The sequence below is a fragment of the Paraburkholderia aspalathi genome, assembly GCF_905220735.1.
Taxonomy (GTDB): domain Bacteria; phylum Pseudomonadota; class Gammaproteobacteria; order Burkholderiales; family Burkholderiaceae; genus Paraburkholderia; species Paraburkholderia aspalathi.
Map to the genome: position 1 here is coordinate 576,717 of NZ_CAJNBA010000001.1, position 230,686 is coordinate 807,402.

The window sequence follows — 230,686 nt, forward strand, 5'->3', positions numbered from 1 at the left end:
GTTGATGGAAATCCAGGCGTCGCGTACGCGTGCGCGCACCGATGCCGAGGGCCGGCCGGTGCTGCTGCTCGACCAGGACCGCAGCCGCTGGGACCCGCTGCTGATCCGCCGTGGGCTGACCGCGCTCGGCACCGCGCACGCGTTGGGCGGCGCGAGTGGGCCATATGCTTTGCAGGCGGCGCTGGCCGCGTGCCACGCGCGTGCCCGCCGTGCCGAAGAGACCGATTGGGCGCAGATCATCGCGTTGTACGACGCGCTGGCGCAGGTGACGCCTTCGCCGGTGGTGGAGTTGAATCGGGCGGTGGCAGTCGGCATGGCATTCGGACCGGCTGCCGGTCTGGAAATCGTCGACGCGCTCGCCGCCGATGCTGCGCTCGCGAACTATCACTGGTTGCCGAGCGTGCGCGGCGATCTGCTGGAGAAACTCGGCCGCGTGGAAGAGGCGTGCGCCGAATTCGAACGCGCTGCCGGCATGACGCGCAATGCTCGCGAGCGCGAACTGTTGCTCGAGCGTGCCGCGCGCGGCCGCGCGCATTGAACCGTACGTAGGTAACTTACCGGATCAACCGACGCACGCCATGCCGAGCATCGCGGCGAAACTTCGTTCGCGCAATCACGCCGAGAAGAACGCCACAGCGGCAGTGATCACACCCGCAGCCGCAATCCCGAAAGACAGATTGCGCAGCCATTTCTTGCGGGTCAGCAACGTGATCGCGCAGAGGGCGATCGCCACCTGAATCAAGGTCGTGGCCTGCGCCCAGCGATGATGGCCGTGCAGCAGCGCCTCGCTCCTGGCGTCGTTGTCCACGACTTCCTTTTCGATCGCTTCAGCCTTCGCGCGGATCGGCTCTTTCTGCTGCTTGTATTTGTCGACGTCGGCGGCGAACTTCGCGTGCGCATCGGTATTGCCGAGCGACAGCGCCGCGCCGAGTTCAGCGAGATTCTCTTTCTCGCCCTTGGCCTGGTAGTAGTTCCATTGATTCGACGCTTCGGTCTTTTTAATGGCGGCTTCGTTCTTGTAGTACAGCGCCAGATTTTCGCTGTTGCCGCTCTGGTAGGCACACAGTGCGCCGATCGTCGCGAGGATCGCCGTCATCACGGCCATGCGGCTCGCAAACGGGTCCGAGTCATGGTGGCCAGCGTGTTCAACCGCATGGTCGTGCGGACCATGCACTTCATATTCTTCAGACATCTGATTCTCCGAGCCAGGCTTTTCTTGTGGTCTCCGGGCGGCGCGCATGTCGATGGCACATGCGCGGGCGAAGCTGCAAGCGCGGCTCGCCGACCCGGCGGCCTCCATCTTAGCGTGCTGCGCCCGGTGACGGAAAAGCTATTGGTGCGAAGAGAGGTCGATGACTGACGTTAGTGGGAGGACGTTAGTGGGTGGGCGTCAGTGAATACCGACGGACAGCCACGTCCGCACTAACGGGATCGCGTGCTCGCCGGCTAGCATGCCGAGCAACCCGACCAGGGCGATGGTCGGCGGCGCGGGCGACTTCACCTGCATCACGCTGTAGATCAAACCGACTACGACGCCGGCCGCGAGCGAGACCAAATACGCTTTCATGTTGTTCATACCCATCTGAAATGCGGGCAGCCACGCCCGCCGGTCATGTCGGCAATTACATCGTGATGACGACCCGGCCGCGCGTGCCGGCGGCCACCGATTCGTAGGCCTCGCGTGCCCGTTCGAGCGGGAATTCCTGCGCGATGGCCGGCCCTTGCAGCTTGCCGCTCTCGAAGCCTCCTACCAACGCAGTCATCAACGGCGCCGATTCGGCGACGCCCAGCTTGGCGCTGTCCACGCCGAGCAGTTGCGTCTCGTTGTGATAGAAATCGATCAGGTCGAATTCCACGCGGCGTTTGCCCGTGGCGCTGATTTCCAGCACCCGGCCGCGGCGCTTGACGAGACTCAGTGCGGTCTCGAAGGCGACGCCGCCGACCGTGTCGTACACCACGTCCGCGCCGGCGCCGCCGGTCAGCGCTTTGATAGCCGCGGTTGCGTTTTCGTCGAACGGAACGTAGTCGTCGATCAATCGGCCTGCGGGGGTGTCGGCGGAAAGTGGATGACGGTCGACTCCAATCACGCGCGCGCCTCGCGCTTTCGCGATCTGCACTACCGCGCCGCCGACGCCGCCACCTGCGCCGATCACGGCGATCGTCTCGCCCGCTTGGAGGTGTGCGTACTCGACCGTGCCGAGCCACGCGACCACGAAGTTCACGCCGATCGCGGCGGCCTCCGTGTGGCTGAGCGTGGTGGGTTTGCGCGACAACGCGGCGAGCGGAATCTTGATGAACTCGGCGTGGGTGCCGTCGCGTGTGAAGCCGATATCGCCGCCCGTGCCCCAGACTTCGGCGCCGAGCCATTCGGCGGGACCGGCTGTCACGACGCCGCTGAAGTCGCGGCCGGGCGTGCGCGGCAGAACGGTGTGTTCGAAATGGCCGGACACGTTCTTGACGTCGCTCGGATTTACCGAGGCCGCCTTGACCTGCACGACGGCGCTGTCCGCGTCGGCTTGAGGCGTTGGCAGATCGACGTATTCGAGCACTTCGGGGTTGCCAAAAGTCTTGAACTGAATCGCTTTCATTGCGTGTCACTCCTGTCAGGTCGTGCGCTGCGTCGTGCAGTCGATGAGCGTAGTCTAGATGACCGGTACAAAGGCGTTGAGACAAAGACTTTCGAATTTCGGACAAGGCGTGCTGTGTGGCGGCCTACAGGCCTGGCTGGGCGTCGTTGGGCCGGCAGCGCAAACGGCTTGGCTGACGGTGGAGGGCGCGGATGTCAGCGCGGGTTCGTTAAGCCGCCAGCGAGCGCTGGCTTAGCTGCAAGGGCGAATCTCGCTGCCGTCAGTGCGTATAACTTACCCGTCAGTGGACAGCTTGTCTTGGGCCAGCTCCGGCGAAGCTTCAGAAGCCGCCTCGCTGAGTGTGCCGCTCGGATCGAAGCCGGTCGGCGGCGCGCCTAACTCGCGCCGGAACATGTCGCTGAAGCTGCTCGGCTGGAAGCCCAGCGAGCGCGCAATGCTGCTGACCGAGCGCCCTTCGGCGAGACCTGACACGGCCACCGCAAGTTGCACCTGACGCCGCCATTCGGCAAAGCCCACGCCCAACTCACGCGTGAAGAGGCGAGCCAAGGTCCGCACGCTCGCGCCGACGGAGGCCGCGTGCTGTTCGAAGCTGATCGCGATCGAAGGGTTGTCGATCACCGCGCGGCACAACGCATCGAGCCGCCGGTCCGACGCATCGGGCAGCGCGATGCGCAGCGATGAGCGAGGGGCATGCCCCAGCTCCAGCATCGCGAGACGATAGGCGGCTTCCAGATAGGTTTCGTCGCGAGCATGGGTACGCTCGTGTTCCGCAATCGACGTGATGAGTTCGCGCAGCAGGCCGTTGATCTCGAACACGTCGCTGCGCCGGCTCAGATGGCCGACGTTGCGTTCGTGCAGATAGATATTGCGCATCTCCACCTCGCTCATCATGTGGATGGAGTGGACCGTGCCGGCCGGCAACCAGACCGCGCGCTGCGGCGGCACCACCAGCGCCTCGCGGCCGACTTCCACCCACATCACGCCCGATACCGCATACAGCACCTGCGCCCACGTGTGCGAATGCGGATCGATGCGCAGCCCACGCGGATAGCGCCGCGCGAGGGAGCGGGCGTCGGCGTCGTCGTGAAGTTCGGGTGGGCGGGCTTTGGGCACGGCAGTTCGGTTCGCTGTTTGCTGTTTGCTCTTTGTGGATGGAGAGCGCGGACCTTGATGGTCCGTGTGCGAAGCATAGCGCGAGGCGTAGCGCGGCGGATGTTCTCCCGTTCCGCTTACGTACGATGCCCCATCACCAGCAGCAGCAACGAAAGGGTCACGACTGATCCCACCGTCGACAGCAAAATCGTGCGCGAGGTGATGTGCGCCTCGCGTCGGTAGAACTCGGCCAGCATGAATGGACCGGTGCCGGTGGGCAGCGCGGCGAGCACAACAGCCATCTCGACCAGTGTGGATGAGAGCCCGAACACGCGCGCCGCGAGCCACCAGGTCAGCGCCGGCTGCCCCACCAGCTTGACGCCGGTCAGCAGCAGCGAGATGCCGCCCGCGCCCGCCTCGGACGGACGCTTTTCAGCGAGGAACAAGCCAAGGCTGACCAATGCACACGGACTGGCAGCGCCGCTCAGCAGCTTCAGAAACGTCTCCGCGCTTTGCGGCAACGCGACATGGGTGCTCGCCAACAGCACGCCCAGGATTGGCGACACGATCAACGGATTGCGCGCCAGAGATCCCAACACTTTCAACCCTAGCTTGTGCGGCGTGCGTTCGGTCTGCAGGCCGATTTCGATCAGCACGATGGCAAGCGCAAAAAGCACGCACGCGACGAGGATCGTGGCGATCGTGGTCGGTGTCAGGCTGGCCGAGCCGAACGCGATCATGCCAAGCGGAAAGCCGATGTAGCCGGTGTTCGGATACGACGCCGCAATCGCATCGACGCTCGCGTCGGCCAGATGCCGGCCCCCGATCATCCGCATGGCGAGAATCGGCAGAAACGCACCGAGGCACCCGATCGAAAACGCCGCGACGAAGGCCGGCTGATAAAGCTGTTGCCACGTGGCATGCGCCATCGTGTCGAACAGCAGCGCCGGCAGAGCCAGCCAGACGACGAAGCGGTTCAGTTCGGACGCGGAGTTCGGTCCGAGCACGCCGCGCCGACGGCATGCAAAGCCCGCGAAAATCAGGCCGAACACGGGAAGCAGAATCTCGAGAGTAGCTAACATCGATTAAATAGAAAGCGTGGGCGCAGGGAGCGATGCGCCAGCGTAGTGGCTTGCGTTGATACAATCCAATACTGTTTTCTGCCGTCAACAATACCTTTTCTGCATCGTCATTCAGCGCGAGGGCGTCGTGATCGATATCAAGCCGTTACGCTACTTCGTGACTCTCGCTGAGACGCGGCATTTCGGCCGCGCAGCGGCGCGCCTGAATCTGTCGCAACCGCCGTTGAGTCGGCAACTGGCGGCGCTGGAGGCGAACCTGGGTGTGACGCTGCTGGAGCGCAGTCCGCGAAGCGTCACATTGACCGCGGCGGGCGAGCGCTTTTACGCCGATGCGAAGGCGATCCTTGCGTCCGTGGAGCAAGCCGTCAGCAATGCCCAGGCGGCGGCGCATGGCGACGCCGGCAAGCTCGCCATCGGCTTCACGATGTGCGCTGCGTACAGCGTCGTGCCCGGCTATGCGCGCACGTTCGGCGCCGCGTTTCCCGAGGTCGCCTTGAACCTGCGCGAGGTCGTATCGAACGATCTGGCTGCACAAGTGCTGGCCGGCCAGATTGACGCCGCGATCATGTTTCCAGGCGTGCCCGACAAGGGCATCGCGATCCGGACGATTCTTCGCGAGCCTTTGTGCGTGGCCTTGTCACGCAGCCATCCACGCGCCCGCGCCCGGCGTCTGAAGATCGCGCAACTGGCGGGCGAGCCATTCGTGCTGGCGTCCGAGGAAGTCGCGCCGAGCTTGCGCACGGCCATTCTCGAGCATTGCCGCTCAGGCGGCTTCGAACCGGATATCCGCTTCGAAGTGCAGTTGCAGCAGACGGTGCTCAGTCTCGTCGATGAAGGAGTAGGGGTGGCGCTGGTGCCGGCCTCGATGCGTAAAGCGCAACTCGCGGGCGTGGTGTTCCGGCCGCTAGTCGACGCGCCGCTGATCGAGCAGGTGCTGGCGTGGTCGCCAGCTAATCGCAATCCGTGTCTGGCGCGGTTTCTCGAGATGGCGTGAGGGGCGGCTTCATGAATTCGCCAGACGGTCGGTGGCGTTCGCAGGGTCGGCCGGATCGGTTGGATAGCGCATGGCGTCCTGCTTTTTGGCCGCGAACCTGGTGCGCAAAAAATCTGCGATCATCCCAGGCACTCTTCAACGCTTCTCAACCTCATAGCGTCTACGCCAACCACCTGCCCGCCTATGTCCAACCGCCCCACGCTTCTCACCACCGACCGCCTGATCATGCGTCCGCACGCACGCGACGATTTCCTCGAGAGCTATGCGATGTGGTCCGATCCCGAAGTGATCCGTTACATCGGCGGCAAGCCGTTTACGCGCGAAGAAGTCTGGGCGCGCCTGCTGCGCTACGCCGGGCATTGGGCGATGCTGGGATACGGCTATTGGGTGGTGCGGGAAAAGGACAGCGGCCGGTTCCTCGGCGAAGTTGGCTTTGCCGACTACCACCGCGAGATCGAACCTTCCTTGCTGGACACACCGGAAATAGGTTGGGCGCTGGATCCTGCCGTCCACAACCGCGGCTACGCGACCGAAGCTGTGCGCGCTGCGCTCGATTGGGCCGACGCGAATTGGCCTGACGGCGAGACGGCCTGCATCATCGCCCCGGAAAACCAGCCTTCGCTGAACGTCGCGCGCAAGTGCGGTTACCGTGAGCAACTCCGCACGACGTACAAAGGCAACCCGACCATCCTGCTGCGGCGAACGGCGGGCGTTGCCTGAGCCGTCGCGCGGCACTCGCCGGAAGTCTATTTAGTCTCTGAAGTCTCGGGATCGACGAGCCGGCCTTCTGGCCGGCTCGCAAGCAGCCCGCAACGGGCCGCCTCATTGACCGCTTTCGCTCGCTGCTGCCCGCTGCCGCGCGATCAGGTCCACCAGCCGTTCAACCTGCTTACCCTGCGCATCGAAATTGCCGGCGTCGAGCCAGTGTGCATAGCTCGGACGCAGCGCAGGCCATTCGCTATCGATGATCGAAAACCACGCGGTATCGCGATTCCGTTCGCGATACACGATCGCCTGCCGGAAGATTCCTTCGAACGTAAAGCCATAGCGCAACGCCGCCGTGCGCGATGGTCCGTTAAGCGAATCGCACTTCCATTCGAAGCGGCGATACCCGAGGTCGTCGAACACATGGTTCATGAGCAGGAACATCGCTTCGGTGGCGATGCGCGTGCGTTTCAGGCGCTGCGAATAGGTGACGTGCCCGACTTCGATCACGCCGTTCGCGCGGTCGATGCGCATCAGCGCGAGCGTGCCGACCGCCTTGCCGGTGGCCAGATCGATCACCGCGTAGTGCAGCGGATCGGGCGATGCGGCCATGCGCGTCAGGTGCTCGCGATACGCCGCAAGGCTCTCGAACGGACCGACCGAAAGATAGGTCCAGTCGCGGCCATCGGGCGCCGAGCTGTAGGCCTCGTACAGGTCCGCCGCGTGGCGTTCGACGTCCACCGGCTCGATCCGGCAATAGCTGCCCACCAGCGGCTCGCGGCCGGGCGCCTGGGCGCCTTTCCAATCTGGCACGGGGACGCCAATCGGCTGATCGAACGCGTTACGTCTGGGTTCCATGTCTGCTCTCCTGTCGATAGTTGGATGGTCGATGCTTGTGGAGAACGATACGGCAAACGTGGTATGTTAAAAAGATCCAACAGAACAGCATTTGATAGATCCAGCCAGGATGATCGAAATCATTGGTCCGCTCGCCAACCCGGCCGCCACGACCACCAGCGGCAACGGTGAAAAATCCGTGCCGCTGCAAAAGCAACTGATCGAACGCTTGCAACAGGCGATCCTCACGGGGCGCTTGCCGGCGGGGTCGCTACTGCCGTCGTCGCGCTTGCTGGCGGCGGAGATGGGCGTATCGCGCAACACGGTGGTGATCGCGTACGAGCATCTGGCCGCGGTGGGCTATGTGGTGGCCGACAAAAAGGGCACGCGCGTCAGTCCGCTCTCCAGCCCTTCGGCACGCGGTGAAACGCGGACATCGTCGGCCGCGCCGGAGGTCGCCTACGCGGCGCGCGTCGAGCAATTCGCGGCGACGCGCACCCATGCCGACAACACCTTGCCGCTGACACCGGGCACGCCTGCGCTGGACCGCTTTCCCCTGGCCGCCTGGCGGCGCGCGCTCGAACGTTCGATGGAGCGCGCGTTGCCGTTTGCGCTCGGCTACGGCGACCCGGCGGGCGAACCGGCCCTGCGCGACGCGATCGCCGCGCATTTGCGGATGGCGCGCGGCGTGCGCTGCGAGGGTTCGCAGGTGGTCATCACCGAGGGCGCGCAGGAAGCGCTGAACCTGTGCGTGCGGCTGTTCACCAATCCGGGCGACATCGCATGGGTTGAAGATCCGGGCTATCGCGGCGCGAAGGCCGCTTTCAACCTCGGGGATCTGAGCATGCTGCCGATGCCGGTCGATCCCGAAGGCATCGCGGTGCCGTCCGATGCGTGGCGCGCGCATCCTCCCAAGCTGATCTACACGTCGCCCGCGCATCAGTATCCGACCGGTGCGGTGTTGTCGGTGGCGCGCCGGCTTGAACTGATCGCGCAGGCGCGCCGCTGCGGCGCGTGGCTGATCGAGGACGACTACGACGGCGAATTCCGCCATACCGGCGAGCCGATCGCCAGCATGCAAGGGCTGGTCGAGGACGCGCCGGTTCTGTACGTCGGCTCATTCAGCAAAACGATGTTTCCGGCGCTGCGTATCGGCTTCGTGGTGTTGCCGCGCGTGATCGCCGCGCACACAGCCGTCGCGTTGCAGGAGATGCTGCGCGGCGGGCATCGTCTGGAGCAGCTGGCGCTCGCGCATTTCATCGATAGCGGCGAGTTCGGGCGGCATCTGGGCCGCATGCGGCGTTTGTATCGGGAGCGCCAGCAGGCGCTGCGCGATGCGCTCACCATGCATTTCGCGCCGTCGCAGATTCTGGGCGGCAATTGCGGCATGCATCTGACGCTGCGCTTACCGCCGCATATTTCCGATCGGACCCTCGCCGAACGCGCGCTCGCCAGGCGGCTCAATCCGCGTCCGTTGTCGGGTTTTGCATTGCAGCAGCGCGAGGAGACGAACGGGCTGGTGATCGGTTACGGCAGCACGTCAGCCGAACAATTGGCGCTCGCTGTCCGCGTATTGGCCACGCTGGTGCGGGAGATGGCGGGCGAGTCGGGTATCCGGTCGACCACCCGGCGCGCCGTGTAACTTTTTACGTCTGTCCGCGCGGCCCATGTCGCGCTATCGTGTCGTCTATGCGCGGCGAATTCGAAGTGCGCGACGTCGACGAATCGCCCGCAGGTCATGCCCAGCGCACCGCCCTGCAGCACCGCGTGACAAGCGGCGCGCGCCTGCCGGGCCGCTAGCGGGTTCGGGCATGAAGAATGCCTTGCTTGTGGTTATCTTTGACGATCTATCCGACCGGAGACGACATGAAGGAAATCGAACCGACCGCCTGGTTTGAGCTTGCTGCCCATACGCCTGTCCATGAGGGCTGGTACGAGGTGCAGTTGACGAGCGGCGACACGGCATTTGCGAAATATGGCGAGGGCGTATGGACCGAGAAACCGCTGCTGGTGTTCACGCACTGGCGCGGCCTTTCCTCTGACCCTTCGAAAGCTGCGGACGGCGAGGCAGAATCGATTGGCGCGGAGGCCACCGCGGCTCAGGGCGTGCGCGCCGCATGGAACGCGTTCTTCCCGGGACTCGGCGAAGAGCAGCACAAACCGCTGGACGCTTTGCCCAACGGTAAGGCTCCGCATTAATTGACGTAGGGCTTGGGCGGCGGCTTGCGGGCTGCTGCCCAAGGCAGTTTTCTCTTCAGCTCTCAGCTCTCAGCTCTCAGCTCTCAGCTCTCAGCTCTCACTTCCGCTTCAACGCTTCGGCCGCCATTCTGCCGATGTCTATATCGATGTCCGGTGTCTCGCCCGTTTCGAGAATCCACGCTGCTGACAATCCCGACCACGCAAGAATCCATTGCAGCAGACGGTGTCTGTCGAGCCCGGCGATGTGCGCCACGCGTTCGACGCGACGCTCGAACCGTCCAGGTGCCAGCGCGGACGCCTCGTCTGGATTGCAGAAGATGTTCGCGTAGTCGAAGCCGCGTTCGCCGTAGAGACCTTTCGGGTCGATCGCCAGCCAACCACGCGCGCCGAAATCGAGGACGTTGCCGTGATGAATATCGCCGTGCAACGCAACCGGGTCTTGCGGCGCGGCGAGTAGGGCTTGTGCTGTCGCGGCACTGTCGGAGAGCCAGCCGCCGTATTGCTGCGCTGCGGGCCAGAGACTCTGGAACCAGCGTGGCAAGCCGATCAGTTCGGGCAGCGGTTTGTGACGTGGTGCGTGGAGTCGTGCCGCGGCGGCGCAGAGGATGTCGATGGCGTGGTCGTCTGCTTCATCGTCGCCCGTGCGCGCTTGGTCCGCTAACGCGTGATTGCTTTGGGCGCGCTCCAATAGCAGGGCGTCGGCATCATGGGCGAGTACGCGGGCTGCGCCGTCGCCGTCCCACCACACCATCAGTTGCGAGCCGAATTTCTCTTCGGGTTCCTGCGCAACTTTCAGCATCGCGGCGACGCCATGCTGGCGCACCGGTAGCAGCCGGCTGCTATGCGTGCGAATCGGCTCGCCGTCCGAAAGCAGGTCCCATTTGACGAGGTACTCGGCGAACATCGCGCTTCAGGCTGCGAGGGTGGCTGCGTGGACTGCGGCGGCGAGGGCGATGGTTGGTGTGGTGAGAGGTTTCGCTCCGCTCTTGACCAGGTAAGCCGCACCGGCCATCGATGTTTGTGCGAACGCTAGGACGTTCGCGCCGTTTTCGTAGGCCGCGTCCGCAGCGGTGGCGATCATGGATAGGTAGCCTGCTGTGTCGTCTGCTCTGAAACGGTCCCATGCGCCGCTTACCAACTTAACCTCGACTTCCGCGGCGGTGTGCGTGGCGGCTTGAGCGAACACGCGGGTGGTCGGCTCGAGTGTAGTGGATACGGTGCATAGCACGACAACCTTGCCGCCTTTTTCCACCGCGCGCTGAGCCAACGCGGCATCGGCCCGTAAAATGGGTACCGGCGCAGCTTGCGCGGCGAGAGCGTCGTTCACTGATGGGCTGAGCGTCGAGCAGTTGAGCAACACGGCGTGCGCGTTGTCCGTTAGCGTGAGGAGCACCTCGCGGGTTTGCGACGCGATCGCCTCGGTCAATCCGCCGGCCTGCTCGGCGGCCGCGAGCAAGTCGGCGCGGACCACATGCGTCAACTCGAGTGCTTCGAATCCGGCGGCGCGGGCCGCGGCGTCGAACAAGGCGATGTTGCTGTCAGCGGTGTGCAAGCAGACGATACGCACTGTTTCTCCAACGGGTTGTGGTGGTTTTGTATTCTCGCCTGGAAATGGCCGCGCGTCGTGCCGGATGACGGCATTCGATCGGTGCCTAGATCATCGACAGTCGTCCCTGTAGGCTCAAACCGTTGCACCTTGTAGATAACGATACTGAAATGCTCAAACTTTCCGATAACCTGGGTCTAGCTACCGATCTATTACTGCACGCAGAAACCGGTATGGTCGAGTCGCAGGATGACTACGTCGTTGTCCGGACACCGGACGCACCAGAATATTTTTTTGGCAACATGCTCGTCCTGGAGCAACGACCTTCGGGAACCGATCTAAAACGGCTGGAGGCTGATTTTGCCCAATTTGTCGGGATCCCACCGCTGATCGCACACCGCACGTTTGCCTGGCCGGAAAGAGCAGACAGTGTTGTGAATCTCGACGCATTCGTTGAGCAAGGTTACGACGCAACGGTTTGTCGTGTGCTGGCTGCGCATCCAGATGACATACGACCAGTTGCGACAAACTCATTGGTCGACGTCCGCAAGTTTGGGACGCAGAAGGATTGGGACGATTGGTCTCGAATGCAGCTCGCCGACATGCTAGACCCGTCGAACACCACCTCACAGCGGTACTTGGCACATCAACAGACCGCCTACAGGACTCTAATTGCACGGGGTCTTGGAAACTGGTGGGGAGCGTTTATCAATGATGAACAGGTGGGAAGTCTGGGCTTATTCTTCCTCGGCGGCATTGGGCGGTTCCAATCGGTTCTTACCGCGGAACAGCATCGAAACCGAAATGTTTGTAAGACCTTGGTGAGCGAGGTTATCAAACTGACGGCCGGACAATCGGACCGGCTCGTCATGGTTGCAGATGAAAGTTACCATGCCGGAGCGCTATACGAGGCAATGGGTTTCCAACTGCAAGGGCGTGTCGCAAGCTTGTGCCAGGAGCCGCGTAATTGAGGTGATGCAGAACGTTGACGCATACGAGGACACCCGCTGAACGATAGGCCGTAGAGGCCCGAGATGCTTATGCAGGGACCGCATAAGGTCGTTGATGCGTACTCAGGGTCGTCAAACGCCCATCGCGCGAGGTTCCGATCGGCCACGTTTGGTCATTAGACACTCGCACGCCGGCCTCACCTTTACCAGCGAACTCTGGAAAAAGAACAAGATGAAAGCCAAGCATTCGATAAGAACGGCTAGACCGGAAGATGTAGCGCGTATCGCGGCACTTGGCGCACAGGTGTGGGTGCGTACCTATGCAGCGGCGGGAGTGTCCGACGTCATCGCGCAATATGTACTGACGACATTTACGCCAGAAAAAATCCTGGCTCTATTGAACGATCCGGGCATCGTTCTATTGGTGGCTGAGGCAGAAGCCAATCTTGTCGGCTATATTGTCATGCGCTTTGGTTCGTACCATGCGGACGTTCCTATCGAGATCGAGACACTCTACATCCAAGGCTCTTTCTCCGGCCGTGGAATCGGATCTGCATTATTGACTGATGCCAAAGGCATTGCAGAGGCAAGAACTGGAAATCGTGCAATCTGGCTCGCCGTTAACTCGCAAAACGAAAAAGCAATCTCTTTCTATCGTTCCCGTGGGTTGATGCAGGAAGGGGTAGCGTACTTTGAACTTGGCGGTATCAAACATGAGAACAAGGTGATGGTCGTAAGGGATTGACGCATGTCTTGCAATCGTTAAACACTGTTGGAAATCACCAAGTAGATGATCGCCAATGCGATCTATGTAGTTCCCGGAGTGACCACTTTCGAGAAGCTTGAAGGTGCTTTGTGGGGCGCCATGAGTCGGTCATAGTCGGGCGAAGTTTGGCCAATTTCAGACGCTCGACATCTCCCCCAAGATCGTCAACAATCAATCCGACCGACACACTCCAGCCTATGCACTGTCCCTACTGTTCCGCACAGCTCGTTGAAGCCACCCCGGGAGAGCTCCGATGCTCATTGTCGGGCTCATTATTTAGCATCTCCGTTCGAGAGCAATTCGAGACGCTCACGTTGAAGGCCCCCCCTTTATCCTACAAGTTGACACGGTTCAATCTGGGTAGGTGGTTTTGTCCTTGCTGCGGCATGGCAACCAACAACGGAGTTTGCGCCAAATGCGGCCCGGTGATCACCAGTCGGCTAGCACGCCAACTGCTGGAACTGAATCCGCACGAGCGCAACTAAATCTCTCGAGATAAATGACGACAGACGGTTCGGACCGGCGTCGGCCATGAAGCGACGGTCGATATCCCTCTTCGAATCGTCGACAATTTTCCCGTCGATGTTCCAATTTGCTCGACTACGCATTACTGTCCGTTCCAAACGCCCGAGTAAAGGTCATAGACGGTCAAGTGTCGTAGCGCCTCTCTAACCTTTGCCTCCCCGACAGTGTCAAGCAATCGGGTCGGGATAGAAATCCCGACATGCTCTCGGTCAATCGAAAATACTTCGGCTTTACCGTCGAGCAGGTCAAGGCTACGCTCAACATCGCTCAGGGATGCCCCACGAGCTATAAGTTGAAGGCTCATGACCGCTTCACCCGAACCTCGGCGACGTCTCCGAGCGCTTTTTCCAGCCGACCCTCCAGATCGTCCACAATCCTTTGTCCACGCACGTCATAGTGCGCCACAAACCTTGTCGGCAGAGGCACGTGTTGTCGGCCAAAAAGTATCCGCGCCCGTACGAACGCAACGCTTAGGTTCAGTGCATCTTCCGTCTCGACATAGTGATTGGCGATCAGCGTGTGTTCTGTGGCGTCGGTTGCAGAAAACTCTGGCGTAAACATGATATTTTGATCCGAGACATCCCAGACTGTTGAACGGCCGCTTTCGGGAAATCTGAAGGCCCGCTTCGGGTCGCCTGCTGTCGATCGCGGTCTTGCGGGATTCGGGCGGTCTATGCCAATTGCACAAGGCAAAACGGTCAAAAGCAACCCTCCGTCGTCCCCTAGATCGTCGACAACGTGATTTATGCGGATGGGCTAAACACCTGACCGTCAAAACGCATCTCGCTAGACCGAGTTCGGGCAGCTTGAGACGTTCGACGCCATCGCGTAGATCATCAACAATCGCATAAACATTCATTCGTACGGCTTTCATAAGCTGCGACTAAAGAACTTGAACAGTCATGCCGATATTCGTGGGGAGCATTCTATGTTTGCCTGCTTGATGCCGGTTTATGCGTCGTGGATTCCCTAGGAATCGAATGGTCTTCAAGCTCGGGCTAGGAGTTTCTGAACTTTTAGGGAATGCGAGCCTGCTTCCCGTGTGGTCATTGACGAATACATTCCGTATCTGCCGGTGCTTTCAGCGGCAATCGGCAAGCCGTTGACCCACTAGGCGGCCGATGCAATGTCGACTGGCTACACCAACCTAATGACGCTGAAGATGGGGACTAGGTATCGACGCTCACACTCCAAGGCGCGAAAAATGCGGCAAGCGGACCCGTCAATATACAGCGTGACAATTTCGCGTCGCCCATGGTGACGTCGCGGGTCCTGTTTCAACGACCGCTATTCGCCACTTACCCTTGTAAAATCAGACCGACTCAATCCTGGACGTCCCTGCATGGACTCTTACGCCCCAGACTGCGGTGCGCTTGTGCCGCTCACGTATCACGCAACGGTGGTCGACTACCTACGTCGCCACGAGCCGGAGGTCTGGCGCTGGGCCAGTGCCCGCACCAGCTCCGTCGAGCAGCGCGAAGAGTTGCGTTCAATGTTATTGCGCGACACCTATCGCCTCGATGCCGATGCCCATGCCGAGGTGCATGCAGCTCTGGAGCACGCCATGAAGCGGCTAGGAGTCGATGCTCGAGCAACTCTTTATCAGTCGTCAGGACAGGAGATGAACGCGTCGTTGATTTATGTGCCCGACGAAGTGCACATCATCCTGCAAGGACCGTTGCTGGAGCGCTTGTCGACCGAGGAGCTGATGGCGGTATTCGGCCATGAGCTTGCTCATCACCTGCTATGGTCGCGAGACGACGGCCAGTTTCTGGTGGCGGACCGCATCCTTAACGACGCGCTGGCCGCCCCTGGCAACAGCAGCAGCCATCGTGAGACTTATCGGCGCTATGCCCTGCATACCGAACTGTTTGCCGACCGAGGTGGCGCGGTGGCGGCCGGCTCAGTGGCCCCAGCAGTATCGACGCTGGTAAAAATCCAGACAGGCATACACAGCGTCGATGCAGCGGCTTACCTACGCCAGGCTGCGGAGATCGAGTCGAACGAAGCAAAGGCAAGCGCCGCGCATACCCATCCGGAGACCTTCATTCGGGCCCGTGCATTGGCGCTGTGGTGGGAGCAGGCAGAGAACCTCGACTCGTGGATCGAGACCCGGCTGCATGGTCCGTTGGGACTGGAGCGGCTGGACCTGCCGGAGCAGGGGCGGCTGCAGCAGTTGACGCGTGGCTTCCTGGCTCATTACCTGGCCGGTACTCCGTTGGCGAGCGACGGCGTACAGGCTCAGCTCCGCATGCTGTTCCCCGACTGGCAGGATGATGAGCCCGCCATCGGGCCGGAAGCATTCGCCGGCGACGTGGCCGACGGGAGCATCCGTGACTACCTCAATGCGCTGATGATGGATCTCGCTCTAGCGGACCCCGACCAGCAGGATGCGGCGTTGCTCCGGGCTGGCCAAGTGGCCAGGACGCTCGGCAGCCTCGATGCCCTGCAGACTAATCTTCGTCGAGATGCCGGTTTCACGAAGCGGGACCTCGAGCGCTTCTACCGCCAAGTGGCCGGGGAGGGCCGAGTATGAGCGACCAACCGGTTCACAACGATGCGCCGCGTACGCTGCGTACGCTGATTCAAGCTCAGGCAGGTGCCCCGCTGCTCACCGACGATGTACTCGTGCTGGTAGTGCCGCTGTTCGAACAGGTGGCTTCCTTACACAAGCATGGCCAAGTCGCCGCGCTCGGCGTCGACGGCATCCTGGTGGGCGAGGGCGGCGCACTAGTCCTGCGCCGGCCGGAAGGCGAACTGCCGGCCATGGATATCGGCGCGGTGCATCGGGTGCAGCCGCATCCGGCGTCTGGTCTGAACATCATTGGCGCGCTGCAGCGCAGCCATACCGAGGACGGCCGGCGCGAAGTGACGGACGAAGCGCTACAACTGGATTGCGCCGCGCCGATTGACCGCCCGGTCTACCTGCCTGGTCCGCTCAGTTGGGAACTGCTGATCGGTCACCACGATGAGATCAGCGACATCTTCCTTCTGGGCATGGCGCTCGCCAGTCTGGCCTGCGGCCTCGACTTTGCCGATGAGGGTGATCTGCGCCGATTCGTTGCCCACCGCCGCAACCTGTTCTCGCTCCACGGGCGGCTGAATCCAATCGTGGCGGCGGTCATCGCGGAAATGACCGAGATCAACCGGCACGACCGCGCGACCGACGTGTCCGCTTTGGCCGCAAGGCTGCGCACCTGGCGCGAGCAGCCGCTGGGCCTTGACATTGAGCGAGCGCTGGCCGGCGCTAGCGGTGCTGCACCGCGGCGCGCCGCAGTGCTCACGCATCTGCGCGACCGTCTCTTCGATCTGTCACGGCGCAACCGGCTGCTGTACTTCCGTCCCAGCGCGGCCAACGTCAACCTGACGGTGGCCAGCGTCCCCTTGATGCTGCAAATCCAGAGCGTACGGCCAGAGCACATCTGCACGTGGGGTGGACCGTTTGCCGCTGAACTGGTAGCCGGGCGATCGGTGCCCTTGCAGCGCTGGCTGCGCTTCGACGATCAACCCTATTTGCCAGCCGCGCTTGATCGACTGATCACCGAGACCCGTCGCGACCGCGCTGAATTCGGCTTCAGCAACCTGCGCCTCGTGGTCGCTTTCCTGCGCTGGCACAACCTCAAGGAGGCGCCAGACGAACGTATCACGACGCCGCTGTTATGGCTGCCGGTGGAACTGGTCAAGCGCAAAGGAGTGCGTGACCAGTATGTGATCCAGTGCACGAGTGGCGACGCCGAATTCAATCCGGTGTTGCGTCATCATCTTAGTCAGCTATACGGAATCCACCTCGACGAAACAGTGGATCTGGGCAAGACTTCGCTGGCCGAGATCCATGCCAATATCCTCACGCAGATCCATCGCTCGGAGCCGTCGGTCGAACTGCGGCTCGTCGAAAGAGCCTCGGTCCGGCTGGTGCGGCAGAAGGCCCTCCAGCGCATGCAGCAATTCAAGCGCCGCAGGCCAGGAGCCGTCGTGCGCGCACGCAGCGGGTCGCTGCCACCGTATAGCTATGCACAGGACGATTACCGCCCGCTTGGACGCGCGCTGTTCGAGCATTGGGTCCGGTCAAGCGATCTGCCGCAGCGCTTCGAGGCGGGCGCCGCACCGCGCGCCGGTCTGCGTCAACCAAACATGTCGGACGCGGCAGTGGCCGACGGCGATCGACAAGGCTTCGTGCTGGAAGAGGTCGAAGGTCACCGGTATGCGTGGGATATCGACTTGACCCAGGTCACGCTGGCCAACTTCAACTACCGGAAGATGTCGCTGGTGCGCGACTACGCTCAACTGATCGACGAACCCGGGGCCAACCCGGCGTTCGATCGCGTCTTCTCGATCGAGCCGCGCGAAGTGGAGACCGATACAGCTGTGCTGCTCGCCCCCGGCGATCAGTGGAACGTTGTCGCTTCCGACGCGACCCAGAACGCGGCGGTCGGCCTCGCGCGCCACCAGCGCAGTTTTATCATCCAAGGGCCGCCCGGCACCGGCAAATCGCAAACCATTACTAACCTGATCGCAGACTACGCGGGACGTGGCAAACGTGTTCTGTTCGTTTGCGAGAAGCGTGCTGCCCTGGACGTGGTGTTCCATCGGCTCAAGCAAAGCGGGCTGGAGTCGCTGTGCTGCCTCATCCACGACTCTCAGGCCGATAAAAAATCCTTCATTGCCGATTTGCGCACCTGCTATGAGCAGTGGATTTCCAAACCGCACGATTGTGACGCGTTAGGCGCACGGCGCGCTCAGATCGTAGACGCCCTAACCGAGCAACAACGGTCTATCGACCGTTTCGAGTCGGCGATGGCCGAGGTCCCCGAGACGCTAGGCGTTAGTGTGCGTGCGCTGCTGCGCCGCCTGGCCGAACTCGGTGTTACTCCGGAGACTGGTCCCGCAATGCGGGAGCGTCTGCCGACCTTGGCGACCTGGGATACTCATCGGGAACTCACCCAGCGCGTTCACCGCGTGATGAAGGATCGCTTCGGTCTGGACAGTCTTGCCGCGCACCCATTCGCCAGAATCTCGCCGCGGCTACTGGATGGCCAGCACGCATTCGGGCGCGTCGAGCAACTATGCCACGACGTCGAAGTGCTATTCGAATTACTGGACCCGGTTTTCGAAAGTACGGCGAGCCTGATCGATCAGGACAGCACGCTGGAACATGCCCGTTCGATCACAACCGACAGTCAATGGCTGCTCGACCGTGGCCTTGCCGCCCATTTGAATCTTCTCGATGCGAATTCCCCCGCACAAGGCGAACTGAGCCGGGTCCGCGCGAGCCTGGAAGAGTGCGCGCAAGCGCTGAGCGCGGCGCAAGCGGCCACCGCGAACTGGCGCGACAAGCTTGGTTCGGACGACACCGAGTCGGCGCTCGTGATGGCGCGGCGTCTGGAGCACTCGGCAGCGCGTTGGCTGAAACCCGTGTGGTGGCGCTTGCGTGGTCAGTTGAAGCGGCGTTACGACTTTGGCAAGCATGCGATTCATCCGGGGTACGGCAAGGTGCTTGAGGCGTTGGCCACGGAGCACGCCGCTAGTGCAGCAATGAGTGCGGCCGATGCCGACTGCCGCCGACGCTATGGCGTAAGCGACATGAGCGCCTTTCTGAACGCGCTGGGCGAACTCAAGGTACGGCTGGAATCGGACAGCGGTCTTCGCGCACTGGTCGCGCATCTGCGCCACGCTGTCGACCCGGTTGAAACGTCACTCGCGGAGGCCCGTTCGTGCGGGATGCTGGACAAGCTGGCCGCACGTGTCTGCGATGGAACGACGTTGACCACGGGTGCGCGTCTCGCCGACATCGCGGAACATTTACGTGACCTGCGTGAAGCACTGGATGATCTTCCCGACCTGCTCCCGCTGCTGCGTGCAGTTCATGCCGCAGACCCGACCTATGCCGTCGCGCTGCAGATGATCGATCACGCACCGGCCCAAATCGAGGCGCTGGTCGCCGACGAAACGTTGCGCCGGCTTGAGCGCGGCAACCCGGTACTCGCACGTTTCAATGGTGCGGCGCTTGCGCAAACCGCACGCGCAGTTGCGAATAACCAGCGCGAGTTGCTCGCCCTCAACGCACACGTCGTGCAAGCAACGAAGCATCGGCAGTTTGCCGAACACGTGCGGCAGTCGTCGCTGTCGGCCACGCAACTGGACGCCGATGGCAAAGCGTTCAAGAAGCGCTATGCCACTGGTCGCCGTGAACTGGAGCATGAGTTCAGCAAGAGCATGCGTCATCGCTCGATTCGCGATCTCAGCGATGGTGAGACCGGCGCCGTGATCAACGACCTGAAGCCGATCTGGCTCATGAGCCCGTTATCGGTGTCCGACACGCTGCCGCTGTCGCCGAACCTGTTCGATGTGGTGATTTTCGACGAGGCTAGTCAGATTCCCACGGAAGAGGCGGTTCCTGCTATGAGCCGGGCACGCCAGGTAGTCGTGGTCGGTGACGAAATGCAATTGCCGCCGACGAGTTTCTTCTCTTCCGGCGGTGCCGATGGCGACGACGAGGTCGTCGTGGAAGAAGATGGTGAGCGCATTGCCATCAATCTGGACGCTGACAGCCTGCTCAACCAAGCCGCGCGCAACCTTCCTGCCACGCTACTGGCATGGCACTACCGTAGCCGTCACGAATCGCTGATCAGCTTTTCCAATGCGGCGTTCTACGGTGGTCGTCTCGTCACTATTCCGGACCGTTTGCTGGATGTAGTCGAAGACGAAACGACACCGTTGCGCTCGGATCAGGAGAGCGTCGGCATCGCCGGCGCCGACGCGCTGCTGATGAGGCCGGTCAGTTTCCATCAACTGAGCGACGGCGTCTATCTGGATCGGCGCAATGAACCGGAGGCGCGCTATATCGCCCATACCGTGAGAGAGCTGCTACGTCGCGAGACCGGATTGAGCGTAGGTATTGTCGCGTTTTCCGAGGCGCAGCAAAGCAGCATCGAGTCTGCGCTGGAAGCCCTGGCGAGCGAGGATGCCGACTTCGCCGCGCGCCTTGAGCAAGAGTATGTGCGCGAGGACGACGACCAGTTCAATGGTCTGTTTGTCAAAAACCTTGAGAATGTCCAGGGTGACGAGCGCGACGTGATTATTCTGAGCATCTGTTACGGCCCAGGGCCCGACGGCAAGATGCTGATGAATTTCGGTCCGATCAACCAGCGCGGCGGCGAAAAACGCCTGAACGTGATCTTCAGCCGTGCCCGGCATCGCATGGCGGTGGTGTCGACGATTCAGGCCGATGCCATCACCAACGTGCACAACGACGGCGCGGCGGCACTACGCACGTTCCTGCAGTTCGCTGAAGCCAGCGCCAGCGGCCAGTACGAGCGCGCGCAGGCGGTGCTGGGGGCGATCAACCTCGGTGCGCGCGACACGTTCACGCGTCAGGCCTCGTCCGACACGATCAGGGATGCTCTGGCCAAGGCGTTGAGAGCCCGCGGTCATCAGGTGCATGTCAATGTCGGGCACTCCCAGTTCCGCTGCGATCTGGCCATTGCCGATCCGTTGGCGCAGGGCTATGCGCTGGCAATCCTTCTCGATGCACCCGGCGAAGCGGTCGCGGACACCATCGAGCGTTTCGTATTTCGCCCCGGCATTTTGCGCAGCTTCGGCTGGCGTGTGCTCGACATTCCCGGCAAAGATTGGCTCACCGATGCGAACGGAGTGCTGACGCGTATTGAGGCAATGCTGACGGATGGCGAGGACCGCGCGTTGAGTGCGGAAGTCGAGCTTCTTGCTCCGCGGCAGACACCCCCATCGGCACTATCGGCGGATGTAGCCAATGTCGACGTTCGCGCCGCGGAAGCGGCGCAAACTGCGCAAACAGAAGTGGTACGGACGCTGCGCTTCGAGCAAGGCGGCTCGAGCAAGTTCTGGTGCGCGAGGTTGCGTAGCACCGAGTTGAGCGTGAGCTATGGCCGTATAGGCAGCAACGGGCAAACCAATCTGAAGGAATTCGACACGCCGGAGCGGGCCCGCCGCGAGATGGACAAGCTCGTGGCGGAGAAGCTGCGCAAGGGTTATGTGGAGGGGTGAGAAGAGTTGGGTCCGTATTCGATGTTCCTTCCCTTGCCAAGGCCGAAGCAGGTATGCCAATCGCAAGAGGCGCTGCCGGGCCAGCTTCGGACGGTCGTGAAGCGAATTCAGCGGCTGCGCTGACACCGCATTTTCCTGCAAGAGTTCGGTTTCGTTTACAAGGATTTCGTATGAGCCTAAGTGCAGATAGCTTCTACGACGATATGGCTTCTTCTTATCATTTGATTTTTGATGATTGGGAACAGGCAATAGAACGTCAACGGGCGATTTTGACGCGACTCCTACCATCGCCTGATGAGATCGGTGTGGTTCTCGACTGTGCGTGCGGAATTGGGACTCAAGCCTTGGGTCTTGCCCGCGCTGGCTATGATGTCGAAGGGACAGACTTGTCGAAATTGGAAATCGAGCGGGCATCGCGAGAGGCAGTGAAACGGAAGCTCAATATTCAATTTCGTGTTGACGATATGCGACTGCTTGCAACGTGCCAAGCGCACCGGTACGGGGCGATAGTCGCATTCGACAACGCCATTCCGCATCTTGATAGTGACGAGGACGTGGCTCAAGCGTTTGCGGCAATGCGAAGGAGCCTACGACCCGGCGGCCAGATATTTATCAGTTTGCGCGACTATGGCGCGCTGATGATACAACGGCCTAGCGTGATGCCTCCGGCGATGTTCATGGACGACGGTCTTCGCCGTATTGTCCATCAGATCTGGGATTGGCACGATGACCGTCGTTATTCCGTTCACCTCCACATCACTCGCCAAATAAGCGACCTCAACTGGCAGTCAAAGCATTTTGTGGGGCGTTATCGGGCTATCACGCCTCACGAGATAGCGTCTCACGCCTCGAGAGCCGGATTCGATAATGTTCACATACTCTCGCCGGTTGCCACCGGTTACTACCAACCAATCGTTACAGGCTCAACGGCCTAATCGCCGTTGCTGAGCACATTAATCAGCCGGACAGCTTGAGAGCGCCGCCCACGTGCGTTTCCATCTCGAGAAGCGTGTCCGCAGGAACCGCGCTGGACCATAGGTAGCCCTGCCCCATGTCGCAGCCGATGCCGGCAAGCCAGTCGGCCAGCTCGCGCGTCTCGACGCCTTCGGCCACCACTGTGAGCCCCACGCCGTGAGCCATCGCGACGATGGCTTCCACGAGCACGCGGTTTTTTGGGCAACCGGTGGCCGACTGCGTGAACGAGCGGTCGATCTTCAACGTAGCAAAGGGAAAGCGCGTGAGGTAGCTGAGCGCCGAATAGCCGGTGCCGAAATCGTCGATGGCGATGCGTACGCCCATCTGGTTCAAGGCGTTTAGCGTGTCGAGCGTGGTCGCATGGTTGACGAGCAGCAGCCCCTCGGTGATCTCCAGTTCAAGCCATTCCGGCCGGCAGCCGGTGTCGTGTAGGACCCGCTGCACGACGGTCGGCAGGTGGCTCAGGTGAAACTGGCTCGGCGACAGGTTGACGGCGATGTGTCGCTGTCCCTTCTGCCACGAGTTCCATCGGCAAACGACGCTGCATGCCTTGCGCATGACCTGCTCGGCGATCGGCACGATCAAACCCGTCTCCTCGGCGATACCGATGAAATCGGACGGTGGTATCCAACCGAGTTCGGGATGCAGCCAGCGCAACAGTGCCTCCGCGCCGACGATGCAGCCGGTCGCGAGATCGATCTGCGGCTGGTAGTGGACGTCAAGTTCACCGCGGGCGATGCCGCGGCGCAGGTCCGCTTCGAGACGCAAGCGTTCGGTGGCGTTGTCCGTGATGTCGCGCGTATAGAACTGCACGTTGTTGCGCCCGGTCTCCTTGGCGTGATAGAGGGCGCCGTCGGCATAGCGCACGAGTTGTTCCGTGGCGTCGCCATGATCGGGATAGACGGCAATGCCGATGCTCGCCTGGACCACGAGCACCCGACCCTCGAGCTGCATCGGAGCGGCCACGGTCGATAGTATGCGGTCGGCGAGGCCGCGCAGTTCCACGGCGTCGCGAACGTGCGGCGCGACGATGATGAATTCGTCGCCGCCGAGACGAGCCACGGTGTCCGTGGCGCGCACGCTCGCTTCGAGCCGCCGCGCGACCTCGCACAGCAATTGATCGCCGGCGACGTGGCCGAGCGTGTCATTGATAGTCTTGAAGCGGTCGAGGTCCATCATCAGGACGCCGACCTTGCTGCCTTCCTGGGCGGCCTGCTGCAACTCCTGCAAAATGCGCTCGTTGAACTGGGCGCGATTGGCAAGTCCGGTCAGCGTGTCAAAATACGCGAGCTGATGGATCTTGCTCCGGTATTCGTAGACTTCGGTCATGTCGCGTGCGACGGCGAGCAAGCCTAGCACTTTGCCGTTGACATCGCGCTCGAGTCGCAGCCGCGTGTGAAAAATTTGCTCGATGCCATCTGAGCCGCGCGCTTTCCATTCGACGTCGGAGTCCCTGCCCGTTTCGATGGCCTGGCGGATTTGCTCGTGGTACGTGTGCTGGTCCGTCGAAAATGCGGAAATCTCCAGCACTGTTTTGCCGAGAAACGTCTCCAGCGGCCTGCCGGTGAAGCGCTCGTGAGCACCGTTGACATAGGTGCGCCGGCCTTCGCAATCGAAGCGGACGATGATGTCTGGCAGGTTTTCGGCGAGGGAGCGAAACTCGCGCTCGTGGGCGGCCAGCAGTTCCTCCATGCGCTTGCGTTCGGTAATGTCCCGGCCGAACACGAGGGCACCCTTGATCTGCTGGTCCTGATCGCGCTCGGCCACCATCTTGATGTGGTGCAGGCGCAGCTCGTTCGAATCGGGCGCCCCGATCAGGACTTCGACGGTCTCCGCTTCGCCGGTTCGAATCACGCGCTCGAGTGTTTCGCGGTAGCGGCGTTTTTCTGCCGCGAGCGTCTCACCCCAGCTGATGTCGTGTGACCGCTGTCCGACGACCGGCGCCACGGGCACGTTCACGCGGTGCATCAGGTTGCGGTTCGCGAAGGTGATGCGGCATTCGCGGTCGTAGCGGGCGATGTTGTCGGGGGCGCCCTCCATCAGCGAGCGAAGCTCCGCCTCCTGCTCACGAAGCGATCTTTCGACCAGCCTCGTCTCAGTGATGTCGCGGCCGACGCAGAGCGCGCCTACCAACCGTCTCAGCCAATCGTGCTCCGCCACCAGCCGCACGTGATGAATCGCCGTGTTCCCGCCGCCTAAAGGGACGGTGAGCTCTAACTCCTTCGGCTCGCTGGTCGCGAGAACCTGTTGGAGCGCGTCATAGTAAGTGTCGAAGCGGCCGTCAGGATGACGCGTGACGGTCGAGATTTTTCCGATCAGGTCGTGCGGGCCGACGTTCAAAGCCTTTGCCATGTTCGGGCTTACGTAGAGAAAGCGGCCGTGGCGATCGTAGCGGCAGATATACAGCGAAGCGTTCTCGGCAAGGTGGGAGAAACCCAGCTCGGAGGCTTGGCGATAGCGGCGGATTTTTAGCCACAGGAGGAATGTTCGTGTGGTGCTGCGCATGGCGGGTCCTGTACTTTTTCACGTTCTCGACAGGTAAACGGCGCGCGCTTAGAGTTGGCACAGGGGAAGGCTTGTAGGGATATCCTGATTTTGTCGTGAGTGAATGCGCAGGTGGTGTGTTGGGTAGGTATGTCGTGCGATGCTCGCTATTCGTTCGCTGTCCGTTCGCATACGAAAAATTACTCTCGAAGGAGCGCCGGAATATGTCCGACGTTGAAAATTCACTCTATGCCGATCCGAGACTCGTTGACCTCTACGATCTACTGAATTCAGGAGACTGGGATTACGCTTTTTACGCGGAGCAGATCGGCAAACGGCACCTGAAAGTCCTGGACTTGGGATGTGGTACTGGAACCTTCGCGCTCCGCCTGGCTGCCGCCGGTCATGAGGTCGTCGCGGTCGACCCCTCACCAATGATGATCAACTACGCTCGACATCGCACGGGGGCCAGCGAGGTGGAATGGATCATAGGAGATGCCGCCAGCGCGCAGAGCCGTGCGCCGTTCGACGTGGTGACCATGACTGGACATGCATTTCAGTGCCTTTTGACCGACTACGACGTGCAAGCTACGCTGCGGGCTGTGCGCGAGATTCTCGGGGCGGGAGGGAGATTCATGTTCGAGACCCGCAATCCCGCCGCTCGGGCTTGGACTGCCTGGACTCCAGCGCTATCAGCACGCTCGATCCAATCGGACAAGCATGGTCCCGTTGACGTCTTTCACGAATGCATTGCAGTTGCTGAACCGCTCGTGGAGTTCGAGACGCATTATGTTTTCGGTCGCGACAACACGCAGCATGTCAGCAAAAGCCGATTGCGTTTCATGTCCTGCGAAGAATTGGCGAGCAACATCAACGTAGCCGGATTCAGTGAGATTGAATGGTTCGGGGATTGGAGCGGAGGTCCATTCCAGGAAGCATCGAGCACTGAAATCATTGCAATATGCCACGCGTGAATCACGGATAACGCCGTCCTCTCAGAGTAGAAGTTGTTGACTCGCGGTCAATCTAGCTATCGATTGCGCGTGCAGACGAATTTTGGCGACGCGTTAATTCTGTCGAAGACGTCGTTGCGGCATTCGAATGGCTACGAGGCTATCTGTCGACAGGTGGCTTGGGCTTCTACAACTATATCCAGCATCCTATCGCGCTCGCGTTTGTGCTCGCGAGGACAGGCGACGCAGTTGGCGCACGTCGAGAACTGGACCGCTTTCTAGCACGGCGTTCGCCCGAAGACCCGGTTTCAATACACCTCGGCGAACTGCTGACTAAAGCTAGCGGCATCGCGTGACCGCGGGCGGGATGGAAATGTTTCTCGCGCCACACGTTGTTGCATTCCGCATGCTATGTGCCGCTCCTTAGCGAAGTGCAGCCGCTACCGCCTCATCAATCTGCAGCGCAAAGCGCGCATCAACATCGGGCACCGTGTAGCCAAGTGTCAGTTCCAGATGCGCGTCGCCTAACACCAACTGAACGAATGTCGCTGCCCGCAATGCAGCGGTCGATTCGTCAAATCGCTTTTGCAGAATTTTTGCGGCGAAGGCGCGCACGACCTTTGCACCATTTTCGTAAAACACCTGGCCGAGTTCCGGAAAACGCGCGGCCTCGGCAACGATGGCCCGGTAAAGCCCCAGACTATCCGGCGTAATAAGGCTTCGTGCCAGCACCCATCCCAACTCGCGCAACTCGACTTCGGGTGCGCCATCGGATTGCTCGCCCTGAGCGCTCGCAAGCACCGCGCCCACCTGAGCGCACATCGCGCTCACCAGACCAACAAAGAGCGCCTCCTTCGATTTGAAGTGGCGGTAGACCGTCTGTTTGCCGACGCCGGCGGCCGAGGCGACATCGTCCATCGTTGCCAAACCGAAACCTTCGCGTAAGAAAACGGTTCTTGCGCCGTCGAGGATTGCAGACCGCTTGCGGCATTGCAGCGGGCTCAGGCCGGAGAGAGAAGAAGTGTCCATCCCAGATAAATAACAGATCGTTGAGTAGTTGACAAGACTGGCCAGTCTCGTTTAGATTTGGCAAAACGAGACCGGCAAGTCTCGTTGTATGGCTTTTCAACTTCGCAGCCAATCATTGGAGAACGCTTTGAAACTGTTCATGACAGGTGGTACTGGCTTCATCGGGCAAGCGGTCGCACGCAAGGCGATCAGCCTCGGTCATCAGGTAACGGCGCTCGTGCGCCAGGACAGCTCGGCGGCCGCCAGCGCGCTGGCACGCCTCGGTGTGACACTGCATTCCGGCGACCTGCGCGAGCCACAATCTTTCGCTGCGACTGCCGGCGCCGCTGACGGCGTGGTGCACGCCGCGTCGACCAACGATGCCTCCGCTGGTGCCGCTGATGAGGCCGCGGCTGTAGCGATGCTTTCGCATTTGCGTCCGGGCGCGGCGTTTGTCTACACGTCGGGCACCTGGGTCTACGGCAATACGGAGGGGGAGCCCGCGACTGAAGCATCGGCGCTTAACCCGACACCACTCATCGCCTGGCGGCCCGCAGTGGAGCAACAGGTGCTGGCGCTAGCAGCACGCCGCTCGATTGCTGCAGTGGTCCTCAGGCCGGCGATGGTGCACGGCTACGGCGGCGGCGTCTTCGGCATGCTTGCCGGCATGGTCCGTCAGACCGGCGGTGTGAGGATCGTCGGTGACGGTCGCAACCACTGGCCTGCCGTTCACGTCGATGATCTCGCCACGGCCTACCTGAGTGCGGTGGAGCGGGCGGCAAGTGAGGACGGTCGAGTCGCGGGACAGATCTTCAACGTGGTCGCGGAAGATGCCGTTGCCGTTGCCGAAATGGGTGAAGCGATTCGGGCCTCGGTCAGCGCAGATCGCGTCGAACTCTGGCCGCTCGACGATGCTCGCAATTCGCTTGGACCGTTCGCTGACGCACTGGCGCTCGACCAGGTAATAAGCGGCCAGCACGCCCGGCAAGTTCTTGCGTGGAAGCCCCAAGGACCCGGCCTGATTGCGGACCTCTCTGTACAAACGCACTTTCAGCAACTCAACGGAGCATGACCATGGCGTGGAACACTGCATCTTTCGAGTCGATTCTCGCGATGATCGTAGCGGTCCTGTTCGCGGTTGCTGGGGTGGTCAATCTCATAGGACTCGGCGCGGTGAAGCGCGACTTCGCACGCTGGGGTTACCCGGCGTGGTTTCGTTTTCTCTGTGGCGCGCTTGAGCTGTTGTCTGCGGCACTTCTTTTTGGACAACAAACCAGAGTTTTGGGCCTAACGCTGGCCGGTGCGATCATGGTCGCCGCGCTCATCACGTTGCTACGAAACCGGGAGCCGTTCGGGCATCTCGCCCCGGCGCTGGTCTTCTCCGCTCTCGTGGTGGCTACAGTGGCGCTCCGCGGTTGAGGCTTGCTCGCCACCAGGCGAGTGAGCCTTAGACGCCAACAGCCCGCGCGGGCAATCCGCGCTGCATGTGCTTGAAATACGCATATGGATAGCGGCATTGGAGCAACTCCAATTTGATCGCGTGCGGCATGTGCCTACTTTTTGTCCTCAAGGCGGGCATCCTTCGAGGGCTCATTTTTTTCCACGCATGGATCGTTCGACGAACTCCGAAAGTGCGCGCGACCCACGGCATAGATACTGGTTTACCCCGTCCGGTTCATATAAGAAAAATCCCAACCAATCTAAGTTTTATCCATGGACCCATCGCCGTTCGCGCGACTAACCTTGCCAGATGAATTTCAGTGCGCTGTTCACCGGAATCGACGACCCCTCCATAACCCCGACATACCCGGGCGTATCTGGGACGTTCGAGTGCTAATCGCATGACTTTTATATTAGCTGTACAAACAAAATAGATATTTATAAAAGCATCGGCGTGCCGATGCGGATAAAAATGGAGACACCGCATGAAAAGGTTTATCACTCTCGCATCCGGCGCAGTCTTGTCGTGTGTGTCCGCCTCCTCCGCGTTCGCTCAGTCGTCGGTCACGCTCTATGGCGTGCTCGACAATGGCTTCGTCTATCAAAGTTCGGGCGGCGACAATTCGGCGATTCGCGCGGTGCCTGGTGGACTGTTCGCGACACGTTTCGGCTTTAAGGGCAGTGAGGATATCGGCGACGGCCTGCGCGTCAATTTCCAATTGGAGCAAGCCTTCTCCGGTCAGACAGGTGCTGCGACAAATGCGGCCGAAGCCTTTAATCGTCTCGCGTTCGTCGGCCTGTCCGGCGGATTCGGAGAAGTCCGTTTTGGTTTGCAAAACTCGCCGCAATACGACGTTCTTCAGGCAGCGATGGACCCTTCCTGGGTTAAAAGCATCGCGTCGCCAATGAATAATTTTAACGGCCTGATCATCCGCGCGAACAATGGCATCTCCTATTACACGCCTACGTTTGGCGGGCTGAATGCCAAATTTATGGTGGCGTTGCGTGATCCGAGTACCGGGGCGGGCAGCGGCGTAGGGTTCTACAACGTTGTCGTCCAGTACATCAACGGGCCGTTGAATGTAGCGGCTGGTTACGAACGAGGAGATGAGCCCGCCGTCGGAGCGGGTGGTAGCTATACGTTGGCGGGCGGTGCTGCCGCGGGTCCTGGCGCGGTGTTTAGCGTGTTCAACGCAGGTGCTTCGTATGCGATCGGGGCCAATCGCATCTGGCTGGCCTATCACACGGAGAACCTGACCAACACGCCAAAATACATGCAGCACGACGTCTACCAGATATCGGACTCGTATCAGGTCTCGCCTTATGCTTTATGTTCGCTGATGTACGGTTACGTGCACGACCGCACGGGAGGGGGCAACAATGCGCAGGAACTGGGCCTGCTTTTCGAGTACGCCCTGTCCAAGGCGACCGAGCTCTACACCGCCGCCGGCTTTATCCAGAACAGGAATCAGGCGGCCTATACGCTGGCCGGCACGGCATATTCGGGCTTGACGATCACGCCCGGCACTGACACGCGCGGCATCGGGGTTGGGATCGTACACAAATTCTGAGGGTACGGCGGAAAGCGAATCGCAGCTTGCTGCTCAAGCATTTAATTTGAGCTAAAGTCTAATGCTGACATTCCCGAGAGGCTGCATTTGTGATCGACGAAACGGCTGTCATCCACCCCACCGCAGTTATTGAAGAAGGTGCCGTCATTGGGGCTCGCGTTCGCATTGGTCCCTACTGCTGTATAGGTGGTGACGTCGAGATTGGCGAAGGCACCGTCCTTAAGTCGCACGTTGTCGTAAGCGGGCACACCCGCATTGGCCGAGACAACACAATCTATCCTTTCGCCACGATTGGAGAAGACAACCAGGACTTGAAGTACGCTGGGGAGCCAACCGTCGTGGAAGTGGGTGATCGCAACAGAATCCGCGAGAGTGTCACGATCCATCGCGGCACGGTCCAAGGAGGCGGTATCACCAAGGTTGGAAACGACAACCTTCTGATGGTCAATGCTCACGTTGCCCACGATTGCATTGTTGGTGACCATTGCATTCTGGCAAACAATGCAACGCTAGGCGGTCACGTTATCGTGGATGATCACGTGATCATCGGCGGAATGTGCGCAGTCCATCAATTCTGCGTCATCGGAGCGCACGTTATGGTGGGGGGGTGTTCTGGTGTCGCGCAAGATGTGCCGCCGTTTGTTATTGCTCAAGGCAATCATGCTTCACCTGTCGGAGTGAATACCACGGGGCTACAACGCCGTGGTTTCAGCAAGGAGGCGATACAAGCTATCCGGAACGCCTACAAGCTGCTTTACCGTAGCGGGAAGACGCTTGACCAAGCGAAGCCGGAGATTGCTGAGATTGCAACAGCCCATGCCGAGGTTAAGCCTTTTTACGATTTCCTTGATCGCTCGACCCGCGGTTTGATTCGGTGAGGACGGTAGGGAGGGTTAGCTGCTAATGCCTGCGGTGGGCTCCTATGATCTTGACAGCAGGAGGTTCACAATGGTCCGAGATGGCCGACGCTCTCTGGCCCCGCCGCCGTGGCTGAGTCGAAGCGTTGCCTGACCAGGGGCATCACATTAGGGGGTGTTCTGCAAGCACAGGAGCAATCTCCCGCGGACGTCGCGGCATTTCTCAAAGCCGCGTTCGAGCAAGTACAAAGCTGTACTTCCTGAACCGGCAGTCTTCGAAATTGGGGCGCAAAACTGTCGCCTCATATCAAAGTTAGGCGACATCCGAACATGCGAGAGGACAATCATGAGCAAAGTATTCGTCAACATTGGACTTAGCCTCGATGGCTACATGGCACCGGAAGGAATGACCATGGAGAATTGGGACACGCCTGAGTACAAGAACTGGGGCGCCAAGTGGGGGGCGTTGATGGCCTGGATCTTCAATCAACAGTACTTCCGCGAGAACCTCAAGCTCGGACCAGGGGGAGAGACCGGCCCGGTCAATGACCTGCTTCGCAGCACCACGGAGCGCATCGGTGCCAACATTATGGGCAAGCGAATGTTCGAGCAAGGCGAGCGCGCCTGGCCAGAGGAGGCTCCGTTTCACACACCGGTATACGTTCTTACCCATGAGAAACGCGAACCTTGGGTGCGCCCGGGTGGCACGACCTTCCACTTCATCAATGACGGGCCGGAGCGTGCCCTTGAGCTGGCTCGGGAATCCGCAGGCAGTCGTGATGTTCGTATCGCGGGTGGAGCCGATGTGATCCAGCAGTACCTGACCATGGGTGTCGTTGACGAACTGGAAATTGCCTTGTCACCCGTGTTGTTCGGCAGTGGGCGGCGTCTCTTCGAGAACCTGCGCGAGCCCGGGCCGCAGTTTCGCATTGACAGGGTTCTCGATGGTCCGGCTGCCACACACTTGCGCTATGTGCGTCAGTGAGGGTGCCTAACAATCGGCTGCAGCGGACGGTTCGCTGAACCGTGCCGTTGGCTATGCTCGTCCCGCAATGTCAACATGACTTGTGGGCCACTAGAGACTGCCAATCATTTTTTTCGTGTCCAAAGGATAGCGTGCAACGTGGAGTTACCCGCGATATCGCCGTGCTCGTTGATCCCGACACCTTCGCTGAAGTTGTCCCCGGGGAGCGTGCCCAGGTCGGCCATCGCCCCGTGTTCAAACAGAAACGCGTGCGGCAAGTACGGGTTGGTTCCGGTATCCGACTCGCCGACCACCTGGCCATGATTGTTGATCCCAAAAGCGTTGCTGTCGTTGCGACCGGGGAGCGTGCCCAGGTCAGTCATCACCCCGTTTTCAAACAGAAAGCCGTGCACGTCCCCGCTTGCGGTAGACGATATGCCGATCACCTGGCCGCGATTGTTGATCGCCTGAGCATGGCTGCTGCCGTTAGTACCCTGGAGCGTGCCCAGGTCAGTCATCACCCCGTGTTCATACAGAAAGGCGTGCGCGTACCCACCTGCGATGGACGAATAGCCGACCACCTGGCCGCGATTGTTGATCCCCAAAGCTCCGCTATCGCTGCCGCCGGGGAGCGTGCCCAAGTCGGTCACCACACCGTTTTCAAACAGGGCAGCGTGAACGTACCCGCGTAGGTTGGACGCTAAACCAACCGCCTGGCCGCGCTCGTTGATCCCGTTAGCTCCGCTGAAGTCGCCGCCGGGGAGCGTACCCAGGTCGGTCATCGCCCCGTGTTCGAACAGAAAGGCGTGCGAATTCCCACGCGCGGTGCTCGAGGAACCGACCACCTGGCCGCGATTGTTGATCGCGCTAGCCGAGCTGTAGCTGCCACCGGGGAGCGTGCCCAAGTCGGTCACCACGCCGTTTTCAAACAGACAAGCGTGCGTGTTGCCGCCCGCTGTGATCGAGTAGCCGATCACCTGGTCGCGCTCGTTGATCCCGAGCGCGTTGCTGTAGTTAAATTCACCGGGGAGCGCGCCGAGATCTTTGATGGTGAGACTTTGGCCTGCGGCAGGCTGGAATGCAGCGACCGCGATCAGAGTGAAAACAATCAGGACGCGGCGAACATAGCGCACATTGCCAATCATGTTGCATGCGGATTGCATAGTGATCCCCTTTTCCTGGGATAAAACCCGGATTGCGATAAATTCAAATGCGGCACAGCGGGGCACACCTTGCGTTTCGATATAGGAGCAGATCGAAAGAAAGTCGAGTCTTTTGCAAAATAAAAATTTGCTATATATGCCGTTCGCGCGTCTATAGCGGGATAAATTGCGCTGGCTTTCATCGCAAAGCGGGCGCGGTTAGTTAGGATTGCTGGCTGGTACAACCAAGACGCTACCGATGATCCACCATGGGTCACCGTGATCAATGACGAGATAGCCTGTTATCCGCTTTCCGTGTCGGAGATTCGAATATGTAGGCAGATAGAAGTTACCGACCACTCTAGTCTATGGAATGCCTTGTTTCAACTTATTAAATAGCGAGGCAAATTAATGACAATGCAAAATTGCGATGACTTGCCTTTGCTTGATAGCGGGTCAAACGCTCGCTCGCGTTTGAGCGCTCGACTCGCAGGATTTCTGCTGTTTGATTGGGGCGCGAACTGAGGTCATGGTGGTGTAGATGGCAAGGCAAACGCAAGCATGCTGCATGCGCGACGCTCGGTTCTAAGGGTTTGTACTTATTTTTTCAACATTGTTTTGTTCCGCAGGTACTTAATTGCGAGCAGGCCCAAGCCTAGACTGCAAGCACTGAAACGCAAACGGGCGTTTGCGGAACAAACGAAGTCTGGAGGTAAGTATCATGAAACTCGTTCAATCGCTCATCGTCGCAGCTGCTCTTGCAATTCCGGCTGTCTCATCTTTTGCTCAATCCAACGAAGCGGTCGCTCCGGCCGCACAAACTAGCGCTGCGACCGGTTTTGGCGGTGTTGCTGACGGTACTTCAGCGTCGGGCGGCCATCATGAGCTGCGTTCGTTCGGCACCGCTGTCTTCCACCTGGGACATAAAATTCAAGGCTCTGTTCGCCCGGACCCGAATGATGGAATGAAGCCCGTGTTTTTCGGCGGCGCATAAATTGACCGGATTGATTGCAGCCTTGTGTCGTTGACTGAGTGCTGCCTGGACGTCCTTGGTCTGTTGATGGAATGACGTAGAGACGCGCAGATAAATCTGCGCGTTTTCGCTTTCAGGAATCTGCCGCTGGGTTTATTTCGCTTTGCGCGGTGATTTCGCTACGAAATATGTGAAGCCAAGTGGATCATGGCGCGGCTATGACGGCACGGAATCCAGAAAGACGTAGAGTGCTTCAATCTTCCCGTCGCGAACGATGATGACATCCACGCCCGTATAGTCGGGTACCTCACCACGCGGACCGGAACCCCATGCGAGGCGACCAGCATTGTGGAGGGCCTGCGCTTCACCGTGCGGCGCATAAACAAAATGCGGGTGCGTCGCCCGAAGATCTCCCGCGAATTTGTCGAGAGCGTCGTGCCCGACGAATGTACCCGGAGGCACGTAGAGCACACAATCTTCGGTATAAAGCTCCTCGATGGCTGCGCGACGACGCTCTGCGTCACCTTCGCCAAAGACCTCCTGAAGGTTACGATAAAGCAGTTCATGGATACGGTCGTTCATTGCGATTCTCCTTGGTGATTGACTGTGGACAGAGCCACGTCACGATGTGTAGAAGTCTGGGGAATTGGAGGTTGCATCGCATTACTGAGCGAGCGCCACGGTCTTTGCGATGGCTGCGACGACAGCCGGTCGCGTCGAAATCTCTTCGTACCAGCGAGTGACGAACGGAAATTTGTCGAGGGCCGCTCCGATCGCCTGATGACGCCATACCCACCCGAAATGAGCAATGTCTGCGATGCTGTACTCGACGCCAGCAGCGTATGGATGACGCTCGAGAATCTGGTTGAGCACGCCCAGCGTCCGATCGACCTCCGCCAGCGCCCGCGCTTTTGCCTCGGGTTGCGGCGACGCCTGGATCGCGACCTGGAATGACTGCAGGAACGCCGGGCTGAGGCCGGATGCGTGGAAGAAAAGTTGCTCGAAGACCTTGCCGCGTTGGGGGCCGTCTTTCGGAAGAAGCTGCCCGGTCTTCTCTGCGAGGTACACGAGGATCGCGGCAGACTCGCTGAGTATCACGTCGCCATCCCCAGGAACCGATCGGTCGATGAGAACCGGGACCTTCGCGTTGGGATTCATTGCCTTGAAGGCGTCGGTCTTCTGCTCGCCCTGGCGCAGATTGACGGGAACCAGCCGATAGTCGAGCCCCATCTCTTCCAGTGCGATGGGAACTTTGACGCTGTTGGGCGTGGCGAAAGCATGAACTTCGAGCATGCTCTGTTGTTGCGTGGCATCGGGGCTGGCGAGATCGACAAGCCCTGGTGTCCTCTTTCGTTCCATGATTTATCTCCTGTGCGACGAGACAAATCTATGGCAGCGTGCTACTTTTCGAAATAGAAATGATTGAAAACCATCGTTGCAAAATTGCCGATGTCAAAATTACCGGACTTTGAAGGATTCGCGATGTTCGCGAAGGTCGCTGAAGAAGGTTCGTTTGCAGCCGCGGCGGCGGCAATGGGCGTCTCTGTCGCCACGGTTTCCCGGGCGGTCACCCGCCTGGAAGAGCGACTCGGGGGGAGGCTTTTTAACCGTACCTCCCGACGACTTGCACTCACGGACTACGGCCATACGCTTGCCGAGCGAGCGGCGAAAATCTACGCTGACGCCGAGGAGGCCGAGGATTTCGCGCGTGAGACCTCGAGCCGGCCGCGTGGCCTGGTAAAGCTCGCCGCACCACTGTCCTTCGGTGCTCGCTGGGTTGCCCCGCTGCTGCCTGAGTTCTTCCGGACCTATCCGGATATTGCCGTGGATCTTCATCTCACGGATGTCCATGCCGATCTGATCGGGGATGGCTTCGACGCCGCGCTTCGTATCGCGATCATGGAAGACTCGTCACTCGCTGCACGTCTCATTGCACCCGTGCGTCGGTTTGTCGTGGCATCTCCAGCCTATCTGTTGCGCTGTGGTCGACCGCAGCACCCACACGATCTTGGCGCCCACCAGTGCCTGACCTACGCCAACAGGAGCAAGCGCGACGTTTGGCGCTTTACCCACCAAGGTGGCGAGGAATGCACGATCACACCAACTGGGGCATTGCGAGTAACAAGCGTAGAAGCGTTACTGCCCATGCTCATCGCAGGACTTGCCATTGCGGAGCTTCCCGAGTTTGTCGCGACACAGTATTTCGCGGACAAACAGCTTGAACCGATTCTGACTGATTGGCGACTACCCGAAGGTGGTCTGTATTTTGTTACCCCTACTGCCCGCGCCCGGCCAGCGAAGGTTAGCGCGTTGGCTGATTTCTTCATCTCCAGACTTGCCGCAGCGGAATGGAGCGCAGAGACACTGATGGGTTGGAAACCACCTGGCCATCGCATCAAATGATGGTGTCCGCTGCAAATGAGGCGGCGCTAACGCCATTCAAGCCCCGGCCGAGCCGGAGCGTTGTGTCATCGTCGCGGACGAAGCTCTGCCGCCCGGCGCCGCCTCGACGACGCAGCGATTGAATTCGGCAATCGCCGTCCGTTGAGTTTGCCCGCCGCGCTCGACCAGCCCGATCTCACGGCTGAATGTATGCTCGCCGAGCGACAGCTTATCGAGACCTCGTGGAATATGCAGCGATGCCGCGTTCGGTATCAACGCAATGCCTACGCCTTGTTCGACGAGGCCGACGATACCTTGCAACTCGTCGAGTTCGACGACGTCATGTACGCGCACGCGTATCCTGCGCAGAAAGCGCTCGACGAGACGGCCGCCAAACGAGTTCCGGTCGTAGCGAATAAACGGCTCCGATGCGAGCAATTCGCGCCAGGGCGTCTTTGCGAGCTTCTTAGGCACGAGTAGAACGAAGGGCTCGGCGCAGAGGAGGTGCCACTTCAATTCGGCTGGCAACGCGAACGGCGGTTTGATGATGAGCGCGGCATCCACGTCGCCGGAGTCGACCTGTGCCAGCAGATTCAGCGATACGCCAGGCACGACGCGCACGTGCCAACCCGGCGAGCTCACACGAAACCTTTGAATCGCGGATACCAGCAACGAAGCCTGGGCCGATGCAATGGCGCCAATGCGAAGAAAGCCGGTTGCGCTCGAGTCGCCGGCCTGAGCGGAGAGCGTCGCATATTGCCGAAGCAGATCTTCGGCGACGGCAGCAGTTCTGATGCCGGCTTCGTTGAGTGTTGCGGAGCGTCCGGTCCGATCGAAGAGCGGAAACCCTAGATCTTCTTCCAGCCGTTTGATTTGCGCGCTCACCGCCGATTGCGTCAGACCGATATGCGAGCCGGCATTGCCGAAGGTGCCGAAGCGGACTACGGCGAGGAACGTCTTGAGTTCGCGCATCATGGCGTCTGGGGCGGTGGGATGGCCGCTGGCGTTGGTGTGGCGTGTATTTCATCACAAAGCGGCGGCGCAAAAAAACAGACCGCTTGTACCGCCCGCACCAGGCATTGAGTGCAGGCTGCCGCGAGCGAAGTCAAAGCAGCTTCAGGTCGTCGGTCCGGACATCGCAGATCAGCATGTGACCGGGCGCATGCGTGATGCAGATCGGTGGGCGTGCTTCGATCACTGCGGCTTGCGGTGTGACACCGCAGCCCCAGAACACCGGTGTTTCGCCGTCGAGAATCGCGGTCGGCTCGCCTTCGTCGGGCACATTGACGTTGCGGATGCCGATCGCGGCCGGGTCGCCGATATGGACGGGCGCACCGTGCGCGCCGGGCAGCTTCTCGCAGACTGCATACGCGATCGCTGCATGCTCCGGCGTGTAAGGCCGCATCGACACCACCATCGGCCCGCGGAAAGCGCCCACCTGCCGCGTCTGAATCGACGTGCGGTACATCGGCACCACTTTCTGTTCGTCGACGTGACGCACGTTCAGACCGGCAACCTGCAAAGCGTGTTCGAACGACAGCGAGCAGCCGATCACGAAGCCGACCCAATCCGCTTGCCACAACGCCGAGACATCGTCGAGTTCTTCGACCAGTTCGCCGTCGCGCCATACGCGATAGCGAGGCAGGTCGGTGCGCAGATCGATGTTGTCGCCGAGCATCGGCACGAGGCTGCTGCCGGGTTCGGTCATGCCGATCAACGGACAAGGTGTCGGATTGGCGCGGCAATAGGCGGCGAAATCGTCCGCCCACGCCTTCGGCAACACGACGAGGTTGCCTTGCGCGTAGCCAGGCGCCATGCCGCTGGTGTTGCCGCTGAAGCCTGCCCGTATTCTCGCGCGCTCTGTCCTTGGCGTTGGCGCGAGCGCGGCTTGAGCTTCAACGTCGACGCGGACTGTAGTGGTTTGCGTCATGCCAGGTGTCCGTGTTGAGGCGCGAAGTAAGCGCTGCGTGTGTTGGTGTCAGGCGAGCGATGTGTCGGCCGTTTCCCGGATGCCGGCGAGGGTCACGAGCGCGACCACCGCGGCGCCGACAAGGAGGAACGCGGGACTCAGCAGATTGCCGGTGTGGCCGATCAGCGCGGTGGCGAGATACGGCGTGACACCGCCGCCGAGGATCGCGCCGAAGTTGAAGCTGAACGCCATGCCGGTGTAGCGCACGCGCGTCGGGAACTGCTCGGTGTAGGTCGGGTAACCGACCGACTGCACGATCGGCATCGGCAACGCGACGATGAACATCGCGAGAAACGCCAGCGGCATATTGTGGTGGTTCATCAGCATCATCATCGGGATCACGAGGACCGCGTACGAAGCGAAGCCGATCGCGAGCACTCTGCGGCGTCCGATCCGATCGGACAGCGCACCCCAGAGCGGCATCAATGCGGCCATCGTCATGCTCACGAGCGACATCATCCAGAAGACACTGGTCTTGTCGTACTTCAGGTACGTGATCATATAGATGCTCATGAACACGAAGCCGACCCAGTACCCGGCATTCTGTCCGAACGACACCAGAAATACCCTGAGCATCGCGCCACGATGATGGGCGAGGACTTCGCGCAACGGTGCCTTGACGGGCTCGCTTGCTTCGAGGACCTTCTTGAACGCGAGCGATTCGTCAATACGCCGCCGCATATACGCTGCAATCACGACGAGCGGCACCGCCATGAGAAACGGGATGCGCCAGCCCCAGTCATGCAGTGCGGCGCTATTGACCGATGCAGTCGTCAGTCCGCAGACTGCCGCTGCAAGCGAGCCGCCGATCGCGACACCGACCGGCGTTGCGGAACCAAACAGGCCGCGTTTGCCGCGCGGCGCCGATTCCGCAACGTAGGCCGCGGCGCCGGTCACTTCGGCACCGGAAAAGAAACCCTGAACGAGCCGTACGGCTAGCAGCGCAACGGGTGCGAGGACACCCGCTGTGGAGGCGACTGGCAACATGCCTACCGCAGCGGTTGCGATGCCCATGCCGATCACCGTGACGAGCAGGACCGAGCGGCGTCCGATTCTGTCCCCGATCCGGCCGAGCACGATGCCGCCTATCGGGCGCATCAGGAACGCGCTGCCGAACACGGCCAGTACCGATAGCAGTGACGCGGTGGCGTTGTCGGCAGGAAAGAATAGCGGTCCGATGATCGCGGCCATATAACCGTACACACCGAATTCGTAGTACTCGATCGCGGTGCCGGCGGTTGCAGCGATGGCGGCTTTGCGGGCGGTCGTGCCGGGTACGGACGAAGATGGCGTCGTTTCGACATCGAACTCTGCAGCTGAGGCATTCGACATGATGATTCCCACGTGACGGTAACACTAGGACGAAATAGAAAGAGCGTCCGATTCCTTCGATGCGAGGTCGACGCACGATCGGTGGCTTCGGTTCACCCAGCTAGGGTTGGCCGGATGCGTTCAGCACGGGCCGGGACTGAAAAAACAGCGAGGAAATAACCTCTAAAATGATAAGCATGCCGAATATAAGTACGGATACCCGGGTGTGACAGGATCGACCGGCTCAGTCCGGAATGAGGTGAGCCACAGTCTGACCTTCCTCAACCATTTCTCCTTCTGCGACGAGATACGACCCGATGTGGCCCGATACATCCGCCTCGACCCGAATTTCCATCTTCATCGATTCGAGCACGAACAGCTCGGCGCCGTAACGAGAACACCGGCGCGGGTCAACGCGTCGCGGATCTGCCGGGCGAAGGTGGCCGCGATAGTCTGCGCATCGCCCGCATGAAAACCGCAGGCGATGTTGGCCGACGTTACGTGCTGAAGTATTGCGTCGTCACAGCCGAGGCGATACACGCCGAAGCTTTCGCCGAGATCGCTGTTGAAGTCGATTTCAACCATGACCGTGTTGTTCCAGTGCGGCGAAACAGTCCTCCTGCAACAGCAGAAGCCGTTGCGCGGTTTCCAGATCGACGCGGGTGAAGTGCACGGATTCGCCAGGCATTTTCTGGGCGAGCCGGGGCAGATCGACCGCGCAAACGTGACCGATCTTTGGATAGCCGCCGGTGGTCTGCCGATCCGCCATCAGGATGATGGGCTGGCCGTCCGCCGGTACTTGGATAGCACCGAAGCCGACCGCTTCGGAGGCGACGTCGCGTGGTGCGCTCAAATCGAGCCGCTCGCCTTCGAGGCGATAGCCCATGCGGTCCGATTGCGGCGCGAGCCGGTAAGGTTCGCGCAGAAATGTCTGTTGCGCCTGCATCGAAAAGTATTGCCATTCGCGGCCTGGCAGTACGCGGATCGGCGCGTCCGGCGCGCTCAGAATGTTTTCGTCGAATAGTGTCCGGTCCGGATGGTGCGGTACAGGTCGGGTCGGCGCGTGAGCGGCGAGCAGATCGCCCTTCTTCAATGGGCGTCCCGCGTGACCGCCGTAGCCGCCTCGCGTGTAGGTGCTGGCGCTGCCCATCACCGGATCGAAGCGGAAGCCGCCGCGCACCGCGAGATACGCGCGCAGGCCGCTGCGGCGCTTGCCGAAAGAAAGCTCGCTGCCGGCGGGCACCATCGTCGCCCGATCGAGCGGGACCGGCGTAGCGTCGAGCTTCGCGTCGAGATCGGCGCCGCTCAGCGCGATCACTGTGTCGTGCAGGAATCTCAGCGTCGGTCCCATCAGCGTGATTTCAAGCGTTGCGTTCGTCGACGCATTGCCGACCAACGCGTTGGCAATGCGGTGGGCACGTTCGTCCATGGCGCCGTTTGCCGGAATCCCGAGATGCTGAAAGCCAACACGGCCGAGATCCTGAAAGGTGCTCAACGCGCCGGGCTTGATCACTTCGATGTTCATTGAGAGGCTCCCGGGTGCTCGTTGAGCGCGTCGAATTGAGCCGCGCTGATCGGCACGAAGCGGACCTGATCGCCCGCCTGCACGAGGCACGGTTCGGCGCGCGCTGGCGCGAACAGCGACAGCGGCGTACGGCCGATCAGATTCCAGCCGCCCGGCAACGTCAGCGGATAGATAACTGTTTGCCGGTTCGCGAGGCCGATCGAGCCCGGCGGGACAGCCGTGCGGGGTGTTGCGCGCCTCGGCAGCGAAAGCGTTTCATCGAACAGGCCGATATACGGATGTCCCGGCGCAAAGCCGAGCATCATCACGTCCACGGGTGCGCGACTGTGACGCTCGATGAGTTCGGTCGACGACAGATCGCATGCGCAGGCGGCTTCGTCGAGATCGGGGCCGTGTTCGTCGCCGTAGCACACGGGAATTTCGACAATACGGGTCGCCGCGGGCTGCACGATATCGACGATTTGCAGCAGCGCGCCGAGCGCGTCGCAGATCGTGTCGAACGGCATCCGCCGGGTAGCATCGCGCGGCACCCGTGCCGGGTCATAGTGGACGCCGACAGTCGTCAAGGACGGAACGATGTCCGTGACGTAATCTGGCCGTGACGACACGATCCGCGCAGCGAAGGCGCGCGCCATCCGGTTGGCCTGCACGGTGTCGCCGCCCGCGAGTTCGACGATGAGCAGCCGTTCTCCTGATGGGTGGATTGTCCACGACGGCATTTCGTCGCGATTGGCAACCAGAGTCCGTTTCATGACGATAGAGGGCGATGATGTCGAAGAGGGAACGGCGCGCGCAGCGCGACGGAGCAGACGACTTACTTGGCGAACAGTGCAGCCATGTTCGCAAACGCCTTCAACTCGAGTGCATTGCCCGACGGGTCGAGGAAGAACATCGTCGCCTGCTCGCCGACCTCACCCTTGAAGCGGATGTGCGGCTCGATGATGAACTTCGTGTGTGCCGCTGTGAGCTTCCCGGCCATTTCGGACCATTGCTTCATCGACAGCACGACGCCGAAGTGGCGCACTGGCACGGCATCACCGTCAACGGCGCTGGTCTTGACGTGGCCGACTTCTTCCGGCGCGAGGTGAGCGACAATTTGATGACCGTAGAAGTTGAAGTCCACCCAGTCTTCGGCGCTACGTCCTTCAGGGCAGCCGAGCAGTTCGCCGTAGAACTCGCGGGCCGACGCGATGCTGTGAACCGGAAAGGCGAGATGGAAAGGGGGAATGTTGGTGGTGGCGTCCATGGTATGACTGAATCTCAGTGGGGTTATCGATCTGCGTGTGCTTGCAGCCTGCGTGGTGTGCCGTTGCCGTGAGATGCAATCGGTACTTCACGCTATGGAGCCAAGTCTAGATACGACAGAAATGCTCGACTACCGATATATTTTTGACCTGAGCATCAAAAAAACAGATCAATCGATGGTGGCGATGATCGGTGAGTAGCGTGATGGATTGTGAGCTCGCGACGCATCGCGGTTGGTCGGTCGCGGGGAACGAACAAGTTTCTCGAGTAATTGGGAACGAGACTTCACGTCTCGCGATAAGTAATCTCGACCAGCAACACAGTGCGCCGGTAAGCTGGAAACCTTCACGGCCAATGTTGTATCGTGAGCGCCACCGCCGTCGCACAGGCCCCACGATCTCCGTCGAAATGCCCCAGATGATTCCACTCCACAGCGATCCAGCTTTCTATCAGCTCCTTGCCGACAGCTATGCCCGGCTACTTGGTCGGCACCTGGTGCACCAGGCCATGCCCGTGGCCGAAGCTACCGAATGGCTCTATGAGCATGCTCCGTTCGCGGTACTCGCGCATAACACCGATCCCGACCCGCTCTTTATATACGGCAACAAGGCCGCGCAGCGCCGCTTCGGATATAGCTGGGATGAAATCACTCGACTGCCGTCCCGACTCTCGGCCGAGGCTCCGAACCGCGAGGAGCGGCAGCAATTTCTCGCACGCGTACAGCGGCTCGGCTACGAGGCGGGCTACAAGGGTGTGCGTATCACCAAGTCGGGCCAGCGCTTCATGATCGAGGAAGCCACGCTGTGGCAGCTTCTCGACATGGACGGCAAACTGCACGGCCAGGCGGTTGTCATCCCGCGCACGCGCGACCTCTGAGCGGGCATATCAATCTGGAACGAGCTGCAGTTGCTGGTTGAAAACAGTCGATACGATGAAGCGGCCGACCGTCGCATCGCCGGGGCCGTCTGGCGCCGCGAGTACCGTCGCTCGTCCCTATGTGCAGGCAGGAATTTTGCGTCTGAAGTTCCGCTCCAGTTCCCTTGCAGGCTCATCATGCCGAGACCTTCGTTTTCCACCCAGCTTTACGCGCTGTGGATCCTTATCGCCGTACTGTGCTGCCTGCTGACCGTAACCGTGTGGGTGATGCTGTCGTCGGCGCTCGGGGAGCGTGTCGCGGATGCGAAGCAGCAGGCCGCCACGGCCTGCGCGGCGGTCGCGTCGCGCTACGACATGTCGGTGCAGCGGCCGGGCGAAACGAATGTCGATCTTATGCACGCCGTGCTCGATCTCGTCCTGGTCCGCACGGAGGGTATCGAAGGCGGCTTCTGGACTTCCGCACCCGTGCCCAGCGCACCGAGCGGCTTTCTCGCCTACGCGTTTCCCACCTACGAAGGTAGCGGTGTCAAACGCGATATACCCGAGGCTGAGACACCGCTCATTCTTCGCACGCTGCGAAACGTGGTCAGCACCGGCCAGATGCGCGCCGACGTCGTCGCTGGAGGCGCCGATGCGATAGTCGCCGTCGCCTGTCCGGTTCCGCGTCATGCCGGCCTGCTCGCCTGGACGCTCACGCGCGCGCGGCCGCCGCTTGGGCCGTATGGGCAGCGGGCCGCGACGTTCCTCGCCGGCGTGCTAGCGATCATCGTGGCGCTGGCGCTGCTGCTCGCGATGGCGCTCAGACGCTGGAAGCGCAACCTCACGCGGCTCGAACAGGCGCTTGCGCCAGACGGTCGACTCGAGCAGGGCAGGCGGATCGATCGACTTGGCGAGCGCGATCTGGACCATATCGTCGATGCGCTGAATCGTTATGTCGAACGCGCAGAGCACCTGCAACGCGAGGCGAACGAGTTGACCGCGAAACTCGGGCAGGCGGAACGTTTCGGCGCGCTTGGGAAGATGGCCGCACAGATCGCCCATGAAATCCGCAATCCGGTGGGCGCCATGCGGCTCAAAGCGGAAAATGCGCTGGCGGGCGACGCCGCCCGGCGCGAATCCGCGCTGAAGATCATCATCGAGCAGGTGGGGCGCATCGAGTCGCAGTTGTCGAGCCTGCTCGCGCTTACCCAGCCCGTCACCGTCCGCGCGCAGGAAGTCGACCTGCGGGCGTGGCTTGCCGGACTGGTCCGTACGCACGAATCTCGGGCGGAAAGCCGGCACGTAACCTTGCAGGCCGAAGCTGCGTCCTGCACGACGCAGCCGGTCTTCGATTCGGCGCAACTGGCGCGCGCACTCGATAACCTGATCGTCAACGCGCTGCGTCACGCACCGTCCGGCGGACACGTCACGGTCAAGGCGCGCGCCATGTCGGAGGATGGAGGCGAGCGGCTCCGTCTCGAAGTGATCGACGATGGCCCCGGCGTGAGTGCGGGCGATCGCGAACGTATCTTCGAGCCGTTCGTCACAGGCCGGCCCGACGGGTCGGGTCTGGGCCTCGCAGTCGTGCGCGAGATCGCATCGGCGCATGGCGGCCGCGCGTGGCTTGAGGACAATCCGGAATTGACCTGTTTTGTAATCGATATGCCATGGCGACCATCCTGATCATCGACGACGACGACGCCTTCCGTGACGGCCTTGCGGAAACCATCCAGGACCTTGGATACACGCCGCTCGAGGCACGTTCGGGCGAAGAAGCGATCGAACGTCTGCGCGAGGAGGCGTCGCCCGACTGCATCTTTCTCGACTTCCGGCTGCCGGGCGCGGACGGCCTTTCCGTGCTCGAAACGCTGCGCGGGACGGCTGGTCTGCAGGACGTGCCGGTCGTGATGCTGACCGCGTACGCGACCAGCGACAACACGATCGGCGCGATGCGGCTCGGCGCCTTCGAGCATCTGACCAAACCGGTTGGCCGAGACGAGATCGCCACGCTCCTCGCGCGCATTCTCGCAACCCGCACGAATACGCCCGCGCGACAGGCGATCCACAGATTCGCGGACGAAACACCCTCGCGCGAACCGCAGTTGCTCGGCATCAGCGAAGCCATGCGCGACGTACAGAAGCGCCTCGGCCGCGCGGCCGGCACCAACTCGACGGTGTTGATTACCGGTGAGACGGGCACCGGCAAGGAAGTGGCGGCGAGCGTGCTGCATCGTGCGTCGGCGCGTGTGGGCGGACCGTTCGTCGCCGTGAACTGTGCGGCGATCCCGGAAGACCTGCTCGAGAGCGAACTCTTCGGCCACGCCAGGGGCGCATTCACCGGTGCACATGCAGAGCGGCGCGGTCGCTTCGAAGAAGCGCATGGCGGCACACTCTTTCTCGACGAGATCGGCGACATGCCGCTCGCGATGCAGGCGAAGCTGCTGCGCGTGCTGCAAGAGCGGCAGATCACGCCGCTCGGAACCAACAGGCCGTTTGCTGTCGATGTACGCGTGGTGGCCGCGACGCATCGCGACCTGCCGGCGATGGTCGCAGCGGGCACGTTCCGGCAGGATCTATCGTATCGGCTCAGCGTGATTCCGCTGCACATACCGCCTCTGCGCGAGCGCGTAGCCGACATTCTGCCGCTGGCGGAGCATTTCCTCGCGGCCGTCGCTGGTCCCTCCGAAGCGGCGCGCAAGCACCTCTCCGCGGACGCCCAGCGCCTGCTCGTCGGCTTCAGTTGGCCCGGCAACGTGCGGGAACTCGCCAACGCCATCGAACGCGCGAGCGCGCTTGCGCCTGCCGCGCTGCTGACCCGCGAAGATTTCACCTTCCTGTTCGATCCGGCCGCGAACGACGCCTATGCGATTCCCGCGGGCCTCATCGACCTTCCGCTGAACGACGCCCTCGCACAACTCGAACGCGCCCTCATCGTCCGGGCGCTTGCGCTCGCCGATGGCAATCGCGCCGAAGCGGCGCGCAGGCTCGGCATCAGCCGCCAGTCGCTCTATACGCGTCTGGCGAATCTCGGCCTGTCCGACTCCTGACCGTTCGAAGGGGACCAAGGTGTCCATTAACCGGACGGCACCTGTCCGGTTAATGGACACCGCGGCCCTGCTTCGTTGCGTTGCTGCCCGGCCGCATCGGATTTCTGGCTGATGGCATAGGCCTTGCAAAAAGCTCCTCGTCTTACGAAGGAGTGGACCATGCAAGCGATTCCGAATTACCCGCTTGGCAGCATCGCTACGCGCGTCTTGAGCGCGATGAGCCTCGCGGCGCTCATGGCGGCGAGCACCGTATGTGCCGCCCAGACTCAACCTGAGCCGCAAACCGCGCCTCCGCCGCCACCGGTCGCGACCGGCGCGACACCACCCGTGCCTCCGCCTGGCGTCGCTGCCATGGCGCCGCCCCCGCCGCCGGTCGGCGGCCCGGCGCCGCTCATCGATGCCGGAGATCTCGCGACCGCGCAGGGCACCGTCGCGCGTTTTCTCACCAATCCGGATGGCGACGTCGACGGCTTGTTGACGAGCGACGGCGTGCTCGTGCATGTCCCGCCGCACATGGGTCCGCAGCTTACGTCGATGGTTCGTCCGGGTGACAACGTGCAGGTGAGCGGGAGGCGCGATGCCGGCGGCGCGCTCGCGGCGCAGCGCATCACCGACACGCGCAGCGGCCAGCAACTGGAAGATCAGCCGCCACTGCCGGGTACCCAGCGGCTGCCGCGTGAGCTACGCGGCGTCGCGCTGTCGCGTCTCAGCGTGCAGGGCCAGGTGGCGCACGTCACGACCGCGCCACGCGGCGAGCCGGACGGCGTGATCCTGGCCGACGGCACCGTGATCCGGCTGACGCCGCCGATCGCCCAGCAGTTTCCGACGCTCGTGCAAACCGGCGCGAAGGTCTCGGCGCAAGGCTACGGCACGCGCACCCAGTACGGCACGGCACTGCAGGCGACGGCGTTCGGATCGCCCGGCAATCTGACCCGGCTCTACGATCGCGCGCCACCGGCCCCTTGAGTGCGCCCGGTAACCGCACCTGACATTCACCCGTTCAACCATCATCGAAAAAAGGACCATGACCATGCATTGGATCGATCCCGACAGCCTTCACGAAACGCGCGGCACGGTAACGCGTTTTCTTTTGAATCCGCACGGCGAACTGGATGGCTTCGTGCTCGGCGCGCGTCAGTTGCAGCAAGTCCATTTCCCGCCCCATCTGTCGCGGCAGGTCGCGCGGCTCGTGGCGGTGGGCGACGCGGTGCGCGTACGTGGCGTCAAGCCGCGCGGCGCAGACATGATCGCAGCCGTCTCGCTCACGTTGAAGACAGGCAAGGTCATTCTCGACGAAGGCCCGCATCGCGACGGCGAGAAACATCATCATCCTGACGCTGAGCGCAGCCCCATGGAGGCGAGCGGCGAAGTGCTGCTGTCACTGTTCGGTCCGAAGGGCGAGTTGCGCGGAGCGCTGCTGGACGATGGCACGTCGTTGCGCATGCCGCCGCATGCCGCCGCCGAGCTGGCGTCGTACCTGGCGCCTGGGGCGCATGTCCATGCCTGGGGACATGGCATCAGGAACCGGCACGGGCGAACCGTTGAAGTGGACGAGATCGCCGAACTCATCGACGCAGAAACCGCCGCCTGAAGCAGGTCCGGCCCTACAGGGAGAAAGCGACATGTTGAGCTGGGTGCACTTCGAGGATCTGCATGTTTCGTCCGATGACGGCTATCGAAGCATCGATCACCTGCAAACGGTTTTCGACCGATGAATCCCCAATACGCGCTCGAAGGGCTCAACTTTTTCATGGCCGATGTCCAGGCGGGCATCGGGCCGTTTCTCGGCGTCTTTCTGCAGGCACAGGGCTGGCACCCCGACGCGATCGGCACGGTGATGACGCTCGGTGGCATAGCGGGCATGCTCGCGACTTCGCCGTCCGGCGCGCTCGTCGATGCAACTCGTCACAAGCGCGGCTTGATTGTCGCGGCAGGTGTGATGACGACGCTCGCCTCGCTCGTGCTATGGGTCGCACATACGTACTGGATGGTCGCGGCGTCGCAGATCCTCACGGCGGTGACAGGCGCCGCGCTCGGGCCGGCCGTGGCGGGCGTGACGCTCGGCATTGTCCACGAGCGCGGCTTCGACCGGCAGTTTAGCCGCAACCAGGTGGCCAATCACGCTGGCAACGTGGTTGGCGCGGCGCTGTCGGGCTGGCTTGGCTCGCGCTATGGTTTCGGCGCGGTGTTCGCGCTCGCAGGTGTCTTCGGCGCGCTGTCGGTTGTCTCGACGTTGCTGATCCGAGCTGATTCAATCGATCACGACCGCGCACGGGGCCTGGCCGCCGCCCCTTCCACGCATGAGCACGAACAGGCGAGCGGCATTCGTGTGCTGCTGACGTGCCGCCCGCTGTTGCTGTTGTCCGCCGCGCTCGCGATGTTTCACCTCGGTAATGCCGCGATGCTGCCGCTCTACGGCCTCGCAGTTGTCGCCGCGCATAAGGGCGACCCGAGCGCGTTCACCGCGCAGACGATCGTTGTCGCGCAACTGGTGATGGTCTTCGCAGCGTGCTTCGCGAACCGGTTGATCCAGCGCGTTGGATACTGGGGTGTGATCCTCATCACCTTTCTTGCGCTGCCGCTGCGCGGGCTAGTCGCGGCGCTGTTCATCTCGGCCTGGGGGGTATGGCCCGTGCAGGCGCTCGATGGCATCGGCGCGGGGCTGCAAAGCGTGGCCGTTCCAGCGCTCATCGTGCGGCTCCTGCAGGGCACCGGGCGTGTCAACGTCGGACAGGGCGTGGTGATGACCGTGCAGGGTGTAGGCGCAGCGCTGAGTCCTGCACTCGGCGGTGTCCTCGCGCAACACTTCGGCTATGCGGCGGCCTTTCTCGTGCTGGGCGCCGTGTCGGTGGGCTCGCTTGCGCTGTGGCTGCTGTTCGGCACCTTCCTGAAAAAGGCCTGTGGCATTCACAACGATCTCGCCAACCAGAATCCGCTCGTTACATGAATCCGACTTTCCTCTCCTGGGGTATCGCGTTTGCCGCTACCGCTGGCGTTATCTTGCGTCCCTTCCGATGGCCGGAAGCGATCTGGGCAGTGACAGGCGCGGTGCTGCTCGTCGCGCTCGGGCTGCTTCCTGTCAGCCTCGCGCTGCAGGCGGTCGCAGAAGGCACCGACGTCTATCTGTTCCTCATCGGCATGATGTTGCTGTCGGAGCTAGGTCGCCGTAAAGGACTGTTCGACTGGATCGCAGTGCTTGCCGTGAACCACGCGAAGGGCTCGCCGCGCAGGCTCTTTCTGCTGGTGTACCTGGTCGGCGTCGTGGTGACGACGTTTCTGTCGAACGATGCCACTGCCGTCGTGCTGACACCCGCCGTGTTTGCCGCCGCGAAGAAGGCGAATACGAAGCCGTTGCCTTTGTTGTTCGTGTGCGCGTTCATCGCCAATGCGGCGAGTTTCGTCCTGCCAATCTCGAATCCCGCCAATCTCGTGCTTTACGCGAATCACACGCCGGCACTGGACTTGTGGTTGGCGCGCTTCGCCGTGCCGTCGGTGCTGTCGATCGTCGTGACGTTCTTCATGCTGCGCTGGACGCAACGTCAGGATCTGCAAGGGGAGTGCGCCTCCGGTCTGCCGGTGGACACGCTCAGCGCGAACGGCAAGGTGGCGCTGGCGGGCATCGGCGTGACGGCGATCGCGTTGCTTGTCGTCTCCGCCCTCGATCTGCAGCTCGGCCTGCCGACCGCCGTGCTAGGCATCCTCACGACACTGGTGGTGCTCGTCAAGGAACGCAAGTCGCCGGCGGAACTAATTAGCGGCATCTCATGGAGCGTGCTGCCGCTCGTGGCGGGACTCTTCGTGCTGGTGGAGATGCTCGCGCACACGGGCGTTATCGCTCAACTGTCGCGGCTGCTCGCGCAGGCGACGCAGCAGAGTCAACTGGCTGCGGCCGCGACATCGGGGCTCATCGTCGCGCTGGGCAGCAACGCGATCAACAACCTTCCGGCAGGGCTGATCGCCAGCGCGACCGCATTGCAGGCACATAGCCCCGAGCGGGTCATCGACGCCATGCTGGTCGGCGTGGACCTCGGTCCGAACCTGTCGATCACCGGCTCGCTCGCGACCATTCTGTGGCTGCTTTCGATCCGCCGCGAAGGCGAAGACGTGAGCTTCATGCAGTTTTGCAGGATCGGCATGGTCGTGATGCTGCCTGCGCTCGTGCTGGCGATGGCCGCACGGCTTTTGACCGGACATTGAGAGAACCTGAAGGAGGAGCTTGTTGAACAGCGCGTGGATCTATCCATTGCCCGACACGGCCAGCGTGTTCAGCGCCAACAATCCCCTGACAAATGGCGTTGATCTAGCCATATATAAATTCAATTGGGCGCAAACCTTTGCGTCCGGTCGCGCAGTGTTTGTGCCCCTCTAGTAATGCGACAGCACGCCGTAAAGCCAGATGCATGCAGCTGAAGCTCGTGCATTCGGAGTCCGCACGTCTTCTGGCCTACTCGACGCCTCGAATTTCTTTTTTTGTGCACCACCGATTGGCAACTGGAGTTGAAATATGAATCTCAGCAATCTGTCAGTTAAGACAAGACTCACGGGGACCTTTGGCGTGCTTGCCGCCACTGTTCTTATCGTGTCAGGCATTTCGCTGAAGTCACTGAACGATGCCAACGACCGATTCGCAAATTTCGTGTCGGGCGTCAATGCCCGCGCCACTATGGCTGAGCAGGTTCGAACCGCAGTTGACCGACGTGCGATTGCCGCACGCAACATGGCGCTCGTGACCACGCCGGGCGATTTCGAGATGGAAAAGGCTGCTGAAGCGCAGGCCCAGATGGATGTCCAGTCGAACATCGCGAAACTGACCCAGATGGTTTCGTCCGCGACCGACGCGACAGAAAAGACCCGCAGCCTTGTGGGCGAAATCAACCGGATTGAGACCGTTTATGCACCTGTCGCCCAAGCAATCGTTGCTCTCGCCGTTGGAGGCAAGCGCGACGAGGCGGTGAAAAAAATTGACGACGATTGCCGTCCGCTGCTCGCCGCCCTGGTCAAGGCAACGGACGACTACGCGCAATACACGCGCGGCCGTGAAGAGGAACTCGTTCGACAGTCCGAGGAACATTATGCAACGCAGCGGAATCTGCTGATGGCGATCTGTCTCGCCGCTGTTGCGTTGGCGGTCGTGGCGGGCATGGTTATCACGCGAGGATTGCTGCGTGCACTCGGCGCCGAGCCGGTGGCCCTGGGTGAGGTCACACGGCGCGTAGCCGCTGGCGATCTGAGTCCCGTCGCAGGCGCGAAGAATGCGCCGGGAGGGAGCGTGCTCGCGTCAATGGGTGAAATGCAGGCAAGTCTCGTCAGCCTGATCGGTCAGGTGCGTACCGCCGCAGACAGTATCGCGACCGGCTCAAGCCAGATTGCTTCGGGCAACGTCGATCTTTCGTCCCGCACCGAACAGCAGGCCGCGTCGCTGCAGGAAACCGCGTCAAGCATGGAAGAGCTGACTTCGACAGTGAAGCAGAACGCCGAAAACGCTCAGCAGGCAAGCTCGCTCTCCGCCAACGCGTCCGAAGTGGCGCTAAAGGGCAACGAGGTAGTAAGTCAGGTCGTCGGTACGATGGGCGAGATCAGCACGAGTTCGACCAAGATCGCGGAGATCACGGGAATTATTGAAGGAATCGCGTTCCAGACCAATATCCTGGCGCTGAACGCTGCGGTGGAAGCGGCGCGGGCAGGGGAGCAGGGCCGCGGGTTCGCAGTGGTTGCAAGCGAGGTGCGCAGCCTTGCGCAGCGTTCGTCGAGCGCGGCGAAGGAAATCAAGGATCTGATCAACGCGTCCGTCCAGAAAATCCACGATGGATCATTGCTTGCGAATCAGGCGGGAAAGACGATGTCGGAGGTCACGCAGGCCGTCGCGCGGGTGACCGACATCATGGGCGAAATCGCTGCCGCGTCGACGGAACAAAGCAGGGGCATCGAACAGGTCAACCAGTCGATCACGCAGATGGACGAGGTCACGCAGCAGAACGCTGCGCTGGTGGAGGAAGCGGCGGCCGCATCCAAGTCGCTCGAAGACCAGGGGCGGCAACTTAATCAGGCTATTTCGTTCTTTCGTCTGGATGCCAGTTCCGGTTCGCTGGTACTAGATGGATGGGCATCCGCCGCCAATCGTCAAATGCCACGTTTTCTTTCGGCGTAAGGTCAAAGTTTCTGGCCATGCTCCACGAGCTGGAGTCCGAGACGTGCCTTAGCCGGAGGACCGCGCGAGGCGCCAAACTACCCCGTCGTTCGGAAGAAGGACCGTGCTTCAGGTGCAGCAGGAAAATTGCCCACCGAATGGACCCGAGGGTCCATTTTTTTTTGACGCTGCCGTTAACCGGGTCATCGGCTATCCGCGAAACCTTGGCAATCCTTCGCCGCTGAATCCGTTTACCCCAACCCGACTCTACGGCGCGCCTGCGGGACAACGTTGTTAGGACCGGGTGCACCCATTAGAGCATTACCGTGTCTCTTTCCATGACTACCGGAAAACTGGCTGTTCTCGCCGGCCGCCATCCTTTGATCGTCGGCATGCTCGGTAGTCTGATGTCATTGGGCGTGTTGGCGATCAGTCTGATCACGCTTCTGGCCTCCCGTGAGGCCGCCGTCGAACATGCCCATGAAACGTCCAGAAACGTCACTGCCGTTTTGGTCAGCAATATCGCGAGGACGATTGAAACGTCAAATAACTCGCTTCTCGCCTTGATTTCGGCGCTGGACAAACCTGTGGTCCAAAGCATGGATCCTGACCTGCGTCACGAATTGCTGTTTGACCGCACCGCGGCCATGTACGTCACCGGGATGGGAGTCACGGACGATCAAGGTCGTGTTGTCGACGGCTGCTGTTCCAGCTCCCATACATGGGATTTCAGCGATCGGGACTATTTCATAGTTCATCGCCAGTCGGCGAATGTCGGGCTCTATGTGTCATCAGTCTACCGGGCGCGGTCGCGGCCAGGCGCGCAGTCAATCGCGATCTCGAGAAGGATGAACCGGCCCGACGGGTCATTCGGTGGGGTAGCGATTGTCGCTATTGACGTCGAGTATTTCAGGCAACTCCTTACAAAACTGGACGTGGGGCCAAAGGGTATCACTGCGATCGTACGGACGGACGGCAGCCTGGTGGCCAGAAATCCCCCAAGCAGCCAGGCCGGGCTGGCCAATGTGGGTAGATCTCCAGTGTTTCCGCGGATGGTGAACCATGATTCCGGGTTTTATGCTGCTCGATCGATCTCGGACGGCGTACTTCGTCTGTATACATTCCAGCGCATTCCCGGCACGCCACTCATCGCCGTCGTCGCGCCGGCGGAAAGCGATGTTCTGGCTTCCTGGAAGCAGTTGTCATGGATAGTCGGGATTTCCGCATCGTCCGTTAGCTTCGCGTTCTGTGCAGCGGTCTGGTTGCTTGCGTTCGCACTGCGGGACCAGGTAAAGACTCAGGTGCTGCTTACAGAGCTGACGCAAACCGACGCGTTGACAGGGCTCAAGAACCGCCGTGCCCTCGACGAAGTGCTCGAAAACGAGTGGAGCAGACTTCAGCGCCATGATGGTTACCTGTCACTGCTGTTCGTCGATGCGGATAACTTCAAGAAATACAATGACAGCCACGGCCATGCTCAGGGCGATATAGCATTACAACATCTCGCGGAGTGCATCAATCGTCACGCGCGTCGTCGTGGCGATGTCGCGGCACGATATGGTGGAGAAGAATTTGTTGTGGTGTTACCCGACACGGATGAAGCGGGCGCGGTTCAGATTGCTGAAGCAATACGTCGTGAAGTCGAGCATGGGCGACAGGCTGTGGCTTCTGCGAAAATTTCGCCCTTCACAGTGAGTATTGGATGCGCGACCGGTCGACGCTCACGTTCCTTGTCGCTGGATGAATTGACTAATTCAGCTGATATGGCGCTGTACGCGGCCAAAAGAAGTGGAAGGAACGCTGTCGTCTGCGCAGGTGATGTTGTCGCATCGATTCAGCAGGAGACTTGATTGCATTCCTTGGCTGGGGCCGTCTTATTCTGATGTCACAGCGGCTAGTCGAGGAAGAAACTGCATCAGCAGTTTCTCACCGACCTGGCGCAGTTTTCACTTGCCGTTTCATGCGACACGCTGCCCCCGTTTTACGTGTCCCCGCTACAATCTGCCTGATCCATTTGACGCGGAAGAGCACGTATGAAAGTCACCCGGGAACCCGTCGCATTGTCGCGGGCCACGCAGTTACTGAATCATGGACCTGTCACGATCATCACCAGCGCGCACGGCGGCCGCTCGAATGTGATGGCGGCATCGTGGGCGATGCCGCTCGATTTCACCCCGCCGAAGGTGGTCGTAGTGGTGGACAGCCGCACGCTCACGCGACAACTGATCGAAGCGAGCGGCGTGTTCGGGCTGCAACTGCCGAGCCGGGGATTTGCCGCACAGACACTGGCAGTGGGAACGAACGCAGGCGCTGAACTCGACAAGTTTTCAGCCTTCAACCTTGAGACTTTTCCCGCGCAAGAAATCGATGTGCCGATGCTGGCGGGCTGCATCACGTGGATGGAATGCAAGGTGATTCCAGACGATAGCCAACGGCACGATCTGATCATTGGCGAAGTGGTCGCCGCTTACGCGGACAGCCGCGTGTATTCGAACAACCGCTGGCACTTTGGCGATGATCCGGATCTGCGCACATGCCATTACGTGGCGGGCGGGACGTTCTTCGCCACGGGCGATGCGTTTGAAGTCGCGCCGGAGGCGAGCAGCGCGGGGGATTAATCGGCTAGCGGCTACGTTTCTGTCCGGGGGCAAGCGTGTTTCACGAATTGCCATCGGCGAACGCCGTAAGGGCCTCGCCCGCCAACCGATAGCGAACCCATTCGCTTTGCGCACTCGCGCCGATCGATTCATAGAAACCGATCGCGGGTTCGTTCCAGTCGAGCACACTCCATTCGAAGCGCCCACAGCCCGTTTCGCAGGCAATTTGCGCAAGATGGCGAAGCATCTGTTTGCCCGCGCCGCTGCCACGCGATGTCGGCGATATGTACAGGTCTTCCAGATAGAGCCCCTGTTTGCCGAGCCACGTCGAATAGGAGAAGAAGTAAACGCAAAAGCCGATCGGCTGGCCGTTCATTTCGCAGATCAAAGCCTTCGCGGTGGACGTAGCGGAGAACAGGCTCGTTTCGATGTCTTCAACGGTCGCGACAACTTCGTGCTCAGCTTTCTCATACACCGCGAGTTCGGTGATGAAGCGGAGAATCAGGGCGGCGTCGGCTGCGTGGGCGGGGCGGATGTGGATGGTCAAGGTGAGGTGCTCGGTTTGTTGGAATATCGATCGAAGTTTAGCGAAAATACCGCGGCTCCGGATCAAACATCCATCGTATCGCTTATCCAGATTGCGATTGACGCGTCGCCACAAAATCGTTTACTGTCGATCCATGGACTTCCATTCGATTCCCTTCGCTGCCGTCACCACCACGACGACCACCTTCACAGGCGGGTCGTCTGGAGGTCGCGCACGCTAGAAGCAGGAAGCTGTGGCAGACCACCAAAGGCCCCGCCGGAAACGGACGGGGCCTTTGGCGTTTCTGGACCTCCGTTTGCGGCATCGATCCTCAGTATCTGCAAGATCAAATCAAACGGAGTGTCATCGTGAACGACATCGACCATCGTGTACTGGGCAACAAACTCGACCTCTTTCATCAACAGGAAGAAGGCGCCGGCATGGTGTTCTGGCACCCGCGCGGATGGGAGTTGTACCGCGTGCTGGAAGACTACATTCGCGCCCGCATGCGGCGTGCGGGCTTTCGCGAGATTCGTACGCCGCAACTGCTGGCGCGCTCATTGTGGGAGAAAAGCGGCCATTGGGAGAAGTTCGGCGCGGCGATGTATTCATTGGCGGACGCGGAAGAAGGGCGCGCGCTATGCTTGAAGCCGATGAGTTGTCCGTGCCACGTGCAGGTGTTCAACCAGCGTGTGCGGTCGTATCGCGAGCTGCCGGTTCGTTATAGCGAGTTCGGCGCGTGTCATCGTGACGAACCTTCAGGATCGCTTGAAGGGCTCAAACGTACGCGTGCTTTCGTGCAGGACGATGCGCATGTGTTCTGCACGGAGGCGCATATCGAAGCCGAAGTGGGTCGCTTCTGTTCTCTGTTGCGTGCTGTCTATGCGGACCTCGGTTTCCCTGACTTCAAGGTAGCGCTCGCCACGCGGCCTGCGATGCGCGCGGGCGACGATCAAACGTGGGATCGCGCGGAGGAGGCGCTGGCCAATGCCGCGCGTGCAGCAGGCCTTGAATTCGACATACTCGAAGGAGAGGGCGCTTTTTACGGGCCGAAACTGGAGTTTCATCTAACGGACAGTCGTGAACGTAGCTGGCAATGCGGCACGATCCAGCTCGATTTCGTACTGCCCGATCGGCTTGACGCGGAGTTCGTCAACGAGCGCAACGAACGTGGGCGGCCGGTGATGATTCATCATGCGGTGCTCGGTAGCATGGAGCGCTTCATCGCGATGCTGCTCGAGCATCACGAAGGGTGGTTGCCGATGTGGCTCGCGCCGGAACAGGTCGTGGTCGCGACGATCAGCGACGCGAACGCGGCCTACGCGCAAGAAGTGATGCAGGCGCTTGACGACGCCGGCATCAGAGCACTGCTCGATGGCCGACCGGAGCGTTTGGAGAAGAAGATCGTCGATGCAAGAGAAAAGCAGGTGCCGATTTTCGTCGCAGTCGGTTCGCGCGATGAGCGCGATCGGACGATCAGCATTCGCATGCGCGACGGGCAGCAGTCGACGCTTGAGTTCGCCGTGGGCGTCGAGTATTTGCGGCTATGTGCGTTGCCGCCTGCAACGAAGATGAAGCAATGAAACATGGTCAGCTTAAAGGCGCACGGACCTGCGCCTTTAAGTTATCGTTCACGCTCAACCGTTCAATGTCATTTGCAAACCAGAATCATCGAATCTGCTCACTAGACTCTCTGCGGCCGCGCTCAATCCACCTCCTCAAACAATCTACCCCAGCTCCTAAGCGGCCTGGTGTCCACGCCCAACATTCTCAAAGATTTCCAAACGACGGTGGCCACCGTGTCATACGCGGGAATATCCGTCGCCATCTCAAACGCCCGCACCAGATGCGCCGCGTGCAGATTCGTGCAGAACGTTGTCACCGCATCCGGCCTTGCAAACGCGGCCTCACGCATCATGACCGCCAGTTGCGTATCCGGCACCTCGGCAAAACTGAAATTGTCCTGCAAGCCGAGGTGTCGTTCGGAAACGCATTCGATGCCGAGCTTCTCGTAGTTGCGCACGATCCGCTGCTGAACCTCGTCGATATACGGCGACACCAAACCGAACCGTCGCACGCCTGTCTTGGCGAAAATCTCGTTGAGCGCCAGTACCGAGGTCGTTGCGGGAATGCCGGTCGCCTCGGTGATCTGGCGGCACAACGCCTGGTCGCGCTCAAAGCCGAGCCAACCGGCCGACGTGCCGCTCCAGCCGATCACGTCGACACGTGCATCGGCCAACTGACACGCCGCTGCGAGAATCAGGCTCGCGTCGAACTGGCCGAGTGCCTGCTCCGACAACGCGATCTCCGTGACCGTGAAGCGCGCAAAGTGTGCGCTGACGTGCGGCAGTTCGCTGAGCATGGCAGCAGTAATCGGCTCCAACGCCGTGTTCGACGACGGCGTGAGGATGCCGAGCCGGATTCTCCTGTGTTGCATCGTGGTGTGCCCCTTGGGTGCTTGAGTGCTTCGATGGGGTTAGTCGGCGAGCAACAGTTTCACGCCCTCAGCGGCTTCATAGCGAAGCTGCTCGAGATCGAGACCCGGAATCACACCGTTGTCCACCACGACCCGACCATTCACTACGTTGTAGCGAACCCGAGCCGGCTCACCCGCCGTCACCGGCGCCATGGCCACGTCATGGAAGCCGTTGAAGCGCAGATCGCTGACGTCATAAAGCACGAAATCCGCTGCCTTGCCGACTTCGAGCGTGCCGACTGCATCGAGGCCGAGCACACCTGCGCCGCCCGCGCTGCCCCAATGAATCGTCTCTTCGACGGTGGTCGCCGACGCGCCTTGCGCCGCCCGATGCACCAACCACGCGAAGTGCGCTTCGTTGGTCATGCTGCCGGACTCGTTCGAGGCGACGCCGTCTACGGCCAGCGACATCGGCACGCCCGCCGCCGCCATCTGCGGTGCCGGCGCAATACCGCTGCCGAGGCGCGCATTGCTCACCGGACAGTGCGAGCAGCCGCTGCCGGTTTCCGCAAGCATCGTGATCTCGCTCGGCTGCAAATGCACGAGGTGAGCGAACCAGACGTCCGGCCCGAGCCACTCGTGATCGGCGACGAACTCGACCGGCAGTTTGTTGAAGCGCTCTTTGCAGAAATCGACGTAACGGGTCGTTTCGGAAAGATGCGTGTGCAGCCTTAGGCCCATGCGCCGCGCCGCGCGAGCGACTTCAGGCAGCAGTTCTGGCGGCAGTGAAAATGTCGGCGTAGTCGGTGCAACCACCACGCGACGCATGGAAGCCGCCCGCGAATCGTGATAGCGCGACTTCAAGCGCTCCACGTCGGCGAGCATCTGATCGAGCGTCTCGGGTTTCAACGCCACTTTGGAAAAACCCGGATGGTCCCCCGCCGCCTGCAATGCGCCGCCACGGCACAGCACAAAGCGCATGCCGAACGACGCCGCTTCGTCGAATAGCAGATCGCCGGTTTCAGTGGTGCCGTCCGCGTGATAGAGGTAGTGATGATCGGCACAGGTCGTCACGCCGGACAACAGCAGCTCGGCAAGACCCAGACGTGCAGCGACGCGCGCCAGGTCCGGAGTAAAACGCGCGAGACGCGGATACGGCACGGCGGCCAGCCATTCCTGCAAATCGGCGTTGATGCCGGACGGCACCGCCTTCAGCAGGTTCTGGAACAGATGATGGTGCGTGTTCACCCAGCCCGGATAAACGACGCATGAACGCGCGTCGATCACCCGCTCGTCAGCACGCGGTTTGAGGTTGGGCGCGATGGCTTCTATACGGCCGTTGCGAATGCGCAGATCGACTTGGCCCAGGCGGGCGTTATCGCCGCTTCGGCCGCTCATCACCGCGACAGGGTTCTTGATCAGCAACGCTTCAGTTTGCATGCTCACGATTCAATGTCCTTTCAGATACTTCGAAGCGGCCACCGGTCCATGGAGGTACAACGGCCGCGCTCGTCCTGCTGTCCCGGTCGCTTATTCGCGTACTAGGATTCGCGCACCAGGTTGCTGTGCGCCTCGACGATTTTTTCTTCTTCGTGCGCGCCGTTCAACACCGCGTTCAGCACGACCGACACCAGACATGCCAGCACCACACCGCTATGCAGGAAGGGCTGCGTCCAGTCGGGCATGTGTTTGAAGACTTGTGGCGCCATCACCGGAATCAGCGCGGTGGCGATCGTAAAGCCGACGATCAGCACGTTGTAGCGATTGCGCTCGAAGTCCACCTTCGCCAGCGTCTGCACGCCGGCTGCGACCACCACGCCGAACATTGCGATGCCTGCACCACCCAGCGCCGCGGCAGGTGTTGATGCGACTACCGCGCCGATCTTCGGCACCAGCGCCACGACGCACATCAGCACGCCGCTGATCGCAACCACCCAGCGGCTGCGCACGCCGGTGAGAATCACGAGGCCGACGTTTTCCATGAAGGCGATGAAGGGGAACGCCGCGAACATGCCGGCGATCGCGCTGGCGAGACCATTCGCACGCATGCCGCGCACCACGTCGTCCTCGCTCACGTCTTTGCCGACGATGTCACCGATAGCGACGAACAGCCCCATCGATTCGACCATCTGCACCACCATCACGACGATCATCGTCAGCACCGGCACCAGCGAGAACACGGGCGTGCCGAAGTGGAACGGCATCGGCAGCGTGAACCACGGCGCGGCGCTCACGCTGGTGAAATTGCCCATGCCGAGCGAGCACGCCAGAATGCCGCCTGCGATCAATCCGATCAGCACCGAGAGATTGCGCAGGAACGGGCCAGCAAAGCGGTTGATCGCGAGAATCACCAGCGCGACGAACAGCGTGACGCTCAGGAAGGGCAGTGCACCGAACTGCTGCTGCGCGGCCTCACCACCACCGGCCCATTGATACGCAACGGGAAACAGCTGCAAACCAATTACCGTGACGATGCAGCCGGTCACTACAGGTGGGAAGAATCTTCGTAAGCGTCCGACCAAGGGCGCGGCAAACATCGTGAAGAGACCCGCGCCAATCACCGCGCCACACACGCCTGCGAAACCGACGCCCGGACTCAAACCAATCGCAATGACCGGCCCGACGCTGCTGAACGCGACGCCTTGCAGAATCGGCAGCCTCACGCCGAATTTCCAGACGCCGACGGTCTGCAGGATCGTCGAGATGCCTGAGCAAAACAGAGCGGTGCTGATGAGCACGGTCGTGTCGGCCGGCGACATCTTCAGTGCCGACGCGACGATCAACGGGACTGCGATCGCGCCGATATAAGCCACTAGCATGTGCTGCAAACCGAGCGTGATCATCTGGCGCTTCGGCAGAATCCGATCGACGGGATGTATGGCGGTGTTCATGACGTGTCTCCTTTGTCACGCAAAGCTGCCGGCCGGAGTGGGTGCCTAGGCGTTTACTCCAGTCTCAGCGCAGCGATTTTCGGTTTCTGGCCGGAACGCACCACACGGCTTTGCCGTGCAGCATCACGTCGCGTGCCGGCCAAGTCTCCCGTCAGGCCGCAATTGGCACGGCAAGACAGGCATGGAAGCGGTCGGTCAGCGCGGCGCGATCGAGATCGCGTCCGATGAATACAATGCGGCACGAGCGCGGTTCAGTGCCCCACACCTGCGCCGCGCGAAGTTCGATCACGTTGTGCACGCCTTGCAGCACATAGCGGTGCGATTGGCCCTGCAAAGCGAGAATGCCTTTCATTCGGAACAGGTTGGTGGCGTCGGACTGGCGCAGTTCTGTGAGCCAGACTTGCAGCGCGTCAAGATCGATGTCCGCATCGACTTCGATGCCCACCGAGGACACGCTTTCGTCGTGCTGGTGGTCGGCGTGGTCGTCGTCGTGATGGGCATGTTCATGTTCATGATGGGCTTCGTGCGCGTCGTGGTGATCCTCGTGTTCGTGCGCTTCTTCATGCAAGCCATCCGTTTCCACGAGAATCTGCGAAAACTCGTTCGCACCGACGCCGAGAATCTTGTCGAGATCAATCTGGGCGTAGCTCGATTCGACGATCTCTGCCGTGGCGTTCAACCCGCGAATACGCTGCGTCAGTGAAGCGATATCTTCTGCCGTCACCAGATCGACCTTGTTGATCACGATACGGTCCGCGCAGACGATCTGATCGACCGCCTGGTTGTCGCTGCCGTCGAGCACCAGATCGTCCAGGTGCGCGGCGATATGCTTGGCATCCACCATCGTGACGACCGCATCCAGCGTCACCTGTTTCGCGATCGGATCGTCGAGGAAGAAAGTCTGTGCAACCGGATACGGATCAGCGAGTCCACTCGTTTCGACGATGATGTGATCGAGCCGGTCAGGCCTTTCCACCAACATCCGTACGATCCGCACGAGGTCTTCACGCACCGCGCCGACGCAGCACACGCAGCCGTTCGTCATCTCGTAGATCTCTTCGGTCGATTCGAGCACGAGACCACCGTCGATACCGATTTCGCCGAACTCGTTTTCGATCACCGCGATCTTGCGGCCGTGCTTCTCGCGCAGGATGTAGTTGAGCAGCGTCGTTTTGCCGGCGCCGAGAAAGCCGGTCAGCACGGTGACGGGAATTTTCTCGATTTCATTGTGAGTGGTGTGAATGTGATTCATGGCTCGTCTCCGTTTCTTCGTTCGTGCTGCGGTTGGTGCGGTTCGGCTATCAGGCGGTATGCGGTGCGTATGCCGCTTCTTGCAACGCGGCTTCTGCCTCGCCATCTCGCCAGCGTTTGACAGTGCCCGCTTCGAGACCGAACAGATCGAGCACGCGGCCTAGCGTGTGGTCGACCATCTGATCGAGTGAAGCAGGGCGCGCGTAGAACGCCGGTACCGGTGGTGCGACGATGGCGCCCATTTCGGTGACGGCGATCATGTTGCGCAGATGCGCCAGCGTGTAGGGGGTTTCACGCGCCAGCAGCACCAAAGGGCGGCGCTCTTTCAACGTGACGTCGGCGGCGCGCGAGATCAGGCTCGACGACATGCCGCTGGCAATTTCGGCAAGCGTCTTCATCGAACAGGGTGCGACGATCATGCCTAGCGAGCGGAACGAGCCGCTGGAAATGGCCGCGGCCATATCGTCGCAACGATAGGTGAAGCTGGCGAGGGCGCTGACTTCGGCGAACTTGTAATCGGTTTCGTACGTCATCGTTAGCAGGGCGCTGCGCGAGACGGTCAGATGCGTTTCGATGTCGAGATCGCGCAGCAGTTGCAGCAGGCGCACGCCGTACGTGAAGCCGGACGCGCCGCTGATGCCGACTACCAGTCGCCGCGGGGTCATTGCTCTGCTCCGATTACGGCGCGAGCAAGAATCTCAACCGCTTGTTGCGCAGCGCGCTCGCTGATCTTCGCGCGGATGCCGTCGAAGTGCGACCCGCGTGTCGCATCGATACCCATGCGCGACGTGGTGCCCGCCGCGGACGATGACGAATCGAGCGGACTACCCGGCAAGCCATCGACGATGAACACGTCCTGATGCGGCTGGAAATGCGTGGCGATGGCCCACAGCACTTGCGAATCGTTGGTGATGTCGATATCGCTATCCACCGCCACCACGTTCTTCAGATACGGGTCCCAGCCGAGCAGTGCGAGCATGATCTGGCGCGCTTCGCCGTCGCGTGTCTGATTCAGCGCGACGTAGCAGTGAAAGTGCGTGCCCGAGTTCGGATAATGCAGCGCGGTGACGGAAGGAAAGCGCGCCTTCAGCTTCTCGCTCATCTCCGCTTCGCGCGGCAAGCGGGCCAGCGTCAGATGCTCGGCGTACGGGCCACCCACGACATCGACGAGCCATGCATCGTTACGCCGCATCATCGTGTCGACGCGCAACACGTTGTTGGTCGAGCGGTCCGATGAATAGCCGGTGAATTCGCCGAATGGGCCTTCTTCTGCGTGAGCGTCGGGATCGATCGTGCCTTCAAGGACAAACTCAGCGGAAGCGGGAACGCCGATGCCGTAACGCGGCGTGCGTACCAGTTCCAGCGGCGCGCCGAACAGTCCCCCTGCAATTGCGCGTTCATCCGTACCGAAAGGCACGCGTGCCGCAGCGGCCAGCATGAACAACGGATGCGCACCGATCACCATCGCGACTTTCAATGTGTCGCCGCGCGCTTGCGCGGTCTGCAGCATGCGCCAGAGGTGGCCGCGAGAATGCAGGCTGGTGGCGAGCGCATTGCGCGCATGCCGCATCGAACGGTGATAGCTGAGATTCGCGACGCCCGTCACCGGATCTTCGGCAATGATCACCGCGTTGGTGATGTACGGACCGCGATCGGTATCGAAGTGGCGGATCATCGGCAGTTGCGCGAGATCGACAGCGTCGCCTTCGATAACCTGATCGAGAACCGGGCCGGTCGGAACGAAGACCGGCGCGATAGGAGTGTTGGCACGCTGTTGGTAAGCGTCGAATAAGCCCGGCGCATCAACGTCGAACAAGCGCCCAATGCGTGTACGTGAAGCAAAGAAATTGGTAACCAGCGGTGTCGCAATGCCGTCGACCTTTTCGCAGATCAACATGTCATGCCGACCGCGCGCGGCCAGTTCGGCCACGATAGCGGTGACGTCCTGATCCGCGGACACCGGCTGCTTGATGGTCAATACATCGTCGGGAAACTGCTCGCGGTACGCCAGGGCAAAGCGATGAAAATCCTGCGTGGCGCGGAAGAGGTTATCCGCCATAGTGAACTCCGTCGAAAGCAATAACGAAAGCGGACTGTCGGGCGAGGCAGGCGCGGCACCAACCGTTGGTCGCGCCTGTCCATCATCAAGCGCTAAACGCGTTAAGCCGGCTGCGTGACGTCATTCACGTAAGTCGCCTTCAAACGCTTCTCTGCTTCGGCCAGATCCTTCGGCGGCTTGGTCGGTTCGATGCCGACCAGACGGGCGATGTTGTTGCCCATATAGTCTTCGAGACCGTCCTCATCCAGATCCATGCCCTGCGGCGCGGGACCGCATAGCATTTCGAGTTCGCGCAGCCACATGCCCGGTTCGTTCGGCGGCGAATCAGTACCGAACACGATCTTGTTGCGCGGCAACTCACGAGCGAATTCGACGATGCGCGATTGATAGCACCAACCCGATTCGCAATACACGTTTGGCGTATCCATCGCCATCCAGAACGATTCGAACGAGTAGTTGCCGCCTGTTTGAATCCCGAAGTGACCGATGATGAAATTCACCATCGGGAATTCGCGGATGATCGGATAGAACTGCGTCGGGATCGTGTACGGTCCGTCGCCGGTGTGAATCAGGACCACCACGCCGAGCTCCGCGCATTTCTTCATCGCCGGACGCAACCAGTCGAGCGCGCGATCCGGACGATAGCCGTGCATGTTCGCGTGCAGCTTGAGCATCTTGAAACCGTACTCTTTCACGTGGAATTCGAGTTCGGCGGCGCCGTTCTCCGGACCCCAACGCGGGTTGTACGTGAAGTTGCCGATAAAGCGATCCGGGTACTTCTGCGTCAGCTCGGCGATATACGCCATGTAGTCGCGAATGCCTTCACGGCCGCGGCGATTGCCGTCGCGATAGCCTGTGTTGCCAGGCGGCGGCTGGATGAAGCCCATGTCGATACGGCGCGGCTTGCCGTTGATGATGTACGGACCGTCCATCATCTTCAGCAGGCGTTCGCCGGTGAACGGCTCGCCGGTGTGGCGCCACGCTTCGTCGACGAGGTTGGTCGGGTGCAGATGGGTATCGATGATCATCAGCGGGCTCCTGCGTAGGCTGCTTGTGATGCCTGAGCGGCGTGCTTCTGCGACGCGCCGGCATGCTGTTTCAGATAGGCTTGCGCTTCCTCGACGCTTCTCGGCGGCGCGCTCGGCTCGATGCCGATCATGCGGGCGAGGTTGTTGCCGAGGTAATCCTCGAGCGTGTCTTCGTCGAGATTCAGGCCTTGCGGCGGCTCGTGGCACAACACTTCGAGCAAGCGCAGCCACATGCCGGGTTCATTCGGCGGCGTGTCCGAGCCGTAGAGAATCTTGTGCGTCGGCAGCACCTTCGCGAATTCGACGATCCGCGATTGCAAGCACCAGCTCGATTCGCAGTAGACGTTCGGCGTATCGAGCGCCATTTGATACGGCTCGAAGCAATACACGCCCCCCGTCTGCACGCCAAAGTGCGCCATGATGAAATTCACCGACGGGAATTCGCGGATCAACGGATACCACTCGCTCGGAATGCTGTACGGCCCGTCGCCGGTGTGCAGCTTCACGAGCAGGCCGAGATCCGCGCATTTACGCAATGCAGGACGCAGCCAGTCGAGTGCGCGATCGGGACGGTACGCATGCATATTGGCCTGCAACTGCACCATCTTGAAGCCGTGTTCCTTCGCATAGAACTCGATCGCTTCGGCACCGTTCTCAGGACCGCACCGCGGGTTGTACACAAAGCAACCGATCAGACGATCCGGGTACTTTTGCGTCATTTCGACGGTGTACGCCATGTAATCGTCGATCGATTCGCGGCCCGAACGATTGCCGTCGGTCCACGTATAAATGGTGTTGCCTTGCGGCGGTTGAATGAAGGCCTTGTCGATGCGGCGCGGCTTGCCGTTGATGAGGTACGGGCCGTCCATCGTTGCGATCAGACGCTCACCGGTAAATGGCTCGCCGTCGTGGCGCCAGGCGAGGTCGACCAGATTGGTCGGGTAACAGCTGGTGTCGATGATCATGTACTCGATCTCCTTGAGAGGAACTGGTGTATCCAGTTGCCGGATCGCGGGCAGGCGCATCGATGGAACGGAGCCCAGACAGGCTTGCCCATGCGGCCCTTTGCAAAGCGCCATTTTTGTGCGCCTTCCCCTCGCCGGCATCGAGTGTCACACTGATGTGCACTGCTGCTTGCGATGCAGTCTCACAAGATAAAAACGCTCTGTACAATATTTTTTAACCACGATCTTGATACGTTCTCGATATGGACATTCGGCTGTTGCGTTACTTCGCGGTACTTGCCGACGAACTGCATTTCGGCCGGGCAGCCGCACGGCTGCACATTTCGCAGCCGCCTTTGAGTCAGCAGATTCGCATCCTTGAAGAGGAGATGGGCACCGCGTTGTTCACGCGTTCGCAACACCGTGTCGAACTCACTGATGCAGGGAAAACACTTAAAGAGCAGGTGCCGCTGATCTTCGCGCAGTTCGAACGCGCGATCGACCTGACGCGTTGCGCGGGGCGTGGCGAAGTGGGAAGTCTCGAGATCGGCATCATTAGCTCGGCGATGGTCGATCCGATTCCGCGCGCGCTGCGGGTATTTGCGGAGAAGCATCCGCAAGTGCAGTGGACGCTGCACGAGATGACACCCGCCGCGCAGATTCTCGCGCTCAAGGAGCGGCGCTTGGATGTGTGCTTCTTCCGGGTATCGCATGAGGACCCGGAGATTCGTAGTGAGGTGGTGATGCGCGAATCGGCGGTGGTGGCGCTGCCGTTAGGGCACACGCTTGCCGCGCGCGATGAGATCGCGTTGCGCGAGTTGGAGGCGGAGCGCTTTGTGTCGTTCGGTTTGCAGCAGTCGCAGCTTGCGCGCTTTCTGCAGGACTGCTGTGTCGAGGCAGGGTTTACACCGCAGATCGATCAGGAGGTGGTCGAGGTGCATACGCTGTTGTGTCTCGTGCGTGAAGGGCTGGGCGTGGCGTTGCTGCCTTCTTCGGCACGGCAATTGACGACTGGTGGTGTCGCGTTCGTGCCGCTGGCTGCGCCGCGTCCCGAGGTGTCGCTGCATGCGCGCTATCGTGCTGAGGATCCGTCGCCGGTGTTGTCGTTGTTTCTCGATACGGTGCGCGAAGTGGCTGCTAGCATGGGCTGACCGTTTGCGCGACCAACTCGCGAATAACCTCGATCAAGGGCGCAACACGGGCCGCTTTCTCGCGCGGCCATACGGCATACAGGTTGTAATGCGTCGGAATTTCTACTTGAGTGAGTTCGACCAGACGTCCCTCGCGTTTTGCATCCGCGGCGAGCAGGCCGCGCGCTAAACCCGCGCCCACGCCTGCGCTGGCCGCTGCAATCAGTCCGGCGGCATTGTCGAACACGGCGACTGCATCCGGTTCGACCTCGGGCATGCCTGCCGCGGAAAGCCATGGAATCCACGAACGTTTCGTATAGCCGAGCAAGGGCAAATCGAGCACCTGTTCGGGCGTGAGCGGCAGGCTCAGCCCGCGCGCTTCAAGAAGCGCGGGTGATGCCATGGCAGTCAGCCGATCGCCGCAAATCAGCGCGTTTTCGAAACCTTCCCATTCTCCATACCCATACCGCAACGCAATATCGATGCGCTCGAACGCGCTACGTTCATGCCGCGGCGTGGACAGTACCGTCAACGACGTGCCGGTCAACGCATCGAGTAAAGCGGGCAAGCGCGTGACCAGCCAGCTCTGCGCGAGTTCGGGATCGACGTCGAGCGTGATCGACTGCTTGACCGTGCGCTCTTTCACCGACGACAACGCGCGATCGATCTGTTCGAAGCCATCTGCCAGTTGATTCGCAAACAGCACGCCCGCATCGGTCAGCACCACGCGGCCGCTTTCGCGCACGAACAACGGCTGCCCGACGAACTCTTCGAGCGTGCGGATCTGCTGGCTGATCGCGCTATGCGTGAGCGATAGCTGGCGCGCCGCGCTTGAAAAGCTGCCGACGCGTGCCGCTTGCAGAAAGGCCTGCATCGACTGAATGGAAGGGTAGCGTTTCAACATGGGTGTTAGCCGGACTTACCGGTGATGGAAGAAATCGTCGCTGGCGTTGTGCTTAACGGCTTTCAATAATGGCCGCAAGCACGCGGACCCTTTGAATCATGCGCCGCGCTGCACAACACCATTCAGGAGACAGCGCATGATCGAGATCGTGGTCAACGACACGCGGCACTCGCTCGACAATGTACCGGAAGACATGCCCCTGTTGTGGGTGTTGCGCGACCGGCTCAAATTGACCGGGACGAAATTCGGCTGCGGCGGCGGCTTTTGCGGCGCGTGTACGATGCATCTGGAAGGCGAGGCCGTGCGCTCCTGTTTGTTGCCGATTGCTGCGGTGGCGGGCAAACGCATCACGACGATCGAAGGCCTGTCGAAAGACGGCAGGCATCCGCTGCAACTCGCGTGGGTGGCGGAAGACGTGCCGCAGTGCGGCTACTGTCAGTCGGGTCAGTTGATGCAGGCGGCCTCGTTTCTGAAGGACAAGCCGACGGTCAACGATGAAACCATCGCGACGGCCATGTCCGGCAACATCTGCCGCTGCGGGACTTATTCACGCATTCGCAAGGCGATCAAACGCGCCGCTTCCGGTGATCCGGCGCTCGCGTCAGTCACGTGGGGCGAGTCCATCTGCGCTTCCGTGTGCACCTCCGCGAAAGAGGAGGCTTGAATGCGCAATGACAAGCAAGCGCTGAACGGCGCACACGGCGCGGCGCGTCGGCGTTTTATCAAACAGAGTTCGGCATTGTTGGCTTCGGGCCTCGCGATCGGTTTTCAACTGCCCGAGGCTTTCGCCAAAGACGCCAACGTAAGCGGCGACCCTAAACCGCAAGCAGGCGAGTTCGAACCGAACGCATGGGTGCGCGTGCTGCCTGACGACACGATCAAACTGGTGGTCCATAAGCACGACTCGGGCACCGGGACGCGTACGGCGCTCGCGGCGGTTGTCGCCGAGGAACTTGACGTCGATCCGTTTCGCGTCGAGGTGATCACGCCGGAGAATCCGTTTTACGGAGACTACATTCATCCGCTGTGGAAAGTATTCTCGACAGGCGGCAGTACCAGCGTCTCGCTTGAGTACGATCGCTTGCGGCGCGCGGGTGCAACCGCACGTGTCATGTTGATCGAAGCCGCAGCGAAACAATGGAACGTGGCGCCGTCCGCGTGTTCGACGGAAAACGGCTTTGTTATCGATAAGGCAAGTGGCAAGCGCGCGAACTACGGATCGTTGGCGAGCGTAGCTGCCCAATTGCCCGCACCGAAAGACGTCGCGTTGAAAGACCCGTCGCAGTTCAAATACATCGGCAAGCTGCAGAAGAAGCGCGGTGCCGATCTGAAAGCGAGAGGGGCGTTCCCGTACAGCATCGATGTGTCGTTGCCGGGGATGCTGGTAGCGGTTGTCACGCGTGCGCCGGTGATCGATGCGCGTGTGCGGAGCGTCGATGCCAAAGCGGCGTTAGCCGTGCCGGGTGTGCGGCAGGTGTTGCAGATTCCTGGCCGCCCCGACCTTCTTGGCGGCAATCAGGCGGGCGTTGCTGTGTTGGCCGATGATTACTGGTCGGCGCATCAAGGCCAGGCGGCGCTGAAGGTCGAGTGGGAAGACAGTCCGCTGGAAACCTTCGACAGCAGTACGCTCGCCGCACGTCAGGCTGCCTGGCTTGACGATCCTGTCGCGCATGTTGTGCCGACGATTCAAACCGGTGACGCGAAGACGGCATGGCCACATGGTGCGCGCGTGATCGAGGCGTCGTATTCGATGCCCTATAAGGCGCAAAACGCGCTTGAGCCGATCAATGTCACTGCGTGGGCGAAAGACGGGCGTATTGAATACTGGGGTGGTTTGCAAGTGCCTTCCACAGTGCAGGAAGCCGCCGAGGTGATCGGCGGGATTCCTGCTGAGCGCGTTGTATTGCATGAGCTTGTATCGGGTGGCAGCTTCGGTTCGCGTGAATCAAAGTACTGGTTGTTCGAAGTGACATGGCTTGCATTGAAAGTCGGCAAACCGGTCAAACTGATGAACAGTCGCGAAGATGAAATGCGTGCGCTCTTTTATCACTCGGCCAGTTATCACCGTGCAAAAGCCGCATTCGATGCGCATGGCAATCTCACCACGTTGCAATTGCGTGCCGTGATGCCCGCTTCGCCGGAACAATGGGAGCCGGGCTATTTCGATCGTCCGGACCGAATGGACTACAGCACCACCGAAGCGATCAGCAAATACGAGTTCGCTTACGATGCGCCGCACGTCGATATTGGTTGGGTACGTCACGAGACCGGTGTGCCGACCGGTTGGTATCGCGCGGTGAGTTATATCCCGAACGTGTTCGCGGTGGAGTCGTTCATGGATGAGGCCGCGCATGCCGCGCGGCGCGATCCGATTGAGTTCCGGCTAGCGTATATGAAGGACCCGCGGCATAAGGCGGTGTTGCGCGAGGCGGCGGAGCGGGCGGGGTGGGGGAAGGCGTTGCCTGTGGGGACGGCATTGGGTGTTGGAACGAATCAGGCGTATAGCAGCTACGTTGCGGTAGTGGCGCGGGTTGTGAGGAAGGGCGATGCGGTTGTGGTTGAGAAGCTGACCTGTGTGGCGGATTGCGGGTTGGCTGTGTCGCCGGGTGGGGTTGAAGAACAACTGTATGGCGGGTTGATGTGGGGGTTAGGTCATGCGACGGCGGATCGGATCGATATTCGGCATGGGCAGGTGGAGCAGAAGAACTTTGATTCGTATCGCGTGATGCGCATGAGTGATATGCCGGAGGTCGATATTTTGATTGTGCAGGGGGACATGTCGAAACCCGGAGGCGTTGGCGAGTTGTCGAGTCCTTCGGTGGCTCCGGCAGTGGCGAATGCGGTTTTCAGGTTGACGGGGAAGAGGTTGAGGGATACGCCGTTTGAGATGGCGGGCTAACTACCCTGATAGATATCGCACGACAGCCCCACCACGCACGGTTGACCGTCTCGGGTTTTGCCGTAGCCATTTCGTCCGCCCGGTTGGGCTCCATGGTCCCACGTGCTGTCGCCGCCCATCGGCATTGCCCGCTGCGATGAATTCATCGACTGCTGACTGGATGAGTGGCTAGGGACGTCTGACGGTTGCATTTCCTGAGCGTCGGAAGCGCCGGCCGCGGTGAGCAGGAAAAGCACGACGGTTACGGCCGAGGGTTGCACTTTCATTTCTTCACCTTTCGTCATCAACGGGTTGCGTTAGCGACGCCCATTCCGCTAGCTCTTGAAATCGTCTCGCCTCGCGCGCCTGTTAGCTCCCTCCGAAAAAAACGTTGCATTGAGGATCCATCCGGCACGGTCTGACATTTTTTGTACCGCCTTGTACCCGTGTGTCGGGCGTGCCGCCGTATGCTTCCATGCCCGCGCTCGGGTCATTGGCTTGTGTCGCGGCGTTTTCTTGCGGGACGGGCTGAGAGGTTTGCGGCGTGCCTTGCGAATGCGCAGCACCGGCCACAACAAACAGCACGGCAGCGGATACGACTATCAGTGGTGATTTCATGTTGGGTCCTTTATCTGCGTTGAGTTTTCCATATCAGCTCATCACGACGACCAACCGCTCCGGGTGCACTCGACGAATGCACCTTCAGCGTTGCTGTCATATTCATTCTTGGTCAGGGGAAGTGCCGTCGCAACGCACATGCGTAGGTGGTGGACAGCAAACATCGGCGAAAGATGTATGCACTACGATCGTTCGCGACCAGACTTGTCAATCTGATAGTCAGGCGGTTGGGTGCCCGCCAGCAGCCGGCAGGCTTCGGTCAAGCGCCGGATCCGTAACCGGCGGGACACCCAGCCTGACCCCTCTATCCGCCAGCATGACGATGAGTTCCGTACGGCGCCGCAGATTGAAATGCGCAAGCAGATGACTGATGTATTTCCGTACCGTAATGTCCTCGAGCCCCATTCTCACGGCAATGGCCTTGGACGGAAGTCCGCGCACCAGCCACGCCAACGTTTCGAACTCTCTCGGTGTGAGCCCCAGCTCGGACGCATTGCTCGTGTCCGGTTTAAGGCGCGGCTGTTTATCTTCAGGTCCATTTGCCGGAGCCTTGTCAGCGTCCATGTCACGACTGAGACTGGCGATGCTGGAGGCTGGCAGGAACACGCCCCCGGCAAGCACCGCGCTTATCGCCGCACGAAGCGCTTCAGGCGGCGACGATTTGGGCACGTATCCCATGGCGCGGAGCTGGATGCATCGACTGATGGTTTCCACTCGCTCATCGGCCGATATCACGATCACGGGTAACGACGGTCGCGACTCCTTCAATTCGGCAAGCGCGTTACAACCGTTGCCATCGGGCAGGTCGAGATCGAGAAAAACGATGTTCAGGAGCTCGCCAAGCGCATGATTCATCCCCTGCGACAATGTGCTCGCGTGCAGCAACTCGATGTCCGGAAAGAGCTCCGTCAGCAGAAGCGCCAATCCGGCTCTGAACAGTTCATGGTCGTCGACGATCAGTACGCGCATTCCATCGTCTCCTGGAACTGCTTTGAGCCGAGCTGCGATTACACATCGGAAGATGGCTAAACCGGTAGTGATCGTCCGATGTATTCAGGTCAGATAGTACACAGTGGCGGCTGATCTAAATGGCGTCGCCTGAAAAGTGGCGGTTTTCGCCCATCATTAGACGAATCAAGCGTACTCAAAGAACCACCGCGCTCAGGACGCTTTCAATCACTGATCGTTCGCGAGATCGAATTTCATCTTCCGCTGAGCGTTCACGTACCGGCTGATCTCCGCCAGCAGGTCTTTAGGGGCGGAGGACTTGCGCAATAGCACGAACGGTTTGGGGAAGTCGCGAAGGACGTGATCGGACAGCAGTTCGCCGGTGATAAATGCGACGGGAATAACGCCCGCCCATGCGAAATGACGCCTGATCTGACTAGCAACCTCCTTGCCGGTGGCTCCGTCGCGCAGGCGGATATCGGCGACGATGAGATCGGGAATACGGCTGTCATCGGCAAGGATGGCTTCGAATCCAGCCATCGAATCGGCGGCGTACACGAGCGCGCCCGCGCTTGAGAAAAGACGCCTCAGGCCTTCGAGGACAGTAGGCTCGTCGTCGCACAGGAGCATGAACGTGCCAGTGAGATCGGGCGTGTAGACGTCGCCATCCTGAGCATGTGTCCCGACGATCGGGGTTGATGCCGAAACCGTCGCGTAAAGGGAAAAGCGTGATCCGCGCCCTTCCACCGAGGCGAAACTCATGCTGTGTCCCGGCAGAATATGGATCGCACGATGCACAATCGAAAGCCCCAGTCCCAACCCTTTCGAACGATCGCGCCCCGGATTGTTGATCTGATAATACTCGGAGAAAATCGCATCCCGATGGGCGGGCGCAATACCGATGCCTGTATCCCATACATCGACGCGCAGCTGTTCATTCAGTTGCACCCAGCCAAGCACAACGCCACCCGATGACGTGTTCTTGATCGCGTTCGATACGAGATTCGACACGGACCGCTTGAAGAGCGATCGGTCGGTTTCGATGGAAGGCGGGTGCCGTCGCCGCCCCGCGATTCTTAGATCGATGCCACGCAATCGCGCCGTCTCCCGGTATTGCTCGAAGACCTCGGTCAACAGGCCGTGGGTATCGACAGGTACGACATGGGGAACATATGAACCCAGCTCGCTGTAGTCCTGAATATCCTTGAACATGTCGAGGATGTCGGACGCGGTCTCCTCGATGACATCGAGCTCGCGATCCACAGCGTGGCCGTCCTTGATCCTCGTCCGGGCGCTTCGGATGAAAAGGTTGATGGCGGCGAGAGGCTGCTGGATGTCGTGATACGCCGATGAAAAGAACCGTTCTTTCTCCTTGACGAGCTCCTGCATGCGTTTGTTTTGCTCGTTGACCGCGCGCGACGCCGCTTCGACGCGCGCCTTGGCCGCACGCAAGGTGCGCCGGTAGATGAATTCGCGCCTCGCGGCACGTTCCAGCGGAATGCTGAGCAGCACGCCGACAATAGACATCAACGGCAGCATCGTGGCGTGTGCAGCCACTGACTCCACGCGCAGTTCGACACTCCCGCCGACGGGTTTGAAATAAAGCATGACCAGATAGCTGACGACGCATATCCCGATTAGCCATGCCGCCGTGATCACCCGAAGCCGAAAAGCCATGAATATCACGAAAAGGGAAAACATCAGCACTGGATAGACTTCGCGCCAGCCAAGGTCGCCCGGATAGAACTGCAGCATTCTCAGGGTGGCGAACCAGCAACTGATCGTCCAGACACTGAGCAGCCCGACGGCCCAACGTTCATCGAGTGCGCGAGGGGTCCAGAACAGCACGGGAATCGCCATTCCGATCGCGCCGGCGACTCTCAGGAAAATGAGCTCGTTGTGGTGCAGATGGGCGGGATCGAGTACGTTTAACCGGGGGAAGTCGCGGATGGAAAACGCGACCCACAACGCGGTGAAGATTGTGATGGCGAGCCTGCGCTGTCCGAAGAAGCGCCGCGCATAGTCCATCCGGAACGCGCGTTCCTGAGCCGCCGAGCTGAACCTGCGCACCCTGAGGCCTGACGATCTCATGACGGCGCTCGATCAGGAAATTCGCTGCCCGCGGATAGGGCAGCGTGTAGTTCAAACAGGATAGCAGGGCGCCATCTACGGTCATACACACAAATGTAGCGTTCCGGATGCGCCTGCCAGATCAGGAGCGCCGACATCTTTCACGACTCGATTCCGGCCGACTACTCCCTACCTTCGCGGCCGCCTGACGCCAATGGCGCCGAAAGCGTTCCACTAGAAAGCCATCGGATCATTTTGTTACACCTCTTACCGAGGCCCCAACTGGTAGGTTACAAAATGCTTTCGTGGGGCGGTTATACTCGGCGCCGTCCCAAAAACTAAAGACCTTTTTATGTCGAAGAGAATTTTCCAGATTGTGGCCATTGCAGCGCTCACCACTGCAGCGTCGTTACCGGCAGTGGCCGGCGATATGAACAATGCCCTTGGCGGCGCGCTCGGCGGCGTAGCCGGTGCTGCCCTGGGTGGCGCAGTAGGCGGCAGCACCGGTTCCGTCATTGGCGGTGCAATTGGCGGCGGCGCCGGCGGCGCAGTCACGTCAAACCGCAGGGAACGCACGGGCGCCATCATCGGTGGCGCGCTCGGCGGCGGTGCCGGCACAGCGGCAGGCAATGCGATGGGCGGCCGCACGGGCGGCCTCGTCGGCGCGGCTGTGGGCGGCGGCGCGGGTTCAGCGCTCGGCGGGAACATGTCGCGCTCCAATTCGTACTCGGACGACTATGCCCGCGGCTACCGACCGAACAAGCGCCATCACAAACATCGTCACCATGACTGAACGTTGATTAAAAAAACGGCGTGGTTCAATCAAAGGCTAAGCCCGAAACGCCGAATACCTTTCGCAGCGCTGCACTGGCGATTCTCATGTGAGCCGGAGCCAGCGCTTGATGAACCACGCCAGCTTCTTCAGTCGCTGTAGCGGCGCAAGAGTCCGACCGCAGCGAAGGACTCCGCGATTCCCTCCATCGCGCTTTGTTTGACGTTCGCCTGCATCACCTGGCGATGGTTGCCATCTTGCGAACTGTGCGGCGCGTCTCGGAGTGCAGCCAGTGAAGGAAAGCACCAATAAATGCAGCGCATTCAGTGGGCTATGCTAGCCTCGATGCGACTAGCCGAGTTTCATAAAAAATGATGAATAGCTTCGATTCGTCTATAGAAATATATCTGTCCAACGTACACTTCGGCCATTTCGCGACCCAATCCATAGAAAGCGTCGCCGACCTTTACACCTTCAAAGGCCTCGTACTCATTCCCGTGCTGTGGTGGATGTGGTTTCGGCAGGACGAGCGCCGCGAATGGCGACGAGAAATGGTTCTCGCGACGCTTCTCAGTGGCCTCGTGGCGCTCTTCGTCGGAAGACTGCTGACTCACTGGTTGCCGTTCAGAGTTCGCCCCGTCTATAGCGCCGAACTGCATCTGCAGTTTGCCGGTAGCAATATCAAGGAAGCACTGCTGACAAGTTGGAGTTCCTTCCCTAGCGATCACGCGATGCTATGGATGGCGGTCGCCACCGGCATCTTCTTCGTGTCGCGTGGCATCGGTGTACTGGCGATTCTCTATACCGTGCTGTTCATTTGCGTTCCGCGCGCCTATCTCGGCTTTCACTACCCAACCGATTTGCTGGTGGGCGCCGCTGTGGGAATCGGAATTACTTATGTCATGACGCGACGTGTGATCCGCATGCGCTATGCGACTCCGGCGCTGCGATGGATTGAACGCTGCCCGGGACCTTCAGCAGCGCTGGCCTTTATTCTCTGCCTCGAACTCGTTACGCAGTTCGACGAACTGCGCACGCTGGCGAACATTGCGCTCAAACATCTATGAATCACGCGTCGTTGTGATCGAAACGGCCGCTTAGAAAACGGGGTAGTCGCACGAATGTCCATGTGACGGTCCAGATCACGGAGTACATATTCGATGGAGATCCAGAGCCGGCGAACGCCAGAGTTCATTGGAATTGGATAACCGCCTGCAATTTGAATGAAAATAATCGTTGACACCAAAATAGACCGATATATTTCATTTCGTGAAATTGAAGCTTAGCCGCACTGGGCAGCACTCGTCGTGCTGAATGCATTGGATTTACGTGCTCAATGCATTTAATCGCTGTTAATTTTTACCGGGCGACCCTCATTCAGCATAAAAACGCATCGTATTAGTAGAAGTACTGATGCTGTAGTCAGACTACATTCTTACATTACGTTGCACGGAGAGTCGCTACAGTCAATCCGATGGTCCCGATTCCGCTCGGGCAGGCAAACGTTTGCGCAGCCATCCTGCGTCGCCAGCCTTCGTGTCCGCTGTGAACCTGTCGGACTCGCTCCGCTTCCGCATTCCAACAAAAGCAGAATCTCGGAGAGACAACTATGCAGAAGAAACTATGGCCAGCAGTCGCGTTAGCGGCGGCCGTGTGCGTCGCTGCCCGTGCGGATGTACCCGACTTTTCACTTGATTTCGCGCCCACTTCAGCTGCGATGAACGCGTTCGGATCGGCCGCCGCGCATCGGCGCGCCGACACCCTCGTCAGCAAGATGACGCTCGACGAAAAGCTGCAATTTATTCATTCGGAATACGCAATGTCTGCCGTGCCGGGAGGTGGTGCAGGCTACATTCAAGGGGTACCGCGTCTCGGCATTCCTGATCTGAACATGGTGGACTCCGCGACGGGCTCCGGCAGCACGTCGCAGGCCAGCACGACTTTCCCGGCAACGATCGCGCTTGCAGCAAGCTGGGATCGCCGCCTGTCTTCCAATTTCGGCCGACAGGTTGCGATAGAACTGCGTGCGCAGGGCTTCGGAATGGGACTTGGCGGCGGTACGAATCTCGCGCGCGAGCCGCGCGGTGGCCGGCTGTTTGAGTACCTCGGCGAAGATCCAGTGCTCGCCGGCGAGATGCTCGCCGAGCGCACGGACGGCACGCAGAGTGAGAAAGTCATCGCCACGATCAAGCACTACGCCGGCAACGAGCAGGAACATAACCGCGGGGGCGGCAACAGCCAGATCGACGAGCGCACGCTGCGCGAGCTTTATCTATTGCCGTTTGAAATTGCCGCAAAGCGCGCGCAGCCAGGCAGCGTGATGTGCAGCTATAACCGGCTCAATGGCGACTATGCGTGTGAGAACGCGCATCTGCTGAACGACGTGCTAAAGAACGATTGGCGCTTTGAAGGACAGGTCCAGTCGGATTGGGGGGCGACGCATAGCACAGCAAACGCGATCAACGCGGGCCTCGACGAGGAAGAGGACGTCGGCAGCACGGTCTATCTGACACCTACGGCAGTTCGGCAGGCGATCGCGAACGGGTCGGTATCGACCGCGCGTCTCGACGACATGGTTCGTCGCAAGCTGTACGTGATGATTCGCGTCGGTGTGATGGATGATCCTGCGAAGGGGGGCGCCACGATCAACTTCGCTGGCGCGAACGCATTCGCACAGGCGGTCTCCGAGCAGTCGATGGTCTTGCTCAAGAACGACAGCAACCAGTTGCCGCTCTCCGCAGCCTCGCTCTCACGGATTGCAGTGATTGGCGGACACGCGGATGCAGCCGTGCTGACGGGCGGCGGGTCAGGCAATACGCGTGACCCGGTCACAGGGGCATTCGCGGGTTGCGGCGGCTTGACGTTCGGCACATCGACTGGATGCAGTTGGTGGACCAATCCGTGGCTGAAGCTGAACACACCCATTGTTGCCGCGATTCGCGCGCTCGCACCGTCGGCACAGGTGAGCTTTGCGGGCAACAGCGATCAGCAAACGCCGTTTCGCGCATACACGCAACAGGAGATCGACCAGGCGGCGGCGCTCGCGGCTCGCTCGGATGTCGCAATTGTCGTCGTCGCGCAGCCGGCGGGTGAAGACTTCGGCGATTTGCAAAGTCTGAGCCTTGCGAATCCGTCGAACCAGGATGCGCTCGTCGACGCGGTCGCGCACGCCAATCCCCGCACGATCGTTGTTGTGGAAAGCGGCAACCCGGTGCTGATGCCGTGGAAGGATCGCGTGGCGGCAATCGTGGAAGCCTGGTATCCGGGTGAAGGCGGCGGCAATGCGATCGCGAACGTGCTGTTCGGCAAGGTCAATCCTTCCGGCAAGTTGCCCGTCACCTTCCCTGTGCGCGATCAGGATACGCCGACGTGGGGGCAAAGCGGCGCGTTCGAGCCGGACCCTGTCTACGCAGAGAAGCTGAACATGGGCTACCGCTGGTACGACGCGAAAAACATCACCCCGATGTTCGAGTTCGGATATGGGCTGTCGTACACGCATTTCTCGTACTCGGGGCTTTCGGTGAAGCATCGCCCTGACGGCGCGATCGACGTGTCGTTCACCGTGCGCAACGATGGCCGCATGGCGGGCGCGGAAGTGCCGCAGGTGTATCTCGGTGTGCCCTACCGCGACGAGCCGCCGCGGCGTCTGGTCGGCTGGGAGAAGATCGGCCTGAACCCCGGCGATGCACGCCACGTCCGTATCACGGTCACACCGCGCATGCAAAGCGTGTGGGATACGTCGCGCAATGGCTGGCGGTATGTGCCTGGCGGGACGGTGTACGTCGGGGCGTCGTCGCGTGATATTCGGCTGCAAGGGAGCTAAACCTCGTACTCCCGTCATGCACCCAGGCGCGGGAGGTTTCGCGCCTGGGGGTTCATGGCCGCACTGAACTGGATGACGACCGGCTCAGGTCGCCCCTTGCGCCAGTCACTCGCTCATTCCGAGCGGCCGAAGACAAGCGGCAAGCGGTCGCTCGGCTATCTTCTTCAGCCGGACACGCTTCGCTTAAAAAATATCAGCGTTCTGTTTTGTCAGTAACGGTGCGTCGTTGGAACTGACGCACCGTCTCCCCCAAACTAGCGCACAACTCGTATCACACTCAGGCGGAGCGATGTCTGTCGTGCAGCAGCGTCTGGATGACCCCCGTGGGCTCATCCAAGCCAGCCCTTGATCGTATCTGCCATGACGTTGGTCGAAATGCCATAGCGATCGTGCAAGGTCGGTAGCGCGCCCGCACCGAGAAACTCATCGGGCAGTGCGATTTGACGATACATCGGCGTGACACCGGCCGTGAGCAGCGTGGTCGCGACCGCTTCGCCGAGGCCGCCGATCACCGAATGATTCTCGGCGACCACCACCATGCGACCCGTGCGCCGCGCTTCGCGCAAAATCGTCTCAGTGTCGAGCGGCTTGATGGTCGGCACGTGCAGTACGCCAACTCCCACGTTGTCCGCTTCCAGCAACTTCGCCACCTCCAGCGAGCGCATGGTCATGATGCCCGACGAGATGATCAGCACCTCGGCGCCGTCGCGAAGCAGCTTCGCCTTGCCCAGTTCGAACTGATAGTCGTATTCATCGAGCACGGCCGGAACGTTGCCACGCAGAAGGCGCGCATACACCGGGCCGTTATGCGCGGCGATCGCGGACACCATCTGCTCGGTATCGAGCGCGTCGCACGGATCAATGACCGTCATGTTCGGCATTGCGCGCATGAGCGCAAGATCCTCGGCTGCCTGATGGCTCGGACCGTAGCCGGTCGTTAGCCCCGGCAGCGCGCAAATGATCTTCACGTCGAGGTTGTCTTCGGCGATGGCCTGGTGCATGAAGTCATACGCGCGACGGGTTGCGAATACGGCGTACGTCGTGACGAACGGCTGGGCCCCTTCATGCGCCATACCGGCGGCCGCGCCCATCAACAACTGCTCGGCCATGCCCATCTGATAGTAGCGCTCAGGGAATTCCTTTCCGAAGATATGCAGGTCGGTGTACTTGCCGAGGTCGGCGGTCATGCCGATCACGTTCGTCTTCTCCCGGGCCAGTTGGGCTAATGCATGGCCGAACGGCGCAGAACGCGTGACTTGTCCTTCGCCGGCAATAGAAGCGATCATCGCCGAGGTCTTCAGGCGCGGCTTCTGGGTAAGAGTGGTGTCGCTCATGCTTGTCTCCCTGCTTCGAGTGCTGCGAGCGCCAGTTGCCACTCATGGGCATCGACGCGGATGAAATGGTTCTTTTCCCGTTCTTCGAGAAACGGCACGCCGCAGCCCATGCGGGTATCGCAAACGATAATCCGGGGCTGCTCTTTCGGATGGTCGCGTGCAGCATCGAAGGCCGCCTTCACTGCATCAATATCGTTGCCGTCCACGCGCTGCGTGAACCAGCCAAATGCTTCGAGCTTCTCGACGAGCGGCTCGAACGCCATGATCTTCGAGGAGGGACCATCTGCTTGCTGGTTGTTGACATCCACCATGGCGATCAGGTTGTCCAGCTTCCAGTGAGCGGCCGACATCAGGCCCTCCCAGATCGCGCCTTCATCGAGTTCACCGTCGGAGAAGAGCGTGTAGACGAAGGCGTTTGAGCCCTTACGCTTCAGTCCCAGGCAGCGTCCCACCGCGATCGTGAGACCGTGGCCGAGCGAGCCACCGGACATCTCCATGCCGGGCGTGTAGCTCGCCATGCCGGACATCGGCAGACGGCTGTCGTCGCTGCCGTAGGTTTCGAGTTCTTCCGGTGGCAGGAAGCCGGCTTCGAAAAGCGCGGCGTAAAGCGCGATCGCGTAGTGGCCGTTGGACAGCAGGAAGCGGTCGCGGCCTTCCCAGTCGGGGTTGTCGGGTTGGTAGCGCATCGCACCGAAGTAGGCAACCGCGAGTACATCGGCGATATCAAGTGCCTGGCCGATATAGCCCTGGCCCTGTACTTCGCCCATCAGCAAGGCGTTTCTGCGAATCCGATAGGCGCGCTCGGCGAGCGTCACTGCATCTGATGACGGACTGTTCATGATGTCTCCTTGATTAAAAAATGAGTCTTTGCGGCAAACGGTGTCAGCGATTGACGGATTTGGCTGGCACGAGGAACACAAGCGCGGCACCGATGACGATTGCCACAGAGATAAAGATGAGCCCAGCCGTCGATTTACCGGTCAGGTCGTTCAACCAGCCCACGATGGCCGGCGAGAAGAAGCCTGCGAGATTGGCGAAACAGTTCACCGCGGCGATACCCGCCGCGGCAGACATGCCGCCGAGAAGCGCGGTCGGCAGTGACCAGAACTGCGACGACGAAGCGAGGATGCCGGCGGCCGCCACGCTGACACACACCAGCGACGCGCCGACTCCGCCCAGCATCGGAAGCGTTGCGAAGCCTGCCGCCGAGACGAGCATCGGGATCGCAAGATGCAGACGACGTTCGCGGTGGCGGTCAGCGCTTGCGCCCACCAGCGGCAGCGCAATGATGGCGCACAGGTACGGTACGGCCGTAAAGATGCCCACCCACAGCGGGTCGGCCACGCCGGATTTGCGGATGATCGTCGGCAGCCAGAACGTCAGCCCATACTGACCGAGCACGACGCAGAAGTAGATGGCAGCCATCAACCACAGACGACGATCGCCGATGAAAGACCTGATCGACACATGGGCGATCTTGTGGGCGTTGTCGTTCGCCACGTTTCGTGCGAGGAGCGCCTTCTCCGGATCAGTGAGCCATTTGGCGGCAGCGATACCGTTGTCGAGGTAGAGCAGGATGGCGACGCCAAGGAGCAGCGACGGCAGCGCTTCGAGGATGAACAGCCACTTCCAGCCAGCGAGACCGTGTACGCCCTGGAACGCATGCAGGATGTAACCGGACAGCGGCCCACCGACAATGCCGGCAAGTGGAATCGCCATGAAGAAGAGGGACAGCGCCTTGGCGCGCCGCGCCGAAGGAAACCAGTAAGTCAGATACAGGATGACGCCTGGCGCGAACCCTGCCTCGGCCACGCCCAATAGAAAGCGGAGAACATAGAAGGTAGTGGGCGATTTGACGAAGACGAAGCAGGCTGAGATCACCGCCCACGTCAGCATGATGCGAGCGAGCCAGTTTCGTGCGCCCACTTTGTGCAACATGAGATTACTCGGTACCTCGAAGAGAAAATAACCGAGGAAGAAAATGCCGGCGCCGAAGCCATACACGGTTTCGCTGAATCGCAGGTCGTTGAGCATCTGTAGTTTTGCGAAGCCCACGTTGACCCGATCGAGATAAGCGCCCAGATAGCACAGCATCAGGAACGGTATCAAGCGCCGTCCCACCTTCGCATACGTTTTTGATTCGAAGCTCGCCGGATCGGCGAGCGATGTGACATCGCCCGTCATAGACGGCGCAGTGGCCTTCGTTTTCATGGTTGTCTCCTACCATATCGCCCCGGGTTTTACCGCCGGGTGCATTGACCCATCCGCCGCAATCGCGACGGATGTCGTACTTAGTGGATCAACATGCCGCCGTTGACGTCGAGCGTGATGCCGGTGAGATAGGCCGACAGGTCGCTCGAGAGGAACAGACAGGCGTTCGCGACGTCGGCCGCATCGCCGAGTCGACCGAGCGGGATGCCCTTGATGATGTCGGCGCGCATTTCCGTCGTGAGCTTGTCGCCGGTAATATCGGTCTGGATCAGGCCCGGTGTGATCGAGTTGACGCGGATGTTGTCCGCCCCGAGTTCACGCGCCATCGCACGAGCGAGACCGAGTACGCCCGCTTTTGCAGCGCTGTAGTGAGGACCGCCGAAGATGCCGCCGCCGCGTTGCGCGGAAACGGATGACATGCAGACGATGCTGCCGCTCTTTTGCTCTCTCATTTGCGGAATGACCGCCTGCGACATGTAGAGCGTACCGCGCAGGTTCACGTCGATGACCGCATCGAAGTTGTCGGCTCCGATGTCCATCGTCTTCAACGGCTGGGTGATACCCGCGTTGTTGATCAATCCGTCGACACGACCGTACTTCTCGATGACCGCTTTGGCGGCAGCCATGCATGCGGCCTTGTCGGTCACATCGCAGGCGAGGCCGAAATGTTCTTCGCCGAGGTCACGCGCGGCACTCTCTGCGTCTTCCTTGCGAAGGTCCAGAATCACCACTCGCGCGCCTTGCGCAGCAAGCGCTTTTGCGGTTGCCTTGCCGATGCCACGCGGCGAGGCTGCGCCGGTTACGATTACCACTTTGCTGTCGAGCAACATGTTTGTCTCCATCGATCACGTTAGTTGGTAGACGCAGTTTCAGCGCTTCAACCATCTCGATCAATGCAGTTCGGCTCAACTATTGCTGAAGAATTTTCAGGTGTCGCGGCTGATCTCTTGCTCGACCCAGGCCAAAAACTTGGCCACGCGCGGCAATTCCGCGTTCTGGGAAGGGTAAACGAGGTGATGAGCTCCGACCTCCACCGCATACGTGCGATCGAAGACCGGTACGAGCGAACCTCGTTTTAGATGGACCGATGCGAGCATTGTGCTTTCGAGCGCGATGCCGTGTCCCAATGCCGCCGCCTCGAGCGACATGTACGAGCGGTCGAACGCGAAATCGTACGCCTTGCGCGACACTGCGACGCCGAACTTGCCGAACCATTGCTTCCACTGCACGAGAGGCGTTTCGGAGAAGATCAGGCGCCGCTCGAGCAGATCCTCGGGGGTACGCACCGGGTGTCTTTGCAGGTATTCCTCCGAAGCAAGAGGCGCGATGAACTCGTTGCGTAGCGTTTTGATCTCGCCATCGGTCCAATGGGCGTAGCCATGCCGTATGTCGACGTCATAGAAGCCGGAGGTGAACGACACATCCTCGTACGAGCACGCGAGATTCAACTGAATGTCACCGTTCGCTTCCTGGAACAAAGCCAGCCTCGGCAGCAGCCACATCAACCCAAAGCTGGGACTCGAGTGAATGCGAAGAATCTCAACGCCCGACTTGCTCGATGCTCGCTCCGTCGCCCGGCTCAGGTCGGCGAGTGATCCGGTGACATCCGCCAGATATTGCTGCCCCGTTGGCGTCAACACGAGTCCCCGTCCCACTCTTGTGAACAAGGGTCTTCCCACCATGGATTCGAGGTTGGCAATTTGGTGGCTGACCGCCGATGGCGTTAACCCTAATTCGTCAGCCGCCCGATTGACGCTCTTTGTCCGGGCGACACTCTCGAACGCGACGATGGCTTTAAGTGGAGGGATGCGCATTGTTCCTGGGTGCAGAAGTGACGAGCCGTCCTGGATCAGGGTGTTCTGCTTCGCTACTGTCAGCGAGGTGGTTCCAGAAATGTCGCGTATCCGGGAGGTAAAGGCAAGCCGGGGTTCGGCCGATACGCAGTCAGCTCACAGGGGCGCGAGACGGTGTGCGAATGCGAGGGCGAGCCCGATTACCGAACGCCTCCGGTGGTCGGGAAGTGGCAGACAAGTGTCCGTTGGCGAAGCGCCACAAAACGAATCGGTGCGTACTCTCATTCCTTTACAGAAGTGACTTCAACTTGAAGTTCAAATCGGAGAGCGTTTCGGGTGCCGGTGTTGCGCCTCGATCGACCAGCATGCGTGCGAGTTTCATCTCTTTCACAAAACCGCTTACGGGCCCGAAACCACTCGCTCCAACGAGCCGACCGTTAGCATCCAGATTGAAGTGAATCTCCGCCGCACCGGGAAGTGCCCTGGTCACGCATTGCTCTCCAAGCACCGGCTCGCCAGCCACCTGTAGTTGATGATCGTATTGGTCGGACCAGAACCACGGAAGGTTCTGATACTTTTCCTGGGCGCCCAACATGTTGCGAGCTGCAATACGCGCTTGCGTCTCCGCGTTGTGCCATGTTTCTTGCCGGATCAGTTGACCTGAGAGGCGGCTAGGAAAGATGGCGACGTCACCCGCCGCGTAGATCCCAGGCGCCGACGTCTCGAGCTCAGCATTGACGACTACACCACGTTGCACCTTAAGTCCGGCCTCTCGCGCCAACTCGTCCGCCGGATCAATCCCGATGCCGATGATGACTGTGTCTGCTATCAACACGTCGTCATTTGCGAGCGTAACAGCCAACGCTCCCTCAGGGGTATGCTCGATCGCCGTCGGTGCCGTGTTGACGCGAACCTCGACCCCCTTGCTCTCATGCAATGCGTGCACCCGCGCGGCAATGGTTGCAGGCACTGCACGTCCAAGCAAACGCGGCGCGCCTTCTAGCACGCAAACATGGCAGCCACGCTGACGCGCCGAAGCCGCGACTTCGAGGCCGATAAATCCGCCGCCAATTATCACTACGCGAGCATCATGCACCAGCCTTAGTGCGATCGCCGCCGCATCGTCGAGTGTGCGCAGGGTCGATACCCCGTCGAGTTCGGCACCCGGAATCGCGAGACGCCGGACGTGACCTCCGGTGGCAAGCAGCAACGCCTCGTAGGGAATGGTCCTGCCATCCACAAGCTGAATTTCGCGGGTATCCGGCGCGATTGCTTTCACCGTGGCGACGATGTGTTCGACGTTGTCCTGCTGCCATGCGTCGCGTGTTCGGAGCTGACATTGCGCCGCTTCCCGCTCGCCCGTCAGCAATCCCTTCGAGAGGGGCGGCCGCTCGTACGGCAAGTGTGACTCGGCGCCGATTAGCGCGATGACACCCCGCCAGCCGGATTCTCGCAGCGCCTGGGCAGCGCGGCCACCGACGTGACCCGCGCCGACGATTGCCATGACACGATCGGTTGTCATCGCGTCAGACCTCGATCAGGATGCGGCCGGCTTCGATCTTCGCCGGGTAGGTCTTGAGCTTTTCGCACACGGGTGCGCAAAGCGGGCGGCCATCGCGGATGTCAAAGCGGCCATTGTGCTTCGGACATTCGATCACATGGTCCATCACGAGCCCATCGCTCAGGTGCACATGTTCATGCGTGCACAATCCGTCGCTCGCATAGACGTTATCGTTGACGCGATAAATTGCGTAGGTATGTCCCGCGTGATCGAAACGCATCACGTCTTCGTCTTCGATATCGCCCAGCGCGGCAGCTTCGACCCATTGTGACATGGCGGTTGTCTCCAGGTTTTGTATTGATTTCTCTCAGGCCCGCTTGACGGCTGGAACCGGACGCACGATGTGATACGACGGATCGCGGGTCTGTCGTACGAGTGCCGGAATGATCTCAGCGTAGGCGGCAAGACTGCTGCGATATGGCGGCGGCATGTCACTCTTTACCGTATCGTGTAGCTGCGGTAATGCATGGAACGGAACCATCGGGAACATGTGATGCTCGGCGTGGTAATTCATGTTCCAGTACAGGAACCGGAAAAACGAATTCATCAAAACGGTGCGGCAGTTCTGACGGTGGTCCAGCACATTTTCCGGCATCCCCGCATGCTGGGTAAGACCAAAGTACAGGTAGAGCCAGCCCCCGTACAGGCTCGGAAGTCCGATATAGAGGAGCGGCAGGATTGTGCGGAAATAGACACTTGCACCAATCACTACGACGTAAATGGCCAGAGAGATTCGGGCCTCGCGGAACACTTTCGGCCATTCCGACGCCGGCACGAAAGTCCGGTCTTCCTCATTAATCCGGCCAAACGCCGCGGCAATCATCTTTGGCAGTTCATTCCAGACGTGTTTTAGCGCGAAGATACTCAGTGCCAGGCCCAGCCAATCGGTTGGCCGGGGCGCTGCGATCTCGGGATCACGTCCGACCACGAGGGTGTCCGTGTGATGACGGGCGTGACTCCAACGCCATACCGTCGCACGACGGAACACCTGAAACGACGCCGCCTGATACAGCACGTTATTCATCCACCGCGTCTTGAATGCCGTTCCATGCCCGGCTTCATGCCAACGCGAATCGGCCGGGCTGCAGTAGAGCGTGCCATAGAGAAAAAAGGCTGGAATCGCCCACAGCGAGTGAACGTGCCACGCGAACCCGGCAAGCACGCCGCTGGCGATTATGGCCGCGTACCAGATGAGCGTGTCGCGAATCGCACGGGCATCACTGCGCTGCATCAACTGCTTCATCACCGGGCGGGGTACCGAACATTTGTACCACTCCGCATTGACTAGACCGGCAGCCTGCGCGCGCTCACCCGCTCCGCCGACAAGCCGATACTCCTCGTGTCGTGCGGACGAGGAAGCTTTGCGCGCACGGTCGGTCATGTTTGCCAAGTCTGTCTCCGTTATGTCCTTCTCTGCATGATGCAGAGAGTCTATGAATCAAAAATAAGCCCTATTCGTGCATCGCTCAACGGAAAGGTTGACGATTTATCGTCAACCTTCTAGCGTAGGAAAATGGCGATGAAAATAATGAACAGCACAAGGAGACAAGCGTGGCAAATAGCGCAGCCCCCCCTCGGCGTAAGCGCTCTGCGCGGTTCATCGAGATCGCACAACTTGCCGGCGTCAGTCCGTCCACCGTTGACCGTGTCCTGAACGAGCGCGGCAGCGTATCGGATGCAGCACGCAAGCGCGTCGTGGCGGCCGCTCGGGAGTTGGCCGTGCCGCGCCTGTTGCCTGAGACCCGTCACGGACTTATCCATGTCGACGTGCTGCTGCCCGACAGCGAGGCGCCGTTCTTCAACCGTCTGAATCAGGCGCTGCAACGCGCCATGCAGATGCTGGATCGCCGCGTTGTCGTGCATCGCATGGTACTTTCGGCCGCCGACGACGACGTGATCACGAAGGCGATCGGCCCGTCCCGTCGTCAACGCGCGGCGCTCATCATCACGACACACGATACGACGCCGGTGCGCGATGCACTCAGATCGGCGATCGCGCGCGGGGAACAGGTGGTCACCATGGTCACGGACATTCCCGATACCGGAAGACTTCACTACGCCGGCATCGACAACGTGTGCGCGGGCCGCACCGCCGGCTATTACATCGGTCGGCTGGTGAGGCAACCGGGCCGGGTGTTGCTGCTGTGCGGCCGTATGGACTACCGGGCGCATCTCGATCGCATTGGCGGCTGCCGTGCACAGATCGACGAAGCGTTTGCCCATCTGACATGTGAACCCGAGCCGATCGAGACGCAAGACGATGACGACCGCTGCTATTACGCGGTGGCTAAAGCGCTCGAACAAGGCGGTCTCAGCGCGATCTACAACAGCGGCTACGGCTCGGCGGGTATCGAAGCGGCATTGCGCAAGTTCGGCGCGGCAAATGAGGTGGTGTGGGTCGGTCATGAAATGCTCGATCTGCATCGCGACTTCATCAAGGCGGGCAGCATGGATATCGCGATTGACCAGGATCCGGACGGACAGGTCATCGCGGCATTGCAGCATGCCCTCCATGCGTGCGGTATCGTCGATACGGCACCCCGGGCCGAACCAGTCGAGTTTCGCGTGTTCTGCTCCGCCAACGTCAGACACAATCCTTACCTCAGCGAATGAACAATGAAGCGGGGCGCCATTTCGAGAGTGACCGCCTTCGCCTAGTAAAGAACGACTGAGCGGATCGATTCACCCTTCTTCATCAGGTCGAAGCCTTCGTTGATGCGCTCGAGCGGCAGATGGTGCGTGATCAGGTCGTCGATATTGATCTTGCCTTCCATGTACCAGTCGACGATCTTCGGCACATCCGTGCGGCCGCGCGCGCCGCCGAATGCCGAACCCTTCCACTCGCGGCCCGTCACCAACTGGAACGGACGCGTGCTGATCTCTTCGCCCGCCGCCGCCACGCCGATGATGAACGACTGACCCCAGCCCTTGTGCGTGCATTCCAGCGCATGACGCATCACCTTGGTGTTGCCGATGCATTCGAACGAATAGTCCGCGCCGCCGTCGGTGAGTTGCACGATATGGTCGACCACGTTCTCGACTTCATTCGGGTTGATGAAGTGGGTCATGCCGAATTTCTTTGCGAGTTCAATGCGGCCGGGGTTGATATCGACGCCGATGATCTTGTCCGCGCCGACCATCTTCGCGCCTTGAATCACATTCAGACCGATGCCGCCGAGACCAAACACCACGACGTTCGCACCCGCTTCGACCTTCGCCGAATACACAACAGCGCCGACGCCCGTCGTCACACCGCAGCCGATGTAGCAGATCTTGTCGAACGGCGCGTCTTCACGCACCTTCGCGACCGCGATTTCCGGCACGACGATGTAGTTCGAGAAGGTCGATGTGCCCATGTAGTGAAACAGCGGCTTGCCATCCAGCGAGAAACGCGACGTGGCATCGGGCATCAGGCCCTTGCCTTGCGTCGAACGGATCGCCTGGCAAAGATTGGTCTTGCGCGACAGACAGAATTTGCACTGACGGCATTCAGGCGTGTACAGCGGAATGACGTGGTCGCCCTTCTTCAACGTGCCGACACCCGGGCCCACATCGACGATCACGCCCGCGCCTTCGTGACCGAGAATCGCCGGGAAGATGCCTTCAGGATCGGCGCCCGAGAGCGTGTAGTAGTCGGTGTGGCAGATACCCGTCGCTTTCACTTCAATCAGGACTTCACCGGCGCGCGGACCTTCCAGATCCACTTCTTCGATCGTCAACGGGGCGCCGGCTTTCCATGCGATTGCTGCTTTGGTTTTCATCCTGCCGTCCTCTAGTGATGCAGTTGTTATTCGGGGATTGCGCTACCCGTGAGCGTTGCAGCGAGCTGCAATTCTTCCCATACCTCGCGTATCCAGTCGCGCAGCAGCAGTGACTCTGCCCACCGGTCGGTCGTGTCGTTGCCATCGCGTCCGATAATCGCGTACGGTTTGGGACCGAGCTCACAGGTGAACGCCAGCGTGTCGTCAGGACCCGCTCGCCGGCGCCACGACGCAAAGCCATAGCGCCACCAGTCGAGAAACAGGTCGATCCACATCCGATGCGGTTCGAACGACAGCTCGATCTGCACCTGCTCACGGCTCGCGACGCGTCCGTGAAATGCCCATGAGTGGTCGAGGATGCGGTGCATCAGCGCGTGGTTTTCGTCGGACACGGGCCATGCAAATTCACGCCCCACGAGGTAATGCGAAATGTCACCCAGCAACTTAAGATCGGGCCGCGCGTCGAGCAGATCGAGCGTGAAATGCAAGTCCGTGGTCATCCGGTCGCGGTGCGTTTCAATGTAGACCGGGAAGTTGACCTGTTCCGCCAGCCGCTGCCACCCATCGAGCAGCGTCACGCATTCTGCGACTGTGCGAGGACGCACGTCGGGCTGCAGATCAATGTGGTGAACCCCAAACTCGGCGGCATTTTCGAGCACGGGCTGCAAGTCGTCCACCGTCCGTGGAAAGCACTGGCCTTCTGCGTGCAGTCCATGCGGCCCGCGCAACTGCGCCAGCCGCTGAACAGACGCCCGGTCGGTATAGTGCGCACTCACGCCGTCGAAGCCCGCAGCGGCAATCATCCGCACGTTCTCTTCAAGCGTGCGTTCGTAGCCGTCGGTATGGCGACGCTCCATCGCCCACACTGACTGAAACACCAGCAGGCGTTGACTCATTGGACCTCCTCGGCAAGCAACTGGGCTTAACGGTAGCTGCCAGCCAGCGCCGACACCTTCTCAATGTTCTGCGGCGTAATGAAGCCCGGTCCCGAGCTGATATTGCGCGCCTCGTAGACCGGCTTGAGTCCATAGGACTCCAGGCGCTTCATGAACTTCGGATCCTTTTCGAGCTCCGTACGGGCGGCTACGACATTCGTGTTGTGATTCTTGTGCATGATCGCCAGCATTGCGATGGGAATGTAGCCCTGCAGATAGGGTTGCTGATCGGTGCAGAACTTGATGGTGCCGTCCTTGATCGCCTTGGCAACGTCAGGATCAATGTCGAACGTCGCAAACCAGATCTTGCCGGCGAGCCCCATTTTGGTCACGGCGCGAATGGTGGGGTCGGCGGACGTCGGTCCCAGCGTCAACACGGCCTGCGTATCCGGGTGAGCACGCAAATAGGCACTCACTTTGGCTTCGATACCGGTTGGATCGGTGCCGACATCAAGCGAAGATGCCTTCGTGTCCGCACCGATGGCTTCTCCGAATCCGCGGCAGCGCTCGAACGAGAGCGGATTAGTCGCATAGTGGTTCACACACAGAAACGTCTTGATGCCGGCCGCCTTCGCACGCAGCCCCGCTTCCTTGCCTGCCAGGTATTCCGGCTGACCCACATGCATGATGGCGCCGAGATCGGCACTCTGCTGCTCCGTACCGGTATTGGAGGTAATGAACGGGATATTCTTCGCCTTCAGCTTCGTGACGGCTCCTTTGAGAAGGTCGTAGTCGGCAATCGTCAACACCACGCCATCGTAGTTGCGCGCGGCCGCCTGGTTGACCAGTTGCACCATGTCGGCGATGTCCCCGTTTGGCGGATTCCGGTAGTCGGTCTGTACGTTGAAATCCTGATCGGCCTGTCTGATGCCATTCTTGACCGTGTTCCACCACGCATCCGAATCCGGCGCGTGCGTGATGAAATCAAAATGAGCGACGGGGTCCGCGAAAGCACCGGTACATAGTCCCAGGCTCAACACTGTGGCGGTCAGACAAAGCGCCTTCCCTATGGTGGATTGCATAGCTGTCTCCGTATATACCGTTCTGTTGGCCAGTATGACGATACGGGCCAGGGGGAGCCGCGCCTCTCAACCGAGGCGCGGCGGTCAATCGCCTGCCAACCCGATGAAAACCTTGTTGTCCTCGATCTTCACTGGATGAGTAAGCAGATTCACGCAGACGGGCGCGCCTTTTGCCGCGCCCGACGGAATGTGAAAACGGCCCATGTGCATCGGACATTCGATGATCTCGCCGAACACGAGACCTTCGGTGAGGCGCGCCGTCTCGTGGGTACAAAGACCGGCGGTTGCGTAAAAGCCGCTCGGCGTGTGATAGATCGCATACAGCTTGTCGTCATGACGAAACTCGATGACGTCCTCTTCGTCGATGTCATCGCACGTGCAGACCTGATGCCATTGCAGGATATTCATTGCATCTGTTCCCGGTTAGCGTACCTGGGCCGCAAGCGGCGCGGCGGTGTCGTGTTCTGCCGCGACGTATGGCGACTTGCCCGGTACGCACGGCGTAATCATGTAGTCCGGATCGTGTCGTTGCATCCGGAAGACGTGGAAGATTTCTCCCCAAGCGTTGAAGAGTCCTTCGTATGCCGGCGGCAGATCGGCCTCGATCGCTTTGCGCAGTTTCGGCAGCGCGTGGAAAGGCACGTTGGGGAACATGTGATGCTCGACGTGGTAGTTCATGTTCCAGTAGAGGAACTGCAGAGCGCGATTGAGTTTGATCGTTCGTGTCGAGAAGCGGTGGTCGAGTTCGTTCTCACGTAATCCCGTGTGCTGCGTAATGGCCAGCAGTTCGTGCAGCCAGGCGCCATAGGAGCGAGGCAGCAGCAGGAAAATGACCGGCAACCAGCTGTGGGCCACGATCGCCCACGCGGCGACGGCAATGTACAGCGCCAGAATCACACGCGAATTGCGGAACATTGCACGAAATTCGGTGGGCGGAACAACGGCCCTGGCGCTCTTCGATACGATGCCGAAGCTATGCAGGACGATGTTGCCCAGGTGATGAATGCCGTGCGAAACACGCAGAAAATCTGTGGCGAGCTTCAGGTAATTCGGTGGCCGCTTGACCGCAATTTCAACGTCGGTGGGGAGCGTTGCGGTGAGATGCGTGTAAGTGTGATGTTGCGCATGCGACCAGCGGCTATAAATCTGCTCACGCCAAGTCATGAAGCAGATCAGCCAATGCACCGACTCGTTCAGCCATTCGCTTTTGAATGGCGTGCGATGGCGCAGTTCGTGTTCCATCGCCTCGGCGAATGCATACAGCGTGCCGTAGAGAAGAAACGCCGGTATGCACCAGAGCGAACCGAGCGAGAACCATGCGAGCGCGCCGCTTGCCACCACCAGCCCAATGAATCCGCTAAAACGAAGCAGCGCGGCGGAGTCGTTGCGCCGTGTGACGTCCTTGAGCACCTTTCTGTCGAGCCGGCATTTATACCAGTCGTCCATGGTGATCGTTTTCCTGCTGTCTTGCTGGTCGGACATGAGTCGCACCCTGTACGAGAAATCGGTTTGACGATGAGATGTGAGATGAAGCATTGATCACAATTGAGCTCATTTAAGGCTCTTTATGAGCCATCGTCAAAGACTAATATGCCTCATATTGAGCTATTTAGGGTATTCCATGGTCCCCGCCCTGCCGACTGTATTCGCCTGGCTGCCTGATTGCGTAGCATTGACTCACGTCATGTCTCATGAAGACTCATTTTTTGAGGCAAAATGCCAGCCATGCGCTGGTTCCGCGCTTCGACCCATGGGAATGCACGATGAAAGGCAAGCCGACCCTCAAACAACTGATGGAGATGACGCAGCTCAGCCGGGCGACGATCGATCGCGCGCTGAACAACCGACCGGGGGTGCACCCACGTACGCGCAGCGCTGTCGACGCCGCGCTGCGGCAACTGGATGCTGGATCCCCGGCACATTTGGCGATTCCTGTCGCGCAGCGGAATTACGCCTTCAGATTGCTCGCGCAGGCCGGGGACGCTTTCACAGAGGAACTGATGCGATGCGCGGCCGAACTCGAAGATGACTTCGCCGCGGCAGGAGCGCGGCTTGAGGTCGTGAACTGCGTGGGTGTTTCCGATAACGACGTGGCAGCGCAAGTGAGCGTCGCGGCTGATGAGGCGGACGGTATTGCAATCATCTGCACGAACACGGCGGCCACAACCGCAGCCCTGCGCAAATGTATGGCCGCTGGCAAGTCGGTCGTGACGCTTGTTACGGATGTCGATGCCGATGCCCGTCACACCTACGTAGGTGTCAATAACCGCGCTGCAGGGCAATCCGCGGCGTTTCTCATCGGCCGGCATTTGCAGGCGCACCCATCGCCCGACGTCGCCGTGGTCGTCGCAACGTTTTCCTATACCTGCCACGAGGACCGCGAGATCGGTTTCCGTTCTCTGATCAGGCAGCGGTTCCCGAACGTGAACCTCGTGGAGGTCATCAAGGGCGCTGATTCGGGCGCTGCGACCTATGAGGCAACCCGGCGCTTTCTGGACGAGCACGGCAAGCTCGATGGCATCTACAACGTCGCGGGTGGCAACGAAGGGCTGGCGGCCGCGCTGCGGGAATACAGCCTGGCGGGCCAGACGGTCTACGTGACTCACGAAGTTAACCGCATCACGGAGCCGCTCTTGCGGGCCGACGCGATTGACTATTTGCTGACCCAGGACCTTCGACTCATGCTGCGAACAGCTGTCGAGCACTTGATAAGTGCTTGTGAAGCCCGACCGGTTCCCGCCCAAGCGATCATCCCGATAGAGACGTATTCGCGTTACTCGTTGTACTAATTTATATCAACGGAAAGTATGTTTTTGGGCTTCTATCTCATACCTCCGGGCGGGACGTGACACAGAGTCCATGAGGGCATCGTTACGGAAGCGCGTCAAGCCGTTGAAGCCCGACGACTCCTGACAGTCAGTGAGCGGACGTTCGAACGAATTTTCCGAATGTCAGTATCTGGCCGGCTACCGTCTCACGCTTCCGGGCGAGCCCGACCGACAGGTCGCAGTCTGCCGTCCTGGCAACGGACAGTCGCACGGGCGATCGCATAGAATGAACTAGCCGCTGCAACACACCCGAACGCAATCCCCAGACATACAAATCCAGATGACTCTGGCCTTTGCAATCTGGGACGCCATCTGATTTCATTCGCTATCGTTTCTCTCCAGTCGGGGCACCACGTCCTTATGTCGAGAATGACCACCAATGCGATGAGCCGCCGGCACCTGCTGACGCTGATCGGCAAGAACCTTGGCGCGGCCGCCATGATGCAAGGCATGGGCACGTTGGGGTTTGCCGCTCCCTCGACCTACGCCGGACCGATCAGACTCGATGGCGCACCCAAAGGAACGCGAATTCTCGTGCTCGGCGCGGGCATGGCCGGCCTCGTCGCGGCCTTTGAGTTGAGGAACGCGGGCTACCACGTGCAGGTGCTCGAGTACAACAACCGCGCAGGTGGTCGGGCCTGGACTGTCAGGGGCGGTGATCGTTATACCGAACTCGGCGGTGCCACCCAGAACTGCGAGTTCGCTGACGGGCTTTATCTGAACCCAGGGCCGTGGCGCATTCCATATCACCACCAGGGCGTACTCGACTACGCAAAGCGCCTGAAGGTGCCGCTCGAGCCGTTCATCCAGGTCAATTACAACGCCTATCTGCATTCGACGGAGGCCTTCGACGGCAAGCCGCAACGATTCCGGGCGGTGCAGACCGACTATCAAGGCTATATCGCCGAGCTCCTTTCCAAAGCAATCCGCAAGGACGCACTCGATGATGCGTTGTCAGCCAACGATGCACATCTGCTACTCGAATCCCTGCGCCAATGGGGTGCACTCGGTCGGGATGGGAGCTACGAGGCGGGCCAGCGAAGCAGTGAACGCCGTGGATTCGCGACCGCGGATGGCGGCGGCCTGATGCCCAATGCCGTGCCGTCGAATCTGCTCCCGCGCGACCCTTTGCTTGCATCGCGTTTGTGGCATTGGCTCTCGTCTGGGAACGAGCAGGATTTCCAGAGCAGCATTTTTCAGCCCGTCGGCGGGATGGACAGGATTGCCCACGCGCTTTATTCGCAGGTCGCGAGCGCCGTAGCGTTCAACGCCAGAGTCACAGCCATCTTGCAGGACGAGCAAGGCGTCACAGTGCGCTATACCGATACGACCACCCGAACCGAACGGAGCGCGCACGCGGATTGGCTGGTGTGTACGATCCCGCTCTCGATTCTGAGTCAGATCGACATTGCGGTCGGCCCGGCCATGCGCGCCGCGATCGACGCGGTGCCATACGAGACATCGGTGAAAATCGGCTTGCAATTCGGCCGGCGATTCTGGGAAGAAGACGAGCAGATTTACGGCGGCATTACGTATACGAACCTGCCGATCTCGACGATCGGCTATCCGGCAACAGGTTACGGATCGACCGGTCCCGCGGTGCTGCTGGGCGCCTACATGTGGGGGCCCGCCAGCTATGAGATGGGTGCGCTCCCTCCTGCCGAGCGGATCGCAGTGGCACTGAGCCAGGGTAGCCAGATTCATCCGCAGTACGCGCGCGAGTATCAGAACGGCTTCGCGATGAGCTGGAGCCGATCACCGTTCACGAATGGCTGCTTCGCCGCATGGACGGAGGCGTTGAGAGAAGCGCATTACGCGAATCTCTGCCAGATCGACGGACGGATCGTCCTTGCCGGAGAGCACGCTTCCCATGTCCCGGCATGGCAGGAAGGCGCCGTGCTGTCGTCGCTGGATGCGATCACTCGCTTGCATCGGAGAATCGTCAATGGATAGGCCGACGCTGATCCTCCGCGTGATGCTGATGGCCTGGCTGTCGGGTGCCGCGACGGTGTCGGCTCAGACTGCGGCACAGGACGCCCCACACGCCTTCACGATTTCGCCGGGCTATCGCTTCACCGAAAAAAGCGGCGGAGCGCTCTACAACGCGACCTGCGCGGGATGCCATATGCCCGATGGAAAAGGCGCGCAGGGCGCGGGTCACTACCCAGCGCTTGCTGACAACCCGGCAGTCGGAGCAGCACCCTACGTCATCATCAACGTACTGCGCGGCCGAAAGGCGATGCCATCCTTTGGCGACGAGATGAATGACGATCAGGTCGCCGCTGTCGTCAACTACACGAGAACCCACTTCGGCAATAGATTTGCCGGAGACGTCACGCCGAGCCAGGTCAAAGACCTGCGCTGAGAAGTGTCTGACGAAATGCGCGGAAGCGCACAGAGTGATTTGAATCGGGTCCATACTCTGTTCGGTGCAGCAGACAGATCTCCACCGGACATCCAGCGCCGTATTTCTGCATGTCCTTCAAAAGCCCCAGCTCGACGAGCAATGGGGAATGATCGCGCACAACACCAGGTCGACATCGGGGCCCCCGCACTATTCCGCGGAAAGCAACTTTACGCAATCAGGTGCCACCGATGCGTCTTCGAACCATCAGATATGCCTTGATTCTTGCCTGCGGATGCACGGCTGTCGCGAATGTGCTTGCCGCCGATGCTGCCGGCGTCGTGAAGACTCTTAAGGGTACGGTGCAGATCGAGCGGGCTGGAGGGAATTCGGGTGCGGCCATCGGCAGCGAGGTTTACGGCAGCGATCGCATCGTGACCGGCGCGGAATCTTCCGTCGGTATCACGCTGCGTGACGCCACCCAACTCTCTGCCGGCGCCAATACCATCCTCGAGCTCAACAAATTCGCGTTCAACACCACGACCCATGACGGGGTGCTCGACGCCTCCATCAAACGCGGTTCCTTGGCTGTGATTTCGGGGAAGCTGGCGAAGGCGAATCCGGATGCGGTCCGCTTCAGCACGCCGACTACCACGCTGGGCGTGCGCGGCACCGAATTCATCATCGAAGTTGGCGATAAATAAGGGGGGCGCGTTGAAGGCTGCAATTCGACATTACGGGCTGGCCTTTGCCGCAGCGTGCATCCTGCTGCCGTTCCTCGCCGCGTGCAGCACGCCGGACAAAATTATTCTATTGCCGGATCCCGATGGCAAAGTCGGCGCGGTCATTGTCCACAGCGCCACCGGAGAACAGAAAATAGACAAGGCCTACGCCGAGGCCGACGTCACCAAGGGCGGCGCCATCGAAAAAACGATGGATAGCCAGGCCACCGTGGAGACACGATATGGCGCGCTACTTGCGGCCCGGCCGCCTCGTCCCCAGGCATTCACGATCTTTTTTCTCTTTGATTCCGCTACGGAGTTGGCCCCTGAGTCGACGGCCACGGTTAAACAGCTCAAAGCCGTCCTGGCGACGTGGCCCGCGCCGCAGCTCGTGGTGGTCGGTCATACTGATCTGGCGGGCTCTCAGGAATTCAATGACCAACTTTCCATGCAGCGGGCGAAGACGGTTGCAGCGTTCCTGATCAAGCAAGGCATCCCTGCCCAGCAAATAGAGACCGCGGCCCGGGGCAAGCGCGAGCCACTGGTGCCCACGGCAGATGGTGTTCCCAATCGCATGAACCGGCGCGCAGTCATCACAATCCAATGACCCGCGCCAGTCATCGGCGCTGAATGGCTTTCCGTCGATGAAACGCTATTTCGACCCATGGCACGCCCGGATCAGGAATCTGCTGAGGGTGGCCCAGGGGCGTCCGGTGGCACTGGCGGTGTTGTTCGGCCTGAGCCTGCTCAACCTGTGCAGCGAATGGCCGAGCGATATAGCACGTCCAGCTTTCGTCGACACGCTCGATGAAACGCTTCCCGACTCCTTTAAAACAGCCCGGCAAATTCTGTTCGATCAGTATCAACGTCACTACCCACGGGTTCCGACGGCTCAGCCGGTGACCATTGTCGAGATAGATGAGGAGACGCTCGCAACCGTCGGCCAATGGCCCTGGCCGCGAAATCGACTCGCGAACCTGATCGATGCCATCGCGGCGCTGAAACCGCTGGCGATCGGTCTCGACATTTACATGCCGGAGCCGGATCAGACTTCTCCCGACAAGGTGGCGGGCAATCTGCCGGAAACGGCTGCGGCGCTGGCCGCCGGCCTGCGGGCGCTGCCCAGTCACGAAGCCATTCTCGCGAGATCGTTGCGCGCAGCGCCGACCATACTGGGCGCCGCGGCGCTCGATCATGCTGCGTTCGGCACCCGCACCGATCTGCGAAGCGCACCGATCCGCGTTCATGGCACCGACCCGCTGGGCTACGTGCCGCGTTTCGACTATGTTCTCGGCAGCCTGCCGGAACTGCAGGCGGCGGCCCGCGGGCAGGCGATGCTGAGCGTAGCGCTCGAACAAGGCGTAGTCCGGCACATTCCGCTCATCACGGGGTTGAGGGAGAAACTGGTCCCCAGTCTGCCGATGGAAATGCTCCGCGTTGCCACGGATTCATCGGCGATTGACGTCTTTGCGGATACCTCGGGCGTGCAAGCGGTGGGTGTCGCCGATGTGCTGGTGCCCACGCAGCCCGGAGGGGACATCTGGTTGCACTTCGCGTCCATTCGGTCGACGCTGAGCCGCTACGTATCGGCACGCGACGTCATGCAGGGAATAGTCGATCCGGAACGGATCCGGGACAAACTGGTGCTGGTCGGACTAACCGGTGCCGGCGTGACCGACATGCGCACGACGGCGCTGGGAGAACTGGTGCCGGGTATCGAGATTCAGGCGCAGGTCATCGAGACGATTGTCGAGGGACGGTTTCTGCGCCGCCCCACGTGGCTGAAATGGGCCGAATGCGCCTTCATCATGACGTTCGGGTTGCTGATCATCTGGTATGTGCCTCGTCCCCAATCTCGGTTCGCGACGTTCATCAGAGTTGTCCCGAAGGGTGTCGCCGCTGTGGGTATCAGCTTGCATCTGCTGAATCTTCTGTGCTGCTACTTTGTTTTTATCCGCTTTGGGCTGCTCGTCGATGCGGCCTCGATTTTCATTATTCTGTCTGCGGTCATGGGCTGCTTCCTGTCGCCCGCGTTACTCCGCTCCAATGAACAAACGAGAACGGAGGCCGCGGAGCGATCCGTTCGTTAATTCGGCAGACGCCTCGGAAGATCGGTGATGCGCGGCCCACAAGATCGAGCTTGCCCGAGGCACGATGCAAGCGCCTGCTCGCCGAACCATTTCTGCGTGTCCAGGTTGTAGTGCACGCTGCCGTCTCCACCACCTAACGTACCGCCCTGGAAAATACCGAAGCTAGGCGGTTGTCCATTCCAGTCCGGCGATTGCGATGCGTCGGCGAAACTGAAGATGCGAGGATTCGCGTCGACGAAGCCACCGAACACTTTCTGCATCGACGCAAGCGCGGCGGGGTTATAAGGCGCGACCGCGTTGGTGACGTTGTCGTAAGCGGTCGACAACGGCTTCACGATCAGCACCGGGAAGGTCGAACCCACCGCGGCAAAGAAACTGCTGAACAGGTAAGCGTAATTCTGCGGCGCGCGACGAATCGTCGTTGCGTTGCCGGCCGAATTCAGCGGTGCAGCTTCTGCCTCCCACTGGTTCCATTCCAGGCCGAGGATGCGCGGCTTCTTGCCAGTCGCGAGGATCTGTTTCAGCCCTAGATACATCATGCGGCGCGCGAACGGTGCAAGCGCATACGTCGGCGTCTTGCTTGCATCGAGCAGGGGTTGCCAGAGATTAACGCCATGCACCGTCCAGCCGCAGCAGCCGCTGAACGCATCGTCTGCGACGTCCACGCCCTGGCTGCCCCAGCCGATATGAATGATGTACAGATCGGGCAGCGGCTCGCCTGCATTGATCGCCGACTGCCACGCGTACGCGGCGAAATCGGCGGCATTTCCGCTGCCGCCGTAGTAGCCGAGATTCATGTCGGACGACGTGCTGTCCGACCAGTTCACCCACGACACGTGATCGATCGCGGATATCGGCTGGGTAAATGGCGCACCCGACCCGTCGGCGTTACCTGCGATGTTGCTCCAGCCGTCGTTGCGGATGCCCCATACATTGGGTGCCGGCATCCCGCCGGTGCCCGCGCCTGCACCCGAGGCTCCCGTCAACGTCAGATCCGTGGGCAGGCCGTTAAGACCGGCACTGTTGCTCTGCCCCATCACGAACAGGACCGCCACCTCGTCGTGCCGGAAGCGCGCTCCTTTGTTCCACGATTCTGCCGCTGCGGCATTCGGTTGGGCCGTCGCGTCGGCGGCAACGGACACCTGCACCCCGCTCGCAGCCAACACGAGCGGCAGCGCAATCCGCATCAAGAAGTTCTTCATGCCTGTCTCCTAGGATCGCCGGTTCACTGTTTGACCGGCTGGCTGATTGGTTGGCCCAAACCGTCGATGTCGGGACCGTAGTTGCCGGAAATCACAGAGAACTTGACGGTGTTGGCCGCACCGGCTTTTAGCGGAACCGTGACCTGAGCACTCGACAGGATCGGAAAGTCCCAGGTGCCTTCACCAGGAAACTGCACGGGAACCGGTGGGCCATTGTTGACGCTCACGCTCAGTGCACGAGGCGAACCACCACCGTCGTCCGCGCTGATATACACCACGGGGACTGCATACTCGCCATCGACAGGCACCGCGATTCCGTTGAACTGGAGGCTCGAATCCGAGTTCACAAAATTGCCGACCTTTTCGTGGCCGCTGCATATGTTGCATGCCTGGACTGCCGCATCCTGAATGATGTTGGTGGCGCTTTCCGCTTGATAGGCGACAGGCGGCAACGCGGGTTGCGGAGCGGCGATCAGCGTCACCTTGTCGATCGACGGAGCGTGGTGGCCCTTGTCCGGAAGAGCGAAACTCAGCGTGTTGCTTCCCGGCACGAACGGCATGTACAGCGTGACGGTGCCTTGGGCGTGTCCGGTGGTAACGGGCAGTTGGATCGTTGTGAGTACGCTGTCGTTGAGTGTCAACGGCACCTTCAGCGAAGACGTTCCTTCGTTCCGGTACGTCACGTCGATGTAGCCGCCCGTGGTTGCATTCACCGTATAGCTTGCTGCGCCGTCTTCATGTCTGCCTGGTTTGGCTGGGTGGATTTTCGATGCATCGTCCACGCCGGCGATGGTCAGCATGACGGAGCCGCCAGCCGGAACAGCGGACACCGTGTACCCGGACCTGTGCGAACCCAGATCCTTGTGCGCCCAGATATCCCGCACGCTGGCCGAAGCAGCGGGGTCTAGCCCGAGATCCTTCCAGTTCACCGTGATCGGAGCGGCCGACCCGGTTGTGTTGAGCAGAACTACCGCACGGCGACCTTGACCGACGAGCAGCTTGGCCCACACGCCCAGACCGTTCTGCGGCACCGCGACCCGGATCGCCTGAAGGCCACGCGGGTCCTGATCGACGGCGAGCACCTCGGGATTGGTCAGCGTCGCCATCGTTGCCGAACTGATCGGCGTCGTGACATCGAGACCCAGGATAAGCGGTGCGCCGGAAATGGCCCACAGGCTCATGTGCGTCTGATCCTGCGCGGCGGTCAGACCGAACCCGGCAAGCATCATGTCCGCGTCGTTATAGACGCCTGTATGTTGGGCTTCCGGAAACAGATTGCCGTAGAAATTCTGGTTCACGATTCTGGAAAAATCAGGCGTGCTTTGATGACCCGGCGTGCCGGTGTCATAGGTGATGTCCTCGGTCGTTCTCCACAGATCCGCGACTTGCCCCCAGTCATACGATCTGCCCGTCTTGTCGGTGTGAAAACTGTTCGGATTGATGCTGTAGACGATCTGCCGATTCACGGCAGCACCCGCGCTGTTCAGCGCATCGCGCATCTTCTGGAAACCGGCCACCTGATCGTCGACGGTGCCATCTGGCGAGCACCAGTCGTACTTCACGTAGTCGACGCCCCATGCCACGAATGTATTGGCATCCTGAACTTCGTGACCAAGACTGCCCATCGGGTTGGTGTGTCCAGGGTACAGGTTGTTACGCTGAGCACAGGTTTCGGCTGCGGGCACTTCATACATGCCGAACTTCAGACCTCTGGCGTGAACGTAGTCGGCCAGCGCTTTGATGCCGCTGGGAAACTTCACGGGGTCGGCGACCAGGTTGCCTTGCGCATCGCGGGACGGCGCGAACCAGCAGTCGTCGACGTTGATATAGCTGTAGCCCGCTTTCATCAACGGACCATCTTTCTTCAGGCCGTCGGAGATAACGTCCGCGGCCGTTTTCACCAGATCCTCGGTGATGTTGCAGCCGTACGCATTCCACGAGGCCCAACCCATAGGCGGTAGTGCAATCGATGCAATCGACCCTCGGGCCTGAGTTTGCGATGACGCGTCTTGTGCGGAAACGTTTGCGGAGTTGGCCGCGACTTGCGCGACGCTCGCGGCGTTGGAGGACCCTTGCTGGTCGCCTCCGCAGCCGGACAAAACGAAAGCCATCACGATGCTCGCGAAGAACAGATACACCTGTGTACGACCCAGGATTTTCATGATTTTCCTTTGCTGAAAAATGAAACTGGGACTTCTGGGTAGGTGCTCTTTCTTGGCGTTGTGTCGGCCAGGTCGACATCGTTATTGCTGGCCGAGCGCAACGTGATTTCGTTTAGATAGAGCGCCTTAGGTTCGCTCGCGCAGAATTTGATTCGCCTGCGGCGGAGCGTTGGCTGAAGCGAAAGTGTTAGGTGGAAGTGAAGGGGGATTGCCGGTTGCGCCGGGCTAGGAAGCGTTGCAGCGACGGCAGGTGCTGCAGCCGGGGGATGGCAGCAGCGCTGCCTGACTTCAGCAACTCGCGACGCTTTTGACTGATGGAAATCTTCATCGTGTCTCCTGCTGTGAATTTATGCTGAATCCACTAATGAATATATAGTTCAAATATGCACGCGTAAGGATTTGTCAGACATTAGGTTTTTCCCCTGGTATCGTGTTGCAAATGGTGGGATGGGGATGCGGGGAGTTGATGTTGCTGGGGTGGAGTTGGATCGGTGTTTTGTGGAATTTAGGAAGCCGTATTTTTTGTGATCTCGGCAGAATGCCAAGGATCCGTACTTCGCGAATTTCCGGGGCAGTACTTGAATTCGATGTTGGGCGATATACGACGCGATGCAAATGACGGCGTGAAGGATGCGCGGAAAGCACTGAAGCTGCTTAACAAAAACCGTTTCAAGAAATAGCCAAAGCCATGACAACAGTTTTGTTTGATCTGCTCGAAAAGCTCGACGCAGAGAAGATTCACTACACTTTGAGCCGCAATCGCCCCGATACCATCCTGGTGTCAATCGCAGTTGTCGGGATGCGCGTTGAGGTCGACGTGTTCCGCGACGGGCACACGGAGGTATGCGTATTCAATGGATCGGAGGGCGAGGCGGAAGACGCCGGGGTTCTCGAGCGGATCATCCGTGAGAACGCAGACTGATTGGCGTCGTCGGAAGCGGATGAGTTTGCCGAGATCGGTGGCGGTCATCCTTGACGGATATGTCGAACTGCATCCTGTAGGCCTGACATTTGACGAGTGCGAATTAGCGTTTCCATGGCAACGCTACGAGCGGTTGTGAGAACGTGCCGATCGCCATCTAGATGGTCCAGCAGTAGACGAAAGAGAGCAGGATTCCGCATCACGGTCTCCGATGCGCGCCTGAGGCGCATAGCAACGGTCAGTTTAGAGCGACCAGTATAGAGATGAACGCAGGCTTAACAAAAGGCCACGCGCCGCCAGCAAAAAACAGTGCCGTCAACCACCCGGATCCCTCGGCGATCCGAAATGGCCACGCTCCCGTTGTTGTATCCGCGAGGGCGTCTTGCGGTTGAAGCGTCTGCGCGTCAAACGCCCTGATTCTCCGCATGATTTCGCGTTGGCGCCATATGTGCCCTTGAGAATTTGCGTACATATTGACTAATGCAGAAATTAGTCCGAGTGCGAAACACGCAGCTGCCGGGTAACTTCCAAGTGTCGCTTTGGCGGCACTTTCGCTCGCGTAGATTGCTGAAACACCAGCTAAGCCAGCGCTGTTAACAAGCGCCAGCGTACGGACAGTTTCGAGGTTCCATACTTGAAAAGCCTCCGAGCAGTCTGACTGCCACTTTAAAAGTGCGTCTCGGACAAGCCTTCGGTAATCCGGATTCTCTTGCCCTGACATGATGCCCTATGAATTTCGATGTTCTGAGCCAATGATAGCAGTATGGCGGACATTCATCATGCCACCTAGCGCACGTGTCGTAGTTCCCGTCGCACGGGTTTACGAGCAATGCATAGTGCGAAAATATCTACCATGATTAAATGATATTAGGATTGCTACGAGCTGAAAGGAGATCGTCGTGGCTATTTATAAATACCCGCAATTCTTACAGCAAGGAGACGACGTCTTGTTTGACAAGGTCTGGTCGCCCGGAGGTACTGCCCCTCTATCGGGTATCTATCGGTGCGAAGGCTGCGGTATCACAATCGTCTCCACTAGAGGGCATACTCTGCCCCCCCAAAATCACCATCAGCACACTGTCGCGCAAGGCGCTATTCGTTGGCAGCCGATAGTTAAAACGCATTTCTGACAAAGAAGAGTGTGCAGTGGAAGACGACGGCGACACTCAGATCAAGGTCAACATATTGCGTGACATAGGTTCGCCAGACAACGATGCACGTGGCGCGTTTTGTGAACACTTTCGTGCAGAGATAGACGAGTTCGCGACGTACATGTCAGTCGCTCTGAACAAGTGGGGCGAGTTCTTTGATGGCGTGCCCGAAGATGACGAGCGCCGTCGTGCCGTCGTCGCTATTTTGTTTACGACCATCAACCTCAATGTAACGTCGTTCAAGCTTTTCATGTCTGGGCACACTGTGGCCGCTGGAGGGCTCTTTCGTCAAGTCATAGAGTCCGTGGCTTTGGCACTTCTTTGTTCTGCCAAAGATTTGCCAGTCCTAGGTCAGTTTATGGATGATCAGTATTCGAGTAGCAATGCCGTGGCACACCTGGTCAAATTTCGAAAAGCCGCTCATGTGAGAAAAGACGCGCTTGAGCCGATGACGAAGGCATACAAGTTCTTCCACAAGTTCTCACACCCCACTAAGCTGACTATCGCATCGAGTGTTGATTTTTCCGCAGGCGGAGTTCCAAGGCTAGGGGCTTTTTTTGATCCGGACAAGCTGAAGGAATATCAAAAGGACGTATCTGGTCGGATCAGCCTGTCTAAGGCGTTTCCAAACTTCATCGATGGTGTACTGCAAAACGTGGCCAAGTGGTGACTCCCTGCAAATCCAAGTCGTGCCCTAACGAAGCTTGCCGGATCTTAAGCTTGTTATGAACGAACCCATTTCATTCCCGCAACCGCCTCAGATCTCCGAGGAAGAATGGGAAGCCTGTCGAGAATCTGGCGATTACTGTCCTATCTCATTTGAATGGTACAAGTTCGTAGGTGCAGCGTGCGCGTTTGTAGCGCACATTCAGATCGATTCGCCAGCGCTCCGGGAAATCCCCGCTGTCCACTATGCAGTCGTTACGGGTCTTCTAAACCGCTGCGCGCGATTGATGCTTTCTAATCTGGCGCTGTCACATGAAGGTAAGTTCGGAGAGACTACGGCGATAGTTGACCGCTGTATATTCGAATCAGCGATCAAACTTATGTGGCTGTGCCACGGAGACGAAGCAAGTGATCGATTTCTACGTTATCTCGCCGATGGATTGCGGACTGAGTTGGAGTTAAAAAAGAAGATTAGTGATGCAATCTCCCAAAGGGGAGCAATGGTTGCGATCGAGAAGCGGATGCTAGCATGTATTGACCGACACATTTCGTGCGCTGGCCTGACTGATCGCGAGGTAGAGCAAGCTAGAAAGCTCCCCAACCTTGCTGCAATGATCGAAAGTTTGGGCCAAGATCGGCTAACGTACATCGTGGGACAACGGCTCGGATCTCATCACATTCACGGAACGTGGCCCAGTCTCGTAATGCATTACCTTGAACATTCGGATGATGGTACCTTCAATCTGCGTGGGCATGATTGCGATACGCATGTGAACCAATACGTAGTGATACCCCATCTGGTGCTGGAGGCTATGGGGAATTTCGTCTGTTTCATTATGGCCGAGCAGGAAGACGTGCTTTCTATGACGCAGCTTTTCGAGTCAATTCAGAAGGAGATTCAACGCGTTCTCAAAGTAATTGCAGAAGGCGACTGGGACATCGTCGAGCGTGCAGATCCGAATTCACCGCAACGTGCCGTCGATTGACGACTTAAGAAACAAGGCCGTAGGGTCAATTTTTTCGCCACTCGGTGCAATGAGCCGAATAGAAGCAGGAGAGGAGCCCTTTTCACTTCCTCAGCAGCATGTGCGGCTCTCGCTCACTGTCGACTGGAGCAGTTCCTTCCTATGCTTCGAAACCTAGCTCCGCTCTGAGTTACCGTCGAGCTTTAACGTCGATGACGGGCAGTTCAAAGTCTTGAGCTTCGCTTCAATTTGAGTGAGAAGCTCATCAAGGGCGCGTTGGCGACCTCGATGTCGCCATGGTGCAGTCAGCAGAAACAGTCCCAGTGCGAAGCCCGCACAGCAAAGGAGCAAACCGCCGCTGCTGATTTTTGCGCCCAACCCAAACTGCCAGATCATCTGCAACGGAACGCCGCTCATGAAGAGCATGGGCAAGCTGCACACGAAGGCGATCCGATCGTTAAAGCGCTGCATGCGCTTGCGGGTACGAAGTGCAAGTTCGTCTGCACGCAGTTGAAGGCATTCCGAAATGTTCGGATGGTCTGAATTGTAAATCTTGTGAAAGTCTTCAAAAACGTCCATTGGTCTTGTTCGTCTGTACGATTAGTTAGTTAACGGATCGCATCACGCGAACTTTAGCGTTCGGCCGCTCGAACCGGAACAAGGTTGTAGCCTAGCGGGGCGGTGATTGCGGATCCCCAAATGGGCGAACCAGCAAATGTAGTGAATCGGGTTCAACCGGTATCAGATCCTCATCCTCCTCGCCGTCGGCATCGAGGCAATCGCTGATGAACTCACCACAGCGGTTCAAGAGCGCCCAAGGCATCGAGATTGAAACCATGATCGGTGTGGATCGCGTCGTAGATCAGAACTACGATCCCAATTTCGGCAATGCGAAGCATGGTGTATGCACGGCGCGATTGACTCGTTCCTGAAATGCCTGACCGACCGCGGGAAACCTATCTTGAGCATCGTCCAACGGCACACTATTTCGTTAAGGTGCGTCGGTCTGCATGATTGAATTGTCCTGTTGCGTCCATTTTTCCTTGATATATTTAGACGCAAACTCCACTTCGGGAAACAATGTTCGAGAATTTATGTTCAAGACGTCGAGCTGATCGATGATATCTTGCTTGGAATCATGAGGAATTTTAATCCTTTGAATTTTGATGCCCTTGGACGCGGCGGGCTTCTGAAATAGAAGGAGCCCTGCGACAATGAATGCTCCTGATTGCGCGATGACTCGACGGTTGTTTTTCAGTGGGTAAACGAAATAATATCTCTGTAAGTCAACCGGTTTGGCAATATCTAGGAAGTACGGCTTTTCAGTCCGAACGAACTGATTAAGTCGTTTCATGGGCGCCAGGCATCTAAATTCCTTTAATTTTTCTTTATCTTCCAATGTCTCATTTGAGTTAAGGAAGGTTCGAATCGTATCTTTTTCTTGATCACTTAGTCGAGCGAGATTGGATATTAGGCTGACAGTGTCGCTATCAGCAAATTTGACCCGACTGGCTAGAAAGTCAAAGATCTCTACGACACCGTCCTTGCTGTGATGCTCGGTTTCGTTGCAAGCGAAATACAATCCAACAAGCGGGTTAAGAGAGACATCGAGGAGCCGCGTCGGAAGCCCGTAGTGTTGGGCGCGTACGAGCTTATCGAACATTGACTTGTCCATGCCAAATTCAGACGGAGCCTCGAGCATCATCTCACTGAAAATTTGACTTTCTGCGTTTGGTTTTAGGTTCCGTAGCACCGACGGCTTCAACTTCCACGTAACGTCTGCCTGTCCCCGGTAGCACCTCGCAGCTGAGTCATCTGAGCGATGTTCAAATACGTGTCCTAAAAAGGACCTCACATCGTGAGCTTGTAGTTCGGCAGCTTTCATGGTCTCGTCTTTGTTTGTTAACAACCGCCAGTCATGATGACTGTTCGGGTCGTCACTTCACTCCCCGAGCTTTGCGAAGTCGCCGACACTGGGCAACACTTTCCATGATACCTACCTAGGGAATTGTTGACTGTTAGTTCGACGCGGTCGAAGTTGTCTCTGCAACTCTTGGGGGCGATGCTCGGTGCTCGTCCTTGGCATCCGGCTCAGCCTTTCACCCATGCAATGTAAGGGCACCAGACCCGCGTGGCAAGTACTGCGGGACGATGATCTTGAACGTTGGATGTCCGATCTTTGGAAGCTGGAACGTCCGTAATAGATCGGAAGTGTACATTCGCTGAAGTTGGGGTCAGCTGTTCGGTGCGACTGCGTGACGAACGTTCAGTCAGCGGCAGTTAGCGGAAGGGCCAACGCCGATTGGCGAATGGCGGGCCGGCCAAACGCGCGCCACCTTCGTCCTATCTCTCCTTATCCGTTCGGCCAAATCAAACATTTAGCCTACAAGATTGAAGTCAACCTCGGTCGCCTCCCTTATAATTACCAAGTCGTCAGGAGACACCCGGCGACCAGGTTTGACAGCCTGATTGTTACGTCCGCACCCCGCTTAGGCGGGAGTGCGTCTGCTGCTGCACGTCTATATTCTATGGGCGGGCTGTAGTGGGGGAGCCGCAAGGCTCGCCGGCTTGACGTAACACCGGTCTGTCAACCCTTCTACGTGCCCGCTCACCCCTCCAGCGAGTGTCGGGCGATCCAAGAAGTAACAGGGAGATCGTCACCATGAGCAAGTCCAACAAAAACCAACCCACTTCACGTCAGCCAGTCGACGCAACCCAGTACGAAAAGCTTGCCCTGTCGGCATTCGATTTATGCGACCGGCACCTGGCTCAACTGGATACCTTGATCACACTTGCGTCCTCGATATGTAGGAATCCTTCCATCACGCTGGAGGAAAGAAGGCGTCGTCAGACGCTTCTTGAATTGCTGGTGGACAAGGCTGAGCAATATCAGCAGGAACTCGAATGCGACCGTGAGTTGTACAAGGTCATTGCGCTCGATGCGAAGGGCGTTCCGCAGAGCCGCATCACGGCCCGCCACGCAGCGAACCTGCTTGCAGAAGAGGTGGCGCAACGAGCAGGCGAACCGACAGCCACCGCAAACGAGCCACAGCGCCAAAGCTCATCAGAGAAAACTGCCGCAACGTTAAGAACCGACGCAGCCCAACAACCGGTCGTCGCGCAACACTAGACGATCAAGAAGGGCCATCGGCTGACAAGATGGTACAGCCGAAGAATCGTTCGGAACCCACCCACACTGAGACGGCCGTCGTCCGTCTCAGTGCTGTCACATAACCCAGACCATCAGCAACCCGCGTCACCCGGCGCAACCTCACCCGCATACCACCGCACCTACCTGGAATATGTCATATCAATCCGCCAACAGACCGCTTAAAGTAGGCGAAAGCACCTCCGTCCCGGTTGCCGGTCTGAGTTGACCCGACTACTATGCGTGTTAGCTTTGGCATCAACTTCTCGAGACCTCATGTCGCAGAACGTGAACAGAAAGGGCGGCGTAAGGCGTCGATCATCCTGGCACACAAAGGAGTCTTGAATGTCGATTGAACAAGTCCTGTATCGTGCTCACGCACACGTCACCGGCGGTCGCGACGGACGCGCGACTATTCCCGATAGCCACCTCGATCTCAAGCTGACCACGCCGAAGGAGCTCGGCGGCGGAGGCGGCGACGGAACGAACCCCGAGCAACTCTTCGCGGCGGGATATAGCGCATGCTTCATCGGGGCAATGAAGTTCGTTAGCGCGCGCGACAAGATCGCGCTGCCAAAAGACGTCGCCATTGATGGCAATGTCGGCATCGGACAGATCCCCAATGGCTTCGGCATTGAAGTCGAACTGAAAATCTCGCTGCCGGGCATGGACCGCGCAGAGGCGGAAGCGCTGATCGCCAAGGCGCACATCGTCTGCCCATATTCGAACGCCACACGCAACAACATCGACGTCAAGCTGACGCTGGTCTAAGCCGCGCGTCGTCACGCGCACTTTCGAGTGCAAGCAGCGGATGCCGTGTCGCGCAAAGCGGGGCGCATCTCTGAGGTTCATGACATGGACAATGCCGCCGAAAACGCTGCTCGCACCCGAATCCAGCCGCAACGGGCAATCGCCGAGTTTGCCAGGGTTCTCTGGCATCTGCGCGCCATCCTGGCGATGCTGCTGATACTCTTCTTCATTTTGACGGTCGCCATGTATTACGTTGGCGGGGCCGTCGATGTAGCCACACGCACGCCCTCATCGCTAGGCCACACCTTCTATTTTTGCGCGGTCACGGCGCTGACCATCGGCTACGGCGACGTGGTGCCGACCACCACACCGGGCCTCATCATCGCGGTTCTGCTTGGACTGCTCGGCGTGTTGATAACAGGCGTGGTAACGGGTTCGGCCGTTTATGCCATCCAGCTCGCGGCGCATCTGATCGGGCGACACGAAGCGCAGTAGCCGACTTTACGACGAATATGTCATTTCAGATGGCCGCTACGTCTCCTAATATGTGTAGTTAGCGTTCTGATATGCTTTTTACCGTGCGCCGGCATGCGAATTCGATGTCGGTACCACTGGCAGGCGGTATCCACTCAAGAGGGTAGATCTCATCATGACCAGTCAATCGAATTCGCGGGGCGTGATCGGCGGCATCACCTTGCTCTTTACGGTGCTGACCGCGCTCTATCTGTTGATCGGTGGCGTATGGCTGCTGGCGGTCGGCGGCTCGGCCTACTACGTCATCACAGGCATCGTGCTGTTGGGCGTGGCCTGGCTGCTTTGGCGAGGCAGTCCCGCCGCACTCCTGCTTTATGCGCTCGTGCTGATCGGCACGGCGATCTGGGCACTCTTCGAGTCGGGTCCCGACTTCTGGGCACTCGCGCCGCGCTCCGGTGTACTCGTTATCTTCGGCGTATGGTTGCTGCTGCTCGTGAGCGGGCGGCTGGAGGGCGAGCGCAAGCTGGGTGTCGCGTCGCTCGTCGTCGCGCTCGTGGCATGGGCCGGCATACTCGTGTACGCCAACTTCAACGATCCGCAACAGGTCAACGGCACACTGAACGCTTCCGCGCCCGCGAGCGTCGCCAGCACCGGGATCGACCCCTCCGACTGGCCCGCCTATGGGCGCACCCAGGAAGGCACGCGCTACTCGCCATTGCAGCAGATCACGCCTGAGAATGTGAAGAATCTCCAGGTGGCCTGGACCTTCCGCACCGGTGACGTGAAGGGGCCCAACGATCCTGTCGAGATTACCAACGAAGTCACGCCGATCAAGATCGGCGATCTGCTTTACCTATGCTCGCCGCATCAGATCCTGTTCGCGCTCGACGCGAAGACGGGCACGCTCAAGTGGAAGTTCGATCCGCGACTGAAGAACGATCCGTCGTTCCAGCACGTGACATGCCGCGGCGTGTCGTATGTCGATCTGTCGACCAGTGCCCCGGCGGCCGCACCCGCTGCGGCGCCGGCGAGCGATGCCGCAGCAGCCCCCGCGGACGCCTCGGGCGCTGCTGCCACGCCTGCCTCGGGCGTCGCCGTCGCAGACGCCTCAGGGCCCGCTACGGCCGCCTGTACGCGCCGCATCTTCCTGCCGGTCAACGACGGCCACCTCTACGCCCTCGACGCGCTGACGGGCGAACGTTGCGCGGGCTTCGGCAACAACGGCGACCTCGACCTTCAACACGCTCAACCGGTCACAACGCCGGGCATGTACGAGCCCACCTCGCCGTCGATCATCACCAGCAAGGTGATCGTCGTGGCGGGTGCGGTGGAGGACAACTTCTCGAACCGTGAGCCGTCGGGTGTGATCCGCGGCTTTGACGTGCGCACGGGCGAATTGCTCTGGGCGTTCGATCCGGGCGCGAAGGACCCGAATCACATTCCGGGCCCAGGCGAACACTACTCGTGGAATTCGCCCAACTCGTGGGCACCCGCCGCTTACGACGCGAAGCTCGACATTGTCTATCTGCCGATGGGTGTGAAGACACCGGATATCTGGGGCGGCGACCGCACGCCGGAGCTGGAGAAATACGCCACCGGGCTGCTCGCACTCAACGCCTCGACCGGCAAGCTCGCCTGGTTCTACCAGAGCGTGCACCACGATCTGTGGGACATGGACCAGCCGTCGCAGCCCACCATCGCGGACATCACCGGCAAGGATGGTAAGACCGTGCCGATCGTGTACGCGCCGGCCAAGACCGGCAACCTGTTCGTGCTCGACCGCCGCACCGGCGTGCCGGTCGTGCCGGCGCCCGAAACGCCCGTGCCGCAGGGCGCGGCGCCCGGCGACCACGTTGAGCCGACACAGCCGTTCTCACAGCTCACGTATCGTCCGTCGAAGAACCTGACCGACGCCGACATGTGGGGCGCCACGATGTTCGACCAGCTTATATGTCGTGTGATGTTCCACCAGTTGCGCTACGAGGGCACGTTCACGCCGCCGTCGCTACAGGGCACGCTCGTGTTCCCGGGCAACCTGGGCGTGTTTGAGTGGGGCGGTCTTGCCATCGACACCGACCGCCAGATTGCCGTCGCGAACCCGATCGGCTTGCCGTTCGTCTCGCGTCTGATTCCGCGCGGACCGGGCAATCCGCTGGAACCGGTGGAGGGCGCCAAGGGCAGCGGCACGGAGTCAGGCGTCCAGCCGCAGTACGGTGTGCCGTACGGCGTGACGATCAATCCGTTCCTCTCGCCCCTGGGCTTGCCGTGCAAGCAACCGGCATGGGGCTATATCTCAGCGATCGATCTTAAGACCAACGAGATTGTGTGGAAGAAGCGCATCGGCACCGTGCGCGACAGTTCGCCGATTCCTCTGCCGTTCAAGATGGGCATGCCGATGCTGGGCGGTCCGATCGTCACGGCGGGCGGCGTCGCGTTCATTGGCGCAACGGCGGACAACTACATCCGCGCGTTCAACGTGAATAACGGCGAGCAGATCTGGGAGGAACGTTTGCCCGCAGGCGGTCAGGCTACGCCGATGAGCTATTCGATCGATGGCCGTCAGTACGTTGTGATCGCGGCGGGCGGCCATGGCTCGTTCGGCACCAAGCTCGGCGACTATGTGATTGCCTACGCGTTACCAGCGCGGTAAGCGGCACGCGCCGCGCATGCGGTTTTTCTTGTCCCTTATGCGGCGCATTGAATGCGCCGCTTTTTATATCGTCGAATGAACCATTCACGCTTTGCGTCGCGAGCCTGTGTCGTGCTGGCCTCGATCGCGGTGCACGCCACGCTTGCGCATGCGCAAAGCTCCGTCACGCTCTATGGCGCACTCGATACGAGCATTGAAGTCACTAATCCGGGGGCGGGCTACGTTGCTCGCCTAGATTCGGGCGCTTATCGTGGATCGCGCGTCGGCTTGCGCGGCGTCGAGGATATCGGCGATGGCGTCAAGATTCTGTTCACTTTGGAGAATGGTTTCAGTTCAGCTGACGGCACCTTTGCCGTCGCGAACACGATCTTCAACCGCCAGGCCTGGGTCGGAGTGGATACGCTTTACGGCACCGTGCGCGTCGGCCGTCAGTACTCGCCGATCTATATTCCGTTCAAGGGCGGCCTCGATGCGTTCGACGCCGGCACGATCGCTTCCGGTCTCGACAACCTCTCCAAGATCACGCCCTACGAGAGCAATGCGATCACCTATCTCTCGCCGGAATTCCACGGTTTCTCCACGACCATCATGGCAGCCCTGCGCGACGGCGACGCCAGCAATGATGGCAACGGGCTCGCCGGCCACATCGAAACCTTCGCATGGCGCGAGGGACCGTTCCGCATCTCGTACGCGCATCAACAGACGCATGGCGACGGCGCGTTACGCGCTAACCTGGGTGGCGTCTCGTACATCTATGGCCCGGTCACGGGGTTTCTATCGTTCTTCAATGGCGATGGCGGTACGCCGCGATATCACAACGACGGTGTAGCCGTCTCCGCGCGCTATGCCGTGAATTCGCACTTTCGTGCCTCACTCGGCTACACCTATCTGCGTGATCGCTCAGGTGGTGACAACAACGCCGATCAGTTCAGCGCGGCATGCGAGTACGACCTCTCCAAGCGATCTCTGCTCTATGCGAGTGCCGGCTGGTTGCGCAATCGTGGGCAGGGTGAGTTCACGTTGCGCGGGGTGAATGTGACGGGGCTCACGCCGTCGTGGCCGGGGGCTTCTGTGCGGGGCGTGCAGTTCGGCATGATTGAGCGTTTCTAACGTTGCGCTGTGGGAGCTTGTCCGTTCATCCGTGCGCGGACTGGGTGAGCGTACGCGCGTTGCCTCGCCGGACTACAATCAGTTATGTGACCCTAATCATTCATTGACTGCGCGCCGGCTTCAAACCGGTCAGCCAGGTTCGCAGCAGAGTAGCGGCTTAAGCAGACCTGATTGCAGTCAGCCACAAGTGGCGTCCCGGCAAAGGAGGGGCGATGCATTGGCAACCAAGCTCCGGCGTGAACGTTAAACGCATCGCAATGATGGTTGCGGTCGTTGTGGGCGCTCTGATCGTTGCCGGGCGTCTCACTGGCGTCGTGGTCGACTGGCTGTGGTTTGCTTCAATCGGTTACGTCGACGTTTTCTGGACGACTCTCTCCGCCAAGGCACTCCTCTTTGCCGCCGTGTTCGTAGTGTCGGCGAGCGTAATTGCTGCATCGGGGTTTCTTGCGCATCGTTACGCGCGGCGTCCCGGTAGCTGGCAAGTTGAAACGGCCCGTCTGTCAGGTACGCCGGAGTTCATCAGTGAACTGGCGGACCAGCTCGCACCGCGCATTCCATGGCGCGCCAGCATTGCGGGCTGCGCGATTGTCCTGGCGCTGATCATCGCTGGGGGCGAAATCTCTAACTGGGATCTGGTGCTGCGCTTCCTGCATCAGGTGCCCTATGGTGACCGTGATCCTGTTTTCGGGCAGGACATTAGCTTCTATCTGTTCTCGTTGCCCGCCTATCTTGCGTTCAAGAACTGGCTGCTGCAGTTGATCTTCTGCAGTGCGCTCGTTGCAGCCGCGGTGTATGGAGTTCGCGGCGACGTCATGTTTGATCGGGCACCGCGTGTACTCTCTCCCGCTGCCATTGCTCACGCTTCAGCACTGCTCGGTGCGTTCTTTCTCCTGAAGGCCTGGTCTTACACACTCGACCGCTTTCTGCTGCTCTACGGCGATAACGGCGTCGTGGTCGGCGCCGGCTATACCGACATCCACGTCGAGCTTCCGGTCTTGTGGGTGCTCGTTGGCCTTGCTGTTGTTGCAGCTGTCGCGTGCTGGGTCAATATGCGCCGGCAGGGATATCGAATTCCTGTCGCCTCGGTGTTGCTGGTGTTCGGTACCTCGTTCGTGTTCGCCTTGATCTACCCGGCGCTGTTCCAGCGCCTCTATGTCAAGCCGAGTGAACTGCAACTGGAGATGCCCTATATCAAACACAATATCGCGCTAACGCGAATGGCTTACGGCCTCACACAGATCGCGGTAAAACCGTTTCCGGCTGATCAGGAATTGAATCTGGCCTCGCTCGAGGCCAATCGCGCGACCGTCGATAACATTCGGCTGTGGGATGTGCAGCCGCTGATGGATACCTATGCGCAGTTGCAGGAGATCAGGACGTACTACAAATTTTTCTCCGTCGACATCGATCGCTATCGACTCGACGCCGGATATCGACAGGTGATGCTGTCGGCCCGCGAACTGGAGCCTTCGATGCTCCCCGCCAACGCACAGACCTGGGTGAACCTGCACCTCCTGTTCACCCATGGCAACGGCGTCGTGATGTCGCCCGTCACTGAAAAATCGACGGAAGGTTTGCCGTCCTTCTATCTGCAGGATATTCCGCCTGTCGCGCACGGCGGGCCGGCTATTCGCGAGCCGCGTCTGTATTTTGGTGAAGGGGGTGAGGGTTACGTCATTGTGAAAGGCAGCATCCCCGAGTTCGACTATCCCAAGGGTAAGGACAACGTCTACACCGCTTACAGCGGGAGCGATGGTATTGGCTTCGGCAGCACCGCGCGCCGCAGCCTCTTTGCCTGGCAGTTCAACGATCCGAACATTCTGCTAACCGACTACATCACGAACAGTAGCCGCATTCTGCTGCACCGTAACATTCAGGATCGCGTGCGCACGATCGCCCCGTTCCTCAGGCTCGATCACGATCCCTACCTCGTCACAAGCAACGGACGCCTTTTCTGGATGCAGGACGCGTATACGACGAGCAGCTGGTTCCCCTACGCACAGCCGGGCTTCGACGATGGCGCCAACTACATCCGCAACGCAGTCAAGGTTGTGGTCGACGCATATAACGGTACGGTCGATTTCTATGTCAGCGATCCTGGCGATCCGATCATGCGAACTTATCAGCGCATTTTCCCGGGTCTGTTCAAGCCGCTTGCGACGATGCCGCAAGATCTTCAGCAACATATCCGCTATCCGGAAGAGCTGTTCCAGATCCAGGCGCAACTCTACCGGGCCTATCACATGGATGCACCGGAGGTTTTCTACAATCGCGAGGATCTTTGGCAGTTCCCACGGGAACTGATCGGCGTTGATGGCGGGAATAGTCCCGGCACGCCGATGGCGCCTTACTACATGATCATGCGGCTGCCCGGGGAACCGCGTGAGGAGTTCGTCCTGATGCTGCCGATGGTGCCCAGCCAGCGCGACAATATGATCGCGTGGCTCGCCGCGCGTTGCGATCCGCCTAACTACGGCAAGCTTGTCGTCTACTCGTTCCCGAAGGATAAGCTTGTCTATGGGCCGTTCCAGATCGAGGCGCGCATCCAGCAGAACACCGAGATTTCGCAGCAGATTTCGCTGTGGAACCAGATGGGTTCGCGTGTCATTCGCGGCCATCTTCTTGTTGTGCCGATTGAGAATTCGATTCTCTATATCTCGCCGCTCTACCTGCGTGCGGAGTCGGGGCAGTTACCTGAGTTGAAGCGGGTGATTGCCGCGTATGGGGATCGGGTGGTGATGAGGGAAACGTTGGGTGAGGCGTTGGCGGCGCTTTTCAAGGAAAGTGGTCCGCTCGCGTCGCAGCCTCAGGGGACAGCGGATGCGCGTGCGCGTGAGGCGCTTGCACACTATGACCGTGCGATCGAGCGATTGAAGGCGGGGGACTGGAGTGGGTTTGGTGTGGAACTGGATGCGCTGCGGCCGCTGCTTGAGGCGCTGGGTGGGGGGCGATCAGACGGGAAGAAGTGATTCAACCGATCGCCAACATTGGAATTCCCGCCAGGCAGCGCCCATCATTGGACGCTGCCTGATTCCAAAGTTACTCAACAAAATCCGTCGCTTCGGATGAGCCCTTCCACGCTTCAAGATCGCGTTGGACCGCCGTCGCTTTTTGCGCCGCCAGTTCGTTGGCGATCTTGCCGGCGAACAGGTGCAATGGCGGTTCGGCGACATCAACAGCCTGCATGATCAGCATGGCCAACTTGTCCGGATCACCGGCCTGATGCCCATGCAGCGTGCCCAGGTGCAGATCGAGCGACGCCTTGGCTTCGGTGTATTCATCGATCTGTCGTTTGGCCACCGCCAGCGCGCCACTCGACAAAAACTCCGTGCGCACCGGCCCAGGGTAGACCACCGTTGCCTTGATGCCGAACTCGGCCACCTCAGCGGCGAGCGACTCAGTCAGGCCCGCCAGCGCGAACTTGCTCGCCACATAGCTGCCCCAACCAGCGTAGCCTCCTTGATAGCCGACAATCGAGGAGAGGTTGATAACATGCCCGCCGCGCTGCTCGCGCAGATGCGGGAGCGCGTGCCGGAGTACCAACAGCGGTGCGAACAGGTTGACTTCGAAATTCTGCCGAAGCTCCTCGTCCGAAAGCGCCTCGACGGTGCCCTGTTGTGCGTAGCCGGCGTTATTGACGATCACGTCGACCTTGCCGAACGTCTTGACCGTTTGCGCGATGGCGGAGCGCACGCTCTGATCGTTGGTCAGATCCACTTGCAGAGGAAGAAATTGCTCCGATGCGGGGCCGATCGCTTCCGTCAGCGACGCCACGGTTCGCGAAGTCGCGGCGACGTAATCGCCACGCGCGAGGAGTTGCCGTACGAGCCGTTGGCCGACGCCTTTCGATGCGCCAGTGACGAACCAGATTTTCGCAGACTTGTTCATGATGATTTCCTTAAGAGATATGGAATACGAAATAAAATATCAGCGATATTTAAAAAGAATGTGACCAGCGCCTTACTTGAGCGCCACGCTCATTCCACCGTCGGCCATCACAACTGCGCCGACGATATAGCTCGCTTTCTCAGAAGCCAGAAAGGCGATCACTTCAGCAATTTCACGCGGATCGGCCGCACGCTTGATCGGCGCGTTCTTGCCGTGCTCGGCGAGGAAGGCCGGGCCGTCGTCGTGAAGATGGTTTGTGATGTTCGTCACGGCATCGCCGGATCCCACCGCATTGACACGAATGCCGTGATCGATCGCCTCGAGCGACATGGCGCGCGTCAACTGAGCGAGTGCGCCTTTCGAGGCCGCATAGGCCGCGATCAGCGGAAAAGCCTGGTAGCACGCGTATGAACCCACGTTGACGATTGCGCCGGTCTTCGCCGGCATCATCGCGCGCATGGCTTCACGCGAGAACAGGAATGCGCCGGTGGAGTTGACCGCCTGGATACCGTTCCAGTCGTCGAGAGTCATCTCGATGACCGGTTTGTTGATGATGATCGCGGCGTTGTTGACCAGAATGTCCAGCTTGCCGAAGTGTTCCATCGCAGCGGCCACCGCGCGCACTGCACTTTCCTCATGCGCGACGTCGGCGATTAGCGGGACGATCCCGGGCCGGGCCAACGCTTCGACATTGTCGCCGCGTCCAACGGCGATCACGCTCGCGCCTTGGGAGTGCAACAGTTCGGTGGTGGCGAGTCCGATACCGCTTGCCGCACCGGTGACGATGGCAACCTTGCCGGCGAACGGTTGGTGGGTGGATGCTTGTGAAGTCATGATGAATTGCTCCAAAGAAATGAGGATCAGGAGATGAGACCTGTTAGAAAGGGCTCGCTGTTGGGCGCACAACGATTTCGCTGACATCCACGTCCGCCGGCTGCTCGACTGCGTAGGCGATCGAACGCGCAATGGCGTCCGACGTCAGCGCCACGCGGCGGAAGTCCTGCATCGCTGCGCGCGCGGTGTCGTCGGAGATCGAATCGGCCAACTCCGATTCCACGACGCCCGGGCAGATCACGGTCACGCGAATCTTGTCGGTTTCCTGACGCAGACCGTCCGAGATGGCGCGCACGGCGAACTTGGTGGCGCAATACACGGCGGCCGTCGGCGAGACAGAGAGGCCGCCGATCGAGGAGATATTGATGACCTGGCCAAACCCCTGGCGCTCCATGGTCGGCAGGACCGCAGCGATGCCGTGCAGCACGCCGCGAATATTCACGTCGATCATGCGATTCCATTCGTCCACCTTTGTCGCGCTCAAGGGCGACAAAGGCATCACGCCGGCGTTGTTGACGATCACGTCGATGCGGCCGAAGGCGTCCAGTGCGGATTGGGCGAATGCGTTGACGTCGTCGGCGGACGTGACGTCGAGTGCCTTGTAACGAACCGAGCCGCCGCTTGCCTGGATTTCTTCGGCCAGCGCCGCGAGTCGTTCTGTGCGCCGCGCGCCGATCACGAGCTGGTGACCTTGGGCGGCGAGCAGCCGGACCGCTGCTTCGCCGATACCGCTGCTTGCCCCGGTGATAAGGATGACTTTGGGTTGATGGGTTTGCGTTGTCATGTTGCGTTCTCCGTGCCAATAAGCTGTGCAGGTTTGTCAGAGGGAGAGGCTACGAAGTCTGCGCACGAGGCGGCAAAGCAATCGCGGCGCGGTCTCCCGAGCGCTTCGGCCACACCGTGCAGCCGATAACCCATCTTATGAGCCGAGCTCCTGCACGCGAATACACGTGACAATCGCGGTATTGCCTATTCCTATTGAAGTGGATGCGGGCCGCCGAGCGTATCCGGTAGAATTTATTCACCCGATCTGGCGAAAGAGGAGTCTTCGTGACAGTTACCGACAACCCGGTTTCCGCAAAGATGGTGAGCTTGCTCGAGCGTCTGGCTCCGAATGAGGGGTACACGCAGTCCGCGCTGGAGGGCGTGCGGTTCATGCGCTCGGACCGGCCGCTGGGGCGCACGCCGGTGCTGTACGAGCCCAGCATCGTGATCGTGTGTCAGGGACGCAAGCTGGGGTTTCTGGGCGAGGAGGTGTATGTCTACGACGCCCAGCACTATCTGATCTTGTCCGTGCCACTGCCGTTCTCGACTGAAACCGAAGCGAGCGAGGCGGAGCCGATGCTGGCTGTGACACTGCGCCTCGATCTGATTGAATTGACCGATCTGATACTGGCGATCGATCGCAGCGGAAGCCATCAGGAAGGCACGCCGCTAGGGATCGTATCGACGCCGCTCGAGGGAGACCTCGCCGAAGCAGCCTTGCGCCTGCTGCAAGCCCTGACGTCACCTCTGGACGCGGAGGTGCTGGGGCCCGCAATCGTGCGGGAAATCTGCTACCGGGTATTGATCGGGGAACGCGGCGCAGCGATGAGGGCTGCACTCGCGCATCAGGGGCGCTTCGGCAGGGTCGCGAAAGCGCTGCGGCGAATTCACACTGACTACGCGCAGCCGTTGGATGTCAGTCGTCTCGCGGAAGAGGCGGGGATGAGCGTTCCCGCGTTTCATGTCAACTTCAAAACCGTCACGCTCACCTCGCCGATCCAATACATCAAGTCGACGCGTTTGCATCAGGCGAGGCTGCTGATGATTCGCGACGGTTTGACGGCGGCTTCAGCCTCGGCACGTGTCGATTATGAAAGTCCCTCGCAGTTCAGTCGCGAGTTCAAGCGCTTCTTCGGACGTTCACCGGTCGATGAGGCTCGAGATATGCGGGCATCGTTCGCGCTATCTCCGGCTGCGACGTTCGACGCGTTCTCTGCTTCTCACTGACATCAAAATGAGGTGGGCGCCCGGTGCTATGCATCGGATCGCGCTCGCGCGATTTTTTTGGGGCCGGTGTGCTTCGCTCCTTTCTGGCGTGTTTAGACATGCACTGATTTGCATGACGCGGCCAAAGTTCCAGCGGCAGTGTTGCAGTGTGGTAAACGGTCTATTGACGAATGATGGGTCTTATCGCGTGAGGTTTGCCTCTACCATTGCACCGGTGCTGCATGTGCCAGTCATAAAGGAGTCTCATGAACCTCGCTTCGATCCGCAAAGACGCCTTTGCGATGCCCGTTCACAATCCAGCCTACCCCCGGCCGCCGTACCGCTTCATCAATCGGGAATACTTCATCATCTCGTATGAAACCGATTTCGATGCGTTGCGCGCCATCGTGCCGGAGCCGTTGCATCCGGAAAACGACCTCGTGCATTACGAATTCATTCGCATGCCCGATTCGTCGGGCTTCGGTGACTACACCGAAAGCGGCCAGGTTATCTCGGTGCGAGACCAGCAAGGACGCCTCGGCAACTACACGCATTCGATGTACCTCGACGACGAAGGCCCGATCGCCGGCGGCCGTGAGATCTGGGGCTTTCCGAAGAAGCTGGCTAAGCCGACCTTGAGCGTCGATGGCAATGACACACTGCTCGGCACACTCGACTACGGCACACAACGTATCGCAACCGGCACGATGGGCTTCAAGCATGTGCCGCTCGACATCGAGGTTGAACGCAAGAAGCTTGCGGACACACCGAATTATTTGCTGAAAGTGATCCCGCACGTTGATGGTTCGGCGCGCGTGTGCGAACTCGTGCGTTTCTATCTGCGCGACGTGAGCGTGCTGGGTGCGTGGTCCGGTCCCGCCGCGCTCGAACTGCATCCGCACGCATTGGCGCCCGTCGCCGATCTGCCAGTGAAACGGGTGGTCGGCGCGCGACATGTGATTGCTAATCTCACACTGGATATCGGCGAGGTTGCGCTCGATTATCTCGCCACAACCGAGAGCGTGAAGCTCGCAGTCAATCAATAACGGTACGTGAACCGATAAGGAAGGAACGCAACATGTCGTTGAACAATAAAGTCGCGCTGGTGACGGGCGCAGCAAGCGGTATTGGTGAGCAGTGCGCACGCAAACTGGCTAGCCTCGGCGCCGCAGTAGTGATTGCCGACCTGAATCTCGAGAACGCACAGAAAGTGGCCGACAGCATCGTCGCCGCGGGCGGCAAGGCGCTGGCGGTTGCAATGGATGTGACGAATGAAGAAGCAGTCAATAGCGGCATCGAACGTGCGGTGCAGGAGCTCGGCAGAATCGATGTGCTCGTGTCGAACGCGGGTATCCAGATCGTCGCTCCAATCGAGGAGTATGCGTTTTCCGACTGGAAGAAAATGCTGGCCATCCATCTGGACGGCGCCTTCCTCACCACGAAGGCTGCCATCAAGCACATGTACGCGGGCGGCAAGGGCGGCTCGATCGTCTACATGGGTTCGGTGCATTCGCATGAGGCGTCGAAACTGAAGTCCGCCTATGTGACCGCTAAGCACGGCTTGCTGGGACTGGCCCGAGTGGTTGCGAAGGAAGGTGGACCGCGCGGCGTGCGGGCGAATGTCGTGTGTCCGGGTTTTGTGCGTACTCCGCTCGTCGACAAGCAGATTCCCGAGCAGGCCAAGGCGCTCGGTATCTCCGAGGCCGAAGTGGTGAAGAACGTGATGCTCAAGGAAACCGTCGACGGTGAATTCACCACCGTTGAGGACGTCGCCAATACGGTTGCGTTCCTTGCAGGCTTCGAATCGTCTGCGCTCACCGGGCAGTCGGTGATCGTGAGCCACGGCGGGTCAATGCAATAAGGGGTCGCGTATGCGCAGCAGCACAAAAAAAATCAACGGGCAGCCGGATGCGTTTGTGCTGCCGCGCTACGACGAGATCGCTCTGGTGCTTCAAGGTGGCGGCGCGCTCGGGTCTTACCAGGCCGGCGTCTACGAAGGCCTGGCCGAGACCGGTGTGCAACCGAACTGGATTGCCGGTGTCTCGATCGGCGCGCTTAACACCGCCATCATTGCTGGCAATGCGCCGGAAAACCGCGTGGAAGCGTTACGAGGCTTCTGGGATTCGATCTGCCATCCGCTCGACTGGGTGGGTGGTCTGGGCGCATGGATGCTGCCCGGCTTCGGCGCGCAGGACCTGTCGCGCAAGTGGGCGAGTTTGTGGGCAGCCAGTCGCGCGTTGACAGAGGGGCAGCCAGGTTTCTTCTCGCCGCGCAACCCATTGCCAATGGCAGGTTTCGGCAAGCAAAACCCCAACGCGGTCAGCTATTACGACACGGCCGCACTGAGGGAAACGCTGTTGAAGTTCGCCGATTTCGATCGAATCAACGATGGCGACATCCGAGTCTCGGTGGGTGCGGTGAACGTGCGGACCGGCAACCTGGTGTACTTCGACAACACGAAAATGCGTCTGGAGCCGGAGCATTTCATGGCGTCAGGGGCGTTGCCGCCAGGCTTTCCGGCGGTGGAGATCGACGGCGAGTACTACTGGGACGGCGGCCTGGTTTCCAACACGCCGCTGACCGAAGTGCTTCGCGATGCGGACCACAAAGATACGTTGGTTTTCCAGGTCGATCTGTGGAGCGCGAGAGGTAATGCGCCCGGAGATTTTCTCGACGTGTCCGAGCGCGCCAAAGATATCCAGTACTCCAGCCGTACGCGAGCGGTAACCAGCATGCTGGCAGATCGTCAGAAGCATGCACGTTTCATCAAGGAGTTGCTCGCGCATGTTCCACCGGATCTGCGCAGGACCGATCCGCTATTCCGTCTTGCTGAAGAAGCAGCCGATGGGAGCGCGATCAATGTGGTGCACCTGATCTACAAGAACAAGCCGTATGAAGGGCATTACAAGGACTACGAGTTCAGCGTCGACACAATGCACGAGCATTGGGAAAGTGGCCTTGAAGACATTCGCGATTCGTTTGCGCATCGGGAGTGGTTCGATGTGCCGAGCCGCGAACAGGGTTTCGTGACGCATGACGTGCATCGCCGGCCTGGCTCTGTGCCGCAGTCCGATCGTGACATGCCCGAACTGCCCCTCGGAGCGGAACGGAAAGTCGCTGCGTGAACAATCACTGACCGGTTCCGCTCCGCTGTTTCAAAGGAGCGGTCGCCGACTAGCAACTTGAATAAGGCGTGATTGCGCGACGAGTCTGTGACGTCGCGCTCACTGCCGCTATTTTTCAGAAACTTCACATCAACGTCACTTCGGATAACTAATGTCACGGTTGCAGTACCCCTTCAACCATGAGAACCGAAATGACAAAGATCAAATGGAATCATGCAGCAGCGCTCGCGCTTTTCGCGGCGTCCCAAGTGGCTCACGCTGGCACGCCGAGCGTAGGCAGCCGCGAATACAAAGTGTTGCTCAATCCCGTTGCGTTCGACAGTTCGCCCGTCGATACAGCCAATCGTTTTTTGACGGATCTTCAGGCGAGTCTCGCGGCAAACGGCTTCGATAGCACGGTCAAGAAGACTTTTAGCGCCGACAACGATCGCACCGTGCTGTACTACGACTCGCCGGGAACCTGCGCCGTCAAGCAGGCCGGCTACTCGATGCGCGAACGCGATGACAGCAGCGGTCGCAACATCGAGTTGAAGTTCGGCTCAGCGAACGAAACCACCTCGGCGAATACGGATGTCAGCGGCAGTTCGTCCAAGGCCAGCAGCAAGCTCGAAGACGACATCACACCGCCTTCGAATCAAACGTACTCGCATTCGACGAACGAACCGCTCTCCAACTCCAAGAACATCAACCACCTGAGCGACATCAACGACCTGTTCCCTACCACCCACGTATTCGACAGCATCAGCAGCCAGTCGCTCGCGCCGGTGAGCGGTCTGTCGATTCATGAGCTGACCTTTGACGGCCCGACCAGCGATCTCGGTCAGGAAGACGCCGACTTCACGATGACCGTCTGGTACGCCAACGGTTCGAGCACGCCGGCGCTCGCGGAAATCTCCTTCGAAGTCGACGTGAACGATGACGGCGTTTTCACTGACAAGGTCACTTCGCGCTCGCAACTGATCTTCAATACGATCCAGGGCATGACGAACTGGGTGCAATCGCCGAGTTCGACGAAGACCGCGTGGGTCTACAAGTATCAGCCGACTTTCTGTAGCCAGTAACAATCGCAGTTCTGCCGCGCCGACGAACCTCGGTCGTCGGCGCGGCGCGATTCAAGGCAGCACGTCTAGACGCCGTGTCCAAAACGACGCCAGCGCAAGCACGGCGCCGCTGATCACCAGCATCAACGTGCCCATCGCCATACCGTCCCCGATCGAACCCTGCTCGAACTGCTGCCAGATGAATACGGACGCGGTTTGCACGCCGCTTGGCGAGAGCAGCAGCGAGGTCACGAGTTCGCGCGATGCCACCGCGAAGACGATCATCATCGACGCCGCGAGCGGCGGGGCCACCAGCGGCAAGACGATGCGCCACAGCACGCGGGCTTCAGTTGCGCCATGCACGCGTGCCGCGGCCTCGAGGCTGCCGCCGATCTGCCGCAGCGCCGCACTCGCATAACGCACCGGATAGGGCAGCAGCAGGCAGCTATACGACAGCAGGAGAATGGCCCACGTGTTGTACGGCGTGATGGGCCAGAAGGGCAGATTCCAAGCGAGGATCAAACCGACGCCGACCACGATGCCGGGCATCGCATGGGGCAGCAGCGTGAGGCCGTCGAGCGCAGCGCGTCCAGGCGTGCGCGTTTTGATGATGATCCACGCAGCCAGAAACCCCAGTGTCCCTGTCAACACGGCGGTCGCTGCGGCCAGACCGAGACTCGTGAACAGGGCGCCGGCGCCTTCGCCCACCGAGGCGATCGCTGCGAAATGCGCGAGCGTCAGATTGGACACGCTCAAGCCGCCCGACAGCGTACGCACGAAAGACGTCGCCACGATCGCGCCGAGCGGCGCAATCGTCGTACAGAACGCCGCCGCGCCGAACAGCAACAAAACCGGCCACCGCCAGCGACCGAGTTCGAACGGATCGCTGGCAACCGGCTTGCCTGTTTGCGTATCGAAGTCGCGGCCGGCGAGCAGACGCCGTTGCGCAATAAAGGCCGCAAGCGCGGTGAGCGCGAGCAACGCAGAGAGCACCGCTGCGCCGGACAGATCGATCGGCCAATCGGAGAAACGCGCTTCAATCGATGTCACGAGCAAACTGAAGTCGGCACGCGCGCCAAGTGCGGACGGAATGCCGAATTCTTCGATCGCCATGGTGAAGGCGAGCAAGGTGCTGGCGGTAATCGCCGGCGCGGCGAGCGGCAGCGTGATGCGCACGAACGCACGCCATGGCGTGGCGCCGCATACCCGAGCGACCTGTGCGAGCCGGCCGCCGGTCGACATCAACGCGCGCGAGACGGCGAAATACACCACTGGAAACACGCTCAGTGTCATCGTGAGCGCAATGCCTGCGAACGAAAACAGATAACCGCCGAGATCGAAGCCGGCCAGTTGCTGGAGATACCCGTGCGGCTGCAGAAGCAACATCCAGCCCAGTGCCGCGAGATACGGCGGAATCAGAAACGGCGCGAGAAACAGCAAATCCCATAGTCGCGCGGCCGGCAATCGCGTCAAGCCACGCAGCGCGCCGAGCGGCACGCCTAAAGCGATGCTCGCCAGCGCGACAGCGACGCCGAAACGCAATGTGTTGCCGAGCAGCGGCCACGTGTCGGATTGCGTAAGCGTCGAACGGATCGCCGCAAAGGGATGCGCAAAGGAGCCGTGATTCAACTGCGGAAAGATCGCCTGCAACGCGACGAATGCGATGGGCAACGCAACCAGCAGCCCCAATGTGACGAACAGCGTGCCAAGCGCGGCGGTGCGCCCGACGCGCCCCAACCGCCACCCGCGTCGCGCGAGGCCGCGTTGCGCGATCACGCTGGCCATCAGTGTTCGCCGAACAGCGCGTTAAAGCGTGACAGAACCTCGGCTCGCGACTTCGTATTGCTGCCGTCGTCCTGCGGCAGCAGTTTCAGGTCTTTCAAACGCGGCCGCGGCGAATCGATGTCTTCGCGCGCGGGAATCAGGTAGGCGGCGGCGACCAGTTGCTGACCCTCGTCGGACAGCACGTAGTCGACAAACGCCCGGGCGTCCGCCTGAGCATGCGACGATTTGAGGATCATCATCGGCCGCGGCGCGATCACCGTGCCGCTGCTCGGGAAGATCACCTTGACCGATTCGCCGCTGGCCGCCGCGCCGTACGCGACGTAATCGACCGCGCCGAACACGGCTGATTTTGCCCCTTGAAGCACCGGATTGATCGCCTGCGCATTCGGCCCGAGCACGAGCATGCCGTTCTTGTGCAGGCTGTCGAATAGTGTCCATGCGGCTTCGCCGAGCCGGTCCTGCAGGCCCAATAGCAGATCGAGCGAGGCACCCGACAGCGCAGGATTCGGCGTGGTCACCTGATTGCGATATTCGGGCGCGGCGAGATCGCGCCAGTCGTGCGGCTCGGGCTTGCCCGCGCGTGTATTCCAGACGATGCCAAGCGCCGAGATACCTTGCGCGACGTAAGACGGCGCCTTGAACATGGGCGGCACGTGTGCCGCATTCGGGCTCGTGTAGGGGGCGAGCCAGCCGCGCCGCTCGAGATCCTGGGCCGTATCCCAAGATGCGGAAATCAGGACGTCAGCGTGCGGGTTGCTCGATTCCGCCTCGATGCGCGCCATCACCTTGCCGGTCGTGGCCTGAAACAGGTCGACTTTGACGCCGGTTTTGCGCTCGAAACCTTGCGCGAGTTTTTTGCTGAGATTGCCAGGACCGGCAGTGTAGACAGTAAGCGCGTGCACGGAAGTAATCGGCCCGAAGGCGAGGAAAAGGGAACAAACGATAGAAGAAAGTAGCTTATACATTGTAGCGATTCCGTTATCGATGGACAGTCTGCGCTACACGTCCCTGCGCAAGCGTGACGATCGTGTGCGCGAGCGCATCGGCTTCGCTGCGATCGTGGGTCACGTACACGGCGGTCGTGCCGAGTTGCGCGAGGACGGTGCGAATGTCGTCGCAGAGGGTGGCGCGTAATTGCGCGTCGAGATTCGAGAGCGGTTCGTCGAACAGCAACACGCGTGGACGCGCGACGATCGCGCGTGCCAGCGCGACGCGCTGCTGCTGGCCACCGGAAAGCGCCGACGGGCGGCGCGCGGCCATCTGTTCGAGGCCGACACGCGCCAGCGCTTGTGCGACCGCAGCAATCCGCTCGGCGCGCGGCACCCCGCGCATTTCCAGCGGAAACGACACGTTGCCCGCTACCGTCATGTGCGGCCAGAGCGCGTAGTCCTGGAACACCATGCCGAGGTCGCGTGCTTCCGGCGGCACACAGTGCGATGGATCGGCCACGGTCTCGCCGCCGAACATCACACAGCCCTCGTCCGGACGCAGCAGCCCGGCCAACAGCTTGAGCAGGGTGCTCTTGCCGCAGCCGGACGGCCCAAGCAGCGCGAGCGTCGTGCCCGCCGGCACGTCGAGATCGATGCCGTCGAGCACGGTCTGCTCACCGAAACGCTGACGAAGTCCGCGCAAGTGGATCGATACGCTCGCGTCGTTCATCTGCATGCTTAGAACTTGTGGCGGATGCCGGCCATCAGACCGAACTGGTTCTTGCCGGCCACGACGTCCGTGCCGAAGCCGTTCAGACCCAGGTTCGAGCCGTTGCGGTTCAGCGCGTACGCGAGGTTCAGATACAGGTCGGTACGCTTGGACAGGAAGTAGTCCGCATCAACCTGGAACGACCATGGGTCGCGCGACGTGCCGTAGAAGTTCTGGTACATCGCCGTGCTGGAGAGCGCGAGGTTAGGCTGCGCTAGCCAGGTTGCGCCGAGCCAGTAGAGGCTGGTTGCTTCAACGGGCGATGTGCTCAGCGTGCTCAGGTGCACCGCATGCGAATCGAGGTATCGGTAGCCGGCGTAAGTCGTGACCGTGGAAATTTTGTAGCTTGCTGCGAACGACACGCGGCGGTCCGTATCGCCTTCGTAGCCGCCGACCTTCGAGGTATGCGCGGCTGTGGGACTCGTGCTGCCGCCATTTTTCTGGTCGTACACGAGCGTCGCGCTGAACGGGCCGTGCTTATAACGCAGGCCGCCTTCGATCACCCGGGCAAAACGCGTGTCGCCGGCCGGCTGCGGGCCATACGTGACCGCGTCGTAGCCGAAGCTGTATTGCACGATCGCCGTCAGTTCGCCGAAGCGTTTTTCATAGCGAGCGGTGTTGTCGAGCCGGTCCGAGAATGCCGGGTCTTGCATCTTGATGGCATAGACCGCGTTCTTCAGCGGGTTGTATTCGCTGACCCAGTCGAGGAACAGGCCGCCCTGGCGGCCCAGCGAGAACGAGCCCCAGGTGTCGTTCGCGATGCCTACATAGGCGAGCCGGCCGAACTCGCGGCCGCCTTGCAGCAGGGCGCCGCTATCGACGTTGATGCCGCTTTCGAGCAGGAAGAAGGTGCGTGAGCCGCCGCCGAGATCTTCGGTGCCGGTGATGCCCCAGCGCGAGCCGGACATATCGCCGGACGTCAGACGGGTGACGCTATGCGTCTCGCCTTTCGACGACGATGCGCTGGTGAGATATTCAAGACCGGTATCGACGATACCGTAGAGCGTGACAGACGAGCCGGAAATGGCGGGTGATTCGTCGGCATGTGCGTAGGCAGACAGGCTGGCGCAGACGGCCAGACAGCAGCCTACCGCCGTAGTGCGGTAGGAGTGGTTCACGGATTGTGTCCTCTTTGGGATTAAATGTGAGCCACGAATGTAAGCGGGCCTTAAGTCACCAGCGTGACAGGAGGGCCGCTAGAACGCTGCCTTCTTGACATCGTTGCTCGACCCATTTGTCAGGATGGCGCCCGTAATAACGTGAAAGAGATGATCCCCTCGTGGCGCGAATCCGGGCTGGCCGACGAGCCAGCCGAACGCCGACATCAGGGCGAACAGGTCGACTCCATCGATATCGGCGCGCGCCGTTCCCTCGGCTTGAGCGCGGACCAGTAGTCGCGCGCCCGCTGAACGCAGCGCTGTGCTCGAAGCATGAAGCGCGGAGTCCGGGTCCGCGTGCGCGGTCGCAAACAAGGCGCAGATACCGTTATAGGTACGAACGAATGCAACCCCTTCGCGAAACCAGGACACCAGCGCTTCGTCAGGTGGATTCGACGTTTCGAGTTCGGCCGCCTGCTGTATCAGTTCGTCCACTTTCATGCGCAGCAACGCTTCGAACAAGGCTTCTCGTGTCGGGAAATGGCGAAATAGTGTGGCCAACCCGACGTCGGCCCGGCGGGCGATATCTCGCATGGACGCGTCGGCACCATGCTCGGTGACGACGTCACGCGCGACTGCAATGAGATGGTCGTAATTCTTTCTGGCGTCAGCTCGCATAAATTGCCTTGACAAACGGATCAGTGATCCGAATATAATGAACCTGTATCCGGATCAGTGATCCACAAGATACAGCACATTTGTGCCAATGGGAACAGAGGCGCAGTACGACACACCACGAAAGGAGTTGTCATGGGAAAGCTCGAGGGTAAGGTTGCAGTCATCACGGGTGGATCAAGCGGCATGGCGCTGGCGAGCGCCAAGCGGTTCGTTGAAGAAGGCGCCTATGTCTTCATCACGGGCCGGAGGCAGGAGGCGCTCGACGAGGCCGTCAAACTGATTGGCCGGAACGTGACCGGCGTGCGCGGCGACGGGGCCAATCTGGACGACCTCGACCGCCTGTTCGATACAGTCAAGCGGGAAAAGGGCAAGATCGACATCCTGTTCGCGAGCGCAGGCACGGGCGAAGCCGTCCCACTGGGCGAGATTACCGAGCAGCACTTCGATGCGACCTTCGGTCTGAATACGCGCGGAACGCTGTTTGCGGTTCAGAAGGCGTTGCCGCTGTTCAACGATGGCGGGTCGATCTTCATGACCGGGTCAGTTGCTTCGGTGAAAGGTTTCCCTGGTTATGGCGTGTATGCGGCGAGCAAGGCGGCGTTGCGCTCATTCGCACGCACTTGGCTTAACGAACTGAGGGGCAGGAATATCCGGGTGAACGTGCTGAGCCCGGGGCCGATCGCCACACCGATGCAGGACCAGGTTCTCACCGAGGAGGCGAAGCGGATGTTCGAATCCCTGATCCCGCGGGGAAAGATGGGTCGTCCTGAGGAAATTGCGACGGTCGCGCTGTTTCTTGCGTCAGATGATTCGAGCTTCGTGAATGGGGTGGAGTTGTCTGTCGACGGCGGCTTCTCGGCCATCTGAAATCGCGCCGAAAGGCGCGTAGAAGGACCTTTCAACTCGACAAAGATGATCTGATTTGTGTCGATAAATTTGGATTCCTTACAGTACTGAATGGAGAGTTCGCATGAACTATTCGATTATTGGCTTTGGCGCGATAGGCCAGGCACTCGCCCGAGCGTTTGCAAGAAAGAACATCGATGTGACCGTCGCCAGCCGGCGCCCTCCCGAGGCGTTGATGGAACAAGCACGAGCGATCGGCTCCACCGTTGTCCCCGGGACGCTGCAGGATGCAATCGCGTCCGACACGATCTTCCTCGCGGTTCCGTTTTGGGAACATCGCGAAGTCGCGAAGCAGATCCCAACCTGGCAGGGCAAGACGATCATCGACACGACAAATGGTTTCGGTGTTCCCGTTGAAGATCTGGAAGGTCAGCCGTCGGCTGCGGTTGTCGCCAAAGCGTTTACCGGTGCCAGGTTCGTAAAGGGCTTTAACCACCTGCCCGCTGCCGTTCTGGCCGCTGATCCGAGCGTGAATGGCGGCAGCCGCGTCGTGTTTTTGTCGAGCGATGACGAAAATGCGGTGGCACCGGTCGCTGCTTTGGCCGAACAACTCGGTTTCGCGCCGATTTCGCTAGGACCGCTTAAGGATGGCGGCTTGCTTGTCCAAGGCAGAGGGAATACCTGGGGTCAACTGATCTTCAAGGATCTCGTCAAGTTCAAATAGCGGCGCCTCACGACGAAGTCACAGCGGCCACGCGCTTCGATGTGGACGCGGGCGCTTATGGGTAGGAGCGGACGACTCCCCAAAGAAAGAGGCGAACATATCGCGCGCGAAAGGCATTCGTAATAATTGGCGCACGCAGCAATGCTCGATTGCGAGAGGCGCTATTGTGGCGACTTGCCTCTGCAACACATGGCGCGATAGAATCGCGCCTGCTCATTGGGGAGTAGCCGCCTCGAACGCCATGTTCGAGGGCGCACGTCAACATACTTGGCGAGTCGAAAGACCCGCTATGGCGTGTGCAGCTAAATGCCTGGCAAGACCGATGACTCGCATTCCGACCTAACCGGGTCGCCGGAATGCGCGTCATCGCGTTTTTTCTGCGCGGCCCGGATACAACAACCCCCATGCAATCCTTCCTCATTTCGACCAGTGTGGTCGGCCTTGCTGAAATCGGCGACAAGACTCAGCTTCTGTCCCTGGTTCTGGCAGCGCGATATCGCAAGCCCATCCCCATCATCCTTGGTGTTTTTGCCGCTACCCTCATCAACCATGGTGCATCTGGCGCACTCGGCGCGTGGCTTGCGAGCGTTCTGAGTCCAGGCATTCTGAATTGGGCGGTTGTCGCGTCGTTCGCCGTGATGGCGGTGTGGATTCTCGTTCCGGACAAGCTGGACGACGCCGACGCGGTTCTGACGAAAAACTCGATGGGTGTGTTCGGCACAACCGCGCTCACATTCTTTCTCGCCGAGATGGGCGATAAAACCCAAATCGTCACGATTGCTCTGGCGGCGCGCTTTCACGAGTTTTTCGGTGTGGTTGCCGGCACGACGCTCGGCATGATGTTGGCAAATGTGCCCGTCATCTACCTTGGACACAAATTTGCGGATCGCCTGCCAACAAAGGCGGTCCACATTCTGGCCGCGATCATCTTCGTTGTCCTTGGTGGCCTCGCCCTCAGGACCGCGCTGTATCCGCAAGCGCATCCGCTGTTCTAGTTCGCGACTGACGCGCGCACTGCAGTCCACCCACGCGAGACCTTTAGAAAAAACCGGAGCGTGCCGTTAATAAGCGGTGGTCCGACATAACGTGGACCGGGATCGGAGTCGTCCGTCATTTGCTCGGTTCGGAGTCAACGAACGAACCGAGCGATGCGTCGGATCACGACTTCCGGATGCGCACGTCGTCTACGGGCGGACTGACACTTTCAGTTTCCTTCCGCTCAACCTGCTCGAACAGGTCACCTGGTCGACGTGCCGTTCCACATCGGAGCAATCGTGACCAGACAGAAGGGCACCCAAAGGCGTCGATATCTATGGCGACGCAACGCAGCAGAAGACCAAGTTGAGCAGACGTCGTCGAACGTGCCCCCCGCGCGCCGCACGGCAGTATTTGGTCTCGTCCTCGTTCTGTTGAGTGTGCCGCTCCTGGCCTTCTGGGGCGCGTATGAAAGTTTGAGTGCCGGTTTCGCCGCGCAAGCCGCCAACGAGGCGGATAACGCTTTCGAGGAAGCCCGCTATAGCGTTGCGTGGGAGGAATCGGCCGAGCGCAAGTACTTCCAGGACCCACGCCCAGAGGTTCTTCGCGAGCACCGCGAGGCCGGTGAAGCACTCGACGCGGCGCTAAAGAAGGCAATGACACTTGAGCCTGACAGCAGCGCGATGCTGCGCGGCCTGCTGGAGAAGCACGCGAAGTATCGATCGTTCGCCAAGCCGATGTTCAAGGCCGTCGACGATCACGATATCGCCAGAGCCAATCAGATCGACGAGGACTCGGCCGACCCGCTCTTCGACGATATCGAGCAAAAGGTTCTCGCAGCAGCAGCACAGCACCGCGACGATGCGACGAAGCAGCTCGAACGGCTCGTTGCCGTACAACGGGTCGTCCTGATATCGACCCCTGTAGTGCTGGCGATCGGCGTGGGGCTCGCGCTGCTGTTTCTTCAGATGCTGCGGCGCATTCGCAAGAACGTGGACGCGGCGGCTCAGAACGCGCTGCGCACGAGCGAACAGAGGTTGCAGGCGCTTGTCGCCAACACGTCGGATGCGATACTCGTTTCCGACGTCAACGGGACTGTGACTTACGAGGCGCCGACGCGACGACCGGACCCCTTGAAGAACATGGGCCAGCTCGTCGGCACCAGTCTGCTCGATCCGATTCATCCCATCGACCGTCCCACGCTGCAGGGCCTGTTGGAGACCGTATCGTCGACGGCTCGATCCACGAAATCCATCGAGATCCGTACTCGAGGCGAAGGCGACGCGTGGCGCTATATTCAGCTTACCTTGACGAATCTGCTCGACGAACCAGCCGTCGGCGCAATCGTGGCGACCGCGAGCGACACCACCGAAAGAAAGAACTTCGAGGAGCAACTGGCGCGACGGGCGTTCTACGATACGCTCACCTCGTTACCGAACCGCGCACTGCTGCTCGATCGTATTAGCCAGGCCGAAGCTCGCGCGCGTGAGCGCAATGCGATGATCGGCGTCGTTTTCATCGACCTGGACAACTTCAAGCGGGTGAACGACAGTCTCGGACATCACGTGGGAGACCGGCTGCTGATCGCAGCGGCCAAGCGTCTCGAAGGATGTGTTCGTCCGACTGACACAGTCGCGCGACTGGGCGGAGACGAGTTCGTCATCCTGCTGGAACACTTGGGCAGCGAAGCGACGAGCGAAGGCACCCTGGTCGCGGACAACATTCTTGCGCAATTCAGTCAGCCGTTCGATCTCGACAACAAGCAGTACATCGTCAGCGCGAGCGTCGGCTTGGCATTCGCGCACGCGGGCCGCGGCCGCGGCGATGCTGACACGTTGTTGCGGGACGCCGACGTTGCGATGTACCGAGCCAAGAACGGTGGAAAGGGTCGTTACGTGGTTTTCGAAGAGAACATGCACGCTGAAGCAGTCAAGAAGCTGGAGATTGAAACGGACCTGCGTTACGCGATCGAGCATCGCGATCTACGCGTGTATTTCCAGCCCATCATGCAGCTTCAGGAGGCAGGGTTCCGGGAAATGGAAGCGCTCGTGCGGTGGCAGCACCCCACGCGAGGTTTGTTGCCGCCGTCCGAGTTCATTGCGATTGCAGAAGAGAGCGGCCTGATTATTCCGCTCGGACGATACGTACTGGAAGAGGCGTGCCTGCAAGTCGCCCGCTGGCAACGGGAGTTCCCAACAGAACCACCGCTGCAGATTAGCGTCAATCTCTCGCCTCGGCAGTTCGATGATCCCCACCTCGTTGCCGACGTGGCTGCGGCGCTCTCCAACGCTCACATCGAGGCAGCCTCGCTGAAACTGGAGGTCACGGAGGGTCTGATCATGCGGGATACCGAAAAGAGTATCGAGACGCTCCAGAAGCTGAAAGACTTTGGCGTCACAATCGCAATCGACGACTTTGGTACGGGCTATTCATCGCTCAGTTATCTTCGCAGGCTGCCGCTGGATGTGCTGAAAATCGATCGATCCTTTGTTCAGGGCATTGGCACGAGTGCGGAAGACGATGCGATCGTTCGTGCTGTGATTTCCATGGCGCAGTCTCTTGGACTGTCAGTCACGGCCGAGGGGATTGAAACGAGTGAGCAGGCAAGACTGCTTCGGGAATGGTCGTGCCAGGCGGGACAGGGCTATCTTTTCTCACGGCCTCTGCCTGCAGAGGAGTTCATCGCGCTGTTTCGCACGAGTTCGCCCGATTCCAGCCGCAGCCATTCTGCGGGTGACTTCACCGTGGAATTGACCTGACCCATTTGCGGGTGGTGTCGGTTGAGCATGTGTGCTGTCGTCTCACATCATTCCGCCCGTGCTTCCCGTACCGCCTACCCCGGTTCCACCGGTCCCGTTTGCGCCGGTATTTGGCGACGTCGCAATCGGATGTGCGGCCCCCGTCGTCGCGATAAGTGAGACGGCGGCCGCGTCCGGTTCTCCATTGGCGTCGATTGCGCCAAGAGAGAGGAGCGCTTCGAGATCGCTGTCCTCGCCTGGCTGACCGACAGTGAATGCGGTGGTCAGAAAATTGGCGGTGGAAAGCGTAACACTGTACTTTTGCTGCAGGTTCTGGACGACAGCGGCCTGCGCAGTCAGAACGTTCGTCTGATTCTGCAGCGTCTGCTGAAATTGCGTGTTAGTCGCGAAGCCGGCGATCAGCCCGCTTTCATTCGTACCGAGTTGCGCCGCCAGATACGACAACATCAGATCCGTCTCCGGCGTGACGTTGAACGTGCCGCCGGCGAACGCTGCGGAGTGCAGCGTCGTCCCGCCCGAAGTCGCAGCGATCATGCACGGCATCGCTGCGCTGAATGCCGCGCGGTAGTTTCCGCTCGCATCTGCTGTGACCGACATCGAGCCCCGCGCGCAGTTGATGCTGATCGTCGCGTTCGCGAGCGCCTTGCCGGTTGCCGCCGTACCGGCGATCGAAACCATCGACACGCTGCTTGCGCTACTTCCACCGCCTCCGCCGCCGCAGCCAGCGAACAACGCAACGGATGCAATTAGCAGCCCTGCGCTGACAGAACGGATGACGTGCTGTTGTCGAGTGCTCATCGAAGTCTGCCGGTGGTTCATATGTCGTCTAAACGATTTTGCAGGGGCGTCTATTCCACCTTGCGCGCAGTTCCTGATGGAATATAGCGGCCCCGCCGTACGTTTATTCGGGGTGTCGACGCTAGAAATGATGCATGGCGCTCTGCGCGACGTTCCATCATCACGCGGCATCTGCTTGGGGGAAGTTTGAAACGAACCATGAACGACCATGGAGACCGAACGAGGCGAGGCCTGGGCGACCCGGATTTGCGGCCGCTATCGGCGTTTGCCGACGATGAACTGTCCGCCAGGGAGCACGAGACCACGCTCGTTCGACTGACGACCAACCCTCGGGCGGCCGAGCGCGTGGCGAACTACCGCGCGCAAAAAGCCGCGCTGACAGCACTGTTCGGAGAACCGCACGACGATGCGCGCTGTATCGTCGTGCGCCACCGTACGTCATGGTGGCAACAGGCCGGCGTGGCGGCATCGTGCGTGGCGATGGGCGTGGCGCTCGGCTCAGTACCAGGCTGGATGTCGACGAATATCGCGGCTGATTCACCCGTGTTCGCGAAGCGCGCCGACATCGCTTTCGCGGTGTACGCGCCTGAGCAACGCCACCCCGTAGAAGTAGCGGCGCCGCAACGCGATCAACTGGTCGACTGGCTGTCACGGCGCCTCGGTCAGCGCTTGTCGGTGCCTTCGCTTCGGGAATACGGCTTTTCGCTGATTGGCGGCCGCTTGCTGCCCGGCGAATCCGGCCCTGCCGCGCAGTTCATGTATCAGAACACGGCAGGCGCCCGGCTCACGATGTACGTTGCAGGGGTTCCAAAGGACGCGACGGTGTTCCGCCTGTTTCGTGACGGCAATCGCAGCACGTTCTACTGGGAGAGTCAGGGGACGGGATGCGCGCTGACTGGCCTCGTCTCAGAGGTGCAATTGCGATCCATGGCGGTCGACGCATGCAGCATGCTCGGGCGGGCGTTCAGAAGCCGGGAAACCAGCGGCGGTTTGAACCCATGATGTTTTGCGGAGCGCGTATTTCCGACCACCCAGCAAGCCGAAGCTCGGTGCTTGCCGCAGGTTGGCAGGCAACCGTGCGGACCTTGCTGTGCGCGTTCGCGTTGACATGCCTGTTTGTCTCAACGGACATTCACGCCCAATCTAATAGCCCGATTGCACTGGCTTCATCCCGCACGTCGGCGGGATGCGCCGATGTTGCCACGTCGGATACCGTGAGTGTGGACGTCAATCGGTTCCGGTGTCTCGCGGCTCGCGATCAGGCGGCTTCGTTGCGAACGTGGATTGAAAGCCGCTCGCTTCTGCCCCTCACCGACGCTCAGATCCTTTCGTTGATGGACGCAATGAAGCCGGATGCCTTCGTCGAGTACGCGAGGTCCGACATGGTTCCCGGCGACGCCTGCGAATACAGGATGTTCCGCCAGGAGCGGATATCCGGAAGATGGTCCGATCGGCCCGATCACATGGTTGTCCGCTACCAGGACAACCCTCGAAAAGTCTACGCAAAATGGCTACCCGACGGCGCCCATGCAGGACAGGAGATTCTCTACGACGAAACAAGGGATCCTGATAGCATCGTCGCCCATCTGGGCGGAGCGCTGCGTATCGTCTCGGGCAAGGTCGCCGTCGACGGCGCGTTCGCGCACACCCAGTCCCGCCATAGTGTCCGCGATCTCGGCCTGCAGTACATTGCACGCACCATCGAGCACGATGCCCACAGCTTTCGTGAAGAGGGCCTGACTGAAAAACCGACCCGCATCGAACTGATGAACGTGCACGGCGCACGCTTGCTTGCATGGACATGGACCGCACCGTCGGGGCCGCCAGCGCACTATGCGCAGCGCGTGAGACTGCTATTCGATCTGCAGCACTCCTGGCCCAGTGGTGAAGCTGCATGGAACGAACGCGGCGACCAGGTGGAGATGATCCGTTTCGAAGACGTCGTCCCTCACCACTGGAGCGATTCGATTTTCGACCGACGTAACCCAGAGTACGGTTTCCATTGATCTAAAGAATCGGTCACGCATGCCGTTATGCAGGTGCATTGTGCGTGGACGAGGCCCCACGTCAACAATCGCGCGCTCAAGCCGTTGTCCGCAGAATATTCGGCGAGCGCGCGGCCGCACCAGGCCAATAAAAATAGATACTGAGAGACCCGCATGAAACAGCCAGACGAGTTGTTGCACACGGTTTACGTGAAGGCCGACCGGCTCATGCTCGTTGTCGTATGGGCCCTGTTCGCGATCTCCTGCTTGTTGGCGATACGCGACTACAACTTGCGCGCCGTACTGTGGGTCGGATTGCCTACCGTCGTGATCGCCTCGACGCTAACTTACTGGCGCGCAGGCGCACTCGTGACGCGTCTCTTCCTCGCGGCCAGTCTGATGACATTCGCTGCGTTGCAGATTCATCAGGTGCACGGTCTGACTGAATTGCACTTTGGCGTCTTTGTGCTGATGTCGTTCCTGCTGGCCTATCGGGACTGGCGACCGATTCTCTGCGCCGCCGGCGTCATCGCGGTGCACCACTTCTCGTTCAACTATCTCCAGCTTGCCGGATTGGACGTCTATTGCTTCACCGAGCCCGCGTGGTCGACCGTGCTGACGCATGCAGCCTATGTAGTCGTCCAGGCCGGGTTGCTGATTTTCATTGCATGGCATATGAAAGCCGATGCACAGACGGGCCGGGAGCTGGCCGTTCTTGGCGAAAACCTTTCACAGCAAGAGGGCAAATTCGACCTGCGTCTTCCGCCGATGAAGCTCAACGGTACCAGCAGCCGCACCTTCAAGGACACACTCAACGCCATCCACGACGCGATGCGAGGCATCACCACGACGATCGACCAGATGGCTGTTTCATCGGACGACATCGCTTCCGGAAACCACACCTTGTCGCAGCAATTCAGCACGCAAGCTGAAACGCTCAACGCGACCAACACGGCGATGGAGCAGATCGCGCAACGGGTGAGGGAAAGCGCGGAACATGCGGCATCGGCAAACAGCCTCGCGCGGCAAACCTCAGTCGCGGCACGGCAAAGCGAACAGGTTGTCAGCGAAGTCGTCGATAAGATGACTGAGATTAATGACGCCGTGCATCGAATGGGCGACATGATCACGATGATCGAGAGCATTGCGTTTCAGACGAATCTTCTCGCGCTCAATGCGTCGGTCGAAGCGGCCCGTGCGGGCAGCCACGGACGGGGTTTCTCGGTGGTGGCCGAAGAGGTCCGTACGCTCGCGCATCGGAGCGCGAGCGCTGCGCGTGAAATCAAAGGCCTGATTGGCGATTCTTTACAGCGTGTCGAGCACGGCTCGACGCTCGCGACACGCGCCGGCACGGCCATGCAACACGTTGTCGGCAATGTGGGAGACGTGGCCAAGTTGATCGAGCACATCAGCGCGTCGAGTGATGCCCAGAGCCACGATGTCGATCGGTTCAGTCAAGGCATGGGCGAGATGGACGCGATGCTGGAGCGCGATGTCGAACACGTGAAGGGCGTCGCTTCGGCGTCGGCCAGTTTGCGGGAGAAAGCGCGGACTTTGCGTGAGGCAATGTCGATATTCCTTGTCGAGCACGACGTGAACTGATCCTGAGAGCGGGCACAACTGCTGCGCGGCCGTGCGATTTCGAAAGCGGTAGCAGGCGGGACACGGCACTATTAGCTCTCGCGCGGCGTGCCGGATCGAGCGCTACGGCGGATCGCATTCTGACCGCGCGTTGTGTCCTCGAACGGTCTGCGTCAACTGATACGCGGCGTCCGGAGGACACGCATGGATTCCACGTATAGCGACTTTCGTCGCGCCGATCAAGGAGAAGCGAGATGCCTAAAGCGTTTTCGGTCCCTATCACTCCGCAAGGAAAGTCCGCACTGGCGACGCTGCCGCCGTGGCACTATTCCAGCGACTGTCTCGCCATCGAATACTGGACCGATCAGAAAGCGATCGCGGCGCTCCTCCCGCCGGGCGTCACGGTGGACGAGAAATCCGGCGGCCGGGCCTTCTTCTGGTTTCTGGATTGGCAGTTCACGGGTTCCAATGACGAGGTGACAGACCCGGCACGCTATCAATACCGCGAGGCTTTCGTTCTGGTCGAGGCGGTCTTCGACGGTGTTCCGGTCAACTACTGCCCATATATCTTCGTCGATAACGACGCCGCCATCGCCCGCGGATGGGCGCAGGGCTTTCCAAAGAAACTCGCCAGCGTCTACCAGACTCGCAGTTTCTCCGCGCCGAGTCTGGCAGCGGCGCCGCTTGCTAAAGGAAGCCGCTTCGGCGCGAGTGTGTCCGCGCATGGAGAGCGGCTGGCGACCGCCCGCATCCAGCTCGAAGAACCCGTTGCTGACCCGACGACCGTGTTCAACCGGCCAACGACGATGCGCCGTTATTTTCCTCAGCTCGCAGCGGGACTTCAGGAGAAACCACCGGTCGATGAACTGACCATGTCGCTCACAGATAATCTTGCGATCGTGGATGTCTGGGCCGGGTCGGCGGAACTGAAGATTCCCGAAGTCGCCGGTGAGGACATGAACCTGATTGCGCCCGTGCGCGTCGGCCGGGGCTATCGGCTCGGTATGGCGTACTCCGTGACCGACCTGCGCATTCTGAAGAACTACGTCGAGTAATCGTCTGGGTGCCCCTATGCGTTGGCAGAGGGTCCGGTTAAGAGAGGCGCTTTCTTCGATGCGAGCGCCCGTGAAACATCAGTCCAGGAGTCGCTCTCATGCCGCTCTACACCTTGACTACTCAGAACGGCGCACTAAGCAGTGACGCCAAGGCCAAGCTCGCGATGGAGCTGACTAACCTGCATTCCGAATTCGCGGGCGTGCCAAAAAACTGGGTGCATATTGTGTTTCAGGACTATGCGCCGGGCAGCGGGTTCACCGCCGGAGAACCGGCGGCAACCGCCGCGCTCACGCTTTTGATGCGGGCCGGACGGCCACCTGAGTACAAGCGCGAGTTGATACAGCGTCTTTGGAAACTGTTTCAGACCGCGACGGGAGCGCCCGATGACCAGATTGTCATCGGCATTCAGGACGTACCGGCCAGTCAGGCGATGGAGATGGGACAGGTCATGCCGGACGTCGCGAACGAATAGGATGGGGGGCGCTACTCGTCGTTGCCTGCGACTTCCGCACCGGCGATGTGATGCCGCGCCAATGACGCCGCGACGAAGCCCGACGTCTTCATATCTTCAACGAACTTCGACAGATACATGGCCGCTTCATCGCCCTTGGCTTTTGGCACACCCATCGCCTGACGGATCACCATGAAGCGCTGGTCCAGCAACCGCAATCCGCCCGCTTTGGCGGCGTCTTTTTCGAGCTGTTGCTTGACGCCTGCAGCCACGTCCAGATGCTGATCCAGAAATCCCTGCACAACCGCCGGTGAAGTTGGAATCCGGACGATTGTCGCGTGATGGAGTTCGCGCGTCAGAAACAGGTCGTAGGCGCTACCCTTGCCGACTGCGACCGTCACGCCGGGTTGATCGACAGCCTCGTTGGTGGTGATCGGCGAGGTGTCGCGTACGAGATAAAAGCCTTCGATCAGCACGTACGGTTTGGTGAAGGCGATTTCCTGTCCGCGCTTCGGATCGACAGCGAAGAACCCGATGTCTGCCTTGTCCTGATTCACGTTCTCAACCGATTCACCCGCTGACTTGACCGCGATCAGTTGCAGCGGTACGCCAAGTCGTTTGGCGAGCTCGGTAGCGAGATCGACAGACACGCCGACCGGTTTGCCCGTTGCCGGATCAAGATTGGCCAGAATCGGATTGCCGAGATTGATCGACGCGCGCAGCGTGCCGCTCGGCGCGAACACGCTTGCCATCGATGCGCTCGCATCTTTCGTTTGCGCGACAGCGGGCGTGGGAACAGGTACGGACAAGACCGCACTTGACGCCATTAAGGCCGCCAATGTTTTGACCATGCCGCTACGGCGTTTTGTGATTGAAGGCTTTGTCATCTTGAGGTGCCCTTGATTAGCGTGCCAGAGCGATATTATCCGGGCATTTGGCGAAGCGCGTGCGCCGGCAACATATCCCTACGTCGTGATTCACCACTGCATGCCGCATCTTTTCGAGGGAATGTTCTACAGATTTGCCTCGCCCTCTGTATCCCGGATTTTATCTGCGCGACTACCATTCACGCTTTTGTGCCGCGCGCGGCGCGTTCCTATCACCGGGTTTTCGCATGAGCCTACTAATTCGTTTGCTGCTTTTGTTAATCACCAGTCGTGGCCGGAGCCGGCTGCAGGTGCTCGACACGTGTGTCACGCCGTTTCGAGTGTGGCTCAATGACCTCGATGTCTTGCTCCATATGAACAACGGCCGCTACTTTACGATCCTCGATCTGGCGCGCGTCGATCTGATGATGCGTAGTGGTCTGTGGCGGCAATTGAAGGCACAAGGCTGGTATCCAGTCGTCACACTGGAAACGATGCGTTTTCATCGGTCGCTCGAGCTTGGCGACCGCTATAACGTCCAGACTCGCGTTATCGGTTGGGATGAGAAGCACATTTTCATCGAGCAAGGGTTCGTGCGTGATGACGTGCAGGTCGCATTGGCCGTTGTGCGAGCACGGTTCCTGAAGCGAAGTGGCGGTGTTGTGACGACTGCCGAGTTGCTGGAACTGTCGGAGATTACGCAGCCGTCGCCGGAGTTGCCCGGATGGGTTGCGAGGTGGAGTGAGGCCGAAGGAGGGATGGCGCTTACGTAGTCTTCTTTTTGTGGGCAGAGGTGGAGGCCGTTACACGACGGCAGGCTACCCACGATCCTGTTCGATCGCCCGCGCGACTCGAGCCATCATCAGCTTGACCACGCGTGCGATTCAGTACGCGTAAAGCGTCAAGGTGCGACCGCAGGTGCGTTGGTAGGCTTTTGACCATTCGCCTTCTGCTGGGCATTCTGCAGATTCTGCGGATAGTTCGTTTGATCTCCCGCCGGGTTATACCCGTTCTTTTCCAGCTTACTGAGCTCGGCATTTTTCTTCGCGCGGCGCGCCTTGCGGTCGGCCTTCTTTTGCGCCTTCATCTCCTGCTTCGACATCGCACTTTCGGAGGCGCCGGCATCGGTTGTCGCTGCATGAGCTTGCAACGTCGGAAGTGCGAGGAGACTCAAAGCCATACCTGCTGAAACAACAAAAACAGACAGTTGCTTGAACTTCATACGTATCTCCGTATGGATGCGTTAGGCGGCGTGAGACTGCTCACGGTCCATTTGGGTTGGTTCCTGAGAAGAACGTGTCTCTTCGCATGGGGAACGCTCGAACCGTAATCGATGAGACGTCGACAGGGATACAGGGGTTAACCGCGAGGAGGCGAGGAGGCATAACGCTGAAAGGCTCTTGCGCACTTGCTCTAACGCGGATTTTCCCTGATTTCACGAAAGAGATTCCCCTTTCTGCTCTTTGTTCGAGTGGATGGGGAATATACACTCGGGCAAAAATACAAGCGCAGTTCAGGAGACGTGCCCCACGGAAGTTATTACCCTCCGCCTAAGCCTTACTCCAGTGCTTGTTTTTTCTTCTCATTTCCTTCCTTGCGAGCGTCTCTGAGACTCCACGTCCTTCAGGCGTGTCGCATTTGATCAACGATTGACGGGCGCCGGGAAAGATGTGAGCTCCTGCTGTATCAGGGGAAGTACGTAGTACAACTATATTAACGGAGATAGCGATGAAGAAACTTCTGTTCGGCATGTTCGCATTGTCTGCGACGACAACCGCGATGGCTCAGAGCAGCGTCACGTTATACGGCATCGTGGACAACGGTATCGCATACGAGACCAATCAACCGAAGGGGCATGTATTCGGTGCGCAAAGCGGAGGCTGGGCGCAATCGAGATTTGGTCTCAAAGGCAGTGAGGACCTCGGCGGCGGCACCCATGCAATTTTCACGCTCGAGTCCCGACTGAATACCATGACCGGGGCTTTCGCGAACGGAAGTTTCTTCGAGGGGCAGGCGACCGTAGGCCTGCAGAATGACACCTGGGGGCAAATCAAGTTCGGCAACATGGGTTCGGCTGAGATAAGTCAATACTCGGGCGACGTCGACCCCCAGCAAACGAAGAAGTATGCGATTGGAACGCTGGTACGCGGCCGCATCTTTTCGCAGGCAGCGAACGGCGCGGAGTACCTGTCGCCGACGATTGGCGGTTTTACCCTGCAAGGCCAGTATGATTTGACGAATTCGTCGACGTGGAACGCGGGAAATCCTGGAAGCGCACCTGGTCAACTCGGTACTTCCAGCGGACTCGGAAGCTCGCAGGGGCGCTCGGATGGTATCAAACTCTCTTACGCGAACAAGGGCCTTTTCTGGCAGGCGACCTATGACGAGGTTCGCGACGGAAACGGCCAATTCAGCAACGTGTACCTTGCTTCCCGCTCGATTCTCACGGGCTTGACGTACGCATTCGGTCCTGTGACTGGATACATTGGCTACCAGCATCTGAGCGCTCCGAACGCATCGAATGCGGGCTATTTCGGCACGGCGACCCCGTCAGCGTTGCCGGCAGGAACGAGCCTCCCGACAGCCGTTAATCATGAGTGGATTGGCGCGATCTGGCAGACGACGCCTGCGCTTGCTATCACCGGCGCCGTCTATCACGCGAATGCAAACAATGGGAACGGGAACGCAACCCTCTACACGTTGGGGGCGAACTATTCGCTATCCAAACGAACGCTCCTGTACACGGAACTGGCGTATGTGAGAAACAGCTCGTCGTCTAACATCAGCCTCGACAGTGGTCTGTATGGCGCGAATATCAACAACGACCCCGTCAACGGGAGCACCTCGAGCACCAACCCCAACTATGGCAAAAGCCAGTTTGGCGTTATTGCAGGGTTGGCGACGAAGTTCTGATGCTGTCGAGAGGTCCGGGTGACGATTGATTCCCGGACCTCTCAGGAACGCGAGTGGTCGATTCAATCGCGGAAACGACTGGCGATGTGGTCCGGAATATTCTCTGGCGTCACGACCACGACCGAAGAAGATGACGCGACAGAGGATGCTGGCAGGAGCTTGTGAAAGTGCATGACGTGATGGCACGCGGAGCGCATGTCCTGTCGGAGATCATGATGCAGGATTGCCTGAATCCTTCCAGTGCGTAGCAGCTGCACATTATCCTTGTCCAGATCGTGACCGATGAAACAGACCGGAGCTTGCTGCTGCGCTTCCAGCGCGCGAAGAATCGCGACATTACCCCCGCCCATGGAGTACACGGCAGCGATACAAGTACCATCGTTGAGAACGCTTCGGACTCGCTCTTCAGTCGGTAAATCAAGGCCATGTCCGCCGCTTGCATCGATCAGCCTGAGTTGGGGGTGGTGCTTGCGCAATGCTCGACGAAAGCTTATCTCGCGCTCCTCCTCGCCCCGAAAATGCTCGTCGCTCATCGTTATCAACACATTAGCCGCCTGGGGGCCCAGCAAAAGGCCCAGAAGGTAGGCCGCCGTGGCCCCAGCGACGCGATTGTCGAGCCCGGCGTAGGCGATGCGTCCCGACAGCGGTATGTCGGTGAAGACGGTGACGACGGGAATGCCGTGATGCTGGAGTTCGCGGACCACCTCGGCAATCTCGGGAACGTCGCGGGCTTTCAGAAAAACACCATGGCTGCCTCTTCGGGCGATAGATCGAAGAGCATCCACGACTTCGGGCGTCGTCATCGTCTCCCGCAACAGGAAGCGCGGACGAACAACCGCCGGGTGCATCAACGCGAGTTCCGCTTCGAGCGCATTCCTTATCTCGTCGCTGAACCGCGCCGGTGCTTCCACTACCACGTCGACCATGAGCTTGCGCCCCGTGGTCGCCAGGTTTAGCTCCTGTTTCTCAAGTTCTTTTATCGCCTGCTCAACCCGATTGCGAGTGTGCTCCCGGACGTTCGCGCGTCCGTTCAGCACCCTATCAACAGTTGCCACTCCAAGCCCTGCCTGAAGGGCAATTTCCTTGATCAAGAAGCGGTGAGCCAATCCGACCCTCCATCGTTGATAGTTTTTTGATGTGTTTCTGATAATTCGATCTGTGCTTTGCGAGCTATCCTACATCGAATATAGGAGGCACGTATGGACGACCGACGCGGAGACTATCTCGCTGAGCGAACCAACTGGTATCGCGAAAGCGACTGCAGCTTGAGCGATTTCGTGAGAGCGCTCAACGCGACAGGGGAGCGCGGGCTACGCTACGCGACAAAGTCGGTTCAAGCGATTCCTGTATACGAATGCCGTGAGCTGGAAGAAGTGCGCTCGTCTGAAACGGAAAGGCTTCAGCTACTGTCGGAGTGGGCCGAAGTCCTGCGAGATGGAGCGGGCGTCTTTGTGCTCAAGCGCGCTTTTGACGACACCGGGTGCGTGGATGAGGCGACGGCCATCTTCGAATCGATTATTGAAGCCGAGAAGAAATCGGGCTCGAAGGCTGACCATTTCGCGAAAGCAGGCGCAAACGATCGTATCTGGAACGCACAGGAAAAACTCTGCCTTGCGGCACCTGATGTCTTCGCCAGATACTTTTCGAACCCTTGGCTGCCGGCGGCCGCCGAGGCATGGCTTGGCCCGTGCTTTCAGGTTACGTCGCAGGTCAATGTTGTCAGACCCGGCGGCGAGGCACAGCAAGCCCATCGTGACTACCATCTGGGCTTCCAGACGGCTGAGATGGCGGCGTCTTTTCCAGCGCACGTGCATGGAATGTCGCCTTTTCTCACGCTGCAAGGGGCTGTTGCGCACAGCGACATGCCTGTTGAGAGCGGTCCGACCAAACTCCTGCCTTACTCGCAGCGATACGCTCAAGGCTATGTGGCTTGGCGTAGACCTGATTTCCGGGCGTATTTCGAGAACAACTTCGTTCAGGTGCCGCTTGCCAAGGGCGATGCCATCTTCTTCAATCCGGCGTTATTTCACGCAGCCGGGTCGAATCGAACGAGCCACGTTCAGCGCATGGCAAACCTGCTTCAAGTCTCGTCGGCTTATGGTCGGGCGATGGAAGCCGTGGATCGAACGCGCATGTCCGAGACTCTCTACCCAGTCCTTCGGGACAGATTTAAGACCGGCAAGATAAGCGGGCTCGAGGCGCTGTCGGTGATTGCCTCGTGCGCCGAAGGCTATGCGTTCCCGACAAACCTCGACAGGGATCCGCCCGCCGGGGGACTCGCGCCGGAGAGCCAAGGCCAGATGATGCTCCGAGCGCTTCGGGAAGACTGGGAGCCGGCCGAGTTTGCGCGAGCCCTCGCGAAGCATGCCTGGCGTCAAGGGCATGGCGAATCCACTGAACTGATAGATTATTGATGTGTTTTTGTGACTAAAAGATAGAGCTACAGCACTATCATGATGCCGACGCGACACGGGAAATGACTCAGCGAGGTCGCGCGTGCTCCCGCATCCAGCTCGGATGTGAGTGAACGAGGCGTAATGGTGCAAGGGCATGGATCAGTTCAAGGAACTACAACTTTTCGTCGAAGTGGCCGAGACGGGCAGCATCAGCCGTGCTGCGGAGGCTGTCGAGCTCTCCATCTCGGCAGCAAGTCGGTATTTGATTTCGTTGGAGGCGAGACTTGGCGTCCAACTGGTGCGCAGGACGACTCGCAACCTTTACCTGACTGAGGCTGGCGCTGAGTTTCACCGACGCTGCAAATCCATCCTCGCCGATCTTGGCGAAGCAGAGGCTGTCACCAAGGAAGCGGTTGTGCGTCCAAGCGGTGTCCTTCGCGTCACCGCCTCGTTATCGTTCTGCATGCTTCACATCGCGCCGATGCTTCCTGATTTCACGGCGCGCTACCCCGACATTACAGTGGACGTGGTGGCGGCTAACCGTTACTGCGACATCATCGAGAACGGCATCGACGTCGCGATTCGTACGAAAGTCCTCGAGCCAGATAGCAACATAACCATTAGAAGATTGGCTTCGACACGCCGCATATTGGCCGCATCGCCCGGCTACATCGAGGTGAACGGGCGCCCTCGCTTCCCGGCGGAACTCGCGAAGCACAGGCTGCTGAACTATCAACTCGCCGACAATCCACGCGAGCTTTCATTCACACGCGGTGGTGAGAACGTCGTTGTCAGAGTGAAGCCGTTAGTGGAATCGAATGACGGCCAGATATTGCGTATCGCCGCGCTAGACGGCATGGGCATTCTGGTGCAGCCCAAATACATCATCTACGACGACCTCAAGGCAGGCCGCCTTGTCCCGGTGCTCGACGACTGGGACCTTCCTCGCCTAACCATGAACATCGCGTTTCAGACTCGCTCACACCTACCTGTAAAGGTACGCCTGTTCATTGATGCGCTCGTCGAGCGGTTTCACCACAACGAATACGAACGGCATTGGACAGCGTGAGCTTGCGCTCATCGCATTTGGGGTTTCTTCCCACTCAGCGCGAAAGACTTTCCCTTTCTAGCTCTGTTTTGCCAGTCACGACGAATATAGACTCGTCTCAAAGCTACAGAAGAGATTGATGGAGACACGCAATGCAAAGCGCAACCTCTGCAGTTCCGCCCGCATCGCCTTATTTCGATGAGGCTCGCTCGGCCGAAGTCGTCAACGCCCGTATGAGCGAAGATGCCGACGCTCGCCTGCGTCAGGTGATGTCGGTTCTGGTCAAGCATCTTCATGCTGCGGTCAAGGAAATTGAGCCGACGCATGAAGAGTGGTTCACCGCCATTCGCTTCCTGACCGAGACGGGTCAAATGTGCACGGACTGGCGGCAAGAGTACATCCTGCTCTCGGACGTTCTGGGCGTCTCGATGCTCGTTGATGCAATCAATCATCGTCGTCCGAGCGGTGCTACGCCGAACACGATTCTGGGTCCCTTCTACGTCGCCAACGCACCTGAATATCCGAACGGCGCCAACATCTGCCTGGACGGAAAGGGCGAGCTCATGGTTGTTGAAGGCCGGGTTGCCGATATCAATGGAAACCCGATTCCTGACGCGAAGCTTGAGGTGTGGCAGACCAACGACGACGGCTTCTATGACGTGCAGCAGAAAGGCATTCAGCCTGACTCAAATCTTCGCGGCGTTTTTACGTCGGATGCTGAAGGCCGCTATTGGTTCAAGTCTGTCAAGCCGCGTCACTATCCGATTCCTTCGGACGGTCCGGTTGGCAAGCTCCTCGCCGCAATAGGCCGACATCCGAACCGAGCTGCTCATCTGCACTTCATCGTCACCGCGCCTGGCTTTGACCCGGTCATCACTCACATTTTTACGCCCGACTGTCCGTATCTCCCCGAAGACGCGGTATTTGGCGTCAAGCGTGAACTCATCGCTGAATTCAACAAGATTGACGACCCGGCAGCGGGTGAGCGCGTCGGGGTCTTATCACCGTTTTGGTCTGTGTCGTGGGACTTCACCCTCGCGACGTCCACAAAGCCCACGCGGGCAATCCCGTAATCGTTTGGTGCGCGGGAGCGTGCCGCCAAAAAAACTGATGACATTGAGAGATACAGGAGTACTACCTATGAGCGCGAAGAAAGAACTGCTGGCTGCGTACTGGACACTCGCTGGCGACGTCTATCCGTGTGCACCGAACGAAATCAGCCCGTTCCCGCTGCGCGATCGCTGCGAAGCAGCTTCGCGTGCCGGCTGGAGCGGTATCGGCCTCATTCTCGATGATCTCGAGTACAGCATCGGGAAGTACGGCGTGTCCGGCGTCAAGAAGATTCTGGACGACACGGGTATGAAGTACTTCGAGCTCGAGATCCTCATGGACTGGTACTTCGACGGCGAGGTGCGTGCCAAGTCGGACGATTGCCGTCGCCGTTTCATCGAACTGGGCGGCGAACTGGGCATGCGCAATCTGAAAATCGGCGCGAGTCCGTTCGACAAGAATCCGGCCGACTTCCCCCGCATGACCGACGAATTCGGGAAGCTTTGCCAGGACGTGGCGATGGTTGACGCCACGGTTGCAATCGAGTTCATGCCTTTCTCTCCCATTCGAAACATCGCGGAAGCGCTGCAGGTTGCTCAAGGCGCAAACCAACCCAATGGCGGCCTGATGGTTGACCACTGGCACGTCGCACGCGGCGGTAGCCCCTATAGCGAAGTCGCCCAGATCCCCGCGCGCTTCATCAAGGGCGTGGAGATGGATGACGTCGGCGCGCAGGTCAAGGGATCGTTGTTCGACGACTCGACCTTTAACCGCCAGCTTTGTGGCGAAGGTGCAGGTGACTGCCCCGCCTTCGTCGATGCCCTTGAACAAGCAGGCTGCACGCTGCCGTACTACGGCGTGGAACTCATCTCCGAGGTGCACCGGAAATTTCCGCTCGACGAGATGGCAAAGCGCGCTTACGACACCACCATCGCCCAGTTCTCGGCAAAAGCCGCGACTTCCGCCTGAAGCTTTCGACCTTAACCGACAACGTATTTCTGGAGACTCACATGATTCGAATCGCCGTACTCGGCGCCGGCCGCATTGGTCGCATTCACGCCGGCAACGTCGCCGCGAGCCCGAACGCAAAACTGGTCGTGGTGGCAGACCCCGTTGAAAGTGCGGCTAAGTCGCTGGCTAGCCGTTTGGGCTGCGAGGCCTCGACGGACGCGGCAGCCGTCCTCGAGCGCAACGACATCGACGCAGTGGTCATCGGTACGCCGACGGATACGCACATCACGTTCATGCTCGAAGCCGTCAAGCGCGGCAAGGCTGTTCTGTGCGAGAAGCCTATCGACCTCGACATGGAGAAGTCGCTAGCCGCGGCAAACGAAGTCGAGCGACTGGGCGGTCGCGTCATGCTCGCGTTCAATCGACGTTTCGACCCGACATCGCAAGCCTTCCGCAAAGCGATCGACGCAGGCGACGTCGGCGAAGTGCGCCAGGTCATCATTTCGAGCCGTGACCCGGGCATGCCTCCGCGTGACTATGTCGAACACTCAGGCGGCATCTTCCGCGACATGGTGATCCACGACCTGGACATGGCTCGCTGGCTGCTCGGCGAAGAACCGGTCGAGGTAATGGCCATGGCCAGCCGTCTCGTCGACGAGTCGCTTGAGAAGCTGACCGACTTCGATACGGTGATGGTGCAGTTGCGGACAGCTTCGGGCAAGCAATGCCACATCAACTGCTGTCGCGAAGCGGTGTACGGCTACGACCAGCGCATGGAAGTGTCGGGTTCGAAGGGAATGCTCCTGCAAGAAAATCTGCGTCCTTCGACGATTCGACGCTGGTCCAAGGAAGCGACTGATGTCCGCGAGCCGCTGCTCAACTTCTTCCTCGAGCGCTACGAGGCTGCATACAAGGCCGAACTTGAAGCCTTCGTCGACGCACTGAACGCCAATTCGCCTTTGCCGACCTCCGTTCAGGATGGGCTGAAGGCGCTGCGTCTGGCGGACTGCGCGCTCGAGTCGGCGTTGTCGGGCAAAGCCGTCAAGGTGTAACGGGAAATCTGGAGGAGATAAGTCATGACGCGAAAGATCGGTCCCAACGAAACGCTCGGCGTAGCATGTCTTGGCATCACTCACCCCCATACGTCGGGGCGGGTCAAGGCAATCCAGCGTCGCACCGACGCAAAGATGCTCGGCGCGTGGGACAAAAGCCCGCTGCTCACACCGTTCGTCGACGCGCTCGGTCTCGAGGCGCGCTCGAAGGAAGACATCCTGGCGGACGAGAATGTTCATGTCGTGCTCGTCCACTCCAAGAGCGAGAAGATGGCCGATCTGACCATTGAAGCGCTCGAGGCGGGCAAGGCAGTGTTGTGCGAGAAACCTGCTGGCCGCAGTTCCGTCGACGCCAAGCGCATCGTCGAGGCTGTGGAGCGCACCGGCGGACTCGTGCAAGTCGGCTATTGCTGGCGCTTCGCACCATCGGTCGATGCCATGCAGGCGGCACTCAAGAGCGGACGCCTCGGCAAAGTCGTTCAGGTGCGCGCCCACGGCGGCTGCTCGCACGATGAGGCCGGAACGCCGCACATGACCCAGCCAGGCGATATTGGCGGCGCCGTATTCGTTATTGGATGTCACCTGGTGGATCGCATCCTTCTGCACTTCGGCTTGCCCCGCTCGGTCAACGCGCGTATCACGAAGTTTCCGAACTTCCATGGTGACGAATCGCGTGAAGACGCAGCAGGCGCGGTGCTGAACTACGAAGACAAGATTGTCACGGTCGACTTCATGTCGTGGGACGTCCTGCCGTGGACCGAGAGCTGGGACATCACCGCCTACGGAACGGAAGGCATTATGTCTTCCCGCTCGCTGCCCGCGAGTTACAAGATTTATGACGCGGGCAAGGGTGACCATCCGGAGGGCTGGACCGAGTGGCAAGAGACCAGCTTCCCGGAAATCTGGGCAACAAAAAAGACGGAGTATTCGCCCGATATCGCTGAAATCGGCAACCCGGTGTACTTCGACCGGGAGTCGAACGCGTTCTTCGACGCGTTGCGCAACGGCACGCAGTCGGTTGTGCCGGCTACGCAGGCGTACAACATTAGCCGTGTCATCGAGGCCATGTTCGCTTCTTCCAAAGAAGCGGGCGCAGAGGTCTTTATCGGTTAAGCGTTTGAATGGCTGACGCCTTCCGGCGTCGGCCTGGGATTCCGTACTTCATAAACCGGCAGCACAAATACGCATTCCTAAATAGGAGACGAAGTCATGAAAATTCTGAAGAGTGTCGCGGTCATCCTGGCTGCTTCGGTAGCTTTCTCGGCCATGTCTGGCGCTGCTTTCGCCCAGGATAAGGGTGTTATTGGCATTTCGCTGCCCGACAAGACGGAATCCCGCTGGATTACCGATGGTAAAAGCATGGTCGATGCACTGAAGGCGAAAGGCTATTCGGCCGACCTGCAGTACGCAAACTACGACGTTCCGACGCAGGTGAACCAGGTCGAGAACATGCTTGCGAAGGGTGTCAAAGCACTGGTCATCGCACCGATCGACGGCAAGACCTTTTCTGACGCTCTGGCGCTCGCGCAGAAGAAAGGCATCAAGGTCATCTCGTACGACCGTCTGATTAGCCAGACCAAGGATGTCGACTACTACGCAACCTTCGACAACTATGGCGTGGGCGTTCTTCAAGGGCAGAGCATCGTCAGCGCTTGGCAGAAGGCCGGCAGCAAAACCCCGTTCAACATCGAAGTGTTCGGTGGTTCATCGGACGATAACAACGCCCATATGGTCTACGCGGGCGGTATGTCAGTTATCAAACCGTACATTGACAGCGGCAAATTCGTGGTTCGGAGCAAGCAGATTGCCTTCGATAAAGTCGCGACGCGCAATTGGGATGGCGCGACGGCTCAGGCCCGGATGGACAACCTGCTGAGCGCTTTCTACGGCAAGGACCACCTCGACGCGGTCTGGACGCCCAATGACGCAATCGCAGTTGGCGTTATCTCGTCGCTTAAGGGCATCGGATACGGTTCGGCCCAGCAAACCATGCCCGTTGTCACTGGCCAGGACGCAGACATCCAGAACGTCAAGAACATTGTTCGCGGCGACCAGACCTCGACCGTGTTCAAGGACACTCGCAAGCTTGCGGGCGTGACCGCCGAAATGGTCGACAACGCGCTGAGCGGCAAGCAGGTGCCTGTCAACGACACGAAGAGCTACAACAACGGAACGAAGATCGTTCCGACTTATCTCGTGAAGCCAATCCTCGTCGACAAGGCCAATTACCAGTCGGAGTTGGTGACCAGCGGTTACTACACGCAGGCCCAGATCAAGTAAGGCATCTGAACGTCCGCGTGACGGGGCGCCCACCAGCGCCTCGCTTCACGCAGGCACGCTCGCGAGCGTGACCAATCAGAGGAATTTGACCATGGATACCATTCTGGAGATGCGCGGAATTCAGAAAAGCTTTGGCGCTGTCAAAGCCCTGAATAACGTCAATCTGAAGGTCCGTCAGGGCGAGATTCACGCCATTTGCGGAGAAAACGGCGCGGGAAAATCGACCCTGATGAAGATCCTCAGTGGCGTCTATCCGCACGGCTCTTATTCTGGCGACGTTCTTTACGACGGTCAGGAGCGGGCATTCGCCGATATTTCCGATAGCGAGGCAGTCGGAATCATCATCATCCACCAGGAGCTAGCCCTCGTACCGATGCTCTCGATTACCGAGAACATCTATCTGGGTAACGAGCAGTCGAAGCGAGGTGTCATCGATTGGCAGGTGTCGCGCGCGAAGGCGAAGGCACTTCTGGCGAAGGTCGGCCTCACGGACTCGCCAGATTCGCCGGTCGGCACGCTCGGGATTGGCAAGCAGCAACTCATTGAAATTGCAAAGGCATTATCGAAAGAGGTTCGCTTGTTGATTCTCGACGAGCCTACCGCAAGCCTGAATGAAAAAGACAGTGACACACTGCTGAGTCTTCTGCTCGAACTCAAGTCGCGCGGTGTGACGTCAATCATCATTTCGCACAAGCTGAATGAGATTTCGCGTGTCGCGGATGGAATCACCGTGATCCGTGACGGCTCGACGGTCGACGCCCTCGACTGCAAAGCCGAGAGCGTGAGCGAAGACCGCATCATCAAGGCGATGGTCGGCCGTGAGATGTCCGACCGGTACCCGCCGCGTACGCCGAACATCGGCGAAGTCATTTTTGAAGTGAAGGATTGGCGTGTCCAGCATCCCACGCAGAGGGACCGTGCCGTCATCAAAGGCGTCAATCTGGAAGCGCGCAAGGGCGAAATCGTTGGCATCGCAGGGCTGATGGGTTCTGGGCGTACGGAACTCGCCATGAGCGTTTTCGGCGGCACGTATGGTCAGGACATCACGGGCCAGGTGCTGATGCACGGAAAGCAGGTCGACGTTTCATCGGTACAGAAGGCCATCAAGGCGGGCATCGCCTACGTGACAGAAGACCGGAAAGGCAACGGTCTGCTCCTGGACGACAACATCAAGCGAAACATCACGCTGGCGAACCTGATCGGGGTCTCCAGATTTGGTGTCGTCGATGAGCACGAGGAGATAAAGGTTGCGACCGATTTTCTAAAGAAGCTGCGGATCCGCGCTCAAGGCGTTACCCACGTCGTTGGCAACCTGTCGGGTGGAAATCAGCAGAAGGTGGTGCTGAGCAAGTGGCTGTTCTCTGAACCCGAGGTACTGATTCTCGACGAGCCCACGCGAGGCATCGATGTGGGAGCGAAGTACGAGATTTACAACATCATCAATCAGGTGGTTGCGGCAGGTAAGTGTGTGGTCATGATTTCCTCAGAAATGCCCGAACTGCTTGGCATGTGCGACCGCGTGTACGTCATGAATGAAGGCCGGTTTGTCGGCGAATTCACCGCAGAAGAAGTCTCGCAGGAAAAGATTATGCGGGCGATTATGCGAAATGGAGGCATCGAAAATGCGTAAGGCACTCTCTCCAGTGGTCGCCGAAGGCGCCGAGGTCAAGAAAAGCGAAGTTTTGGGTGTGGTGAAGCGTATTGGCAGCGAGTATGGACTGCTCATTTCGCTCGTCATCATCATGGTCTTCTTTCAGGTCTCGACGAGCGGCGTATTGATGCAACCGCTCAATCTGACCAATCTGGTGCTTCAGAACAGCTACATTGTCATCATGGCCCTTGGCATGCTCATGGTGATTGTTTCAGGCCACATCGACTTGTCCGTCGGCTCAACGGCCGGTTTGGTGGGCGCGTTGGCGGCAGTATTGATGGTGCAGTTCGAGGTCAACTACGTCTGGGCAACCATCATCTGTATTCTGGCCGGCGCGCTGATTGGCGCCTTGCAAGGCTACTGGATTGCGTTCTGGCGGATGCCTTCGTTCATCGTGACGCTGGCCGGCATGCTGGTTTTCCGTGGCATGACAAACCTCGTTCTGCAAGGCCAGTCCATCGGCCCGTTCCCTGATGCATTCGGCGCCGTGAGCTCGGGTTTTATCCCTGACCTTTTTCACGGACAGACGCTTCACATCACTTCGATTGTCCTCGGCGCGTTTGTCGGTGCGCTTTTCTTCGCGATTGAGCTTCGGCATCGCGCCGGCGCGGCGAAACATGGTGTCGAGAGTGGCTCGTTCTCGATGTTCGTGGCGAAGAATCTCGTCCTGACGGCACTGATTGTGTTCTTCTGCTACCTGCTTGCATCCTATCGTGGCCTGCCTACCGTGCTCGTCATCATGGCTGTGCTGATTGGTGTGTACACGTTCATCATGAATCGCACCACGATCGGTCGACGTATCTACGCGGTTGGCGGCAATGCAAAGGCAGCGAGATTGTCGGGTGTCAGTGTTCCTGCAGTGAGCTTCCTGACCTTTGTGAACATGGGTGTCCTTGCTGCGCTGGCAGGTCTGATTTTCGCCGCACGTCTGAATAGTGGAACGCCGAAGGCTGGCACGGGATTCGAGCTCGACGTCATCGCAGCGTGTTTCATCGGCGGCGCTTCCGCCTCCGGCGGTGTCGGAAAGGTGGTCGGAGCGGTTGTGGGCGCCTTCATCATGGGCGTGATGAACAACGGCATGTCCATTATGGGCATCGGCGTGGATTATCAGCAGGTTATCAAAGGCATCGTTCTGCTCGCGGCCGTTTTCGTCGACGTGTACAACAAGAACAAAGCGTAGCTACTTTCCTATGGCAGACCGGATTTAGAACTCAGCTGGGCCTGGTGCGTGGCGAGGCTCGACTGACATGCATACTTGAGTCATGAGATTGCATCTCGAACATTTGGCCTGGTAATAAGCAACACTAATGGAATCGAATATGGTCAAGCATATCGTGATGTGGAACGTTCGCGGTGAGACTCCCGAGCAAAAGAAGGAATCCGCTGTGCTCGTAAAGACTGCGTTCGAGAGTCTGAGCGGAAAGATTCCCGGACTTACCAGGCTGGAGGTCGGGTTGGATGTAAGCGCCGTGGATTATGCCTGCGATGTGGTCTTGTACACAGAGTTCGAAAGCCAGGAGTCGCTCGATGCGTATGCATCGCATCCTGAGCATCTGCGAGTGAAGCAGATCGTGGGTGACATTCGTATCGCTCGCCACCAGGTCGACTACGTCTAAGCGAGCCGTACTGTTTGACCACACAGGGAGCTATTCTCATGTATGAGTTTACCTATACCACGCAGGCGTCGAGAGTCGTATTCGGTGCTGGAAGCATGAAGCTGATTCAACAGGAAGTGGAGACGTTGGGTGCTCGCCGGGCGCTGGTTCTTTGCACGCCCGAGCAAAAGGCCCAGGCTGAAGTGGTTTCGTCTCTTCTTGGACCTGCGAGCGCGGGCGTCTTCGACGGCGCCCAGATGCACGTTCCTATCGAGAACGCTCGCCGCGCGCGCGAACACGCGAAGTCGGTGGACGCAGACTGCGCAGTGGCTATTGGTGGCGGTTCGACGATTGGGCTCGGCAAAGCGATTGCGCTCGAATCGTCGTTGCCGATTATCGCAATACCTACGACGTATGCCGGGTCGGAGATGACTCCCATCTACGGCATAACTGAAAACGGCCTGAAGAAAACCGGTCGCGATGTCAAAGTCATCCCCAAGACGGTCCTGTACGACCCGGAGTTGACCATCGGGCTCCCGGTCCGTCTCTCGATTGTCAGCGGCCTCAACGCTATCGCTCATGCTGCCGAGGGGCTGTACGCACAGGACGGAAACCCCGTCATGTCGCTCATGGCGGAGGAGGGTATTCGCTCACTTGCCAACGGCCTGCGTGGCGTGAAGAAGAACAGCAAGGACAAAGCGGCGCGCAGCGAGTGCCTCTATGGTGCGTGGCTGTGCGGAATGGTGCTCGGCAATGTTGGCATGGCGCTTCATCACAAGCTGTGCCACACCTTGGGTGGAACATTTAACCTCCCTCATGCTGAGACGCACGCAATCGTTCTGCCGCATTCTCTCGCTTATAACAGTACCGTTGCGGATGAGGCGATGGGCCGAATCGCCAGGGCGTTGAACGTTGACTCAGCGCCAGACGGTCTTTACCAGCTCAACGAAGAACTTGGCGTTCCGCGAGGGCTTCGCGAGATTGGGTTGGGCGAAGCCGACCTTGATCACGCATGCAAGGTGGCATTGTCGAATCCATACTGGAATCCGCGGCCGATTGAGGAGGAGCCGCTTAGAGCACTGCTACAGCGTGCCTGGGAGGGCGCTCGTCCATCCGTGTAGCCTTTGGAAAGGGGCGCCCAAAGGAGGTCCGCCGGAACGAGCCTTCGATCTGGCGGTAGCGAACTAGCCGGCAGCTTAGGACTGCGCGCCGCGGCCCTAAGCTGGTCGACCCGCTACCGGAAACTCGAGTGCCTTCACCCCTTGCGGAATATCGGTGCTCCCCACGGCGCACCGATCGTGCCGCCGTCGACAACGATCTCAGCCGCCGTGATTCCCGAAGCATCGTCGGACGCGAGGAACAGCACGGCCTTGGCAACTTCTTCAGGTTCCGCGAGGCGAGCCATCGGAATGCCCGGTGCCAACGCTTCTTCGGTCGCGTCGAGCGTTGCGCCGGCCCGTGCGCCGCGCGTCCAGATCGGTGTGCGTGTGCCGCCGGGAATCACGGTGTTGACGCGAATGCCACGCCGCACGAGTTCGGACGCAAACACCTTCGCCATGCCGGTGACGCCCGCCTTCGTTGCGGAATAAGCGGCCGACCCGGGCGAGCCCAGTTCGCGCATCACGGAGCCGTTCAATACGATCGAGCCTCCGGCGCTCATCAACGGCAGGGCCGCTTGAACCGTGAGAAAAACACCGGTGAGATTGGTACGAAGAATCGCCTCGAATGCAGCAGCGGTCGTGCCGCCGAGCGGTGTCGGACCGGAGATGCCGGCGTTGGCGAACACGATGTCGAGCGACCCGAAGGCTGCCTGGATCTGCTTGAAGGTCGACTCGATCGCGCTTTCATCGTCGAGATTGGCCTGAATGCCAAGCGCGTTTTCGCCGAGCTCGGATACTGCCTGATCCAGTTTGGCGCGATCGCGGCCGGTGATGGCAACGCGGGCGCCTTCGGCGATCAAAAGCTTCGCTGTCGTAAAGCCAATGCCGCTGTTGCCGCCAGTGACGAGCGCTGTCTTTCCAGTAAAACGCATTTCCTTCTCCTATGTATTGCGCCGCGAGATCACGTTCCAAGCCGCATCCGCTGATGGCGCAAAAACTTCGCAAAAATCTCTGTTAAGCAGCGCGGGACAGCCGCTGCATCCGAACCGACACGAGCATCCTCAACATCTCATTCTGTATGTTGATCATCATGCAGAAATTCAGTATTATGCGCATCATGCAGTTTGTCAAGCGTGATGAGGCGGAAAAATGGGTTATTCGCAGGCACAAAAGGCTGAGAGCAGGCAGCGGGTTCTGGAGAACGCGTCACGGCAGATTCGCGAAAACGGCATCGAGGCGCTCGGCGTCGCCGAGTGCATGCGCAGCGCGGGGCTGACGCACGGTGCGTTTTATGGCCATTTTTCGTCGCGTGATGCGTTGATCCTGGAGGCGCTCGAGCACGCGGTGAGTCAGAGCGAGAAGCGCATGGCTTCTATCGCAAGCGGTGCGGCAAAGCGTGGGGAAACGCCTCTACAGGCTATTGCCGAAGCTTTCCTCAATGAGCGTCACGTGAAGAATCCCGGCAATGGATGTGCGCTGTGTGCGCTCGCCGGGGAGGCGCGGCATGCAAATCCGGATGTCAGGGAACAGCTCACGGATTACGTGCGCAAACTGGCGTCACGAATAGCGCACGCTATATCCAGTGATAGCAAAGAGGCTGGCTTAGGTATCGTCGCGACCATCGTGGGAGCCATTACGCTTGCGCGCGCCGTTGACGACGACAAACTGGCGAAATCGATTCTCTCCGAATCGCTCGCTCTGGTTATGAGTCGCGACTCATCGCCGGTTAGCTGAGCGGTGCTGGAGTTGCCCCGGTGAGGACCGACACCTCACTCACCAAACATGGCTTTAATGTCGCGTCCCGTCTGCTCGGCTTCCTCAATTAGCCAGTCGAGAAATTGCCTCGTTGCGGGGGAGTCTGCGGCCGTTCGCTTCCAGCAAATGAAGTAGGGGAATGGCATCGGCAGGGCGACCTTGAACGGCGCGATGAGTTCGTGTCGCTTGATGCTGTCGATGGCAAAAAAGCCCTGTCCCAACGAAATGCCTCTTCCCCGAATTGCCGCGTCGATTGCCATGCCGGAAACGGAGTAGGTGAGTGGCGCCAGGCCTTCGGGCAGAGGCACGCCAACCGCATGCAACCAGTGTCCCCACGTCGGCGGTGACAAGTTTGCCCATCCCCATTCGACGTGAATCAGCGGGTACCGCAAGATATCCGCCGGTTGCGAGATCGGCTTCTCCGCCTGCAACAGCGAGGGTGCGAACACGGGCGCAACTTTGTCCGTAAAGACGACGTGATAGGGCGTTCCGTCACTCGGTAGTGCCCCATACGTTAGGCGGACGTCGGCACTTCGCGCGGCGATGCTGGTTTCGTGATCGACGACTTCGACATGGACCTGCACGTGAGGGCAGATGGTGTGCCACTTGTCCAATCTTGCGGCGAGCCAATGAGTCGCGACTGACGGGAACGTCATCAACGTGAGCCGGGGGCCCGTCTGCGCCTTGAGCGCCGCCTGAGCGCTATGAAAGCACTCGAACCCCCGGGAGATGTGCAAGTGGTACAACTCGCAAAGCGGGGTCGGTCGCAGGCCCGTGTTCTCCCGCTCGAAAAGCGTGACCCCGAGAAACTCCTCAAGGACGCGAATCTGCTGACTAATCGCACCGGGCGTTACGTAAAGCGCCTCGGCAGCGGCTACGACGCCCCCGTAACGAATGACGGCGTCGAATATCTGCAAGGCTCGAAGAGGAGGAAGGCGGTTCATGTCGTTGACCTGGCAAATGCCATCGTGAAGCCAGTCTAGCAAAGACTGATCTCCGCCTCGACGCGCAACGGCGTCATGCAATGCCGCACGCTTACGGCTTCACGTCGGTCTTGAACCACTTTTCCGACAAGCGCGTCACGGTACCGTCCGCGAGTGCTGCCGTGATGGCTGCATCAAATTTTGCTTTCAGATCCGCATCCTGTTTGCGAAAGCCAAGACCTTCTCCCGGTCCCCAAACTGCGCCGCCGATGGTGGGTCCGGCGACCCGGATTCGGGCGGTGTCTTTGTTGTCGGCGATTCCAGCGTAGTAGGTGACGTCGTCGAAGGCGATGTCGACGCGTCCGTTGACCAGGTCGAGGTCACGTTCGGCCGAGGTCTTGTAGAGGCGTACGGACGTGATGTCCTTGAAGTTGTCGTTGATGAACTTGGTGTACACCGTGCCGGATTGAATGCCGATCGATTTCCCTTTCAGTTGATCGCGCAGCGGGGCGATCAAAGGGCCGTCGGTTTTCGGGTCGCCAGTCAGCTTGAGGGAAGAGGGTTTTCCTGTCGTGTTCGCCAGTCCATGTCCATCTACCGTCGCGAACGCGGCCGGCGTTGCAGCATAGGGCTTGGAGAACGCAATGGCCTGTTGACGTTCGGGTGTGATTGCAAGGGCATCCATCACGGCATCGAATTTACCGGCCTGCAGGCCGGTAATGAGGCCGTCAAAGTCCTGGGCGACTGGCTCGCATTGCAGGTTGGCCCGCTTGCACAGATTGTCGAGTAATTCCGGTTCGAACCCGGAGATCTTTCCGCTCGGCAAGGTCAGATTCCATGGCGCGTAACTGCCTTCCAGGGCGACCTTTACGGTCTTCCATTCCTTTGCCTGAGCGCCGGTTCCTGCCAGTGCCAGCATGCCGAGAAAAGTGACGAGAGAAGTCTTCAGGACTCTTGTTGAAATCGCATTCACATTACACCTCTATAGTTTCGAAGCAAGGTTGTGCGTGGATTGGAAATACTCCGATTGCCACTGTTCGCTGCATTGCTAGCGCTACCGCTTCAGCTGTGCAATGTGCCGGCGATGTTTTCTACGACGCTCAGCAGGTCGCCCTGTTCGACGAGGCGGTGGACGCCCATCATGTCCGGATAGAAGAACCGATCGCCTTCCGCTGTCGGGGCAACCTGCCGAATCCGCGCATACACCGCAGCGGTTGCGGGTGATGCGTCGGCGGGATCGAAGAAGTCCAGCGCCTGGGCGGCGGTGAGCAGTTCGATCGCCAGCACGTGCTGCAACTTCTGTGAAGTTGTGTAGGCTTTTCGCGCTGCGTGATAGGCGAAGCTCACGGGGTCTTCCTGGTTGCCGCTCGTCGGCACGCTATCGACGCTCGCGGGTTGAGCAAGGGTGCGCATCTCGCCCAGCAATCCGGCCGCCGTGTACTGAATGATCATGTAACCACTGTTCAGCCCGGGATCCTTCGCAAGGAACGCAGGCAGTTCGCTGAGGTACGGGTTGACGAGGCGGTCTGTCCGGCGCTCCGAGATTTTCGCGAGCGTGGTCATGGCGATGCAGAGGAGATCGCACCCGATGCCGACGAACGTACCGTCGAAGTTGGCACCGGATATCGCGATACCGTCCTCGCCTTCGGGATGGATGATGGGGTTGTCGCCGGACGATCCCACTTCATCGAGAATCGAGTCGTACGCGTTCTTGATCGCCCGCTTGGATGCCCCATGTACCTGGGCAATGCCGCGAAGGCTGTAAGCGTCCTGCAGTCTGTAATCGACAAAGCGCTCGCATAGCGCACTGCCGGCCAGCAGCCGCCGCAGGTTATCGGCCGTGTTCCTCTGATCGACATGTTTCTTGACGGAGTGATACCGGGCGTCCAGTGAGCGCGTGGTGGCCTTAAGCGGCTGTAGAGACATCGATGCGGCAATGTCGGCAACCTTCGAAAGCTCGAGCGCGTTGTAAAGCGCCAACATCCCGATCGCGGTTACCGAGGTGGTGCCGTTGGTGAGCGAAAGCCCCTCCTTGCAGCGCAGCGAGTGTGGCTTCAGCCCTGCTTGCTCCAATGCTTCGGCGCCGCGCATGCGTTCACCTTGGTAGAACGCTTCTCCCTCGCCGATCAGCACGAGCGCCATATGTGCCTCGGGCGCGAGATAACCGACCGAGCCATCGCCCGGCGCGAACGGCGTGATGTCGTTGTTCAGTAGCCCGGCGATTTGCTGCAGCAATTCGAGGCTGACGCCGGAATAACCTTTGCCGAGGCTGATCAGCATCATTAGCAGCGTGGCTCGAACCACTTCACGAGGCAGCGGTTCGCCGACCGAGACGGCATGGGAGCGCACGATATTTCGCTGAAGCTGCTCGGCGTCGTCCGGGCTGATAACGCGTGTCGAATTAGCGCCGAAGCCAGACGTCACCCCATAGACAAGCCGGTTCTGGCTCAGAAACAGGTCGACCAGGCGGCGCGAATTCAACACGCGCTCGCGATACACGGAAGAAAACTTTATCTGTGCGCCATGTCGGGCTACGGCAATGAATTGCTCGATTGAAATATCGGATTCCCCGAGCTGAACGTCGGATATCTTGCTGGGTCGAGATTCGGTGTGCGCCAGACTCATTCTGAATGTCCTCTGTCGAATGCATGAAATGAAGTGGGAGGCAAAATCCGCTTCAAAGCGCGATGTTTGCCTGAGATCATTGCTGGGCAGAGTAGCGGCGGCGGGGGTGACGCACAAACGATTTGATTTGAGTTCCGGGTTTAGTTTTACTAAAGCCGGATTTTTTACCTCGCTTTTTTAGTTTGCTTTTATAAGCGATGAGGTTTTTTTAATCGGAGAAAATTATTTTCTCCGATTTCTCCTGCCTGAGAGGCTGCGAGCCTGAGCGTCCGCGAGCGAGCGGATCAATCGCTGGGCGTGCTGCTCAGCCTTTGTTTATGGGCGCAGCGACCGGGCCGCCTGGTGAATGGCTTTGCGGATGCGGGGAAAAGTGCCGCAGCGGCATGCGATGTCCCTCATGGCCTCGTCGATATCGGAATCGGTTGGATGACGATGGCAATAAAGCAACGCTGTTGCCGCGATCAGTTGAGCGCTTTGACAGTAGCCGCACTGCACGACATCGCATTCGATCCAGGCCTTTTTCAACGCGCGAGCCTCTGTGCTGTCCAGTCCCTCGATGGTGACGACACGCGATTTGAGAATCGTGGATATCGGTATCTGGCAAGCCGGCCTGGCGGTGTTATCGAGCAGGACAGTGCAGGCGCCGCAAACGCCGATACCGCAACCGAATTTGGTACCCGTCAGTTGGTGTTCGCACCGGAGTACCCAGAGCAGGGGCGTGTCGGGGGCGGAATGCATGACGACGGTTTTCCCGTTAACACTGATTGACACCATATGTCACCTCCGCAAGGCACAGGCGGCTGCATGAGTGGAAGGCTGCGAAACCGGGTTCCCGTGAGTGCAAAAAGCGCATTCGCCAGAGCAGGCGCAATGGGCGGCGTACCGGCTTCGCCGACACCTTGAGGTTCAGTGCCGCTCTGGATCACTCTCGTGCAAATCTCAGGACAGGTCGACATATTGACGAGAGGGAAGTCAGAAAAGTACTTCTGCTGGACCTGACCTTGCACGATCGCGATCTGTTGCTGCAATGCGGCCGAGAGGCCGAAAATAATGCCGCTTTCCATCTGCTGTTCTACGAGATTTGGATTGATTGCAATGCCACAATCAATCACGCAGAACACGCGCGTGACGCGGAAACTGTCACCATGCTTCTGCACTTCCGCAACCTGCGCGACGATGCTGCCGAATGATTCGTGCATCGCTACGCCTCTCGCAGTCTTCCCGTCTCGCTTCAGTGGCGTATGCCAGCCGGAAAAATCGATGAGTTGCCGGAGTACTTCGGCATGCCGTTGATGTTCCGGCTTCTTCAGCATGTCGAGCCGGAACTGGATGGGGTCTTTGTGAGCGGCCGTCGCCATTTCGTCGATAAAGCTTTCGACAAAAAACGCATGGTAGGAATGCCCAACCGAGCGCCAGTTACCAACCGGGATAGGTAGTGAGACCGTATTGTGCGTGACGGAAATATTTTTGCATTCGTATGGCTGATCGAACGCACCCTCCGCGGTCGTGATGTCCTTGAGAACCTCGAAGACAATCTTTGGGGAGCCGAATGCACGGGGCAGCGCTTCCACGTTGATCGACTGGCTGGCCGACTCGTTCTTCCAGGCGATCAGGTTGCCGTCGGAATCGAGCGCACCTTTGAATCGCGACACACACGCGGGGCGGTAGAAGTCGTGTGTCATATCCTGCGCACGCGGCCAGATGGTCTGCACTGGACGTCCTTTGGCATGACCTGCGATCGCAACCGCCTGCACGATGTAGTCGACTTCGAGCCGACGGCCAAAGCCGCCGCCTAACAGGTACCGATGCACCTGTACTTTGTCCTCACTCAGATTCAGGGACTTTGCCACTGCCTTGCGGGCCGCCATTGGAATTTGCGTGGACACCCAGATCGTCGCTCCGCCATCCGTCACTTGCGCCGTACAGTTGACGGGTTCGAGCGTTCCGTGCGCGAGGTATGGCACTTTGTACTGCATTTCCAGAGGTTTCGATTCCTTCAGAACCTCATCGACGCTACCTGTCTTGTAGAAAGACCGGGGATGAGTGTTGTCATCGAGCGCCTTGATCAAGGTGGCGCTAATGTCTGCATCGCTTACTTTCGCCGCCGGCCCGTGGTCCCATGTGTACGACAACTGGCAGAGCGTGCGCATTGCGATAAAGGGGTTTTCGGCAATGACTGCGACTCCGCCGGTACCGCCGTTGTATGGATCGAATTTGAAAATAGCGTGCACGCCTTCTTTATTCTTCACGTTCGAAGAATCGTAGCCGGTCGCGGTGCCTCCGAGCGTCGGGCACATCGTGACGCTCGCATATAGCAGGTCGCGCGGCTGTGCATCGATTCCGAACATCGCTTTCCCATTAATCTTCGATTGTGCCTCGATGCGCTTGAATCGCTGACCAATAATGGTGAAGCTGGATTTGTCTTTGAGCGTGACATGGGTGGGGCGCGGTTCGAGCTTCGCCGCATCGACAAGTTCGCCGAACGTCACCGACTGTTCCGGACCACAAATAATGCGGCCCGAGCGTGCTTTGCATTGACTGACCGATACTTTCCACTGCTTTGCCGCCGCGCTGCATAGCATCATGCGCGCCGATGCGCCGGCTTCGCGCATCGGCTTCCAGAGATCGACGATGCTTGTCGATCCGCCTGTCACCATGGTGCCTAGCAGGCGGGCAATCAACCGCGCGAAATCTTCTTTAGTCGTCGCTTCCCAGCTGTGATCGTCAGGACGGATAGCAAGCGAGCGCGGCAGATTTTCGCGGTTTGTGTAGATCGCATCGATAGGGGAATCGACGACGCGGACTTGCGACCAGTCCGCGCCGAGTTCCTCCGCCAGCAACATCGCAGCGCCGGTGTGGATGCCCTGGCCCATTTCAGCTTTGCTCATGACGATCGTGACGTTGTTGCCGGTATCGATCATCAGCCAGCCGTTGAGCGCTGCATTGCTGCCAGGTGTATCGAGTGGCGTCTTGGGGACGAGCCTGTCGTCTGACGGAGATACTGACCATCCGATCGCGAGCACACCCAAGCCCGCCACACTGGCACCACCCAGAAGAAAGGTTCGCCGCGCCAGCATGACATCGTCCACCGTATGTTCTTACAGCGTATTGAGGTCGGCGAAGGCCGAAGCCGGGATCTTGCGTTGCTCACGATAGAGATGTGAGTTGCTTCAAACAAAACGAACGCTTTTCTTCTTCTCGAATCACCTATATTAGTCACTGGATTTGGCGATTGCGAACCCGAAATGCAACAGGCAAGTGGAGCGATCGCTGAAAACACAGCAATCGCCAGTAGACCCAGGGAAAGCACGCAAGCAGCAGACAAGTCATTTCCGCGCAGCCTTGGGTGAGCCACTCATTGGGAGGTGGTAGATGCTGATCGATGAAATCCACACGTTGGTTGGCAAATTGTCGACGCCGTGGAAGGACGTGCTGAAACGACATGGTCTCGATCTCTCATCTTCGGATTCGCCGCAACGTACTGCAGTTTTGCTGAGTGAAGGACTGAAAATAGACTGGCAAGATCGGCGCGTTCAAGATCTTTGCCGAAGCACCGAACGCGCGATAGAACCGGGCGACCCCGCGCGGAGCCTGCTTTATCACATGCTTGCGCTATCCGAGTGTCCATCGCCCTATGGCGGAATAAGCCTGGAAGATATAGACCTGCTCGAAAACTATATCTACTCGCTTGCAGCTTTGCCTTCCGACTGGTCGACACTCGATATTGCCGTGCTGGCCTACCAGTACCGTCCCGCGCGCCGTACCGGACATCAGCAGCACGCGGACATGGTTTTCTCGCGGCTCGGCATCGCGCGAAATGGCGACACGGAAGCACTCTACGACGCGCGGACACGGAGCTACGTTCCGCACCTCGAGAACGAAATCGAGCATGTGCGGGTGTTGCCGGCGCGGTATGGAGCGTTTCTTGTGCGGCGTGTATCCGGACCAGACGGACTTGCGTTGATCGAGGGAAAACAACGTGACGACGGACATCGTGCATTCATTCAGCCGGTGCGCAAGCTGTTTTCCGCCGAATGCCTGCCAAACATGACGTTGAATCTGGATTACGGCCATTGGCATATCGGCGAAAAACTGAAGCGCGCCGTCAAGGCACGATGGGGCATTTCTCCGGTCCCATTGGGAGATCTCGACCGTCCACCGTATTCGATCGTATGCCGGTATCCGGACTTGGCGCAGCCGGCCGCGACGGGCGTTCCATCAATCGTGCTCAAGCATTGTGGCGGAAGCGTACTGTTGATGCCGGCGGCGCGGCCTCTAATTGAACCCGTGACGTCGGCGAACTATAACGTTGGCGGGTTCTCAGTGCCGGCGCGATGGCGCCTCATACACATCGTCAATCGGCGCTATACGACGATGCGTCTGTTCACTGATCTATACAGGTTGTTTCTTGCGTTCGTTGCGCAGATACATGAAATGTTTTTCCCAACGATCGCAAAGAACTGGTTCTGGCTGCGTTTTCCGGAACCGCGCAACTCGCCGGAATACATGAATATCCGCCATATTAGGGACAAGAACGGTACGTATGCCGACATGCGTACGCATCCGATCCGCCAATCGGCATTCGTCGAGAAGGTGATCAAAGGTGGCTACGATGCACAACTGTTTCTCGATCACTGTGTCGAAGGCGCAGTCACGATCAGAATCAAGGAGCTTGTGAATCGACGCGTATTGCCCGCCTATTCGATCGTGGCTGCGCCGGACTTTTTTCCTTATGCGGACCAGTCCGAATTGCAGCGCTGGTTCAAAGAAGATCACATCGATCCCAAGACTCAGTTTAGAAACGGCTCACCTATATCGCTCAGCGCTGAGCGGCTTCCCGTCAATCCGCATCACGTCGATTCGTTCAGCGAGAAAGAGGCGTTTTCGACCAGCGAAGATACGATTTCCGTTTCATTCAGTCTTGCACCGCGCGCATCAAAAGAGTCTCACGAGAAGGCGCATTTGCCTCGCATGGTGTCGTTTCTATCCGATGCATCATCGAGTGTTTTTGCACCGGGCTGGGACGTGACCTATGCGGGGGGACATCGTAAAGGGATCTATCTCGCAACGTTTGGCCTGGGCAGTCCATTCGCAGAAGACATCAAGTTGTGCGCAGCGTCGAACAGTTTCTGGCCTGCCGTAAGCCCGGATGCTTCGCGAACCTTCAACCGGAGCGATGCGCCAACGGCCATTCCAATGCTGGACAGCGAACTTGGATTTCATCCGCAACATCCTTTGGTGCAAGGCGGCCTTGTACATAACACGCGTGCCGGATGGGACGGCGAGTACGGTCCTTTTCTTACGGCTGCAGGCACGGTTGATTACGCGGATATCGAGCGATCGGATTACGTCGCGAACGCGCTGGGCGGCAATATGCTGTATGGCGCCTTCGAACATGTCGACGCAGCCGAACTCATTCGCAGGATCAAGGCGTTGCGCCTCGCCGTGGCAGCGTGCGATCCAACGCGGACTCCCGCAAAGACGCAATTGTGGCTTGTATCAGCAACGCAGCTCGATCAGCCGGCAGATACGACCAAGACCTATCACTTCCTGTTTGTTCTTCCCGAAGACGGTGCGAAACCGGTGCAGCATGTGCCTGGACGCTTGCGCATTCGATACGGCGAGGCGATCAGTTGTAACGTGACCGATTCGATGCTGAAAGGGCCCGTTCAACGATGCCCACCCGGACCTGAGGCACTTCGGCTTTACTCAAGGCATGAGTCCGTGTGACGTTCTGGTTATTGGCGATGGTCCTGCCGGGTGCGCGGCGGCAATTGTCGCCGCCAACGCAGGATGCGATGTCACGATGTTGGGTCGCGGCCTGTCGCATGCGGCGCCGGAGTGTGTATCGAACAACGCATTGAAGTTACTCGCGTTGCTGGCTCCCGCAGTGATCGCGCAGTCGGATGTATGGCTCGATGTCGATTCCGAATCTAGTCCGGGCCGCGCGGTTGTGCGCAATCGACTCGATGACCGTTTGCGCGTCGATGTTTCGACGGCTGGGGTAGCCTATGCGCGCAAATGTCTGTATCCGCTTTTGCCTCGCATTGAAAGCGGACATGTCGTCGGTGTGACGTGCGGAAGCGATGAGTGCAGGGCGAGCATCGTCATAGACGCGACGGGAATCACCGGCTGCCTGCGTCGCGCACTTTCACTCGACGAAACCGTCGACTCGTCACCCATCTGGCTTCGTCGCGGTTTCGCGAGCGGATGTTCGTCGCAGCGTGACACCTATTGGCAGATCGCGCGGGGCGGCTGGCTCTGGCTACGGCCGACATCAGCGCAATACATGTGGACTTCGTTGTCCGTGCAACGGAACACGCATATCGGCTTGCGTTCAGGCATATCCGTCATTGGAACTGTGTGGCAACAATGCCGGCGCTGGCGGCATCTTCATCAGGCCGCCGGTCCTGGCTATTTCGTATGCGGTGATGCTGCGGGATATCTCGATCCCGCCTCAGGAGATGGCCTTCGGTTCGCGATTGAATCCGGCATACGTGCGGGGACACTTGCCGCAGAGGTATCGAAGCATCCAGGCAGATCGAGTATTGCGGCAGCGCTCTATTCAGATTGGGCTTTGCAGGACTATTTGGCCACCAAAGAAGTACTGCAACGAGTCTATATCGATGCGCATCTGGATATCTGGCGGAGCTAATGCGGGACTGGCCGACTGCCACATTTAGCGCGTATGCTTCGAAAAGCGTCGCAGTGGAGCAGTAGCCAGTAGTAAAAGAAAACCGTAGCACTCACACTCTCGGGAGGTCAGCATGCTTTCATTCATCGGTACGGTAATTGTAGGGCTGGTCATCGGATTGATTGCGCGGGCGGTGAAGCCCGGAGATGACAGCATGGGGCTCATTATGACCATCGTCCTCGGTGTTGCCGGCTCGCTGATTGCGGGCTATGTGGGGCGCGCGCTGGGCTGGTATCAACCAGGCCAGGCGGCAGGTTGGATTGCGTCGGTGATTGGCGCTATCGTTCTGCTGATCATTTACGGATTGGTGCGCCGACGGAGTTAGACCGCGCGTGGTGACGCGCTTGCGGGCGGCGGTCGAACCGTGGCGCGCTCGCATGAGAGTGGAGCCGGTACGTTGCCTTGCTCCCGCGAAAGGGGATCACTATGCGATCTGCATTCAAACCGATTTGCCGGGTGCACTTCATCCACCGCGCTCTCCTCGTACTTCTTGCACTCGCGTGCTCGCCCGCATTTGCTGGCGCCCCGGATCCCGCTGACGTCATCTCGCAGCAGAGCGGACTGCCTGCGAGCGAGGTGCAAGGCATGCTCGCGAACTGCGATGCGAACCAGATGAGCCTGAACTTCTGTGCATGGCGCGACAGGGTGGTTGCCGAACAGAAGCTGCAGAATGTCGTCGAAGATAAGTCCGCAAAATTCCCTAGCTGCAAAGCGCGCTTGGAGAAGAAAATCGCGGGGTGGAAGAAGCGACGCGATGCGAGTTGCAAGAAGTCCGCCGAGGCAAAATACGGAGGGGGTTCCATCTTGCCGATGGAAATTGCCGCTTGCCAGACTGCGGAAACTGATCACATGACGAAGGTTGTTGGGTCGATTCGTCGATGCGATTGATCGATAAGTTGGTGCATGGCCGGCAGCAGAAAAAGAACTGCAACGGATTACGGGGCGAATATGAGCTTGCCGAAGTGGTGGTTGAAAAGCGTCATCGCCAGTGTGGTCGGCATAGTTGGAGTCTTTTTCATCATGCACGAAGATAGTAGTGTGCGTGCGGATGTTCTCATCGCTCGGCCGCCTTCAGATGTCTGGAACGTTATTTCGGATAGTGCCGCGTATCCTGATTGGAATCCCTTCATTACTCGAGTTGACGGCGACTTCAGGGAGGGCGCGACAATTCGCATTGTGCTAGGCAGCGGATCGGATTCGATGGTATTCAAGCCGACCGTCCTACTCGTTCGTCCAGGGCAGGACCTTTGCTGGCGTGGCAGCGTGTGGATTCGCGGCGTCTTCGACGGCAAACATTGCATTCACCTGACGGCTGTGCCCGGTGGCACCCATCTTGAGCAAACTGAGCGTTTCTCTGGATTACTTGTCGGGCCGTTGACGAAAGACGTAGTCGAAGACACTCGGCGAAGTTTTCAGGCGATGAATACCGCGGTCAAGCTGCGCGCCGAATCCAAGGCACCCTGAGTGCTCGCGCCCGCTTCTTGTTGGGCCCAACGGAATCGGAGCGACGACCGTCACTGATCGGCTACTTTCGTTCAGTCGGGATCCTCTTGTGAATCGCGCCGTTCATCGCCCCATTAATAAAACGACGACATCTGGAAACATTCACCTAAGTTGTGGGAGAAATGTTGAGGTAGCATCATCGAACTCAACAGGGGGAAACCGGTGCTTCGGGGAATCAAATCTCGCATAAACGCAATCGCCCCCTCTCTTGCCTGTCTGCTTCTCAGCGATCTTTTTACGATCCTGGCAGACATGGTTGGCTATATCACACTCCCTTGGTGGATCGTTCATCAGGGAGGCGCACATCACCTCGCGATCTACGGCGTAAGCATTGCCGTCACCACGATCTTCGCAATGCCGCTGCTTTCGCCACTCGGGGATCGGTACGCAAAGAGACCGCAGATTGTATGGGGTATCTGCGCCTTAATGGTCGTCGCCTTTACCCTCGCCACGCTCGCCTCGCTGTCCGACTATCGACTTACGCTCATCATCTGCATAGGCGTAGTCACTGTTATAGCGAAAGCTTTCATCGATCCGGCCAGTTCCACCATTTCGGCCGAACTTGTTCCTGCGAATCGTTTGGCCGAAGCGCTTCGTCTTCGTAAATCGACGCAAGCGGCTGGACGTGCCTTAGGGCCGGCACTGGCTGGTGCGGCATTGGCTTTGGGCGGTATTGCTGCAACCTTCTGGATGAACGGCATTCTGCTTGGCGTAGCTGCGTACGTGACCTTGCAGCTTCCATCCCAGTCTCAGCATCGTGAACATCCTCGCGGTTTGGCCCGTTGGTGGGAAGACCTGCGCGCCGGGCTGCATGCTAAATGGATCGTCCCGTTGGAGCGTGGCTGGACACTTGTCAACTTCCTCGTATGGATATTCCAGGGCCCTGCGGTCGGCATGCTGATTCCGCTCAAAGTTCAATCACTGGGGCTGTCGGGGCTCTGGCTCGGTGGTTGCGAAGCGGCCCTATCTGTAGGTTTGCTACTCGGTAGCTTTCGTGGTTCTGACGCACTGGTCAGGTGGTTTGGCCGATTCAATGTCCGGGTGGGGGCTGCGATGTGCGAAGGGCTGGCACTTGCTGCTTCCGGCTGGGCCCATTCACCTATCGTTCTCGTGTTGACGCTTACCTGTGTGGGTTTCGCCAATGCATCGATGGGGCTCGTTGGCGCGACTCACCGCTCATTGGCTATCCCGCAGAATTTCCGTGTGCGCATTCTTGCTGCCAGCATGATGACCACGCAGATTGCTGGCATTCTTGGACCGATGATCGCAGGCGCGGCGCTCACGCACTGGGCGGTGGGGCAGGTTTATACATGCTTCGGTCTCGCCACCTGTCTGCTCGCTTTCGGTTTCGTTTTGATACCGCGATCGCGCGAATTCTTTGCGCTCAATCACGATCAGGTGAAAGACTGGTTTCGTCACGAATATCCCCATGCATTCGAAGCACCTAGAGTGCCCGAATCGAGACAAATCACGTAGATTGCAACGCGACAGGAAGTCTAGGGACGCCGCGCGTATATGAGCGGATTGGTCTCAACCTGAAACGTGACCGAGTGAGTGCTTTGGAGAGATTTTATCAACCGCTTCGGGACGCGTGCAGCCGGCCGCCGACAGGCAGGAACCCGTCGATTTCAGTCGTTCGACACGATTTTCTGGATCGTCGACAATGCGTGTCGAGCGTGCTCAAAACCGGGAAGCCAAAAGCCGGCCCACAGCCCCTTTGATGACGGACAAGTCGATGCGCATATCCTTATCTGACAGAAAGGTCGCGATCCCACTTTTTGTGCTGTCTGTAACGCAGATAATCGGCTGGGGAACCGTGGGTTTGCCATCGATTGTCGGAAGGCAGATGGCCGAGGATCTGAGGATCGACATTTCTTACATCTTCGCCGCCAACTCGGTGCTTTATGTTGTCATGGGGCTTTGGGCTCCGCTTTTGGCCAAAGTCTTTGCCCGGTTCGGTGCGAAGCGCGTCATGATCGCCGGCACGATTCTGTCTGCTCTCGGTTTCCTCTTGCTGGCGGTGTGTCGCGGGCCCCTGCTGTATTTCTCCGGCTGGGTGACGCTTGGAACAGCGGGTAGCGCTACGCTCTCGACAGCAGCCTATATCATGCTCAACGAACTCGCCGGATCGAATGCAAAGCGTGCGATCGGCGGCCTTATGTTGATCACGGGGCTGGCGAGCAGTATTTTCTGGCCGATAGCCTCAGTCTTGGCGAAAGCCGTCGGATGGCAGGCAACCTGTGTGGTTTATGCCGGGATGATGGTGTTCATATGCCTCCCACTCTATGTATTTGGGCTTCCGGCGGCGACGGCACCAATCAATCAAAATCTGCACCAGGTTGCCGACACAACAGCCAGTGCTCCTGCACGGAAAGGCACGTTTTATCTGATTGCTGCAGCGATCACGTTGAACGCATTCGTCACCTTCGGGTACAGCGCAATATTCTTCGAACTACTCAAAGCAGTGGGCTTGCCGGCAACGCAAGCTGTAGCCCTTGGTTCTGCACTCGGAGTAATTCAGGTGGGCGCGAGGGCAGTGGATTTTCTGGGTGGCGCAAGGTGGGACGGAATTTCGACGGGCATCTTTGCGGGAATTGTTCTTCCGTTGTCGATGGTGTTGCTCATGTTGAACCGCGGCTCGCATACTGCTGTTGCAATCTTTGTCGTTCTTTATGGTCTAGGCAGCGGAGCACTTGCGGTTGCACGCGCAACGATCCCGCTTGTGTTTTATGACAAGGTGGATTACGTATCGGCCGCGTCGCGTATCGCACTCCCTCTCAACGTGATTTCTGCCGCCGCACCGCCGCTTTTCATTGCACTACTCACCCGGTTGGGAAGCACCGTCTTGTTAGAAGTGACGACTCTGTGTTCCGGAACTGCATTGATTCTGCTGCTGGTTCTTACGCGCCGAAGACCGGCACTGGATAGCACCGCACCGGTTGCGTAACATTTGACGCTACGTGCGAACCGTCTGTCACCACTGCGTAATGGACGTGTCCTCAGACGGTAGCGCCAGCGCCCGCAGAATGGGATCGGATCGTCATCGGAGAGCGGGTCATCGTGAGAACGACAATCGCTCCAGCAAGGAGCAACAGGCCGGCAATGCCAAATGCCCAGTCATAGCTTCCCGTTGCAGACACGACATACCCTGTTGCAATCGGCGCAATCATGCCGAAGATGTTGCCGCCGATCACCACGAAAGCCATCGCCTTCGCAACGTCACGCGAATTCGGCAGCAGATCGTTCAGCAGCGCGAAGTTCAGTGATGTGGTTGATGCGATGCCGGTCAGCGTGATCGAAAAAACGACTAGGAGAACAGTCAGGTTCGAGACGAACGGCACAGTAAGAATCGCCGCGCCGGCAAGCATGGTCAGCGCGACTGCGTTACGGCGCCTGCCGCTGCCTACGCCGCATTTTTTCAGATACGTGTCACTCAAACGACCCACGAAGATGCAGAGAATCACGGCCGCAGCATAGGGGACTGCAGAAAAAAGCCCTGTGTGCGAGATGCTGAGGCCGCGGCTCGCCTGCAGATAGCTGGGCAGCCAGGTCAAGAACAGATACTGCGTGTAGACATTGCAGCCTTGCGTGATTGCAAGACCCCACAGAGTGGGCGTACGCATCAGTGAAAGCAGACCACTAGAATCGGGACTGATCGCGGCGGTTCCGGCCGTCTTTGTGTCACGCTCGCGGATGATCTTGTCGCGCTCATCTGCTTTCAGCCATTTGGTTTTTTCCGGGGCGTTGAAGAAAAGAAGCCAGGCGGCCAGCCACACGAAGCCGATCCCTCCAGCGACCACGAACGACATCCGCCATCCATACAGTGCGACGAGCGACCCAAGAATTACGGAGCAGATCGCCGGCCCTGCATACGAGCCGCTGTTGAACATCGATGTCACTGTGCCGCGCTCGTTCGCCGGAATCCATTGCCGGATGACTTTCGCGCCGACGGGGTTACTAACGGACTCACCGCCGCCCATGACCAGTCTTGCCATGAGAAGTGCGCCGAACGAATTGGCGGCTCCTGTCAGTGCGGTCGCAGCTGACCATATGAAGATCCCGACACCGGCCATCTTTTTTGTGCCAAATCGATCGATGAGAAAACCCATCGGGAGCAGGAAGATCGCGTAGCTCCAGATGAACGACGAGAATAGGTAACCCATGCCAACTGCGGAGAGCTTGAATTCACGCGCAATGGGGGTGGCCGCGATCGATAGTGCGATTCGGTCCATGTAGTTGATCATCGATAGCGTGAAGAGAAAAACAGCAATCCAGCCTCTGCGATATGACATGGTTGTCTCCTAATATTCAAAGTACCTTGAGCGGACGACACCCTGTTCGCGCTGCCGACCTCGCGTGCCCGCCTTCGTGATGCGTATCTGGTTGAGAATTGATTAAAATGAATATAAAAAGCAACGCTGAAAAGAACAAATCCAGTATTTATATGGATTTTCGGTAATATATTTTTCTTGTTTATAGTGTTTTGTGATCATAAAAAGCAATCATAAGCACTAAAAAAGGCGGTGTGACACCGCCCGGCTGTCAATCTGGGTCAGCCTTCGAATACCTCTTGAGCGTGGACCTTGGCACGGCGTGCGCCTTCGATGTGATCGCGCAACAGGGATGCGGCTTTGAGCAGATCCTGGCGGCCGATCGCGTCAAGAATCGCAAGGTGTTCGAGCGCCTGTTCCTGCCGCGGCTTGCGCGCCTTGGCCTGCCGGTACTCGACCAGCCGGCGCAGCCGGTCCATGCGCCGAACCGATTGCGCAATAAACCGATTGCCGGACCATTTGGCGATCGTCTCGTGAAATTCGCTATTGGCTTCGAAAAGCTCGATCGAGTTCATCGTGAGATAACCGCCGTCCACGATGAACTGCTGCCGACGTTTCAGCCCTTCAAGTTCGACCCGATTGGCACTGAACGTCGGCGATAGCACTCCGGTCGGCTCGATCGCCGCCCTGAACAAATAGCTCTCCTCGTAGGCTTCCACCGAATCGATCATCGGCATGAACTGCCAGCCGTGGCCAACCTGACGCTCAAGCCAGCCTTCTTCCTGCATCAGTGACAGCACTCGCCGCAGTGCGCTGCGAGAGACTTCGTACAGGCGCATCAGATCAGCCTCGGAAATCACGTCAGGTAGCCGTCGTGCAAGCCGGTCAGCCGCAATTTTCAGGTACAGCGGCTCCTCGGGCTCGTCCAAAAACTGTGCTGCCACGTCGGTCACTTCCCGCGCAGCCTGCGCCATGAAGAAGCCGCGGTTTGCGTCGTAATAGACAACGCCGAGCGAGGCCAGATGATGGAGCGCGACATTGACCGGTGAACGTGAAGTACCGATACGTTCGGCGAGCACCGATTCCGCGAGCCTGTCACCGAGTGCCAGATCGTCACGGCGCACGAGCGTCAGGATCTCCCGCGTCACGCGAGTTTGCAGCGGCGTGAGCGAGGTCGATGTTTGTTCGGTCGAATCCATAGGGCGCGAAGGCAATCCATGACCGTTCACGACCGCCTGGTACGACGGTGCATCTGAATAGTCGATCTGCGATTTTGCCATTACTCGCTCCCGTCTGGATTGCACGCAGTGCTGGTAGTCGGTGAAGGGCTTCACACTCACGATGCTTGCGTCCCTGATCCACTTTGCTGTCGTATCTTTTTATTGCGTTTGGTGATCATATAACGCAAAGATGCTCCGATACAAGCACTGTCGGATAGCCTTCTCGCAAACCCCTATAATCGGCGAAATGTCCCCTTTAAACATTTATTGTCTAGGGTTAACACTAGGCATTTATGCCTTTGCATTGTGCATTTAGTGATCATAAAATGCATTTCAGCAAGGCGCATGACCACATGCACGACCCTCGGAGAGCCCCCATGTCCCGCAGTCTTCCTAACCAGTCCGTTGATTTCGTCAGTGTCCGCGACGCCACTGACGCGATAGACGCCACTCAATTCGCGAAGATGCCGTATAGCGTTCGCGTATTCGCCGAAAACATCGCTCGCAGACAGCCCGCCGCTGATGCAGTTACCTATCTGCGCGCGCTGGCCAACCGCCGGCATGACATTGACTTTCCGTATTACCCGGCACGTGTGGTCCTGCAGGATCTGCTTGGCACGCCGGCCCTGGTCGATCTGGCCGGTATGCGGGATGCGGTGGCGGAAGCGGGGGGCGACCCGAGCGCCATCAATCCGGTCGTGCCGACGCATCTGGTGGTGGACCACTCGCTAAACGTGGAAGTGGCAGGTACAGACCCGGAAGCGATCGCAAAGAACATGGCGATCGAGAAGAGCAAGAACGCAGAGCGTTTTGAATTTCTCGCGTGGTGCAAACAGGCTTTCACGAACCTCGACGTGCTGATGCCGGGCAACGGCATCTTGCACCAGGTCAACATTGAGTATCTGTCCCCTGTCATTCAGGTGAAGGACGGGCTGGCGTTCCCCGACACGCTCGTCGGAACCGACAGCCACACGACGATGATCAATGCGCTGGGTGTGCTTGGCTGGGGTGTCGGTGGAATTGAAGCCGAGTCCGTCATGCTTGGCCGTGCTGTGTGGCTGCGTCTGCCAACCATCGTCGGCGTTAAGCTGAAAGGTTTCCGGCAACCCGGCATCACCGCAACGGATCTGGTGCTCGCCATCACCGAATTCCTGCGCAAGCAGAAAGTGGTCGGCACCATCATCGAGTTTTACGGTGAAGGCGCTCGCGCGATGACGCTGAGCGACCGGGCCACCATGTCCAACATGGCGCCTGAGTTTGGTGCCACTGCTGCACTGTTCGCCATTGACCAGAAGACGCTGGATTTTCTGCGACTGACCGGTCGTACCGAATCCCAGATTTCGCTGACCGAGGACTATGCAAAAGCGCAAGGACTGTGGGCAGACGACTTCGCCGATGCCGAATATGACCGTGTGCTGTCGTTCGATCTGTCGAGCGTGGGTCGCGCGCTGGCTGGGCCGGCCAATCCCCACGACCGTGTGCCTCTCTCAAACCTGATTTCGAAGGGTATTGCCCGTCCGTCGGAAGCCGCCGCTCCTGAATCGGACACCGCCGGACCAGTCAAGCTGGCCGATGGCGCGGTGGTGATCGCGGCCATCACCAGTTGCACGAACACATCGAACCCGCGCAACATGATCGCCGCTGGTCTGGTCGCCCGAAAGGCGGTTGAACTCGGTCTTAAGCGCAAGCCATGGGTCAAGACATCTCTTGCGCCTGGCTCGAAGCCGGTCGAGAGCTATCTCCGATCGGCGAATCTGATGACGTCGCTCGAAGCGCTGGGGTTCGGCATCATCGGATTCGGCTGCACGTCATGCAACGGCATGTCGGGCCCGCTGCCAAAAGAGATCGAGGCCGACATCGTCAGTCGCGACGTACGTGCCGTGGCAGTGCTTTCCGGCAACCGGAACTTCAACGGCCGTATTCATCCGCGCGTCAAGGAGGCGTTTCTTGCTTCGCCCCCGCTGGTTGTTGCGTATGCGATCGCCGGGACGATTCACATTGACATCGAAGAAGGCGTTCTCGGAACCGACAAATCCGGCGCACCGGTGTATCTGAAGGATCTGTGGCCGTCCGACGAGGAAATCGATGCCTTACTGAAGGAAAGCGTACGCGGCGACCAGTACCTCGAAATCTACACGGAGATGTTCCGCAAGAGCGAACTGGCCGACGGGCAAAGCGCGGTGCCGGCACAGTTTCCGTGGCGCGAGGACAGCAACTACATCCGTCGTCCGCCGTACTGGCAGTCCGACCTCACGAGCGCCGCACGCTTCGCGGACATGCGGGCGATCGGTGTATTTGGCGATAACGTCACAACTGACGATCTTTCACCTTCAGGCGCAATCCTTCCGGAAAGCGCGGCGGGTGAATATCTGATCCAGCATGGCGTAGAGCCGGCCGAATTCAACTCTTACGGCACGCGTCGCGGCGATCACCTGGTTGCAATCCGTGCCACGTTCGCGAACAACCGGCTGCACAACGAAATGGCCGCGGGCAAAGAAGGCTCGTTCACCCGTATGGAGCCGGAAGGCACGATCATGCGTCTCTTCGATGCAGCGGAACGCTACGTCTCGCGCGGGCAGGAACTGATCGTGGTGGCCGGCAAGAACTATGGTTCAGGCTCGTCGCGCGACTGGGCGGCGAAGGGCGTGCGTCTGATCGGTGTGCGTGCCGTGGTGTGCGAAAACTTTGAGCGTATCCATCGCTCGAACCTGGTTGGCATGGGCGTATTGCCGCTTGAATTTGCTGAAGGTTACGATCGCGCGACGCTGGCACTGGATGGCTCGGAAGTCTATGCAGTCGAAGGTGTGGGCGGGAAAGTTTCACCGGGCACGACGTTGACTTTGCGCATCACACGCAAAAATGGCGAGGTGGTCACAGCCCCCGTCAAATGCCGGATCGACACTGAAGAGGAAGCCGAGATCTTCAACGCTGGCGGCCTGCTGCCGCGTATCTCTGGCGAAATGCTCGAGGCTGCATAAACATGGCCTCCGTCTTCGCCTATGTTGGATGCCGCACGACGCGCGAGCGCAATGCGCGCGCCAAGGGGATTGGCGTTTATGCGATCGATCCGGCGTCGGGCGCATGGGAGCGGGTCGAATCATTCGAGACACTCGACAATCCAAGCTTCCTTGCGCTCAACGAAGCGCAGGACGTGCTATATGCCGTGCATGGTGACGGTACGGAGGTCAGTAGTTTCGCGGTCGATGCGTTATCTGGTCGGCTTAGCCTGCTGAACCGGCAGACCTGCCAAGGGCGCAATCCTGTGCACCTCGCATTGTCGCGCAACGGTGATGCGCTTGTCGTCGCGAACTATGCGACGGGGTCTGCCGTCCAGTTTCCGATCGAGACAAACGGTGCGCTTGGGCCAGTCGCGTCTCTCGTCGAACTGCCGGGAACGCCGGGCCCGCATCGTATCGAGCAAGTGTCGTCGCATCCGCACCATATCGCGCGCTTCGCGACTCAGCGATACAACACAGACTGGCACATCGTGCCAGACAAGGGACTCGACACCGTCTTTGCCATCCGATGGAGCGGTATTGGCAACGCGCCGGTCGTGACCTCGGGTCGGAGTCGCGAAGGCGCAGGGCCGCGACATGCTGCATTCCATCCGGCGCTGCCACTCGTTTACGTTGCAAACGAACTGGATTCCACGTTGACGGCCTGGGGATTCGAGCCGTTGAGTGGCGCACTGGAGCCACTGCACACGACATCCCTTCTGCCGGCCGGGCGTCATGAACTCTCACGCGCCGCGGGCATTGCGATCCACCCCGACGGCCGCGCGCTATACGTTTCGAACCGTGGTCACGACAGTATCACTACGGTCGAACTTGACGGCACGACGGGCATTCCAGTGAAAACAAGGTGGACCGACGCCCAGGGGCAGTGCCCACGGTTCCTGTGCCTGAGCCATGACGCTCGCATGCTCTACGTCGCCAATGAGCTATCCGACTCGATCGTTCAATACCTGATCGATGCAATCAGCGGGACTCCGTCGCCGACGGGCCGTGTTGTCAAAACGGGCAGTCCTGTGTGCATCACCTTCAAAACTCAATAGGAGCATCACGTGGGCCAATATCGGATTCCTGCCGTCTATATGCGCGGCGGCACGAGCAAAGGCGTCTTCTTCCGCGCAGACAGCCTGCCTTCAGACCCGGTTCTGCGGGACAAGATTCTGCTGCGCGTGATCGGCAGCCCGGACCCTTACGAGAAACAGATTGACGGGATGGGCGCGGGTACGTCGAGCACCAGCAAGCTGGTCGCAGTCGGACCTTCATCACGCCCGGACTGCGACGTTGACTATCTGTTCGGTGCCGCATCGATTGAGAAGCCGGTTATCGACTGGTCGGGCAACTGCGGCAACCTGACGTCCGCCGTTGGCCCGTTCGCCATTGCGCAGGGGCTGGTCGATGCGCCGCGTGACGGCGTCGCGACGGTGCGGATCTGGCAGGCCAACATCAACGCGAAGATCATTTCGCATGTGCCGATGAAAGATGGCCAGGTCGTTGAAGAGGGCGACTTCGAACTGGACGGCGTGACTTTTCCCGCGGCAGAAATCAGGATCGAGTTCCTTGATCCGGGTGGCTCGGAAGACGGTGAAGAAACGGCCGGAGGGATGTTCCCGACGGGAAATCCTGTCGATGCGCTGGATGTTCCTGGTTATGGCGCGTTTCAGGTCACGATGATCAACGCCGGCAATCCCGCGATTTTCATTCACGCTGAAGACCTCGGCCTGCGCGGGAACGAGATGCAGGCGGACGTCAACAGCAATGCGGCATTACTTGAAAAGTGCGAAGCGATTCGCTCGCACGCCGCTGTACGCATGGGTCTGGCTGCTACGGCCGAAGAAGTGACAGCGCTGCGGCCTCATACACCCAAGCTCGCTTTCGTGTCGTTGCCGACTGGCTATGTCGCATCGAGTGGCAAGACCATTGATTCGTCGATGGTCGACATCAACGCGCGAATCCTTTCGATGGGGAAACTTCACCATGCGATGACGGGCACCGGCGCGGTGGCGATTGCTGTCGCCGGTGCGATTCCGGGCACAGTCGTCAACCAGCTTGTGGCAGGCAAGAAGTCCGGGCAGATCCGCTTCGGTCATCCATCCGGCGTGATGGCTGTCGGTGCAGAAGCCGAGCAGCGCGATGGTACGTGGGTTGTCACGAAAGCAATCATGAGCCGTAGCGCACGCCGCCTGATGGAAGGCCACGTATTCGTGCCGTCCTCTCTCGATCCGGCGAACAACTAACTCTCCCTTATACAGCGCTTCCCGTGGGCGCTGTGCCCCTCGCCCGCAATGTCCACATTAACGAATCGGCGCATAAGACCGATCCATACTTAGTATGACTACGGAGACACCGCATGGAACGCAATGGTGAATTGTCGATGGAAGCTCGGAAAGCAGAGCGCGTTCCATTCTGGCCGAACGGATGGTGGGCCATCGTGGAGCTGCGCGTCGGCATCATTCCTTTGCCTATTTACGTACTTCTGGTCGGTCTGATTATCGCGTTCGTGGTTACGGGGAAGGTTCCCGGCGAGATCTCGATGGCAATCGCGGTACTTGTTGTATGTGGTTTCACGTGCGCGGAAATTGGCAAGCGCCTGCCGTTCTTCCGGAAGATCGGCGCGGGAGCAATCGTGGCGACATTCCTGCCCTCAGCGCTTGCGTTTCACCATCTGCTTCCGGTCAAACTGCTGACCATGGTGACTACGTTCACCAACGTCAGCAATTTCATGTATCTGTTCATTGCATCGATCATTGTTGGCAGTATTTTCAGCATGGATCGGTATGTGTTGATCCGTGGCTTTGTGAAGATCTTTGTCCCGCTGGCAACGGGGTCCGTGATGGCCGGCATCGTAGGAACGGCAGTAGGTACTGCATTGGGTCTCGGTACACAGCACACACTGCTATACATCGTTGTCCCCATTATGGCTGGCGGTGTCGGCGAAGGTGCAATACCGCTGTCAATGGGCTACTCCGAAATCCTGAACGTCGCGCAGGGTCCGGTGTTCGCCCAGGTGTTGCCGTCAGTGATGATCGGCAGTCTTTCCGCGATCCTGTTCTCCGGTCTGCTGAGCTGGCTCGGTGAAAAAAAGCCGCACCTGACTGGCAACGGCATGCTCCAGCCCGAGGCGGATCGACATAGCGATGCTCCGAAAGAAGAGATTCCTAGTGCGCCGGATGTCAACACCGTCGCGGCGGCAGCGATCACTGCGATATCGCTCTACCTGGTGGGGCTGTTGTGTCATCGCCTGCTGGGTTTGCCTGCGCCTGTTGCGATGCTGTTCGTGGCGGTCTTTATCAAGATCGGGCGCTTCGTGTCTCCGAATCTGCAAGGCGGTGCCCGCATCGTCTACCAGTTCTTTTCGACAGCAGTGACCTATCCATTGCTGTTCGCGATCGGCACTGCGATGACACCATGGGACAAATTGATGGCCGCGATTAACGTGCCGAACGTAATCACGATTGTCTGTACGGTCGCAACCTTGATGGCCACCGGCTTCGTAGTAGGGAAAAAGCTCGGGATGTATCCGATCGATGCAGCGATCGTCAACGCCTGCCACAGCGGACAGGGTGGTACTGGCGACGTAGCGATCCTGACGGCGTGCAACCGGATGGCTTTGATGCCTTTTGCACAGATCGCGACGCGGATTGGAGGCGCGCTGACAGTCACTGTAACGCTGCTTGTACTGTCAAGGCTGCACTGATCGAGTTGCTGATGGCGCTTTCACCTTCAAGACACTACTTTCCTCGACCATGATTCCTGTTACTCAAGACGTGTTGGCCGATCTGGCACCGAACGGTCGCCTGCGTGCCGCAATTAACTACGGCAATCCCATCCTGGCGAACAAGGACGCCGCTACCCACGAACCCCAGGGTATCTCCGTCGATCTAGCCCGAGCACTCGCCAGGCAGCTAGGTGTGCCGGTTGATTTAGTCCCGTACGACGCGGCAGGCAAGGTAGTAGCCGCTCTTGAGCAGAACGAGTGGGACGTTGCATTCGTCGCGCGAGACCCGATACGGGGCAAGGGCATTGAGCAAACCTTCCCGCACATCATCATCGAAGGGGCTTACCTCGTGCGCGAGGACTCGCCAATCAGGTCGAACGATGAAGTGGATCAATCCTGGAACACGGTCGTCGTCGGCAGGGGTAGCGCTTATGACCTGTTCTTGACGCGGACCATGACGAAAGCAACGCTCGTCAGGTCACCGACATCGCCTGGCGTTGTGGACATGATGCTTGCCGACGTCTATGGCGTTGCTGCCGGAGTGAAGCAGCAGCTAATGAGCGATGCCGAAAGAGTGACCGGGCTGCGATTGCTGGAAGGCCGTTTCATGGTCATTGAGCAAGCGATGGGCATACCAAAGGGGCGTCCCGCTGGTGCAGAGTTTCTAAGCGCGTTCTTGCGCACAATGATTGAAAGCGGCTTCGTGGCCAATGCCATTTGCACTCATGGCGCCAAGGGCGCGCTGGTTGCGCCTTTGTCCTCAAAAGGATGACCGCGCGGTGTGCGATCTTCCTTCTGGAAAGGGTCGAGGGCTCGGAAAGCATCCGAGTAGATGCTGGACCGCAGCGCATGAATGGCCGCTTTAGGGAAAGGCCAACTGTTGACAGCCGCTGACATCGCGTCGATGGACCAAGAGCGTTCCGTCCATGCAATCCGGTATCAACAATAATCATGAATACCCGCGTCCCCAGCCAGTCACTATCTCGCCGGTAAGTCCGGATAGTGCTCAAACGTACGCTTGATAAGTTGTCGAAGCCAGATGTTCGCTGGTTCGTCGTGAAATCGAGGATGCCAGAGCTGGCGAAGCGCAAACGGTGGAAGCGGCACCGGCGGCGGAACAATCTTGACGGTCCCGAGTTTGGCGAAGACATTCCCAAGCTCCAGTGGCACCGTGGCGATCAGTTCGGGATGTTCGTCGATCAGTAGTGGCACGACCAGGAAGTGCGGTGTGGTCAGATAAACATTTCGATTGATGCCGTACTCGTCGAACGCGCTGTCATAAGCCGCACCCGCGCGCCCAGTCAGGGAAACGACAATCTGCGGCATCGTTTCGAACTGTTCACGCGTAATCGATTCGCCGATTAGCTTGTTTCGCACGCTCACCATCGTCACGAAAGAGTGCAAGAAGAGTTGTTGCTGGTAGAGATCATCAGGCGCGGCACGGATCGACCCCAACGCGAGATCCACTTCTCCAGACGCAAGCAACCCCTCGATCTGTTCGATCGGAACTTGCACGGATCGCAGCGTGCAGTTTGGCGCCTCCTCTCGCAACCGCCGGATGAGCGGTGGCAGAAATACCAGTTCGCCCATGTCCGTCATGCAAAGTACGAAGGTGCGCCGCGCCGTCGAGGGATCAAAGCGCGCCTGCGAGACGACGTCCTGACGCAAGGTCGTCATGACTTCAACGATCGAAACGCCAAGCATGGTTGCTTTCGGCGTCGGCTCCATGCCCGATGGCGTCTTGACGAATAGAGGGTCCTCAAAAAACGCTCGCAAGCGATTCAACGCATGGCTCATAGCGCCCTGTGACAGCCCCACTTCGGATGCCGCTCGAGTCACGCTGCGTTCGCGAAGCAGCGCGTCGAACACCACGAGCAGATTCAGGTCGAGATCACGTATATGCACGGCGTGCATTCCTTGCATTAGTCCCATTGGCTTGACGCATGATGGTGCCGAATCTATCTTGAGGTCAAGCGTGCCAACGATAGGCCGCACCCACATGATGGAGACAAGGATGTTTATCAGAAACACGTGGTACGTAGCCGCCTGGTCGCATGAGGTGGAAAGCGAAGCGCTGTTCGCTCGCGTCATTACCGGTATCCCGGTTCTGCTGTATCGCGAGGAAGGCGGCGGTGTCGTTGCGCTCGAGGATCGTTGCTGCCATCGCGGCGCGCCGCTGTCGGTTGGCCGGCGCGAAGGCGATTGCGTCCGCTGCATGTATCACGGTCTGAAGTTCGACAGCACTGGAACCTGTGTTGAAGCGCCTGCCCAACAGCGCATTCCGCCGCAGGCGAAGGTTCGAACATTTCCGGTTGTCGAACGGCACCGCTGGATCTGGATCTGGATGGGCGATCCTTTGCTTGCCGACCCAGAGACCATTCCGGATACCCATTGGCTCGACGATCCGCAGTGGCGCAGCTTGCCCGGCTACATTCACTACAACGTGAACTACCTGCTGATCTGCGACAACCTGCTGGACTTCTCGCATTTGCCGTTCGTGCATCCAACCACGCTAGGCGGCCCCGAAGACTATGCCAAGGTACAGCCCAAAGTTGAGCGCATCGACGGCGGCGTTCGCATCACGCGATGGACGTTGAATACAGATGCGCCTCCGTTCGCCGCGGCCGTCAAGAACTGGCCTGGCAAGGTCGACCGTTGGAATTTCTACGATTTCACGATTCCAGCGATTCTGCGAATGGATTCCGGCATGGCGCCGGTCGGTACCGGCGCGCAAGAAGGTGCACGTGTCGACGCAGCAGAATTCCGTGGTTGCCAGGCGCTCACGCCCGAAACGGAAAACTCCACTCACTACTTCTTCGGCCATCCGCACAACTTTGCAATTGATCAGCCCGAGGTCACGCGAGCGATCCATCAGGCGGTTGTCGATGCATTCGACGAGGACCGCGACATCATCACTGCGCAGCAGAAGAATCTTGCACTGGATCCTGGCTTCAGGATGATGCCGTTTGGCATCGACGCTGCACTGTCCCAGTTCCGCTGGACAGTCAATCAGCGCCTTGAAGAAGAGAAACGGCGGATGCCGGAAGCAGTGCGAGGAGCCTGAGATGATTCAGGTGAAAGTAACGCGGCTGACACGCGAGGCGGAAGGGATACTAGGCATCGAGCTGCGGGCAGCAGACGGCACGTCGCTTGTTCCTTTCGAGCCCGGCGCACATATCGATGTCCATCTGGCTGGCGGCCTCACGCGACAATATTCGCTCTGCAGCGATGCGTCAGAAACAAATCGTTATCGTCTGGGCGTCGGGCTTTCCGCGACATCGCGCGGTGGGTCGAGTTATCTGCACACATCGCTTCGCGAAGGCGACTTGCTCACGATCAGTGAGCCTCGCACGTTGTTCGGTTTGTCACGCGAGGCGACATCTCATCGTTTCATTGCAGGCGGTATAGGCATCACGCCTATCCTCAGCATGATCCGATGGTGTGTGCGCCATGCCGTACCCTGGCAATTGCACTATTGCGTGCGGTCGCGGATGTGTGCGGCGTACCTCGACGAATTGCGCGCTTTCGGTGGCAAGGTTCATGTGCACGCCAACGACGAATCAGCCAGTGGGACGCCTGACATTCAGACCTTGATCGGTGACATAAAACCTGGCGAGCACGTCTATTGTTGCGGACCGGGTGGACTGATGGACGCCGTATCGCATCACGGCCAGCAGTCCGGCATACCGCGCGAGAATCTGCATTTCGAGCGGTTTACCGCATCGCCCGTGCAAGTCGCCGACAGGAGCGAGCGGGCATTCACGATCGTGCTTGCAAAGCTCGGGATGCGATGCGTGGTCGAACCCAGCGAGTCGATTCTGGAGAGCCTCGAACGTCACGGCGTCTGCCCACCGTTTTCCTGCCGGGAAGGACTGTGCCGCAGTTGTGAGGTGAGAGTGTTATCGGGCGAAGTCGAGCATCGCGACTACGTGTTGAGTGAACACGAGCAGATGTCCAGCAAATCGCTGATGATCTGCGTGTCGCGCGCAAAATCTGACGAACTGGTAATCGACCTTTAGTTCCTGCACGTTCACCTCGCTATTACGTGCAGCGTTGCGATCTTCGACACGCGACCACGAAACGAACACTTTCTGCAGATTCCATGCGGTTCCAGCTTCGTGGATCAGGAAGTGCATACTCCCGCTACCATCCGCCCGGCCGAGGACCACGACTCATGGCACTAACCTCGCCGCCACCACTGGGATTCCCGATGGTGATCAAGGCCGGAGTCTGCGTCAAACAGGCAGGACAACTGCTTGAGCCCGTGGCAGCATAACGTACGCCGCATGGCGTTCGTAGCGGCGCGCAGACATCACGTGGAGGATAAAGGATATGCAGGTCACTCGCACAATCAGTACCGTCGAAGTCCATACCGGCGGAGAGCCGTTCCGGATCGTCACCTCGGGTCTTCCCCGCCTGCAGGGCAACTCGATCGTGGAGCGCCGTGCCTGGGTACGCGAACATGCGGACAATATTCGCCAGGCCCTGATGTTCGAACCCCGCGGACACGCGGATATGTACGGGGGCTATCTGACGCCGCCCGTTTCACCCACAGCTGATTTCGGCGTCATCTTCCTGCATAACGAAGGATATAGCGACCACTGCGGACATGGTGTGATCGCACTGGCGACGGCGGCGGTGGAGCTCGGTTGGGTGCAGCGTGAATCACCCGAGACGCGCGTCGGCATCGACGCACCGTGTGGTTTTATCGAAGCATTCGTCAAGTGGGACGGCATGCACGCCAACGGTGTGCGATTCATTAACGTGCCATCGTTCATTTACAAGCGCGACGTGAGCGTCGAGACGCCGACTTACGGAACGGTGACGGGAGATATCGCGTTCGGTGGGGCATTCTATTTCTACACGGACGGCACACCGCACGGCCTCGCGATTCGCGAGTCGTCGGTCGAAGCGCTCAAGCAATTCGGTGCGGAAGTGAAGATCGCCGCTAATCGCGCGTTTTCCCTCGTGCATCCGCAGATTCCGGAAATCAATCATATCTACGGCACCATTATTCACGGCGCGCCGAGATTTCCCGAATCCACTCAGGCGAACTGCTGCATTTTCGCGGACCGGGAAGTGGACCGTTCTCCGACGGGTTCGGGCAGCGCAGGCCGCGTGGCGCAACTGTATCTACGTGGCGAGATTGGGCGAGACGACGTACTCGTGAATGAATCGATCATCGGCACGGTGTTTCGTGCGCGTGTTGTCGGTGAAACGCAGCTCGGTGAATTCCCCGCCGTGATCCCCGAGATCGAAGGCTCAGCCTACGTTTGTGGATTCGCCAACTGGATCATCGACGAGCGCGATCCGCTCAAGTATGGATTCCTCGTACGTTGATTTGTCTGACAAATGCTGCGATCGATGGTTTACCATGACCATCTCACGTCGTTTGCAGGCTCGGTCAGTAAGTATGATGAATACCCGAAAGATTTTGATGATCGTTGGAGGGCTCCTGCTCGTAGCAGTAGGGGTCACGTACCTGATGCTCCTTCAGGCGGACCGCCGCTCAATGGCAGAACTCACGGGCGCCATGCATGAGTCCGCACCCCCTGCCGTCGTCGATTCGCGCCCAGGCGATCATGTGACGGCCGGCAGCATCGACCAATCGCAGCCGTCCGGTTCGATCACAAAAAGCACTGCCAATGCGCAGGAGCCGGTGGTTCCCGCTCCTGCTCCTGCTTTGGCAGTAGCACCCGCATCCGGCCCGGCCGCCGCACAAGTTACTGCGCAACCGAAACCTGAAGCACGACCGAAGCAGGCGCCATCGACGGCAGTCGCGTCGGTGAACGTACAGGACTCGGGTGCGCCGAAGGTGACTCCGGCGCAGCGCGCCCAGCGTGGACAAGACGGCGTGGACCATCGCGCGATAACGACTCGAGGCGCGACACCGGAAACGGACGAACTGGTCAGGGAATCGGCGAAGCTCGATCCATCGTTGCCTCCGCCGGATATGTCGGCGGCTCGCGCCTCCATGGACCAAAGCAGCTCGAAACCTGGCAAGGGCTCGAACCCGGTCGCGGCCGCGATGACGGAACAGCTCGTCAAGGAATCGGCGAAGCTCGATCCTTCGCTGCCGCCGCCCAAGTAACCGACTTCTTCGGCAGCACGTGCGGCTGCATGAACTCTCCCGGCACTTGAGCGCCGCGCTTCAGCGCCTGGTGTAAGGCGTCCGAAGCAAGCGCTAGCGTCGCGCCAGCCTTTGCTGAATCTGAGTGAAGAGCCAACTGACGAGCAGCGTGGACACCGTACCCAGGACGACCTGCACGAGCCGGAACAACGGCACGCCCCAGAGCGGCCCTTGCGCGGGGACCAGCAGCACGATAGTCGCGGTGATAGCGCCGAGGCGCGCTGCGCTGCCCACGTTCACGCACCAGCAGACTACGATCACCGCGGCAATTGTCGTTGCGTAGCCCAGAATCTCGTGCGTGCCAGCGCCGAGACACGCGCCGATGAAACCGAACAGGCCGCCCGCCATGGCCCCGATGAACTGGTCGCGCGACAGATTGCGAGTGTCCGCGTAGCTGTGCTGTGCAACGGCGATGGCAGTAATCGCCGCCCAGAAAGCCTGCTCGGTGTGCAGCGCGCCGGCGATGCCGTAAGCGAGACATGCGCCGCAAACGGCCTGCAACGCCGTTAGGCAACCCTCGGCGAGCCGGTCGCGAAACGGCAGGCTCTTCAGCAGGTCGACCAATACGTCGGCGGCGCGGATGCGTGCTTCGTTTCGCGTTTCTTTCGTTTCAGCCATCGCTCGTGCTGCTTACCCGGAGACCCGAACCCGTGGGGCCGGGATGACCGTGAGAGACCGGACCCCCTGTGCGCCGTGAATCAGGACACCCTCGATGTCAGCGGTCGCCGAAGGTCCGCTCATCAGAACCGCGTAGTTCGCAGCGAAGAATTCGCAGCGGTGATACGCGTGGTGCAGATTACCGACAATGTCAGCGGGATCAAGCAACGCTACGAGATGCTGGGACAGATAGCCGAGCGCATTGACCTGATACTGCGTTTCGCTGAGCCAGATCGACCCGGTCTCGGCGACCGCGAAGCGGGGCCGCACGATACCGACATCGACGTCGTTTAGTTCATGCGGATCCTGAACATCTTCGATGCGTCGCGTTCCGGCCAGTTCGGGCACGGCCGAGCAGATCACCTTCGCGTCCGGATAGCGCGCCCGGATCAGCGCGTCGATGTCGCCGTCAGCGGGCATCTCCGCCCAGGTGCCGCCCATCTGGGCGAGCGTTTCCTTGAACTTGTCTAGCGCCGGCGGCAGACCGGCGTCGAACATTGGCACCTCGGGGAGTGGGGCTGGCGTGCGCCGCGCGGCGCGCAGACTGTCGAGAATGGCGTTTCGGCTGCTCATTTTGCTTTCCTGTTCTTGAGGTACCAGTCACGGAAGGTTTGCTCGGGCGCATCAGGCACTTCCCGTTGCTTGCCCCACGCATTGAATGGGTTGTAGATGAAGGCACGCGGCAACTTCGCGACAGCCGTATCCGCCGCCTTGATCGCTACGCGGTACAGCTTCGGCTCGGCCAGCACTTTGCCTGCGACCTTCATCGCCTCTTTCTTGATGAATGGCAACTCGTGCTGCTCGGCGACAATCTGGCGCCACTTGTAGATCTGCTCATGAATGTTGATCTTGACCGGGCAGACGTTCGTGCAACTGCCGTTCATCGTCGAAGCGAACGGCAGTGCACTGTATTTCTTCAGATCGAAAGTCGGATTGATGATCGCGCCGATCGGACCGGAATACACACCGCCGTAACTCAGACCGCTGCTGCGCCGGTAGACGGGACACGTATTCATGCAGGCGCCACAGCGGATGCACTTCAGCGAGTACCAGAAGTCGTCCATGGCGAGCCGTGCCGAACGGCCGTTGTCCACCAGCACGAAATGCATTTCACCGCCTTTGCGCGGACCACGGAAATGCGATGTGTACTGCGTGATCGGTGCACCCAACGCATTGCGCGAGAGCATTCGAATGAACACGCCGAGGTGTTCGAGCTTCGGAATCAGCTTCTCGATACCGATCGATGCAATGTGCAGCGGCGGCACGTTCGCACTCAGATCGGCATTGCCTTCGTTCGTGCACACGGTAATGCCGCCCGTCTCCGCGATTGCGAAATTGCAGCCGGTCATTCCGGCTTCGGCGTTCAGGATCAGCGGCCGCGTTGCATCGCGCTGCGCTTCGGCGAGGTAATGCACATCGCTGTTAGCCGGGTCGGTTCCGAGTGTTTTAGAAAACACTCTGGACACGTCCGACGCGAGCTTGTGAACCGCCGGCACCACGACGTGTGCGGGGCGCTCGTGATCGAGCTGCTGGATCCGTTCGCCTAGATCAGATTCCACGACCGTGATACCCCGTGCTTCGAGGTATTCGCGCATCTCACACTCCTCGGTGAGCATCGACTTGCTCTTGACGAGCGTCTTCGTGTGGTGGCTTTCGAGAATTTCGTGCACGATGCGATTGTGCTCTTCTGCATCCTTTGCCCAGTGCACGATTACGCCGTTGTTCGTCGCATTTCGCTCGAATTCCTCGAGATAGCTGGCAAGGTGCGTCAGCGTGTGTTCCTTGATGCCCGAAGCAAGCGAACGCAGTTCTTCCCATTCCTCGATACCGTGCGCGGCCTGATCGCGCAGGGTTCGCAAACTCCACAGGCGCTTGTCGTGGAACTCGAGGTGCTTTTCGTCGGCGATAAACTCGCGCGACGCCTTGACGTGGTCAACACGTTTCATGAACGGGCTCCGTTAAGGATCTGGGCGATGTGGATGAACTTCAGATCGAGGCCAAGCCGTTCCGAGCAGCCTTTCTGATGCATCAGGCACGACGAATCGGCGGACACAATGTATTCGGCACCGGCCTGCTTGTGATCGCGAACCTTGTCCTGGCCCATCCGCGCCGAGACGGGCTCCTCAGTCACGCAGAACGTGCCGCCGAATCCGCAGCATTCGTCAGGCCGGGCGGGCATAACGAACTCGATACCCTTGACCTTGTTCAGCAGTGACAGCGGTTTCGAGAAGAACGGCTCGTCAACCTCCGACATCTTCGCAGTGCGCAACCCTCGCAGCGTTCCGCAACTGTTGTGCAGGCCGACCTTATGTGGAAACTCGGCCCACGGAAGCGCGTCGACTTTCAACACGTCGTGCAGGAACTCGACGAGCTCATACGTGTTGGCACGCACGGCCCTGCTTTCCGCGGTCGGTTCGATTGCCGTGAAGTGATCGCGTACGTGGTGCACGCAGCTACCGCTCGGTGCAACGATATAGTCGTAGCCGGTGAAATTCTCGACGAACAGCGCTTCGGTCGCGGCGGCGTCTTTTTCGCATCCGCTATTGCCCATCGGCTGGCCGCAGCAGGTCTGATCGAGCGGGAAGTCCACGTTGCACCCTAATCGCTCGAGCAGTTCGAGCGTTGCGACGCCTACATCGGGAAAGAAGGCGTCGATGAAACATGGAACAAACAAGGCAACTTTCATGATTTCTCCGGTGGCGACGAATGACTGCAATTAGCGAAACCTGTCGAATCTCAATACCTCATGGCAAGCTCACCTTGCCTGCATCTGGTCAGCACGGCGTTCATCAGTAGTGGTGACCCGAAGTCAGGTCGACCTTCCCTTTGAACACGTTGTAGCTGTAGAGCGTGTAGATCAGCATCAACGGGTAGACGAATAGCCCCGCGCCCCAGAACATGAAAGCGAGGCTTGCATGCGGGCCCGCCGCCTGGGTGATCGTGAGCGAGAACGGGACTATGTACGGTAAGAACGAAATCGCCAGCATCGCGTACGCGCAGATGAACAGCAGCACGATCATGAGAAACGGCTGGTTATCCCGGCGCCGTCTGACGCCGCGCAGCGTGCCTGCGATTGCGCACAGCGCGACCAACGGAACAAGAAAGAGATAGGGACGGTCGAGCCAGCGATGCATGATCGCGAGGTCTTCATGAAGCGCGTGAAGGAACAGCACAATCAGCAGAACTAGCACGACCCCAAGCAACGGCGCAATCGCACGATACGCAGCGTCGCGCGCGTCGGCCTCGCATTTCTTGATGACCCAGCTCGCGCCCAGCAGAGCGTAGCCGGCGCATAGCGCCACGCCGCACAGTGCCGAGAAACTGCTGCACCACGTCATGATGTCGCCTGCAAAGCGGCCGTTGACGACCGGCAAGCCCTTGGCAAGCGCGCCGACCATCGCGCCCTGCATGAACGCGGCGACAACCGAACCCACCACGAAGCCAACGTTCCAGATCGCCCGCGTACGGCGAGCCCTGCCACGGAACTCGAAGGCGACGCCGCGAAAGATCAGGCCGGCGAGCATCAGGACCACGGGCACATAGAACGCGGAGACCAGCAGCGAGTAGACCGAAGGGAACGCACCCCACAACACCACGCCGGCCACGATCAGCCAGGTTTCGTTGCCGTCCCACAGCGGTGACACGGCAGCCAGCATATGGGCACGTCGCGTTTCGTCCCGGGTCAGCCCGAACAGGATGCCCACACCGAGGTCGAAGCCGTCGAGCAACACGTACAACAACGTGCTAAGGGCGAGTATCAGCGACCAGTAGAGGATCATTTGAACGTCTCCGAGATTATTTGACCGTCGACGGCAGATCCGTCGTCGCCGAAAGCGGACGGTTCGGCAAGGCGGCAGGCGGCGCGTGCAACGAGTCCTCGGTGGGTCCGGCCTTCAGCAACTTATAGATGTAGTAGGTGCCGAAAGCGAAGATGAAGACGTAGGTCGCACAAAACACGAGTAGCGAGCCCGCCGCAGCACGTGGTGTCAGGAATGGGGTGACGGCGTCCGCGGTGCGCAGCAACCCGTAGACGGTCCAGGGTTGCCGTCCTACCTCGGCCGTGAACCAGCCCGTGAGGGTCGCGATGAATGGCAGTGGAAAACACAGGAACACCGTCCACAACAACACACGCCGCTGCAGCAAACGCCCCTTGAGCGACAGAAGCGTGCCACCCCAGGCGACCAGCAGCATGAGGAGGCCACACCCCACCATGAGCCTGAAAGTGAAGAAAGGAATGGCGATTGGCGGGCGCTCGCTGCGCGGGAAATCAGTCAGCCCGACCTCTTTCGAATCGAGGCTCATCGATGCAATCAGACTGCCGAGCACCGGCACCGAGATCGCATAGTCGTTCTTTTCGTGTGCTGCGTCGGGCCACGCAAGCAGGACTTCGGACGCGGGCTGTTCGTCATGCCAGCGTGCTTCGATCGTTGCGAACTTGATCGGCTGATAGCGGTGCACGTAATCGCCCACCAGGTGGCCGAACAGCAACTGGACCGGCAGCAGGATCGCGGCGAGAAAAAGGCCCATCCGTAGCATCACGCGACCCTCCGCGAGACACATTCCGCGCAGCGCGTACCACGCACCAGTTGCCGCGACACAGAACGCGCCGGTGACATAGGCCGCGAGCAGCATATGAGGGAACCGCACCCATACGACCGGACTGAAGATGATCTTCGCCCAGTTGTCCGGCACGTAGACGCCGTTCTGGATCGTGTACCCCACCGGATATTGCATCCAGCTGTTGTTCACCATGATCCAGAATGCCGAGAGCGTCGTACCGAGCGTGACCATCGCTGCCGAGAAGAGATAGAGTCCCGGCTTCACCTTATTCCTGCCGAACAGCAGCACGCCGAAGAACGACGCTTCGAGCATGAAGGCCGTGAAGGTCTCATAGGACAGCAGCGGTCCCTGGATCGGCCCCGAAAGACGCGACAGTTCGCTCCAGTTCGTGCCGAACTCGAAGGCCAAGACGATTCCGGAGACCACGCCCATACCGAAAGCGATCCCGAAGATCTTCAGCCAGAAGTCGAAGACGCGGCGGTACACGGGCCGCCTGGTAATCAGATGCAGCGTTTCCAGTACCGTCAGCCACGCCGCCAGTCCAATGGTGAAAGACGGAAAAATGATGTGAAACGAAACCGTAAAGGCGAACTGCAACCGCGACAGCATGAGCGCAGTGGTGTCCATACCGCTCCCCTAGCGACAGAGGTTGGTTTGCGCAACCGAGACAGGTTGCTGAATCGGTTGCAGTGAATTGCCCGGCAGGACGCTCATCAGGCCCACGGTCGCATCGAGTCCGCAGTGCAATCACCAGGCCGCAGTGATTGAATTGAACGGTTCATGCTTCCAGGCGTTTGATGATAGTTGGCGGGGCGAAGGACTGCTATTACATGAATCTGGAATCAGGCCGGCGAGACCGTTGGCGCTCGCCGCTTGTTGAGCAACGACGACAGGGAATCAGGACGACCTGTGCACAATGACGATTTGCAGCCTCGGCAAAGAGATTGAATGTCTCGCCCACGATGTCATGGCAGCGTTTTACGCCCACGCGTTTGAGGACGCCGATGATAATTTCCGTAATGCTCTTGCTCATGAACGTCTCCGGCTGTCAGGTGACGAGATGAAACCCCAGTGAGATATGCGCAGGATTCAGGTTCGCGCATCGGGCTGCTTCAGTACGTAGCGTGACAGTGGTGCGGCTTTGCTGTTTCCCGGTACGAACGGCAACTTTCTGTTTCGCACGATGATTCTTTGCCAGTGAGAGTCCTTTGAAATCGCCTCTCCATTCCACATTGCATGCCCTTCACGCGAAGGGCGCATCAGGACGCTCAGCCGCGGCGGAAGTGATCGATGCTCTGGCCGGCGGCCACTGCGCGGCGCAGCCACTCGGGCATCTCGCCGAGACCTGTCCACGTGTTGCCATATGCATCGCGATAGCGAATCATCTGTTCATCCTCGGCATCGCGATTGAGCGCGTGTTCCAGCGCTTCGATCGTGATCTCGGATTCCATCATGCGACGCCTGAGCCAACAGATCAGGCGCTCTCGCGCTTCTCCTTCAAGACGCTCAATGAACGTCGACATAGGTCGCTCCTGGGCGTGAATTTTATTGCGCGGATTAAAGGGAGTAGGTCACGGCTTTCGGCTTCGCATGCCGTTCGCGCACGGCCGTTTCATGGACGTCGCTCGTCAACGCTTCGATCGGCCCGGTGAGGTCGTTGCACGGAAACAGTGCAGGACGATCCTGTCGGGTGAATGCGTTATCGATGTCGCAAATGTAGCGGCTTCGCCCTGAGCGTCGTTTAGTGAAAGCACAGGCAACTTCGAATACGCACGATGGGCAATGGCAGGCAGGCGAACTCGACATACGACTCGGGCGCGCAGCGACTGCGTCCAGTAAGGCCGGATAGGAGTGGGCAGTCTGTCCCTCCGCTTTCCAGCCCATGTTGCGACTCCTCTGGCCTCACCCTATACACACATATGATTTTCGCGGCAGGGGTTTTCCCATAGGATGGGAACACCTGAACGTCGGGCAAAGCAACATCGCGCCGTCGTAACCGCATGTATGGCTGAGGAAAAGTCGCTTGCATACCCATCGGATAGTTTCAATCATCGACGACGACGAATCCGTCCGTATCGCCACATCGAGCCTGGTTCGTTCACTGGGTTGGGACGTCCGACTCTTTGCGTCCGCCGAAGATTTCCTCGATTCCGGCCAGATCGGCGATGTTGCGTGCATCATCTCCGATGTGCAGATGCCTGGCATGACTGGGCTCGAGATGCAGCGGCGCCTGCTCGACGGCGGGATTACGCTGCCGATTATCTTTATCTCCGCTTTCGTATCAGAGACAGTGCGCCGCCAGGCGCTGGACGGCGGAGCGATATGCGTACTCAGCAAACCCGTTGATGGCGCAGCCGTGTCGAGTTGCCTCGAAACGCTTCAGGACGAAGGCGGCGAGCTTCATTGAAGCCCGCTCCTAGTGGGCCTTAGCAGTCGGGTATTGAAAGAATCGGATAAAATAAGTACCAGACTAAATGAGTCGGCGTCCTGCATGTCGGACTTTAATGTGCCGTTTTTGCGGCACGAGACAGGGTTCCGGTACTCGTCAACGAACGTTTGCCTCGAATGCCTATGCCAACATCGCGCCGTTTAGTTTTCCTCCTTCTCGCGCGGCGCGCTCAATCGCCGTCATGATATTCCGCCCACGCGCAGGCGAACCGATGCGGCATGACGCGCGCGTACTGTCCGTTCTCGCCGCCGCTATCGCGCTCGTCGTATTCCTGATCGACGCGCTCACGCCACTCGATATCGCGATTGCCGTGCTGTATGTGGTCGTGGTGCTGCTCGTCGCATCGACTGGGTCCCGGCCCGCTGCGATCCTCACCGCATGGAGCTGCGTGGCACTCACCGTGATTGCGTTTGCGATGTCGCATGACGAGCACTACTCTGGCGGCGCGATTGCGCGCTGTGTCGTGAGCCTGCTCGCCATCGCCACGACGTCGGTGCTGGCATTGCGCAATCAGAAGAACACCGCGACGCTGCAGGAGCAGCTGCAGTTGCTCGATCTGACGCATGACGCAATTGTTGTGTACGACATGAACGAACTGATCACGTTCTGGAATCACGGCGCGGAAGCACTCTACGGATGGACCGCGCGCGAGGCAATTGGCCAGCCGATTCATGAGTTGTTGCGAACCCGCTCGTCAGTCTCACTCGGCGAGATTCGCAGGGAGATTCTGCGTTCGGACCGCTGGCAAGGCGAATTGCAGCGCGTGCGCCATGACGGCGCTACCGTCATCATTTCGAGCCGCCTGGCATTGTGGCGCGACGCGAAAGGTAAGCCGCGCGCCGTGCTCGCCACCAACAACGACATCACCGTCCGCAAGCAGGCAGAGCAGGCGCTCGAGCGCAGCGAAGCGTTCCTGTCCGACGCGCAGCGCTTGAGCCGCACCGGCAGCATTGCGACGAAACTGCCTGGCGGCGATATGTGGTGGTCCGACGAAACGTATCAGATCTTCGACTATTCGAAGGACGTCACACCCAGTCTCCAACTGATCCTCGAGCGCTCGCATCCCGAAGACATCGCGCTCGTCAGGCACGCTTATCAGCAGAGCCTCGCGGGCGCGCCGTTCGTCGACGTCGAACATCGCCTCGCGATGCCCAATGGAAGTGTCAAATACGTGCATTACGTCGCGCATCTTGCAGCACCGCAGTCGGCGCATCCCGAGTACGTTGGCGCGCTGATGGACGTGACAGAACGGCGGGTGGCGCAGGAAGCGCTCGACCGCTCGACGGCCGAGCTCGCGCACGTGACGCGCGTGACGATGCTCGGCGAATTGGCGGCGTCGATCGCGCACGAGGTTACGCAGCCCCTCGCGGCGATCTCCACGTGCGGCGACGCCGGCCTGCGCTGGCTGAACCGTTCGCAGCCCGATTTGAAGGAAGTCGGGCAGTCGATTAACCAGATGATTCGCGACGCCAGGCGCGCGAGTGATGTGATCCGACAGATACGATCGATGGCGCAAAAGCGCGATCCGAGTCACGCGATACTCGATCTGAACGCGATAGTGAGAGAATCCGTCGAATTGGTGCGACGTGAACTCGATGGGCACCGTGTCGAAGTGGATGCCGATTACGCGTGCCCACCGCCGTCAGTATGTGCCGACCGTGTGCAACTGCAGCAGGTCATCATTAACCTCGTGATGAACGGCGTACAGGCGATGTCGGACATCACGGGGCGACCGCGGGAACTGCGAATCCGCACGCGCCGCTTCGACGCGCGGCACGCCCAGGTGATCATAGAAGATTGCGGCACGGGCATCAGCGAAGAGAACGCCGGGCGTCTTTTCAACGCATTCTTTACAACGAAGGCGGAAGGCATGGGAATGGGACTGTCGATCTGCCGCTCGATTGTCGAGGCGCACGGTGGCCGGATCTGGGCGGAATCGCAAGAGGGAAACGGTGCAGTATTGCAGTTCATTCTGCCGCTCGATGAGGGAACCTGTCATGAGCAGTGAAACGGGTAACGCCGCGAGTAACTCGATTGTCTATGTCGTCGACGACGATGAGTCGATGCGTGACGCGGTGGGTATGTTGTTGCGCTCGGTGGGCTTCCGGGTTGAAGTGTTCGCGTCCGCAGATGAATTTCTTGCGTTCCAGATGCCGGATGTGCCGAGTTGTCTGATTCTGGATGTGCGGCTCAAAGGGCAGAGTGGCCTCGCCGTGCAGGAACAGATTGCGGCGGGCGAATTGCGTGTGCCGATTATTTTCATGACCGCGCACGGCGATATTGCCATGTCGGTCAAGGCGATGAAGGCCGGCGCGATGGACTTTCTCGCGAAACCATTTCGCGATCAGGACATGTTGGACGCCGTGGCGACAGCCCTCGGCAAGGACGAAGTACGGCGTGAAGCGGACCGCTCGGTCGCGGATTTGCGCCGCTGCTACGCTTCGCTCACGCCGCGCGAGCGCGAAGTGATGGCCTTTGTCGCGAGCGGCCTGATGAACAAGCAGATCGCCGCCGAAATGAAGCTGAGTGAAATCACGGTGAAGATTCACCGCGGTCAGGCGATGAAGAAGATGGAGTCGCGTTCGCTTGCCGATTTCGTTCTGAAGGCGGAAGCACTCGGCGTCAAATCTCCGCAAGGCACCCGTACGCCGCCGCGCGTTCAGCGCGGCTGAACCGCGCGGGCATTTTTGCCTCCGGAACGGCGAAAATCGCATCGCCGTTCGTTTTCGCTCGAATCCCTCGTACTGTGACGCCCCGATGCGCAAACGGGCGCCCTCGCGCGGCTATTGCATCTGCGCATTTCCCGCCCGCATTAAACCTTCATATAGGTTGACCCACCCATTCGACGCCGCAGGCAACCTTATGTACGGCTAGGCGCGTGAGTTTCGTTTGATTAACTTTGAGTCATCGCGGTGCCGGTGTTTCTACCGCAGGCAGATCACTCTATCGGACGGACTTATCATGGCCAGCTCGCTGCTCCCGTATCCTGAAACCGGTGCTGACATCGCGCCGCAACGCATCGCCAGCTCAATCGATGCAGAGCATCAATGGCGCTGCCGGCGCACGTCACACGCGCAGCCGCGCCGGCAGCCTGGCAATGTGCCGGTGTCGCGCTGGACGCGCAACATCACTACGCCGCTCGAAGTCGTTAATCACGGCAACGAGTCCGATCACTGCATCGGCCTGGCTCTGAAATGCACATCGCTGACCTTCAATCACGCGGGCCGCAGGCTCATCCAAGGGCGGGTGAATGCGGGCGTGGCGCAGGTCACGGCGCCCGCCGTGTCCGTTAGCGCTGTGTTCGAGTCGTCCGTCGACGGGCTGCATCTGTTCGCGTCACAGCAAGTTCTCGCGGAGTGCTACGAAGATCTGTTCCAACGTCCGCATGCGGGCGACATCGTGCTTGGCGACCCGAAGCTGATCCGCGACCCCGTTCTCGATCGGCTTGGTCAGGCGCTAGCCGTCTCACAGACCTGTGACGCCGCGTTGGGGAAGGTCTTTACAGAAAGCGTCAGTCTCGCCATCGTGTCGCGCATCGTCGCGCATCAGTTCACGGCACCGAACTCGCAGAACCGCGAAGGGGCCGCGCTGCCGCAGTGGCGCATGAACCGTGTGGTCGAGTACATCGACGCGCATCTATCCGAGACGATCGGCCTCGCCGACATTGCCGCGAGCGCCGGCCTAACCCGCATGCATTTCGCCGCGCAATTCCGGCGCGCGACGGGTTTGCGTCCGCATGAATACCTGCTGCGCCGCCGGATCGAACACGCACAGCATCTATTGCTGAACTCGAAGCACAACGTCTTGGATGTCGCGCTGAGCTGCGGCTTTCGCTCGCAGGCGCATTTCACGACTGTGTTCAAACGCTTTGCAGGCGAGACGCCTTGCTGCTGGAGGATGAAAGCGAATGGCGCTCGATAAACAGGTTCACTCGTTCCTCGCGATCAGTGAGGCGTTTCTGAAGCAAATCGGCGATTCACTATCTATCGACGACTGCAGCGAAGCCGACGAATCCCTCGTGATGGGCAATGCGCACTGCGAAGCGGCCGGCGAATGCCGCGACCCGCTGCGATAGACCGAATAAAACGCAATTCGAAGGTAACTCTTGAACAGGAGCCACGACATGCAGGCAAACGCAAACATCATCGATCCGTGGATGCAAACCATTGGCCTGTTATCCCTGCTTGCCGGAGAATCGAAATGCTGCGGCGTAGGGCCGAATGAAGACAATGGGGCGCGTCATGGGGACGGCACGGCATTTTACGGCGTCACGGTGAGCTTGGTGGAGCGGCAGACGTTTTCGACGGTGACGATCGCCTGGCGCGACTCGACCCGCTGCTGCTATGGCGATCAGATCTGGCACTCGACGCGGGCTCGCATCGAAGGCGTCTGCGCGATGAGCGGGCGCCCGATTCGGCCCGGTGACGCGGTGTATAAGCCGCGTCCCTGCCGGCCTGCGCCACGCAATGTCGGCGCAATGATCCTGACGTCCGCGCTCGACGATGCAACCGAGACCTGATTTCACTTCTTTCTTGCGCGGCTTGTGCCGGCTGGCAGTCGTCGCGCTCACCGGCGTTACCGCCGGCCTCACAGGCCTCGCGCTTGCGGCGCTGCTGCACGCCATCCAGCATGTCGAGTCGGCCTACAGTATCGATCCGATCTTCAAAGATGAGCGCTTCCTCGACTGCGCCAGCGTGATGCCGCCTGCCCGTCGGGTTGCCGTGCTGACGGTGTGCGGTGCGGCCGCAGGATTCAGTTGGTGAGCAGTGTATCGCTCACGCTGTTCGCTCGCAGGCGCATTTGACGACTGCATTCCGCCAGCGCGTCGGCGAAACGTCGGCTCCAACATCATTACGTCCAATACTTGAAATCCGTGATCGTCCGCTGATAGCCCGGCGTATGACGTGGCGCGTTAGCGTCCGCGCGGTGGCTGCTTTCCTCCCGCGAATGAACCGACGATTGCGCATGCACGGGTTCTGAGGCTGGAGTGTGCAGCCGCTCCGACACGTCGGCGACTTGCGCAGGCTCCCGGTTATCTGTGGCGATGCGTTCGAGCGGCAGCTGAACGTCCGTTCCGACAGTGATGACCGCTCGTATCAGGCCGCGCGCCGGCAGCGCGCACGACGCGCCGATCGTCAGGCAAACGGCTGCGGCAACGTAGCCGGTTCGGAACCACGGAAATCTGATCGCGTTCATCATGCGTTCTCCACGATGCGCTCTGGACCACATGCAAGGCGCGCAAGGAATTGATTGGACATGAGATCGAGTGTCGTCTTGCGAACCGATACTTTCTTTCGCACAAGCACGCGCTTTGTCTAATCGCATCCGCATGCGGCACCGATTCGCCGTGCACGTCCGTTGGTATGGATGTCCGTACTCGTGCATGCGGATAAAGACCGTGCGACTACGAAACGGGCAATGACAGGCGATCGCTAGAATCCGGACATGCTTCAAGGCTGACTGCGAAGAGGTGCGCCAGCAGCGAAGACTTAATCTGAACGGAGAAGCGACATGGCAAAGATGGCTGCAGACTACATGGTGGGCGCGCTAGAGAAAGCGGGCGTGAAGCGCATTTATGGTGTCGTGGGGGATTCGCTGAACGGCCTCTCGGATGCGCTGCGCCGGGACGGCTCGATTGAATGGGTTCATATGCGGCACGAGGAGAGCGCGGCATTCGCCGCGGGCGCGGAAGCCCATCTCACGGGGCAACTCGCGGTCTGTTGCGGAAGCTGTGGACCCGGCAACCTCCATCTGATCAATGGACTCTTCGACTGCCATCGGAGCGGCGTTCCCGTTCTGGCCATCGCGGCGCATATCCCGAGCTCGGAGATCGGGATCGATTATTTTCAGGCTACGCATCCAGAACTGTTGTTTAAGGAGTGCAGTCACTACGTCGAACTCGTGTCAAGCCCGGAACAGTTGCCGCAGATTCTAGCGCGAGCAATCCGGACGGCCGTTGCGCGAAAGGGCGTCGCGGTCGTCGTGGTGCCGGGCAATGTGGCGCTCGGGCCGCTGACCAAACCGGTGCCGAACTGGAGTGTGCCGTCGGACCCGGTGATCCGGCCGTCGAACGACGAGACGGTGAAGCTCGCGGACCTGTTGAACCGATCGTCGCGGGTGACGTTGCTCTGCGGCGCCGGTTGCAAGGATTCGCATGCAGAAGTCGTGGAGCTTGCGCGCAAGCTGCAAGCGCCCGTCGTGCATTCGCTGCGAGGCAAGGAGTACATCGAATACGACAACCCGTTCGATGTGGGCATGACAGGGCTGGTCGGATTCTCATCCGGCTATGCGGCGATGAAAGGCTGCGACATGCTGCTGATGCTGGGTACCGATTTCCCGTACCGCCAGTTCTATCCGGAGGGTGTGACCATCGCACAGGTCGATGTGAGGGCGGAGGCACTCGGGAATCGGTGTCCAATCGATCTCGGGGTGCTGGGAACCGTAAAGGACACGCTCGGCGAGTTGTTGCCGTTGATCCACGAGAAAACAGACAGCAGCTTCCTGAACCGTGCACTCGACGACTATCGCAGCGCCCGGGAGGGACTGGACGCGCTGGCGGAGCCCGAAGCAGGCAGCCATACCATCCATCCGCAGTACGTGACCAGGCTGGTGAGCGAGCTGGCGGACGACGATGCGATCTTCTCCTGCGATGTCGGCACGCCGATCGCGTGGACGGCCCGATATCTGAAGATGAACGGCAAACGGAGGCTGGTGGGTTCGTTCAATCACGGCTCGATGGCGAACTCGATGCTGCATTCGATCGGTGCACAGGCCGCCTTCAGAGACCGCCAGGTGATTTCGATGTCCGGCGACGGCGGCTTCACGATGATGATGGGCGAGTTCGTCACGCTCATTCAGACGGGCTTGCCTGTCAAGGTCGTCGTGCTTAACAACGGCACGCTAGGTTTCGTGGAGTTGGAGATGAAAGCTAGCGGGTTCGTCGATACGGGATGTGACCTGAAGAATCCGAACTTCGCCGCGATGGCGAATGCGATGGGTATCAAAGGCGTGCGCGTCGAGCATCCGGCGGAACTGGAAGGCGCGCTGCGCGAGGCTTTTGCACATCCGGGTCCGGCGCTTGTCGACGTCGTGAGCGCACGTCAGGAACTTGTGATGCCACCTGTGACGAGTGTCGACGAGGCCTACCACTTCGGATTGTTCATGTTGCGTGCAGTTATGGACGGACGTGGCCAACAGCTCATCGACCTCGCGAAGGTCAATCTGTTGCGATAGTGATCCAGTTGGCACGTGTGCTGCGGCCACGTCGTTATGCACGTGGCCCGGCCCGCGAGCGGTCTCCAAAGCGAATACTCGCTTTGAAGCGCTGCCCCTCGCTCATCGCATGATGAAGCCACCGTCGACGGAAATGGACTGACCGGTGACATAGCTCGAAGCATCGCTGCAAAGCCAGAGAACGACGTCGGCGATCTCTTCCGGTTTCCCATATCTGCCCATTGGAACCGCCTTCAGCAGTGCATCAAGCGCTTCGCTCTGGCCGGAGGCTGCCATCTGCTCGGACATCGGCGTCCAGAACAGACCCGGGCAGATCGCGTTGATCCGGATACCTCGTGCCGCATACTCAAGGGCAGCACTCTTGGTCAGCCCCAGTACACCATGCTTCGCAGCGTGATAGGTGCCACGCTCCGCGCCGCCGACGAGGCCGCCCAAAGACGAGCAGTTGACGATCGCGCCGTTGCCCTGCCGGCGCATCTGTTGCAGTTCGAATTTCATGCAACTCCAGACACCGTCCAGATTGATCGACATCACGCGGTCGTAGTCGTCTCGAGTCGAGTCGGCTGTTTCAGCAAGGACATTCTGGACGCCAGCGTTGTTGTAGGCGATGTCCAATCTTCCAAAGGTCGACACGGTTTGCGCGACCATTGCCTCTACCTGTGCATCGTCGGCCACGTCGCACTGCACAGCGAGGACCGCACAACCTTGGTCCTTCAGTTCGTCGGCCGCCGACTCCACGCTCTCTCTATCCCGGTCTGCCAGCACGACGGAAGCCCCTGACAAGGCAAATGCTTTCGCCGTCGCCAAACCAAGGCCGGAGCCCGCACCCGTAACGAGTGCAACCTTGTTCTCAAAAGTTATATTCACAATCAATTCCCTCAATTCGTACAGGTAAGGTATTCAGCAGTGCTCTCTGCCGCCGGATCAACCGGTCACGCGGCGGCCTTCAATTGGATAGTTCGGGTCCGTATAGCCGGCCGTCGATGCATGCCCGGCAGGCACGAGACTGTCGACAAACTTTTCGTCGTCCGGTCCCAGTTGCAGCGTCAATGCGTCGATGTAGCTGTCCCAGTGCGCTTCCGTGCGTGGCCCAGCGATAGCGGAACTCACAAGCTTGTTCCTGAGCACCCACGCAATGGCGAACGCTATCGAGGTGGTACCGCGTTCAGCGGCGTACTCCGCGACCTTCTGTGCGATGGCGAGAGATTCCGGACGCCACTCGGTCTGCTGGATGCGCTTGTCACCGCGTGCAACACGGGAGTCGGCAGGAGGCGCACCGTTGGGTGCATATTTGCCGGTCAATACACCTCTGGCGAGCGGGCTGTAGGGCACGACGCCAATGCCGTAGTGTCCAGCCGCCGGCATCAACTCCACCTCGGCGGTACGGTCGACCATGTTGTAGACCGGTTCGATCGCAACGGGGCGATCGATGCCCAACTGATCGGCAAGGCGCACGATCTCCGCAATACGCCAGGCGCGGAAGTTGGACAGACCGAAGTAGCGCACCTTACCCTGACGAATGAGGTCGCCGATGGCGCGAACCCCTTCCTCGAGCGGCGCGTCAACAAGCGACCGGTGGAAGTAGAGAATGTCGATGTAGTCGGTGCCAAGGCGCTTCAGGCTGGCGTCGACCGTCTGGTAGATCCATTTGCGTGACTGGCCCTGTTCGTTCAGGCGGGCGCTAACTGAAGCCGGATAGCCGAACTTGGTTGCCACGACCCAGTCATCCCGTCGATCCGCAATTGCCCGCCCGACGATTTCTTCAGATCGGCCAGCGTGGTACACATCGGCAGTGTCGAGGAAATTGATGCCCTGGTCGAAAGCCTTGTCGATAATCCGGCGCGAGGTCGCTTCATCCGTTTCGCCGCCAAACATCATTGCACCCAGGCACAGGGGCGAAACCTTGAGGGCGCTGCGCCCCAGATATCCATAGTCCACTCTCATCATCTCCATGCAGGCCGCGCCTGCGGTTAACAGAACGTGCACGCCGGAAAGGCGCATCAGCGGGCGCTTTCATCGCCGTCTGTATGGAGGATGATAGGTCGATGGTATCTAGTGATAAAGCCAGTAAAACAGCAAACCATCATGAACTGTATTCATGAATCTCATTCCAGTTCCTGGGCTATTCCTTGCGATAACGGATTGCATCGATCACCACGGTCATCGCCCGCGAGAACTCACGTCGAGTCGCATAGCAGGCGTGCAGCCCTGGAAAGGTGGGGCACCATTCTTCCAATACCTTCACGAGGCGACCCGCTTCGACATGAGACTGGGCGAGGTCAGCCGGAATGTAAGCCAGACCGTATCCCGACAACGCGGCAGCCAGCATCGGGTAGGTCCCGTTGAAAGCGAGTTGTCCGTCGACGCGAACCTGCACCTCGCGACTGCCCTTCTTTAACTCCCATGGATAAAAGCCGCCCAACGTCGGCAAACGAAGATTGACGCAGTTGTGCGCGGTCAGATCCTGGGGCTTCCTTGGCAACGAACGCGTCTTCAGGTACTCCGGTGTCCCGACGATCGCCATGCGCATTTCGGGCGCGAGGCGGACCGCGATCATGTCCCTGGCTACCTGATCGCCGTGGCGAACGCCGATGTCGTACCGATCTGCCACGATATCTGAGAGGCCGTAGTCGGTGATGATCTCCACCTTGAGGTCTGGATATTCATGCAGGACCGGCGATAACCTGGGCCACAGAACCGTTTCCGTCGCGTAATCGGTCGCGGTGATGCGGATCGTGCCCGCAGGTTTGTCCCGAAACTCCGTCACGGCCGCCAGTTCGGAATCGATCTCTTCAAAACGGGGTGTGATGGTCCGAATGAGGCGCTCGCCAGCCTCCGTCGGCGCGACGCTGCGCGTGGTTCGGGTCAGGAGTCGCATTCCGAGCCGGCTTTCGAGTGCCCGGATGGTATGGCTCAAGGCTGATTGCGATACGCCGAGTTGCGCGGCGGCGCGCGTGAAGCTGCGCTCGCGCGCGACGGCAATCAGTGCAAGCAGGTCGTTGTAGCTCTCGCGACGCATTGATGAACTCATTTCATAGGTGTTTGCCGATTCTAGCGCCTAGTCGAGCATGAGTGGACACGTTAGATTCCGGATATCGACTCATTTAAATGCAGTCAGGCGCTATCGAGGAAACTGCCGATGAGGATATTCGCTGTCGCGATGATGTCGCTTGCGTTCGGTACCGCGGCCTGTTCGCAGTTCGAAAGGAAAACTGATATGGAAAGCCTGGATCGCGCGTCCCCCAGCAACTTGCTCACCGGAATGGGCACCGTTTCACCCGCTCTTGAGCGCTATACGAACGACGTGGTGCTGGGCGACCTGTGGAAACGTCCACAGTTGTCCGTGCGGGATCGCAGCGTGGTCACGCTCTCAGTATTGATTGCGCGCAATCAGAGCGCGGAGTTGCCGTTCTATCTCGATCTCGCGCTCGAGGGCGGCCTCAAGCCCAGCGAGATTTCGGAAATCATCACGCATCTGGCTTTCTACTCCGGTTGGGCCAACGCGACCGCGGCTGTGAAGGTAACGAATGCCGTTTTCGAGAGACATGGGATTGCGGTGGCGCAACTCCCGCCAGCAGCAGTTGACCTTTTGCCGCTCGACGAGGCTGCCGAAGCCCAGCGCGAAAGCACAGTTCAGCAAAACTTCGGCGCCGTTTCGCCTGGAGTTGTTCAATTCACCCGAGATGCGCTGTTCAACGACCTGTGGCTGCGGCCTGGTCTTGCGCCCCGCGATCGTAGTCTCGTCACGGTCAGCGCGTTGGTCGCCACTGGACAGGTCGCGCAACTGACCTATCACCTGAACCGGGCAATGGATAACGGACTGTCCAAGGCACAGGCGTCCGAAGTCATGACGCAACTAGCGTTCTATGCGGGCTGGCCGAATGTTTTTACGGCGCTTCCAGTTGTGAAGGACGTGCTTGAGAAGCGTCCCGGCTAACTCACTCCTTGGCGCCACGAGCTTTGCTGGGCGAGAAAATCTGTCCAAGCGCTTAGCCGACCACCGACTCAACGTCGCCGGGGCGGCGAGAATGCGACGATCTTGTAGCCCATCCGAATGTCCACTTCTTCCCAATGCTGCGATCTGGCATCCGAGCAAGGTTTCCTTGCTGGTTTATCTTTTGGCTAGCCCGCGTGTGCGAGGGGGCGTGTCGTGCAAACCTTGGGGCGCCCGGTCGCGTAGCAGCAGGGGCATCAAACGCCGGTTGGCTGTCTGGGCCGCCCACTCGCAATACGCGGCGCTGCCGAGCACCCAGCCCTTGAGCGTCGACTGCATCAGGTCATTGACCTCGCGTTCGTCAAGAAGCTGTGCGCCCAAATCGCGGTAAGCCTGCTGGCGCTCGAACGGCGTATTGCCGAGCGCCCGGTAGAGTGGATGGTCCTTGATGAAGTTATCGACACGCAGCCCGATGTGGTGCGTGTAGCTAGACCATTGATAGTTTCCAGCCTCGGCTACAAGGCGGTTGCGCACCGGCGCATGATCGATGACCTGGCTCGCGAGCAGGAAATATCGATCGGGCTCAATCACTGTTGCCCGGTACTCGCCACGCCACACCGCGCCGCGGCGTCCATGGCGACGGTTGAAGGTCTCGACATAGCGACGGCCGACCGCCTGCATCGCCACGGGCACGCTCGACTCGTACGAAGGCGTGACGAGGAACTGTATCGCGTCAGGCATGAGCACCCATGCGTGGACTGCCAGATCGGCGACGCGCGCTGCGTCTGCCAGGCAGGCGAGGAAGTACAGGTAGTCTCCCTCGTCCAGGAATGCGGGCCCCGTGAGCCCCTGCAAGATAACGTGCTGAGGTTGTTCTGGGACGTAATGCCGTGCAAGCCGTGCCATGCTGAATTACCGGAAATCCGATGTGAGAAAGCGATCCGACAGATCTCGAACGCGCGACATTGCGTCACGTGTGTATAGGATGAAATTCTATCGGTCATATGCGTGGGTCCGCATCGCGAACAGGCCTTTTTTCTGGCCTCTTTTCGCTGATTTGCCGATCGCTACAAACATCTGATTTATGCCACTGCTGAATAGCGGCACCGCGCTATACGCCTCCAGATGCTTTGCCTGCGCGTCATCCGGCACCAATACATCGAGTAGCACGACGGAGCGGCGGTCGAAGCGCCATGGTCTTCATTCGCATTTCACCTGAACCGGTCAAAGCCCAGCGTAATGTGGCTTGCGAATTTAATCAGTAGGTATCCGAACAATAACGGTCGACTCCAATCCGAGGCCTTGGGCGGCGGCTAATACGGATGTCTGTCCGTTTGATCGCAAGACTTTGAAAGACCTCAATCATTATTTAGCTTGTTGATGACGTCTTTTTGATCGCGTACGCTACCGTAAAATCTTGCCAATGCGGAACTCGCAGGCTGCGGCAATCAGCAAATGTCGGTGCGGGACGGGGAGTATAGCGATGAAAATGTCTCACAGATTAGGAAGCTCCGATACGGCGGGGCCGGTGTGGGGGCTTGTCTTTGGCATGTTCATGACGGCAATCGGAATTGGCCTCTGGTTTCATGCGACGTTGTCGGCCCCCTCTGGACGACAAGATGAATCGTTGGCCGTCGCGGCCGTTATCGTCGGCCTGTTTTCTGCCGTCTACGCGGGGCGCGAACTCTTCCACAAACGTCGGTAGATCGCCCCATTCTCCAACGCTATCATTGCGCCCCGTTGGCGATAGCCGCGGCGAGGCGGTCTCGCTGCGACTGCAGACGTGACCAGGCAGTTATAAGCGCGTCGAGAGACGCTAGCTCCTTGTCACGAGTTCCCAAACGCTGAAGCAGCGAGATGTACTCCCGTCGCACTGCAATCACGCCCTCAAGTGCCACCAAGGCTTGCTCAACTTCGCCGAGTTGTCGCCGCAGGTCATCTGTCATTTCAATCCTCCTGACGGACGAACGCATCCTGATCGTACTGGACTCGCTCCAGCGACTCCGGTGCGCCTTGGCACTCGTTGCTGATGCCAAAGGCTGCGGATAATCCGGCGCGCTTCTCTGATTTCCATTAGCACTCTCTTAAGGGTGTAGTGGATTGGCGCTGATTCACCTGGCGCGGAGTGATCGTACGGGCGCCGTTTCGCTCGAGACGTCGTCTCGCGCCGATGGTGGGCTCGCCAAAGTACTGTGTAAACGTACAGTATCGCGGGTTGCACGTAAAGACCTAGACTTGTAACTCCGACACAAACGCGGAGTGCGCCATGGTCACCAAGACCGTCCGCCGGACATTTTCCGGTCTGACTTCGGCGTTTTCGCCAGGTCCGAAGGGCAAGCAAGGGGTCGCATATACCGTGAAATCAGCCCAGCAACGTGCCGACGAAGCCTGGAGACGCACCACGCACGGAGTCCACAGTCCCCAACTCAGTAAAGTTCCGAAAGCCTGATTTTCGGAAACCAGAAGCAAGACCGAGCCTGCCGTCCGAATTAGCTGTGATCGAAGCCGGAGACGAACTATGACTGCGCCGCAAAAACTTTACGGTGTGACACTGAAGCCCCAAGCCAAGGCTCCGCGCAAGCTGATCGAAGTCCCTGACCCCGAGGCGCGCCCCGATTTTTTGGAAGCCGTTCGCCGAGTCGTGACGGAGAATCGGGAAGTTGGGGAACGACGACCCCGAGAATAATTCGATCTAGTATGGCGGCCGTGGCTTGCAACCTTGATCAGGATTTCAACCTCGATCTGCGGATCACCCGCGTCCCGGTATCGCGGACGCGAGAAAGCCATCGCGATCGTCCGAATATTCCTCCGGAGAACATCATTACGGCAACTTTCGGCTGCTCAAGCTGATTGGAGCGGTGACCGATATAGCGATCATTCATGTGGCTGATTGCAGCTAATGGAGGGTCAACGTGGCATCGTTCAGATTCGATGAAATCGAGAGACTTGTTAAGCATAACGACGTGGTAATCGTGCGATCAGACGAACAGAAGATGAAGATTTCTCCTTATCGTGGCAAGCAGCAGCGCGATGCAATTCTTACGTTCTTAAGGTTGTCTGGGGCACACTCACGCGCGATCGTGTTCAGTCACCACTCCCAGGCCGGTCCGATAGGCGTCGACGTTCAATCGGGAGAGTCCTTTACGTGGCAAGGACTCTGATTCAGGCAGCGCCGGATCTCAATTGATCCTGCTCTCGTCCGTCGGGCATAAGACGGCCGTCGGCCATTTAGTGACCTTCGTGACCGACGCCAGGATGTCTGGCGCTCGGCGCGCAACAGCCGTTGCGGGCGTGTAATGCCTATTTCCGATTGCGCGCTGTCTATGAATCGATGATCCCCAGACCTTGTGCACGCCAGCGTCACGGAATGACCTTCATTGATGACCTCGCCTCCAAGCACACTTCCTATACGGGCAACTTGCTCGAGTTGGAGGTGAGGGAGACGGCTAGAAAGCGGCGCAAACAGTTCTCGACAATTTTTGAAATGTCGTTGTCGTAACCGGCGCAGTAAAGACTTCCGAGAAAGGAGATTGAGCCGACTGCGAATAGTCCGCCGCCGCTCGGGCTGAAGCCGCAGATCATGTGGGCTCGAATGCCGCTATGCACTCTCGGTTTGCCGACCATTCGATTGAAGAGTAGCTCCTCGGGAACGGTCACGAAACTGGCGTCGTGATTGTCGGAGTACGCGACCACTGTCACGTAGGCGGGCGTGCCGAGATCGGCAGCAGTTTGGTCAATTTCGAAGCCTGCAGCGCCGCCGCCCGACAACCCGAAGTTTCCAAGTGGCTCTCCTGCTCCTGCTTTAACCCCCGCGAACAGCCAGGCATGTTCGGTGGTAAACGAGGCCGGCGTGCGCCGATAGAATGTGCCCCGAAAGTCTCCCTCCGCTGTAAACCCGATTCCCGCAACTTTTTGCGGCGGCAATCCGTTTCGACGCCACATCCCCCCATACTCGCCATCCAACTGGTTGTAGTACTCACCGGGCTGACTTTCCCATACCCGCATGCCCGCCTCGGCTCGACGAATCTCAAGCAAATGTGGCGCTGATACGGCGCGCCCGATTTTCCAGTAGAAACCGTTTCCACCAAGATACATCAGGCTTCCGCCCGCAGACCGATAGGCCAGAAGCGCGTCCAGCATTCGGCGTGTATGGTATTCCGGGTGCGATCCGGTCAGGACAACGTCGTAGTGCTTCAACGCGTCGACGCCTCGCTCATCGAGATCCTCGTCGGTAACGACGTCAAATTCAAATCCCTTTTCCCTTAACCAGTTGGTCAGATGAGAGTCCGCGGAAAAGTGGCGCAGACCCGAGCCATGCTCGTCAAGGAACGTCAGATAGCCTGGACGCATGGTGAGAACCGGGCGCAAGCGGGAGGAGAGGCTTATGCCCGAACCATCGCTGTGATAGTTGTACGTTGATGTGCCGAATGAAGTGACGACGTCCGGATTGTGCGGATACGCCCCCCATGCTTCAACGCGAGCAGCAAGCGCCCCCGAAAAATTTCCACGGGCGTTGTTGGCGTAGGCCAGGTAAGTCAGTGTGGGCGCAAGGTACGCAATGCGCGCGTGCTCCCCTCCCGACGCAACCGTGACGTAAAACGGGATCGTATCGACGCCTTCGCCATTGTCCACGCGCAGTCCATAGACACCCGATGCCATGTCGGCCGGAATTTTTAGATGTATGGACGTTTGCCAGCCACAGTCCGACAGGTCGTCGGCGTGGAATCGAATCGCGGCGTATTCCTCTGGCGCATGCTTCCAGTCCAGCTCATGTCCGGTCCACCCTGACGACCGAACTGCCCTCATTGGAGCGTTCACAAGCGTCAACGGGGCGTCGCTATCAAGCCTGTTCGGTACATTCGTGTGGACGAGCGTTGGCGTGAAGTCCCAATGTGCCAACACGTTGTCCTCGCGCTGATCGCCGCGTGCATCGCTTCCGGGCGCACGCAATGCCGGGCTTTCGATGAAGCCGTTGAAGGCATGCTCCGGGTGTCCTCTCCAGATCGCCGCAAAGCACACCGTCGAACCTTCGAACGCGGCAGCAGAGAACGGTACTTCAAAGTCTGCCACGTTCCTGAACACCTCTTCGCGCGCGTTCGTGCCTGAGCTGATTGCTTGAACATGCCCGTCACGGTCGATGGATATCTGCAAGTTTGTCCATAAATCGGCGGCGACGGCTAAGCCAGTTGTGATCTGTTCCCCTGCTGCGAGGCTCTGGAAAACGAGTTCACCGCGATTGAGAGCAATCGCTACACCATGCGTCCCATCATGGTTCTGAAGAGCGACCAATGTCTGAAGGGTGGCGTCCTCAAGTGTGGGCTGAACCGTCAGGTCGAGCTTGAAGTGCGGGATGCCCTCCAGAACCGGCATTGGGCCGTAGGCGCAGGAGCCGGGAAATACCGGCTGCTCCTGTCCTGGGTAGGTGCTTTCCAACTGGACATCAATCGGGACCAGTTTCATCCCGGGCCCGTCAGGGTTTGGGTCACAACAATCTATGCGCTCGACCGTTGCCGTAAAAGCGCGATCGCCGCGCGAACTGATTTTGAACGCCAGTTCCTGACCAGCGTGTGCGCTCCACGGGGTTACATAGCCGATGATCGCGGGAATTTGGGAGTCTGAAGTAGTCATAGTCAAATGATCAATCATTCTTGGTGGTGATCCCAGACGCTGTTCTGCGACCACCTACGCCCAGGGAAACCCCCTGTGAGATTTTATTTTGCAATGGTTGCAAATAGAACCAAAAGTGGTCACTATCGAATCCAGTGTACTTTAACCACTGGGGTGTGCGATGAAAAAATTTGTCTCTTCGGTAATGGCGGTTGCTGCACTTCTCGCCTTAGGTAGTGCGAGCGCTCAAGAGGTTGTTCTTGTTGGGGTTTCTGGGCCGTTGACCGGTCCCCAAGCGTCAGAAGGGAAAGACAACGAAAATGGCGCACGCATGGCGGTTGACGAGCTAAATAGCGCCGGGACGACGATCGCCGGTAAAAACATAACATTCAAATTGGTATCGCAAGATGACCAGGCGGATCCCCGGATTGGCGTGCAGGTCGCGCAAAAACTGGTCGACGCCAAGGTGGCTGCCGTTCTTGGTCCATACAATTCTGGAGTCGCAATCCCAGCCTCGCGGCTCTACCAGAACGCCGGCATCCCGATGCTTTCGGTTGCGTCGAACCCGGCGCTGACTCTTCAAGGTTTCAACGAGGTATTTCGTATCGGCGCTAGTGACGGGCAACTCGGCGGAGCGATGGCTAATTTCGCCATCGATAAGCTTAAAGCGAAAACAGCGGCAGTCATGGACGACCGGTCGGCCTACGGACAGGGCGTGGCTGAGGAGTTCATGAGCGTGGCCAAGGCACGCGGGCTGAAGATTATCGACCAGCAATACACGAATGGTCAGGCCGTCGATTTCAAGGGCGTCCTCTCCCAGATCAAGGCGACGAATCCCGACGTCATCTTCTATGGTGGTTACGCGTCGCAAAGCGGCCCGCTAGTCAAACAGATGCGTCAGCTCGGATTGCGGGCGAAGCTGCTGGGCGGCGACGGAATCTGTACGTCTGATATGGCCAAAATCGCAGGTCCCGCAGCGACGAATGCTTATTGCTCACAAGGTGGGGTCTCGCTGGACAAGACGCCAGCGGGTAGCGCGTTCCTGAAAAAGTACAAGACAACCTTCAACGTCGATACGCAGGTGTACGGCGTGAGCTATTACGACGGCATGAAGCTGTTGGCCGACGCGATGGTGAAGGCTGGCACGACATCCGACCGCGCCAAAATTGGTGCGCAACTCGCCAAGTCCACCTACACCGGCGTGGCCGGCGAGTACTCGTTCGACGTACATCATGATCTGAAAAGCTCGGCGACGACCGTGTACACATTCAAGGACGGCGCTGTCGTAACTTACGGCAACTAAGGTCTCAACGAAAATAGTAAGCAAGGCGGAGTATCTATGCGAATTACCAGGACACTTAACACGATCGAAATGCACACCGGTGGTGAGCCGTTTCGCATCATCACCAATGGTTTCCCGCGTCTCGCGGGGAAAACCATCGTGGAGCGGCGGGAGTGGATCCAGAGGCATGCGGATGAGTTGCGGAGCGCCATGATGCTGGAGCCTCGAGGCCATGCCGATATGTACGGAGGCTTCCTCACTGAGCCGGTAACCGAAGGCGCGGACTTCGGCATCATCTTTACGCAGAATAAAGACTACAGTCCCCATTGCGGCCACGGGACGATTGCGCTGGCCACCGCAGCGGTTGAATTGGGGTGGATTGAGCGCACGTCGCCGGAAACGCGCGTCGGCATCGACGCGCCTTGCGGATTCCTCGAAGCTTTCGTCCAGTGGGACGGCGAAAATGCAGGGAATGTGCGTTTTGTGAACGTGCCGTCGTTCGTCTGGAAAAAGGACGTCACCGTCAATACGCCAACGTTCGGCCCCGTGTCCGGAGACATCGCTTACGGAGGCGCGTTCTATTTCTACGTCGACGGTGCGCAGTATGATATGGCGGTAGGCGAAAGCAACGTTGATCGACTGAAGCAGTTCGGCGACGAGATCACACAGGCAACCAACGCAGCGTTTGACATCGTTCATCCAGAGATTCCGGAAATCAGAGGGCTCTACGGCACGATCATTTCGAATACGCCCCGTCATCCGGGATCGACTCAGGCGAACTGCTGTATCTTCGCCGATCGCGAGGTTGACCGATCGCCAACAGGGTCCGGCACGGCAGGACGCGTCGCTCAGCTCTACCAGCGTGGCAAGCTACCCTCGGATGGAACGCTCGTGAACGAGTCGATTATCGGAACGATCTTCAGAGGCCGCGTGCTTGGTGAGACGAAATGCGGTGAATTCGACGCAGTGATTCCAGAGATCGAAGGGAATGCGTTTATCTGTGGCTACGGGACGTGGTTGATCGACGAGCGCGATCCTTTGACCTACGGGTTCCTGGTGCGGTAGAGAGGGCAGATTCCAGGCTCACTTCGACGGCAACTGCCGCACTGACGTGACATCCTTTGGCCCATCTCCTTGGTGCCTTCGCGGCGCATTCTGAAATGGGATGCCGCCGCGCTTTTTGCCTTGTGTGAGCCACGGGGAACACTTCGCGCGTGGCCGCATCAGGAGGTGGCATCATGTCGCCACGACGTATGATAATTATCCGTCAATGACAGGTGAACTCCCTCGCATCGGGCGTCAGGAAATGAAAGGAAGTGAGATGGGTACGACACGGCAGGATCTCGAATCGAATTTCAGACCACTGCAGATTTATGAGCAGGTCGAAGAGAAGATCAAGGAGGAAATCCGCACGGGACGGTTCGCGGCCGAGTCACGCCTGCCATCGGAACGCGAACTTGCGGCGCTCTATGGTGTCGGCCGACCTGCTGTTCGAGAGGCAATAGGGGCTCTTCAGAATGAAGGTCTCGTTGTGACGAAACGGAATTCTGGTACCTACGTGTCCTCTGCGGCCTCTGAGCGTTTACTCAATGACGACGGCAATCATGGCGCTCAGAACGCGGAACCAGATTTTAGTCCAACGGGAACGCTCGAAACGCGATTCATCCTCGAACCGGCAATCGCACGACGAGCCGCCGCACGAGGCAAGCGCGACCGCCTCGCTGAGCAATACCTTGCGGAGATGGAGACGATCCAGGACATTGACAATCCTGAGCAGCGCGCACTTTGGAACAACAGCGACAGAATGTTCCACCGCCAACTAGCGGTAATGACCGGTGACGCTTTGCTCGTCAAGATCGCAGACGAAGTAGCGAAAACAATGGATCAACCGTTGTGGAAAAGGCTTAAAGACGACGGAATCTTCGATCCCTTACGGATACGTCTGTATGCGTCCGAGCATCGGCTTATTTACGAGTCGATCGTGAGCGGTGATGCTGACGCAGCAGGGTTCTACGTGGAGCAGCATATCAAGCGGGTGCGGCGAGATATTGCGCCCAAGTAGAGCCGGCTTGATCAATTAGCTGGCCTCGAACACTCCACCATCGTCGACAAAGCGATCGCCGCGGCGATGTCCCCGCCGATCATCACCAGACTCTGGATACCAATGGAACGCGCATGGCCGCGCGGCTACTAATGAGAGACGGACTTCAGAAGACATGGCAGAAATAGTTCTTTCACTTGATCACTTGCACAAGTTGGCCTTTGACGTATTGGCATCCAATGGTCTAAGTGCCCATCAGTCCGACGCGATGGCGAAGGTGCTCGTTGCGGGCCAGCGGGACGATTGCCAGTCACACGGTGTATGGCGCCTTATTGGGTGCGTGAAAACACTGAAGTTGGGCAAAATCAAGGCTGATGCTGAACCGCAGATAAACGATGTCTCGCCTTCGCTTGTTAAGGTCGACGCGCGGTTCGGATTCTCTCCGCTTGCGTTTGAATTGGGGAGTCGGGTACTCGTTGAAAAGGCGAAAAAATCTGGTATCGCCGCTCTGGCAATCAACAACTGCTTTCACTTCAGCGCTTTGTGGCCGGAGGTCGAGGCCATCGCTGCTGAAGGCGTAGCTGCTCTGGCCATGACGCCTACCCATAGCTGTGTAGCACCTGCTGGCGGAAACAAGCCGCTATTTGGAACTAACCCGATCGCGTTCGCCTGGCCACGTCCTGGCCCCTTTCCGTTTGTGTTCGACATGGCTACAAGCAGAATCGCCCGTGGCGACATCGAACTGCACAAGCGGTCCGGCTCCAGGATTCCGAGCGATTGGGCGATTGACGAAAACGGTCAAGCTACCGACGACCCCGACAAAGCATTGAGGGGGGCCATGCTTACATTCGGAGGCTATAAGGGTTCCGCGCTTTCAGCGATGGTTGAATTGCTGGCTGGGCCGTTGATCGGCGATATGCTTAGCCCGGAGTCGCTGGCTTTTGACGAAGGCGTAGGAGCGGCCCCTTGCCATGGTGAAATTGTCATCGCGTTCGACCCTGCGGTCTTCGCTGGCGCTGCCCCTGCAGACAACCTGCAGCGCGCTGAGACTCTGTTTGAAGGAATCGTGGGTCAGGGCGCACGTCTGCCCTCCCAGCGACGATTCGATGCGCGACAGCGTAGCATTGAGCACGGCGTGTCGCTCTCAAAGGAACTCCACGACGAACTTACCCGGCTGATTTCGTGAGACTTTTCGCGTGATAGGTCGCGCCCTGAATCTATACCTCGAGTGCCGCAACTGCCGCGAATGTTCTCTCGGCAGATTGCGTGCGGATGTTCGCCGTCTCCTATCGACAGAACTGCAGAATGGCATCGGCAACTTCCTGCGGCGCTTCGCGCTGCGGGAAGTGTCCCACTCCATCGAGCACCTTTCGCTCATAGCGCCCGAGGAAGAAAGCCTCCCGTTCCTTGGAACTATCGGGATGGTTGCAGGTGTCCGCCCCGCCGTGCAGCACCAGCGTTGCAACCGATAGCCCCGGCGCGGGATTCAGACGTGTCTCGTCCTCGGCATAGGCCGGATCGCCGTCGACAAAACCCCAACGGTGGCGGTAAGAATGGAGCACGATCTCGGCCCAATCGTCGCCCTCGAATGCCTGCGCTGCCTCGTCGAAGTCGGCCTCCGCATACCAGCCGGCCGGTGCCCAGGTGTCCCACATCTGTCGGGCGAAGGCCTTACGTTCGTCCCGCACTACGCGCGCGCCGCGCGGCGTGGCCATAAACCAGTGGTACCAGTAATTGCGTGCCTGCTGCAGGGTCAACAACTGGTCCGGGGCGTTGGTACCGTATCCCACAGATAGCATCGCCAGATGTGAAGCCACGCCGTCTCGCAAGCCGCAAGCATTTGCGACCGCGCGTGCGCCCCAATCATGGCCGACTAAAACCGGCCGCTCCACACCCAGCACGTCCAGGAAATCCAGCAGATCGCGGCCCAGCGCGGACAACTGGCCGCTTCGAGGCGTGGCCGTATCGCGGAACCGGGTGGGCGCGAAGCCTCGCAGCGCCGGCGCGAGCACACGGTAACCCGAGCTGGCCAGTATCGGCGCTACGCTCTTCCAGCACTGCGGGCTGTCCGGCCAGCCATGCACCAACACTGCTGTGCGCGGCCCCTGTGGGTTCCATTCGAGATAAGCGATGTCGAGCCGCTCAGTAGCGGCGTGGCGATAGGTGTGCATGGTGTTCCTCGTGCAATCAGGGATGTGCCACGATAGCTCGACTTATCGTGTCGATTGCTGAATAATCATTCACCATTGATAATTTTTCGTGTCGAATGATTTGATGGACATTCTGACTGCCGCCGACGGTGTTCCGCTCGATACCGTGTTGCTGCGCACCTTTCTCGAAGTCGTGGACAGCGGCAGCTTTGCCATGGCCGCCGAGCGTCTGGCGCTGACGCCGTCGGCCGTAAGCGGACATATCAAGCGTCTGGAGCTGATCGTCGGGGTTGGCCTGCTGACACGCACGACTCGCCGCCTTGAGTTGACGCAGGGCGGCGACACCTTGTACGCCTACGGCCGCAATATCCTGGATCTGGAGCGCGAGGTCCGCGCGAAACTGCGCGGCGCGCCGTTGCGCGGGCTGCTGCGGGTCGGTGCATCGGAAGACTTTGCGGGAACGTGGCTGCCCAAAGTATTGCAGCGTTTTCGCCAATGGCACCCTGAGGCGACGATCGATCTGAAAGTCGGCGTCACGGCCGATCTATTGCGCCAGCAAGAGCGCGGTCGTCTGGATCTTGTGTTCGGCAAGCAATGCAACCGCGTCGAAAAAGGCGGCGAACTGCTGTGGGAAGAGCCGCTAATCTGGGTGTTCTCGGAGGATCAACCACTGGATCCTGACCAGCCGCTGCCGCTGGCCGTCTTTCCCGATCCATGCATCTATCGGGAGTCTGCGATTACAGCACTGAACAAGGCGGGCCGGGCGTGGCGTTTGGTGTTCGAGAGCAGCAGCATGGCGGGCTGCCTGTCGGCGGCGCGCTCGGGTTTTGCTGTTACGGTCATCGCCGAAAGTCAGCGAGTGGACGGCCTGTGCGTGTTGGGTCGCGAACAAGGATTACCCAAGTTGCCGGTTGCACGTTTCTACGCGTTTCCTCGCTCAGACTCGCCCGTCAGCATGGCCCTGATAGATGCTGCACGCCGCGCCGGCCAGCAGGTGCGCTTCAGTCCACGTGCACTTCGTGGCTGATTGGTTCATCGCATCCTTGGGCGTCGATATAGTCAACGAGAAGTTACAGGTAGCCGCGACGATATGGCCTGTGGTTTGGCGGGCTGCTTTATCGGTTGGCAACAGTGGCCTTGCTGTGAACGTGTGGCTGTTATCGCCACTGAAGCGGGCATGTTCGAGTCGCTCGGAGAGAGTTGCTCAGGGTCGAACTGAGTTTCTCATCATCCGGCTCAGTTCGGCCATCGACGGCCGCTGGCCGGCGCTCTCGGATGGACATTCAAACGTCGGCTTCCCGTCCGGCAAGCGGACCTTCGTTCGACAACTACACTCGCCGGCCGTTGCGGACGGTCACGGAATGCGCGCAATGGCTCGTTGACAGCGTGGCGTCGACGTCCGCAGCGGAGGATGCTGAGGTGCTGCCGCCCCGCTTCTATCTGATTCCTATCACCATCGAGTCCGGGCCGGCAAGAGGCTCGACACGTATCTGCGTGAAGCCGACTTCCTTCATCCATGTGCAGCACTGCGCGCCGGTATAGTCGAAGCCACCGGACGTCTCAATAAGCATGTTCAGGCTCATCAGAAGCCCGAAGGCATTCCGCCTGCGGTCATCGTCAATCACCGCATCGTAGACGATCAGGCAACCTCCAGGAGGCAGTGCCGCGTAGCACTTCGCCAGGAGTACTAGCTTCTGTTCAAGGTCCCAGTCATGGAGGATGTGTCCCATAACGAGCACGTCGGCCGAGGGGCAGGAGTCCTTGAAAAAGTCGCCCGGATGAAAAAGGAGCCGCTCCTGCAGGCCGTGCGACGTCACGTACTCGTCAAACACGGGGCCCACCACCGGCAGATCGAAGCCACCGCCGCGTAGGTGGGGATGGGCGAGCGCGACCTGCACAGGTAAGGCACCTTGTGCCGTGCCGATGTCGATGAAGGTGCCGTAATTCTGCCAGGGGAATTTTTGCGCAATCGCCTTGGCTGCACCCAGACTGACCCCGCTCATCGCTCGCAGGAAACTTCGCAGCGTGTGTTCGTCGTGATAAATCGAGTCGAAGAGGTTACCACCCTGTTTCGCCTCGTTCTGTGGCTGTCCGGTGCGAAGCGCTTCGGTCAGCGAGCCCCAGAATGGATATAGCCGGGCGTTGGCCATTTCCAGTAATCCACCCACATAGCTTGGCTTGGCCATGTCGAGAAACAGGTCAGAGTCCGGCGTATTGCGGTAGGTCCCGTTTTCACGTTCCAGCAAATTCAATGCGACCAGCGCGTCGAGGAAATCGAGAACCGATCTCGGATGCAGTCCGAGCGCTTCAGTGAGTTCCGCCGCATTGTGAGGACCGCTCGCCAGGCGCGTGAACACGCCGAGTTCGACAGCGGAAAGCAATGTCTTGGACGCCCAGAATCCCATGCCCAGTTGGAGTAATCGCTCAGGCGTGAGTTCGGGCTGGGACGCGCCGTTAGCGCCTGATTCCTGCCGACCCGCGTTTGGTGTGCTTTGCATAACCTACTCCCAGAGCGGACGTGTGGTGAGGGGCCAGGTGCCATGGTGGGTGAGCTGGTGTTGTTCAGCATAGCTAACGTACAGGGCGAAATCCACCCCCTGATGTATTGGTCAAAAGCGGATTTCTGTCGCCCCGGGGACCAGCGCGTTTTAAACAGATGTACGGCTTCGGGTGGATTGCGTTCCTTTGGGTCGGCATGAGCCGATTGCAAAAGGCCGCGTTCGGGCCAGAGACGACTGGTCACTGACGCCCATCAATGACCGCTGGTCGATCAACGCGCATTTAGTGCCGCCTTTCTAAACACAATCAGTCGCTCCAACCGTCGATGTGGATCGCTCCGCCACCATCATCGCTCGTACTGGCAGCGCAATGGCCGGATACTGGCGGAAGATTCAGGTTTTTTGGGGGATTTCCGTGTCACCCGTGCGTGTCACTGTGCTGACGCTGCTTGCAATGGTCGCGTTTGCAGCGAATTCATTGCTATGCCGGCTAGCCCTCAAAGGCACCGGGATCGATGCAGCGACCTTTACGTCGATCCGTATCGCGTCGGGCGCCCTCTCGCTCTCGCTGATAGTGCGGCTCCGGGGCTGCGGGGTGAGCGGCGCCGGAAACTGGCTGTCGGCGCTGGCGCTGTTCGCCTATGCTGCCGCCTTCTCGTTCGCATACCTGAGCCTGCCGGCGTCCACTGGAGCCCTACTTCTGTTCGGCGCTGTGCAAACGACCATGATCGGCTACGGCATCCGAAAGGGTGAACGCTTCGAAAGTCAGCAATGGATCGGATTGACATGCGCGTTGGCAGGCCTTGCCGGGCTGCTGCTTCCCGGCCTCTCGGCGCCACCGCTCGGAGGTGCGGTCCTTATGCTCTGCGCCGGCGTCGCTTGGGGCGTCTATTCGTTGCGCGGCAAGGGCACGGGAAATCCCACCGCGGTGACGGCCGGCAACTTCCTGCGCGCAGTCCCACTTGCCGCAGCGCTCAGCGCCGCCATGTCCGCCCACGCTTCGATTGATAGCGCCGGTTTCTGGTACGCAACGGGTTCCGGCGCGGTGGCCTCCGGCATTGGCTACGCCATCTGGTACGCGGCGTTACCTGGTTTGAAAGCCGGCAATGCGGCCACGGTGCAGTTGAGCGTGCCGGTCATCGCGACGCTTGGCGCAGTCGTATTTCTTGGAGAGAGCGTGACCATCCGAATCGTGTTGGCCTCGGCAGCAATCCTCGGAGGTATTGCCCTGGTTGTGGTGCGTCGGGGAACCCAGCACGGCAGGCGGGCGTAAGAGGGCGGTGGACGACGTGGATGTATTAGGACTGAGGATCGCGCTTGCCTGCTTCAACGCTCCTTCATCGGTCTTATGCGAAGCTTTCCATAAGGCGAACTCCTGGCTCCCTATGCGGGGCGACGAACGGCCGTTGTACCTTGAAAGCCGAAGGAGACGCCGCGATGGGTCGACGGTCCGTAACGGGTCGAAGTGAGCCGACCGCGTCAGGCAGCAACCGGCCAGGAAACGACGGCCGACGCTGTCTCTTCGAATAACTGTTGCTGGCCACAGGCTTGACCTTCACGGTTGGCGTCACGGGCTACAACGAGCAGGGGTACACCCGGCCCGTTGTAGCGTTAGATGCACATGGCGTCACGCAAACATATCGGACGCATCGTGCCTTCGATCACGCTGTTTTGATGAGTCCGAGTTGCTGCAGAGCGGTCACGCCGTCGTCCAGGCCGATTTCTTCAATGATCCTGCCGTCTTTTAGCTGGAGCACGGTCGTACCGGTGAAGCGCATTTCTCGTCCGGTCGCAGCCGGCAACGATCCAACGAGGAAATCGCTGAATGCCGGACCGGTATGCGTGCCGCCACCTTCCCATCGACCGACTACATAGTCCCCCTCGGCGATGAGATCGGCGGCACCCCAGAAGTTGAGATCCGGGAATGCTTCGCGGAAATCGCTCATGAATGCCTTGATGTCCTCGCGACCACGGCGCGGCTCGTGCAGCGAGTAGCGCAGAAGCATGTCGGGAGCGGCAAGCTCGTCGACGACTTCGAGGTTGCAGGTCTTGCCCCAGAAATCGGTGAACCAGCGGCCCACGATGGCCTTGTTGTCATCTTCCTTGGACATGGTGAATTCCTCATTGACTGTGGTTAAAAGAGAGATGCACGATCGCTCCTCTCTGCCTGAACAATATTGGCGCGAGCGGTCAGCGGCCCCCCGTTTCTTGCTGCAATACTCGAAGACCTTCATCTCAATTGAACAGCAAGAAACGGAGTGCCCGTACCGATCTGCTGCGCTAGCTTGAGCATTCGATCCCGCATTTGCCGAGGTCGGCGGACGACGCGCGGCGCGTCCGAACCACACTGATCTCGCAGGCGTCCGACATGTCAATTCTTTCATCGTCATCGCGCTCGCCTGTCTTTCATCGACTGGAGTTTGACCATGTTGCCCTTTCTCTCGCTTCACGCTCTTGCAGCACAACGCGGCGACGGACTGCGCCCTGAACTTCTCGCCTTGTTCGAACGCCATGTCAGATTGGAGGCTGGTCTGGTTGCCATCATCGAACCTGTCGAAGCAGAACTCTCCTCCCGTGCGGTGGACGTTGTTCCTAAAGTCCCTGTGGCGCCGTGCGGAGCCGATGAGTCTTCGGCGGAGGTCTCATGCCGCTGCGAAAACGAACAGCGGGAAGCGAGTTCTGAGTGACTCAAGCCGGTCGAAAATGCGCATTCGCTGAAGTTGGGATCGGGTATTCGTGCGGCGAATCGAAGCACAGGCCAAACACACGCCCCGTCGTCCTAGCATCCCTTATCCGTTTGGCCAAAATCAAACATTTGGCCTACAAGGTTGAAGGCAATCCACGCCACCTGATTTATAATTGCCAGGTCGTTGGGAAACACCCGGCGGCCGGGTTTAGCAGCCTGAAGTCGAAAACCGCACACCCGCTCAGGCGGGTCGTGCGTCTACCTCTGCACGTCTATATTTCTATGGGCGGGCCGTGGTGGGGAGCCGCAAGGCTCGCCGGTTTGTTTTCGACCCGGTCTGCTAACCTGCTACGTGCCCGCTCACCCCCTTCCCAAGCGAGTGTCGGGCGATCCAAGAAGTAACAGGGAGATCGTCACCATGAGCAAGCCCAACAAAAATCAACCCACATCACGTCCGGCTGTCGACGCAATCCAATACGAAAAGCTTGCCCTGTCGGCCTTCGATTTATGCGACCGGCACCTGGCTCAACTGGATACCTTGATCACACTTGCGTCCTCGATATGTAGGAATCCTTCCATCACGCTGGAGGAAAGAAGGCGTCGTCAGACGCTTCTTGAATTGCTGGTGGACAAGGCTGAGCAATATCAGCAGGAACTCGAATGCGACCGCGAGTTGTACAAGGTGATTGCGCTCGATGCGAAGGGTGTTCCGCAAAGCCGCATCACAGCACGCCACGCAGCGAACCTGCTTGCAGAAGAGGTGGCGCAGCGAGCAGGCGAGCCGATAGCCACCGCAAATGAGCCGCAACGCCAAAGCCCGGCAGAGAAAACTGCCGCAGCGCTAAGAGCCGACACGGCTCAGCAACCGGTCGTCGCGCAACACTAGGCGATCAAGAAGGGCGGGCGAGTAGTAGCGTGGTGCGTCCGAATCGTTGGCACGCCGACTGCGACTCGTCCCTCAGGTAAGTTGTCGCCGAAAAGAAGAATCAGACACCTTTCAACGCAGCGCGCACAAACGCAACAAACCGTGAAGTAACCGGATTCTTCTGCGCATCCGCCCACACAAGTCCTACGCGCCACTTCGCGTGTTTTCCGCGAAGTGGCAGGACGGTAGCGTCCCGAAGAAGATGTTGCGCACGCGAGGGAACGAACGCGACGCCGACTCCAGCAGCGACAGATGCCAGGACAGACTGCACATCATCAGCCTGTTGCGTCACGTTTGGTACGAAGCCCTGTTCGCGACACCAGCTTTCGACTTGAGCAGCGAGGCCGGGCCCACGCGCACGCCGCAAGGCCAGAAAACCTATTTCATTTAGCTTGCCAAAATCGGACGGAAGACGCACGTGCTCAAGACGTGGGGGCAACGCCAGCGCCAGTGTCTCCTCCATCACACGAAGCGACGAGAGGCCGTCGACCGAGGGTGCCCGCATAAAGCCCACATCCAGCTTCCCCGCCAGAAGGCGGCGCGTCTGCTCAGCGGAAGACAGGTCACTCAACGCGACGGCAATGCCCGGATACTGCTGACGGAAGTCGGCAATGATTTGCGGCGCGATCGTCAGCACGGACAGACAAATGCCGATTCGCAAATGCCCACGCCTGCCGCTGCCGGCCTCCCGCGCACGCGCGAGAATCTCGTCCGCATCGTGGACGAGCGCTTGCGCATCGGGCAGGAAAATTTCCCCGAACCGCGTCAGCTCCGCGCCATGTCGACCCCGCTCGAACAGCTTCGCGCCCAGACTCGCCTCTAGCGCGCCGACCTGTTTGCTCAACGCCGGCTGACTCATGTGCAGAGCGTCCGCCGCCCGCCCGAAATGACGCAGTTCGACGACCGACAAAAACGTTCTCAGCAGTTTGAGTTCCATTCCGGCTTGTTATCGTATCGATCAAATCATTCATTTTACTAATCAATGGTCGAGTCGTTCAATACGGGTATGTCCTTTCACACGAGATTACCCATGGCCTCAACGAACCCCAAGTGTCATTCACACCAGCCGGGCCGCACAGAGGTCTCGGTTGACGATCGCGCCAGCGATCCTGAACCTGTGCAGGATCCTTTGATTGGTAGGAAGCGCGGCCCGCGTCGCCCTCGCTTCGCCGGGGTATCTTCGGCAGACGATCGCCAGGTCCAGACGGGCGCGATCGCCGTGAGCTTCGCCATCGTCTCCCGCAAACGGTGGCCGCGCTGACATATGAAAGTCATGTGTCAGGCAACTCTGCTTTACTTCCTTTTTCAGCTTCACGATCTCTATTGGTTTCATCTCGAATGCCTTAGAAAACCGTAAAAACGTTTTCCGACGATCAACTAGCCGTCAAAGGACAGATTCGGAGCATGAACAAACTGTTCCCACCGACGATTGCCACGCTTGCCGGTTGCGTGATCAGTTTCGGAACTGCCCACGGCGCCGACAGCAAGGATGCACCGCCATGCAGCGCGGCAAATGCCGCTCTACATGGCCCTTTTGTCCCGCATTTTTTCTTTCCGGACCAGCAAGGGAATCCTGTGAAGCCGACTACGTCAGTCCGCAGTTTTACAAGTCAGGGTTGCGCCGGCGCGGTTTTACAGGGCGAACAGGGCACCGCGCGGGTCGGCGGCGACACGATTGAACTGAAGGGCGGGACCGTCTACGTGAACGGTGTTTCCTATGGTGCCGTTACACCAGCGCAAACGGTCGAATACGACGTTACGCGAGACAAACGCACATTAGTGGTGGACGGCAAAGCCCGTTCCCCCGCGCGCTGACGCTCCAATTTCGATGGCCGACACAGCCGACGACGCGCTACTGTCTCACCGCGTAACGCACCAGCTCGGTTGAGGTCGTCGCGGGTACGCCCTTTCCCGCCATGCGGCTTTGAAACTCCTCACGGACAATGCGCTTGGCGGTTGGGGCATACCACAGTGTCTCCTCCATCGGTCCACCCCCAAAGCCAGATTGCGGCGTCCAGACTCCCGTCATCCTGATCTTGATCGCGGAGAACGAGCCGGCCCTTGTCTTGATCTCTTCCACACCTTGCACTTCGCACTGGGCGCGCCGCAGCACAGTCGTGCTCGCTTCGCCGGCGGCCTGGCAGTCCGCCTCGTAGCGCGTTCCGGCGCGCAGCGGAAAATGAAGCGCGATACCGCAGGCGTGTTGGGCGGCTGCATTGGGAATCACGTTTGCTTCAGAGGTCAGCTCTACATGCCCGCTTCCGGACCCTATCTGAAGAGATGCACTCCCATCCGCATTGACGGACGTCACGGTTTGCGTGATGGTCCTACTCTTTCCGGACAGCAAGTCGGACCACACATAGGTCGAGTTGTCTCCGGTCCTGTAGTGCGGCGCATCCTGAGGCAGAAGGACGGAATCGGCCGCGCTGGCCGCCGAAGTGGTTGAAGCGGCAAACCCCGCCGCCAGCAGGCACGCGACCGCCCGCGAGCCAATACGCATGGAAAAGCGCTTGCTTTCGATTGCTTTCATGTCTACCCGTCATGTTGACGGATTCGGGTTGAACAGGCGCGAATCGAATTCGACCATTTGCAAAATCGACCGTTCCGAGACGAATGAAACGCGTCACATATCGGTAGAAATTTCGCCGTCCAAAAAGACGGCGTCTCGCGGTTACTGTCACTGCCCGATGGGTTACTCCGAGAAGACGTACTTCCCATTCAATTTTTTAGGTGCAATGAAATTGAAATCAGGAAAGATCCGGGTTCTGACGTACCAGATGTAGGCGAACAACCCCACCCCGATCAGACAACCAATCAAGGTTGACATGGGATGTTCCGCAAAGTCCGTGAACTGCCTTGGCAATTGCGAAATCGCCAAAATCAGATAGGCGTTGTAGGCGCCGACATTGTTCTTCGTAAAACCCCAGACGAACAACAGGGAAATCGCCACAGCCACCGCCGCGACGATCAACCCCGCCACGGCAGATATCTCGCTGCCAACGGCGTATCCCGCCAACAAGCCAACAATGACCTGCAACCACGCGATGACCCGAACGGCAATCAGATGGCCGCGGTTTGCACGGCACCGCTCAGGATCTGCGTGCGCTGCGATGAAATAGGCAAGCAGACGATCCTTGACGCCTTGTCCCGTCAACCTGGTGAACACTTCGGATTTCGCAACCCCATTCGATAGAAGCTGCACGACCTGAGCTTTGATTTCTTTTCGATTCATCGACTCCACCCCTATGTTTTTTGGTAACGGTCAAAACGCCCTGATTCATTCGCTATGCATAGCGATACGCCAGGACAAGGCGAAATATTACCTGTTGCGCGAGAAGGAGAGGGGAGATCAATTCACGTCCGCATGCAAAGTCGCAGTGCGGCTTGTAAAGGCGCAATGCGTTGCGTATGGTCATACGTGGGTCACCGATCACGAATTTGAAATCTGACTGGCCGACTATTCACGTGAATGATCACTACGTTCTGGAGAGCATCAGTCATGATTGAGAAAAAACGAATTCATGCTGTGCTACTCGCCGCGGCGATCACCACGATTGCGACGATTGCGCCGGCGTGTCAGGCGGAAAACACCACCGACTGGCTGGCGAACACCTATGGCACCCTCGCAGCCCATGTGGGTAACACTGCGCGTTCCATGTGGGTCGCGCCGGAAGGCGTGATCTACACGGCCTCCATGTGGGATGAGTACGAGGGTGGCGTCGCTATCTACCAGGCTGGCAAGAGCCTCGGCTCGATGGGCGCGCATGGCGAGTTTCAGGGCAGTGCGATCACGGGCAACGCGACGTCGATCTTTGTGGCACTGCAGCCCGGCGG

At 59.6% G+C, this 230,686-nt stretch carries 210 protein-coding genes, 2 pseudogenes and 1 riboswitch (2 of these 213 only partly in view); of the genes and pseudogenes, 116 read left to right on the forward strand and 96 right to left on the reverse strand.

Annotated elements, in window-relative coordinates; all coding sequences use genetic code 11:
• Positions 1-538 carry the final stretch of an RNA polymerase sigma factor gene (locus KHO30_RS02475; RefSeq protein WP_211699933.1) on the forward strand. It extends 740 nt beyond the left edge of the window, so 538 of the gene's 1,278 nt are visible here — the last part of the coding sequence; its start codon lies off the left edge, out of view; the stop codon is at positions 536-538.
• Between the two features lie 75 nt (positions 539-613).
• Here KHO30_RS02475 and KHO30_RS02480 read toward each other — a convergent pair whose 3' ends face one another.
• The 5 genes from KHO30_RS02480 to KHO30_RS02500 form a co-directional block, all read right to left on the reverse strand.
• Positions 614-1,192 carry a DUF4337 domain-containing protein gene (locus tag KHO30_RS02480; RefSeq protein WP_200618679.1) on the reverse strand — a complete coding sequence of 193 codons (579 nt, stop codon included), beginning with the start codon at positions 1,190-1,192 and terminating at the stop codon, positions 614-616.
• Positions 1,193-1,390: 198 nt separating this feature from the next.
• Positions 1,391-1,567, reverse strand: a complete 177-nt coding sequence (locus tag KHO30_RS02485) for a DUF1427 family protein (RefSeq protein WP_093634439.1) — start codon at positions 1,565-1,567, stop codon at positions 1,391-1,393.
• Positions 1,568-1,622: 55 nt separating this feature from the next.
• Complete coding sequence (locus KHO30_RS02490) at positions 1,623-2,588, reverse strand: quinone oxidoreductase family protein (protein WP_211699934.1); 966 nt, start codon at positions 2,586-2,588, stop codon at positions 1,623-1,625.
• 273 nt (positions 2,589-2,861) lie between these two features.
• Positions 2,862-3,701, reverse strand: a complete 840-nt coding sequence (locus tag KHO30_RS02495) for an AraC family transcriptional regulator (RefSeq protein WP_211699935.1) — start codon at positions 3,699-3,701, stop codon at positions 2,862-2,864.
• A 116-nt stretch (positions 3,702-3,817) separates the two neighbouring features.
• Entirely contained in the window at positions 3,818-4,762 is a 945-nt protein-coding gene (locus KHO30_RS02500; RefSeq protein ID WP_211699936.1) for an AEC family transporter, read from the reverse strand.
• A gap of 127 nt (positions 4,763-4,889) precedes the next feature.
• Between KHO30_RS02500 and KHO30_RS02505 the strand changes: the two genes are divergently transcribed.
• On the forward strand, positions 4,890-5,756 hold the full coding sequence (locus KHO30_RS02505; RefSeq protein WP_093634438.1) for a LysR family transcriptional regulator: 867 nt from the start codon (positions 4,890-4,892) through the stop codon (positions 5,754-5,756).
• 183 nt (positions 5,757-5,939) lie between these two features.
• The gene (locus KHO30_RS02510) at positions 5,940-6,476 is read left to right on the forward strand and encodes a GNAT family N-acetyltransferase (protein ID WP_093634226.1); all 537 of its coding nucleotides are present in this window, start codon (positions 5,940-5,942) and stop codon (positions 6,474-6,476) included.
• 102 nt (positions 6,477-6,578) lie between these two features.
• On the opposite strand, the gene KHO30_RS02515 is transcribed toward KHO30_RS02510, so the two are convergent.
• On the reverse strand, positions 6,579-7,319 hold the full coding sequence (locus KHO30_RS02515) for a GNAT family N-acetyltransferase (RefSeq protein WP_211699937.1): 741 nt from the start codon (positions 7,317-7,319) through the stop codon (positions 6,579-6,581).
• Between the two features lie 109 nt (positions 7,320-7,428).
• On the opposite strand from KHO30_RS02515, the gene pdxR reads away from it, so the two are divergent.
• Together pdxR and KHO30_RS02525 are read left to right on the forward strand one after the other, a co-directional pair.
• Positions 7,429-8,940, forward strand: coding sequence for a MocR-like pyridoxine biosynthesis transcription factor PdxR (gene pdxR, locus KHO30_RS02520; protein ID WP_211699938.1), 1,512 nt, complete (start codon positions 7,429-7,431; stop codon positions 8,938-8,940).
• Positions 8,941-9,164: 224 nt separating this feature from the next.
• Positions 9,165-9,497 carry a hypothetical protein gene (locus KHO30_RS02525; RefSeq protein ID WP_093634223.1) on the forward strand — a complete coding sequence of 111 codons (333 nt, stop codon included), beginning with the start codon at positions 9,165-9,167 and terminating at the stop codon, positions 9,495-9,497.
• A 97-nt stretch (positions 9,498-9,594) separates the two neighbouring features.
• On the opposite strand, the gene KHO30_RS02530 is transcribed toward KHO30_RS02525, so the two are convergent.
• Together KHO30_RS02530 and KHO30_RS02535 are read right to left on the reverse strand one after the other, a co-directional pair.
• The gene (locus tag KHO30_RS02530; protein ID WP_200618673.1) at positions 9,595-10,401 is read right to left on the reverse strand and encodes an aminoglycoside phosphotransferase family protein; all 807 of its coding nucleotides are present in this window, start codon (positions 10,399-10,401) and stop codon (positions 9,595-9,597) included.
• A 6-nt stretch (positions 10,402-10,407) separates the two neighbouring features.
• Positions 10,408-11,064, reverse strand: a complete 657-nt coding sequence (locus KHO30_RS02535) for an aspartate/glutamate racemase family protein (protein WP_211699939.1) — start codon at positions 11,062-11,064, stop codon at positions 10,408-10,410.
• A 149-nt stretch (positions 11,065-11,213) separates the two neighbouring features.
• On the opposite strand from KHO30_RS02535, the gene KHO30_RS02540 reads away from it, so the two are divergent.
• Together KHO30_RS02540 and KHO30_RS02545 are read left to right on the forward strand one after the other, a co-directional pair.
• The gene (locus KHO30_RS02540; RefSeq protein ID WP_211699940.1) at positions 11,214-12,014 is read left to right on the forward strand and encodes a GNAT family N-acetyltransferase; all 801 of its coding nucleotides are present in this window, start codon (positions 11,214-11,216) and stop codon (positions 12,012-12,014) included.
• Between the two features lie 211 nt (positions 12,015-12,225).
• Positions 12,226-12,738: a GNAT family N-acetyltransferase gene (locus KHO30_RS02545; RefSeq protein WP_211699941.1), complete on the forward strand. Its 513-nt coding sequence runs from the start codon at positions 12,226-12,228 to the stop codon at positions 12,736-12,738.
• Between the two features lie 846 nt (positions 12,739-13,584).
• On the opposite strand, the gene KHO30_RS02550 is transcribed toward KHO30_RS02545, so the two are convergent.
• Complete coding sequence (locus KHO30_RS02550) at positions 13,585-13,845, reverse strand: hypothetical protein (RefSeq protein WP_211699942.1); 261 nt, start codon at positions 13,843-13,845, stop codon at positions 13,585-13,587.
• Positions 13,846-14,626: 781 nt separating this feature from the next.
• Between KHO30_RS02550 and KHO30_RS02555 the strand changes: the two genes are divergently transcribed.
• From KHO30_RS02555 to KHO30_RS02565, 3 genes are all read left to right on the forward strand, one after another.
• Complete coding sequence (locus tag KHO30_RS02555; protein ID WP_211699943.1) at positions 14,627-15,820, forward strand: M48 family metalloprotease; 1,194 nt, start codon at positions 14,627-14,629, stop codon at positions 15,818-15,820.
• A complete protein-coding gene (locus KHO30_RS02560) occupies positions 15,817-21,306 on the forward strand; it encodes an AAA domain-containing protein (RefSeq protein WP_211699944.1) in 5,490 nt (1,829 codons plus the stop codon). Before KHO30_RS02555 ends, KHO30_RS02560 begins: the two co-directional genes overlap by 4 nt.
• Positions 21,307-21,476: 170 nt before the next feature.
• Entirely contained in the window at positions 21,477-22,241 is a 765-nt protein-coding gene (locus tag KHO30_RS02565; protein WP_211699945.1) for a class I SAM-dependent methyltransferase, read from the forward strand.
• A gap of 22 nt (positions 22,242-22,263) precedes the next feature.
• Here the strand turns inward: KHO30_RS02565 and KHO30_RS02570 are convergent, their stop codons facing one another.
• The gene (locus KHO30_RS02570; protein ID WP_211699946.1) at positions 22,264-24,786 is read right to left on the reverse strand and encodes a sensor domain-containing protein; all 2,523 of its coding nucleotides are present in this window, start codon (positions 24,784-24,786) and stop codon (positions 22,264-22,266) included.
• A gap of 203 nt (positions 24,787-24,989) precedes the next feature.
• Between KHO30_RS02570 and KHO30_RS02575 the strand changes: the two genes are divergently transcribed.
• A complete protein-coding gene (locus KHO30_RS02575) occupies positions 24,990-25,739 on the forward strand; it encodes a class I SAM-dependent methyltransferase (protein ID WP_211699947.1) in 750 nt (249 codons plus the stop codon).
• Positions 25,740-26,141: 402 nt separating this feature from the next.
• On the opposite strand, the gene KHO30_RS02580 is transcribed toward KHO30_RS02575, so the two are convergent.
• A complete protein-coding gene (locus KHO30_RS02580; RefSeq protein ID WP_211699948.1) occupies positions 26,142-26,747 on the reverse strand; it encodes a TetR/AcrR family transcriptional regulator in 606 nt (201 codons plus the stop codon).
• A gap of 127 nt (positions 26,748-26,874) precedes the next feature.
• Here KHO30_RS02580 and KHO30_RS02585 point away from each other — a divergent pair, with 127 nt between their 5' ends.
• The 5 genes from KHO30_RS02585 (at position 26,875) to KHO30_RS02605 (ending at position 31,579) form a co-directional block, all read left to right on the forward strand.
• Positions 26,875-27,798 (forward strand): NAD-dependent epimerase/dehydratase family protein, encoded by a 924-nt coding sequence (locus tag KHO30_RS02585; protein ID WP_211699949.1) that lies wholly within the window; start codon positions 26,875-26,877, stop codon positions 27,796-27,798.
• A 2-nt stretch (positions 27,799-27,800) separates the two neighbouring features.
• Complete coding sequence (locus KHO30_RS02590; RefSeq protein ID WP_211699950.1) at positions 27,801-28,145, forward strand: DoxX family protein; 345 nt, start codon at positions 27,801-27,803, stop codon at positions 28,143-28,145.
• Between the two features lie 506 nt (positions 28,146-28,651).
• A complete protein-coding gene (locus KHO30_RS02595; protein WP_211699951.1) occupies positions 28,652-29,737 on the forward strand; it encodes a porin in 1,086 nt (361 codons plus the stop codon).
• Positions 29,738-29,826: 89 nt separating this feature from the next.
• Positions 29,827-30,615: an acyl-ACP--UDP-N-acetylglucosamine O-acyltransferase gene (gene lpxA / locus KHO30_RS02600; RefSeq protein ID WP_093634212.1), complete on the forward strand. Its 789-nt coding sequence runs from the start codon at positions 29,827-29,829 to the stop codon at positions 30,613-30,615.
• Between the two features lie 325 nt (positions 30,616-30,940).
• The gene (locus KHO30_RS02605; protein WP_093634211.1) at positions 30,941-31,579 is read left to right on the forward strand and encodes a dihydrofolate reductase family protein; all 639 of its coding nucleotides are present in this window, start codon (positions 30,941-30,943) and stop codon (positions 31,577-31,579) included.
• A 104-nt stretch (positions 31,580-31,683) separates the two neighbouring features.
• Here KHO30_RS02605 and KHO30_RS02610 read toward each other — a convergent pair whose 3' ends face one another.
• Positions 31,684-32,721: an HAF repeat-containing protein gene (locus KHO30_RS02610; RefSeq protein ID WP_244863916.1), complete on the reverse strand. Its 1,038-nt coding sequence runs from the start codon at positions 32,719-32,721 to the stop codon at positions 31,684-31,686.
• A gap of 700 nt (positions 32,722-33,421) precedes the next feature.
• On the opposite strand from KHO30_RS02610, the gene KHO30_RS02615 reads away from it, so the two are divergent.
• Positions 33,422-33,694: a hypothetical protein gene (locus KHO30_RS02615; RefSeq protein ID WP_211699952.1), complete on the forward strand. Its 273-nt coding sequence runs from the start codon at positions 33,422-33,424 to the stop codon at positions 33,692-33,694.
• Between the two features lie 195 nt (positions 33,695-33,889).
• Here the strand turns inward: KHO30_RS02615 and KHO30_RS02620 are convergent, their stop codons facing one another.
• Positions 33,890-34,255 carry a nuclear transport factor 2 family protein gene (locus KHO30_RS02620; protein WP_211699953.1) on the reverse strand — a complete coding sequence of 122 codons (366 nt, stop codon included), beginning with the start codon at positions 34,253-34,255 and terminating at the stop codon, positions 33,890-33,892.
• An 81-nt stretch (positions 34,256-34,336) separates the two neighbouring features.
• Positions 34,337-35,032: a glutathione S-transferase family protein gene (locus KHO30_RS02625; protein WP_244863917.1), complete on the reverse strand. Its 696-nt coding sequence runs from the start codon at positions 35,030-35,032 to the stop codon at positions 34,337-34,339.
• A 90-nt stretch (positions 35,033-35,122) separates the two neighbouring features.
• Between KHO30_RS02625 and KHO30_RS02630 the strand changes: the two genes are divergently transcribed.
• On the forward strand, positions 35,123-36,076 hold the full coding sequence (locus KHO30_RS02630; RefSeq protein WP_211700944.1) for a LysR family transcriptional regulator: 954 nt from the start codon (positions 35,123-35,125) through the stop codon (positions 36,074-36,076).
• A 36-nt stretch (positions 36,077-36,112) separates the two neighbouring features.
• Here the strand turns inward: KHO30_RS02630 and KHO30_RS02635 are convergent, their stop codons facing one another.
• From KHO30_RS02635 to KHO30_RS02670, 8 genes and pseudogenes are all read right to left on the reverse strand, one after another.
• Positions 36,113-37,030, reverse strand: a complete 918-nt coding sequence (locus KHO30_RS02635; protein ID WP_200652399.1) for a LysR family transcriptional regulator — start codon at positions 37,028-37,030, stop codon at positions 36,113-36,115.
• Positions 37,031-37,160: 130 nt separating this feature from the next.
• Positions 37,161-37,985, reverse strand: coding sequence for a putative hydro-lyase (locus KHO30_RS02640; RefSeq protein WP_211699954.1), 825 nt, complete (start codon positions 37,983-37,985; stop codon positions 37,161-37,163).
• Positions 37,986-38,033: 48 nt separating this feature from the next.
• On the reverse strand, positions 38,034-39,356 hold the full coding sequence (locus KHO30_RS02645; RefSeq protein WP_211699955.1) for an MFS transporter: 1,323 nt from the start codon (positions 39,354-39,356) through the stop codon (positions 38,034-38,036).
• Positions 39,357-39,579: 223 nt separating this feature from the next.
• Positions 39,580-39,696, reverse strand: coding sequence for a biotin/lipoyl-containing protein (locus tag KHO30_RS39690; RefSeq protein WP_408309662.1), 117 nt, complete (start codon positions 39,694-39,696; stop codon positions 39,580-39,582).
• A gap of 71 nt (positions 39,697-39,767) precedes the next feature.
• A pseudogene (locus KHO30_RS39135) lies at positions 39,768-39,920 on the reverse strand (LamB/YcsF family protein); the annotation flags it as partial.
• Positions 39,913-40,860 carry a 5-oxoprolinase subunit C family protein gene (locus KHO30_RS02660; protein WP_211699957.1) on the reverse strand — a complete coding sequence of 316 codons (948 nt, stop codon included), beginning with the start codon at positions 40,858-40,860 and terminating at the stop codon, positions 39,913-39,915. The gene KHO30_RS02660 and the pseudogene KHO30_RS39135, both read right to left, overlap by 8 nt.
• Positions 40,857-41,612, reverse strand: coding sequence for a 5-oxoprolinase subunit PxpB (gene pxpB, locus KHO30_RS02665; protein ID WP_211699958.1), 756 nt, complete (start codon positions 41,610-41,612; stop codon positions 40,857-40,859). The genes KHO30_RS02660 and pxpB overlap by 4 nt, the downstream gene beginning before the upstream one ends.
• A 62-nt stretch (positions 41,613-41,674) precedes the next feature.
• On the reverse strand, positions 41,675-42,106 hold the full coding sequence (locus tag KHO30_RS02670; protein WP_093634200.1) for a VOC family protein: 432 nt from the start codon (positions 42,104-42,106) through the stop codon (positions 41,675-41,677).
• A gap of 416 nt (positions 42,107-42,522) precedes the next feature.
• On the opposite strand from KHO30_RS02670, the gene KHO30_RS02675 reads away from it, so the two are divergent.
• The 10 genes from KHO30_RS02675 (at position 42,523) to KHO30_RS02720 (ending at position 54,752) form a co-directional block, all read left to right on the forward strand.
• On the forward strand, positions 42,523-42,981 hold the full coding sequence (locus tag KHO30_RS02675; RefSeq protein WP_211699959.1) for an MEKHLA domain-containing protein: 459 nt from the start codon (positions 42,523-42,525) through the stop codon (positions 42,979-42,981).
• Positions 42,982-43,158: 177 nt separating this feature from the next.
• Positions 43,159-44,643, forward strand: coding sequence for a sensor histidine kinase (locus tag KHO30_RS02680; RefSeq protein WP_200652396.1), 1,485 nt, complete (start codon positions 43,159-43,161; stop codon positions 44,641-44,643).
• On the forward strand, positions 44,628-46,007 hold the full coding sequence (locus KHO30_RS02685) for a sigma-54-dependent transcriptional regulator (RefSeq protein WP_211699960.1): 1,380 nt from the start codon (positions 44,628-44,630) through the stop codon (positions 46,005-46,007). Before KHO30_RS02680 ends, KHO30_RS02685 begins: the two co-directional genes overlap by 16 nt.
• A 159-nt stretch (positions 46,008-46,166) precedes the next feature.
• Entirely contained in the window at positions 46,167-46,973 is an 807-nt protein-coding gene (locus KHO30_RS02690) for a hypothetical protein (protein WP_244863918.1), read from the forward strand.
• 64 nt (positions 46,974-47,037) lie between these two features.
• Complete coding sequence (locus KHO30_RS02695; RefSeq protein ID WP_211700946.1) at positions 47,038-47,598, forward strand: hypothetical protein; 561 nt, start codon at positions 47,038-47,040, stop codon at positions 47,596-47,598.
• Between the two features lie 120 nt (positions 47,599-47,718).
• Positions 47,719-48,954, forward strand: coding sequence for an MFS transporter (locus KHO30_RS02700; protein WP_211699961.1), 1,236 nt, complete (start codon positions 47,719-47,721; stop codon positions 48,952-48,954).
• The gene (locus tag KHO30_RS02705) at positions 48,951-50,204 is read left to right on the forward strand and encodes an arsenic transporter (protein ID WP_211699962.1); all 1,254 of its coding nucleotides are present in this window, start codon (positions 48,951-48,953) and stop codon (positions 50,202-50,204) included. The genes KHO30_RS02700 and KHO30_RS02705 overlap by 4 nt, the downstream gene beginning before the upstream one ends.
• 307 nt (positions 50,205-50,511) lie before the next feature.
• Positions 50,512-52,155, forward strand: a complete 1,644-nt coding sequence (locus tag KHO30_RS02710; RefSeq protein ID WP_211699963.1) for a methyl-accepting chemotaxis protein — start codon at positions 50,512-50,514, stop codon at positions 52,153-52,155.
• A 317-nt stretch (positions 52,156-52,472) separates the two neighbouring features.
• Complete coding sequence (locus tag KHO30_RS02715; protein WP_211700947.1) at positions 52,473-53,984, forward strand: sensor domain-containing diguanylate cyclase; 1,512 nt, start codon at positions 52,473-52,475, stop codon at positions 53,982-53,984.
• Between the two features lie 183 nt (positions 53,985-54,167).
• Positions 54,168-54,752 carry a flavin reductase family protein gene (locus tag KHO30_RS02720; RefSeq protein ID WP_211699964.1) on the forward strand — a complete coding sequence of 195 codons (585 nt, stop codon included), beginning with the start codon at positions 54,168-54,170 and terminating at the stop codon, positions 54,750-54,752.
• Between the two features lie 40 nt (positions 54,753-54,792).
• Here KHO30_RS02720 and KHO30_RS02725 read toward each other — a convergent pair whose 3' ends face one another.
• Entirely contained in the window at positions 54,793-55,278 is a 486-nt protein-coding gene (locus tag KHO30_RS02725; RefSeq protein WP_093634191.1) for a GNAT family N-acetyltransferase, read from the reverse strand.
• Between the two features lie 347 nt (positions 55,279-55,625).
• Between KHO30_RS02725 and thrS the strand changes: the two genes are divergently transcribed.
• Positions 55,626-56,840 carry a threonine--tRNA ligase gene (gene thrS / locus KHO30_RS02730; RefSeq protein ID WP_211699965.1) on the forward strand — a complete coding sequence of 405 codons (1,215 nt, stop codon included), beginning with the start codon at positions 55,626-55,628 and terminating at the stop codon, positions 56,838-56,840.
• Between the two features lie 122 nt (positions 56,841-56,962).
• Here thrS and KHO30_RS02735 read toward each other — a convergent pair whose 3' ends face one another.
• The 8 genes from KHO30_RS02735 to KHO30_RS02770 form a co-directional block, all read right to left on the reverse strand.
• The gene (locus KHO30_RS02735) at positions 56,963-57,694 is read right to left on the reverse strand and encodes a maleate cis-trans isomerase family protein (protein WP_211699966.1); all 732 of its coding nucleotides are present in this window, start codon (positions 57,692-57,694) and stop codon (positions 56,963-56,965) included.
• Positions 57,695-57,733: 39 nt separating this feature from the next.
• Positions 57,734-59,113: an isoxanthopterin deaminase gene (locus KHO30_RS02740; RefSeq protein WP_425312887.1), complete on the reverse strand. Its 1,380-nt coding sequence runs from the start codon at positions 59,111-59,113 to the stop codon at positions 57,734-57,736.
• A 101-nt stretch (positions 59,114-59,214) separates the two neighbouring features.
• The gene (locus tag KHO30_RS02745; protein WP_093634187.1) at positions 59,215-60,564 is read right to left on the reverse strand and encodes a nucleobase:cation symporter-2 family protein; all 1,350 of its coding nucleotides are present in this window, start codon (positions 60,562-60,564) and stop codon (positions 59,215-59,217) included.
• Positions 60,565-60,715: 151 nt separating this feature from the next.
• Complete coding sequence (locus tag KHO30_RS02750) at positions 60,716-61,816, reverse strand: CobW family GTP-binding protein (protein ID WP_200652388.1); 1,101 nt, start codon at positions 61,814-61,816, stop codon at positions 60,716-60,718.
• Between the two features lie 49 nt (positions 61,817-61,865).
• A complete protein-coding gene (locus tag KHO30_RS02755) occupies positions 61,866-62,480 on the reverse strand; it encodes a UbiX family flavin prenyltransferase (RefSeq protein WP_200652387.1) in 615 nt (204 codons plus the stop codon).
• A complete protein-coding gene (locus KHO30_RS02760) occupies positions 62,477-63,874 on the reverse strand; it encodes a UbiD family decarboxylase (protein WP_211699968.1) in 1,398 nt (465 codons plus the stop codon). Before KHO30_RS02760 ends, KHO30_RS02755 begins: the two co-directional genes overlap by 4 nt.
• Before the next feature lie 101 nt (positions 63,875-63,975).
• The gene (locus KHO30_RS02765) at positions 63,976-64,902 is read right to left on the reverse strand and encodes an amidohydrolase family protein (protein ID WP_074289307.1); all 927 of its coding nucleotides are present in this window, start codon (positions 64,900-64,902) and stop codon (positions 63,976-63,978) included.
• Positions 64,902-65,867, reverse strand: coding sequence for an amidohydrolase family protein (locus KHO30_RS02770; protein ID WP_093634183.1), 966 nt, complete (start codon positions 65,865-65,867; stop codon positions 64,902-64,904). The genes KHO30_RS02765 and KHO30_RS02770 overlap by 1 nt, the downstream gene beginning before the upstream one ends.
• A 242-nt stretch (positions 65,868-66,109) precedes the next feature.
• Here KHO30_RS02770 and KHO30_RS02775 point away from each other — a divergent pair, with 242 nt between their 5' ends.
• Entirely contained in the window at positions 66,110-66,997 is an 888-nt protein-coding gene (locus KHO30_RS02775; RefSeq protein ID WP_211699969.1) for a LysR substrate-binding domain-containing protein, read from the forward strand.
• On the opposite strand, the gene KHO30_RS02780 is transcribed toward KHO30_RS02775, so the two are convergent.
• Entirely contained in the window at positions 66,984-67,880 is an 897-nt protein-coding gene (locus tag KHO30_RS02780) for a LysR substrate-binding domain-containing protein (protein ID WP_200576295.1), read from the reverse strand. The genes KHO30_RS02775 and KHO30_RS02780 overlap by 14 nt on opposite strands.
• Before the next feature lie 136 nt (positions 67,881-68,016).
• On the opposite strand from KHO30_RS02780, the gene KHO30_RS02785 reads away from it, so the two are divergent.
• Both KHO30_RS02785 and KHO30_RS02790 read left to right on the forward strand, forming a co-directional pair.
• On the forward strand, positions 68,017-68,544 hold the full coding sequence (locus KHO30_RS02785) for a (2Fe-2S)-binding protein (protein WP_200652383.1): 528 nt from the start codon (positions 68,017-68,019) through the stop codon (positions 68,542-68,544).
• On the forward strand, positions 68,545-70,779 hold the full coding sequence (locus KHO30_RS02790; protein ID WP_211699970.1) for a xanthine dehydrogenase family protein molybdopterin-binding subunit: 2,235 nt from the start codon (positions 68,545-68,547) through the stop codon (positions 70,777-70,779).
• Here the strand turns inward: KHO30_RS02790 and KHO30_RS02795 are convergent.
• The 4 genes from KHO30_RS02795 to KHO30_RS02810 form a co-directional block, all read right to left on the reverse strand.
• Positions 70,776-71,045 (reverse strand): hypothetical protein, encoded by a 270-nt coding sequence (locus KHO30_RS02795; RefSeq protein ID WP_211699971.1) that lies wholly within the window; start codon positions 71,043-71,045, stop codon positions 70,776-70,778. The two genes, KHO30_RS02790 and KHO30_RS02795, sit on opposite strands and share 4 nt — an antisense overlap.
• Before the next feature lie 82 nt (positions 71,046-71,127).
• Positions 71,128-71,376, reverse strand: a complete 249-nt coding sequence (locus KHO30_RS02800) for a hypothetical protein (RefSeq protein ID WP_200618648.1) — start codon at positions 71,374-71,376, stop codon at positions 71,128-71,130.
• Positions 71,377-71,595: 219 nt separating this feature from the next.
• Positions 71,596-72,345, reverse strand: coding sequence for a response regulator transcription factor (locus KHO30_RS02805; protein WP_211699972.1), 750 nt, complete (start codon positions 72,343-72,345; stop codon positions 71,596-71,598).
• A 207-nt stretch (positions 72,346-72,552) separates the two neighbouring features.
• Positions 72,553-74,415 (reverse strand): hybrid sensor histidine kinase/response regulator, encoded by a 1,863-nt coding sequence (locus KHO30_RS02810; protein ID WP_211699973.1) that lies wholly within the window; start codon positions 74,413-74,415, stop codon positions 72,553-72,555.
• A 331-nt stretch (positions 74,416-74,746) separates the two neighbouring features.
• Between KHO30_RS02810 and KHO30_RS02815 the strand changes: the two genes are divergently transcribed.
• The 3 genes from KHO30_RS02815 to KHO30_RS02825 all read left to right on the forward strand — a co-directional run bounded on the left by KHO30_RS02815 (position 74,747) and on the right by KHO30_RS02825 (position 78,989).
• Positions 74,747-75,187, forward strand: coding sequence for a hypothetical protein (locus KHO30_RS02815; RefSeq protein WP_093634175.1), 441 nt, complete (start codon positions 74,747-74,749; stop codon positions 75,185-75,187).
• A gap of 353 nt (positions 75,188-75,540) precedes the next feature.
• Positions 75,541-76,233, forward strand: a complete 693-nt coding sequence (locus tag KHO30_RS02820) for a phosphatase PAP2 family protein (RefSeq protein WP_211700948.1) — start codon at positions 75,541-75,543, stop codon at positions 76,231-76,233.
• 542 nt (positions 76,234-76,775) lie between these two features.
• Positions 76,776-78,989: a beta-glucosidase family protein gene (locus KHO30_RS02825; protein ID WP_200652377.1), complete on the forward strand. Its 2,214-nt coding sequence runs from the start codon at positions 76,776-76,778 to the stop codon at positions 78,987-78,989.
• A 329-nt stretch (positions 78,990-79,318) separates the two neighbouring features.
• Here KHO30_RS02825 and KHO30_RS02830 read toward each other — a convergent pair whose 3' ends face one another.
• The 8 genes from KHO30_RS02830 to KHO30_RS02865 form a co-directional block, all read right to left on the reverse strand.
• The gene (locus KHO30_RS02830; RefSeq protein ID WP_211699974.1) at positions 79,319-80,323 is read right to left on the reverse strand and encodes a transketolase family protein; all 1,005 of its coding nucleotides are present in this window, start codon (positions 80,321-80,323) and stop codon (positions 79,319-79,321) included.
• Entirely contained in the window at positions 80,320-81,162 is an 843-nt protein-coding gene (locus tag KHO30_RS02835; protein WP_211699975.1) for a transketolase, read from the reverse strand. Before KHO30_RS02835 ends, KHO30_RS02830 begins: the two co-directional genes overlap by 4 nt.
• Before the next feature lie 43 nt (positions 81,163-81,205).
• Positions 81,206-82,534: an MFS transporter gene (locus KHO30_RS02840; protein WP_211699976.1), complete on the reverse strand. Its 1,329-nt coding sequence runs from the start codon at positions 82,532-82,534 to the stop codon at positions 81,206-81,208.
• A gap of 80 nt (positions 82,535-82,614) precedes the next feature.
• The gene (locus KHO30_RS02845) at positions 82,615-83,364 is read right to left on the reverse strand and encodes an SDR family NAD(P)-dependent oxidoreductase (protein WP_211699977.1); all 750 of its coding nucleotides are present in this window, start codon (positions 83,362-83,364) and stop codon (positions 82,615-82,617) included.
• 96 nt (positions 83,365-83,460) lie between these two features.
• Positions 83,461-84,348 (reverse strand): LysR substrate-binding domain-containing protein, encoded by an 888-nt coding sequence (locus KHO30_RS02850; protein ID WP_211699978.1) that lies wholly within the window; start codon positions 84,346-84,348, stop codon positions 83,461-83,463.
• A 268-nt stretch (positions 84,349-84,616) separates the two neighbouring features.
• Positions 84,617-85,849, reverse strand: a complete 1,233-nt coding sequence (locus KHO30_RS02855; RefSeq protein WP_211699979.1) for an NAD(P)/FAD-dependent oxidoreductase — start codon at positions 85,847-85,849, stop codon at positions 84,617-84,619.
• Positions 85,850-85,853: 4 nt separating this feature from the next.
• A complete protein-coding gene (locus tag KHO30_RS02860) occupies positions 85,854-86,162 on the reverse strand; it encodes a non-heme iron oxygenase ferredoxin subunit (RefSeq protein ID WP_211699980.1) in 309 nt (102 codons plus the stop codon).
• A 33-nt stretch (positions 86,163-86,195) separates the two neighbouring features.
• Entirely contained in the window at positions 86,196-87,269 is a 1,074-nt protein-coding gene (locus tag KHO30_RS02865) for a fatty acid desaturase family protein (protein ID WP_211700949.1), read from the reverse strand.
• A 170-nt stretch (positions 87,270-87,439) separates the two neighbouring features.
• Between KHO30_RS02865 and KHO30_RS02870 the strand changes: the two genes are divergently transcribed.
• The gene (locus tag KHO30_RS02870; RefSeq protein ID WP_211699981.1) at positions 87,440-88,501 is read left to right on the forward strand and encodes a LacI family DNA-binding transcriptional regulator; all 1,062 of its coding nucleotides are present in this window, start codon (positions 87,440-87,442) and stop codon (positions 88,499-88,501) included.
• 41 nt (positions 88,502-88,542) lie between these two features.
• Here KHO30_RS02870 and KHO30_RS02875 read toward each other — a convergent pair whose 3' ends face one another.
• The 5 genes from KHO30_RS02875 to KHO30_RS02895 all read right to left on the reverse strand — a co-directional run bounded on the left by KHO30_RS02875 (position 88,543) and on the right by KHO30_RS02895 (position 93,088).
• Positions 88,543-89,649 carry an S-(hydroxymethyl)glutathione dehydrogenase/class III alcohol dehydrogenase gene (locus KHO30_RS02875; RefSeq protein WP_211699982.1) on the reverse strand — a complete coding sequence of 369 codons (1,107 nt, stop codon included), beginning with the start codon at positions 89,647-89,649 and terminating at the stop codon, positions 88,543-88,545.
• Between the two features lie 26 nt (positions 89,650-89,675).
• Positions 89,676-90,545, reverse strand: coding sequence for a sugar phosphate isomerase/epimerase family protein (locus KHO30_RS02880; protein ID WP_211699983.1), 870 nt, complete (start codon positions 90,543-90,545; stop codon positions 89,676-89,678).
• A gap of 26 nt (positions 90,546-90,571) precedes the next feature.
• Complete coding sequence (locus KHO30_RS02885; protein WP_211699984.1) at positions 90,572-91,606, reverse strand: sugar ABC transporter substrate-binding protein; 1,035 nt, start codon at positions 91,604-91,606, stop codon at positions 90,572-90,574.
• A gap of 84 nt (positions 91,607-91,690) precedes the next feature.
• A complete protein-coding gene (locus KHO30_RS02890; RefSeq protein WP_211699985.1) occupies positions 91,691-92,014 on the reverse strand; it encodes a non-heme iron oxygenase ferredoxin subunit in 324 nt (107 codons plus the stop codon).
• Positions 92,015-92,029: 15 nt separating this feature from the next.
• Entirely contained in the window at positions 92,030-93,088 is a 1,059-nt protein-coding gene (locus KHO30_RS02895; protein WP_211699986.1) for a fatty acid desaturase, read from the reverse strand.
• A gap of 209 nt (positions 93,089-93,297) precedes the next feature.
• Between KHO30_RS02895 and KHO30_RS02900 the strand changes: the two genes are divergently transcribed.
• The 6 genes from KHO30_RS02900 (at position 93,298) to KHO30_RS02925 (ending at position 99,590) form a co-directional block, all read left to right on the forward strand.
• Positions 93,298-94,395 (forward strand): LacI family DNA-binding transcriptional regulator, encoded by a 1,098-nt coding sequence (locus KHO30_RS02900; protein ID WP_244863920.1) that lies wholly within the window; start codon positions 93,298-93,300, stop codon positions 94,393-94,395.
• 399 nt (positions 94,396-94,794) lie between these two features.
• Positions 94,795-96,387, forward strand: a complete 1,593-nt coding sequence (locus KHO30_RS02905; RefSeq protein ID WP_211699987.1) for a flavin monoamine oxidase family protein — start codon at positions 94,795-94,797, stop codon at positions 96,385-96,387.
• Positions 96,380-96,799, forward strand: a complete 420-nt coding sequence (locus tag KHO30_RS02910) for a c-type cytochrome (RefSeq protein WP_211699988.1) — start codon at positions 96,380-96,382, stop codon at positions 96,797-96,799. The genes KHO30_RS02905 and KHO30_RS02910 overlap by 8 nt, the downstream gene beginning before the upstream one ends.
• A gap of 293 nt (positions 96,800-97,092) precedes the next feature.
• On the forward strand, positions 97,093-97,482 hold the full coding sequence (locus KHO30_RS02915; protein WP_244179337.1) for a FecR family protein: 390 nt from the start codon (positions 97,093-97,095) through the stop codon (positions 97,480-97,482).
• 10 nt (positions 97,483-97,492) lie between these two features.
• Positions 97,493-98,107: an OmpA family protein gene (locus KHO30_RS02920; RefSeq protein ID WP_244179336.1), complete on the forward strand. Its 615-nt coding sequence runs from the start codon at positions 97,493-97,495 to the stop codon at positions 98,105-98,107.
• A 37-nt stretch (positions 98,108-98,144) separates the two neighbouring features.
• Positions 98,145-99,590, forward strand: a complete 1,446-nt coding sequence (locus KHO30_RS02925; RefSeq protein ID WP_211699990.1) for a CHASE2 domain-containing protein — start codon at positions 98,145-98,147, stop codon at positions 99,588-99,590.
• Here the strand turns inward: KHO30_RS02925 and KHO30_RS02930 are convergent.
• From KHO30_RS02930 to KHO30_RS02940, 3 genes are all read right to left on the reverse strand, one after another.
• The gene (locus KHO30_RS02930) at positions 99,587-100,792 is read right to left on the reverse strand and encodes a hypothetical protein (RefSeq protein WP_211699991.1); all 1,206 of its coding nucleotides are present in this window, start codon (positions 100,790-100,792) and stop codon (positions 99,587-99,589) included. The genes KHO30_RS02925 and KHO30_RS02930 overlap by 4 nt on opposite strands.
• Before the next feature lie 23 nt (positions 100,793-100,815).
• On the reverse strand, positions 100,816-102,954 hold the full coding sequence (locus KHO30_RS02935) for an alpha-galactosidase D (protein ID WP_211699992.1): 2,139 nt from the start codon (positions 102,952-102,954) through the stop codon (positions 100,816-100,818).
• A 187-nt stretch (positions 102,955-103,141) separates the two neighbouring features.
• Entirely contained in the window at positions 103,142-103,282 is a 141-nt protein-coding gene (locus tag KHO30_RS02940) for a hypothetical protein (RefSeq protein WP_211699993.1), read from the reverse strand.
• Between the two features lie 372 nt (positions 103,283-103,654).
• Here KHO30_RS02940 and KHO30_RS02945 point away from each other — a divergent pair, with 372 nt between their 5' ends.
• From KHO30_RS02945 to KHO30_RS02955, 3 genes are all read left to right on the forward strand, one after another.
• Complete coding sequence (locus tag KHO30_RS02945; protein ID WP_244863921.1) at positions 103,655-103,876, forward strand: hypothetical protein; 222 nt, start codon at positions 103,655-103,657, stop codon at positions 103,874-103,876.
• A 1,146-nt stretch (positions 103,877-105,022) separates the two neighbouring features.
• Positions 105,023-105,697, forward strand: coding sequence for a hypothetical protein (locus tag KHO30_RS02950; RefSeq protein ID WP_211699995.1), 675 nt, complete (start codon positions 105,023-105,025; stop codon positions 105,695-105,697).
• A 55-nt stretch (positions 105,698-105,752) separates the two neighbouring features.
• Positions 105,753-106,679, forward strand: coding sequence for a DUF5677 domain-containing protein (locus tag KHO30_RS02955; RefSeq protein WP_211699996.1), 927 nt, complete (start codon positions 105,753-105,755; stop codon positions 106,677-106,679).
• Between the two features lie 153 nt (positions 106,680-106,832).
• On the opposite strand, the gene KHO30_RS02960 is transcribed toward KHO30_RS02955, so the two are convergent.
• Positions 106,833-107,237, reverse strand: a complete 405-nt coding sequence (locus tag KHO30_RS02960) for a hypothetical protein (protein WP_211699997.1) — start codon at positions 107,235-107,237, stop codon at positions 106,833-106,835.
• 206 nt (positions 107,238-107,443) lie between these two features.
• Here KHO30_RS02960 and KHO30_RS02965 point away from each other — a divergent pair, with 206 nt between their 5' ends.
• Positions 107,444-107,590 (forward strand): hypothetical protein, encoded by a 147-nt coding sequence (locus KHO30_RS02965; RefSeq protein WP_211699998.1) that lies wholly within the window; start codon positions 107,444-107,446, stop codon positions 107,588-107,590.
• Positions 107,591-107,649: 59 nt separating this feature from the next.
• Here the strand turns inward: KHO30_RS02965 and KHO30_RS02970 are convergent, their stop codons facing one another.
• Positions 107,650-108,543, reverse strand: coding sequence for an FRG domain-containing protein (locus KHO30_RS02970; protein ID WP_211699999.1), 894 nt, complete (start codon positions 108,541-108,543; stop codon positions 107,650-107,652).
• Positions 108,544-109,320: 777 nt separating this feature from the next.
• Between KHO30_RS02970 and KHO30_RS02975 the strand changes: the two genes are divergently transcribed.
• The 6 genes from KHO30_RS02975 (at position 109,321) to KHO30_RS03000 (ending at position 117,759) form a co-directional block, all read left to right on the forward strand.
• Positions 109,321-109,788, forward strand: a complete 468-nt coding sequence (locus tag KHO30_RS02975) for a hypothetical protein (RefSeq protein WP_211700000.1) — start codon at positions 109,321-109,323, stop codon at positions 109,786-109,788.
• Between the two features lie 363 nt (positions 109,789-110,151).
• Positions 110,152-110,577 carry an organic hydroperoxide resistance protein gene (locus tag KHO30_RS02980; protein WP_054033960.1) on the forward strand — a complete coding sequence of 142 codons (426 nt, stop codon included), beginning with the start codon at positions 110,152-110,154 and terminating at the stop codon, positions 110,575-110,577.
• An 84-nt stretch (positions 110,578-110,661) separates the two neighbouring features.
• Positions 110,662-111,051 (forward strand): ion channel, encoded by a 390-nt coding sequence (locus KHO30_RS02985; protein ID WP_200654016.1) that lies wholly within the window; start codon positions 110,662-110,664, stop codon positions 111,049-111,051.
• 154 nt (positions 111,052-111,205) lie between these two features.
• Entirely contained in the window at positions 111,206-113,680 is a 2,475-nt protein-coding gene (locus tag KHO30_RS02990; protein WP_211700001.1) for a glucose/quinate/shikimate family membrane-bound PQQ-dependent dehydrogenase, read from the forward strand.
• Between the two features lie 75 nt (positions 113,681-113,755).
• A complete protein-coding gene (locus KHO30_RS02995) occupies positions 113,756-114,790 on the forward strand; it encodes a porin (RefSeq protein ID WP_211700002.1) in 1,035 nt (344 codons plus the stop codon).
• Between the two features lie 212 nt (positions 114,791-115,002).
• Positions 115,003-117,759: a UPF0182 family membrane protein gene (locus tag KHO30_RS03000; protein ID WP_211700003.1), complete on the forward strand. Its 2,757-nt coding sequence runs from the start codon at positions 115,003-115,005 to the stop codon at positions 117,757-117,759.
• 70 nt (positions 117,760-117,829) lie between these two features.
• Here KHO30_RS03000 and KHO30_RS03005 read toward each other — a convergent pair whose 3' ends face one another.
• The 3 genes from KHO30_RS03005 to KHO30_RS03015 all read right to left on the reverse strand — a co-directional run bounded on the left by KHO30_RS03005 (position 117,830) and on the right by KHO30_RS03015 (position 120,296).
• Positions 117,830-118,678 (reverse strand): SDR family oxidoreductase, encoded by an 849-nt coding sequence (locus KHO30_RS03005; protein ID WP_211700004.1) that lies wholly within the window; start codon positions 118,676-118,678, stop codon positions 117,830-117,832.
• 72 nt (positions 118,679-118,750) lie between these two features.
• Positions 118,751-119,512 (reverse strand): SDR family NAD(P)-dependent oxidoreductase, encoded by a 762-nt coding sequence (locus KHO30_RS03010; protein ID WP_211700005.1) that lies wholly within the window; start codon positions 119,510-119,512, stop codon positions 118,751-118,753.
• Positions 119,513-119,555: 43 nt separating this feature from the next.
• A complete protein-coding gene (locus tag KHO30_RS03015; RefSeq protein WP_211700006.1) occupies positions 119,556-120,296 on the reverse strand; it encodes an SDR family oxidoreductase in 741 nt (246 codons plus the stop codon).
• A 299-nt stretch (positions 120,297-120,595) separates the two neighbouring features.
• Here KHO30_RS03015 and KHO30_RS03020 point away from each other — a divergent pair, with 299 nt between their 5' ends.
• From KHO30_RS03020 to KHO30_RS03040, 5 genes are all read left to right on the forward strand, one after another.
• A complete protein-coding gene (locus KHO30_RS03020) occupies positions 120,596-121,504 on the forward strand; it encodes an AraC family transcriptional regulator (RefSeq protein WP_211700951.1) in 909 nt (302 codons plus the stop codon).
• 245 nt (positions 121,505-121,749) lie between these two features.
• Positions 121,750-122,529 carry an acetoacetate decarboxylase gene (locus tag KHO30_RS03025; protein ID WP_054033950.1) on the forward strand — a complete coding sequence of 260 codons (780 nt, stop codon included), beginning with the start codon at positions 121,750-121,752 and terminating at the stop codon, positions 122,527-122,529.
• Between the two features lie 32 nt (positions 122,530-122,561).
• Positions 122,562-123,344, forward strand: coding sequence for a 3-hydroxybutyrate dehydrogenase (locus tag KHO30_RS03030; RefSeq protein ID WP_211700007.1), 783 nt, complete (start codon positions 122,562-122,564; stop codon positions 123,342-123,344).
• 10 nt (positions 123,345-123,354) lie between these two features.
• Positions 123,355-124,608 carry a DUF3734 domain-containing protein gene (locus tag KHO30_RS03035; RefSeq protein WP_211700008.1) on the forward strand — a complete coding sequence of 418 codons (1,254 nt, stop codon included), beginning with the start codon at positions 123,355-123,357 and terminating at the stop codon, positions 124,606-124,608.
• A gap of 191 nt (positions 124,609-124,799) precedes the next feature.
• Entirely contained in the window at positions 124,800-125,669 is an 870-nt protein-coding gene (locus KHO30_RS03040; protein WP_200654009.1) for a hypothetical protein, read from the forward strand.
• Between the two features lie 51 nt (positions 125,670-125,720).
• On the opposite strand, the gene KHO30_RS03045 is transcribed toward KHO30_RS03040, so the two are convergent.
• The 5 genes from KHO30_RS03045 to KHO30_RS03065 form a co-directional block, all read right to left on the reverse strand.
• Positions 125,721-127,433 carry an ABC transporter permease gene (locus KHO30_RS03045; RefSeq protein ID WP_211700009.1) on the reverse strand — a complete coding sequence of 571 codons (1,713 nt, stop codon included), beginning with the start codon at positions 127,431-127,433 and terminating at the stop codon, positions 125,721-125,723.
• Positions 127,433-128,335, reverse strand: coding sequence for an ABC transporter substrate-binding protein (locus KHO30_RS03050; RefSeq protein WP_244863922.1), 903 nt, complete (start codon positions 128,333-128,335; stop codon positions 127,433-127,435). Before KHO30_RS03050 ends, KHO30_RS03045 begins: the two co-directional genes overlap by 1 nt.
• Positions 128,336-128,411: 76 nt before the next feature.
• Entirely contained in the window at positions 128,412-129,098 is a 687-nt protein-coding gene (locus KHO30_RS03055; protein WP_244179334.1) for an ABC transporter ATP-binding protein, read from the reverse strand.
• 2 nt (positions 129,099-129,100) lie between these two features.
• A complete protein-coding gene (locus tag KHO30_RS03060; RefSeq protein WP_093634148.1) occupies positions 129,101-130,249 on the reverse strand; it encodes a porin in 1,149 nt (382 codons plus the stop codon).
• Positions 130,250-130,327: 78 nt separating this feature from the next.
• Positions 130,328-130,906, reverse strand: a complete 579-nt coding sequence (locus KHO30_RS03065; protein WP_211700010.1) for a TetR/AcrR family transcriptional regulator — start codon at positions 130,904-130,906, stop codon at positions 130,328-130,330.
• Positions 130,907-131,038: 132 nt separating this feature from the next.
• On the opposite strand from KHO30_RS03065, the gene KHO30_RS03070 reads away from it, so the two are divergent.
• The 4 genes from KHO30_RS03070 to KHO30_RS03085 all read left to right on the forward strand — a co-directional run bounded on the left by KHO30_RS03070 (position 131,039) and on the right by KHO30_RS03085 (position 136,210).
• The gene (locus KHO30_RS03070) at positions 131,039-131,773 is read left to right on the forward strand and encodes an SDR family NAD(P)-dependent oxidoreductase (protein WP_159001710.1); all 735 of its coding nucleotides are present in this window, start codon (positions 131,039-131,041) and stop codon (positions 131,771-131,773) included.
• Between the two features lie 103 nt (positions 131,774-131,876).
• Positions 131,877-132,476 (forward strand): NADPH-dependent F420 reductase, encoded by a 600-nt coding sequence (locus KHO30_RS03075; RefSeq protein WP_211700011.1) that lies wholly within the window; start codon positions 131,877-131,879, stop codon positions 132,474-132,476.
• A 206-nt stretch (positions 132,477-132,682) separates the two neighbouring features.
• Positions 132,683-132,870, forward strand: a riboswitch (yybP-ykoY riboswitch).
• A 10-nt stretch (positions 132,871-132,880) separates the two neighbouring features.
• A complete protein-coding gene (locus KHO30_RS03080) occupies positions 132,881-133,471 on the forward strand; it encodes a TMEM165/GDT1 family protein (protein ID WP_093634427.1) in 591 nt (196 codons plus the stop codon).
• Positions 133,472-133,750: 279 nt separating this feature from the next.
• Positions 133,751-136,210, forward strand: coding sequence for a putative bifunctional diguanylate cyclase/phosphodiesterase (locus tag KHO30_RS03085; RefSeq protein WP_211700012.1), 2,460 nt, complete (start codon positions 133,751-133,753; stop codon positions 136,208-136,210).
• Between the two features lie 42 nt (positions 136,211-136,252).
• Here KHO30_RS03085 and KHO30_RS03090 read toward each other — a convergent pair whose 3' ends face one another.
• Entirely contained in the window at positions 136,253-137,008 is a 756-nt protein-coding gene (locus KHO30_RS03090; RefSeq protein WP_211700013.1) for a hypothetical protein, read from the reverse strand.
• 198 nt (positions 137,009-137,206) lie between these two features.
• On the opposite strand from KHO30_RS03090, the gene KHO30_RS03095 reads away from it, so the two are divergent.
• From KHO30_RS03095 to KHO30_RS03115, 5 genes are all read left to right on the forward strand, one after another.
• Entirely contained in the window at positions 137,207-138,010 is an 804-nt protein-coding gene (locus KHO30_RS03095; protein ID WP_211700014.1) for an anti-sigma factor family protein, read from the forward strand.
• Positions 137,950-139,014, forward strand: a complete 1,065-nt coding sequence (locus KHO30_RS03100) for a DUF1571 domain-containing protein (RefSeq protein WP_211700015.1) — start codon at positions 137,950-137,952, stop codon at positions 139,012-139,014. Before KHO30_RS03095 ends, KHO30_RS03100 begins: the two co-directional genes overlap by 61 nt.
• 153 nt (positions 139,015-139,167) lie before the next feature.
• Positions 139,168-140,595 carry a methyl-accepting chemotaxis protein gene (locus KHO30_RS03105; protein WP_211700016.1) on the forward strand — a complete coding sequence of 476 codons (1,428 nt, stop codon included), beginning with the start codon at positions 139,168-139,170 and terminating at the stop codon, positions 140,593-140,595.
• A 233-nt stretch (positions 140,596-140,828) separates the two neighbouring features.
• Complete coding sequence (locus KHO30_RS03110) at positions 140,829-141,629, forward strand: acetoacetate decarboxylase family protein (protein WP_211700017.1); 801 nt, start codon at positions 140,829-140,831, stop codon at positions 141,627-141,629.
• Positions 141,630-141,727: 98 nt separating this feature from the next.
• Entirely contained in the window at positions 141,728-142,102 is a 375-nt protein-coding gene (locus KHO30_RS03115) for a tautomerase family protein (protein ID WP_093634138.1), read from the forward strand.
• 11 nt (positions 142,103-142,113) lie between these two features.
• Here KHO30_RS03115 and KHO30_RS03120 read toward each other — a convergent pair whose 3' ends face one another.
• A complete protein-coding gene (locus tag KHO30_RS03120; RefSeq protein WP_244863923.1) occupies positions 142,114-142,833 on the reverse strand; it encodes an ABC transporter substrate-binding protein in 720 nt (239 codons plus the stop codon).
• Positions 142,834-143,195: 362 nt separating this feature from the next.
• Between KHO30_RS03120 and KHO30_RS03125 the strand changes: the two genes are divergently transcribed.
• Positions 143,196-143,720 carry a thioesterase family protein gene (locus tag KHO30_RS03125; protein ID WP_200657951.1) on the forward strand — a complete coding sequence of 175 codons (525 nt, stop codon included), beginning with the start codon at positions 143,196-143,198 and terminating at the stop codon, positions 143,718-143,720.
• Positions 143,721-143,848: 128 nt separating this feature from the next.
• Here the strand turns inward: KHO30_RS03125 and KHO30_RS03130 are convergent, their stop codons facing one another.
• Positions 143,849-144,169 carry a DUF4148 domain-containing protein gene (locus tag KHO30_RS03130; RefSeq protein WP_211700018.1) on the reverse strand — a complete coding sequence of 107 codons (321 nt, stop codon included), beginning with the start codon at positions 144,167-144,169 and terminating at the stop codon, positions 143,849-143,851.
• 506 nt (positions 144,170-144,675) lie between these two features.
• On the opposite strand from KHO30_RS03130, the gene KHO30_RS03135 reads away from it, so the two are divergent.
• Positions 144,676-145,860, forward strand: a complete 1,185-nt coding sequence (locus tag KHO30_RS03135) for a porin (protein ID WP_211700019.1) — start codon at positions 144,676-144,678, stop codon at positions 145,858-145,860.
• Between the two features lie 62 nt (positions 145,861-145,922).
• Here the strand turns inward: KHO30_RS03135 and KHO30_RS03140 are convergent, their stop codons facing one another.
• Positions 145,923-146,966 carry a LacI family DNA-binding transcriptional regulator gene (locus tag KHO30_RS03140; protein ID WP_211700020.1) on the reverse strand — a complete coding sequence of 348 codons (1,044 nt, stop codon included), beginning with the start codon at positions 146,964-146,966 and terminating at the stop codon, positions 145,923-145,925.
• Between the two features lie 93 nt (positions 146,967-147,059).
• Between KHO30_RS03140 and KHO30_RS03145 the strand changes: the two genes are divergently transcribed.
• The 11 genes from KHO30_RS03145 (at position 147,060) to KHO30_RS03195 (ending at position 159,004) form a co-directional block, all read left to right on the forward strand.
• Positions 147,060-148,274, forward strand: a complete 1,215-nt coding sequence (locus tag KHO30_RS03145) for a phytanoyl-CoA dioxygenase family protein (protein ID WP_211700021.1) — start codon at positions 147,060-147,062, stop codon at positions 148,272-148,274.
• A 136-nt stretch (positions 148,275-148,410) separates the two neighbouring features.
• The gene (locus tag KHO30_RS03150) at positions 148,411-149,325 is read left to right on the forward strand and encodes a LysR family transcriptional regulator (protein WP_211700022.1); all 915 of its coding nucleotides are present in this window, start codon (positions 148,411-148,413) and stop codon (positions 149,323-149,325) included.
• Positions 149,326-149,456: 131 nt separating this feature from the next.
• Positions 149,457-150,377: an intradiol ring-cleavage dioxygenase gene (locus tag KHO30_RS03155; protein WP_211700023.1), complete on the forward strand. Its 921-nt coding sequence runs from the start codon at positions 149,457-149,459 to the stop codon at positions 150,375-150,377.
• A gap of 67 nt (positions 150,378-150,444) precedes the next feature.
• Positions 150,445-151,323, forward strand: a complete 879-nt coding sequence (locus KHO30_RS03160; protein WP_093634130.1) for a sugar phosphate isomerase/epimerase family protein — start codon at positions 150,445-150,447, stop codon at positions 151,321-151,323.
• 41 nt (positions 151,324-151,364) lie between these two features.
• The gene (gene iolG / locus KHO30_RS03165) at positions 151,365-152,357 is read left to right on the forward strand and encodes an inositol 2-dehydrogenase (protein WP_200652989.1); all 993 of its coding nucleotides are present in this window, start codon (positions 151,365-151,367) and stop codon (positions 152,355-152,357) included.
• Between the two features lie 24 nt (positions 152,358-152,381).
• Positions 152,382-153,470, forward strand: a complete 1,089-nt coding sequence (locus KHO30_RS03170; RefSeq protein ID WP_093634128.1) for a Gfo/Idh/MocA family protein — start codon at positions 152,382-152,384, stop codon at positions 153,468-153,470.
• Positions 153,471-153,566: 96 nt separating this feature from the next.
• On the forward strand, positions 153,567-154,637 hold the full coding sequence (gene chvE / locus KHO30_RS03175) for a multiple monosaccharide ABC transporter substrate-binding protein (RefSeq protein WP_280531427.1): 1,071 nt from the start codon (positions 153,567-153,569) through the stop codon (positions 154,635-154,637).
• A gap of 91 nt (positions 154,638-154,728) precedes the next feature.
• Positions 154,729-156,267 (forward strand): multiple monosaccharide ABC transporter ATP-binding protein, encoded by a 1,539-nt coding sequence (gene mmsA / locus KHO30_RS03180; protein ID WP_200620995.1) that lies wholly within the window; start codon positions 154,729-154,731, stop codon positions 156,265-156,267.
• Positions 156,245-157,468, forward strand: coding sequence for a multiple monosaccharide ABC transporter permease (gene mmsB, locus KHO30_RS03185; protein ID WP_234486951.1), 1,224 nt, complete (start codon positions 156,245-156,247; stop codon positions 157,466-157,468). Before mmsA ends, mmsB begins: the two co-directional genes overlap by 23 nt.
• A gap of 139 nt (positions 157,469-157,607) precedes the next feature.
• On the forward strand, positions 157,608-157,904 hold the full coding sequence (locus KHO30_RS03190) for a Dabb family protein (RefSeq protein ID WP_093634124.1): 297 nt from the start codon (positions 157,608-157,610) through the stop codon (positions 157,902-157,904).
• Between the two features lie 38 nt (positions 157,905-157,942).
• Positions 157,943-159,004, forward strand: coding sequence for a maleylacetate reductase (locus KHO30_RS03195; RefSeq protein WP_054033903.1), 1,062 nt, complete (start codon positions 157,943-157,945; stop codon positions 159,002-159,004).
• Between the two features lie 134 nt (positions 159,005-159,138).
• Here KHO30_RS03195 and KHO30_RS03200 read toward each other — a convergent pair whose 3' ends face one another.
• Complete coding sequence (locus tag KHO30_RS03200) at positions 159,139-159,915, reverse strand: SDR family NAD(P)-dependent oxidoreductase (protein ID WP_200620993.1); 777 nt, start codon at positions 159,913-159,915, stop codon at positions 159,139-159,141.
• Between the two features lie 217 nt (positions 159,916-160,132).
• On the opposite strand from KHO30_RS03200, the gene KHO30_RS03205 reads away from it, so the two are divergent.
• On the forward strand, positions 160,133-160,717 hold the full coding sequence (locus tag KHO30_RS03205) for a TetR/AcrR family transcriptional regulator (protein WP_200620992.1): 585 nt from the start codon (positions 160,133-160,135) through the stop codon (positions 160,715-160,717).
• Between the two features lie 35 nt (positions 160,718-160,752).
• On the opposite strand, the gene KHO30_RS03210 is transcribed toward KHO30_RS03205, so the two are convergent.
• From KHO30_RS03210 to KHO30_RS03230, 5 genes are all read right to left on the reverse strand, one after another.
• Positions 160,753-161,682, reverse strand: coding sequence for a LysR substrate-binding domain-containing protein (locus KHO30_RS03210; RefSeq protein WP_211700024.1), 930 nt, complete (start codon positions 161,680-161,682; stop codon positions 160,753-160,755).
• Between the two features lie 91 nt (positions 161,683-161,773).
• Complete coding sequence (locus KHO30_RS03215) at positions 161,774-162,580, reverse strand: transporter substrate-binding domain-containing protein (protein WP_211700954.1); 807 nt, start codon at positions 162,578-162,580, stop codon at positions 161,774-161,776.
• Positions 162,581-162,723: 143 nt separating this feature from the next.
• Complete coding sequence (gene hutH / locus KHO30_RS03220; protein WP_244863924.1) at positions 162,724-164,403, reverse strand: histidine ammonia-lyase; 1,680 nt, start codon at positions 164,401-164,403, stop codon at positions 162,724-162,726.
• A gap of 198 nt (positions 164,404-164,601) precedes the next feature.
• Complete coding sequence (locus KHO30_RS03225; RefSeq protein ID WP_093634426.1) at positions 164,602-165,060, reverse strand: (2Fe-2S)-binding protein; 459 nt, start codon at positions 165,058-165,060, stop codon at positions 164,602-164,604.
• On the reverse strand, positions 164,967-167,363 hold the full coding sequence (locus tag KHO30_RS03230; RefSeq protein ID WP_211700956.1) for a xanthine dehydrogenase family protein molybdopterin-binding subunit: 2,397 nt from the start codon (positions 167,361-167,363) through the stop codon (positions 164,967-164,969). The genes KHO30_RS03225 and KHO30_RS03230 overlap by 94 nt, the downstream gene beginning before the upstream one ends.
• 526 nt (positions 167,364-167,889) lie before the next feature.
• Between KHO30_RS03230 and KHO30_RS03235 the strand changes: the two genes are divergently transcribed.
• The 7 genes from KHO30_RS03235 to KHO30_RS03265 all read left to right on the forward strand — a co-directional run bounded on the left by KHO30_RS03235 (position 167,890) and on the right by KHO30_RS03265 (position 175,430).
• Positions 167,890-170,016, forward strand: a complete 2,127-nt coding sequence (locus KHO30_RS03235) for a hypothetical protein (protein ID WP_211700025.1) — start codon at positions 167,890-167,892, stop codon at positions 170,014-170,016.
• Positions 170,003-170,941, forward strand: coding sequence for an NAD(P)/FAD-dependent oxidoreductase (locus KHO30_RS03240; RefSeq protein ID WP_211700026.1), 939 nt, complete (start codon positions 170,003-170,005; stop codon positions 170,939-170,941). Before KHO30_RS03235 ends, KHO30_RS03240 begins: the two co-directional genes overlap by 14 nt.
• A gap of 112 nt (positions 170,942-171,053) precedes the next feature.
• Positions 171,054-171,305, forward strand: coding sequence for a GlsB/YeaQ/YmgE family stress response membrane protein (locus tag KHO30_RS03245; protein WP_211700027.1), 252 nt, complete (start codon positions 171,054-171,056; stop codon positions 171,303-171,305).
• 287 nt (positions 171,306-171,592) lie between these two features.
• Positions 171,593-171,868: a lysozyme inhibitor LprI family protein gene (locus KHO30_RS39140; RefSeq protein ID WP_244863925.1), complete on the forward strand. Its 276-nt coding sequence runs from the start codon at positions 171,593-171,595 to the stop codon at positions 171,866-171,868.
• Positions 171,869-171,928: 60 nt separating this feature from the next.
• Entirely contained in the window at positions 171,929-172,444 is a 516-nt protein-coding gene (locus KHO30_RS03255) for an SRPBCC domain-containing protein (RefSeq protein WP_167378361.1), read from the forward strand.
• Between the two features lie 279 nt (positions 172,445-172,723).
• Positions 172,724-173,959, forward strand: a complete 1,236-nt coding sequence (locus tag KHO30_RS03260) for an MFS transporter (RefSeq protein ID WP_342345958.1) — start codon at positions 172,724-172,726, stop codon at positions 173,957-173,959.
• 259 nt (positions 173,960-174,218) lie between these two features.
• A complete protein-coding gene (locus KHO30_RS03265) occupies positions 174,219-175,430 on the forward strand; it encodes an MFS transporter (protein WP_093634424.1) in 1,212 nt (403 codons plus the stop codon).
• 52 nt (positions 175,431-175,482) lie between these two features.
• Here KHO30_RS03265 and KHO30_RS03270 read toward each other — a convergent pair whose 3' ends face one another.
• Entirely contained in the window at positions 175,483-176,775 is a 1,293-nt protein-coding gene (locus tag KHO30_RS03270; protein ID WP_093634112.1) for an MFS transporter, read from the reverse strand.
• 260 nt (positions 176,776-177,035) lie between these two features.
• Positions 177,036-178,034 carry a GntR family transcriptional regulator gene (locus KHO30_RS03275; RefSeq protein WP_244179330.1) on the reverse strand — a complete coding sequence of 333 codons (999 nt, stop codon included), beginning with the start codon at positions 178,032-178,034 and terminating at the stop codon, positions 177,036-177,038.
• Between the two features lie 317 nt (positions 178,035-178,351).
• On the opposite strand from KHO30_RS03275, the gene acnA reads away from it, so the two are divergent.
• From acnA to KHO30_RS03300, 5 genes are all read left to right on the forward strand, one after another.
• Positions 178,352-180,952, forward strand: coding sequence for an aconitate hydratase AcnA (gene acnA / locus KHO30_RS03280; RefSeq protein WP_211700029.1), 2,601 nt, complete (start codon positions 178,352-178,354; stop codon positions 180,950-180,952).
• 2 nt (positions 180,953-180,954) lie between these two features.
• Positions 180,955-182,028 (forward strand): lactonase family protein, encoded by a 1,074-nt coding sequence (locus KHO30_RS03285; RefSeq protein WP_211700030.1) that lies wholly within the window; start codon positions 180,955-180,957, stop codon positions 182,026-182,028.
• 9 nt (positions 182,029-182,037) lie between these two features.
• Positions 182,038-183,219, forward strand: a complete 1,182-nt coding sequence (prpF, locus tag KHO30_RS03290; RefSeq protein ID WP_211700031.1) for a 2-methylaconitate cis-trans isomerase PrpF — start codon at positions 182,038-182,040, stop codon at positions 183,217-183,219.
• A gap of 113 nt (positions 183,220-183,332) precedes the next feature.
• Entirely contained in the window at positions 183,333-184,679 is a 1,347-nt protein-coding gene (locus tag KHO30_RS03295; protein ID WP_093634108.1) for a 2-hydroxycarboxylate transporter family protein, read from the forward strand.
• A 49-nt stretch (positions 184,680-184,728) separates the two neighbouring features.
• Positions 184,729-185,472 (forward strand): ABC transporter substrate-binding protein, encoded by a 744-nt coding sequence (locus KHO30_RS03300; protein ID WP_211700032.1) that lies wholly within the window; start codon positions 184,729-184,731, stop codon positions 185,470-185,472.
• A 206-nt stretch (positions 185,473-185,678) separates the two neighbouring features.
• Here KHO30_RS03300 and KHO30_RS03305 read toward each other — a convergent pair whose 3' ends face one another.
• Complete coding sequence (locus tag KHO30_RS03305; protein WP_093634106.1) at positions 185,679-186,614, reverse strand: LysR family transcriptional regulator; 936 nt, start codon at positions 186,612-186,614, stop codon at positions 185,679-185,681.
• A 100-nt stretch (positions 186,615-186,714) separates the two neighbouring features.
• Here KHO30_RS03305 and KHO30_RS03310 point away from each other — a divergent pair, with 100 nt between their 5' ends.
• From KHO30_RS03310 to KHO30_RS03325, 4 genes are all read left to right on the forward strand, one after another.
• Entirely contained in the window at positions 186,715-187,764 is a 1,050-nt protein-coding gene (locus KHO30_RS03310; protein ID WP_211700033.1) for an aromatic ring-hydroxylating dioxygenase subunit alpha, read from the forward strand.
• Position 187,765: 1 nt separating this feature from the next.
• The gene (locus KHO30_RS03315; RefSeq protein WP_211700034.1) at positions 187,766-188,719 is read left to right on the forward strand and encodes a PDR/VanB family oxidoreductase; all 954 of its coding nucleotides are present in this window, start codon (positions 187,766-187,768) and stop codon (positions 188,717-188,719) included.
• 313 nt (positions 188,720-189,032) lie between these two features.
• Entirely contained in the window at positions 189,033-190,040 is a 1,008-nt protein-coding gene (gene lhpH, locus KHO30_RS03320) for a trans-3-hydroxy-L-proline dehydratase (protein WP_211700035.1), read from the forward strand.
• 172 nt (positions 190,041-190,212) lie between these two features.
• The gene (locus KHO30_RS03325; protein WP_244863926.1) at positions 190,213-190,791 is read left to right on the forward strand and encodes a hypothetical protein; all 579 of its coding nucleotides are present in this window, start codon (positions 190,213-190,215) and stop codon (positions 190,789-190,791) included.
• A gap of 93 nt (positions 190,792-190,884) precedes the next feature.
• On the opposite strand, the gene KHO30_RS03330 is transcribed toward KHO30_RS03325, so the two are convergent.
• The 8 genes from KHO30_RS03330 to KHO30_RS03365 all read right to left on the reverse strand — a co-directional run bounded on the left by KHO30_RS03330 (position 190,885) and on the right by KHO30_RS03365 (position 197,570).
• Positions 190,885-191,448 carry an FUSC family protein gene (locus KHO30_RS03330; RefSeq protein WP_211700037.1) on the reverse strand — a complete coding sequence of 188 codons (564 nt, stop codon included), beginning with the start codon at positions 191,446-191,448 and terminating at the stop codon, positions 190,885-190,887.
• Between the two features lie 12 nt (positions 191,449-191,460).
• Entirely contained in the window at positions 191,461-192,060 is a 600-nt protein-coding gene (locus tag KHO30_RS03335; RefSeq protein ID WP_211700038.1) for a LutC/YkgG family protein, read from the reverse strand.
• The gene (locus KHO30_RS03340) at positions 192,057-193,433 is read right to left on the reverse strand and encodes a lactate utilization protein B (RefSeq protein ID WP_211700039.1); all 1,377 of its coding nucleotides are present in this window, start codon (positions 193,431-193,433) and stop codon (positions 192,057-192,059) included. Before KHO30_RS03340 ends, KHO30_RS03335 begins: the two co-directional genes overlap by 4 nt.
• The gene (locus tag KHO30_RS03345; protein WP_211700040.1) at positions 193,430-194,173 is read right to left on the reverse strand and encodes a (Fe-S)-binding protein; all 744 of its coding nucleotides are present in this window, start codon (positions 194,171-194,173) and stop codon (positions 193,430-193,432) included. The genes KHO30_RS03340 and KHO30_RS03345 overlap by 4 nt, the downstream gene beginning before the upstream one ends.
• Positions 194,174-194,276: 103 nt before the next feature.
• A complete protein-coding gene (cydB, locus tag KHO30_RS03350) occupies positions 194,277-195,266 on the reverse strand; it encodes a cytochrome d ubiquinol oxidase subunit II (protein WP_211700041.1) in 990 nt (329 codons plus the stop codon).
• A 16-nt stretch (positions 195,267-195,282) separates the two neighbouring features.
• Positions 195,283-196,674 carry a cytochrome ubiquinol oxidase subunit I gene (locus KHO30_RS03355; RefSeq protein ID WP_211700042.1) on the reverse strand — a complete coding sequence of 464 codons (1,392 nt, stop codon included), beginning with the start codon at positions 196,672-196,674 and terminating at the stop codon, positions 195,283-195,285.
• 199 nt (positions 196,675-196,873) lie between these two features.
• Positions 196,874-197,080, reverse strand: a complete 207-nt coding sequence (locus KHO30_RS03360) for a hypothetical protein (RefSeq protein ID WP_211700043.1) — start codon at positions 197,078-197,080, stop codon at positions 196,874-196,876.
• Positions 197,081-197,315: 235 nt separating this feature from the next.
• On the reverse strand, positions 197,316-197,570 hold the full coding sequence (locus KHO30_RS03365; RefSeq protein WP_211700044.1) for an H-NS family nucleoid-associated regulatory protein: 255 nt from the start codon (positions 197,568-197,570) through the stop codon (positions 197,316-197,318).
• A 500-nt stretch (positions 197,571-198,070) separates the two neighbouring features.
• On the opposite strand from KHO30_RS03365, the gene KHO30_RS03370 reads away from it, so the two are divergent.
• The 7 genes from KHO30_RS03370 to KHO30_RS03400 all read left to right on the forward strand — a co-directional run bounded on the left by KHO30_RS03370 (position 198,071) and on the right by KHO30_RS03400 (position 203,259).
• A complete protein-coding gene (locus KHO30_RS03370) occupies positions 198,071-198,454 on the forward strand; it encodes a response regulator transcription factor (RefSeq protein WP_211700045.1) in 384 nt (127 codons plus the stop codon).
• Between the two features lie 253 nt (positions 198,455-198,707).
• Entirely contained in the window at positions 198,708-200,504 is a 1,797-nt protein-coding gene (locus KHO30_RS03375) for a PAS domain-containing sensor histidine kinase (protein ID WP_244863927.1), read from the forward strand.
• Positions 200,494-201,168 carry a response regulator transcription factor gene (locus KHO30_RS03380; protein ID WP_211700047.1) on the forward strand — a complete coding sequence of 225 codons (675 nt, stop codon included), beginning with the start codon at positions 200,494-200,496 and terminating at the stop codon, positions 201,166-201,168. The genes KHO30_RS03375 and KHO30_RS03380 overlap by 11 nt, the downstream gene beginning before the upstream one ends.
• A 289-nt stretch (positions 201,169-201,457) precedes the next feature.
• On the forward strand, positions 201,458-202,417 hold the full coding sequence (locus KHO30_RS03385) for a helix-turn-helix domain-containing protein (protein WP_211700048.1): 960 nt from the start codon (positions 201,458-201,460) through the stop codon (positions 202,415-202,417).
• Positions 202,404-202,571 carry a hypothetical protein gene (locus tag KHO30_RS03390; protein ID WP_211700049.1) on the forward strand — a complete coding sequence of 56 codons (168 nt, stop codon included), beginning with the start codon at positions 202,404-202,406 and terminating at the stop codon, positions 202,569-202,571. The genes KHO30_RS03385 and KHO30_RS03390 overlap by 14 nt, the downstream gene beginning before the upstream one ends.
• A 48-nt stretch (positions 202,572-202,619) precedes the next feature.
• Positions 202,620-203,015, forward strand: coding sequence for a DUF3331 domain-containing protein (locus tag KHO30_RS03395; protein WP_211700050.1), 396 nt, complete (start codon positions 202,620-202,622; stop codon positions 203,013-203,015).
• Positions 202,999-203,259 carry a hypothetical protein gene (locus KHO30_RS03400; protein ID WP_211700051.1) on the forward strand — a complete coding sequence of 87 codons (261 nt, stop codon included), beginning with the start codon at positions 202,999-203,001 and terminating at the stop codon, positions 203,257-203,259. The genes KHO30_RS03395 and KHO30_RS03400 overlap by 17 nt, the downstream gene beginning before the upstream one ends.
• A gap of 88 nt (positions 203,260-203,347) precedes the next feature.
• Here KHO30_RS03400 and KHO30_RS03405 read toward each other — a convergent pair whose 3' ends face one another.
• Positions 203,348-203,695, reverse strand: a complete 348-nt coding sequence (locus tag KHO30_RS03405; RefSeq protein ID WP_211700052.1) for a hypothetical protein — start codon at positions 203,693-203,695, stop codon at positions 203,348-203,350.
• Between the two features lie 312 nt (positions 203,696-204,007).
• Between KHO30_RS03405 and poxB the strand changes: the two genes are divergently transcribed.
• Positions 204,008-205,729, forward strand: coding sequence for a ubiquinone-dependent pyruvate dehydrogenase (gene poxB, locus KHO30_RS03410; protein ID WP_211700053.1), 1,722 nt, complete (start codon positions 204,008-204,010; stop codon positions 205,727-205,729).
• A 102-nt stretch (positions 205,730-205,831) separates the two neighbouring features.
• Here the strand turns inward: poxB and KHO30_RS03415 are convergent, their stop codons facing one another.
• From KHO30_RS03415 to KHO30_RS03425, 3 genes are all read right to left on the reverse strand, one after another.
• Positions 205,832-206,596, reverse strand: a complete 765-nt coding sequence (locus KHO30_RS03415) for an SDR family NAD(P)-dependent oxidoreductase (RefSeq protein WP_211700054.1) — start codon at positions 206,594-206,596, stop codon at positions 205,832-205,834.
• Positions 206,597-206,653: 57 nt separating this feature from the next.
• A complete protein-coding gene (locus KHO30_RS03420; protein ID WP_211700958.1) occupies positions 206,654-207,667 on the reverse strand; it encodes an aldo/keto reductase in 1,014 nt (337 codons plus the stop codon).
• Between the two features lie 184 nt (positions 207,668-207,851).
• On the reverse strand, positions 207,852-208,748 hold the full coding sequence (locus KHO30_RS03425; RefSeq protein WP_211700055.1) for a LysR family transcriptional regulator: 897 nt from the start codon (positions 208,746-208,748) through the stop codon (positions 207,852-207,854).
• A gap of 120 nt (positions 208,749-208,868) precedes the next feature.
• Between KHO30_RS03425 and KHO30_RS03430 the strand changes: the two genes are divergently transcribed.
• Entirely contained in the window at positions 208,869-209,666 is a 798-nt protein-coding gene (locus tag KHO30_RS03430; RefSeq protein WP_425312875.1) for a carboxymuconolactone decarboxylase family protein, read from the forward strand.
• A 185-nt stretch (positions 209,667-209,851) separates the two neighbouring features.
• Here the strand turns inward: KHO30_RS03430 and KHO30_RS03435 are convergent.
• Positions 209,852-210,569 (reverse strand): annotated as a pseudogene (locus KHO30_RS03435) (transposase).
• Between the two features lie 577 nt (positions 210,570-211,146).
• Between KHO30_RS03435 and KHO30_RS03440 the strand changes: the two are divergent.
• On the forward strand, positions 211,147-211,368 hold the full coding sequence (locus KHO30_RS03440; protein ID WP_211700056.1) for a hypothetical protein: 222 nt from the start codon (positions 211,147-211,149) through the stop codon (positions 211,366-211,368).
• A gap of 22 nt (positions 211,369-211,390) precedes the next feature.
• On the opposite strand, the gene KHO30_RS03445 is transcribed toward KHO30_RS03440, so the two are convergent.
• Entirely contained in the window at positions 211,391-211,609 is a 219-nt protein-coding gene (locus tag KHO30_RS03445; protein ID WP_093634097.1) for a hypothetical protein, read from the reverse strand.
• Between the two features lie 1,459 nt (positions 211,610-213,068).
• Entirely contained in the window at positions 213,069-215,309 is a 2,241-nt protein-coding gene (locus KHO30_RS03450) for a N,N-dimethylformamidase beta subunit family domain-containing protein (RefSeq protein ID WP_244863928.1), read from the reverse strand.
• A gap of 142 nt (positions 215,310-215,451) precedes the next feature.
• On the opposite strand from KHO30_RS03450, the gene KHO30_RS03455 reads away from it, so the two are divergent.
• From KHO30_RS03455 to KHO30_RS03470, 4 genes are all read left to right on the forward strand, one after another.
• Positions 215,452-216,573, forward strand: coding sequence for a branched-chain amino acid ABC transporter substrate-binding protein (locus tag KHO30_RS03455; RefSeq protein ID WP_093634094.1), 1,122 nt, complete (start codon positions 215,452-215,454; stop codon positions 216,571-216,573).
• Between the two features lie 36 nt (positions 216,574-216,609).
• A complete protein-coding gene (gene lhpH, locus KHO30_RS03460; RefSeq protein ID WP_093634093.1) occupies positions 216,610-217,617 on the forward strand; it encodes a trans-3-hydroxy-L-proline dehydratase in 1,008 nt (335 codons plus the stop codon).
• Positions 217,618-217,873: 256 nt separating this feature from the next.
• Complete coding sequence (locus KHO30_RS03465) at positions 217,874-218,614, forward strand: FadR/GntR family transcriptional regulator (RefSeq protein WP_093634092.1); 741 nt, start codon at positions 217,874-217,876, stop codon at positions 218,612-218,614.
• Between the two features lie 154 nt (positions 218,615-218,768).
• Positions 218,769-219,779, forward strand: a complete 1,011-nt coding sequence (locus KHO30_RS03470) for an Ldh family oxidoreductase (protein ID WP_211700057.1) — start codon at positions 218,769-218,771, stop codon at positions 219,777-219,779.
• 100 nt (positions 219,780-219,879) lie between these two features.
• Here KHO30_RS03470 and KHO30_RS03475 read toward each other — a convergent pair whose 3' ends face one another.
• A complete protein-coding gene (locus KHO30_RS03475; RefSeq protein ID WP_211700058.1) occupies positions 219,880-220,764 on the reverse strand; it encodes an alpha/beta fold hydrolase in 885 nt (294 codons plus the stop codon).
• A 103-nt stretch (positions 220,765-220,867) separates the two neighbouring features.
• Between KHO30_RS03475 and KHO30_RS03480 the strand changes: the two genes are divergently transcribed.
• Complete coding sequence (locus KHO30_RS03480) at positions 220,868-221,770, forward strand: LysR substrate-binding domain-containing protein (RefSeq protein ID WP_211700059.1); 903 nt, start codon at positions 220,868-220,870, stop codon at positions 221,768-221,770.
• Positions 221,771-222,179: 409 nt separating this feature from the next.
• Here the strand turns inward: KHO30_RS03480 and KHO30_RS03485 are convergent, their stop codons facing one another.
• Positions 222,180-223,241 (reverse strand): methyltransferase, encoded by a 1,062-nt coding sequence (locus KHO30_RS03485; protein ID WP_093634088.1) that lies wholly within the window; start codon positions 223,239-223,241, stop codon positions 222,180-222,182.
• A gap of 415 nt (positions 223,242-223,656) precedes the next feature.
• Here KHO30_RS03485 and KHO30_RS03490 point away from each other — a divergent pair, with 415 nt between their 5' ends.
• A complete protein-coding gene (locus KHO30_RS03490) occupies positions 223,657-224,514 on the forward strand; it encodes a DMT family transporter (protein WP_244862840.1) in 858 nt (285 codons plus the stop codon).
• 388 nt (positions 224,515-224,902) lie between these two features.
• Here KHO30_RS03490 and KHO30_RS03495 read toward each other — a convergent pair whose 3' ends face one another.
• Positions 224,903-225,352, reverse strand: a complete 450-nt coding sequence (locus KHO30_RS03495; protein WP_211700060.1) for an ester cyclase — start codon at positions 225,350-225,352, stop codon at positions 224,903-224,905.
• A gap of 315 nt (positions 225,353-225,667) precedes the next feature.
• On the opposite strand from KHO30_RS03495, the gene KHO30_RS03500 reads away from it, so the two are divergent.
• Positions 225,668-225,928, forward strand: coding sequence for a hypothetical protein (locus KHO30_RS03500; RefSeq protein WP_211700061.1), 261 nt, complete (start codon positions 225,668-225,670; stop codon positions 225,926-225,928).
• Between the two features lie 417 nt (positions 225,929-226,345).
• Entirely contained in the window at positions 226,346-226,813 is a 468-nt protein-coding gene (locus KHO30_RS03505) for a hypothetical protein (RefSeq protein ID WP_211700062.1), read from the forward strand.
• Positions 226,814-226,913: 100 nt separating this feature from the next.
• Here KHO30_RS03505 and KHO30_RS03510 read toward each other — a convergent pair whose 3' ends face one another.
• Positions 226,914-227,789 (reverse strand): LysR family transcriptional regulator, encoded by an 876-nt coding sequence (locus KHO30_RS03510; RefSeq protein WP_093636647.1) that lies wholly within the window; start codon positions 227,787-227,789, stop codon positions 226,914-226,916.
• Positions 227,790-228,256: 467 nt separating this feature from the next.
• Between KHO30_RS03510 and KHO30_RS03515 the strand changes: the two genes are divergently transcribed.
• Positions 228,257-228,667, forward strand: a complete 411-nt coding sequence (locus KHO30_RS03515) for a S26 family signal peptidase (RefSeq protein WP_211700063.1) — start codon at positions 228,257-228,259, stop codon at positions 228,665-228,667.
• A 37-nt stretch (positions 228,668-228,704) separates the two neighbouring features.
• On the opposite strand, the gene KHO30_RS03520 is transcribed toward KHO30_RS03515, so the two are convergent.
• Positions 228,705-229,382 carry a hypothetical protein gene (locus tag KHO30_RS03520; RefSeq protein ID WP_211700064.1) on the reverse strand — a complete coding sequence of 226 codons (678 nt, stop codon included), beginning with the start codon at positions 229,380-229,382 and terminating at the stop codon, positions 228,705-228,707.
• Positions 229,383-229,544: 162 nt separating this feature from the next.
• Positions 229,545-230,084: a hypothetical protein gene (locus tag KHO30_RS03525; RefSeq protein ID WP_200621752.1), complete on the reverse strand. Its 540-nt coding sequence runs from the start codon at positions 230,082-230,084 to the stop codon at positions 229,545-229,547.
• Between the two features lie 267 nt (positions 230,085-230,351).
• On the opposite strand from KHO30_RS03525, the gene KHO30_RS03530 reads away from it, so the two are divergent.
• On the forward strand, positions 230,352-230,686 hold the beginning of the coding sequence (locus tag KHO30_RS03530) for an NHL repeat-containing protein (RefSeq protein WP_211700065.1). It continues 1,606 nt past the right edge of the window; the window shows 335 of its 1,941 coding nt (coding positions 1-335); the start codon lies at positions 230,352-230,354; its stop codon lies beyond the right edge, outside the window.

Coding starts and splice junctions, on each gene's coding strand:
- KHO30_RS03210 (WP_211700024.1), bottom strand. CDS start 161,682: ATGAACCGCCTTCCTCCTCTTCGAGCCTTGCAGATATTCGACGCCGTC.
- KHO30_RS03465 (WP_093634092.1), top strand. CDS start 217,874: ATGGGTACGACACGGCAGGATCTCGAATCGAATTTCAGACCACTGCAG.
- KHO30_RS02640 (WP_211699954.1), bottom strand. CDS start 37,985: ATGACGCAAACCACTACAGTCCGCGTCGACGTTGAAGCTCAAGCCGCG.
- chvE (WP_280531427.1), top strand. CDS start 153,567: ATGAAAATTCTGAAGAGTGTCGCGGTCATCCTGGCTGCTTCGGTAGCT.
- KHO30_RS03215 (WP_211700954.1), bottom strand. CDS start 162,580: ATGCTGGCACTGGCAGGAACCGGCGCTCAGGCAAAGGAATGGAAGACC.
- KHO30_RS03500 (WP_211700061.1), top strand. CDS start 225,668: ATGTTGCCCTTTCTCTCGCTTCACGCTCTTGCAGCACAACGCGGCGAC.
- KHO30_RS03360 (WP_211700043.1), bottom strand. CDS start 197,080: ATGAGCAAGAGCATTACGGAAATTATCATCGGCGTCCTCAAACGCGTG.
- KHO30_RS02560 (WP_211699944.1), top strand. CDS start 15,817: ATGAGCGACCAACCGGTTCACAACGATGCGCCGCGTACGCTGCGTACG.
- KHO30_RS02580 (WP_211699948.1), bottom strand. CDS start 26,747: ATGGACACTTCTTCTCTCTCCGGCCTGAGCCCGCTGCAATGCCGCAAG.
- KHO30_RS02760 (WP_211699968.1), bottom strand. CDS start 63,874: ATGGCGGATAACCTCTTCCGCGCCACGCAGGATTTTCATCGCTTTGCC.
- KHO30_RS03525 (WP_200621752.1), bottom strand. CDS start 230,084: ATGAATCGAAAAGAAATCAAAGCTCAGGTCGTGCAGCTTCTATCGAAT.
- KHO30_RS03380 (WP_211700047.1), top strand. CDS start 200,494: ATGAGCAGTGAAACGGGTAACGCCGCGAGTAACTCGATTGTCTATGTC.
- acnA (WP_211700029.1), top strand. CDS start 178,352: ATGTCCCGCAGTCTTCCTAACCAGTCCGTTGATTTCGTCAGTGTCCGC.
- KHO30_RS02765 (WP_074289307.1), bottom strand. CDS start 64,902: ATGATCATCGATACCCATCTGCACCCGACCAACCTCGTCGACGAAGCG.
- KHO30_RS02480 (WP_200618679.1), bottom strand. CDS start 1,192: ATGTCTGAAGAATATGAAGTGCATGGTCCGCACGACCATGCGGTTGAA.
- KHO30_RS03130 (WP_211700018.1), bottom strand. CDS start 144,169: ATGAAGTTCAAGCAACTGTCTGTTTTTGTTGTTTCAGCAGGTATGGCT.
- KHO30_RS02620 (WP_211699953.1), bottom strand. CDS start 34,255: ATGAACGACCGTATCCATGAACTGCTTTATCGTAACCTTCAGGAGGTC.
- KHO30_RS02500 (WP_211699936.1), bottom strand. CDS start 4,762: ATGTTAGCTACTCTCGAGATTCTGCTTCCCGTGTTCGGCCTGATTTTC.
- KHO30_RS03300 (WP_211700032.1), top strand. CDS start 184,729: ATGATTCCTGTTACTCAAGACGTGTTGGCCGATCTGGCACCGAACGGT.
- KHO30_RS02490 (WP_211699934.1), bottom strand. CDS start 2,588: ATGAAAGCGATTCAGTTCAAGACTTTTGGCAACCCCGAAGTGCTCGAA.
- KHO30_RS03455 (WP_093634094.1), top strand. CDS start 215,452: ATGAAAAAATTTGTCTCTTCGGTAATGGCGGTTGCTGCACTTCTCGCC.
- KHO30_RS03375 (WP_244863927.1), top strand. CDS start 198,708: ATGCGGCATGACGCGCGCGTACTGTCCGTTCTCGCCGCCGCTATCGCG.
- KHO30_RS02605 (WP_093634211.1), top strand. CDS start 30,941: ATGAGCAAAGTATTCGTCAACATTGGACTTAGCCTCGATGGCTACATG.
- KHO30_RS03090 (WP_211700013.1), bottom strand. CDS start 137,008: ATGAGCACTCGACAACAGCACGTCATCCGTTCTGTCAGCGCAGGGCTG.
- KHO30_RS02645 (WP_211699955.1), bottom strand. CDS start 39,356: ATGTCGAATGCCTCAGCTGCAGAGTTCGATGTCGAAACGACGCCATCT.
- KHO30_RS03275 (WP_244179330.1), bottom strand. CDS start 178,034: ATGGCAAAATCGCAGATCGACTATTCAGATGCACCGTCGTACCAGGCG.
- KHO30_RS02690 (WP_244863918.1), top strand. CDS start 46,167: ATGCAAGCGATTCCGAATTACCCGCTTGGCAGCATCGCTACGCGCGTC.
- KHO30_RS02695 (WP_211700946.1), top strand. CDS start 47,038: ATGCATTGGATCGATCCCGACAGCCTTCACGAAACGCGCGGCACGGTA.
- KHO30_RS02780 (WP_200576295.1), bottom strand. CDS start 67,880: ATGTTGAAACGCTACCCTTCCATTCAGTCGATGCAGGCCTTTCTGCAA.
- KHO30_RS02985 (WP_200654016.1), top strand. CDS start 110,662: ATGGACAATGCCGCCGAAAACGCTGCTCGCACCCGAATCCAGCCGCAA.
- KHO30_RS02735 (WP_211699966.1), bottom strand. CDS start 57,694: ATGCAACACAGGAGAATCCGGCTCGGCATCCTCACGCCGTCGTCGAAC.
- KHO30_RS03010 (WP_211700005.1), bottom strand. CDS start 119,512: ATGACTTCACAAGCATCCACCCACCAACCGTTCGCCGGCAAGGTTGCC.
- KHO30_RS03100 (WP_211700015.1), top strand. CDS start 137,950: ATGCAGCATGCTCGGGCGGGCGTTCAGAAGCCGGGAAACCAGCGGCGG.
- KHO30_RS03310 (WP_211700033.1), top strand. CDS start 186,715: ATGTTTATCAGAAACACGTGGTACGTAGCCGCCTGGTCGCATGAGGTG.
- KHO30_RS02840 (WP_211699976.1), bottom strand. CDS start 82,534: ATGAAAACGAAGGCCACTGCGCCGTCTATGACGGGCGATGTCACATCG.
- KHO30_RS03075 (WP_211700011.1), top strand. CDS start 131,877: ATGAACTATTCGATTATTGGCTTTGGCGCGATAGGCCAGGCACTCGCC.
- KHO30_RS02895 (WP_211699986.1), bottom strand. CDS start 93,088: ATGTCCGACCAGCAAGACAGCAGGAAAACGATCACCATGGACGACTGG.
- KHO30_RS02785 (WP_200652383.1), top strand. CDS start 68,017: ATGATCGAGATCGTGGTCAACGACACGCGGCACTCGCTCGACAATGTA.
- KHO30_RS02815 (WP_093634175.1), top strand. CDS start 74,747: ATGTCGAAGAGAATTTTCCAGATTGTGGCCATTGCAGCGCTCACCACT.
- iolG (WP_200652989.1), top strand. CDS start 151,365: ATGATTCGAATCGCCGTACTCGGCGCCGGCCGCATTGGTCGCATTCAC.
- KHO30_RS02530 (WP_200618673.1), bottom strand. CDS start 10,401: ATGTTCGCCGAGTACCTCGTCAAATGGGACCTGCTTTCGGACGGCGAG.
- KHO30_RS03055 (WP_244179334.1), bottom strand. CDS start 129,098: ATGCAGATGAACGACGCGAGCGTATCGATCCACTTGCGCGGACTTCGT.
- KHO30_RS03345 (WP_211700040.1), bottom strand. CDS start 194,173: ATGAAAGTTGCCTTGTTTGTTCCATGTTTCATCGACGCCTTCTTTCCC.
- KHO30_RS03440 (WP_211700056.1), top strand. CDS start 211,147: ATGAAAATGTCTCACAGATTAGGAAGCTCCGATACGGCGGGGCCGGTG.
- KHO30_RS03240 (WP_211700026.1), top strand. CDS start 170,003: ATGAGTCCGTGTGACGTTCTGGTTATTGGCGATGGTCCTGCCGGGTGC.
- KHO30_RS03145 (WP_211700021.1), top strand. CDS start 147,060: ATGGACGACCGACGCGGAGACTATCTCGCTGAGCGAACCAACTGGTAT.
- KHO30_RS03335 (WP_211700038.1), bottom strand. CDS start 192,060: ATGAGCAGCCGAAACGCCATTCTCGACAGTCTGCGCGCCGCGCGGCGC.
- KHO30_RS03340 (WP_211700039.1), bottom strand. CDS start 193,433: ATGAAACGTGTTGACCACGTCAAGGCGTCGCGCGAGTTTATCGCCGAC.
- KHO30_RS03110 (WP_211700017.1), top strand. CDS start 140,829: ATGCCTAAAGCGTTTTCGGTCCCTATCACTCCGCAAGGAAAGTCCGCA.
- KHO30_RS02805 (WP_211699972.1), bottom strand. CDS start 72,345: ATGCGCGTACTGATCGTCGACGACCATGAACTGTTCAGAGCCGGATTG.
- KHO30_RS03120 (WP_244863923.1), bottom strand. CDS start 142,833: ATGGCAAGCGTGTTCGCGCCGAGCGGCACGCTGCGCGCGTCGATCAAT.
- KHO30_RS02960 (WP_211699997.1), bottom strand. CDS start 107,237: ATGGACGTTTTTGAAGACTTTCACAAGATTTACAATTCAGACCATCCG.
- KHO30_RS02595 (WP_211699951.1), top strand. CDS start 28,652: ATGAAAAGGTTTATCACTCTCGCATCCGGCGCAGTCTTGTCGTGTGTG.
- KHO30_RS03505 (WP_211700062.1), top strand. CDS start 226,346: ATGAGCAAGCCCAACAAAAATCAACCCACATCACGTCCGGCTGTCGAC.
- KHO30_RS02775 (WP_211699969.1), top strand. CDS start 66,110: ATGGACATTCGGCTGTTGCGTTACTTCGCGGTACTTGCCGACGAACTG.
- KHO30_RS02995 (WP_211700002.1), top strand. CDS start 113,756: ATGAACCATTCACGCTTTGCGTCGCGAGCCTGTGTCGTGCTGGCCTCG.
- KHO30_RS02625 (WP_244863917.1), bottom strand. CDS start 35,032: ATGGAACGAAAGAGGACACCAGGGCTTGTCGATCTCGCCAGCCCCGAT.
- KHO30_RS02635 (WP_200652399.1), bottom strand. CDS start 37,030: ATGATGCGCGAACTCAAGACGTTCCTCGCCGTAGTCCGCTTCGGCACC.
- KHO30_RS02540 (WP_211699940.1), top strand. CDS start 11,214: ATGCTCAAACTTTCCGATAACCTGGGTCTAGCTACCGATCTATTACTG.
- KHO30_RS02795 (WP_211699971.1), bottom strand. CDS start 71,045: ATGAAAGTGCAACCCTCGGCCGTAACCGTCGTGCTTTTCCTGCTCACC.
- KHO30_RS02615 (WP_211699952.1), top strand. CDS start 33,422: ATGAAACTCGTTCAATCGCTCATCGTCGCAGCTGCTCTTGCAATTCCG.
- KHO30_RS02970 (WP_211699999.1), bottom strand. CDS start 108,543: ATGAAAGCTGCCGAACTACAAGCTCACGATGTGAGGTCCTTTTTAGGA.
- KHO30_RS02680 (WP_200652396.1), top strand. CDS start 43,159: ATGCCGAGACCTTCGTTTTCCACCCAGCTTTACGCGCTGTGGATCCTT.
- KHO30_RS03225 (WP_093634426.1), bottom strand. CDS start 165,060: ATGGTGTCAATCAGTGTTAACGGGAAAACCGTCGTCATGCATTCCGCC.
- KHO30_RS03070 (WP_159001710.1), top strand. CDS start 131,039: ATGGGAAAGCTCGAGGGTAAGGTTGCAGTCATCACGGGTGGATCAAGC.
- KHO30_RS02700 (WP_211699961.1), top strand. CDS start 47,719: ATGAATCCCCAATACGCGCTCGAAGGGCTCAACTTTTTCATGGCCGAT.
- KHO30_RS03485 (WP_093634088.1), bottom strand. CDS start 223,241: ATGCAAAGCACACCAAACGCGGGTCGGCAGGAATCAGGCGCTAACGGC.
- KHO30_RS02720 (WP_211699964.1), top strand. CDS start 54,168: ATGAAAGTCACCCGGGAACCCGTCGCATTGTCGCGGGCCACGCAGTTA.
- KHO30_RS02750 (WP_200652388.1), bottom strand. CDS start 61,816: ATGAATCACATTCACACCACTCACAATGAAATCGAGAAAATTCCCGTC.
- KHO30_RS02485 (WP_093634439.1), bottom strand. CDS start 1,567: ATGAAAGCGTATTTGGTCTCGCTCGCGGCCGGCGTCGTAGTCGGTTTG.
- KHO30_RS02705 (WP_211699962.1), top strand. CDS start 48,951: ATGAATCCGACTTTCCTCTCCTGGGGTATCGCGTTTGCCGCTACCGCT.
- KHO30_RS02865 (WP_211700949.1), bottom strand. CDS start 87,269: ATGACCGACCGTGCGCGCAAAGCTTCCTCGTCCGCACGACACGAGGAG.
- lhpH (WP_211700035.1), top strand. CDS start 189,033: ATGCAGGTCACTCGCACAATCAGTACCGTCGAAGTCCATACCGGCGGA.
- KHO30_RS03425 (WP_211700055.1), bottom strand. CDS start 208,748: ATGCGTCGCGAGAGCTACAACGACCTGCTTGCACTGATTGCCGTCGCG.
- KHO30_RS02790 (WP_211699970.1), top strand. CDS start 68,545: ATGCGCAATGACAAGCAAGCGCTGAACGGCGCACACGGCGCGGCGCGT.
- KHO30_RS03400 (WP_211700051.1), top strand. CDS start 202,999: ATGCAACCGAGACCTGATTTCACTTCTTTCTTGCGCGGCTTGTGCCGG.
- KHO30_RS03230 (WP_211700956.1), bottom strand. CDS start 167,363: ATGCTGGCGCGGCGAACCTTTCTTCTGGGTGGTGCCAGTGTGGCGGGC.
- KHO30_RS03270 (WP_093634112.1), bottom strand. CDS start 176,775: ATGTCATATCGCAGAGGCTGGATTGCTGTTTTTCTCTTCACGCTATCG.
- KHO30_RS03135 (WP_211700019.1), top strand. CDS start 144,676: ATGAAGAAACTTCTGTTCGGCATGTTCGCATTGTCTGCGACGACAACC.
- KHO30_RS02745 (WP_093634187.1), bottom strand. CDS start 60,564: ATGAACACCGCCATACATCCCGTCGATCGGATTCTGCCGAAGCGCCAG.
- KHO30_RS03080 (WP_093634427.1), top strand. CDS start 132,881: ATGCAATCCTTCCTCATTTCGACCAGTGTGGTCGGCCTTGCTGAAATC.
- KHO30_RS03005 (WP_211700004.1), bottom strand. CDS start 118,678: ATGAACAAGTCTGCGAAAATCTGGTTCGTCACTGGCGCATCGAAAGGC.
- KHO30_RS02565 (WP_211699945.1), top strand. CDS start 21,477: ATGAGCCTAAGTGCAGATAGCTTCTACGACGATATGGCTTCTTCTTAT.
- KHO30_RS03000 (WP_211700003.1), top strand. CDS start 115,003: ATGCATTGGCAACCAAGCTCCGGCGTGAACGTTAAACGCATCGCAATG.
- lhpH (WP_093634093.1), top strand. CDS start 216,610: ATGCGAATTACCAGGACACTTAACACGATCGAAATGCACACCGGTGGT.
- KHO30_RS03390 (WP_211700049.1), top strand. CDS start 202,404: ATGGCGCTCGATAAACAGGTTCACTCGTTCCTCGCGATCAGTGAGGCG.
- KHO30_RS03195 (WP_054033903.1), top strand. CDS start 157,943: ATGTATGAGTTTACCTATACCACGCAGGCGTCGAGAGTCGTATTCGGT.
- KHO30_RS03285 (WP_211700030.1), top strand. CDS start 180,955: ATGGCCTCCGTCTTCGCCTATGTTGGATGCCGCACGACGCGCGAGCGC.
- KHO30_RS02575 (WP_211699947.1), top strand. CDS start 24,990: ATGTCCGACGTTGAAAATTCACTCTATGCCGATCCGAGACTCGTTGAC.
- KHO30_RS02830 (WP_211699974.1), bottom strand. CDS start 80,323: ATGAGCGACACCACTCTTACCCAGAAGCCGCGCCTGAAGACCTCGGCG.
- KHO30_RS02685 (WP_211699960.1), top strand. CDS start 44,628: ATGGCGACCATCCTGATCATCGACGACGACGACGCCTTCCGTGACGGC.
- KHO30_RS02660 (WP_211699957.1), bottom strand. CDS start 40,860: ATGAACATCGAAGTGATCAAGCCCGGCGCGTTGAGCACCTTTCAGGAT.
- KHO30_RS03430 (WP_425312875.1), top strand. CDS start 208,869: ATGAGGATATTCGCTGTCGCGATGATGTCGCTTGCGTTCGGTACCGCG.
- KHO30_RS02825 (WP_200652377.1), top strand. CDS start 76,776: ATGCAGAAGAAACTATGGCCAGCAGTCGCGTTAGCGGCGGCCGTGTGC.
- KHO30_RS02590 (WP_211699950.1), top strand. CDS start 27,801: ATGGCGTGGAACACTGCATCTTTCGAGTCGATTCTCGCGATGATCGTA.
- pdxR (WP_211699938.1), top strand. CDS start 7,429: ATGATCGAAATCATTGGTCCGCTCGCCAACCCGGCCGCCACGACCACC.
- KHO30_RS03205 (WP_200620992.1), top strand. CDS start 160,133: ATGGGTTATTCGCAGGCACAAAAGGCTGAGAGCAGGCAGCGGGTTCTG.
- KHO30_RS02875 (WP_211699982.1), bottom strand. CDS start 89,649: ATGAAAACCAAAGCAGCAATCGCATGGAAAGCCGGCGCCCCGTTGACG.
- KHO30_RS02980 (WP_054033960.1), top strand. CDS start 110,152: ATGTCGATTGAACAAGTCCTGTATCGTGCTCACGCACACGTCACCGGC.
- KHO30_RS03170 (WP_093634128.1), top strand. CDS start 152,382: ATGACGCGAAAGATCGGTCCCAACGAAACGCTCGGCGTAGCATGTCTT.
- cydB (WP_211700041.1), bottom strand. CDS start 195,266: ATGATCCTCTACTGGTCGCTGATACTCGCCCTTAGCACGTTGTTGTAC.
- KHO30_RS02955 (WP_211699996.1), top strand. CDS start 105,753: ATGAACGAACCCATTTCATTCCCGCAACCGCCTCAGATCTCCGAGGAA.
- KHO30_RS02770 (WP_093634183.1), bottom strand. CDS start 65,867: ATGATCATCGACACCAGCTGTTACCCGACCAATCTGGTCGACCTCGCC.
- KHO30_RS02570 (WP_211699946.1), bottom strand. CDS start 24,786: ATGCGCAGCACCACACGAACATTCCTCCTGTGGCTAAAAATCCGCCGC.
- KHO30_RS02670 (WP_093634200.1), bottom strand. CDS start 42,106: ATGGACGCCACCACCAACATTCCCCCTTTCCATCTCGCCTTTCCGGTT.
- KHO30_RS03515 (WP_211700063.1), top strand. CDS start 228,257: ATGAACAAACTGTTCCCACCGACGATTGCCACGCTTGCCGGTTGCGTG.
- KHO30_RS02545 (WP_211699941.1), top strand. CDS start 12,226: ATGAAAGCCAAGCATTCGATAAGAACGGCTAGACCGGAAGATGTAGCG.
- KHO30_RS03125 (WP_200657951.1), top strand. CDS start 143,196: ATGAGCCTACTAATTCGTTTGCTGCTTTTGTTAATCACCAGTCGTGGC.
- KHO30_RS03115 (WP_093634138.1), top strand. CDS start 141,728: ATGCCGCTCTACACCTTGACTACTCAGAACGGCGCACTAAGCAGTGAC.
- KHO30_RS02610 (WP_244863916.1), bottom strand. CDS start 32,721: ATGCAATCCGCATGCAACATGATTGGCAATGTGCGCTATGTTCGCCGC.
- KHO30_RS03015 (WP_211700006.1), bottom strand. CDS start 120,296: ATGACAACGCAAACCCATCAACCCAAAGTCATCCTTATCACCGGGGCA.
- KHO30_RS03315 (WP_211700034.1), top strand. CDS start 187,766: ATGATTCAGGTGAAAGTAACGCGGCTGACACGCGAGGCGGAAGGGATA.
- KHO30_RS03450 (WP_244863928.1), bottom strand. CDS start 215,309: ATGATTGATCATTTGACTATGACTACTTCAGACTCCCAAATTCCCGCG.
- KHO30_RS03150 (WP_211700022.1), top strand. CDS start 148,411: ATGGATCAGTTCAAGGAACTACAACTTTTCGTCGAAGTGGCCGAGACG.
- KHO30_RS03495 (WP_211700060.1), bottom strand. CDS start 225,352: ATGTCCAAGGAAGATGACAACAAGGCCATCGTGGGCCGCTGGTTCACC.
- KHO30_RS03470 (WP_211700057.1), top strand. CDS start 218,769: ATGGCAGAAATAGTTCTTTCACTTGATCACTTGCACAAGTTGGCCTTT.
- KHO30_RS03330 (WP_211700037.1), bottom strand. CDS start 191,448: ATGGCTGAAACGAAAGAAACGCGAAACGAAGCACGCATCCGCGCCGCC.
- KHO30_RS03040 (WP_200654009.1), top strand. CDS start 124,800: ATGACAAAGATCAAATGGAATCATGCAGCAGCGCTCGCGCTTTTCGCG.
- KHO30_RS03105 (WP_211700016.1), top strand. CDS start 139,168: ATGAAACAGCCAGACGAGTTGTTGCACACGGTTTACGTGAAGGCCGAC.
- KHO30_RS03305 (WP_093634106.1), bottom strand. CDS start 186,614: ATGCACGCCGTGCATATACGTGATCTCGACCTGAATCTGCTCGTGGTG.
- KHO30_RS03035 (WP_211700008.1), top strand. CDS start 123,355: ATGCGCAGCAGCACAAAAAAAATCAACGGGCAGCCGGATGCGTTTGTG.
- KHO30_RS02630 (WP_211700944.1), top strand. CDS start 35,123: ATGTCAAAATTACCGGACTTTGAAGGATTCGCGATGTTCGCGAAGGTC.
- KHO30_RS03480 (WP_211700059.1), top strand. CDS start 220,868: ATGGACATTCTGACTGCCGCCGACGGTGTTCCGCTCGATACCGTGTTG.
- KHO30_RS03445 (WP_093634097.1), bottom strand. CDS start 211,609: ATGACAGATGACCTGCGGCGACAACTCGGCGAAGTTGAGCAAGCCTTG.
- KHO30_RS02900 (WP_244863920.1), top strand. CDS start 93,298: ATGAAGACTCATTTTTTGAGGCAAAATGCCAGCCATGCGCTGGTTCCG.
- KHO30_RS03325 (WP_244863926.1), top strand. CDS start 190,213: ATGGCAGAACTCACGGGCGCCATGCATGAGTCCGCACCCCCTGCCGTC.
- KHO30_RS03025 (WP_054033950.1), top strand. CDS start 121,750: ATGAACCTCGCTTCGATCCGCAAAGACGCCTTTGCGATGCCCGTTCAC.
- pxpB (WP_211699958.1), bottom strand. CDS start 41,612: ATGAAACGGACTCTGGTTGCCAATCGCGACGAAATGCCGTCGTGGACA.
- KHO30_RS02715 (WP_211700947.1), top strand. CDS start 52,473: ATGACTACCGGAAAACTGGCTGTTCTCGCCGGCCGCCATCCTTTGATC.
- KHO30_RS02675 (WP_211699959.1), top strand. CDS start 42,523: ATGATTCCACTCCACAGCGATCCAGCTTTCTATCAGCTCCTTGCCGAC.
- poxB (WP_211700053.1), top strand. CDS start 204,008: ATGGCAAAGATGGCTGCAGACTACATGGTGGGCGCGCTAGAGAAAGCG.
- KHO30_RS02555 (WP_211699943.1), top strand. CDS start 14,627: ATGGACTCTTACGCCCCAGACTGCGGTGCGCTTGTGCCGCTCACGTAT.
- KHO30_RS02850 (WP_211699978.1), bottom strand. CDS start 84,348: ATGCGCATCCCTCCACTTAAAGCCATCGTCGCGTTCGAGAGTGTCGCC.
- KHO30_RS03255 (WP_167378361.1), top strand. CDS start 171,929: ATGAGCTTGCCGAAGTGGTGGTTGAAAAGCGTCATCGCCAGTGTGGTC.
- mmsA (WP_200620995.1), top strand. CDS start 154,729: ATGGATACCATTCTGGAGATGCGCGGAATTCAGAAAAGCTTTGGCGCT.
- KHO30_RS02940 (WP_211699993.1), bottom strand. CDS start 103,282: ATGAAGATTTCCATCAGTCAAAAGCGTCGCGAGTTGCTGAAGTCAGGC.
- KHO30_RS02860 (WP_211699980.1), bottom strand. CDS start 86,162: ATGTCACAATGGGTCGAAGCTGCCGCGCTGGGCGATATCGAAGACGAA.
- KHO30_RS03520 (WP_211700064.1), bottom strand. CDS start 229,382: ATGAAAGCAATCGAAAGCAAGCGCTTTTCCATGCGTATTGGCTCGCGG.
- KHO30_RS02910 (WP_211699988.1), top strand. CDS start 96,380: ATGGATAGGCCGACGCTGATCCTCCGCGTGATGCTGATGGCCTGGCTG.
- KHO30_RS03475 (WP_211700058.1), bottom strand. CDS start 220,764: ATGCACACCTATCGCCACGCCGCTACTGAGCGGCTCGACATCGCTTAT.
- KHO30_RS02510 (WP_093634226.1), top strand. CDS start 5,940: ATGTCCAACCGCCCCACGCTTCTCACCACCGACCGCCTGATCATGCGT.
- KHO30_RS03395 (WP_211700050.1), top strand. CDS start 202,620: ATGCAGGCAAACGCAAACATCATCGATCCGTGGATGCAAACCATTGGC.
- KHO30_RS03245 (WP_211700027.1), top strand. CDS start 171,054: ATGCTTTCATTCATCGGTACGGTAATTGTAGGGCTGGTCATCGGATTG.
- KHO30_RS02800 (WP_200618648.1), bottom strand. CDS start 71,376: ATGAAATCACCACTGATAGTCGTATCCGCTGCCGTGCTGTTTGTTGTG.
- KHO30_RS02935 (WP_211699992.1), bottom strand. CDS start 102,954: ATGAAAATCCTGGGTCGTACACAGGTGTATCTGTTCTTCGCGAGCATC.
- KHO30_RS02845 (WP_211699977.1), bottom strand. CDS start 83,364: ATGTTGCTCGACAGCAAAGTGGTAATCGTAACCGGCGCAGCCTCGCCG.
- KHO30_RS02855 (WP_211699979.1), bottom strand. CDS start 85,849: ATGACAACCGATCGTGTCATGGCAATCGTCGGCGCGGGTCACGTCGGT.
- KHO30_RS03295 (WP_093634108.1), top strand. CDS start 183,333: ATGGAACGCAATGGTGAATTGTCGATGGAAGCTCGGAAAGCAGAGCGC.
- KHO30_RS02710 (WP_211699963.1), top strand. CDS start 50,512: ATGAATCTCAGCAATCTGTCAGTTAAGACAAGACTCACGGGGACCTTT.
- KHO30_RS03235 (WP_211700025.1), top strand. CDS start 167,890: ATGCTTGCGCTATCCGAGTGTCCATCGCCCTATGGCGGAATAAGCCTG.
- KHO30_RS02820 (WP_211700948.1), top strand. CDS start 75,541: ATGAATAGCTTCGATTCGTCTATAGAAATATATCTGTCCAACGTACAC.
- KHO30_RS02990 (WP_211700001.1), top strand. CDS start 111,206: ATGACCAGTCAATCGAATTCGCGGGGCGTGATCGGCGGCATCACCTTG.
- KHO30_RS03020 (WP_211700951.1), top strand. CDS start 120,596: ATGGTGAGCTTGCTCGAGCGTCTGGCTCCGAATGAGGGGTACACGCAG.
- KHO30_RS02525 (WP_093634223.1), top strand. CDS start 9,165: ATGAAGGAAATCGAACCGACCGCCTGGTTTGAGCTTGCTGCCCATACG.
- KHO30_RS03160 (WP_093634130.1), top strand. CDS start 150,445: ATGAGCGCGAAGAAAGAACTGCTGGCTGCGTACTGGACACTCGCTGGC.
- KHO30_RS03355 (WP_211700042.1), bottom strand. CDS start 196,674: ATGGACACCACTGCGCTCATGCTGTCGCGGTTGCAGTTCGCCTTTACG.
- KHO30_RS02550 (WP_211699942.1), bottom strand. CDS start 13,845: ATGTTTACGCCAGAGTTTTCTGCAACCGACGCCACAGAACACACGCTG.
- KHO30_RS02880 (WP_211699983.1), bottom strand. CDS start 90,545: ATGAGTCAACGCCTGCTGGTGTTTCAGTCAGTGTGGGCGATGGAGCGT.
- KHO30_RS03385 (WP_211700048.1), top strand. CDS start 201,458: ATGGCCAGCTCGCTGCTCCCGTATCCTGAAACCGGTGCTGACATCGCG.
- KHO30_RS02930 (WP_211699991.1), bottom strand. CDS start 100,792: ATGAAGAACTTCTTGATGCGGATTGCGCTGCCGCTCGTGTTGGCTGCG.
- KHO30_RS02925 (WP_211699990.1), top strand. CDS start 98,145: ATGAAACGCTATTTCGACCCATGGCACGCCCGGATCAGGAATCTGCTG.
- KHO30_RS02965 (WP_211699998.1), top strand. CDS start 107,444: ATGAACTCACCACAGCGGTTCAAGAGCGCCCAAGGCATCGAGATTGAA.
- KHO30_RS02755 (WP_200652387.1), bottom strand. CDS start 62,480: ATGACCCCGCGGCGACTGGTAGTCGGCATCAGCGGCGCGTCCGGCTTC.
- KHO30_RS02975 (WP_211700000.1), top strand. CDS start 109,321: ATGAGCAAGTCCAACAAAAACCAACCCACTTCACGTCAGCCAGTCGAC.
- mmsB (WP_234486951.1), top strand. CDS start 156,245: ATGGAGGCATCGAAAATGCGTAAGGCACTCTCTCCAGTGGTCGCCGAA.
- KHO30_RS03200 (WP_200620993.1), bottom strand. CDS start 159,915: ATGCGTTTTACTGGAAAGACAGCGCTCGTCACTGGCGGCAACAGCGGC.
- KHO30_RS03155 (WP_211700023.1), top strand. CDS start 149,457: ATGCAAAGCGCAACCTCTGCAGTTCCGCCCGCATCGCCTTATTTCGAT.
- KHO30_RS02740 (WP_425312887.1), bottom strand. CDS start 59,113: ATGCAAACTGAAGCGTTGCTGATCAAGAACCCTGTCGCGGTGATGAGC.
- KHO30_RS02810 (WP_211699973.1), bottom strand. CDS start 74,415: ATGAGATCGTCAGGCCTCAGGGTGCGCAGGTTCAGCTCGGCGGCTCAG.
- KHO30_RS03265 (WP_093634424.1), top strand. CDS start 174,219: ATGCGCATATCCTTATCTGACAGAAAGGTCGCGATCCCACTTTTTGTG.
- KHO30_RS02835 (WP_211699975.1), bottom strand. CDS start 81,162: ATGAACAGTCCGTCATCAGATGCAGTGACGCTCGCCGAGCGCGCCTAT.
- KHO30_RS03030 (WP_211700007.1), top strand. CDS start 122,562: ATGTCGTTGAACAATAAAGTCGCGCTGGTGACGGGCGCAGCAAGCGGT.
- KHO30_RS03045 (WP_211700009.1), bottom strand. CDS start 127,433: ATGGCCAGCGTGATCGCGCAACGCGGCCTCGCGCGACGCGGGTGGCGG.
- KHO30_RS02905 (WP_211699987.1), top strand. CDS start 94,795: ATGTCGAGAATGACCACCAATGCGATGAGCCGCCGGCACCTGCTGACG.
- KHO30_RS03095 (WP_211700014.1), top strand. CDS start 137,207: ATGAACGACCATGGAGACCGAACGAGGCGAGGCCTGGGCGACCCGGAT.
- KHO30_RS03190 (WP_093634124.1), top strand. CDS start 157,608: ATGGTCAAGCATATCGTGATGTGGAACGTTCGCGGTGAGACTCCCGAG.
- KHO30_RS03365 (WP_211700044.1), bottom strand. CDS start 197,570: ATGTCGACGTTCATTGAGCGTCTTGAAGGAGAAGCGCGAGAGCGCCTG.
- KHO30_RS03510 (WP_093636647.1), bottom strand. CDS start 227,789: ATGGAACTCAAACTGCTGAGAACGTTTTTGTCGGTCGTCGAACTGCGT.
- KHO30_RS39140 (WP_244863925.1), top strand. CDS start 171,593: ATGAGCCTGAACTTCTGTGCATGGCGCGACAGGGTGGTTGCCGAACAG.
- KHO30_RS03405 (WP_211700052.1), bottom strand. CDS start 203,695: ATGATGAACGCGATCAGATTTCCGTGGTTCCGAACCGGCTACGTTGCC.
- KHO30_RS39690 (WP_408309662.1), bottom strand. CDS start 39,696: ATGAAGATGGAAATTCGGGTCGAGGCGGATGTATCGGGCCACATCGGG.
- KHO30_RS02890 (WP_211699985.1), bottom strand. CDS start 92,014: ATGAATATCCTGCAATGGCATCAGGTCTGCACGTGCGATGACATCGAC.
- KHO30_RS02885 (WP_211699984.1), bottom strand. CDS start 91,606: ATGCAATCCACCATAGGGAAGGCGCTTTGTCTGACCGCCACAGTGTTG.
- KHO30_RS03065 (WP_211700010.1), bottom strand. CDS start 130,906: ATGCGAGCTGACGCCAGAAAGAATTACGACCATCTCATTGCAGTCGCG.
- KHO30_RS02515 (WP_211699937.1), bottom strand. CDS start 7,319: ATGGAACCCAGACGTAACGCGTTCGATCAGCCGATTGGCGTCCCCGTG.